Source organism: Pedococcus sp. P2_E2, assembly GCF_056403955.1.
Map to the genome: position 1 here is coordinate 57,027 of NZ_JBFUEM010000004.1, position 230,686 is coordinate 287,712.

Sequence of the window (230,686 nt, forward strand, 5' to 3'; positions counted from 1 at the left end):
CTCTACCCGGTTCCTCCCGCGGCCGATCGACACATGCCTGCGGCGCCGGCGCAGTATGGCGGCCGGATCCCGTCGGCCCGTGGCGACGTCATGGTCCTAGGAGAAGCGGGGGGTCAGATCCAACTCAACCCGGCCATCGCTGACGAACTTCTCATCGGTTCGTCGTGGTACCTGGGGCGCGGGGATGTCCAGAACGGGTACTCAACCATCAGGTTCCGCAGGTTCAGCGAAAGGTTCTGCCGAACGGTCAACGGTGGCACGTGCGCCAGGGCGCTGAGCGCGCTGATGTCGACCGAACCCACGACGGGCCGGCCATGGGCTGACCTCCTCTCGGTCAGCTCCGTGGTCCTGTACCGCCCGTCCTTTCCGACGACGGACCTCATGCGTCCACCACAGGGGTGGAGGGTGGCCGGGGTGACGACCCACACCGTTGTCTGGACGCGAAACCACGCCGTCCCCTCGGCCGGGGGTGTGGTGGCGACCTCCGCGGGCGTCGTCGTGGACCGGGAGTCCGTGTCCGATCGCGTGGTCAGACTACGAGTGACCAGTTCGGGGTCGGGTCGTGGAACGGTCACCTTCAGCCGCCTCGCCTGGCCGGGCTACTCCACCGAGGGCGCCGAGCGGGTGGCGCCGGTCAGCGGCATGCTCCTGCGGGTGGCACTGCCTCCCGGTTCGAAAGGCTCCACCATCACCCTGCGATGGGACCCGCCCGGTTGGACGGTTGAGCTGTCGGCACTGTCGACGGCTGTCCTCGGCGGAGTGGCGTGGATCCTCTGGTTCTGGGCTGACCGGTCGCGGTGGCGCCGACGCGAGCCACTGGTCGAGTGACACTCGCTCGACCTCGGGAACGAGGCTGACCGGCCGAGGGGAGTGTCCGGGCGGTTGCCCCGTGCCCTGTGGACGGGCAGGAGCGGGCTGGAAAGTTACCCGCTAGTATGACGCAGACGTCCGCAGCCGGAGGCAAACGAGGGGTTCGCCTACCAGGGGGGTTGGGACGTCCTGGGGGGATGAGATGGACGCTGTCATGACCGTTGAGTCCGAAGTTCGGGAGCTCATCCGCCGGTCAGGGGTTGACCCTGTCCGGGACGTGGGGGAGCTGGACCGACTCGTGCGCGACGCGGTGGCCGACTACGACGAGCGCTCGCTGCACGGGAGCCTTCCGGCACTGGCCGACCTCGAGCACGCGGTGAAGTCGGTGAAGGACGCGGTGGCGGGGTTCGGTCCGCTGCAGCCCTACTTCGACGACCCCGAGATCGAGGAGATCTGGATCAACGAGCCCACGAAGGTGTTCGTTGCCCGTGGAGGAGTCTCCGAGCTGACCACCACGATGTTGACGGCCGACTCCGTCCGCGACCTCGTCGAAAGGATGCTCAAGACGAGTGGTCGGCGGGTCGACCTGTCGAGTCCGTTCGTCGACGCCGTCCTCCCGGACGGGTCACGCCTCCACGTGGTCATCCCGGACATCACCCGGGCGCACTGGTCGGTCAACATCCGCAAGTTCGTGGTCCGTGCAGCGCACCTCGACGACCTGGTCGGGCTCGGCACCCTGACGCCGCACGCCGCGCGTTTCCTGGGCGCCGCCGTCGCCTCCGGGCTCAACATCCTCGTGGCGGGAGGGACCCAAGCCGGCAAGACGACGCTGCTCAACTGCCTGAGTGCCGCCATCCCACCACGCGAACGAGTCGTCACGTGCGAGGAGGTCTTCGAGCTGAAGATCCCGCTCAGGGACGTGGCATCGATGCAGTGTCGTCAGCCCAGCCTCGAGGGCACCGGGGAGATTCCACTGCGACGACTGGTCAGGGAAGCGCTGCGCATGCGTCCGTCGCGGATCATCGTCGGAGAGGTGCGTCAGGCCGAGAGCCTCGACCTGCTCATCGCCCTCAACAGCGGTCTGCCCGGCATGTGCACCATCCATGCCAACAGCGCTCGCGAAGCCATCACGAAGATGTGCACGCTGCCGCTGCTCGCCGGCGAGAACGTCGGTAGTCGGTTCGTCGTGCCGACCGTCGCGGGGTCAGTCGACATCGTGGTGCACGCCGCGCTCGACCACGATGGGGTCCGGCGGGTTCGCGAGATCGTCGCGGTACCGGGGCGGGTCGAGGGTGACGTCGTCGAGACGGCCGACATCTTCACCCAGCGTGAGGGTGTGCTCCGTCGAGCAGACGGTTTCCCGCCGCATCCGGAGCGGTTCCGACGCGCCGGGTACGACGTTGCCGCCCTCTTGGCCCAGGAGTGACCAGATGATCGGAATCCTCGTGGGGTTGCTCCTGGGCTGTGGCCTCTTCTGCCTGTGGTGGTCGGCCTGGGTGCCTGAGCCGAAACCCATACGCCCGCAACGGGTCTCGCTCATGGACCGGTTGCACGACGAGCTCGTCCAGGCGGGGTACCCGTCCCTCGGTCCACGCACCCTGGTCGTTGCCTGCCTGGTGGCTTTCGTGTTCGTCGCAGTCGGGGTCCTTGCGACCACCGGGGTCGCGCCGGTGGCGCTGTGCTTCGCAGCCATGGCGGGTTATGGCCCCTTCGCCCTGGTGCGGCTGCGGGCCAGGCGACGCCGATCCAACCTGCGTGAGCTCTGGCCCGATGCGGTGGACAACATCACCTCCGGGGTGCGCGCAGGGCTGGCCCTGCCCGAGGCGCTGAGCCAGCTGGGCGTGCGTGGGCCGGAAGAACTACGACCGGCGTTCCAGGCCTTCGCGGAGGACTATCGGGCCAGCGGGAGGTTCCACGACTGCCTCGACCGCCTCAAGGACCGGCTGAGCGACCCGGTCGCGGACCGGCTTGTCGAGTCCCTGCGGATCGCCCGGGAGGTCGGCGGAAGCGATCTCGGTGGTCTGCTGCGCACCCTGTCGACGTTTCTTCGCGAGGACAGCCGCACCCGATCCGAGCTCGAGACCCGACAGGGCTGGACCGTCAACGCGGCCCGGCTCGCCGTCGCGGCCCCCTGGATGGTGCTGGCGATGCTGTGCACCCGATCCGAGTCGATCCAGGCCTATGCGACCACGACCGGCACGGTGATCCTGCTCGTCGGCGCGGCGGTGTCGGCGGCCGCATACCGGGTGATGGTCTTCATCGGGCGGCTGCCCGAGGACGAGCGAGTGCTCCGATGACGAGCGCGCTGGCCGGCGGGGCCCTCGGGCTCGCACTGGGACTCGGCCTGCTCCTCGTCTGGGGCGGGCTGCCGCGAAACCGCCGTGCCACCCTCGACGACCGACTCCTTCCCTATCTGCGTGACGCCCCGCGCCCCTCTCGCTTGTTGGACCCTCGCAGGGTCGGGCGACCCGGCGCCCTGAGGGTCCTGGCTGGACCGCTGGTCGCCGATCTCGGAGGCCGCATCGAGTCCATCCTCGGCGGGTCGGCGTCAGTGAGGCGACGCCTCCAGCGGGCTGGCAAGGCTCCAGACGTGGACCGGTTCCGAGCCGAACAGGTGCTGTGGGGCGCTGTCGGCCTGCTCGTGGGGATCGTCGTCGGCAGCCTCGTCTGGCTGGGCAAGGGTGGTTCGGTGGTGCCTGCAGTCCTGGTCGTCCTGTGCAGCGTCGGCTCTGCGGTGGTGGCTCGAGACCAGTGGCTCAGCCGAGAGGCGAACGTCCGCGAGCAGCGGATGTTGGGCGAGTTCCCCACGATTGCCGAGCTGCTGGCTCTCGCCGTCGGCGCGGGCGAGGGCGCCGTGGGCGCACTCGAACGGGTGTGTCGCCTGTCGCACGGTGAGCTGTCCGCCGAGCTCGGCCGCTGCCTGGCCGACGCCCGCGCCGGAGCAAACCTGGAGAAGGCCCTGCAGGGACTAGCAGACCGCACAGGCCTGATGAGCCTCTCGAGGTTCGTCGACGGCATGGTGATCGCGGTCGAGCGGGGCACGCCCCTCGCCGAGGTGCTTCGCGCCCAGGCGCACGACGTTCGCGAGACCGGCCGGCGGGCAGTCATGGAGGCGGGTGGCAAGAAGGAGATCGCGATGATGATCCCCGTCGTGTTCCTCGTGCTGCCGATCACCGTGTTGTTCGCAGTCTTTCCCGGGTTTGCCTTCCTGCGGTTCTCGATCTGACCACTCCTGACCACTTCTGGCCACGTGACCTCCTGACGACAGCACCTCCTGACGACAGCACCACTTGGCTCAGCACCTGCTGAACCATCACCGAGAGGAACCTCATGACAGTCCTTCACCGCTCACTGGTCCGCGCCCAGCTGGCCGGGGCCCGCGCCTTCCGGAGCGTCGGCCAGCCTGGCGAGCGACGCGAGCACCGCGAGCGGGGCGACGTCCCGGGTTGGGTGCTGATCACCCTGATGACAGCCGGCCTGGTGGCGGTCCTGTGGGCAGTCGCGGAGGACCAGCTCACGACGATGTTCTCCGACGCGCTCAACAGCGCACGGCGGTAGCGACCGTGCGGTGCAGGCCTGGCGACGGTCGGCGCGAGGGCGGTGCGGCCGTGGTCGACTTCGTCCTGGTCTCGGTGTTGGTGTCCGTGCTCTTCCTCGCCGTTTTCCAGGTCGGGCTCGCCCTGTACGTCCGCAACACCATCATCTCCTGCGCATCCGAGGGGGCTCGCTTCGGCGCGAGGGCCGACGCCGACCCGCGCGTCGGTGCGGCCCGCGCGCGCGAGCTCATCGGGAGCTCGCTGTCGGCACGATTTGCCCGCGACGTGTCTGCCGAGGTCGTGGAGGCCGGAGGTGTGCAGGTCGTTGCGGTGCGCGTGCGCGCGCCGCTGCCCGTTCTCGGACCGTTCGGCCCTGACAGCGGGTTCGACCTCGTGGGTCGTGCATTCCTGGAGCGGCAGTGATGCTGGTGCTGCGTCGGCGGGCAGTGGCGCTCAGGATGAAGGGCGAGCGTGGCAGCGCCGTCGTGGAGTTCGTCTTCCTGGCCGTGTTGCTGATGGTCCCGCTGTTGTACCTCGTGATGACCCTGTCGAGGATCCAAGCGGCTGCGTATGCCGCGTCGACCGCGGCGCGCGAAGCGGGCAGGGCGTTCGTGACGGCATCCGAGCCTGCGGCTGCCCGCGAGCGCGCGTCAGCCGCCGCCCGGATCGCCTTCGAGGACCAGGGCTTCGGCCCTGACGGGGCGCTGACGATGGCCTGTGACGGCACACCGTGCCTGCGGCCCGACGGTCGGATCGAGATGACGACCACCGTGACGGTTCCCCTGCCCCTGATCCCGTCCTTCGCCCGCGGTGCCGTGCCGCTCGAGGTGCCGGTCACGGCCAGTCACGTGGCCGTCGTCGACCGGTTCCGGGGACAGCGATGACCCGCCAGTGCAGCGGGCAGCTCACGGCGGCATCGCGTGGGCCACTCGGCGACCGCTGGTGGCAGTTGTCGAGGCGCTTGAGATCCCCAGTGGTGCTCGGCCGGAGCGGCCCGGAGGCGGGCCAGGTGACGTTGTTGATCCTGGGGTTCAGCGTCGTGGCGATCCTGCTCATCCTCGGGACCGTGGCCGTCACCTCCGTTCAGCTGTCCCGGATGCGCCTCCTCGACGCCGCCGACGGAGCAGCACTGGATGCGGCCGACTCCCTCGACCTCGGTGCGTACCAGCGCGGGTTGGGCGATGCGGTCGCGGTCAACAGCAAGACCGTGCGCGAGACCGCGGTGGGGTACCTCGCACAGCGCCCGAGGCCCGCCAGCATGCTGGCCTGGCAGGTGGCTCCGGGCACCGGGACTCCGGACGGCCAGACCGCGGTCGTCCGCCTCTCCGGCCGGGCCGAGCTGCCGTTGGTCGGTGGGCTCCTGGACACCTTGGGCGGCTCGGTGACGATCACCGTGGAGTCGCGTGCTCGCGCCGACCTGGATTAGGCGTCCGCCCTGACGATTCGCGACACGGCGAGGCCGCGACGGGCGATTGTCGTGTATGTGGACTTTTGCGTCGCCAGATGTGGCGGTTCTGTGACAGGCCGTTGACCGCCGAGTCTCGCCGCTGGTTACCTGCAGGGAGCATCACTGACATGCATTCGCTTGGGTGTGGCTGCGGAAGGGCACGGAGCCACACCTCATCTGGCCGTGTCTGGGGAGTCCGGGGAGACGGTCTGTCGATGGTCCGCGCCGCCTTCAGGGAGGTGTGCTGTGACGCTGCGGGGCGAGCTTCCCTCCGGCGGGCGGAACTCCGGCGCGCGCAACTCTGGCGCGCGGGCTTCCGCCGCTCTCGGGGTCGGCGGCACGACGGGTCTGAGAGACGTCCTCACCGATGCGTCCATCCTCAAGGCGATCCGCAACGCTGACCGGCTCAAGCCGGGGGACAGGCCCAAGAAGGGCGTGACGCTCAAGGCCGCCGAGGCGACTCGCCTCCTGCGCAGCATCATCCACTTCGTGGCCGACGTGCCGTCCGACTCCTCGCCGATCGTGGTGTGGGAGCAGGAAGGCAGCGAGCTGTGGGTCGACATCTCGACCACCGCGCTCACCTGCATCCCGGGAGTCATCCGGGTCGCCGTGAAGGTCGGCTGCGACCAGCTGCCCGAACCGGCCGTGATCACGGTGCCGTTCGGGGTCGGGACGCCCGAGGCGCCAACGGGTCTGGTGATGTCGAGCCTGAGCCGGCTCGACGGACCCGAGGTCGTCACCGGACGCTGGACGGCGGCCCTCACTGCATTTGCCTGGGAGGCCATCCTGGAGCTCGCGCGCAGGATGTGCGCCGAGCTCGGCAAGGACGCCGCAGGCCTGCCCCTCATCCCCGGGTCGGTCGCCGCGGGGTCGCAGATCCTCGTCGTGCAGCCGATGGCGCGCAACGACCTCTCCGGACTGCGGCGCTGACCGATGACACTGACCCAGGACGGGATGGGCGCCTTCGGGTCGCTCGCTCAAGCGCTGGGGATCACCGACGGGTCAGGGGCCAACAGTGCGTGGTTCGGCGACCCGATGGGCACGTCGGGCAACGCCCACGGCCTGACGACGATCCTCGCCGACACCGGTCAGCGGGACGCGCTCATCGCCTTCGTCGACGAGGCGCTCGGACCGCCTGAGCTGCACCGCGAGGGTGAGCAGAAGTGGATCCCCCTGTTCTCCGAGTCCTCGCCGGCGATCACCGTGTATGCCGTGGTCGAACCGGTGCAGGGCGCGGTGCGCGTGGGCGTTGCGGTGGAGCACCAGGCAGGGACGACAGCCCCGACGGTCAAGACGACGATCCACGTCCCGATCTTCCACGTGCCCCGCAGCGGTCAGACCGACAGCCGCCCGACCGACGCGACCCTCCCGCGCTGGCTGCTCCTCGGCCGCCCCGGTGGCCGGATCAGCATCGGCGTCGAGGCCGACTTCGCGGACGCTCCGCCGGTCCCGGGAGTGGCCTACCTCGGCGGGGCGAGCGTGCACCTCGCGATCCCGACCACGACAGACGACACGGTCGGCTTCTCCCTCTCGCTCGTCGACCTCCAGCTCCCGGGGGCGACGGCTCCCCAGAGCCGCACCCTCGACCTCGACTCCCTGACCACGCTCGGCGCCGACATCCTCGAGTTCGTCGTCGGCATGGTGCGCCAGCAGATCGACGCCCTCAACCCTGCCGACCCGGTCTTCCGGCACGTCATGGGCCTCGCCGGGATGCTCGGCCTGCGCGGACCCACCGTTGGCGTGCCGCCCCTGCCGATCGCCGAGCTCCCGACGCGAGGCCTGACCGCCCTCGTCGAGTGGGTCGAGTCGATCCTCGAGGACGACACCGTCCTGGACGCCTGGCTGGCCGAGCTGGCCCGCCTCGTGGGCGGTATCCCTGATGCCGCGACGAACTCTGTGGGCTTCGCCATCGGGCCGGCGACGCTGCGTCTCGGGCTGCGGGTGACGCCCGGCACCGGTGGGCACCCGACGCTCGTGCCCTGGCTCGACGTCCGCTGGTCGCCCGCGCCGGGGATGGCCGACCTGACGGCGACCGTCGACCTCCTGCGCGCGGACACCGGCACGGGCAGTGTCACTGCAGTCCCGGGGCTGCGGGCCGAGGCAGCCTTCGGCTCCCAGGCCCACAGCGGCACACCCCTGCTGACCGGCGCGACCGCAGTGGGCGGTCTGCGGGTCGGCATCGGCCTGGACGCGGCGCGCAAGCCGGCCTTCACCCTCACCCTCCACGGGGTCGACCTCCCGGGAGGCATCCACCACGACCTGCTCGACCTCTCCTCGCCGCAGGCAGCGGTCGCGGCCGTCGACTCCCTCGTCTCGACTGCCCTCAGCAATGCCCTCCTGGGGCTGGGAGGCGCCCAGGCCGCCGTCGAGCGGCTCCTCGGCATCGCCGCGCCGGCCAACGTCACCGCGATCACCGCCTCGGCCCTCATCGCCGACCCGCTGGCTGCGATCAAGAACTACTGGCTCGACGTCCTGCAGACCCCGAATGCCATGGCCGATGTCCTCGGCCGCCTCGCCGAGCTGCTCACCGGCGCCGTGCAGGTGCCGACCCAGACCGGCGACGCAGCCGACCCGTGGCGCCTCGACGTCGCCAGCGGTGTCGGGCTGCGGGCCTGGCGCGAGACCGACGCCATCCACGGGACGGAGACCCTCGTCCTCGCCCTCGGCGCGGACGCCTCCCTGCCGGTGCTCACCGACCTCGAGGTGGCGGTCGGCGCCGACGTGGTCCTCCTGCGGGTCGAGCTGACCGCTGGTCACGTCTCGTTGGCGGCCGGCGCGAGCGCCGAGGTCCTGCTCCGACCCGTGGGCGCCGACCCGATGACCCTCGACCTCGAGATCGCGAAGGTCGCCTTCACCGGCATCGGCGTCGCAGCCACGTGGGCCCCGGGCGCGGGACTGGCTGCACGCGTCCTGGGTGACGGGCTCACCGTCACCTACACCGACCCGCGCACGCTGGGGCAGCGAGTCCACGGCATACCGCTGCCCGAGATCTCCGCCGCTGGGGTCGTGACGTTCACGCCCGACTGGGACCAGGTCGAAGGCCTGGTCACCGCCCTGCTCGGCAGGGCGCGGTCCGACGTCCTCGGCACCCTCCTGGACCTCGCCGGCTGGCGGGGGAGCGGCGCGCACCTGCGCCTCGGCGCCCTCATCACCGACCCGGGCACTGCCATCGAGAACTGGCTGCTCGACCTCGCCCTCGACTGCGCCAACATCCGCACCGCCCTCGGCCCGGTCGCGTGGTTGCTCAGCGGTGGCGCACTCGCGACGCCGTTCGGTGGCGGCCGGCCGGCCGACCCCTACCGGTGCCCTGTCGGCGGCGATCGCCGTGCGCCCGGACTGGCGGTCTGGACCGTCCCCGGCTGCCCGGACGTCTCGAGCGGCGGACCCGGCGGCCCCGGGTACGGCGAGCTGCTGCGCGGCTACACGGTGCCCGACGGGCCCGCGGTCGCCGCCACGTTGCGAGCGGCCGCACCCAGTGCGCCCGACCTGGCCGACCTGCTCGTGGGCCGGACCCGGCTGGGGGAGGGCATCGACTCGCTCGTCACCCGCTGGAAGGACACCGACGGCGTGGTCGGCGCGGTGGCGCCCACCGGCGTGACCACGAGCGTCCTGACCGGTCTGTCGTATGCCGAGCTCGTCGCCAACGGGCGGACCGGCAGCTACGTCCTGGACGGCGTCGGTGTCGCCACGGACACCGTGGTGCACGTCGGCTGCGGTGCCGGCTGGCTCACCGACGTGCCGGGCGGCCAGGCGATCGACGCGACGGGGACGGCGCCCACGCCGATGCCCGATGCGACGACCGGGCAGTGGTTCGTCCAGCTGCCCACCCCTCCGTCCGTCGCCTCCGAGCGTCCGGACCACGACACCACCGCGGCGCTCGCGGCACGCCTGACCGCGGTGCTGGCCGGGCGCACGGCCGACGTGGTCCTCGTGGGGTACGGCGCGGCCGGCGCCGCGGCGGTGCGCACGGCGGTGGGTCATCAGCGGGTCACCGCCGTCGTGACGGTGGGGACGCCCTGGTCGCCGGTCGTGCTGACGTCGCTGACCACGGGGCTGGGCGGCGATGCCGTGCGCTTCCTCGACCGGCTCGTCCCCGACCCTCTGCCGACGTGGACCGACACGTTGCTCGCCCTCGGCTGCGACCCGCTGCGGCGTGGCCAGGGCCTCGTGCGGCGGGCCATGGCGGTGCTCACCCCCACCGACCTGCCGAGCGCCGCGGACGAGACCCTGCCGACAACCGCCGAGGTGCACGCGGTGTTCGGTGCGGTCCCCGAGGCCGACGTCCGCTCGGCCATCGCCTCGGTCGCCGTGGCCGGAATCGCGGCCCGCTCGGCCGAGGCGGCAGCCGACGTCGCCCGCACCACCGGTCCTCCCACCGAGGTGCATGTCGGTGTCGACCTGCCGGTCCTCGACCTCGACCTCGGCGGCCTGCTCGTGGGCGTCGGGGCGCGGGTCGACCTCGCCTCGGCGCGCCGGGCGACCCCACACCTCCAGCCGCTCCGCGAGGTCGTCCTCGACGTGCACCTCGGCATCACCGACGGCTGGCTGGTCGGCGGGCCGGGCGCGGCCCAGCAGGATCTCGCGGTGCGCTGGGTCGAGGCGCGGGTCACGATCCCCCTCGGCGAGGGCGGCGGCGACGGGACGACCGAGCTCGTCCTCCACGAGGCCCGCGCGTTCGCGGCATACCGGGAGTCGTGGGTGGTCAGGGCCGACGGTGACGGCACCACGGCCACGACCGCGCTGCCCGAGGTCAAGATCCTGCTGTCCGAGATCGGCACGCGCATCCGCACGGCCTCGCCGGCGCTCGCCGGCCTGCTCACCCACCTGGGGATCCTCCGGGACAGCGGAGTCGACCCCGACGCCATCGACCACCTGCTGCACGACCCGGTCGCCACGATCCGCCCCCTCGTCGTCGCACGCGCCGCCCAGCTGGCCGACGACGTGCGCGCACTGACCGGCGTGACGGTCCGCCCGAGCGACTTGGCGCCGACCGCGATCCGGGTCGGGGCCAGTGGCCTGCACGTCGACGTGGACCTCGCCACCGGGACCATCACCGGCGACCTGACGCTCGCCGTCGAGGGTCTGCCCCCGCTGGAGCTGACGCTGGGCGCCGGAGCCGCGGGCGTGACGGCGACCGCCGCCCTGGGCGTCCTTGTCGACGGCGTGGGGGGCATGCGCCTCGTCGGGTCCGCCGGGACCGCGGGTGCCCAGCTGGCCGTGGAGTCGCGGGCTCCGGGCGCGGTCGGGTCGACGACCACCACGCTCTATCCGGCAGTCGACACCGAGGCGCTGACCCGGCTCGCGACGGTGGCCGTCCCGGCCGTCGTCGCCCAGCAGCTCGCCCGCTGGTGCCGCACGGAGGCGAGCGACGCCGGGCGCGCCACGATCGACGCGGGCCTGTCGGCCCTCGGGCTCCTCGGCCCGCCCGCTCCCTCGGGAGCGCGCGACGTCGTGCTGCCGTTCGGACTGTTCACCGACCCGGGCGCGTGGTTGCGAACCCGTTCGGACCCTCTCGCAGCGGCCGTCGCCGTGCTCGAGGCGCTGGCTCCCGTGGTCGTCCCCGGCCGCGCCGTCGGCGAGGCCGGCTGGCCCCTCGGCAACGGGCTGACCATCTCGTATGCCGTGGCCGCGGGTCGCCTCGACCTGTCAGCCGAGCTCGCGCTGACCCCTGACGTCGGGGGCAAGACGGTGACGGTGGCGGTGACCGGTGGGTTGTCGATCACCGCGGCCGGCGTCGTCGCCCCGCTGCTCGACGCCGAGGTGCTCATCGACGGCCCGGGGCTGCGGCTCCAGGTCGCTCCGACCGTCACCCTCGACCTCGTGCGGAGTGCGCCGGGCACGCCGATCCGGCTCTACCCCGCGGGCGCGGGTCTGGCCGACGCCATCGGGGCGGCCGCCCAGTCAGCCGTCCGGGTCGCCCTCAACGAGGTCATCGGGCACCGCAACGACGGGACGGCCACGCCCCTGCGCGCGGTCGCGAGGGCGGTGCACGAGCTCGGTTCCGGCCTGGACCTGCTCGTGGCCGACCAGTTCACCGACGGGCGGATCTCGGCCTTCGTCAGTCCCAGCCCCGCGGCATACCTCGAAGCGCACCTGCCCGGCGTCGTCACCGCCGGCGTGCAGGCCCTGGCCGAGGCACTCGACCCAACCGGAACGCTGGTCCGGGTCGACCCGGTCGCCCTGGGCGTCCGGCGGATCACCTTCGGCACCGTCACGCAGATCCACCTGGACCTCGACTCCACGACGCCCTCGCTGACGATCGGCGGCGACGTGACCCTGCGGGACAGCGGCGCCCACGTGATCGGCCACATCGCGCTCGAGGGGCTCACCCTCTCGCCGCAAGGCGTGCGCGTCGTCATGCGCGCGGGTCCGTTCGCCATCCCGGCCGGCCCGGTCGTGCTCCGGCCGATCGCCGTCATCCGGGCCGGGTTCACCGGCAACGGCTTCATCCCCCTCGTGGGGGTCGGGCTCGGGCTCGACGCAGCCGGGGCACAGTCGGTCGAGGTCCGGTTCGGGCCGACTGGCGTCGACGTGGCCGCGGTGACCCGCGTCGCCGGCGTCGAGACCGGCGCCGACCTGACCCCGGCAGGCGTGGCGCCCATGGTCCTGGGGGTCGCGCTCGACCTGGCAGCCAGCGTGCTCACCGAACGGCTCGGGACCGTCGTCACCGACCGCGCCACCGGCATGCTCCAGGGCGTCGTCTTCACCGGAGGCGGGCGCCAGATAGACACCACGCTCTTCGGCGACTTCCAGCATCCAGAGCGGCTGCTCCACCGCCTCGAGGTGCTGCTGTGGAACTGCGCCACCGACCCCGCCCACGGCGTCAACCCGGTGCGTCCGCTCGGCGTGACCATCGACGGGGCCGTGAAGATCTCGCTCGCGAGCGAGGACCTCGGCGCGGGGCAGAAGCAGATCGGGCTCAACGTCACGCCGGTGGGCGACTTCGCCTTCCCGACCTCGGGAGTCAACGTCGTCCTGCGGGCCGACGCGTCCTGGATCGACGACGACGTCCTGCCCGGCCTGTCGATCTTCGTCCTCAAGGGCACGGGGGTCGACGACCTCGTGATCTCGCCGGCCTTCACGGTGGCCGGCCTCGGCGTGCGCATCACCAAGCCAGCCGGTCCGCTCCTCGAGCTGGGCTCGATCGCCCTGGACGGCATCGGGCTGTCGATCTATGCCGCGGTCAACCCGGACGGCGTGGGCGGGGGCGCCCAGATCGAGCTCGTCGGACTCGCGGTCGCCCCCGGTGGCGGCGGCGACAACGGCGTCGCGAACAACATCATGAACGACGTCGGGTCGGCGAGCCAGAACAACCGCCCCAACTTCAGCCCTGCCCTGTCCGTCCAGCGCCAGCCCGGGCCGGGCCAGCAGGTCAAGGTCGGGCTCCGGGCCGGCGAGCCACCGGGGCCGTGGTGGCTGGTCATCCAGCGACAGCTCGGGCCGTTGTACGTCGACCGGATCGGGCTTGGAGTCGTGGAGTCCGGCGGGCGGGTCACCGAGATCTCGCTGCTGTTCTCCGGCCAGCTCTCCGTCTTCGGCCTGACCGCCGCGGTGGACCGGCTGTCGATCACGTGGCACGGCGGCGACGTCCTGTCGATCTCCAGCTGGTCGGTCGACCTCATGGGTCTGGCCGTCTCCGCGAACCTGTCGGGGCTGTCCATCGCCGGTGGCCTGCTCAAGACCGTCGACGGCGACACCACGTCGTACGTCGGCATGCTCATGGGGCGGTTCGCGGCCTATGGGCTATCGGTGTTCGGCGGCTACTCCGACGACGGCCACGGCCATGCCAGCTTCTTCATCTTCGGCGCGATCAACGGACCGATCGGCGGCCCGCCGGCCTTCTTCCTCACCGGACTCGGCGGCGGCCTGGGCATCAACCGCGGACTGGTCATCCCGCAGGACATCTCCCGGTTCGGCGAGTTCCCGTTCATCCAGGCGCTCGACCCCGGCGCCACGCCACCGGCCAACCCGATGGACGAGCTGCACCGCCTGTCGATCTACTTCCCGCACCAGATGGGCAACTTCTGGTTCGCGGCCGGCATCTCGTTCACCTGCTTCAGCCTCATCGACGGTGTCGCGGTCGTCGCCGTGTCCTTCGGCAACGGGCTGACCATCGACCTGCTCGGACTGGCCCGGATGGCCCTGCCGCGGCCGCAGGCGGCCATCGTCTCGATCGAGCTGGCGCTGCTCGTGCACTTCTCGACGAGCGAGGGCGTCTTCCTCATGAAGGCCCAGCTCACCGACAACTCGTGGCTGCTCTACCGTGACGTCCGGCTGACCGGCGGCTTCGCTTTCGCCCTGTGGTGGAAGGGGCCGCTCTCTGGGCAGTTCGTCGTGACGATGGGCGGCTACCACCCGAGCTTCCACCGCGACGGCTATCCCGTGGTGCCGCGGCTGGGCATCGTCTGGCAGATCAGCAGCGTGCTCGTCATCAAGGGAGAGTCCTACTTCGCGCTGACGTCCGAGGCGCTGATGGCCGGCATCAAGGTCGTCGTCTCGCTCGACCTCGGGTGGGTCTGGGCGCGGGTGGAGTTCGGGGCCGACGGCATCGTCTACTTCGACCCGTTCTGGTTCGAGGTCAGCGCCTATGCCCGGATCTCAGCCGGCATCCACATCGACCTCGGCTGGTTCGGGACGATCAGCTTCAGCATCACCCTCGGGGCGAGCATCAAGGTGTGGGGCCCGGACTTCGCGGGCCGCGCCGAGTTCGAGATCGGCCCGTGCACGGTCCCCATCGAGTTCGGTGGCTCGAAGGCGCTGCCGCCACCCATGCCGTGGACGGCGTTCGTCGCGAAGTACCTCGAGGCGTCCGGCAACGCCGCCCGCACCCTGTCGGCCATCACCGGCAAGGGCACGCTGCCGACGGCGGCCGGGAGCCAGTCGGGCGCGCCGTCCTCCGACGGCACCCTGGCCCTGCCGTTCCGGGTGTTCGCCGAGTTCGAGCTCACCATCACGACGAGCGCCCCGGCGACTGCTTTCGCCTTTGGTGCCACCACCTTCCAGGTCCCCATCCTCCGGGCCGGCCAGTCCACCCGGCTCGGCCTGTCGCCGATGCAGGCCCACGACCTGACCTCCACCGTGGCCGTCCAGCTCTTCGCGCTCGACCCGGTGACCGGGGTCGCCACCCCAGACGCGCGCCTGTCCAAGCTCGTCACCGGCTTCAACTCCAGCCTCACCAGCCCGCGGTCGGGTAACGACTACTACCCGGTCGGGGTGTGGGGGCCGCCGGGTGCCGATGTCCCGAACAAGCCTCTCCCGCAAGGTGATGTCGTCCAGGCGGGCAAGCTCGTCGTCCTCGTCGCCGGCATCGAGGGCGCGGCCGTCGGTCCGCAGATCGACTACCGACAGGTCAAGGCGCGGCCCGAGGACCGCCGGCCCCTCCCGCTCACGGCCAAGGGCACCGACCGCAAGCAGTTCCTCAACGTCGCCAAGGCCCTGGACGACGGGCCCGTCAAGGCGATCGCGTCGGCCGACGACGCCTTGGCCCTGGCCGCCGCACGCCTGTTCACCGAGCGCAACGGCCTGCCGCGCGGCGGGCACAGCGCCGTCGCCCGCGCGGCATACCGGCTGGACCACACCGCACCACCCATGTTCGGCACGCTGACCGACGGACTGGCCCCGGCGAACGCCGACAAGGGGGTCAAGACGGAGCTCGCCCCGCCAACGCCACCCGCGCAGCGCGACCCCCGGAGCCCGTTCGTCGCCGGACACCTCACCTCCGGCGTCGGCGCCGTCATCCGCGCCACCGGGACGACCGTCGCCGACGGCCGGCTCAAGCGCCGCCCGGCCCCGTCGATCGAGTCCGTCCACGGGCGGATGGCGCTGCACCTGCCCGTTTCGCTGACCCTCGGAGCGCCACCGTCGGTCCCGGCCCGTGGCACCGTGCTCGCGTCGGGGTCCGTGCCCCGCACCGACGCCGTCGGGTCGACTCGTTCGTATGCCGCAGGCCCGCTCGGCACGCCCGGCCTCCAGTCCCTCGTCGGTGGGCTCCGCACCGAGGCTTCGCGCTCCTCGGCTCGTGGTCGCCGGTCCGCGGCGACGGCCCGTGGCGATGCTGCGGCTTCCATCCTGCGCAGTGGCGACGTCGTCGCTCTCCAGTGCCCCGACGCGGCCTTCGACGTCGACGAGGCCCGCCGCCCGAGCCTCAAGGTTGCCGGCAAGGCCCGGGTCACCGTGCTGCAGGGACGCACCGTGCTGTTCGACGATGACGTCGTCGACACGACGGTCCCGGTCCCGGCGGGTGCCACGCACATCGGCCTCCACGCCGACGGCGACGCCGACGCGTCCGACGGACTGGCGGGCTGGCACGAGGGCACGCGCGTGGCACGGCTCGGCAGCCAGACCGCGCTGGCGGCGGGCTGCGTCGTGTCCTCCGCAGCCACCGACGGCACGGGCGTGCTGCAGTGGGACAGCGCCGGATCCGTGGCCCACGAGGCCCCCGAGGTGACCACTCGGTTCAGCCGACCCGTGCACACGGTGGCCGTCGCGCTCACCGGCACCAGTCCCACCACCCTCGACCCGACCGAGCTGCGCCTGGTGGGTGGGCACGTGGCGACCGACCGGGCCGGGGTCGAGCGGCCGCCCCAGGCGGTCTCGCTCGGCTCGACGAGCGTGCTCGTGTATGCCGTCGTGCCCGACAAGGACGCCACGGCGATGTCCGTGGTGGTCACGGCGGGTTCGGCCTGGGTCGTCACCGGCGTCGTCGGCTCCGACCTGGCGCCGGAGGAGCTCGCGGCGGTCCTGGCCGCACGCGGTCTGTCGGCCGCCACCGCCAAGGTGCTCGCGGTGGCGGGGCCGGGGTGCCAGGTCCAGTGGACGGCCCCCGCTCAGCGGTCCGGCGGCCCGAGGCGGCCGCGGGCCGCCAGCCCGCGTCGCCCGAGGAGGAAGTCCACGTCATGACGATGCAACCGGGCCACTTCCAGCTGTACACGAAGTTCTCGCCGGCACTGACGGCTGGCAGCTACAAGTTCACGACCAACCAGAACCTCGCGGCCGTGGGCAAGGACGGGGCCCTCGGCGCGACCGAGCTGCCCGTCGCCCGGCTCGACACCCACGTCACCGTGACCTCTCCGCGCTACCTCCTGCCGCCGGACCAGGCGCTGTCGACCTACCCACCGGCGGGCACCGAGGGCGCGTACGGTTCACGGCTGCCGCAGGTCGTCATCAAGCGGCGCACCCTGCCCTGGGAGCGGGCCGTGGCGGGCGCGCCGGCGGGTACTCCCTGGCTGGCGCTCGTGGTCTTCGCGGAGGGCGAGGCCGAGGTGCTCACCAACGTCGACGTCGCCCAGTGCGTGACCTCCGGCGTCAGCCTGCCCGGTGCACCGGACGTCGCCAAGGGCTCGTGCCTGTCGATCCGCAAGTCGATGGTGGACACGATCATGCCCACCCAGAAGGACGTGCCGCTGCTCGTCCACGGGCGCGAGGTCGACCTCGACGACACCGAGCTGATGATGGGCGACGACGACGGTTTCCTCGCCGTCGTGATCGCCAACCGGCTGCCACTGGCCGTGACGGACTCCGAGGGCAAGGAGGTGCCGGTCAAGTACCACGCCTGCCTGGTCAACCTGGAGGGCCAGTTCAACCAGCTGCTGCCGCAGGCGCCGCCGCACAAGCGGTTCACCGACCACCTCGTCCTGGAGACCGGCTACTTCCAGTACACGCAGGCGGCCTACGACCAGAAGCTCATGGGGATGTCGACGTCGGCGACCAAGGTCGGGCTGGGCGCCCATGGTGAGACGGTCGACGGTCCTGTCGGCCCGGCCGCCGATCCCGACCCGCGGGCAGCCCAGGTCGCGACCCACTACGCCGCGACGGTCACCCCCGAGACGACGACCAAGGCCTACGCCGGGTCCACCTCCTGGGTGGCAGGCAAGGCATCCTCTGAGATCTCGAAGGACGTGGTCGTCTCCGCCGTCGCGGACCGCATCATCCTGGCGCTGGACCCCGTGCTGCGATTCCCCGTGCTGCTGCGCTGGAGCTTCACCTCCGTCGGCGACGCGACCTTCGAACAGCTCATGAAGCACGTCGACAACGGACTGCTCGGCACTCGGGGAGTCACCCCCAAGGACCCGGTCGGGCGGGCCGCTCTCGAGGTCACCGAGACCGGTCACGTCGGTCTGGACCAGCGCACGAGGCGTGGCGACCTGGTCCGGGCGTGGTACCGCGGACCGCTGCTCCCGCACCCGGCCGACCTCGCCGGACCGCGGCTGCAACTCGCCCACACCGGTGACCAGCTGCGGTCGGTCATCCCCGACGGCCGCGAGGACCTGTCGCTGGCTGCCGCGTTCGAGATCGGCAGGCTGCTCGCCCTGAGCCAGCCCTCGATGGTCGCCGCGCTCCTGGAGTGGCGCCAACGGGACTACCAGGTGGCGCGCGGGCACGCCATCTGGGACGGCGTCATCGCCGACCTGGGCATCACCGGTGTCGTGATGAACGCCGCGCCGAGCCTGGGGGTCCTGCTGTCCCGCGCGTTCGCCGGAGCCGCCGCGTCCGCGCCGGGCGCCGTCATCGGGCCGCCGCGCGAGCTGGTCACGCCGGGCGCGCCGATGGAGCTGAAGGGGGACGGGCTGGCCACCGTGCTCCAGCACTTCGGCCTCGACGTCGCCGCTGACGTGGACCTCCCCGTGCTCCTGCACACCCTGCGCGAGACCGAGGTGCCTCGTATGCCGCTCGCTGACCTCACGCGTCCGGCCGCCAACGCGGCGCTCAGCTCGGCCCTGCGCTCGGCTCACGAGCGCACCGTCACCCAGTTCGTCGTCGGCGCGCTGTCCACGCAGATCATGACGTCCCCCCAGATCCCGACCGGACCCGCCGGGGGGCCCGGGCTCGCCGGCGGCACACCGGGAGCGCCCGGCGGCATCCTCGGCGGCGTGCCGGTCCGGCCGCACGACGCACCCCTGGACGAGGGCGACGACGCCCTCGAGCGGGCCCTGCACGACCGGAGGGAGGAACCGTGAAGCTCGACGTGCCCACGATGGTCCTCGACCTGCCACTGCGGCTCAGCGAGGCGATCTCCGTCCCCACCACGGTCGAGGACGACGACGACGACTCGGCCATCCCCGCTGCGCTGCGCGCCTGGCTGGTCCGGCTCCGTCTGTTGGAGGGCGTGCCGTTCGCCAACCTCGTCGCCGACAGTGAGCTGCTGCCGCCCGAGTCGATCCGGTGGTTCTACCTCGACCGGCGCTGGACCGACGCCCTGGTGATGGGCGCCCTGTCGGTCGGCACCGTCAACAGCGACGACCGCACCCAGCTGAGCGCCGCCTACGACGCGATCCGCACCGAGCTGGACCAGGAGGAGCGCAACGCGCGGCGGCACCCGGGTCAGCCGCGGTACGGAGGGGCGGTCGACGCGGTCAGCGGCTTCCTGCTGCGCTCCCAGGCGGTCTCGGGGTGGCCGGGCCTGCACGTTCGGGCGATGACGCTCGACCCTGTCGGCGAGGCAGACAACCGGTTCGTCCCCGAGGACGACCCCAACCGGATGCGGCTGCTGCGTTTGGAACGGCTGGCGCCCGCGGTGCTGTTCTGCCTCTTTGACGGCATTCCCTCGGTCGTGCACGTCGAGGAGCCGCGGCAGGGCGTCCAGTTCGGCTTCGACCCCGGCGAGGTCGACGGGTCGTTCAGCTACATCCCTCGCGACGTCAACACCTTCGCGGACCTCGAGAAGCCGGGCGGTGCCCCGGTCATCCTCGACGTGCCGTTCCGGGCCACCGAGGGCGCCACGGGAGTCATCGACATCCAGCAGGTGCAGAAGGACCTCGTCAACCTGACGGCGACCCACGTGGGGACCAGCCTCGACGCCGCGGAGTACGCGCTGCAGCTGCTCCGTTTCCCCTACCGGCAGGTCTTCGGCGACCCTCGCGGCGTGAGCATCGGCACGGTGTTCAAGGCCTCCGTGGTCTATGCCAAGCAGGTCAACGAGACGTTCAGGCTCGGAGGCGTGTGATGGCAGGCTTCGACCTGACTCCCGAGCGGCTCGCCAAGAGCATCTACACCGACCGCTTCGCCGCGCTGGCCCGCGCCGACGTCGACCTCGCCACGTGGAAGACCTGGGACAAGTACCTGGTCCGGGAGAAGCGGATCCTGGTGCCGGTCGACGTCCAGGCCTACGTCGTGCCCGCCGGGGGAACGGAGCCGTGCGTCGACGTCGCCGGCGTCGACGGAGACCCGGCGCCCTTCGACGCCGGTGCAGCTCGCGCGGCGGGCGTCCATCTCCACTGGGCGCTGCCCGACGCGTTGCTGCGGGGTGAGAACGACCCGGTCACCAAGAAGGTCAGGCTGCCCCGGCTGCCCGACCGGTGGGTCGTGGTCCGCACGCTGCTCCCCGAAGGTGCGCGCACGGCATACGCCTCGGGGTGGGTCATGGACGCGGTGACCGGCGGCGTCACACCACTGTCCACGTATGCCGGGACCGTCCCGCCCGGCGCGTTGCCGCTCGACGGCGGGGTTCCTATGGAGGTGCTGGACGGCGGGGCTCGCGGCAGCCTCATGTGGACGGCGACCTACCTGGGCGCGATCAACCGGTTCGCCCTGCACGACCCCCTCGTCGACCTGCCGGGCGTCGAGGTGGCTCCGCACGGCTTCCACCGGGGCAAGGCCAGCTACACGGTCGCCGGATGGTGGACCGACTCCGCCGCCGACCCGCTCGCCGGGAGTCGCGGGGAGACCAGCGTGCGGGCGCGCCTCGCCCAGCTGCGTTGGTGGGTCAGCCCCGACGGCGAGGATGCCGTGGAGTATCCCGAGGACCCCCGGACCACCAAGCTCGAGCAGTATGCAGGGCTGAAGTCGCCACGGACCTACGCGGCGACGACGGTGCAGACCCAGTACGCGAAGTCGACGACGACCTACAGCTCGGTCGCTCCCGAGGCCGCGATGCCCGTCGCCGACGTGGCTGGGGTGACCGTCGGGATCGGGGCCACCCGCTACCACACGATGCTCCACGGCTCGGTCATCGGCGTGCCCGTCGACGGCACAGCAGGAGGTGCCGACGACCGGCCGGACCCCTCGACCCTGGCGGCGAGCCTGGGCACCGACATCGACGACATCGTGTCGGCCTTCGCGGCCCCTGCGCTCGGGATCGATCCGGCCAAACGCCTGACGGCAGAACGACTGTGCGCGGCCTTCACCGGTGACCTGCTCGGGCGGATCGGCACACCGGACGGCCTCTCCGACCTGGCCGACCAGGAGCACGCCAACGGCTTCTGGGCGCTGCCCGGGCGCCCCGTCGCGGGGGCGAAGGCGGACCGGCTGCGGACCGAGGACGGGACACCCCTGGGCCCCCTGGCCGTGGGGCGCAAGGGCCGGGCCGCCCACCAGCCGGCCAAGGGTTCCGGGGTGCCGAAAGGCACCAAGGTCGGCTGGCGGGGCGTGGCTCCGATGACGAGCGGCAAGCGCGCCACGGCGCGTGACGACGCGCGCGGCGAGGAGCGCGGCGAGCGCGACGACCCCGGAGCGGGGACACGCAAGGGCGGCACCAGCGCCACGCCTCCCGCAAGTCGCGAGGTCGTCCGCGCCGCACCGCGGGTCTTCCGCCCGGCACCGATGATGGTGGGCCTGCGTGGGGCCCACCCGTCGGCGCGGCACCACGGAGACGGGATGTTCGACGACAAGGGGCTGCTGCGCTGCCGCTTCCCCGGCGAGGTGTCGCCCTCGATCGACGGCACCGTCGACGGGCGCTCGGTCCTGCCCACCCTGGGCAGTGGAGCGGTACCCGGCGAGGTCACCCGGGTGGTCCGCGAGGCGATCATCTGCGACGGCTACTCGGTCGGTTGGCTGGCGGCGTCCTCGGGTCGCAAGGGGGACGACGTGCGGGCGATCGAGGGCCGCCTCACCGCCGAGATGCTGCGGCTCTACGGCACGACGGCGACCTATGACGGATCCGGCACCGGTCTGGTCGCCGAGGCTGCCCGGGCCCGGATGCCTCGGGCGGCGGCCCGGGACTCCTGGTCGGGTCACTCCCAGCTCGAGGAGGTCGAGACCCTCCAGGTCGCGGCCGAGCTGTCCCGCTTCTCCCTGGTGGCCTGGACCCCACCGAGCCCGATCGCGATCACGACGTGGCGGCAGCCGTGGGTCCCGCTCTGGCTCGAGTGGCGGGTCGAGCTCACCGGCACCGAGGACCTGGCGGGCTGGTCGCTCGTGGACGGCGACCTGCGGCGCAGCGAGCCGGTCGTCGGCGCGACGCGGACCCTTGCCGGACGCAGCCCGCTGACGACCGGGGTGGGCGAGTCCCTCACGACGGCCATGACGAAGTGGCTGGAGCAGGAGCAGGCGCGGGACCTGGCCTCGCCGAGCCAGTCCCTGATCCCCGACCCCGACGAGGACGTCCTGGCGGGGGTGGCCAACCTCATCCGGCCGCTGGACCTGTGCTCGGCCTCCTTCGACGGGATCCGTGAGCAGCTGCTCGGGATCGCCTACGAGGGGTTCGTCCAACGGGTTCGGGGCACCGACGGGGTCAACCGGCCGCGGGCGACCGGCCTGCCCGTGCCGCTCTTCGGCGGCTCGCTCTCGGTGCTGGACCTGCGGCTGGTCGACGCGTTCGGCCGGGTGGTCGACGTCCCGCTCACGGGGCTCGCGCGCACCAGCACCCAGGAGCTGCCCACCGAGCCGACCGGTGTCCTGCTGCCTCCACGCATCCAGAACAGCGCCCGGTGGCTGCTCCGACTCGTCGACCCGGCCTACGGGCTCGACCAGGACCCGGCCGACGCCCCCGAGGCGTACGTCGACCAGCTGCGGGCCGCGCTCGCCGTCACCCCGGTGTCCGGCTTCCTGCTGCCCGACCACATCGACGAGGCCCTCGAGGTGTTCGACCGCGACGGTCACCCACTGGGGCAGCTCGAGCACGACTCCTTCAGCGTCGACGACGGCCCCGGCTCGGTGCGCTGGGACCCCGCGCCCGGACGACCGGTCCCGCCGGACGCCGGTCCGCTGACCGACATCCCGCCGCACGCGCAGCACGCAGCCCTGTTCGCCGCCGGACTCGTCCAGGCCGACATCGAGGCCCGGCAGGCGGCGGTGCCACCGTCGTGCAGCGCACTGTCGGCCCTGCTGCGCGCCATCGACTCGACGCTCTGGACCGTCGACACGTTCGCCGCCATCGGCACGCCGACGATCGCCGGGCTCGTGGGGCGACCGGTCGCCGTGGTCCGGGCCACGTTGCGCCTGGACGCGCCCGACGACATCGACGAGGTGCAGGTCGACGAGGCCGGCGGCGCGGAGGCGCGCAAGGCGGCATACGCAGCGCTCGCGGCGCACGAGTTCCCGTTCCGCATCGGCGAGCTGGGCCGCAGCGATGACAGCGTCCTCGGCTTCTTCGTCGACGACGACTACACCCGCTTCCACGTCGTCGACAAGGTCGTGGCCGACTCGGCCCTGGCCTCCGGACCGCGGACCGGCTTCCTCGGCCGGCTCGGCGACACCCCGGCACAGGACCCGATCGAGCACGGCTACCTCGTCCTCGAGGACACCCTGACGATCCGCATCGGCCAGACTCTGCGCCTGACGATCCTCATGCTGCCGGCCGGCAAGGTGCACGTCACCTCGGGCATCCTGCCGCGCAAGGCGCTGGAGCTGGCCGACACCTGGGTCGGCCCCGGGCTCGCAGCGATGGTGCCCTCCATGCGCGTCGGACCGCTGCTCGTCGACCCGGCCGAGATCCGGCTGCCCAACGTCGCCTCGCTCGGCGGCAAGCAGCAGTTCACCCGGCGCACCGGGCCGATCAGCTGGAGGGACGACCCGATCCTCGCCTCGACCACCAACGCCTACCTGCCCAAGCTGCCCCACGAGGTCCAGGAGGGCTGGATACGCGTGGCGCCCGACGAGGAGGGGAGCCCATGACCGGCAAGCGGCGGGCACCGCTGGGGTCCGCGTCGCAGCGGGAGGCGATGGCGGCCGGGCTGCGACGTGAGGCGGCGCGCGCAGCCAAACGTGGGCTGGCCGCGGATCGGGCCGCCCGCGACGCCACGCTGCTCAAGGGAGTCGACCGGGTGGCGCTCGAGGAGGCCATGCGGTCGGTCCTCGCGGCGCGGGAGGAAGCAGGAGCCGACCGCCCCCACGCGGCAGCCGCCGAGGCTGCTGATGCAGCACACGCCGAGGACGCCGCCCTTGCGTTCCCTTCGGCGGTGGACCCTGCGGGCCGCTGGGTGCCCATCGGCCCCTCGGTCGTGCGGCGGGGTCAGGCCGTCGACCGGCCACGGGTTGCGGGCCGCATCCGCGACATCGCGGTGGACGCGACCGGGCGGCGGGCGTATGCCGCGACGGCGCAGGGCGGCGTCTGGTACACCGACGACGGGGCGGCGACGTGGTCGCCGGTCGGCGGGTGGTCCGAGCGACGCAGGATCCGTGGGGGCGCGGTCAACGCCCAGGCGTGCGGCTGCCTCCTCGTGGACTTCAACGCGATGCCCCTGCTGGACACCGTGCTGGTCGGGACCGGCGAGCCCAACTTCCTGCCCGTGGGGACGCCTGCGCCGACCGGGGAGACGACGATCGACGGGGTCGGTGTCCTCGCGGCGATCGGCCCGACCTTCCCAGCCGGTCAGGCCGAGCCGTGGGAGCCCGACACCGGCATCGCCGCTCTCGAGGGGCTGGGCATCTTCAAGCTCGTCCGGAGCCCGGCGAGCACCCCGGGCCTGGCCACGGCCGGCGCCACCCAGGACGTCGTCATCGCCTGCACGACCAACGGCGCGTTCCTGGGGCGGCGGCAGTCGTTGCCTGCGGGCGGTGGAAACCCGGTCCGCGACGGGTATGTCTGGCAGCGCCTGGCGGCGGTGACCACGGCCTTTCCCGGTGCGGCGATCTCGGACGCGGTCTGGCTGCCCGGCGGGCGGCTCGTGCTCGCGGTCTCGGGCCAGGGCCTGGCCTTCAGCGACAACCTCGGCGCCGGGGTGACGCCCCTGGCGTTGACCAACCCGGTTGCGATTACCGGTCACGTGAGCCTCGCCGCCACGGGCAACACGGTCTATGCGATCGGCGAGACCGGCGGCAACCCGGCCCTGTGGCGGGTGGCCGACGCGACCGTGGCCGCCCCGACGGCAGACGACGTCGGCACCCCCGGCGGCGCCGGCGGGGTCCCGGCGACGCTGTGGGGGACCCAGCGCGACTACGACCAGTGCCTCGCCGTCGACGTCGTCGGCGCGGTCCACCGCGTCTACTTCGGTGGCAGCTCCTTCTCCTACGGCCCGGCCGACGGCGACTGGGGCGCCAGCCTCTACTGCTTCGACGTGGCCGCATCAGGCGTGGCGGCTCCGCCGTTCGTCCTCCAGGCCACGGTGGGCGTCTCCTCGGCGGCCGCCCTGCCAGGTGGTGATGGCGCGACCGCGGCCGGCGCCATCGGCAACAACGTCCACGGCGACGTGCACCGGCTCGTCCTCACCGGCAACGCCCCGCCGCGCCGTCAGGTCTGGGCAGCGACCGACGGCGGGGTCTTCGTCTCCGACCGCTCGGGTCGCGTCGGCACCTTCGCGGCCTGCAACACCGGCCTCGCCTCGCTCCAACCGGTGTTCGTCCGCAGCCACCCGGTCAACGGACACCTCGTGGCCACCGGGTGCCAGGACAACGGCAGCCAGGTGCGCATCGGCGACTCGGTCTGGGACGAGCCGTTCACCGGGGACGGCGGCGGTGTCGCCTTCCACCCGACCGCCTCGCACCTCCTGGTACGGCAGTTCAACCTCGCCCGGTGGTACTGCACGTCGACCACCGCCTTCGTCGACCCGATGACCCGGAACCCCGGCGAGCCGAGCCGGGTGTTCGGCATCGGCGGCGAGGGCACCAACAACTGGTCCAGCTTCTACTCGGGGGCCGCGACGGTGCGCGTCCCGCCGGTCGGTGCCAACCCGCCCACTGGGCGGCTCGCGATCGGCACGTACCGCGTGTGGCTCACCGACGACCTCGGGGTCGGTGTCGGACCGAACACCTGGCGGGCCATTCCCTACCCCAACGGCGTTGCGGCCGACGGCCGCCCCGGGGTCAACGGCGCGGCCAACGCCGCTCAGATGGGGATCGGTCTCACTGCCCCATCCCTCGGCACGATCGTCACCCTCACGTGGGTGTCACCGACCCAGCTGCTCGTCCTCTACACCGGCGGCATCGTCCGCTTCACCGAGGCCCCGCCGGGAACCTGGGCCTCCACGACGTGGTCGATCACCAACGCCGCCGTCGCGATCCCACGCACCACGACGTTGACCGACGTCGCGGCGGTGCCCGGCACCCAGGACTTCTACGTGGCGACGACCGGCGTGGTCGGTGGCCCCGACGAGACCCTGTGGTTCTTCAACAACGCCGACAACCGCTTCAAGCGCACCACGCTGCGCCGCCAGCTGGACGCGGGCGGGGCCGTCAACAGCGGTCCCCGCGACCCGGTCTTCTCCGTCGTCGTCGACCCCGGCGACGCGACAGGAAACACGGTGTATGCCGGCACCGTCACCGGGGTGTGGCGGGGCACGCGCACCAACAACGCCACCGGTGCCCACACGTGGGTTCCCTACGTCAACGGGCTGCCCCAGGCGACCGTGCAGGACCTCGACATCTGGCGCGACCGGGGCGGTGCGCTGTCGGCGCCACGGCTGCTGCGGGCGGGTGTCCAGTCACGCGGAGTGTGGGAGGTCGACCTGGCGCGGGACGCGGTGCCGCAGACGTGGATCCGTTCGCACCGGTTCGACGACCGGCGCAACCCGCTGACCGTCCACACCGACCCGCTCGCGGCGCCGCCCGCGCTCCCGGCGTCGCTCGCGGCGAGCCCGGACATCACCGTGCGACCGAGGTGGCCGGTCGCGGCCACCCCGGTCTTCCTGCCCGCCCCGGCCATCACGGCAATCAACGCGCCGGCCTACGACGTGTGGACCTTCCAGACGGCCTTCCGGTGGCTGCATCCCAGCGTCGTCGCCAACGGCCAGTTCTCCGACGCGCTCGGGCGGCTCGTGGCGCTGCACCGCACCCAGATGGCGCCGGCAAAGTCGGCCGTACCTCAGATCGACGCAGCTGTCTGGGCCGACGTGGTGGGCGGGGTGCGCGTCAAGGCCGACGGCACGGTGACCACGGACACGGCGGATCCGCGGGCGGTCTACCGCGCGCCGTGGCAGACGCCGCGCGCGGCCAACGTGACCGCGACGGAGGCCGACCTGCTGGACCTCGTGCCCCGCAACGTCGTCAACGACCTCTGGACCGTGTTCCGCGAACCGTCGACCGTCGACGTCCTCGTCCACCACCGGGATGCCATCGGGCTGCGAGCCAACCAGGGCTTCGTCGTCCTGCTGTGGCGCGTGGGCGCGACCCCCTCGGACCTGTTGGCCCTCTCGGTGACCACGCTCCTGCCCTTCCTCACTGCGGCTGCGGCCGGGACGGCTCAGGCGGTACCGGGCGGCTGGAACCTCGCGACGGGCGGGGGCGGGGTCACCTGGCGGACCGTGCCGACGGCAGTGGACGCACGGATGCCGCGAGCGGTGTCCATCGACGTCGACCTCACCCCGGTGCCGAACAAGCAGCAGGTGCTGTTCCTCGCCTTCGTCGGGTCGATCGGTGCCGGCGAGGTGTTCGTGCCGCCCACCACCGCGCCGGGTGCCGTCGTCCCGCCCACCACCGTCTCGGAGCTCGTCCGCTTCTGCCCGTATGCCGCCGCGCGCATCGTCCACATCGAGAACCGCCCCACCTGACGCCCCTGGCTGCGGGGTTGCCGACAAACGCCTGCCGACGCCTGCGCGTCGTCGGCGCGTCGTCGGCGTACGGCGCGGGTTCAGGAGCGGAAGACGACGACGCGGGGCTCGATGTTGCGGCGGTCCTGACCACCCTGCAACGTGTAACCGCTGGCGACCCACGAGGTGGTCCGCGTGGGATGGGGGCGACAGACGACGTAGTCGCCCCACTTGCCCGCCTGCGGGGAGTGGGTCGAGGTCGCCGTCGTCTTCGTGGCCCACGTGTTGGCCTGCTGGTCGAGGACGCCGACCGCGTGCGCCGGCTGGGTCGGGCCGCCGAAGAAGGCGGTGAGACCGATGCCGCCCCGCTTGTTGGGGGCCGCCGCCGGATAGGCCCAGGCGCCGCTCTGGCTCCAGAGGTCCGGCTCGGCCACCACGGCCAGCGACTGCTCGTCGAGCGTCACCCCACGGATGTAGGGCTGAGGCCGACCCGGGCCCCGGCCGGCGCTCCACAGGAAGCCGAGCCGGCCGCCAGCCCGCCAGGCGCCGGTGATCCGGTCATCGCAACGGCTGAGCCAGGGCTGGCCGTCCGGCCCGAGCGAGCGGTAGTCGCTGTCGTTCCACGCCGTGACCGGGATCGTCCAGGTGGTGACATCGGCCGCGTCGTCCAGCCACTGGAAGAGCCGCAGGGACCGGCGCGCCTGGTCGTTCCCGGCGAACCACATCGACGAACCGGCTCCCGAGACCAGGCGCAACGAGCCGACCCCGGTGGTCGACCAGTGCCGCCTCGTGAGGGGCCCGGTCCGGGTCAGGTCGGCACGGGCATACCTGATGATCCCCGCCCGCACCCACCGGTCGGAGCCGTCGTAGTGGTTGAAGGTCAGCCACAGGTTCTTGGTGCTGACCGCCAGGTCGGGGAAGTCGAACCAGACGTCGGTCCAGGCCGGGTCGAGATCAGCCGGCGCGACGTCCCACCAGCGCCACGTCCCCGAGACGGCGGTCCGGCTGACGGCGAGACGAAAGATGTTGCTGCGCCCCGATTTCGAGTACTGCAGCAGCCACACCCACAGGCGTTGGGCCGGCAGGTAGGTGACGATCTGGTCGCAGCAGAACATGCCGCGGTCGGCCGGGAACTCGGTGAAGGGGTCGAGCAGCGACCAGGTCGCGCCGCGGTCCGACGAGCGCGTGGCGAACCAGTTGCCCGTCACGAAGAGGGTCGAGGAGGACACTCCGAGCGTGGGCTCGCCGACGGTCCCGGTCTGCGTGCCGGTGGCCGCGTCGTCGAGGGCGAGGTTCGAGGTGATCGTCACCACGGGTCGGCGCTCACTCCGGGTCGCTCGGCGGGGGAGCGGATGCCGCCGGAGCGACGGGTGTGGCCGGGGGTGTCTCGGGGGGCTTGGGCCCTGGCTTCTTGCGCTTGGCCGACTGCTGCCGGTCGCGCTGGTCCAGGTCCCTGTCGCTCATCGGTGTGCCGAGGTCGGGCTCGGCTCCGGCGGGCAGGCCCTCGGCCGCCTCGGCTCCGGCCAGGGCGTCCTCGCGGGCCTTGTCCCGCTTCCTGCGCGGACGGACATGCGTGCCCGAGAGGGCGTCGGCACCCTCGTGGGTGGCCTCCGTGGAGCCGGCTCGCCGCTTGGTGGCCATCAGTCCGGATCGCCCCCTGAGCCGTTGCGGGCCAGCGCCGGAGCCATCGGGCGGCGCCACTCCACCCGGGCCAGGACGGCCAGCACGGCGGCTGCCGCGAGGAAGACGAGGGCCAGCGCACGCTCGGTCCCGCCGCTGCCCGCGTCTCCGCCCTCACCGCCGAGCCGCTCGATCCAGTCGGGCACCAGGGCTGTCACGACGGCCAGCACGGTGCCGATCCCCGCGAGGACGACCTCGGCCCAGAACCGTCTGCGCACCACACGTCCGCCCATTGCCCGCTCCTCACGATCGGCCGGCCGGCTGAGTCAGCCGCCGCTCCCGGTGGGGGCACGGCCCCCATCCAAGGATGGACCTCGGCCGCGGCCGCGACAAGGTTTCGACGGGGCTCATCCGGTCCGGCGCCGGGGACCCGGGACCCGCTGGGAGGCCACCTCGCGGCATACCGGAGTGTGGTCAGGACCACCTGCCCTGGCGGGTCCTGGCGCCGGGCGCCGCATTAGAGTGAACGCAGGTAGTCCCCAATGGCGCTGGAGGCCTTGTCACCATGTCTGATCGTCCCGTTTCCGTCATCGTCGCGGGTGCCCGCACGCCCATGGGCCGCCTGCTCGGCTCGCTCAAGGACTTCTCAGGCGCCGACCTCGGTGGCTTCGCCATCAAGGGCGCCCTGGAGAAGGCAGGCGTGAGCCCCGACCAGGTCGACTACGTGATCATGGGCCAGGTCCTGCAGGCCGGCGCCGGCCAGATCCCCGCCCGGCAGGCCGCCGCCAAGGCCGGCATCCCCATGTCCGTCCCGGCGCTGACCATCAACAAGGTCTGCCTCTCCGGCATCAACGCCATCGCGATGGCCGACCAGCTGATCCGCGCCGGTGAGTTCGACGTGGTCGTCGCGGGCGGCCAGGAGTCGATGACCAACGCCCCGCACCTGCTGGAGAAGTCCCGCGAGGGCTTCAAGTACGGCGACGTGCAGATGCGCGACCACATGGCCTTCGACGGCCTGTGGGACGCCTTCACCGACCAGGCCATGGGGCTGCTCACCGAGCAGGCCAACACCGGCGACCAGGAGTTCACCCGCGAGCAGCAGGACGAGTTCGCGGCCCGCAGCCACCAGCTCGCGGCGCGCGCCTGGAAGGACGGGCTGTTCGACGACGAGGTCGTCACTGTCTCCATCCCGCAGCGCAAGGGCGACCCGCTGGAGTTCAAGACCGACGAGGGCATCCGCGCCGACACGACGACCGAGACCCTCGGCAAGCTCCGCCCGGCGTTCTCCAAGGACGGCACCATCACGGCAGGCACGGCCAGCCAGATCAGCGACGGCGCCGCCGCCGTCGTTGTCATGAGCAAGACCAAGGCCCAGGAGCTCGGCCTGTCCTGGATCGCCGAGATCGGCGCCCACGGGGTCGTTGCGGGCCCTGACTCCACCCTCCAGCAGCAGCCCGCGCGCGCCATCGCCAAGGCGTGCGAGCGCGAGGGCATCACGCCCGCCGACCTCGACCTCGTCGAGATCAACGAGGCGTTCGCCGCGGTCGGGCTGGCCTCGGCCAAGGAGCTCGGCATCGACGTGGACAAGGTCAACGTCAACGGTGGCGCGATCGCCCTCGGACACCCGATCGGCATGTCCGGCGCCCGGATCGCCCTGCACCTCGCGCTGGAGCTGGGCCGCCGCGGCGGCGGCGTCGGCGCGGCCGCCTTGTGTGGCGGCGGTGGCCAGGGTGACGCCCTCATCGTGCGCGTGCCCAAGAGCGACGCCACCACCGACGCCAAGGCCTGAGTGGCCCCCCGCACCGTCGACGTCCCTGCCCTGGTCGAATCGGCCAGGGCAGGGTCGCCTCGTGCCGTCGCGCGGCTGATCTCCCTCGTCGAGGACGGTCACCCGGCCCTGCGTGAGGTGATGGCAGCACTCGCGCCACACACCGGCAAGGCCCACATCATCGGCATCACCGGCAGTCCTGGCGTGGGCAAGTCCACGTCCACCAATGCGCTCGTCGGCGCCCTTCGCACACAGGGCAAGCGAATCGGCATCCTCGCCGTCGACCCCTCGTCGCCGTTCTCCGGCGGCGCGCTCCTCGGCGACCGGGTGCGCATGCAGGACCACGCTCTCGACCCCGACGTCTACATCCGCTCGATGGCCAGTCGAGGCCACCTGGGTGGGCTCTCGTGGACGACGCCGCAGGCGCTGCGGGTGCTCGACGCCGCCGGGTGTGACGTGATCCTGGTCGAGACCGTCGGGGTGGGTCAGTCCGAGGTGGAGGTCGCGGGACTCGCGGACACGACCATCGTGCTGCTCGCGCCCGGCATGGGTGACGGCATCCAGGCGGCCAAGGCGGGCATCCTCGAGATCGGCGACATCTTCGTCGTCAACAAGGCCGACCGCGACGGGGCCGACGCCACGGTCCGCGACATCCGCCACATGATCTCCCTGGGCGACCGCACCGAACCGAACCTCTGGCGCCCGCCCGTGCTGAAGACCGTTGCGCAGCAAGGTCAGGGCGTCGACGAGGTCATCGAGGCGATCGAGAAGCACACGGCCTGGATGGAGGGGTCCGGCGCGCTGCGCGAGCGCCGCATCCGTCGCGCCGGCGACGAGATCGAGTCGATCGCGCTCCAGGCCCTGCGCGCCAAGATGGGCGACCTGCGGCACGGCAACGGCGTCGACGAGCTCGCCGCCGCCGTCGTGGACGGCACGACCGACCCGTATGCCGCGGCCGACCAGATCGTCGACGCCCTCGCCTGAGTCGCCTCCCGCCGTTCGGGGACCGCCGGGTCCTGTGACGGCGGATCGTCCGGACAACGGGCCCGGGGTCAGTCGCGGCCGGAGGTGACCAGGCCGTCCCAGTCCCAGCGCGGCATACCCAGGCCGTCGGGCACGGTCGCGTCCTCGTCGTGGAACTCGTTGACGTCGGCGACGGCCCACTCCATGTAGGCCCGCAGGGCCGACCGGAACTCGGGGTCACCGGGGAGTCCCACGTCGTCGGCGGCCGCGACGAAGCACTCCACGAACAGCGGCCCGAGCTCGAGCATCCCCGGGCCGTTGCCGGCATGCATCCGCAGCATCGACGACTGGTCGCTCAGCTGCTCCGAGAACCGTGGTGGGCCCCCGAGTACCTCGGCCCAGTAGGCGGCGAGCCGCTCGACGTGCTGGGGGTTGAGGTCTTCCTTGCTGAACGGGTGGTTGAGCAGCGGATCGGCGACGCAGCGCTCGTGGTGCGCGCGGGCCAGGGCGAGGAAGGCCTCGTCGCCCCCGGCGAACTCGTACAGGCTCGGCCGCATCCCGGCAGCCTCGCACGAGGGTCACGTGGAGTGTCAAGGTGCACCCGTGGCGAATAGGGTGAAGCCCGGACCCGACCCGAAAGGACCAGAGTGCAGCCCCAGGTGATTGCCGGACGCTACGAGGTGCTCCGTTCCATCGGCAGAGGTGGCATGGGCACGGTCTGGCTGGCACGCGACACCGTGCTGGGCCGCGAGGTGGCCATCAAGCAGATCGGTGCGCTCCCGGGCGAGCCCGCGGCGGCGGCACGGGCCATGCGCGAGGCCCGGATCGCGGCCTCCCTCAACGACGCCCACGCCGTCGGGGTGTTCGACGTCGTGGACGAGAACGACTCGCACTGGCTGGTCATGGAGTACGTCGAGGGGCAGAGCCTGGCCGAGAAAATCCACGAGGTCGGCGCGCTGCCGCCCACGCGGGTCGCGGCGATCGGGTCCGCCGTGGCGAGTGCCCTCGCTCGTGCGCACGAGCGGGGGATCGTGCACCGGGACATCAAGCCGGGCAACATCCTCATCGACAACGTGGGCACTCCCAAGATCAGCGACTTCGGGATCGCTCGCGCACACACGGACGACCAGCTCACCCAGACGGGGTTCATGACCGGCACACCCGGCTACCTCTCGCCCGAGCTGGCGCGAGGGGGCGACCCGACTCCCGCCACGGACGTCTGGGCCCTCGGGGCGACGTTGTACTACGCGGTGGAGGGCCAGCCGCCCTACGAGTCGCAGGCCAACCCGCTCGCCACCCTGCAGGCCATCGCGCGCGGTGAGGCCCGCCCGATGGAGCAGGCCGGCCCGCTGGGTGGCGCCATCGCGGCCATGATGGACCACGACACCTCACAACGCTGGGACATGGCCACCGCCTCCGAACGGCTGGGCCGGATCGCGGCCGGCGACACCACCATGGCCCTGCCCGCGGGAGCCGTCCTCCCCGGAGCGGGGGCTGCCGCCGCCGGGGCCACGGAGGTGCTGGCCGCACCCCTCGAGACCACCCAGCGACTGGAGACGCCGCCCCTGCCGCCGCCCACGGCATACCCGCCCCGGGAGGCCGAGCCGCGCGGGGACGAGCGTCCCCGCGCACTGGGCTGGGTGGTTGCCCTGCTGGTCCTCGCCCTGATCGGGCTCGGCATCGCCTACGCGCTCACCGACGGTTTCGGCAGCCAGACCCCCAACACGGGCAGGACGACCACCGTCACGTCGACCCAGACCCAGACCGAGACGCCGTCGAGCTCCTCGTCGAGCTCGTCCAGCTCCACGACCAGCAAGACGTCGACGACCACGACCGCTCCACCGAAGTCCGACGCGCAGCTGACCCGCTTCATCGAGTCCTACTACCGGGACGTCACGAAGCAGGGCAAGCGGGACGACACGTTCGCCCAGCTGACCCCGAAGATGCAGCAGGACTCCAAGGGTCGGGCGGGCTACGAGGCGTTCTGGAGCGGCATCAAGTCGGTCGACGTCGGTGACGTGCAGTCCAACGCCGACACCGGCGTGGTGACGGCATCGCTGACCTTCACCAGGCAGGACGACAGCAAGAGCGACGAGACCCACAAGCTGACCGTCGTGAGGGACGGCGACTCCTGGCTGATCGACAGCGACACCCTGCAGTGACCCCTGCGCCCTGAGCGCCACGCCGAAAACCATTGGCGGGCCACGAGTCCGCGGGCCTACCGTCGAGGGATGGAGATCCGCAGACTCAACCCTCTCGACGAGACGGAGCTTGTCCGTTTCCACGAGATCGGCGAGGCTGCCGAGCGCTTCGAGCGTCCCTACGCCACGACGTGGGGGCTGGACGAGATGCGCATCGACCTCACCGAAGAGGACCCCTCCGAACGCAAGGACTGCGTGGTCGCCGTCGATGGCGAGGAGATCGTCGGCGCCGGCATCGCGTTCTCCGCGACCAACGACAACACCCACCTGTCCTGGCTGATGCCGTGGGTCGAGCCGCAGCGACGTGGCCGGGGCATCGGCTCAGCGGTCCTCGCCGAGCTCGTCGCGATCTGCCGTGCGGACCACCGCACCGACCTGGTGATGGAGACCTCCTACCCGTTCGACCGTCGCGAGGACCACCCCTACCGCCGGTTCGCCGAGAAGAACGGCTTCGCCCTCGCCAACACCGAGATCCGCCGGGTGCGGACGTTGCCGGTCGAGGACATCGACCTCGACGCCGTGATGAACGAGGCCGCTCAGCACCACGAGGGCTACCGCATCGTGACGTTCGACGACCCGGTCCCCGATGAGCTGCTGCCGTCGATGTGCGCGGCCCACAACCAGCTCGCCGTCGAGGCGCCCGGTGGTGAGCTCGAGTTCGAGCCCGAGTCGCTCACGCCCGAGCTGGTCCGCATCCACGAGGACCAGCGCCGGCGCATGGGTCGTCGCAAGATCTCGACCCTCGCCGTCACGGATGCCGGCGAGGTGGTCGGGTTCAGCGACCTGGTCATCCCGCCCGAGGACCTGCCCAACGTCTGGCAGTGGGGCACGCTCGTCACGGCCGAGCACCGGGGGCACCACCTGGGCATGGCGATGAAGGCGCGCGGCCTCAAGGAGCTGCAGACCCGGATCGGCCCGGAACGCACGCGCATCGTGACGTGCAACGCCGAGCAGAACGGCTACATGGTGTCGATCAACGAGAGCCTCGGCTTCCGTGCCGTCGAGGTGGCCCCGGCCTTCCTGCTCCGCGAGGCCTGAGCGGCGTGCGGCACCCGGACGGGGCGCATGCCGCGGTGCCGGCCACGCGGCATACGGTGGGGTCATGCTGGTTGCCTTCTCCGTCGCCCCGTCCGTGCCCGCCGACTCCGCCGGTTCGGTGAGTGAGGCGGTCGCCGCCGCCGTCACCGTCGTGCGGGAGTCGGGCCTGCCGCACCGCACCTCCTCGATGTTCACCGAGGTGGAGGGGGAGTGGGACGAGGTGATGGCCGTGGTCAAGGGTGCGGTCGACGCCGTGGCCGCGTTCGGGCCGCGGGTGAGCCTCGTGCTCAAGGCCGACATCCGGGACGGGTATGCCGGTGAGCTCACCGCCAAGCTCGACCGCCTCGAGGCAGCCATCGACGCCCAGAAGTAGCCGGGGCGCTCCCTCCGCAAAACCCTGCGGCAGTCGGCCCGCTTGCGCGTCGATCGTTGCCGGAATGTGCTCCCCTGTCGGATGAATCCCCTTTAGGGTCGAACGGGACGCGGGCGAGACCTGCCGGTGCCCAAGGGAACTCACCGGGACGCGCGGGAGCATGGAGGCACTGACGGCATGTGGGCTGCGATCAGATATCGCCGGGCCCAGGCGGTCGTCCTCGTCCTGCTGTCGGCCCTGATCGCCACGTGTGCAGTCTTCGCGCCGTTGTACCAGCGGGCGCTCGAGCAGTCGCTGCTGCGGACGAGCATCAACGCGGCGAGCGTCGCCGACACGGCCCTCGTGGTCCGGAGCGGCCGAGGAACGGCGAACCCCGACTTCGGGAGTGCCGACCTCGCAGGCAACGTCCCCGTGTCGGTGCGGGTGCTCTACGGCGAGCCCATCGGCCAGCTGTCGGATGCCATCGACATCGTGCCGCGAGCCGGGCTGAAGCCGTCGCCGGGCGACCTCGTCGCGCGAGACCGCGTGTGTGAGCACCTCACCATCACGACGGGTGCCTGCCCCAAGGCGGTCGGTGAGGTCCTCGTGTCCGCCAAGGACCTGGCCGCCTGGAAGTGGCCTCTGGGCAAGACCTTCCAGACCTCGGTTCCAGGCCTCGGCCAGGGCGTCAAACCCACCACCATCCTCACCGTGGTCGGGGCCTACGAGGTGGTCCCCGACGAGGCCTACTGGCTCCGGACCCAGCTCGACGGCAAGTCCGGGTCGCTGGTCGACGTGGGGACCGAGCAGGTGCCGGCCATCGACGACTTCGTGACACCCGAGGCGACGTTCACCAAGGACTGGAGCGTGGCGCAGGCTTCGCTGACCCTCCCGCTGCGCCGGGACCTGTTCACGTTGGGCAACCTGCAGCAGATCTCCCACGTCCTGGCAGCCAGGGGCGGCAACCGCGTCGCGGGGCAGGGGATCGACGGCGCGCTCGTCGAGACCCAGCTGCCCTCGATCATCGACGGGATCCGGGTGGGCCAGCACCAGCTGCAGGTCATCGTTCCGCTCCTCATGGCACAGCTCGGGCTGCTGGCGGCCGCCATCCTGCTTCTGGTCGCCCAGGCAGCGGTGGAGCAGCGACGCCCCGAGGTGGCCCTGGCACGACTGCGTGGCCGCAGCAGGGAGGGCGCCGGCCGGATCGTCATGGGGGAGCTCGCCGTGACAGTCGCCCTCGGGCTGCCCGTCGGATTCCTCCTGGCGCTCTTCCTGACGACCCTCGTCCGGTGGTTCCTCCTGCCCGACGGGGTCCCGTTCGAGGTGCCGTGGTCCTCGGTTGCAGCCCTGGCTGCGTCGGCGGTCGTCTGCGCCGTGGCGATCTGGCTGGCGGCCAGGCCGGTCCAGCAGCAGACCGTGTCGGCCCTGCTCCGGCGGGTGTCGCGCGAACGCGTCCGCGCGTTCGGCATCGTGGACGTCCTCGCCGTCGCGCTCGCCGCCTTCGGGCTCATCGGTCTGGCCACCGGCTCGCTCGAGGGTCCGCTGGCTCTCGTGACGCCGACGCTGATCGCCCTGGCCGCCGGGCTGGTCGCCTCACGGCTGGCGGTCCCGGTCGCGGCCGCCAGCGGTCGTGCCAACCTGCGGCGGGGGCGGATCGGTCCCGCCCTCACCGCTTTCGGTCTCGAACGTCGACCCACGCTGCGCAAGGTGGTCACCGTGGTCAGCGTCGCGGTTGCGCTGACCGTGTTCGCCGCCAATGCGCTCGTCGTGGGCGATCGCAACTGGACAGCTCGTGCCCAGGTGCAGACCGGCGCACCGGCCGTCATCGACACCGACAGCCGCAACCCCGCCAGCCTCTTGGCCACCGTGCGGGCGATCGACCCGACCGGCGCCGAGGCGAGTCCGGTGGCCATCGTCCGGTGGACCGACCGGGGCGCCACCGCGACGATGGCGGTGGTCACCAAGGACTTCGAGGAGACGTCGTTCGCCCCGCCGGGCGAGTCCTACCGACTCGGCGAGCTGGCACCTCCCGACGTTGCGCCCGTGCACCTCGTCGGCACCCGGGTCACTGGACGCGTCGCCTGGGACCTCACCACGCCCGAGGGTGAGACGAGCCAGCGGCCCAGCGGCCAGTCCGGCAGCCCGCTGCCACCCGGCGTGGGCCCGGGGTCCGAGGAGCCCTCGGAGCTGCGCATCTCCGTGACGACACCGCAGGGTCAGCGGCTCACCCGGGTCATCGGGCAGATCCCGTTGCAGGGCAAGGGCTCCCGAGCGCTCAACGCCCTGCTGCTCTGCCCGGACGGGTGCCGGCTCGACGGGCTGGAGTTCCGCAAGACCGACCAGCAGGTCAGCGAGGTCAGCGGCACGCTGAGCATCACGGGGCTCGGCCTTGACGGGAAGTCGCTCGACGTCGCGGCCCCCACCCAGTGGAACCCGTTCGTCGCGCCGGCCACGAGCAGCCGCGACGTCCTGAAGCAGGTGCCGGCCGCCGGCGACACGCTCGCCCTGGAGCTCGTCAGCACCGGCTTTGCGCTCGAGCTCTCCCACGCCGACGTCCCAGCGGTCCTGCCGGGGCTGCTGGCCGGCCCCGTGCCGCCTGGCGGGACCGCGGAGGGCTTCGATGCCATCGGCATCAACGGTGCACCGCTCACGGCCGCCGCCCAGCAGACGGTCTCCACCCTGCCGGTCCTGGGCAAGCAGGGAGTCCTGGTGGACTACGAGACGCTGGCCCGGCTGGGCGGCCGCCTTCCCGACAGCGGAACCCTGTCCGTCTGGGTCGCCGACCCCGCAAGGGCCGACGCCGTGGCCCAAGGCCTCCGCGCGCAAGGGGTGGGCATCCTCGCAAGGCACAGTGTGACCGCGGCCAAGGACCGTCTCGACGAGTCCGCCTCCGCCCAGGGCCTGCGACTGGCTGCCTTCACCGGTGCGATGGGGGTGCTCCTCGCGGCCCTGGTGGTCCTCGTGATGACGGTCACGGGCTGGCGCGTGGTCGCCCGTGACCTGGCTGCCCTCCACATGTCCGGCGTCCCGCTCAAGGCCCTGCGGAGATCCCTGGTGCGCGAGCAAGTGGTGCTCGTCCTGGTCGGCACCGTGGTGGGGGTCGTCTGCGGCACGGTGAGCTCGTTCGTCGCCATGCCACTGGTCCCACTGTTCGACAGCTCAGCCGACCCCGTGCCGGCCCTGGAGCTGGAGCCGGCCACGGTGGCGATCGTCGGTGCCGCCGTCGTGGCCGCAGCGGTGCTCGTCGCCGTCGGCTGGCTGGCCGCAGTGGGAGCGGGTCGCAGGATCACCCTGAACCGGATCCGGGAGTCCCTGTGACCGCCACGAACGGAGTCCCTGTGACCGCCACGAGCGACAGGACCGGGGTGGCCACTCGGGGGCTGCGGGTGACCACGCGCGGCCTCGTCCACATCTACCGCGCCGAGGGCCATGACGTGGCCGCCCTGTCCGGCGTCGACCTCACGGTCCACCCCGGAGAGGTGGTGGGGCTGCTGGGGCCGTCCGGCGCCGGTAAGTCGACCCTCCTGACGTTGTTCGGCGGGCTCATGCGGCCCAGCGCAGGGCGCGTGCTGGTCGGCGATCACGAGCTGTCGACGATGACCGAAGCCGACCTCGACCGGTTCCGGGCCGCGGAGGTGGGGCTGGTCCTGCAGGGCGCTGCCCGCAACCTCCTGCCCTATCTCAGTGCCCGCCAGAACGTCGAGTTCGCCCAGACCTCCGCGCGCAGGGCCGGCCGCGACGTGCCGCCTCCCGGAGAGGTGCTGGAGCTCGTGGGTCTGGGCCACGCCGCGACCGCACCGCTGGACTCCCTGCCGCCCGGTCAGCTGCAGCTCGCCGCCCTGGCCGTGGCACTCGCAAGCAGGCCGGGCCTGCTGCTGGGCGACGAGCCCACCTCCCAGCTGCACCACTCGTCCCGCGACCTCGTGCTCGACACGGTGCACCGGGTCAACCAGGAGTGGGGGACCACCGTGGTGGTCGTGACCCACGACCCCGAGGTGGCGGCGCGGCTGCCCAGGACGGTCACCATCCGCGACGGCCGCGTCGGGGGCGAGGGCCGTTCCGGCGAGGAGTATGCCGTGGTGTCCGCGGACGGCTCGCTGCCCCTGCCGCCCGCAGCCGTGGGGGCGTTCCCCCCGGGCGCCCTGGTGCGCGTGCACGAGGTCGACGGTGTCTGGACGCTGATTCCGGAAGGCAGGGGTGAGGCGGGTGGGTGACCGGCGCGAGTGGTCCACGGACAGCGGGGCGATCGACGACGGCCGGCTGGGGGATGACCGAGCCCTCGGGCGCGTCGAGTCGCCGCCCCTGAGGGTCGAGGGCGTCACCGTGCGCTACGGGTCCACGGTCGCCGTCGCGGGCGCGGACCTGGAGGCTTATGCCGGGGAGTTCATCGCGGTCACCGGTCACAGTGGTGCCGGGAAGTCCTCGCTGCTGTGGGCCATCGGTGGCGCTGTGGCCAGCGAGGGCACGGTGCGCCTCGGCGACGACGTCGTCCGGGACCGGGCCCAGGCCGCGCGACTCGGCATCGAGGTCATCCCGCAGGGAAGCGCCCTCGCTGTGCTCCTCTCGGCCCAGGAGAACGTCGCACTGCCGCTGCTGGCGCGGGGGGTGCGCTCCGACCAGGCCGGGCGTCGGGCTCAGGAGGCACTGGAGTCGGTCGGCCTGCACGAGTCCGGCAGCCACCTGGCCGAGGAGCTCAGCGGTGGCCAGCAGCAGCGGGTGGCCGTCGCTCGTGGCCTTGCCCTGCGCGGCACGGTGCTCCTCGCCGACGAGCCCACCTCCGAGCTCGACCACGACAACCGTGAACGCGTCCTGGCGCTGTTGCGGGCCGAGGCTCGGCGGGGCGCGATCGTCATCATGGCCACGCACGACCCCGAGGCCGCCGAGGAGGCGGACGGTGAGATCCGCCTCGATGATGGACAGCTCGAGACCGTCCGACTCCCTGCGGGCTAGCCTGCTGCGCGTGCCGAAGCCCATTCGCCTGCCGTTCGACCCGATCACGCGCGCGGCCCAGCTGTGGACCAGACGCTGGGGGCGCACCTCCCAGCCGTTGGCGATGGCGAGCGCGACGTCGATCATGCGCGTCCAGCAGCTGCTGATCACGGACTACGACGCCCTGGTCGGCAGGCACGGCCTGACGTTCGCCCGCTACGAGGCGCTGGTGCTGCTCGCGTTCAGCCGCGACGGCCGGTTGGGCATGAGCAAGATCGGCCAGCGCCTGATGGTCCACCCGACCAGCGCCACCAACATCATCCAGCGCCTCGACGCCCAGGGTTTCGTCGAACGCCTGCCCAACCCCGATGACGGTCGAGGCACCCTCGCCGTGATCACGCCGGCAGGACGCGAGGCCATGGAGGCCGCGACCGCTGACCTGGTCAAGGAGAAGTTCGGTCTCGGCATGCTGACCGCCGCCGAGCACGAACAGCTGTTCGACCTGCTCCGCAAGGTGCGCGTCGGCGCCGCCGACTTCGACGCCTGACCCAGCCCCCCGGCATACCCCGAGCCACCCACCCCCCACCTTTATCGGGTCTAGGGACTTGGGTCGACTTCACCCCGAAACGGTTCTGGGGTGAAGCCGACGTTTGTCCCTAGACCCGATAAAGGGTGGGGCGGGGGTGGGTGGGGGAGCTCTGGCGTGACATTTACTAGGACGTCCTAGTAAATTGGCGCCATGCCCGAGAACCCCGCACCCACCACCCCCGCGACGAGCGACGGCGCTGCCCGCTGGCAGGCCCGCTACGACGCAGCCCAGGCCAAGGGGCAGGTGCGCGACGCAGACTTCACCACGCTCTCGCAGATGCCCGTGGAGCCCGTCTACGGGCCGACCGACGGCTCCGAGGTGCCCGAGCGGATCGGCTGGCCGGGGGAGTACCCCTTCACGCGAGGTCTCTACCCGACGGGCTACCGCGGCCGCACCTGGACGATCCGGCAGTTCGCCGGCTTCGGCAACGCGGTGCAGACCAATGAGCGCTACAAGATGATCCTGGAGCGCGGGGGCGGTGGCCTCTCGGTGGCCTTCGACATGCCCACCCTGATGGGGCGCGACTCCGACGACCCGATGAGCCTCGGCGAGGTCGGCCACTGCGGCGTCGCGATCGACTCCGCCAAGGACATGGAGGTGCTGTTCAACGAGCTGCCGCTCGAGGACATCACCACGTCGATGACGATCAGCGGTCCGGCCGTCCCCGTGTTCTGCATGTACCTCGTCGCCGCCGAGCGCCAGGGTGTCGACCTGGGCGTCCTCAACGGAACGCTGCAGACCGACATCTTCAAGGAGTACATCGCCCAGAAGGAGTGGCTGTTCGCCCCCGAGCCGCACCTGCGCCTGATCGGCGACCTGATGGAGTACTGCGCCGAGAACATCCCCGACTACAAGCCGCTGTCGGTCTCGGGCTACCACATCCGCGAGGCCGGTTCCACGGCTGCGCAGGAGCTCGCGTTCACCCTCGCCGACGGGTTCGGCTACGTCGAGCTAGGGCTCTCCCGCGGCCTCGACATCGACACCTTCGCCCCCGGGCTGTCCTTCTTCTTCGACAGCCACCTGGACTTCTTCGAGGAGATCGCGAAGTTCCGTGCCGCCCGCCGGATCTGGGCTCGCTGGTTGCGCGACACCTACGGCGCGAAGACCGACAAGGCCCAGTGGCTGCGGTTCCACACCCAGACCGCCGGGGTGTCGCTCACGGCGCAGCAGCCCTACAACAACGTGGTCCGGACCGCTGTCGAGGCGCTCGCGGCTGTCCTGGGTGGCACCAACAGCCTCCACACCAACGCGCTCGACGAGACCTTGGCGCTGCCCAGCGAGCAGGCTGCCGAGATCGCCCTGCGCACCCAGCAGGTGATCATGGAGGAGACCGGCGTCGTCAACGTCGCCGACCCGCTCGGGGGCAGCTGGTACGTCGAGGCCCTCACCGACAAGATCGAGGCCGAAGCCGAAGCCATCTTCGACAAGATCAGGGCGATGGGTGAGCTCGGCAAGCCCCGCAACGCCGAGGGTGGCGTCGACCACGCGGTCGGCCCGATGACCTCCGGCATCCTGCGCGGCATCGAGGACGGCTGGTTCATGTCCGAGATCGCCGAGGCCGCCTTCCAGTACCAGGTGTCGTTGGAGAAGGGAGACAAGAAGGTCGTCGGCGTCAACTGCCACACCGCCTCGGTCACCCACGAGCTCGAGATCCTGCGCGTCAGCCACGAGGTCGAGCGCGAGCAGGTCGCCACTCTCAAGACGCGCAAGACGGACCGCGACGAGGACGCCGTGCGCGCTGCCGTGCAGCACATGGTCGAGGTGGCCCGCACCAGCGGAAACATGGTGCCCGCCATGCTCGACGCGGCGCGCGCCGAGGCGACGCTGGGCGAGATCTGCGACGCGCTGCGCGACGAGTGGGGCGTCTACCGCGAGCCCGCCCGCTTCTGACCGACCGGGGTATGCCGCGTGGCGGCCTTGTGCCGCGCGCCGGATCGGGAGCGTCGGGTCAGGGCTCCCCGGCGGGCTCGCGTTGCTCGCGCCGCAGCCGCGCGTAGGCCACGTCGGCCAGCAGGGCGATGAGGCCGTCGATGAAGGCCTCGTCGGGCTCACCCGTCGCCAGGGCGCGGTGCATGACCGAGCCGACGACCACGTCGGCGAGCAAGTCGACGTCGATCATGTCCTGTCGGATCTCGCCGCGGCCGATCGCGCGCTCGACGGACGTCGCCACCAGGGCGTGCAAGCGCGTCGACAGGGACTCCCGCACCTTCTGGCCGACCCCCTCGGGGTCACGGGCCGACTCGGCCAGCAACGCGGCATACGCACCACCGGTGGAGGGGTCGCGCAGCAGCCGCGCTGCCTCGCCGATGCCGGCGCGCATGTCGGCCGCCAGCGAGCCGTTGTCCTCGATCTCGATCTCGTCAAAGGTCGCGGCCACGGCGTGCACGGCGAGCTCGACCTTCGAGGGCCAGCGCCGGTAGAGCGTGCTCTTGGCCACACCCGCCTTGGCGGCAACGTGCTCCATCGACATCCGGGCCACGCCCTTGTCGGCGAGCACCTGTCGCGCCGCCGCGGTGATCGCCTGCTCGGTCGCCTCCTCACGGGGGCGCCCGGGGCGGCGACTTCGGTCGTGCCGTGAACGTGAGGTCATCACGGGCGATCATGCCACCGACGACGTGATTTCAGGCGTTGGGGATTTGTCGTCATGGACCAACCTGGGTCATGGTGGTGTGATTGCCGACTGCGGGGAGCTCCCGCGTGTCGGCCCACTCACGTAAGGATTTCTACTGTGTCGGTTGTGGCCAAACGCGCGCTCTTCGCCGCGGTGACCGTGATCGGACTCGTGCTCCTGGTCGTCGGAGCCTGGTTCACCGTCCACCTCGGGTCCTCCGGGAGCGCCGTGCTCCGGTCCGTTCCCCCCAAGGGCGCTGTCGTCGTCATCGAACCGTCGGTGCTCAACCGCGTCGACCGCCCGGTGAGCATCACGGCCGTTGGCCCCTCGGGGACGCAGATCTGGATGGGCCGGACGAGCCCCACGGACGCCAAGGCGATCGTCGGTGCCGCCGACCACACCTCGGTCAGCGGGGCCCACGTGAGGGACTGGAGCCTGGTGCAGTCGCGGTCCGGCGCCGGCGCTGCGCCCCAGCTCGACACGGCCGACATCTGGCGCCAGACCGCCACCGGCGAGGGCAGGGTGCGACTCACGGTCGACCAGGCCGGAGCCCCCGAGTCGGTCGTCATCGCCGCACCTGATGGCAAGCCGGTCGACCTCAGCTCGCTGACGGTCACCGTCGAGCGCCGGACCTGGTTCTTCCAGGCGCTGCTCGTCACGCTCGTCGGCCTCCTGGCCGCCGCGGCTGGTGGAGCTGGACTGTGGCAGAACCGGCCGCGTCGCACCCAGAGCCCGACCGAGGGCCCCACCGAGAGCCCGACCGAGGGGCCGACCGAGGGCCCCACCGAGGGGCCGACCGAGAACTCGACCCCAGCCCCGACCGAAGGCAACGGGACCGACGCGCCCACCGAGGAGGTGCGCGCATGAGCGGCTCGACCCCTCGCGCTGCGCTCGTGGGCGCCCTGGGCGTGACCCTGAGCCTGGTGCTGGCGGGCTGTGGTGCCGGTTCCAGCCTGGTGGGGGTGCACGACGCGCCCAAGCAGGCCGCCGCCACGGCGCCGATCTCGGCGCAGAGTGCCGAAGCCATCGCCAGCCGGGTCCTCACCAAGGCCGCCGACGCGGGCGCAGCGAAGCCGGCCGATGCCGCGACGCTCCGCGCGGAGGCGCTCACGGGCAGCGCCCTCGCGGTCGCCAACGCCGCCAGCCGACTCCAGACGGGTGCCACCCCCACCGCCGCACCGATGAGGCGCACCGAGCCGCCCAAGGTCCTCGGGGTCTCGCGGGGCACGGGCTGGCCCCGCCTGATCCTCGCCCAGACGACCACGGCGGAGAACGGCGCGGTGCTGAACCTCCTGGTCTCGCCGGACGCCAGGACGCCGTTCCGGCTCAGCGCCGCCGCGCCCATGCAGCCCGGCGCCACGGTGGCGGCTCTCGACTCGCTGACCACGGGTTCGCCGATGGTCACCCCGGCCACCAGGCTCGCGGTGCAGCCCGCCGACCTGCTCAAGGGGTATGCCGCGAGTCTCGCCTTCCCCAAGCCGGTCGCCGACCCCCACGTCGACGCGGCGGAGCCGTTCTCCACGGCGATCCGCGCCCACGCGGCCGAACAGGCCAAGACCTTCGGGAAGCTGGCCACCCTCAAGCAGACGCACACCGTCGAGCCGGACAGCACGGTCGCCATCGCGTTGCGCGGTGGTGGAGCCCTCGTCTTCGGCCTGCTGGAACGCACTGACACGATCACGCTGCGCCCCGGCGGCAAGTCGCTCACGCCCAGCGCCGACTTCCAACGACTCGTGCGCAAGAAGACCCTCACCAAGAGCGCCGAACTCAAGTCCTACGAGACCGTCGTGTTCACCGTGCCGGCCGAGGGGAAGGCGCAGCTCGTCGCCGTCGACGAGGTGCTGTTCTCGGCCAAGGGCGCGTGAGGGACAATCACCGCCATGAGTGATCAGCCGTTGACCACAGGTGGCCTCCGGGGCGCCGTCGACCTCACCGCACTGCGGGGTCAAACCCCGTCGGCCGCCTCGACCGCGCCCCCTGGGGCGACCGCGGCGGGTGGCGCAGGTGCGTCCGACGCCACCGGCACGCCGGCTCCCACGGGGGTCGCCGGTCGGGCAGGCGTCGTCGTCGAGGGCACGGACACCAACTTCCAGGAGGTCGCCAACGCCTCGGTGGGTGTCCCGATGCTGCTGGTCCTCTGGGCTGCCCAGATCCCCGAGTCGCGCGACTACCTCGACACCGTGGTCAGGATCGCGGGCAGCTACGAAGGCCGGTTCCAGGTCGTCAGCGTCAACGTCGAGCAGAACCCCACCCTGCTGCGGGCCTTCCAGGTGCAGAGCGTCCCGGTCACCATGGGGCTGATCCAGGGCCAGCCCGTGCCGTTGTTCGCCGGGATCCAGCCGGAGCAGGCCCTTCGACCGGTGCTCGACGAGTTCCTCGGCCTGGCGGTGCAGCACGGTGTGGCGGGTCGCGTCGACATCGCCGGCGCGGGCGAGCCTGCCGAAGGCGCCGAGGTCGAGGAGCAGCTCCCGCCCCTGCACCAGGAGGCCTACGACGCCATCGAGCGCGGCGACCTCGACGGTGCCGCGGCGGCATACCAGCAGGCGCTGAAGCAGAACCCCGCCGACGCCGAGGCTGAGCTGGGGCTCGCCCAGGTCGGCCTCCTGCAGCGCACCGAGGGTGCGGACCTGCAAGGCGCCCGCGCAGCGGCCGCCGAGCACCCCACGGATGTCGCTGCGCAGGGCCTGGTCGCAGACCTCGACGTCCTCGGTGGGCACGTGGAGGACGCGTTCCTGCGGCTCATCGACCTCGTGCGGGCAACCGCCGGTGAGGAGCGGGAGCAGGCGAAGAACCACCTCCTCCAGCTCTTCGCCGTGGTCGGCTCGCACGACGAGCGCGTCCGCAAGGCACGAACGTCCCTGATGAGCGCCTTGTTCTGAGGCTCCACTTTCGGTGCGCCTGCTGAGCCGACAGGATGGGGTGCATGGCAAAGACGCAGGAACACCTCATCGGACTGTTGCTGGGCGCGGAAGGTGACTGGCCGCGCGCGTTCGAGACCCTCGCGGGTCGGCTGGGCGTCCTGAAGGGGCCCGACGGGACGAGCCACCACGTCAACACCGAACGCATGACGATCGAGCCGTTCAACCTGCGTGACAAACCACGGCAGGACCTCGTGATCGACCGGCTGGCCTACTGGTACTACCACCCGCGAGAGTGGCTCAAGAAGGCCGCACTGATGGACGACGTCTACCTGCTCAACAGCCCGTTCACGTTCCAGTCCATGGAGAAGCACTCGGCCTACTGCGCGTTGCTGCGCCTGGGGATGAACGTCCCCGAGACCGTGCTGGTGCCCTACAAGAACCCGATCGACAACGCGCGATGGGCCTTCACCGCGGCCCGGTACAACAAGGAGTTCGACCTCGACGCGATTGCAGAGGAGATCGGCTACCCGCTGTTCATGAAGCCGTTCGACGGCGGTGGCTGGCGCGGCGTGTCCCAGGTCAAGAACGTCGAGGACCTGCACAGTGCCTACGACGACTCCGGCGAGATGCTGATGCACCTGCAGGCGTCCGTGAAGGACTTCGAGGTGTTCGCCCGGGCGCTCACCATCGGGCCCGAGACGATGGTGATGAAGTTCCAGCCCGACGAGCCGATGCACAACAGGTATGCCGTCCAGCACGGCTTCCTGGGCGAGGGCGTGGGCACCGAGGCGGTCACCATCGCCCAGACGGTGAACGCGTTCTTCCGGTGGGAGTTCAACTCCTGCGAGATGCTGGTCAAGGACGGCGTCGTCTACCCGATCGACTACGCCAACGCGTGTCCCGACGTGGCGGTGACCTCGCTGCACTACTACTTCCCGTGGGCCATGAAGGCGCTGCTGAAGTGGTCGGTGTTCTGCGTCGCCACCGGCCGCAAGGCGCGCACCCAGGTCGACACCGGGCCGTGGTTCGAGATCGCCGACGACGACGCGCTCGACTACGGGGCCAAGCTCGCGGCATACCAGGGGTTGGCCGACGACCACTTCGACACCGAGCGCTACCGGGAGTTCTGCGAGGTCGCCCTCCCGAACATCGACGACATGGTGCTCGAGTGGGTCGACTCACCCGACTTCCGGAGCCTGCTGACCGAGACCATCCAGACGACCTATCCCCAGCACGAGTGGGACAAGTTCGAGGGGCACTTCGGCGGTCTGACCCGCATGTGGGTCAAGGACGAGCAGTCACGCCTGGGGTCCGGCAGCTCGGCCGTCGACGAGACCGTCGTGAGCGGCCCCGCACCCGCCGTGGCGGACTAGCAGGCGCGGCACTCCTGCGGGAGCTGGTGGCGGCGTGCTTCGGGCTGCATCAACCGGGGGCGGCGCAAGCCGCGCAGTCGGTCGAGGGTGACGAGGTTGGGGCCGGTGTCGCTTCGGCGGGGGAAGCTGCGAGGCCCGGGCTGGCGTGCGTCGTTCGAGGGCGTCATGTAGGTCCCAACCGGCGCGGGCCGAATTCTGTTCCCCGGCACAGGAACTCACAGCGAACCAGCGGACAGCGACCAGGTGGGATGGGCTGTGCAAGGGCGATCGTTCTCAGCCTGCCCTCACCTTTCGGTCAGGCACCGAGGGCCGCGCCGACGACGTCCTTGGCCTCGGCCTGCACTTGGGCCAGGTGCTCGGCCCCCTTGAACGACTCGGCATAGATCTTGTAGACGTCCTCGGTCCCTGATGGGCGCGCCGCGAACCAGGCGCTCTCCGTCGTGACCTTGAGGCCACCGATGGCCGCGTCGTTGCCGGGTGCCTGCGTCAGCTTGGCCGTGATCGGTTCCCCCGCAAGGGAGTCCGCAGCCACGTCGCCGGGCGAGAGGGCCGCGAGCTTGGCCTTCTGTTCACGCGTTGCAGCAGCATCGATCCGTGCGTATGCCGGGTCGCCGTGCTTCGCGGTCAGCTCGCGGTAGTGCTGGCTGGGGCTCTGCCCGGTCACGGCGAGGATCTCGGAGGCGAGCAGCGCCAGGATGATGCCGTCCTTGTCGGTGGTCCAGGCCTTGCCGTCCCGGCGCAGGAAGGACGCTCCCGCGGACTCCTCACCGCCGAAGCCGAAGCTTCCGTCGATGAGGCCGGGCACGAACCACTTGAAGCCCACCGGCACCTCGACGAGCTGCCCGCCGACGTCGGCGGCCACCCGGTCGATCATCGAGGACGACACCAGGGTCTTGCCGATGGCCGCGTCGGCCGGCCAGTCCGGGCGGGCACCCCCGAAGAGGTACTGGATCGCGACGGCGAGGAAGTGGTTGGGGTTCATCAGCCCGCCGTCGGGGGTGACGATGCCGTGCCGGTCGGAGTCGGCGTCGTTGCCCGTGGCGATGTCGTAGTCGTCCTTGCGCGAGATCAGCGAGGCCATGGCGAAGGGGGAGGAGCAGTCCATCCGGATCTTGCCGTCCCAGTCCAGGGTCATGAAGCGCCACGTCGGGTCGACCAGGGGGTTCACCACGGTGAGGTCGAGTCCGTGGCGCTCCGCGATCTCACCCCAGTAGTGCACCGCCGCGCCGCCGAGCGGGTCAGCGCCGATGCGTACGCCGGCATCCTTGATTCGTTGGAGGTCGATCACGTTCGGCAGGTCGTCGACGTAGCTGCCCAGGAAGTCGTAGGGCTGGGCGTGCGCACGGGCCCTGCTGAACGGGATGCGACGGACACCCTTGAGGCCGCCGGCGATCAGCTCGTTGGCACGCGCCGCGATCACCGTGGTCGCGTCGCTGTCGGCAGGGCCGCCGTGGGGCGGGTTGTACTTGAACCCTCCGTCGGCCGGCGGGTTGTGGGAGGGGGTGACCACGATGCCGTCGGCCAGGACGGCGCCGCTCGTGCGGCCCTCGTTGGCGCGGATGATGGCATGGCTGACGGCCGGGGTCGGGGTGTAGCCGTCTCGGTCGTCGACCAGGACGATCACGTCGTTGGCCGCCAGCACCTCGAGGGCCGATGCCCAGGCGGGCTCCGAGAGGCCGTGGGTGTCGCGCCCGATGAACAGCGGGCCGTCGTAGCCCTGGGACTTGCGGTAGTCGCAGATGGCCTGGGTCGTGGCGAGGATGTGCGCCTCGTTGAACGCCGTCTTCAGGCTCGACCCACGGTGGCCCGACGTGCCGAAGGCGACCTGCTGGTCGATGTCCTCCGGGTCGGGCACCAGGGTGTAGTAGGCCGTGACGAGATGGGCGACGTCGACGAGGTCGGAGGGCTGGGCCGGCTGACCTGCGCGCGGGTGGTTCATCGGTCTGCCGCCGTGTCGACCGGGGCCAGGTACACCGCCGAGAGGGATGCGACCCTGACCTCGACGGAGTAGGGCTGGCCGTTGGCGCCGTGCTCCTGTGCCGTCACGACGACCTCTGCCTGGCTCGGCGTGCCGAACTCGTCGTAGCCGCTCGTGTCGAGGATGACCTTCCAGTCACCGGCCCGCGGGACGCCGATCCGCAGCGGGTCCCTCGGCAGGCCACCGAAGTTCACCGCGACCGCGACGACGGCTCCCTGACGGTCCTGGGTGCCGAATCGCAGGTAGGAGTACGTGTTCCAGGCGTTGTCATCCGCGTTGAGCCACTCGAAACCGGCAGGGTCGGAGTCCAGCGCCCACAGGGCCTCGTTGTCGCGGTAGACGCGGTTGAGCTCCTTGACCAGGTTGTGCACGCGGTAGTGCGCCGCGTGGTCGAGCAGCCACCAGTCGAGCTGCCGGCCGTCGGCCCACTCGGCCTCCTGGGCGAACTCGGTGCCCATGAAGAGCAGCTGCTTGCCCGGGTGGCTCCAGATGTAGGCGAGGAAGGCCCGCACCGTTGCCAGCTGGTCGTAGCGACTGCCCGGGACCTTGCGGAGCAGGGAGCCCTTGCCGTGGACGACCTCGTCGTGGCTGATCGGGAGGAGGTAGTTCTCGCTGAACGCGTACATGAGGGAGAAGGTCAGCAGGTGGTGGTGGTACTGCCGGTGGATCGGGTCCTCCTTGAGGTACTTCAAGGAGTCGTTCATCCAGCCCATGTTCCACTTGAGCCCGAACCCGAGTCCGCCCGTGCTGGTGGGTTTGGTGACACCCGGCCAGGACGTGGACTCCTCGGCGATCATCACGATCCCCGGCACGCGCTTGTATGCCGTGGCGTTGGCCTCCTGGAGCAGGTCGACCGCCTCGAGGTTCTCGCGTCCCCCGTGGATGTTGGGGACCCACTCGCCGTCCTTGCGGGCGTAGTCGAGGTAGAGCATCGAGGCGACGCCGTCGACCCGCAGGCCGTCGACGTGGAACTCCTCCATCCAGTAGACCGCGTTGGCCACGAGGAAGTTGCGCACCTGCATCCGGCCGAAGTCGAAGATGTAGGAACCCCACTCCGTGTGCCAGCCCTTGCGCGGATCCGGGTGCTCGTAGAGCGGCAGCCCGTCGAACCGGGCCAGCGCCCACGGGTCGGTGGCGAAGTGCCCGGGCACCCAGTCGAGGATGACGCCGATCCCAGCCTGGTGCAGCCGGTCGACGAGGTAACGGAACTCGTCCGGTCGGCCGAACCGCGCGCTCGGGGCGTAGTAGCTCGTCACGTGGTAGCCCCACGACGGCGGGTAGGGGTGCTCCATCACAGGCATGAACTCGACGTGCGTGAAGCCGAGGTCAGCGACGTAGTTGACCAGGTGCTCCGCGAGGGCGACGTAGCCGTGGTTGCTGCGCCACGACCCGAGGTGCACCTCATAGACGCTCATGGGCGCGGTGTGGACGTCGTTCTCGGCGCGCTGCGTCATCCACTCGTCGTCGCTCCAGCTGTAGCGGGACTGCACGACCGACGAGGCCCGACCAGGCGGCGGCTCCGTGGCGCGGGCCATCGGGTCGGCCTTCTCGCGGACCTTGCCGTCGGCGCCGCGCACCAGGAACTTGTAGAGGGTGCCGTCGCCGACACCGGGGATGAACAGCTCCCACACCCCGGACTCGCCGAGCAGCCGCATCGAGTGGCTGCGCGTGTCCCAGCCGTTGAAGTCGCCGGCGACGTGCACCGCCTGGGCGCGCGGAGCCCACACGGCGAACGAGGTGCCGACCACGGTGCCCATGGGGCCCGGGTACTCGCGCACGTGGGCGCCGAGCACGGTCCACAGCTGCTCGTGCCGGCCCTCACCGATGAGGTGGAGGTCGATCGGCCCGAGCGTGGGGGCGAACCGGTAGGGGTCGTCCATCTCGTGCTCGATGCCGTCGCCGTAGGCCACGATCAGGCGGTAGTCCTGGGTCTCGGTGGCTCCGGGGCGGATGCCGCCCCACACCCCGTCGGACTCGTGGGCGAGCTCGATCCGTTCGCCGTCCTGGAAACGCACGGCGACCACGGAGGCGAACGGCTTGTAGGCACGCACCAGCAGCCCGTCGTCCTCCAGGTGGTGGCCGAGCAGGTCGTGCGGCTGCTGGTGCCGCCCGTCGGCCAGTGCCCTGATCGCTTCGGCGGGTGTCGTGGGGACGGGCACCGGCTCGGGTTCGCGCTCGACGGGCGGCTCGACGGCCTGGCGCGAGGCGTTGCGGCGGGCGGCCGAGCGGCTGGTCGGCGTCTCGGCCGGGGGGCCAGCAGGCACCTCGACAGCAGGCATACCGGCAGCAGGGTCATCGGCGGCAGGCTCATGGGCATCGGGCTCATGGGCATCAGGCTCATCGACCGTGGCGCCTTCGGCCGAGGGGGCGCCCGAGGCGGCGGTCTCCGCGGGCGGGGTCGCCGCGGCGGGCGTCTCGGCAGCAATCGCCTCGGCGGGGTCGGGCAGCCCGAACCACGTGCGGGTGGGCTCCTCGGCCGCGGCCGACCCAGCTCCGTCCGGGGTGTCTTCCGCGTCAGGGACCTGCGCCTCGTCCGAGGACTCGGGGGCGACGGACTCCTCGGTCGTCGTCGACTCCGTCGAGTCGGCCGCCGTCGACTCCTGCGCTGTCTCCTCCGGAGCCACGTCGTCGGTGGAGCCGGACTTCTGCTTCTTCTTGCCGAACCGTGGACTCATGTCAGGTCCTTTCTCGCGTCGTCGAGCAGTCGGACCACGGCAGCCGTGGGGATGGTCAGCCAGGTGGGCCTGTTCCTGGCTTCGTAGACGACCTCGTAGAGGGCTTTGTCCAGCTGGAACGCGATGAGCAGCGCCGCGTCCTCGCGGGGATCGCGACCGCACTGCGCGGCATACCCGTCGAGGAAGGCTTGCTGGGCGCTGGCCGCCCAGTCGCGGGCGCTGCCGCCGGGGTGGGACTGCTCCCACGAGCCAGCCGCGTAGTCGAACGAGCGAAGCATGCCCGCGATGTCGCGCACGGCGAGGTCGGGCAGGCTGCGTTCGGCCAGGGGCCGCAGGGGCTCGCCCTCGAAGTCGAGGAGCACCCAGCCGCGCTCGGCCACCTTGAGCACCTGCCCGAGGTGGTAGTCGCCGTGGATGCGTTGCAGCGCAGGCCAGCTCGCGTTGACGGCCCGGTCGAAGACGTCTGCGATGCGGTGCTCGTGGGCGGCCAGCGCCGGGACCTCGGAGGCGGCCGCGATGTAGCGTCCGCGCATGCCGGCTGCGACCGCGGCGATCGCCTCGGGGGTCACGGGTTCGGTCGGGAGCACCTCGGCGAGGCGGGCGTGCACCTCCGCGGTGGCAGCACCCAGCTGGTGGGCCGCCTCGGTGAAGTCCTCGTGGGCGGCCACCGCCCTCAGCGCGACGCGCCAGGCATCCTCCGTGCCCGGGAAGAACTCCTGCGCAAACGCCAGGTGTCCGTATGCCGGCTCGTCGCCTTCGTTGACCCCCGGCCAGGTGGCGCTGACCGTGCCGACCATGGTGGGGACCCTCGTCGAGCCGGCCTCGGAGAGGGCGCCCTGCACGGTGACGTCGGGGTTCTCCCCGGCATGCAACATGCGGAACACCTTGCAGATCAACGGCTTCGGCGTTCCGTCAGCGTCTGCGCAGTCGAACACGATGGAGGTGTTCGACTGTTCACCGGACAGCACCTTCGACGACGTGAGCACGGTCTCGGACGTCCACGACGGGTGACGCCTCGACACCACGGCCGGCTCGGGGGTGTCGGAGACGCCCCCCGCCTGCGGCGCGGCCTGTTCGAGGATCAGGGCGAGCAGCTGGGCGGCGTACACGGGGTCGTGGGTGCCGTCGTAGACCCAGCGGGTGCCGAGGACGCTGTGTTCCAACGTGCCGACCAACGCGTGCTGACCGCCCTCGAGCGGGGCGCCGCGGTAGGTGAGTGGCACCTGGTAGAGCACCGGCGTGGACCCGCCCTCGTCGACGAGGAGCAACGTCTCGATGCCCACTGCGCCTGCGGGGTCGTCGAGCCGCCACGACCAGACCTTGCGCAGCACCGGCAGCCGACCCTTCGCGGCATACCAGCGCTGGCGCGCCATCCACGGACCGACCAGCTCGATCTTGGTCGGCGAGAGGGTTGCGTCGTGGATCTCAGCCATGCGCTGCACCTGGCACCAGGCGGAGCCAGAAGAAGTCACGGGAACCAAGGGTCAGGGTGATGGTGCCGTCGTCGGTGATCTTCGGAAAGCCTTGCCCGCCAAACAGATCAGCGAGGTGCGCGCCCTTGAACTCGTCGGGCACCCGGATCGTCGTCGCCTGCGGCCGGCTCGAGAGGTTGTTGACGCAGAGCACGGCCTCGGAGTCGGTGCCGTCCACGTGGTCCCACTCGACGCGCAGGAACGACAGCACGCCGTCGTTGTCTGACGGGCAGACCTCGAAGTCGCCTCGACCGAACACGGGGTGACGCTTGCGGATCTCGAGCATGGCGCGCACCCAGTGCAGCAGCGAGGAGCTGCTGGCCATCTGGGCCTCGACGTTCACGTTGTTGTAGTGGTAGACGAGCGACGACACGACCGGCAGGTAGAGCTTGCCGGGATCGGCCGAGGAGAAGCCGGAGTTGCGGTCGGGCGTCCACTGCATCGGCGTGCGGACGGCATCACGGTCGTTGAGCCAGATGTTGTCGCCCATGCCGATCTCGTCGCCGTAGTAGAGGCACGGCGAACCCGGCAGGGACAGCAGCAGCGCGTGGATGAGCTCGATCTCGGCCCTGCTGTTGTCGAGCAGGGGGGACAGCCGACGCCGGATGCCGACGTTCGCGCGCATCCGGGGGTCGGGTGCGTACCAGCCGTACATCGCGGCGCGCTGCTCCGGGGTCACCATCTCGAGGGTGAGCTCGTCGTGGTTGCGCAGGAACGTGCCCCACTGGGTGCCGGGCGGGATCTCGGGGGTGTCGGCCAGCACGTCGATGATCGGGGCGGCCTTCTCCTCACGCAGCGAGTAGTAGAGCATCGGCATGACGGGGAAGTGGAAGCACATCTGGCACTCCGGCTCCTCCTCGGTGCCGAAGTAGTCGACGACGTCGGCCGGGGGCTGGTTGGCCTCGGCGAGCAGGATCCGACCGGGGTACTCCGTGTCGACCATCTTGCGGAGCTTGGCGAGGAACTCGTGTGTCTTCGGGTGGTTCTCGCAGTTGTGGCCCTCCTCCTCGTAGAGGTAGGGGACCGCGTCGAGGCGGAAGCCGTCGATGCCCATGTCCATCCAGAACCGCACGACGTCGAACATCGCCTCGTGGACGGCGGGGTTCTCGAAGTTGAGGTCGGGCTGGTGGCCGAAGAACCGGTGCCAGAAGAACTGCCGGCGCACCGGGTCGAACGTCCAGTTCGACACCTCGGTGTCGATGAAGATGATGCGCGCGTCCGAGTATGGCTCGTCGGTGTCGGACCACACGTAGAAGTCGCCGAAGGGACCCTCGGGGTCGGACCGGGACGCCTGGAACCAGGGGTGCTGGTCGCTCGTGTGGTTCATGACGAAGTCCGTGATGACCCTGATCCCCCGGGCATGGGCCTGGGAGACGAGCTCCTGGAAGTCAGGCAGCGTGCCGAACTCGGGGAGGACGGCGGTGTAGTCGGCGATGTCGTAGCCGCCGTCACGAAGGGGCGAGGCGTAGAAGGGCGGCAGCCACAGGCAGTCGACGCCCAGCCAGGCGAGGTAGTCGAGGCGGCCCATCAGTCCGGTGAAGTCGCCGGAGCCCGAGCCCTTGGAGTCCCCGAAACCGCGGACGAGGACTTCGTAGAAGACCGCGGTCTTGAACCACTCGGGGTCGTTCTTCAGACCGGGTTGGGCGAGGTTGAGACCCTGCATCAGAACCTCCGGATTGCGACGATGTGGACGGGCTCGGTCTCGGGACCGAGTCTGACGTAGACGTGCTCCCCCCAGTGCCACGACGCCCCGGTCACCAGGTCCTGGGCTGCGATCCCGTCGTGGTAGTCGAGGCCGAGCGCGGGCATGTCCAGGTGCATGGCCGACTCGCGCGTGCTGTGCGGGTCGAGGTTGGCGACCACCACGATGGTGTCGTCCGTGCCGTCGGGCAGGATCCGCCGCTTGGAGAACGCCATGATGTTCTCGTCGTCGACGTGGTGGAAGGTGATGTTGCGCAGCCAGTGCAGCGCCGGGTGCTCGCGCCGGATCTGGTTGAGCATCGTCAGGTAGCCCGCGAGGGACTGCCCCTCCTTGGCCCCACCGGGCTCGTAGTCCTCCCAGTGCCGGTTCTTGTACTGGTACTTCTCGTTGTCGATCTGCTCCTCTGCACCCGGACGGGCGACGTGCTCGATGAGCTCGTAGCCGGCGTAGATCCCGTAGGTGGGGACCAGGGTCGCGGCCAGGGCCGCGCGCAGCTTCCAGGCCGAGGGGCCGCCGAACTGCATGTAGGGCGTGAGGATGTCGTGCGTCGTGGGCCAGAACGACGGCCGCATGTAGGCCGCGGAATCGCCGGCGAGCTCCTTGACGTACTCCTCGAGCTCCCACCGCTGGTTGCGCCAGGTGTAGTACGTGTAGGACTGCTGGAAACCGACCTTCCCGAGCGAGTGCATCATCGCGGGCTTGGTGAACGCCTCGGCCAGCCAGATCACGTCGGGGTGGTCGCGGCCCACGTCGGCGATGATCCACTGCCAGAACTCGACCGGCTTGGTGTGCGGGTTGTCGACCCGGAAGATCTTGACCCCGTGGTCGATCCACACCTGGACCATGCGGCGCATCTCGGCGTACGACCCGACCGGGTCGTTGTCGAAGTTGAGCGGGTAGATGTCCTGGTACTTCTTGGGCGGGTTCTCCGCGTACGCGATGGTGCCGTCGGCCCGGGTGGTGAACCACTCCGGGTGAGTCTTCACGTACGGGTGGTCGGGGGAGCACTGGAGCGCGATGTCCATCGCGACCTCCATGCCGTGCTCGTGCGTCTGCGCCACGAAGTAGTCGAAGTCGGCGAAGGTCCCGAGGTCGGGGTGGATCGCGTCGTGTCCGCCGTCGGGGGAGCCGATGGCATAGGGGCTGCCCGGGTCGTCGGGACCGGCGCCGAGGGTGTTGTTCGGACCCTTGCGCGCCGTCGTGCCGATCGGGTGGATCGGCGTGAGGTAGACGACGTCGAAGCCCATCCGAGCGATCGCGGGCAGCCGCTCGGCCGCCGTGCGCAGGGTGCCGGACTTCCACTTTCCGGTCACCGGGTCCTGCACGGCACCTTCCGACCGCGGGAAGATCTCGTACCACGCGCCATACAGGGCTCTCTCACGCTCCACGAGCAACGGGTATGCCGTGGACGGGCTCACGTAGTCGCGCAGCGGGCGGGCGGCCAGCTCGGCGCGCACCGAGGGGTCGGTGCCGGCGTGCAGCCGGGCCAGGGGCGGGCGGCGGGTGTCGCGCAGGGCAGTGACCGCGTCCTTGAGGACGGCCTGCTGCTCCTGGGTGCGCGTGACCTCGGACAGGGCCCGTTCGAGGGTGCGGGCGCCTTCTTCGAGCATCAGCTCGGTGTCGATCTCGGCGGCGACCTTGATCGACGCATCGTGGTCCCAGGTGCCGTAGGGGTCGGACCAGCCCTCGACGCGGTAGGTCCACCAGCCCTCGGTGTCGGGCTCGACGACGGCCGCCCAGGTGTTGAGGCCGGGGTTGGTCGAGGTCATGGCGGTGACGCGCTCTGAGCCGTCGGGCGCGACGAGGACGACGGAGGCGTTGACCGCGTCGTGTCCCTCGCGGAAGACGGTGGCGCCGATCGTGAACTGCTCGCCCACGACGGCCTTGGCCGGGCGGGCGCCGCCGTCGACGACGGGGCTGACGTCCTGGACCGGGATGCGGCCGATGGGAGTCTGTGGGGGAGTCGTGGTCGGCGCCTGGGCTGAGGCTGTCGTGGGAGTGCTCGCGCCCGGTTGCCGTTTGCTGGTGCCCTTGGCGGGGGATGCGGCGGGAGTGTCAGGTCTGGTTGCACGTGGCGTCGCTGTCACGCGCCCGACGCTACTCGGTCTGGGGCCCCGCGCACCTCCCCAGACCCCAGAAGGCCCGGTTGCTGAAACTTTTTGAAAGTTCTGCAAGAACGCGTCATTGGGATTGGGCTGGAGGGCTTAGGATGCCCCACGTGAAGGCGATCCGACGCTTCAGCGTCCGTACAGTTCTGCCCGCGCCCATTGCCGCTCTCGGCGATCTGGCCAGCAACCTGCGGTGGTGCTGGCACCCACCCACCCGAGACCTGTTCCAGCGCATCGACCCTGAGCGCTGGAACAAGGTCCGCAAGGATCCGGTTCGGCTGCTCTCGGCCCTGTCCCCGCAGGAGCTCACCGACCTCGCGGGCGACACTGACTTCGTCGCGGCCGTCTCGGCAGCCAAGGCAGACCTCGACACCTACCTGACGGAGCCGCGCTGGTTCCAGGCGTGGGCGGGCGAGGTCGAGGGTGGCGCCCCCAAGGCGATCGGCTACTTCAGCCCCGAGTTCGGCATCACCGAGGTGCTGCCGCAGTACTCGGGTGGCCTGGGCATCCTCGCGGGCGACCACCTGAAGACGGCCTCCGACCTCGGTGTCCCGATCGTCGGTGTCGGTCTCTTCTACAAGACCGGCTACTTCAAGCAGAGCCTCAACCGCGACGGCTGGCAGCAGGAGACCTACCCGGTCCTGGACCCCGACGAGCTGCCCCTGAGCCTCCTGCGCGAGGACGACGACACCCCGTGCGTCATCACCCTCGACCTGCCCGGTGGTCGCGAGCTGCACGCCCACGTCTGGCGCGCCCAGGTCGGACGCGTCCCGCTGCTGCTGCTCGACTCGGACGTCCCTGAGAACGACGACGCTGCGCGCAACATCACCAACCGCCTCTACGGTGGCGGCGGCGAGCAGCGACTCCAGCAGGAGATGCTGCTCGGTATCGGTGGCGTCCGGGCCCTTCGGCTGTGGTCGCGACTGACCGGAGCGCCGGTGCCGGACGTCTACCACACCAACGAGGGGCACGCCGGGTTCCTCGGCGTCGAGCGCATCCACGAGCTGACTCAGTCGGCCGGGCTCACCTTCGACGAGGCCCTCGAGGCCGTCCGCGCGGCGACCGTGTTCACGACCCACACCCCGGTCCCCGCCGGCATCGACCGGTTCGACGCCGAGCTCATCACGCGTCACTTCGGTGGCGACCGCGCCGTCGAGGGCGTGCCCGTGGAGCGGCTGCTGACCCTGGGTGCGGAGGACTACCCGGGTGGTCAGCCCGGCATGTTCAACATGGCCGTCATGGGCCTGCGCCTCGGCCAGCGCGCCAACGGTGTGTCCCAGCTGCACGGTGTCGTCAGCCGCGAGATGTTCGACGGGCTGTGGCCGGGCTTCGACGACGACGAGGTCCCGATCTCCAGTGTCACCAACGGCGTCCACGCCGGCACCTGGGTGGACCGCAAGGTCTACGAGGTCGCCGCGAAGCACCTCGGCACCACCGACATCGAGCGCGACAACGCCTGGGATCGCATCGGTGACGTCCCGCGTGACGCCATCTGGGCGACCAAGCGCGACATGCGCGAGCAGCTCGTCGTCGAGGCGCGTCGCCGCACCAAGTCGTCGTGGACCAAGCGTGGCGCCAGCCCGGCTGAGCTCGGCTGGGTCGACGACATCCTCGACCCCGACGTGCTGACGATCGGGTTCGCCCGCCGCGTGCCGACCTACAAGCGGCTCACCCTGATGCTGCGCGACCCCGCGCGCCTCAAGCGACTGCTGCTGGACCCCAAGCGCCCGATCCAGCTCGTCATCGCCGGCAAGTCCCACCCCGCCGACGAGACCGGCAAGCAGCTCATCCAGCAGATGGTGCGCTTCGCCGACGACCCGGAGATCCGCCACCGCATCGTGTTCCTCCCGAACTACGACATCGCCATGGCGCAGTACCTCTACCCGGGTTGCGACGTCTGGCTCAACAACCCGCTGCGCCCGTTCGAGGCGTGCGGGACCTCGGGCATGAAGGCCGCCCTCAATGGTGGCCTCAACCTGTCCATCCTCGACGGCTGGTGGGACGAGTGGTTCGACGGCGAGAACGGCTGGGCCATCCCGACCGCTGACGGTGTCGACGACCCCGAGCGCCGCGACGACATCGAGGCGTCCGCGCTCTACGACCTGATCGAGAACTCGGTCGCCCCGAGGTTCTACGACGTCGACGCCGAGGGCCTGCCGCAGAACTGGATCTCGATGATCACCCACACGCTGTCGACCCTCGGGCCCAAGGTCCTCGCCAGCCGCATGGTGCGCGACTACACGACGCAGCTCTACGGGCCCGCCGCCCGGGCCGGGTGGTCGCTCAACGGCAAGACCTTCGTCGGTGCCCGCGACCTGGCGGCCTACAAGGCCAAGGTCAAGGCGGCCTGGCCGACCGTCCACGTCGACCACGTCGAGTCCTCGGGTGTCTCGGACAGCCCGCAGATCGGCGAGACCCTCCACGTGCGCGCCTATGTCTCGCTCGGCGTCCTGACGCCGGACGAGGTCGATGTGCAGGTCGTGCACGGCAACGCCCACGACAGCGACGACCTGAGTGACGTCGACACCCAGTCGCTGGTCCTCGTCGAGTCCTACGAAGGTGGCCGTCACCAGTTCGCGGGCGACCTCGCGCTGGCTCGCACCGGCTCGTTCGGCTACACCGTCCGAGTGCTCCCCAAGCACTCGGGCCTGGCCAGCACCAGCGAGCTCGGTCTCGTCGCCAACGCCTGAGGCGCGCCTGAGGTCGTCAACGGCCAGGCAAACAGCAGCAAGGTATGCCGCGTGCGGACGTCCGCACGCGGCATACCCATGCCTGGCCCCTGTGGACAACGTGTGGGATCAGCTCGAGACCACAGCCCCAAGGTCAAAGCCATCCCCACCCTGGCGACCATGACCCCGCCCCACAGCCCGCCACCCCGGCGGGCCCGCTGGCACGCCCGCCGGCGCGAGCTCCCTGCCGATCGGGGGCGCCGATGTCACTCCCACGCATGCAGCCAGCGGCTGCACGTGAGGTGGAGGACGGTCAGCGCTGCGTCCCCGCGGACGAATGGCGAAGGCTCATGCCCGCGGCCAGCACCCACAGCGGTACGAGGAGCAGGGGCACCGTGTAGAGACTGAAGAGCTGCGCCGTCGCGACGAGGTACCCGGCAGCGCACATCCATCGAGGCAGCTGCCTCGTCCGCGCCGAACCTCGAGCGAGCAGGAGGACGGTGACCCCCGCGCAGAGCGCCGCCGGGACGAACATCACGACATATCCCAGCTGGGGTAGGAGCTCCCGTCCCTGTTCGATGCCCTGGTCGCCGGTGAGTCGACCGAACTCGACGCTGAGCGAGACCGTCGCGAACGCCGCGGCAGCCACACCGGCCAGCGCTGCGAAGGCTGTCGCAGCCAGGCGCGCCACGAGGTTCTCGGTGCTGCGGGAGCCAGGAGCGTCGAGGGACTGCGTCATGTGTACGACGAAGGCGATGAAGAGGAGGCCCGAGAGTGTCAGCAGGTATCCGCCCGCAGCATGCCGAAGCCGTTCGACCGAGCTGTCGAAGTAGGTGAACGACGACGCGGCATCCGCGAACGCGCCAACCACGTCCCCGAGCAAGGCGGTCGCCGATGCAGTGAAGAGGAGTGCAAACCCCACGTCCAGGAGCCTCATGACTCGGGTGTCACGGTCACCCTGTTCCATTTTCCAATCGTCGCCCATCTGGAGCCGCGGCGCAGGGTCGCCCTGGGGTCCACAGCTGTGGCCCCACAACTGACGAAAGGCGGGCCCTGGGGAGGACGACGGGAACGGCTGCTGGCGGGACTGTTGAAGCTGCACACCGGCCATGAAAGGCGACGACATGCTTCCCACACCACGCGACGAAAGGCCACCGAGCGCCACCCTGTCGGCGCGGCGAGCGGCGAGGTTGGCCAGCGGGGCGTTCACGCTGGCCCTCATCGGGACGACCATGACCGCCTGCGGAGGGTCAGACGCCAACGCGCCGGTCGCCCAGAGCCCTACCGCGAAGGCCGAGGCGCCCACCACTGCCACCAAAGCCCCTTCGACGCCGGCCGCCGAGGTCACCTTCGTGCAGGACGCAGGGGGCGAGGGCGGTGAGTCCTCGGGACGAGTCGAGATCACGGTCATCGCTGCCTCCGGGCTTGGGGTGTCCGTGACCATGTCCATGTTCAGCGACCCGAATGCCAAGGACCCTGAGGAGGTCGTCAGGCAGACCTGGGACGGGACCAGGCTGCTCACCTTCGACTCGATGGGGGGCCCGCAGTACGTCCTGTACGAGGCGGTGAACGAACACCCCGATGCATGGAATGGCTTGGGCCTGTTGTCCCGGGAACTGATGGGACCGACGACGGGTACCACCTGCCACGCCCTTGGTCGAGGTCGAGTCATCCTGAAGCGAGACGCGGCCGGGTACCGCTGTGCCACGGTCGCCACTGAGCAGCAAGACGGCTTCAGCGCCGACTACTGGTTCGACAAGGACACGGGAGTCCTTCTGGAGACGGGGGCCCTTCACGCAGCAACCTTCACGCAGCGTCCGAGCGCGGACAGGGCAACTTTCTCCACGACTCCTCCGGCCGGTTCACCTGCCACCGTCATCGCTGCACGCAAACCATCGTCCGGGGGCACTGTGCAGGTGCCGCCGTTCAACCTCGAGCTGCTGACCACCGGAAGGGCGACCTCGGCCACCTATGCCGGACACTCGTACGTCCTCGCATTCTTCAACTCAGACACCTACTGGGACTCTCCCGACTCCTGCGCCGGCTGCCTGTCCGCCCTCAGGAGCCTCCAACAGATGACATCGAACGGCACGACGCCTCCCGTGCTCGCGGTCCAGGTGGGCGAGAGGGGCAAGCCAGGGCTCCCGCTGGTCCCACCAGGCGTCACGCTGCCGATCGCCAACGACCCCACACCCACGCTGCGGAACGCCCTTGGCCTGACCAAGCAGCTGACCATGGCCTTCGTCGGAAAGGACGGGGCCGTGAAGGTCAGCTACAACTCGGCACCGACCCCAGCGCAGCTGAGGCAGGCACTCGCCTCCATCAAGTGAAGAACCCGGACCCGACAGCCAGCGCCCGCCCGCCCGCCACAGATCTGAACCACCACTGGGAGCCACCATGCTTCGCACGCCAGTCGCACGCCTCCGTGCCCGTCGGCCCTCCTGGCGATACGGCTCACCTGCGGTCATTGGTGTGCTGACGCTGGTCCTGTGTGCGTGTGGCACGGCGCCTTCCGCCGAGGAATCCCGGGTGGATGGGGATGTGGTGACAGGCGCGCCTCCGGATCAGTTGTCCCGGTTTGCCACAGAACTGGCCGCTGAGGGGCGGATCGCGTACTACCTGGGGCCCAAGGCCGCGGGCTACGGGTTCGACGGGATCGTCAAGATCGACAACCAGGGACCGCTGATCAACATTGAGGCCCACTACGGCCCCTGCGACCCGGGGCGCGAGGGCTACTGCGTGCCCCCGGCTTTTGTCAGCACCCAGGATTGGGAGCGGTTGCCGGCCGGCTTTCCCTGTGCGCGGCTCGAGCCCCGGCTGTCGGTGCCGACCGTGGTGCTCGACGGTCAGCTCACCCTGTTCTCCGGGCGACTGCAGCTCAAGATCGTCGACGACGCCGATCAGGACGTCCCCAACCGCCCGGTTGATCACGCCCTCGCACTGGTGGCGCAGCTGCGGACTCTCGACGGCGCGGAGCCGCTGGACCAGCTGCCTCCCCCCGCGCCAGAGGTCCTGACGTGGCTGGACCAGACCTGCCCCGCCGGGCACTGAAAGGGCCGGAGGGAGCGAGGACCGGGCCCGCGTCACGCTGCCCGCCGAGGTTGACAGCGAACACCGACAGGTCGACCTTGGGGTAGTCCGTGAGCCCAGCCAAGGAGACGGTGTGATGGCCAGCTCGATCTTCGCCAGGATCGGCACGATCAAGGGTGAGTCCCGCGATGCCAAGCACAAGGACGAGATCGAGGTCCTGTCGTGGTCGTGGGGGGTGTCCCAGTCCGGCACCGCCGGTCACGGGGGAGGGGGCGGGGCAGGCAAGGCGAGCTTCCAGGACCTCACCTTCACCCACCACGTCGACAAGGCCTCTCCGCTCCTGATGAAGGCGTGCGCCACGGGTGAGCACGTCAAGGACGCGACGATCACGGTGCGCAAGGCCGGCAAGGGCCAGCAGGAGTATCTCGTCATCACGCTGACAGACCTCCTCGTGACGAGCGTCTCCACGAGCGTCAGTGCCGAAGGGGACGCCACGATGGAGAGCGTCGGGCTGTCGTTCGCAAAGGTCGACCTGGAGTACAAGCCGCAGAAGGCAGATGGCTCGCTGGAGGCTGGGATCCACTTCAAGTACGACCTCAAGACGAACAAGGCGGGCTAGCCAGGGCGCCACCGCCTGGTCCTGCCCCACCTCCACTCGCGTGGTCCGACAACTGCCGCACGCCCACCCCGGCACTAGTCTCGGTGGGTGAGGATCCAGGAGCTCGACTGGGGCGACACCCCTTGGGGGGAGATCAGCCTTCGCCAGCGCTGGGACCGCGTGACGGAGCGGGACGTGTACGAGGTCAAGCTGGGGGACGACTTCCTCATGTCCAGCCAGTTCACCGCGGGCGAGCAGGAACTGGCGCGGATCGGCCTCGCGGCCGTGACGGGCGCGTCACTGACAGTCCTGGTGGGCGGGCTCGGGCTCGGCTACACCGCGGTGGCCGCTCTCGAGGACGACCGGGTCGCCGAGCTGACCGTGGTCGAGGCCCTTCCCATGGTCATCTCGTGGCACGAGCGCGACCTGCTGCCCGACACCCACGGACTGGCCGCCGATCCGCGCGTACGCCTGGTGCCCGACGACTTCTTCGACGTGGTGCGTTCCGGCCGCGCCGACCGCACCTATGACGCGGTGCTCGTAGACATCGACCACGCCCCCGACTGGCTGTTGCGCGACGACCATGGTGACCTCTACACGGTCGAGGGCTTCGCGCGGGTGGGCGCGATGCTTGCCCACGACGGGGCGTTCGCGCTGTGGTCCGACGAGCCACCCGAACCCGAGGTGGTGCGGCGAATGGGCGAGGCCTTCGAGCGCGCCGACGCCCATGTGGTGTCGTTCCCCAACCCGCTCACGGGCGGCGAGTCGGCCAACACCGTGTACCTGGCGGTCCGCCCGCGAAGGCTTATTCGGTTGTCGTGAGGAGGGCACCCTGAGAGGCTCGCGCCATGCAGCCCAGCGCGGTGGACCCGCCGTTCGACCAGCTCCTGGCAACCGCAGAGGCAGTCGCACAGGCACGGCCGGAGGTAGACCTCGAGATGGCTCGGGAGGTGTTCCTGGAGGCGGCGACGTTGCTCTACAACGGCCTCGCCCTCGATGGTCTGGACGAACACGACGCCGACGCCGTGGTCGCTGGGCTGTGCCTCGACCTCGTTGCACCGGACCCAGGCTCGGCGGTGCGCGCGCATGCACTGGCAGCCCTGGAGGCGCCGGGGGACCTGCATGACGCGAAAGGTGTGGCCGCGGCATACGAGGTCTCGGCGAGGATCCTGCAGCTCTGAATAGGCGCCGCGACCGTCAGGACGCCGCGACCGTCAGAACGCCGCGACCCCGGCGGTCACCGCGAGGGCCAGGCCGAACGCGTAGGTCCCCATGGCGCCCGTCATGCGTGGCGCCGACTCCGAAGCAAGCGTCGCGGACGTGAGCATCGAGTACGCGTGCAGGAGGCGGGACGCGGTGGCGGCGACGATGAGCCCGGATGCCCACGGCCCGGGCGAGAGCCATCCCACGAGCAGGAAGAGGGCGATGAGGGTCGGGACGTACTCGGTCGCGTTGCCGTGCGCCCGTTGGGCGATCAGCAGTGGGTCTGAAGGATCAGTCGGCATCTGGCTGCCGCCGCGCTTGGCTGCGTACCCACGGTTCAGCGAGACGTTGAAGCCGAGGACGAAGATCGCGGCGGCCAGGATTGCTGAGCAGACGATCGCTGTGGTCATGACGGTGCCTTCCATGAGGTGTGGGTGAGGACGTGTGAGACCAGGTCGGCGCAGTACGTCGTGCCCAGCAGGGCGTCGGCCTTGCGCAGCGCCCCGGGTGAGGTGACGTTGACCTCGATGAGGTGGTCGCCGATGACGTCGAGGCCGACGCATCGCAGGCCGTGGGCGCGCAGGGTGGGAGCCAGGCGGTCGACGATCTCGAGGTCTCGAGGAGTGAGGTCGGCCGGTCCGTCCGGGCTGACGATCCGGAAGTCCCCCGGCACCGGATGCCGGATGCTGGCACCGACGGCGACGCCGTCCAGCACGTAGATCCGCTTGTTTCCGGCTTCGACCTGCGCCAGGTAGGGCTGCGCGACCACCGCTCGAGCTCCCCCGGACGTGGAGGTCTCGATGATCGACGCGAGGTTGGGATCGTGGTGCGACAGCAGGAAGACACCGCGTCCGCTGAACCCGTCCACCGGCTTCACGACGATGCGCTCGTGCTCGGCCAGGAAGGAGCGGATCGTCTCGCCGTGGGCGGTCACGACCGTCGGTGGCACGAGGTCCGGGAAGGACAGGCCGAGCAGGTGTTCGCTGCAGGCTCGCAGTCCGCCCGGGGCGTTGACGATCGCCGTGCCGCTGAGGTCGACGTGGTCGAGCACGTAGGTCGCGGCGAGGAAGTCCAGGTCGAGCGGAGGTTCCAGGCGCATGAACACCGCGCGCACGTCCTCCAACCGCACCAGCTCCTCGGGCCCGGCGTCGTACCACGGGTCCGGAACGGTCCAGCGGCACCCGGCCGCTGGGGTGGACGGCGCGAGCTTGAGCGCGCGAGCCCGGGCCACGGCGCGTCCGTCGACGATCTCGAGGTCTCGTGCCTCGGCGGCCAACACCTCCACGCCGAGCTCCTGTGCGGCGTGCATCAGTCCGACGCTCGTGTCGAGGGAGGCGTCGAGCCCGTCGAGCGGGTCGACCACGAACACGGTCCTCACGCCGCCACCTCCCCAGCGCCGACCAGGTCCAGAAGCGGGCTCGGGTCGGCCGCTTGCCACTGGTGCCAGTACGTCGGAAGCGTGGGGAGCAGCAGGTCGAGCGCGTTGCGACGCAACCGCTCGTCATACATCAGCGCCCAGATGGTGCCCAGCAGCTCGGTCGTCGGTCGCTGGGAGTCGAGGTACCGCAGCTCGAGGTACCCGCCGCGGGGGCGAACCGGCGGGAAGATCGTTCCGAGGTGGTACTGGTCGTCCTCTGCCTCCGGGATCGGCAACCGCTCGGCGGCCCGGGCGAACGCGGCATACGCGCTGATGGGGTCGTGCACGTCGAGGTGCCGGCCGTCGTAGCCCGTCCGCGCCGGGTCGATGCCCTGCCAGATCCGGGTGCGCTCGAGCGAGCCGCCGTAGGCAGCGACCAGGGCCGGCCCGGCGAGGTTGGCGACCAGCCACTGCTCGCGACCGGCGGGGCCGGGCGCCAGGTCCACGCAGACCTGCAACGAGGCGGTCAGTCGCATCATCCGCCGTCCCGAGTCGCCGGTGCGGTCGAACAGGTCCTGCATCGCCAGGTATCGCGGCGTCGGCAGGGCGAGGGGAACCTGCGCCAGGGAGCGCCAGGGGTCCACGCCGGTCAGCGCCACCTCAGTGACCTCGGCGCTGTCGGCGACGCTGCCCAGGCTCCAGTCGACCTCACGGATCAGCGCCTCGACGGAGGTCTGCGGCGGCAGGCTCAGCTCGAGCTGGCCGCCGGGCTCGTATGACGGGTGGCCGCGTTCGGCGAGCTGCTCATCGATGCGGGGCGTGCCGAGGACGTGCATCTCGAGCTCCACGCCGATGCGTCGCGGCCCGGGAGTGGGGCTGAACGCCCGAATCACTGCTTCCCTCATCGGTCCTTCTCCATTTCATCGCAGTTGCACTGCGGTCAATTACCGTTAGAGTGGCCCTCGTGGCCGAACCTGTCAAGAGGCATTACCGCTCGCCCGCCCGCACGGCCGCGGCCGAGGAGACACGCGCTCGCATCCGCCAGGCAGCGCTGGACCTCTTCGTCGAGCGCGGGTTCCAGGGGACGACGCTCAAGGACGTCGCCGACCGCGCAGGTGTGGGAGAGCGAACCCTCTATGACGGCTTCGGCACCAAGCTCGGCCTGCTCCGGCACACGATCGCCATGCTGACGATGGGTGACGAGTCCCGGGTGCGGGCGGTCGACCGGCCCGAAGCGGTTGCCGCGCGGTCCATCGACGACCCGCGCGAGGCGCTGGCCGCTCACCTCAAGGGCGCGACCGACCTGATGAACCGGGCCGGCGACCTCATCCTGATGGGCGACTCCGTGCCGGGCGTCGACCCCGGCCTGGCACGCACCGTCACCCGCGGCAACGAGGCCGCCTACGAGCTCAACCTCCGGCTGGCGCAGCGGTTCCACGACCGAGGTGAGCTCCGACCGGGCCTGGGCGCTGCGGACGCCGCGGACATCATGTACACCCTCACGTCTCCCGGGGTGTTCCGCACGCTGCGGCGGATGCGGAGGTGGAGCCAGCGGAGGTACTACGAGTGGGTCCTGTCCACCGCGACCCAGCAACTGCTCAGGGACGGCCAGACGTGACCTTCGCCATGCACGTTCGGCGCGTGAGACTGGCTGACGACACTCGCCCACATGAGACAGACTCTGGCTCATGACAATTGAGGAGTCGGTTGCCAGCGAGATCCTCCAGGTCGCCCGTGAGCAGGTGCTCGAGCGCGGTGAGCCCCTGTCCTACGACCAGATCCTCGACGTGCTGAGGACGCCGGACGACCAGCTCGAGGAGCTCTTGGCCCTTGCCCACGAGGTCCGGCTCCAGTTCAACGGACCCGAGGTCGAGGTCGAGGGCATCGTCTCCATCAAGACCGGCGGTTGCCCCGAGGACTGCCACTTCTGCAGCCAGTCCGGCCAGTTCAGCTCGCCGGTGCGCTCGGTGTGGCTCGACATCCCCGAGCTGGTGCGCGCGGCGCGCCAGACCCGTGAGACGGGGGCGAGCGAGTTCTGCATCGTGGCCGCGGTGCGCGGGCCGGACGCGCGCCTGATGGCCCAGATGCGACAGGGCGTGGCGGCGATCAAGGCGGAGGTCGACATCCAGGTGGCCGCCTCGCTGGGCATGCTCAGGCAGGACCAGGTGGACGACCTGGTCGACATGGGCGTGCACCGGTACAACCACAACCTCGAGGCCGGGCGCTCGTTCTTCCCGCAGGTCGTGACCACGCACTCGTTCGAGGAGCGGTGGGACACCTGCCTCATGGTGAAGGAGTCCGGCATGGAGCTCTGCTGCGGCGGGCTCGTCGGCATGGGCGAGACGCTCGAGCAGCGCGCCGAGCTGGCCGCCCAGCTGGGCGAGCTGGCCCCGCACGAGGTGCCGCTCAACTTCCTCAACCCGCGTCCCGGCACCCCTTTCGGCGACCTGCCGGTCATGGACTCGGGCGACGCCTTGCGCACGATTGCCGCGTTCCGTCTCGCGCTGCCGCGCACCATCCTGCGTTACGCCGGCGGGCGCGAGCTCACCCTGGGCGACCTCGGCACCCGTGACGGCCTGCTCGGCGGGATCAACGCCGTCATCGTCGGCAACTACCTCACCACGCTCGGCCGGGACCCGAAGGAAGACCTCAGCCTGCTCGCGGAGCTCGAGATGCCGATCAAGGCGTTGAGCGAGACGTTCTGAGAGCGGGACGGGTATGCCGGGCGAGGACCCTTGGTGCGGCCGCTGCGGCCGGGCGCGGGAGGAGGCGGACCACTCCGCCTGCGACCGTGCCCTCGCGCTGGAACCGCCCCGGTTCTGTGGTCAGTGCCGTCGACGGATGAAGGTGCAGGTCCTCCCTCGGGGCTGGTCCGCGCAGTGCGCGGTCCACGGAGAGACCCGCAGTGGTGGCTGACGGGATGGCCGACGGCACGGCTGGCGGGACGGCCGACCTCGACCGTCTGATGGCGTTCGACCGCGACCACGTCTGGCACCCCTACTCGTCGGCCGGCACGGCCTCCGCGCCGTACCTCGTGGAGTCGGCGTCGGGCGTGCGGCTGTCGTTGCGTATGCCGGACGGCTCGGGACTGGACGCCATCGACGCGATGTCGTCGTGGTGGTGTGCCATCCACGGCTACGCCGTGCCGCAGCTCGACGCGGCGGTGCGCGTCCAGCTCTCGCGGATGAGTCACGTGATGTTCGGCGGCCTGACCCATGCGCCCGCGGTCAGGTTGGCCGAGCGGCTGGTGGCCTTGACCCCGCCCGACCTGCAGCGAGTGTTCTTCGCGGACTCGGGCTCGGTGTCAGTGGAGGTGGCCATGAAGATGGCCCTCCAGTTCCACGTCGGCGCCGGCTCGCGGCGCACGCGCTTCTTCACGATCCGCGGTGGCTACCACGGTGACACCTTCTCCCCGATGTCGGTGACGGACCCGGTCGGAGGGATGCACTCCCTGTTCACCGGCATCCTCCCGGAGCACGTCTTCGCACCGGTCCCCCCGGCCGGTGTCGATGTGCCGGCAGACGACCCGGCGATGGTGGCGTGGGAGCGGGAGACCCGCAGCCGGTATGCCGCGCACGCGCACGAGGTCGCCGCCGTCATCCTGGAGCCACTGCTCCAGGGCGCCGGGGGAATGCGGTTCCACAGCCCCCACGTGGTGCAGGTCCTTGCCGAGCTGGCGCGCGAGCACGGGGCCCTGGTGATCCTCGACGAGATCGCCACCGGCTTCGGGCGCACGGGCACCCTCTTCGCGATGGAGCGGGCTGACGTCGTCCCGGACATCCTGTGCGTGGGCAAGGCTCTGACTGGCGGCTACGTGTCCCTGGCGGCCGTGCTGTGCACGGAGGCTGTGGCCGAGGGCGTGAGCAGCGAGCGGGCCGGAGGTGCGCTCATGCATGGCCCCACGTTCATGGCCAACCCGTTGGCCTGCTCGGTCGCGCTGGCCAGTCTGAACCTTTTGCAGGACAACGATTTCAGCACCCAGGTGCGCGGTCTCGAAACCGGACTCACCACAGGCCTCAAGCCGGCCGAGGACGTCGATGCCGTGGCCGAGGTGCGCGTCCTCGGCGGCGTCGGCGTGATCCAGCTGCGAGAGCCGGCCCGCGTCGCCGACCTCACGGCGGCCGCGTTGCACCGAGGGGTGTGGATCCGACCGTTCCGCGATCTTGTCTACGCGATGCCGCCCTACGTCACGACTCCCGAGGACCTGGGCACCATCTGCGACGCCATGGTGCAGGCCGTTGCCACGGTCCACGGCTGAGAGGATGACGTCGTGAGCACCTTCCTCGACTGGCTGGCCGACCGGTCCAACGAGCGTGACCGCAAGGGACTTCGCCGCGAGGTCAGGCCGTTCAAGTCCGGTGAGCTCGTCGATCTCGCTGGCAACGACTACCTGGGACTGCGCCAGCACCCGGCCGTGATCGCGGGTGCCGTCGCCGCCGCCGAGACCTACGGCGGTGGGGCCGGGGCGTCACGGCTGGTCACCGGCACGCTGGAGGTCCACGAAGAGCTGGAGCGCGCCCTGTGCCGCCTCACTGGGGCGCCCTCGGCCCTCGTGCTGTCGACGGGATACCACGCCAACCTCGCGGTGCTCACGTCGCTGTCGGACCCCGAGACCCTCATCGTCAGCGACGCCCACGCGCACGCCTCCCTCATCGACGGTGCCCGCCTCAGCCGAGGCGCCGTGGCCGTCAGCCGCCACAACGACCTCGCGCACGTGCGCGAGCTGCTCGCCGCCCGCAGGCAACCCCGGGCGATCGTCGTGGTGGAGTCCGTGTACTCGGTCCTCGGCGACGCCGCCCCACTTGGCCCTCTCGCGGATCTCGCCGAGGAGCTCGGGGCTGTGCTGGTCGTTGACGATGCCCACGGACTCGGCGTCGTGGGGGAGCACGGTCAGGGCGGAGCCGCCCAGGCCGGCCTCATGGCCCGCGAGCACGTCGTGGTGACGGTGACGTTGTCGAAATCGCTTGCAGCCCAAGGCGGGGCGGTGCTGGCCCACGATGCCGTGCGCGACCACCTCGTCAACACGGCACGGCCCTTCATCTACGACACGGGGCTCGCGCCGGCCGCCGCGGGCGCCGCGCTCGGAGCGCTCGACGTCCTGGCCCGCGACTCCGGTCTACCTGCCGCCGCACGGGCGAACTCCGCGCTGCTCGCCGCGGCCTGCGGGGTCGCCGCCCCTGCGGGAGCGGTCCTCTCGGTCACCATGCCGGGACCGGACGAAGCGGTCGCAGCGGTCGCCCACGCTGAGCAACGCGGCATACGCATCGGTTGTTTCCGTCCGCCCTCGACGCCGGACGGCAGCTCGAGGCTCCGGCTGACGGCTCACGCCGACCATGGTCCCGACGTCCTCGACCATGCCATCGAGGTGCTTCGTGCCCTGGTCTCCCATGACTGAGCCGATCTCGCCTGAGCCGATCGCGTCCGACCCGATCTCGCTGCCCAAGGTCGTGCTCGTCACGGGCACCAGCACGGGGGTCGGCAAGACCGTGGTGACGGCCGCCCTCGCCGTGATGCTACGCAGACGGGGCGCCGCGGTGGCAGTGGTGAAGCCCTTGCAGACGGGGGTGAGCGCCGACGAGGACGGCGACCTCCAGGTCGTGCAGGCACTCCTCGGCGACGACCCGGGTGTCACCCTCCACGAGTTCGTGCGCCTGCACGCGCCGCTGGCGCCGGACACGGCGGCCAGGCTGCAGGAGATCACGCTGCCCCCCGTCGCTGAGCACTCACGGTCGATCTCCGCCATCGCCAACGAGGTCGATGTCGTGCTCGTGGAGGGCGCCGGTGGCCTCCTCGTTCGCCTCGACAGTCGCGGAGGGACCCTGGCCGACCTGGGAACAGCGCTGCGCTACAAGGGAGTCAGCGCCGGCTACGTCCTCGTGGTGAGCCCTGGACTCGGCACCCTGAACCACACCGCCCTCACTGCCGAAGCCCTCGCCGCCCGAGACCTGCCGCTGCTGGGCCTCGTGGTGGGGTCCTACCCGGACGACCCAGACCTTGCCGAGCAGACGAACCTGTTCGACCTGCCGCGGGTTGCCGGCGCACCGGTCCTCGGGCGCCTGCCAGAGGGGGCCGGCGCGTTGACCAGCGACGAGTTCCGCGACCAGGCGCCGCATTGGCTGTTCAGGACCTAGGCGTCACGTCGTGAGCGGCTCCGACGAAACAGTCTCGTTCCGGCTCTGGCCGCCGGTCGCCATCGGCGCGCCCCTGCTCGTGGGGTGGCTGGCCACCGCGCTCTGGGGAGACCCGGTCGACCTCGGCGCGTGGCGGGTTCCCGTGGGCTGGGCCCTGCTGCTGTTCTTCGTCGTGTGGAACGGCTGGTCCCTCTGGCTGTTCGGCCGTCACGAGACTGGTCTGCTGCCGGGGCAGGCGACGCACGCAATGATCCAGGAGGGGCCGTACCGCCTGTCCCGCAACCCGTTGTACGTCGGCCTCCTCGCGTTGTACCTCGCGGTGGCGTTGCTGGTGCCCACTTTCTGGGCGCTCATGCTCTTCCCGGCCGCGGTGCTGCTAGTCCTGTGGGGTGCGATCCGCCCCGAGGAGCGCTTCCTGCGCCAGCGGTTCGGCGCCCCCTATGACGACTACACGCGGCGCGTGCGTCGCTGGCTCTGACCGGGGCAGCGGTCGTCACCGATTCCCTACGCCCGCAGCCGAGCAGGAGGTAGATTCACGAGGGACGGGCAGACAGTTCGTCTCGGGGAGGTCGTGGCGAATGTTCGCAGTCATCCTGTACACCTTGTTCGGCCTGGGGGCCGCTGCCTTCCTCGCGGTGCTGGTCCTCGGCGCCGTCAACCGGGTCCGGGGTCGTGACAACGGGGAGTGGCAGGACGAGCGCGTGGACGGCCAACCGCCGAACGTGCGTCCGGGGCCCGGCTGGGGCAACGGGGGATCCTGGAACTGACCGCTCACGGGTGCCGCAGTCCCCGGGACGGCTCGGGATCCGCTCAGGTGGCGTCGGTCGCGCGATAGACCTGGATGCAGGTCGGGCCGATCTCGACGGGACCCGGGGGGGTCGGTGGAGCCGGGGGGGCGGGCCGCTCGTCGGTCGAGTCCCACAACAGCTGGTATGCCGTGAGGCCGGGTACTTCGGGGAGCGTCACCTTCTCGGGGTCGCGGCCGCCGTGGAGCACCACGAGCACCGACGCGTGACCAACCCAGGCGCCGTTGAGCAGCATCTGCAGGGTGCGCGTGGAGGGGTCCTCCCACCGCCCGTTCTCCATCAGCTCGCCATCGGCTGCGAACCACGCCAGGTCGGTCGACCCGTCCTCGTGCACCTCGCGGCCGGTGAAGAAGGTGCGTTGGCGCAGCACGGGGTGGTCGGCACGCAGGCGGGTGAGGAACCGCGTGGTGGCGAGGAGGTCCTGCTGCCAGCCCTCCAGACGCCAGTCGAACCACGACGTCTCGTTGTCCTGGCAGTAGGGGTTGTTGTTGCCCCCCTGGCTGCGGCCGAACTCGTCGCCCGCGTTGAGCATGGGTACGCCGGTGGCGAGGAGCGTCGTTGCGAGCAGGTTGCGCGTCGAGCGGCGCCTGGCCTCCTCGACCTCCGGTTCGGCAGGGCCGGTCTCGGGTCCCTCGACTCCGTGGTTCCAGGACCGGTTGTTGTCGCTGCCGTCACGGTTCCCCTCGCCGTTGGGGCCGTTGTGCTTCGAGTTGTAGCGAGTCAGGTCCACCGTCGTGAAGCCGTCGTGTGCCGCCACGAAGTTCACCGACGCGACAGGTCCGCGGTCGCGGGAGCCGAACAGGTCCTGCGACCCGGCCATGCGGGTCGCGAGCTCGCGCACCCCGTGGCCCTGGTGGTGGCCCGCCGACTGTGCCTTGAGGTCGTCGAGCCAGAAGGTGCGCACCGAGTCGCGGAACCGGTCGTTCCACTCGGCGAACGGCGGCGGGAACTGGCCGGTCCGCCAGCCGTGGATGCCCACGTCCCAGGGTTCGGCGATCAGCTTGACGCGGGAGAGCACGGGGTCGGTGCGCAACGCGACGAGGAACGGGTGGTTGGGGTCGTAGTCGTCGTTCTGGCCGCGCCCCAGGGCCACCGCGAGGTCGAACCGGAAGCCGTCCACATGGCACTCGTTGGCCCAGTACCGCAGGGAGTCGAGGACCATCTTGCAGACCATCGCGTGCCGCAGGTCGAGGGTGTTGCCGCAGCCGGTGACGTCGATGTCCTGTCCGCGCTCGTCCAGCCGGTAGTAGGCGCGGTTGTCCAGCCCGCGCCACGACAGCGACGCCCCGGTGCGACCGGCCTGCTCGGCGGTGTGGTTGTAGACGACGTCGAGGATGACCTCGATCCCCTCGGAGTGCAGCAGCCGCACCATGCCCTTGAACTCGTCGAGGGCGCCCTGAGGGTCCGTGGCCGAGGCGTACATCGAGTGCGGGGCGAAGAAGCCCAGCGTGTTGTAGCCCCAGTAGTTCGTCAGCCCGCGCTGGACCACCTCGGGCTCGGACGCGAAGGCGTGCACGGGCAGCAGCTCGACCGCGGTCGCTCCCAGCGCCTTGAGGTGGGCGATGACGGAGGGGTGGCACAGGCCGGCATACGTGCCTCGCAGGTGCTCGGGCACCTCGGGGTGCTGCATGGTCAGGCTGCGCACGTGGGTCTCGTAGACCACGGTGTCGGCGAGCGGCGTGTGCGGCGGGGAGTCGTCGCCCCAGTCGAAGCCCTCGTCGATGACCACGCAGCGCGGCACCGACCCGGCGCTGTCCAGCGGGCTGAGGACCAGGTCGTCGCCCTTGAGCCGGTGGCCGACGCGGTGGGCGAACACCTCCGGCGTCCACGACACGTCACCCTCGATGGCGCGGGCGTAGGGGTCGAGGAGCACCTTGGCGGGGTTGTAGCGCAAGCCCTCGGCGGGCCGCCACGGTCCGTCGGCGCGCAGGCCGTAGCGCTGACCGGCCACGACGCCGGGGAGGAAGCCGAACCAGATGCCGTGGGTGCGCTCGGTGAGCGGCACGCGACGCTCCGTGGTGCCGTCCTGGTCGCCTGCGTCGAAGAGGCAGACCTCGACCGAGTCGGCGTGACCTGCATAGACGGCGAACTCCGCCCCGCCCTCGACGAGGGTCATGCCCAGGGTGGGAGGAAGGTCACGCGGGCGCGGGGCGTGCGACATGGCCCTCAGCCTAGGCAGTGGTTACGGTTGGGCACATGACGGACCTCATCCGGCCTTCCGCCTCGACCCTCCGAGCCTCGCTCGTCCCCCTGTCGTGTCCCCGGGAGGTCCTCGCATGACCGACCCCACCTCGCTGCCCAACTTCCCGCCCCCCGCCAACGAGCACCCGCTCCGCGGTCGGGTCCTGGACGCCCTCATCGACCAGGGACTGGCGCCCAACGTGGACAACGACGGCGACGTCGCCTTCAGCGTGCAGGAGCAGCAGCTGTTCGTGCGGTGCACCGAGGGCGACTTCCAGATCATGCGCGTCTTCGGCCAGTGGGCCATCAGCGACACCGTTCCCAGCGACCCGCTGACGCGTTTGGCCACCTGCAACGAGATCACCCTGCAGATGAACGTCGTCAAGGCCGGCCTCGCCAACGACACCCTGGTCGTGACCAGCGAGCACATCGTCGACCAGGCCAGCAACGTGCCCGCCCTCGTGAACGTCTCGATCCAGCTGGTCCTGGCCGGCGTGCAGATGTGGCACGAGCGGATCATGGGCGGCGGGGACGACTCCGGCCCCGGAGCCGGCCAGCCCGCTCCCGAGGGCGACCCGGCATGAGCGAGGGCACCTCCACCAGCGTCGTCTCCCTCGAGGTCGAGGGCGGCATCGCGACGATCAGGATCAACCGTCCGCCGATGAACGCGCTCAACGCAGAGGTGCAGACCGCCCTCTCGGCGGCGGCCGTCGAGGCCGGCCAGCGCCGCGACGTCTCCGGGGTGATCCTCTATGGCGGCGAGAAGGTCTTCGCTGCCGGCGCGGACATCAAGGAGATGCAGCGGATGTCCTACACGGACATGGCCGACCATTCCGGCTCACTCCAGGACTTCACCCGCACCATCGCCAGGATTCCCAAGCCGACGGTCGCCGCCATCACGGGCTACGCCCTCGGCGGCGGGTGCGAGGTGGCCCTCGCGTGCGACTTCCGTGTCGCTGCCAGGAACGCCAAGCTCGGCCAGCCCGAGATCCTGCTCGGCGTGATTCCCGGTGCCGGCGGCACCCAGCGGCTGGCTCGCCTCGTCGGGCCGGCCAAGGCCAAGGAGATCGTCTTCTCCGGCCGGTTCGTGTCCGCCGACGAGGCGCTCGCGATCGGGCTCGTCGACGAGGTCGTCGAGGCCGAGGACGTGTATGCCGCCGCGAAGGCGCGGCTGGCTCCGTACGTCGGAGGCCCCGCCTACGCGATCCGCGCGGCGAAGGAGGCGATCGACCGTGGCCTCGAGACCGACCTCGACACCGGGCTGGAGATCGAGCGGATGCTGTTCAGCTCGCTGTTCGCGACCAGGGACCGTGAGATCGGCATGAAGTCCTTCGTCGAGAACGGCCCCGGCAAGGCGAAGTTCGAGGGCGCCTGAGCGATGGCACCCCCGACCAGAGCGGCCACGGCCGAGCAGGTGGCCGCTGCCTACGCCGACAACAAGCTGGCCCAGGTGCTCTACCACGACTGGGAGGCGCAGACCTACGACGACAAGTGGTCGATCTCCTTCGACGAGCGCTGCATCGACTACGCCCGCGACCGGTTCGAGGCCATCACCGGCTCGCCCGACCCGCTGCCCTATGCCACGGCGCTCGAGCTCGGGGCGGGCACCGGATTCTTCTCGCTCAACCTCAAGCAGGCCGGGATCCTCGACGCCGTGCACGTGACCGACCTGTCGCCGGGGATGGTCGAGGCCGCACGGGCCAACGCCGAGATGCTGGGATTCTCCGTCGAGGGCAGGGTCGCGGACGCGGAGCGAATTCCCTACGACGACAACATGTTCGACATCGTCGTCGGCCACGCCGTGATCCACCACATTCCCGATGTCGAGGCGGCGTTCCGCGAGATCCTCCGGGTGCTGAAGCCCGGCGGGCGGTTCGTTGTCGCCGGCGAGCCGACCAGGGTGGGAGACAGGTACGCCCGAACGCTCGGAAGCCTCACGTGGCACGCGACCAAAGCCGTCACCCAGCTCTCACCCCTGCGTGAGAAGTGGGCCAAGGACCAGGAAGCCCTCGACGAGTCGTCCCGCGCAGCCGCCCTCGAGGCGGTCGTCGACCTGCACACGTTCGACCCGGACGAGCTAGCCCGGACGGCTCTGCGAGCGGGTGCCATCGGGGTGCGCACCCAGACCGAGGAGCTCACTGCGGCCTTTGCCGGCTGGCCGATCCGGACCTTCGAAGCGGCGGTGAAGCCCGGCGTGCTGGGATGGAGCTGGGCGATGTTCGCCTACGGCACCTGGAAACGGCTGTCGGCGGTCGACCGGGTCCTCGCCAAGGCCGTGCCCGCGCGGTTCTTCTACAACGTCGGTATCACCGGCGTGAAGCCCTGACCGCTCGATCTCGCAGCGACGTGCACCGATCCGGAATGAGCCACGAGACCTCGGCAGCCGACGCGGACATGTCGCCCTCCGACCACGGCGAGCGTTCCGAGCACGGGCCGTTCGGACTGCCCCGACCTCTCGCGTGGGCCCGCTGGGTGGGCTGGGCGATGGCCAACCGAGCCTTCACCCGCCATCACCTGCTGAGCTACCTGCGGATGGCGCGGGCGAGTGCCCGCTACCCCTCGCTGCGGTTCGAGGGGCCGTGCTTCATCGGTCCGGACGTCCGGTTCGAGGTGCGCGAGGGTTACGGCCGGCTGGTCGTGGGCGCCTACACGCACGTCGGGGCGCACGCCCGGTTGCGGGCGCACGAGGGCACCCTGCGGATCGGCCCCAAGTCGGTCATCGGCATCCGCAACACGATCAACTGCTGGATCGACATCTCCATCGGGCAGGCCTGCCTGTTCGGCGACGACGTCTACATCTGCGACTTCGACCACGTGACGACGTCGCTGGAGGTGCCGATCAAGGACCAGGGCATCGTCAAGACGCCGGTGCGCATCGGCGACGACGTGTGGCTCGGCACCAAGGTCGTCGTCACCCGGGGCGTCGACATCGGCGACCAGAGCGTGGTCGCGGCCTCCGCCGTCGCGCGCGGTGAGTACCCGGCGCGCTCGGTCGTCGCCGGCATACCGGGCAGGGTCGTCAAGACCCGCGAATGAGCAGCGGACACGCGCCCCGCCCAGGCGCGAGGCGCGCGTCCACAGAGCTCACCCGAGTGAGAGCACGCCCGTCACGACCCCCGTGCCGGTGCCCGACTCGAAGTCCTGGGCGCCGACGTCGACGCCGTGGCCGCTGAGCTTGTCGTAGCGCCCCGTGCCCCCCATCAGGCTCACCGGCCCGGTGTTGGTGAGTCCGGTCTCGCCGAACACGATGAAGACGTGCTTCTGCGCGTAGAACTCGCCGCTGCCGTCCGCACAGGTGTAGACCGTCCGGATCAGCAGCGCCGCCTTGGGCTTCACCGGGTTGCCGGCGAAGACCCGCACGTCGTCGGACAGGGTGCCTGACGCGCAGAGGCCTCCCGTCGCGGTAAAGGTGGGGTCACCCTCGACAGACGCGTCGAAGGTCTCCGTGATGGTGAATGGCGTCGGCTCGGCAGCCGGGGCGGAGCCGACCCCGAGCCCGATGGTTGCGAGTGCCATGGCTGCCCCTGCAGCGGCCATGCGTTGCTGTTTCGACATGACCAGGCCTCTCGATGGACGTGGTGACCGGCGGGCGCCGGGCCTCCTCCATTGGATGGCATCGTGTGGGCCCTCGCATCGCGGGAACCACCTAGGACACACGGGGGAGGCGGCCCTCGCCCCGACGTGCTCGGGACTCACCCGAGGCGGGCGTCCAGTGCGGGGAAAGCGTTGTCCCGCAGACCTTGTCGCCTGGCCTCGTCGACCGCCTGGGCACGGCGGCCGTCCTCGACGAGCTGGGCCAGGATGTGGAAGTCGCGTCGGTGCTCGTCGGCACGACGCCGGGCGTAGTCGACGGACTGCCCTCGGGTGACGAGGAACGCCCAGTCGCTCGACAGCGCGTGCCACAGGGTCTGGAGCAGCTGGTCGAGGTCGGGGCGTCGCGTGCGCAACCGCCCTGCAGCGCGCTCGCGGCCGAGCACGTCGAGCCAGCGACGCTGCAGCCATTCGTTCTCGTGCGCGATCTGGCGCACGGCCGGGCCATCCCACACCGAGTAGTCCTTGCCGGCGCCCCACGAGCCGGGCGCGAGGTCGAGGTCGCCCGCGACGTGGCCACCGGCGAGGGCCTTCTCGAGCGTGGTCACAGTGATGCCGGCCCGCCGCAAGGCCCGGATCGTCTTGCCCAGGAACACCGGTCCCTCGTGCCACCAGTGCCCGAAGAGCTCGGTGTCGTATGCCGCGACGACCAGTCCCGGCTCGCCGCGCACCTCGTGCGCGTGCAGCAGCTGATCGCGGACGGCGTCGACGAAGTGCGCCACGTCATGGTCCAGCTGGTCGCGCGCCTCGTCGGGGTCGTAGGGCCGTTTGCGGTCGACGTCCACGTCGGGCTCGGTGATCGCCCACAACCTGATGCCGGTGAACTCCTCGCGCGCATGGAAGTCGCGGTAGACCGGTGAGGCCGGGTAGCCGCTGCGCGAGGACCAGATGAGGTTGGTGACCTCGAGGTTGCGGGGCATTGCCACGATGTCGGTCCCGGCCACCCGCCACGCGGCGTGGGGATGACCGCCGGAGTCGCGCACGGTCTGCTCGTCGACGACGAAGTGCCCGACGCCGGCGTCCGTGAACGGTTGCGCGAGGGCCGGGTGCCAGCCACATTCGGGTGACCAGATCCCGCGAGGCCGTTCGCCGAGCCGCCAGGCGCTGTCGGCCAGGCCCGCCTGCAGCGCGAGCGCCGCGAGCTCGGGCAGGAGCAGGGGGAGGAACGGGTGCGCACTCGGGCCGCCCAGCAGCTCCACCACTCCCTGGTCACGCAGGCCGCGCAGGACCGGCGACCCGCCCGCACGCCACCGTGACTCGAGCAGGCTCGCCGCGCCGGACGCCCCGGCATACTCCCGCTCCGCCGTCGACCGGCGGTGCGGGTCGACGTCGAAGCCCATCTCGCGGGCGCGCATGCCCCACAGTCCAGCCCACGTCGCGGCGTCACGGCGCATCCGTGGATCGTCGAGCTGGGCGGCGAGCACGGGGGTGACGCCGAGGGTCAGCACGTCGCGATGGCCCTCTGCCGCAAGGGAGTCCAGCTCTGCGACGAGAGGCACGTAGGACTCCACCCAGGCCTGGAACAGCCACTCCTCGCCCAGTGGCCAGACCCCATGGCCGGGAAGCCAGGGCAGGTGGGAGTGCAGGACGAGGCAGAACGCGCCCGGCACGGGGGGAGTCACAAGCCACCAGTCTGCCGCACCGGGCGGCGAGCCTGGCGGGTCAGGGCGGTGGCTGGACGAGGCGGGCGAGCTTCTTCGGGGCCATGAGGCAGTAGCTGTCGGCCATCAGCTCGGCCACCTCGTCCCAGTCGGTGTCGTCGTCGATCACCATGCCGATGACGTGCGGACTCCAGTCCGGCTTGTAGAAAGGCAGCCCCGAGTGGACCAGGGCCTCGAGCTCCTCTCCGGAGGAGCGGAACGTGATGACGTCGGCGGGACTGCCCAGCCGCGCGGCCAGCCCGAACACCGAGCCGCCGCGGGGGTCGACGTGGGCGAGGTGGGCGAAGGTGCGCTGACGGATCCGCCACCGCACGCCGATCCAGGCGTCCTGCTCGTGCACCTCGGGCAGGGCGAGACAGATCGCGGCGACCCGGGCCACCAGGGCAGGGTCGAGATCGACGTCGACGTCACCCACGGCCGTGACCCTAGTCCGGGCCACCGACAACCCCACTCGCTGACCGGACCGCCGGAAACCGTTTGCCTGAGCCCCGCGCCCGTGACACGGTTCGGGAATGCCTTCCAGACTCGTCGGGGTCGACTTCGACGCACACGACCCCGCAGCACTGGCGCAGTTCTGGGGCTCGCTGCTCGTGCGGCCGGTGGAGGAGTACGGCGGGGGCTTGTTCCTCGCGGCCGACGAGACCCAGGTCGGCCTGCGCTTCGTGTCGAGCACGTCGGTCAAGACCCTGCAGAACCGCATCCACCTGCACCTCACGAGCGTCGACGCCGACGACCAGCAGCGAATCGTCGACGAGGCACTCGGCCTCGGCGCCCACCACCTCGACGTCGGCCAGCTGCCCGAAGAGGGGCACGTGGTCCTGGCGGACCCTGAGGGCAACGAGCTCTGCGTCATCGCGCCGGACAGCTCGTTCCTCGCGGGCTGCGGTTTCCTCGGTGAGCTGGCCTGCGAAGGGTCCCGCGACGTTGGCGTGTTCTGGAGCCAGGTGCTCGGCTGGCCGTTGGTGTGGGACCAGGACGGGGAGACGGCCGTCCAGTCGCCCGTGGGAGGGACGAAGGTCGCCTGGGGAGGTCCGCCGCTGGCTCCCAAGCCCACGAGGAACCGCCAACGCCTGCTGCTGGCCACCACGGACGACCACGCGACGGAGGTGGCCCGCCTCCTCTCGCTCGGCGCCACGCGGGTGGACGACTGGGACCGGGTGGGCCGGGAGGGCGGCGGCACGACCTTGGCCGACCCCGACGGCAACGAGCTGCGCCTCCTCCCGTGATCGCCGCACCTGGCGGTCGGCCACAACCGGGGGCGCCGTTGCGCGTGCCCGCAGGGCCGGGGCTGCGCCACGGCCTGGTCATCGATGCCGGTGAGCTGGTCGAACGCTTCTCCCGCTCGTCCGGGCCCGGGGGACAGGGCGTCAACACCACGGACAGCCGGGTCGAGCTCGACTTCGACCCGGCGACGTCACGCGCTGTCGCCGCGCTGCCCGAGGCCACCCGCGAGCGCCTGCTCGCGCGGTTGGCGCCGAAGCTCGTCGGCGGCCGGCTGGTCGTCGTCGCGTCCGAACACCGATCCCAGCGCCAGAACCGTGTGGTCGCGCGGCAGCGCCTCGTCACCATGCTCCGGGAGGCGGCCGCGCCCGACCCGCCCACCCGTCGCCCCACCCGCCCGACCAAGGGTTCGCAGCGACGCCGGATCGAGAGCAAGAAGCGCAGGGGCCAGCTCAAGACCGGCCGCCGCACCGTCGACGACGGCTAGGGGATCATCAGCCGCACGATGCCGAAGAGGTCCAGGCAGTCCTCGTCAGACGCGCCGAAGACGAAGTCGTCCACGGTCACCGAGCCGACGATCTCGCGCAGTTCTCGGTCCCAGTCCTGGGGCGCCTGCTCCTGCTGGGCTGCCACGAGCGACCCGTACGCCGCTTCCCACCGGAGCAGGCGCTCGCCGTGGCCCAGACGCACCAGGGTCACCTCGGCCCCGGGCAGCCACCGATCCAGCTCGGCCACCAGCTCCTCGGCGTCGTACTCGCGGCAGTGGTAGAGGTTCGAGGGCTTGTCGCGCCGCCCGAGCCCAGGCGAGAAGGTCGGCCGGTTCGGCGTCGACAGCACCACCACCCCGCCCGGTCGCGTCACCCGGGCGAGCTCGCGCACGTAGTCGCCGGGCGTCCAGATGTGCTCGAGCACCTGGAGCGAGAAAGTCGCGTCCGCCGCGCCAGTCACCAGCGGCAGCGCCGTCAAAGCGCCCCGCATGTAGGACGCCCGCTCACCTCCGTGGGTCCGCGCAGCGTGGGCGGTCGTCGCCGCGTCGTAGTCCAGGCCGACCACGCGCACTCCGGGCCAGAACACGTCGAGGAGGCCCGCTGCATACCCCTCGCCACATCCGGCGTCCAGGACGACGGCAGGTGCGGTGTGCACCCAGCCGGGGGCGGCCGCATACCCCGCCTCGTGGCGACGAAACCAGTAGTTCTCGTGCCAGACATGCGGTGCGGTGCGCTCCCCAGTCAATGCGAGAACGTGGGGCTCGACCTGCGGATATCCCGATTCTGGGGCCACCTGAAAGCCTCTCTTCGGCACTGCACGTCGAGACGCCAAGATATCCCCACCGTGGTCGCTCAGCCACGGGCGGATGTGGTCAGAAGGAGCTATTGCGGGCGGATTCGGGGCGGCGAAGACTGCGAGATGCAGGGGTAGCAGCTACCACCTGGGAGGCCATCATGCTGCGACGATTTTCGCTTGTCCTTCTGACCGGATTCCTGGTCCTACTCGCCGGTCCCGCCTATGCGGCACCCATCACCGAGACGCACACCGCAAAGGGGGTCGTCGAGACGTTCGTGGACGTCGTCCCCACCTGCGAAGGTGGCGGACCGCTGTACACGATCACCACGACGTCCAACTCCATCGAGCACGTGACCGCCTTCGACGACGGCCGCTCACACGAGACGTTCACGCAGACGGGCACCTTCACTGCGACACCGCTGGAGGACCCGGCCCTGCCTAGCTACGCCGGCAAGTTCACGGTCTGGGGCGGCTTCAACGCGAACGGGTCAGTGGTCGAGGGGACGTTCACGTTCAGCGTGCGCGGAAAGGGCTCGGACGGCTCAACCTTCTCGAACCAGAACGTGGAGCACTTCAACCAGCGCCCCGACGGTACGGTCCACGAGTTCTTCCACTGCCACTGAATGGTGATCGAGGGTCTTGGCTGAGCCCGCGGTTCGGGGCTCAGCCAAGACCTTGACCGGGCCGTGTCGTATCCCGCGATGTCCCGCCTGAGGCTCCGGACCTCGGCGGCGAGGTCGGCCACGGTCAACTTCTGGTCGCTGGGTTTGGGCTGCGCCATGCTCGTGCACCGATGGTGTGGGCACCGTCACCCTCCCTCACGAGCCGTGCGTGGACTTGCGCGGTTTGCCTCGTGGTGAGCGTCACGCGGTGCTGGCGTGTCGATCGGGGGCGCGGGCTGTAAGGATGGCACCTGACCCATTTTTCGATACTCACTGTCGATACGCGATGTCGATCCCAGCGGTATCCATTCCAAGAAGGGGACGATCAGTTCATGAACATCGTCGTCTGCGTGAAGTACGTGCCGGATGCACAGTCCGACCGCACGTTCAACGACTCCGACAACACCACCGACCGAGTGGGCGTTGACGGTCTGCTGTCCGAGCTCGACGAGTACGCCGTCGAGGAGGCCCTCAAGCTCGTGGAGGCCGGCGAGGGAGAGGTGACCGTCGTCACCGTCGGCCCGGACCAGGCGGCCGACGCACTCAAGAAGGCCCTGCAGATGGGCGCCGACAAGGCCATCCACGTCAAGGACGACGCGATACACGGCTCCGACGCCGTGGCGACCTCGCTGGTCCTCGCGGAGGCGATCAAGAAGACCGGCACCCCCGACCTCGTCATCACCGGCATGGCGTCCACCGACGGCACCATGAGCGTCGTCCCGGCGATGCTCGCCGAGCGTCTCGGCCTGCCGCAGGCGACCTTCGCGTCCGAGCTGTCCGTCGACGGCTCGACGGTGACGATCCGCCGCGACGGTGACGCCGCCTCGGAGACGATCGTCGCGACGCTGCCTGCGCTCGTGTCGGTCACCGACCAGATCAACGAGCCGCGCTACCCCTCGTTCAAGGGGATCATGGCCGCGAAGAAGAAGCCGGTCGAGGAGTGGGCGTTGTCCGACCTCGGCATCGACGCCTCGCAGGTCGGCCTCGACGCCGCCTGGACCAAGGTCGAGTCGTTCACCAAGCGCCCCCCGCGCGAGCAGGGCCAGATCGTCACCGACGACGGCGACGGCGGCACCAAGCTCGCGGAGTTCCTGTCCGCGCAGAAGTTCATCTGAGCCGGCCAGCCTGAGCTCCCCAACAACGCCTAAGAGAGGAACCACTCATGGCTGAAGTACTCGTCCTGGTCGACCACGCGAACGGCACCGTTCGCAAGACCACCTCAGAACTGCTCACCATCGCCCGCCGCCTCGGCGAGCCCAGCGCCGTCTTCGTCGGCTCCGGGTTCGACGCTGCGAAGGCGACGCTGGCCAAGTACGGCGCGGAGAAGGTCTACCGCGTCGAGAACGCGGACGTCACCGACTACCTCGTGGCGCCCCAGGCCGAGCTGCTCGCGCAGCTCGTCGAGAAGACCTCCGCTGCCGCGGTCCTCATCCCGAGCAACTCCGCCGGCAAGGAGATCGCCGCCCGGCTGGCCATCAAGACCGACTCCGGCCTGATCACCGACGCCGTCGACGTGCAGGCCGGTGAGGGTGGCGGCGTGTCCACCACCCAGTCGGTCTTCGCTGGTTCCTACAGCGTGAAGTCGACCGTGACCAAGGGCACCCCGATCATCACGGTCAAGCCCAACTCGGCCGCTCCAGAGGAGGCTGCCGGCGCGGCCGCCGACGAGGCGTTCGAGCCGACCATCTCCGAGGCTGCCAAGGGCGCCAAGGTCACCGAGTCCAAGCCTAAGGAAGCCACCGGCCGCCCTGAGCTGACCGAGGCCGCGATCGTGGTCTCCGGTGGTCGCGGCACCGGCGGCGACTTCTCGCCGGTCGAGACCTTCGCGGACTCCCTCGGTGCCGCTGTCGGCGCCTCCCGCGCCGCCGTCGACGCCGGCTGGTACCCGCACACCTCGCAGGTCGGCCAGACCGGCAAGCAGGTCTCGCCGCAGCTCTACGTCGCGTGCGGCATCTCCGGCGCCATCCAGCACCGGGCGGGCATGCAGACGTCCAAGACGATCATCGCCATCAACAAGGACGAGGAAGCCCCGATCTTCGAGCTCGTCGACTTCGGAGTCGTGGGTGACCTGTTCACGGTCCTCCCGCAGGCCACCGAGGCCGTCAATGCTTCCAAGGGCTGAGGCTTCCAAGGGCTGAGGCCTCGAAGGGCTGACCACAGCACACTGAATCACCGAAGGCCCCCGACCACGCTGGTCGGGGGCCTTCGGGGTGTGCCGGCCACGCGGCATACCCCTGTGCACGGAGGCTTGGTATGCCGGCCACCCGGCACACCGAGAACGCCCCGGACCACAGGGGGTGGTCCGAGGCGTTCCCCCGGTCTGCGCCGTGCGCACGCAGGTACCGGACGAGGTTCCCGGGTCCCCCTCACAGGGCCCGGGAACCTCGCGACCTTCCGCTGGCTGCTAGCGGATGGCGTTGGCGGCAGCGACGACGTCGACCAGGCCGTGGCCCTTGTCGAAGCTCGTCGTGCCATTGGTGCCTGCCTCGTAGGGTGCACCGTTGGTGTACTTGTAGGCAGTCGACTCGATCGCGGCCTCGATCTGCGCCGGGGTGGCGTTCGGGTTGGCCTGGAAGAGCTGCGCGACGATGCCCGAGATGTGCGGGGTGGCCATCGAGGTGCCGCTGATGGTGTTGTAGTCGCCGCCGTCCTTCGGATCGAGCCCCGAGGAGCAGATCGGCAGGTAGACGCGACACGAGCTGGTGATGTCCTCACCCGGCGCCGAGATGTCCGGGTAGGTCGACTTGTCGCCGGCCTTGCCGCGGCTCGAGAAGTCCGAGACGGTGCCGTCGCGAGTGCCGGTGTTCTGGTCGAAGAACGAGGCCACCGACAGGATGCCGGGGGTCGGGTCCTTGCCGGGCGGGTTGGACAGGTCCTTCGACCCGTCGCCGCCGTCGTTGCCGTTGGCCCAGACCGAGACGACGCCCTCCTTGACCAGTGCACGCTGGATCTTGGCCGTGGCCGAGTTCGGGTCGAACGCGCCACCACCGCTGGGGCCGTAGGAGTTCGACGTCACCTTGATCGGCGGGCAGGTGCTGGCCGGGACGCCCGCGCCACACGGGGCGTTGTGGTTCTCGAGCACCCAGTTGAGGGCTGCGTCGGCGCCGATGATGAACAGCACGGCACCGGTGCTGATGCTGACCAGGCTCGAGCCCGGGGCGGCACCGTGCATCTTGGTGCCGTCTGACAGCGTGACGTCGCGACCCGCGACGATCCCGTTGACGTGCATGCCGTGCCCGCCACCTGACAGCAGGTCGGTGTTGGCCGAGCCGGCGTCGACGGGGGCGCAGGTGCTCTCGGTGAGCGGCTCACACACCATCTTGAGGTTCTTGACGACGGCGGAGGTGCCGTCGGGGTTCTTCAGGAACGGGTGCGTCGGGTCCACCCCGGAGTCGATCACCGCGACGGAGACCCCCTTGCCGTCGAGCGCGGTCCCGTTGGCGCCTGTGAGGGTGTTGCGGGCCTCGTCGCCGCGGGTGGCCTTGTTGGAGGTCGACAGCAGCATCTCGATGGGCTGGTTGCCCTCGACGTAGGTCACGCCGGGCTGTGACCGGACTGCCTGCACCTGGGCGGGGAGTCCCGTGGCCACGACGACGCCGATCTTGTCGAACGTCGTCACCTTGCGAAGGCCAACCGCCTGCACGGCCTGGGTGGCGGCCGCGGTGTCCGTGCCGTGCACGAGGACGGTGGTCGGGGTGGCGGCCTTGAGCACCCCCAGCTGGGAAGCCAGCCACGGTTGGACCGGAGCGAGGGCCTTGCCTGAGGACAGCAGGCCTGCCGAAGCGGGCGTGGCGAGGGCCATGGCGGCCAGGGCGGCCGTGGCGGCCGTCGCGACGACTGCCCGGGTTCTCTTCGCGGTGTGCATGTAGTTCCCTTCGTGAGACCAGCACCGGTGGTGGTCGGTATGCCGTGTCCAACGAGGGGAGGCGGGCGCGGTTACGCCCGGTAGGTAAAGGGACGGTCAGGAAAGCCGGGCCCCGTGCTACTGCGTCACGCTGATGCCACCGGGACGCCCTGCGAACTCCGCCTGGAGGCCCACCACGTGGTCCGGCGTGCCCTCGACGAGCACGGCGAACACGGTGTACGGCAGGACCACGAGGTTGGCGAGCGCCGGGACACCCACGCGCACTCCGCCGTCCACCGTGGGCCGGACGGACTTGATCCCCTGGGGAAGTACTCCCCACACCAGGGACCGGCCGTCCGCCAGGGCGATCGTGTCGTAGCCGAAGGCGGTCTCCGGGTCCGCGCCGGCGAGCTCGGTCTGCAGCCCCCCGGACCCCACGACGACGGCCCCTCGGTCGACGCTCACCGTCAGGGGGGCTCCCAGGCGAACCTCGCCCAGCGAGATGGTCAGCTCCACGGCCTTCCTCGGCGGCGTGGTCGTCGACGGCGGTCCGGTGACGGTCACGTCGTAAGGCGGCAGCAGGGAAGGGGCCTCACCGTCCAGGTCCAGCGCCAGACCCGCACCGCCCCCACCGTCGCCGAGGGCCCAGCTGGGCATGCCTGCGTTGGTCGTCAGCCAGCCCACGTCCCTGGCGATGGTGGTCACCGCCTGCGGCGCGGCAAACGAGATGACGTATGCCGTGAAGTCACCGGCATCCCGCGTCACCACGGTGTGCTCGGCCATGGAGGCGRCGAGGCTGGGCTGGTAGACGATGTCGTCGGCCTTGCCGCGGACGACCCCGACGAGGACGCGCTGCCCCGAGGTGCCGTCGACCTCCCGCCACGCCGCCCCGGTGCGGAGCAGGGCCGCGCTGAGGGGCGGGGCGCTGGCGCCGTCGCGGGTGACCTTGACGGTCATCACGCCACCGTCCACCCGCAGGGCATAGGAGCCCCCGGATGCCACGATGGTGGTCGCCCCGGAGAGCTCGGGGTTCGTCGGCTGCCAGACATAGCTGCCGGAAGTGATGCCGCTGGGGGTGCCGGCAGGTGGGGCGGTGCGTGCCTCACCGGACAGCTGGAGCGCAACTGCCACCACCAGGGCCGCGGCGACGGCCGCTGCAGCACCGGCCGCAAGCCACCGGGCGGTCCGGCGGCGCTGGCGTCGACGTCCTTCGGCGAGGACGTCCGCGAGGGAGACGTGCATGGCCGGGGCGGGGTCCGTGCGAAGGCGTTCGATGAGGTCGAGGTCACTGGACATGGGCTTCCCCCTTGTCGGAGATGAGGCTTCGCAGGCGCTCGAGCCCGCGGGAGGACGACGACTTCACGGTGCCGACGCTGACTCCCAGCAGCTCGGCGACGGCGCGCTCGGACAGGTCGGCGTAGTGGCGCAGCACGACGACCTCGCGCTCGCGAACGGGCAGCTCCTGGAGGGCCCGCACGAGGTCGAGCCGCGTGCCGGCGTCGTCGGTCGCCCTGCGCTCGTCGACGTCGTCCCGGACGTCTTCGACCAGCACGAGCCGGCGATCCTTGCGCCAGGTGCTGACCACGAGATTGCGCAGGATGCGGTGGCAGTAGGCCTCGGGTTCGTCGAGACGGACCCTTGGCCAGACCCCGAACAGCCGGACCAGTGACTCCTGGACGGCGTCCTCCGCGCGGTTCGGGTCACCGGTCAGGAGCCAGGCCGTCCGCAGGAGCCGGGGCATGACCCGCTCCGCGAACTGCCCGAACGCGGCCTCCTCGCTCTGCTGCACCCCGCCCCCTCCACCCGACAGTCCCGAGCCCTGACGGTAGTCCCGAACACGGCAGCGGCCGGGGCTCGTCGCCCGCTGACGTACCCAACGCCACACTCCGACCGAAGGTTGAGCGGTTGACGAGTAAACTTTCGACGGTGACCGCCTACCTCGACCATGCCGCCACCACGCCGATGCTCCCATCGGCCATCGCGGCGATGGCCGACCAGCTGGCCACCACCGGCAACGCGTCCTCGCTGCACACCTCCGGCCGGATGGCTCGCAGGGTCGTCGAGGAGTCGCGCGAGCGGCTGGCCAAGGCGCTCGGCGCACGACCGTCCGAGGTGGTCTTCACGTCCGGGGGCACCGAGTCCGACAACCTGGCCGTGGCCGGCACGTTCGAGGCGAGGCGGGAGGCAGACCCGGGCCGGGTGCGCATCGTCTGCAGCGCGATCGAGCACCACGCCGTCCTCGACTGCGTCGAGCACCTGGTCGCCCAGGAGGGGGCCAAGGTGACGTGGGTCGAGCCCGACGCGCTCGGCTTCATCACGACCGACGCTGTGCGCGCCGCGATCGAGGAGGACCCCGACTCGGTGGCCCTGGTCACCGTCATGTGGGCCAACAACGAGGTCGGCACCGTGCAGCCCGTGGCAGCGCTCGCGGCCCTCGCCCATGAGTTCGGGGTGCCGTTCCACACCGACGCGGTGCAGGCCGCAGGCCACCTCCCCGTGGACTTCGCCGAGTCGGGAGCCGACCTGATGACGGTCACCGCCCACAAGGTCGGTGGGCCGGTGGGAGTCGGCGCGCTGCTCGTGCGCCGCGATGCAGTGGTCGTGCCCCAGACCTTTGGTGGGGGACAGGAGCGGCAGATCCGCAGCGGGACCCTCGACGTCCCCGGGATCCGCTCCTTCGCTGTGGCCATGGAGGAGTCCGTCGCCAGCATCTCGATGGAGGCACCTCGGCTGATGGCGTTGCGGGACAGGCTGATCCGTTCGGCGATGGATCTCGGCTACGACATCAGGGCGACGGGCGCGTGGGAGGCCGGCGACGGCATACACCGGCTGCCCGGCAACGCGCACCTGCTCGTTCCCGGCTGCGAGGGCGACTCCCTCCTCTACCTCCTCGACGCCGTCGGCGTCGAGTGCTCGACCGGTTCGGCCTGCCAGGCAGGTGTGCCGCAGCCGTCGCACGTTCTGCTGGCCATGGGGATCCCCGAGGAGTCCGCGCGGGGTGCGCTGCGCCTGACGTTCGGCCACACCTCGACCGACGCCGACGTCGACGCGGTGCTTGCCGCCCTGCCCGCGGCGATCGAGCGTGCCCGGCGGGCCAGCGGATGGACCGACTGATGCGGGTCGTCGCCGCCATGTCCGGCGGGGTGGACTCCGCCGTCGCCGCCGGACGGATGCTCGACGCGGGGCACGAGGTCGTCGGCGTGCACCTCGCCCTGTCGCAGAGTGCTGCGACGCTGCGCGAGTCGGCCCGTGGCTGCTGCACGATCGAGGACGCCGGGGATGCCCGCCGCGTCGCCGACATGCTCGGGATCCCCTTCTACGTCTGGGACATGGCCGAGCGGTTCAAGCGCGACGTCATGGAGGACTTCGTCGCGGAGTACTCCGCCGGACGCACCCCCAACCCCTGCCTGCGCTGCAACGAGAAGATCAAGTTCTCCGCGCTGCTCGACAAGGCGGTCGCGCTGGGCTTCGACGCGGTGGCGACCGGCCACTACGCCCAGGTCGTCGAGCGCGACGACGGCGGCCGAGAGCTGCACCGTGCCGTCGACATGGCCAAGGACCAGTCCTACGTGCTGGGGGTGCTCGACGCCGACCAGCTGGATCGGGCGTTCTTTCCCTTGGGTGACACGGCGAAGCCGGAGATCCGCGCCGAGGCCAAGGAGCGCGGCTTCTACGTCGCCAGCAAGCCCGACTCGCACGACATCTGCTTCATCGCCGACGGCGACACCCGCGGCTGGCTCACGTCTCGGTTGGGGGAGCAGCCCGGCGAGATCGTCGACGCCGAGTCGGGCGAGGTGGTGGGCGCGCACCAGGGCGCCTATGCCTACACCGTCGGTCAGCGACGGGGGCTGGGTCTCGATCGGTCGGTCATGGACGGTGACCCGCGCTACGTCGTGTCGGTGGACGCGGCGGCCAACCGCGTCATGATCGGCACGTCAGACCTGTTGGGGGTCAACGCGATTCGTGGTGACCACGCCCGGTGGTGCGGTCCGCCGCCGGAGGGCGTCGTCGAGGTGGGCGCCCAGGTGCGCGCACACGGCGAGGAAGTGCCCGCGCAGGCCTGGGCATCCGGCGACGACGTGGAGGTGCGGCTCGCTGGTCGGCTCCGCGGCGTCGCGCCGGGCCAGTCAGTGGTCCTCTACGAAGGAACGCGCGTGGTCGGCTCGGCGACGATCGCGTCCGCCTGGCTCGAGCGCTGACTCGTATGGTGCGCGGCGGGATCCAGGACGGGTCACCGCTGGCGCGGGTGCGGTCGCTGTGTCTCGCGCTCCCGGAGACGGAGCAACGGGAGTCGCACGGTGAGCCCTGCTGGTTCGCCGGTGGGAGGAAGGCTTTCGTGATGGCGGCGCAGGAGCACCACGACGACCGCACGGCGATCTGGACGGCTGCACCGGAAGGGGTGCAGTCCGCACTGGTCGCAGCCGAGCCGCGTCGTTACTTCCGGCCGCCGTATGTGGGTCATCGGGGGTGGGTCGGGGTCTATCTCGACGTGGACGACATCGACTGGTCGCACGTCGAGGAGATCATCGAGGACGCTTGGCGCTGCGTTGCACCGAAGCGGCTGATCACGCACCACGACGCGATCTAGGTCCGGGCGCGTCGCTCCCGAGGGTGCCTGCGCACTCCATGACCCGGGAGCGAGGTCGGGATGGTCCGGGGGCAGGGACCATCCCGGCATGTTGTGCCTGACGCTGCTGTCAAACCATCTCGGGGAGGTGGAGATGAGCGAGCACCACCTCCATCTCTGCCACGTCGTCGATGGTCGAGCCGATGTCCCTGCTCGCTGCTTCGCGAATGCCGGCAGCGGCATCGCGGCTGGCTTCGAGCTGCTCTCGGCGCTCGAAGGTGACGGCGCCCACCGCTCGGCCGGTCTCGCGGCTGATGAGCAGACTGGCGCTGCAGAACCCATCGAGCTCCTGAACCCTGGGGAGGACGGCCATCCTGAAGACGTCGGAAGCGCGTTCGGCATGATCGGCCATCCCGCTCAGCCAGGTGACCCGAGCGCAGGCGCCTTCGGGCATGGCGTGGTGGCGGTGGACGACGGCGACCTCCCACGTGTCCACGGTGCTGGTGCTGGCACCCAGGGCCTGCTCGGCTGCATCACGCAGCGGAAGGACCTTGCCGGCGCTGTCCCGCAGCGCAGCCTCTGACTCCCACGACGATGTGGCGATGCAGCGGCCGGACGCGCGGTCCACGAGCATCGACATCCCGACACATCCATCCATGGCGGTGATCGCCGGCGTGACCTCGTCACGGACGTTGGCGATCCCGTCGTCGATCTTGGAGGGGTCTGCCTGGACGGTTGTGGTTCGTGCATACACGACGAAACTCCTCTGCTCGGGGCAGCACCCCGACGGCGCTACCGTCAGGGCTAACACTGCTCCCCCGCCCGGTCCGCGGCAAGAGTGATCCCAGGGGATCTTGAGTGCCCTCTCCGAACGCAGGAGCCGTCCGGCGATCGGAGAGGAACGCTCAGGCGCGGGGGATCCAGCCCGGGGCCCGCACGCCGTTTCCGGTGAGGTTGTCGCACTTGACGAACTGTGTCCCCACGCGGGCGAGCGGGCAGTGGCCCTCGTCGGGGATCGTGTGGACGACGGTCGGGCCCGCGTCCTGGCGGGCGGTGGCAGGGACGGAGCCGGTTCCCAGGACGAGCAGGCCGGCCAGTGCGATCGTGGTGGTGATGGTGCGGCGAGTGGTGGACATGATCGGTTCCTTCGAGGGTCGAGGGCGGTCGACCTGAGTGCCGGACCTCCCGTGGTCAGACCGTTGTGACACGGGGTGGTTCCAGGCTGGTGCTGAGGCGGTATCAGCCGGGTAACAGCACGGTTGACTCCGGTTCCAGGCCGGAACCGTCTCCGCCACATGACGAGGCCCACCCTCCCTTCGGGGAGAGTGGGCCCAGTCGTGGGTCAGGCCAGCGACCTGGTTACGGCTCCTCGCCACCACCGGCGAGGAAGCCACGGTGACCGTTGCAGGAGTCGCCCGGCTGGAAGCCCGACGCCTTGCGCTCGGCTGGGGTCGCCCCGAAGAACGACTTGCTGTGGCCCCAGTTCTGGGGCGGCGCACCGCCGGGACCGGGGAACCCGGCACCATCGCCGTCCTCCAGTCCGGAGAACGCGCAGATCGAGTTGGCGTGCGCGGCGCCCTGCGCGGGCTTGCCAGTGCCGGTGATCTCGCCGGCACTGGCGGCTGACACTCCGACGAGGACGAGGACCCCGGCTGCCGCCGGGACGATGATCAGACGCTTGAGGCGCATGCGTGCTCCTTCGGTTGCAGATGGCCGCCCTGCACATCGCGCGGCTTGTCTCGACGCTAGAACTCCATGCAGGCTCCCCGCCTCCACCGGGGCCATGACTCCGGCTAGAACATCTGCACTGATTCGACGAGGGAATGGGCGCGAATCGGTAGGTTCGGGGCATCTGTGTGCCGAGGTCGACCGCGGGTCCGCGACCGCGTCGTTCGCCCTCGGTGAACCCAGGAATCCCACCGTGCCGACCGCTCGTTGACACTGGCATGACCACAGACCCGGCGGCCACGGACCCCGCGGCCTCTGACCCGGCCACAGAGTCGGCCGCGCTGGACGCCTACTCGGCGATTGTCACCTCCGTCGCGGCACAGCTGACGCCCAAGGTTGCGGCCCTGCGGATCCGGTCGCGCCGCGGAGAGTCCTCGGGGTCTGCCGTGGTGCTGACCGGCGAGTCGCATCTCCTCACCAACGCGCACGTCGTCGGCGACGCGAGCGGAGGCAGTGCCGAGTTCGCCGACGGAACGGTCGCGCACTTCGAGGTCGTTGGCCGTGACCCGCTGTCCGACATCGCGGTCATCCGCGCGGACCGCGAGGTGCCGGCGCCGCCGGAGTACGGCGACGCGAGCTCGCTCCTCGTGGGTTCGCTCGTGGTGGCCGTCGGCAACCCGCTGGGCCTGTCGGGCACCGTCACGGCCGGAGTGGTGAGCGCCCTCGGCCGCAGCATGCCGGTGCGTACCCGCACGACCGCGCGCCTGATCGAGGACGTCATCCAGACCGACGCCGCGCTCAACCCCGGCAACTCCGGTGGGGCGCTCGCCGACAGCCGCGGTCAGGTCGTCGGGATCAACACGGCTGTCGCCGGAATCGGCCTCGGCATGGCGGTACCAATCAATGCCACGACCCACCGGATCATCTACGCGCTGATGCACGACGGGCGGGTGCGGCGCGCCTACCTCGGGCTCGTGAGCACTCCCGCACGGCTGACGCCGGCGCAGGCCGAGCGGTACGGGCAGCGCGGCGCGCTGCGAGTGGTCGAGGTCGTCGAGAAGAGCCCGGCGGCGAGGAGTGGCCTGCTCGCGGGCGACCTGGTCCTTGCGATCGACGGCGCCCCGCTCGGCGATGCCCAGTCGCTGCAGAAGCGCCTGTTCACCGAGGCGATCGGGAGGCGGATGGAAGTCACCGTCATCCGCAACGGCGCACTGGTGGACGCGGTGGTCCTGCCGAGCGAGCTCCCCGACTGAGGGAGCAGTCAGCCGCCGTCCTCGCCCCTGTCCTCGCCGCGTCCCGTGTCGGTCTGGCCATCGCCGTCGTCGCTGTCGAAGAAGATGAACGCCATGTTGGATGGCGGGTCGCGCTTGGCCAGAAAGCGCCGCACGTCGACGCCATGGCGGGCGGCGCGTTGCAGGAACCGGCCGTAGGCGGCCTGCTCGCGAGCGCCCGGGCCGTACTCGGTGCCCGACGCGTGCTCGCGGCGGTCGACGGGTTCGCCTGACCGACGTCGGCGCTCGATGCCAGCGCTTGTCTCGCGAAGGGCGGCGTCGAACTCGTCGGCGTTGTCGAACGCGGCCACAGCGACGTTGCGAAATTCGCGGCGCTGCGGGTCGTAGCGGTGGTGATGCACCACGAAGCGACGGATGCTGTCGTCGTCCGGGTCCACTCGAGCCATGGGTAGAGACTAGGGATCCTGCCCTCAGGCGTGTCGGTACCGCTGACTAGTCTCGGGGCGTGGCTCGCGCAACCGGCATCGGATCTCTCCCGGGCACCGACATCCGCGAAGCCCTCAAGGGCGTCCGCGACATCCTCGGTGACGGACACCTGCCCTATCTGCCAGAGCTCCCGGCTCGCGGACCCGGCGCCGACATGATCGGTCGGGCGGCCGGACTGCTGGTCGACCTGCACGTGGACCTCCAGCCCAGCGGCTGGCGCTTCGTCGAGCGCGGCGGGCACGACGCCCAGCGCACCAAGGCCCTGCTGGGCCAGGACCTCGACGAGCTCGCCGAGGCGTTCGACGGCTACGCGGGTGACCTCAAGATCCAGTGCACCGGCCCGTGGACCCTCGCCGCCGGCATCGAGCTCCAGCGCGGTGAGAAGGCACTGGCCGATCCGGGGGCGCTGCGCGACCTCGTCGGCTCGCTCGCCGAGGGTTTGCGGGTCCACCTGGCCGATGTCGCCCGCCTCGTCCCCGGTGCCTCGCTCGTGCTGCAGCTCGACGAGCCGTCCCTGCCTGCCGTCCTCGCCGGTCACCTGCCCACGGCCTCCGGCTACGGGCACCTGCGCCCCGTCGACCCCCTCGCCGCCATGAACGGTCTGCGCGACGTGCTCGCCGCCGCGACCGACAACCCCGCCATCGAGGCAGCGGCGACGGTCGTGCACTGCTGCGATCCCGGCATACCCCTGCCTTTGCTCCGGGCGACCGGGGTCGGCGCCGTGAGCCTCGACGTCACCTCCCTCACCCCCCAACGCTGGGAGTCGATCGCCGCCACCGTCGAGGACGGCGTGGCCTTGTATGCCGGGTGCCTGCCGACCGATGCCAGCGGCACCGTCCGCGGTGCCGCCGACGTGGTGAGCCGCGGCTGGCACGACGCCGGGATGTCTGCGAAGTCCTTGGGCGACCTCACCGCGAGCCCGGCCTGCGGTTTGCCCGGACTCACACCAGAGGGGGCCTGGCGCGTTCAACGCGCAGCGGTCGCCGTGGCCGCGGAATGGTCGGAACGAGCCGAGAGTTGACCCACCAATGAGCACCAGTGTCGCCACCCCCACCGTCGCCAGCTCCCCGGTGACCCGGGTGCCCTGGCAGGCCAAGTACGTCCTGCTCGCCTTCATCTGGGGGTCGAGCTTCCTGTTGATGAAGGTCGGGCTGCGGACCATGGCCCCGCTGCAGATCTCGGGGCTGCGCATCTTCGCCGGCACCGCGACCCTGCTGGCGCTGTTGGCCGTCACCCGTGGCCGGCTGCCCCGCGCGCGCCGCACCTGGGCCCATCTCGCCGTGTCGGGCGTATTCCTCACGGCGCTGCCTTTCAGCCTGTTCGCCGCCGGTGAGGTGCGCGTCTCCTCTGCACTGGCCGGGATCGGAAACGCCACCACCCCGTTGGCCGCCGTCTTCTTCGCGCTGGCCCTGCTGCCGAGCGACCGCCTGTCCCCACGCAAGCTGGCTGCCGTCGTCATCGGGTTCGCCGGCGTCATCGTCATCATGCAGCCGTGGGAGTCCGCCGGCCGCCCCGACCTGCTGGGCTTCGGCATGACGCTCGTCGCCGGCGCGTCCTACGGCCTGGGCTGGACCTACAACCGGCGCTTCCTCGGGGGCGCAGACCTGGGTGGGCTCTCGATGCCGACCGCGTTGCTGCTGGTGGGGTCCGCGCTCATGGTGCCGGTCATTCTCGTGTGGTGGCTGTTCAACCGCGACGCGTACGCCGCCCCGTGGGCCGGGCACGTCAACCTCGATGCCGGGGGAGTGCTGCTGCCGCTGCTCTGCGTCCTCGTGCTGGGCGTCGTCGGGACCGGGCTCGCCTACATGCTCCAGTTCGACGTCGTGCGTGGCGCGGGTGCCACGGTCAGCACCACCGTCACCTACCTGATTCCGGTCGTGTCGGTGCTGCTGGGCGTCGTCGTCCTGGGTGAGCACCTGGCCTGGCCGCAGCTGCTGGGCGCCGCCATCGTGCTCGTCTCAGCCGTGGTCATCGGCCTCCCCGCCAAGCGTCGCAAGGACGCCTGACCTCGTCCCTCAGACGTCGGCCGGCTTGTGCACCTCGCGCCGCAGGATCTTGCCGGTGGGGCCCTTGGGCAGCTCGGGGACGGCCCAGATGTGCCGCGGGTACTTGTAGGCGGCAATCCGCTCCTTGACGAAGGCCTGCACGTCCTCCAGCGTCGCGGTGGCGCCGGGACGCAGCGCGACGGCAGCGCCCACGTCCTCGCCGAGCAGCTCGTCCGGCACCGCGACCACAGCGGCCTCGAGCACGTCGGGGTGGGTGTAGAGCACCTCCTCGACCTCGCGCGGGTACACGTTCATGCCGCCGCGCAGGATCATGTCCTTCTTGCGGTCGACGATCGTGTAGTAGCCCTCGTCGTCCACGGTGGCCAGGTCCCCGGTGCGGAACCAGCCGTCGGGGATGGCCTCGGCGGTGGCTTCGGGGTTCTGCCAGTAACCCTTCATGACGTTGTCGCCGCGGATCGCGATCTCGCCGACGCCCTCGCCCGCTGCGACGTCGTTGCCCTCGAGGTCGATCAGCTTCATCTCGCAACCGGGGATCGCGACCCCGATGGTGCCGGGCTTGCGCTCCATGGTCGGCATGTTGAAGGACGCCACCGGAGAGGTCTCGGACAGGCCGTAGCCCTCCAGGATCATGCAGCCGAACTTCTCCTCGAACGCCTTCATGACCTCCAGCGGCATGGCGGACCCACCCGAGCAGCAGGTACGCAGCGACGTCGCATCGAGGGCGTCGGAGTCGGGGTGGTTGAGGATCGCTGCATACATCGTGGGGACGCCCATGAAGATGGTGACCTTCTCGTTGCCGATCACCTTGATCGCCTCGGCCGGGTCGAACCGGGGGATGAGCGCCAGCGCCGCGCCGGCGATGACCGCGGCGTTGAGGCCCACGACGAGCCCGAACACGTGGAACAGCGGCAGGCAGCCCATCACCACGTCGTCCGGCGTGGTCGCCTGGATCTCGACGGCACTGCGGTGCGCGTTCAGGTGGACGTTCCTGTGGGTCAGCTCGGCGCCCTTGGGCCGACCGGTCGTGCCCGAGGTGTAGAGCACGATCGCGGTGTCCTCGTCGTCGCGCTCGACCGGCTCGGCGATCGGGTCACCGCCCTCGAGGGCGCCCTCGACGGGACCCATGGGACCGCACGTGATGATGCGGGTGCCCGAGTTCTTGGCTCCCTCGGTGGCCTCCGCCACGAAGTCCGGCCAGACGAAGGCGACCTTGGCCCCGGAGTTGGTGAAGAAGAAGTCGATCTCGCCGGACTTGAGCAGGGGGTTCATCGGCACCACGATCGCGCCGGCCAGCAGGGAGCCGAAGAAGACGACAGGGAAGGCCGGCACGTTGGGGAGGATGATCGCCACGCGGTCACCGGGCTCGATGCCTGCTGCCTTCAGCGACCCCGCCACCTGTGCAGCCATGCCGTGGATCTGGGCGTAGCTGATGTCGTTGCCCATGAACTTGATGGCCGGCTGGTCCGGCCGCTCCTGGGCGGTGGTCACCAAGTTGGTGGCGAGATTGGTCATGGCGCAGGCTCCTCGGCGGTGGGGGTCCGGTTTCAGCCATCCTCGCCGAGAGCGCGTCCTTTGGCTACGGATTCCGGTATGCCGTGTCCCACGGCCCGCGCCCGTCTGCGACACAGGTGTCGGAGGCGTACGGCAGGATGGGCAGCGTGACTGAGAACGCCTCTACAGCTGCCACTGGGTCTGCGCTGGAGCCAGCCACGGACGCGGCTCGCCACGAGTGGGCAGAGCTGGCCGAGCAGGCCACTGCGGCCCAGTTCGCCTACCACGTCAGGGATGCGCCGACGATCAGCGACGGTGACTACGACCGGCTGATCCGCCGGCTCAACGAGCTGGAGGAGGAGTTCCCCGAGCTGCGCACCCCCGAGAGCCCGACCCAGCAGGTCGGCGGCGCCGTCTTCTCGACCGACTTCACCGCGGTGGACCACCTCGAGCGCATGCTGAGCCTCGACAACTGCTTCTCGCCCGAGGAGCTCGCCGCCTGGGCGGCGAGGGTGGCGCGCGATGCGGGGTCCGCGGCATACCACTATCTGTGCGAGCTGAAGATCGATGGCCTGGCCGTCAACCTCCTCTATGAGAAGGGCCGCCTCGTGCGCGCCCTGACCCGCGGCGACGGGCGCACGGGCGAGGACGTCACCAACAACGTCAAGACCATCCAGGGCATCCCGCACCAGCTCGCCGGGTCCAACCACCCGGCGCGCGTCGAGATCCGGGGCGAGGTCTACTTCCCGGTCGAGGCGTTCGGCGACCTCAACGCGAGCCTGGTCGAGGCAGGCAAGGCGCCCTACGCCAACCCGCGCAACACTGCCGCCGGTTCGTTGCGGCAGAAGGACCCTCGCGTCACGGCCAGCCGTGGCCTGCGGATGCTCGTGCACGGCATCGGGCTGCGCGAGGGCTTCGAGCTGACCCGGCAGTCGCAGGCCTACGACCTGTTCCGCGAGTGGGGGCTGCCCATCTCGACGCACTACCGCGTCCTCGAATCGGTCGAGGAAGTCCAGCAGTTCATCGACCAGTACGGCGCCGAGCGACACAGCGTCGAGCACGAGCTGGACGGCATCGTCATCAAGGTCGACGAGATCTCGCTGCAGCGCCAGCTCGGGTCCACCTCGCGGGCGCCGCGCTGGGCGATCGCGTTCAAGTACCCACCCGAGGAGGTCAACACCAAGCTCCTCGACATCCTCGTCAACGTCGGCCGCACCGGTCGGGTGACGCCGTTCGGGGTGATGGAGCCGGTGGTGGTCGCGGGCTCGACCGTCGAGCGCGCCACGCTGCACAACGCCGACGAGGTGCGTCGCAAGGGCGTGCTCATCGGCGACACCGTGGTGCTGCGCAAGGCAGGCGACGTGATCCCCGAGATCCTCGGGCCCGTGGTCGACCTGCGCGACGGCACCGAACGCGAGTTCGTCATGCCCACCGAGTGCCCCTCCTGCGGGACCCCCCTGGCGCCGGAGAAGGAGGGAGACAAGGACATCCGTTGCCCGAACTCCCGCACCTGTCCGTCGCAGCTGCGGGAGCGACTCGCCGGACTGGCCGGTCGTGGTGCGTTCGACATCGAGGCGCTGGGCTGGGAGGGCTCCGTCGCCCTCCTCGAGTCGGGCGTCCTCGAGGACGAGAGTGGCCTGTTCGGGCTGGCCGGTGAGGCGGGGCGCGCTCGACTGGCGACGGTGCCGCTGTTCACCCGAGCGGCCAAGAAGTCCGACCCCCCGGAGTCCGTCGTCGATGGAAAAGTACTGTCCGCCAACGGGATCCGACTCTCCGAGAACCTCGAGCAGGCCAAGCAGCAACCCCTCTGGCGCGTCATCGTCGCCCTGTCGATCCGCCACGTCGGGCCGACGGCAGCGCGGGCGCTGGCTCAGCACTTCGCCACGATGGACGCACTTCGCGATGCGGCGAAGGAGCGTCCCAAGGAGCTGGCGGGCGTCGAGGGTGTGGGCGGGGTCATCGCCGACGCCGTCGCAGCCTGGTTCGCCGTCGACTGGCACGACCAGATCGTGAGGCAGTGGCAGGCCGACGGAGTGGTCATGGCGGACGAGCGCGACGAGTCGGTGGAACAGACCCTCGCTGGGATGACCATCGTCGTCACCGGTTCGCTCGAGGGCTTCTCGCGCGACTCGGCCAAGGAGGCGATCCTGTCTCGCGGCGGCAAGGCGTCCGGGTCGGTGTCGAAGAAGACCGACTACGTCGTGGTGGGGGAGAACGCCGGGACCAAGGAGGACAAGGCCCGCGAGCTGGGTCGGCCGATCCTCGACGAGGCCGGCTTCCGCCGGCTCCTGGAGACAGGCCACCCGTGATCGACAAGGCCACCTTCCTGAGGTTCTGCGACGAGGCGCTGGTGGCCATGCGCGACATCGTCGTCGACCTCGGCGACGACCTGGCCAACCGGCGGCCCGACCTGCCCGACGCCAACAGTCCGTTCGCGATCCTCACCCACTGCCTCGGGATGTGTGCCGCCTGGGCATCCACGACCAACCTCGGTGAGGTCGTCCCGCGTGATCGGCCGAGCGAGTTCACCGCGACGGGGGCGGTGACCGACCTCGCGGCTGAAACCGATCGCCTGCGTCGGAGCCTGTCCGAGTGGGTGGCGGCCAGCGACGTGGGCGCGCCGCCTGCCAACCCGGATCCGCGGGACAGGTACGCCACACAGGGCGAGGTGCTGCTGCACGTCTACGAGGAGCTCGCCCAGCACCGTGGTCAGCTCGAGCTCACCCGCGACGTCCTGGTCGCCGACCGCGCCCGCGACCGTCAGCCCTGAAGATCGACCGGCGCGGCGCACGTCCACTGGCGCCCGCACCTGACCGGGTCAGCCGCTCGCGATCACATTCCGCCGCCGTTGAAGCCGCCCATGCTCATGCCCCCGGTCCACTTGCCGCCAGCCCCCGTCTCGCGCTCCTTGAGACAGAGCGAGCACCGGATGTAACGCTCACCGTCCAGGGTGTTGGCCCACTCCCAGCGGTGGTGGAGATTCGTCCGGCAGAGGAGCGGCTTGGTCGGTGTGGTCATGATGGCCTCCAGGGGAGCGACCTGGGTGCCTCGGACGGCCGAGCGCAATGCCAGGGAGTGGGTCAGGATGCGCGCGGCGTGGCGGGTCTGGTGTGGACCGGGCACCTCCGCGAGCTCTGCGAGGAACTCCAGCCGGTAGCGGTCTCGCACCGCGCCCGCCGGGAGAGCGTGCGTCGCGAGGCGCACGATGCGAGACGGCCAGCGCAGTGGCGCCTCCCCGTGCGTCCTGGCAGGCAGGGGTGCGGGCATCATGCCGTTCCGCCCAGTGGATTCGTCCGCAGCGTCCCACGGCTGCGATATGCGCGCGACAAGGCATCGCGAGCGCTGACAGCGCCCGTCGCGGTGAGCCGGTAGTAGCGACGCTGAGGCCTGCCCTCGACTCGTGGGTCGATGTCCTCCCAGCTCGACTCCACCCAGCCGATGCCCTCGAGACGAGCCAGGATCGGGTGGATGGTCCCGCTCGGCAGCCCTGCCTGTTCGCCGATCTCGAGGCCGTAGAGCTCGCGACCGGGGTCGGCGAGCAGGGCACCCAGCACCAGCTGGGTGGCGATCGTCATACGCGGCTCTGGACGTGGGGTCATGGTCTTACTTTACCTAGCCCCTAGGTAGAGGACAAGGGAGGTGAGCCGGCGGTGGTCGGCGCTGCACACGCGGCATACCGGGTTTGTGTGGGGGACCCACATTGAGGGCCGCGCGCCGCGGGCGTTGCATGACCACCATGCCCCTGACCACGTCCCTGACAGTGACGTCACGCCGCCGCAGCGGAGCCCTGGCCACCGCGGTCGCTCTCGCCGTCGGGGGAGCGCTCGCCGCGGCTGCTCCCGCCGCCGCCGACAAGCCGCAGGGCGGGCACTGTGCACGCCAGGACAAGGTCGCAGTGCCGGGAGCGCAGCTGCAGGAGGTCGCGTGCCTCGACGACCTCACCACCGCCGGCACTCTCGCCAGCGGCCACACCAACCCCAATGACTGGGCCGGCCTCAACGCTGCCGGGACGAAGAACCCCACGGGTGTGCCCGGCCTCCAGGTCGACGGGTACTTCCCCGACACCTCGACCACCAACTCCAACAACGGCTGGAAGCACGACAGCCAGTTCGTCATCCGGATCCCCGACAACTGGAACGGCGGCCTCATCGTCAGCGGGGCACCCGGCGTCCGCGCCCAGTACGCCAACGACTTCATCATCGGCGACTGGGTGCTGAGCAAGGGGTACGCCTTCGCCTCGACCGACAAGGGCAACACGGGTGCGTCGTTCTACGACGACGGATCCGCGCCGGGCGGCTCCATCGCCGAGTGGAACGAGCGCGTCACCGAGCTGACCGTCGCCACCAAGCGGGTCCTGAAGCAGGTCTACGCCAAGGCGCCTGCACGCACCTACATGTTCGGGATCTCCAACGGGGGCTACCTCACCCGGTGGCAGCTCGAGAACCGCCCCGACCTCTACGACGGCGGGCTCGACTGGGAAGGCACGCTGTTCCGCGCCGAGGGCCCGAACCTGCTCACCTACCTGCCCACCGCGCTGAAGAACTACCCGCTGTATGCCGCGACCGGCGACCAGGCGGCCCACGACGCGATCATCGGTGCGGGGTTCGTGCCGGGGTCGGAGTTCCTGTGGCCGTTCCACGAGACCGTCTACTGGGACCTGACGCAGCGCATCTACCGCGAGGAGCTCGACCCGACCTACGACGGTGACCTCAAGGCAGGAACTCCCTTCTGCGCCAGCGGAACTCCGCACTGCGACGCCGACTACGACTACACGTCGCGGCCCCGGTCGGTGAAGGACGCGGTGGCCTCCGTGCAGCTCACCGGGGCCATTGGCAAGCCCATGGTCACGGTGCAGGGCACCCTTGACACGCTGCTGCCGCCCGCCACTGACGGCGACGTCTACGACCGACTGGTCGACCAGGCTGGTGCCGGGGCGCTGCACCGCTACTACAGCGTCGGCGACGGCACCCACACCGACGGTCTGTATGCCGCGTTCCCCGACCGGTTGCGGCCTCTCCTGCCGTGCGCGCGCACGGCGTTCGACGACCTCACGGCGTGGGTCGAGCGCGGGGTGCAGCCGCCGGCGGACGGATTGCGAGCCCGGCCGGCCTCGGGTGACCTCGTGAACTCCTGCGAGCTCTGAGGGGGTGCCTGGGGCTCAGTCGGCGTGCCCGGCGTCCTTGACCCCGCGCACGGCCGCGCTCGCCTCGTCGATGATCGAGGCCATCGCGGCACTGGCGGCCTTGCCGTCTCCGGAGCCGATGGCCTGGGCCACGTCGCTGTGCAGGCGGATGGCCAGGGGGTTCGGGGTGCGTGGCATCAGGTCGTGGTGGGTCCGACCGGAGAGCACCTCGTCGACGACGGTCGCCAGGGCGGCGAGCATCTCGTTGCCCGACGCCTCGAGCATGGTGCGGTGGAAGTCCTTGTCGGCCCCCAGGTAGGCCACCAGGTCCCCGGACTTGGCGTGCACGGTCATCTCCATCACGGCCGCGGCCATCGCGCCGCACTGCTCGGGGGTGGCGCGGTCGGCGGCGAGCTCGGCGGCCACGGGTTCGAAACCACGCCGCAGCTCGCCGAGTGACACGAGCTGGTCCTCCCGGTCGGGCCCGGCGAGGCGCCAGCGGATCACCCTCGGGTCGAAGACGTTCCACTGCGACCGGGGACGCACCCGTACCCCGAGCCGGCGCCGCGTCTCGACCAGGCCCATCGACGACAGCACGCGCACCGCCTCGCGCACGACGGAGCGCGAGACGCCGAAACGCGCGTCCAGCTGGTCGATGCGCACGACGCTGCCGACCGGCACGGTGCCCGACACGATCTCCTGACCCAGCTTGTCGAGCACGCTGGCGTGCAGCCCGACGTCGCTTCCGCCTTCGGTCCCGCCTTCGGTCCCAGCCTCGGTCCCGCCTTGGGTCCCGGGCCGGGTCGAGGGGTCGTCAGGCGTGGTGGGGTCGACGGGCATGGCCCAAGCCTGCCAGACAGGACGTGTCCGCACGGGTCAAGATATAAATAATATTTATTTGACCAAGACTCTTGTTAAAACGGTTCTTATGCTTCACCCTGATCTCCAGGAACTCGACGACGAGCCCGAGCCGACACAGGAGTCAGCCCATGCCTGAAGTGATGGAACGTCCCGCACCGCCCCTTGTCGTGATGATGGGGGTGTCCGGGTCAGGCAAGACGACCGTCGGCGCGGCCCTCGCCCAGCGACTGCGCGTCCCGTTCGCGGACGCGGACGACTTCCACCCCGAGGCCAACATCGCCAAGATGTCGGCGGGGATCCCGCTCGACGACGAAGACCGCGGCCCGTGGCTCCAGGCCATCAGCGCCTGGCTGGTTGACCACGGCTCCACTGGGGGCGTCGCGAGCTGCTCCGCGCTCAAGCGCGACTACCGGGACGTCCTCACCCTCGCCGGCCCGCACGCCGTGTACCTGCACCTGCACGGCGACCGCGACGTGCTGGCCGCCCGCGTGGCGGGGCGTCCCGGGCACTTCATGCCGGCCGCCCTCATCGACTCGCAGTTCGCGACCCTCGAGCTGCTCCAGCCAGACGAGATCGGTGCCGCGCTCGACGTGGACCAGCCCGTCGACACCCTCGTCAACCAGTCCCTGACCATCCTCAGCTCCCTCGCTTCGAAAGGCGTGACCCAGCCGTGAACACCGACTTCCTCTCCTTGCTGCAGCCGGCCCTGAGCGCGGCTGATGCCGCGCCGCTGCCCGACATCCCCGCCGCCCGGCTGATCCCCGCGGCGCTGCTCGGCATCGCCGTCATCGTCCTGCTGATCACCCGCTTCAAGCTGCATCCGTTCCTCGGACTGACCCTGGGGTCACTCACCGTCGGCGCCGTGGCCGGCGTGGCGATGTCCGACACCATCGCCAGCTTCACCAAGGGATTCGGGTCGACCGCGGCCGGGGTCGGCACCCTGATCGCCCTCGGGGCGATGTTCGGCAAGCTGCTGGCCGACTCGGGTGGCGCCGACGAGATCGTCGACACCATCGTCGGCCGATCCTCTTCGCGCACCCTCCCGTGGGCGATGGCCGGCGTCGGCGCGCTGATCGGCCTGCCCATGTTCTTCGAGATCGGCCTCGTCCTGCTGATGCCGGTGATCTTCCTGGTCGCCCGCCGCTCGGGGCTGTCCATCATCAAGGTCGGTATCCCTGCCCTTGCCGGCCTGTCGGCCATGCACGGCCTCGTGCCTCCGCACCCCGGACCCCTCGTCGCCATCGACGCCCTCAAGGCCAACCTCGGCATCACCCTGGCCTTCGGTGTCCTCGTGGCGCTGCCGACCATCGCGATCGCCGGTCCACTGTTCGCCCGCTTCGCAGGCCGCTGGGTCGACGTCCCCGCACCTGAGCTGTTCGCGACCGACGACGAGCGCGAGGCCAGGCTCCAGCGCCCGACCTTCGCCGTCACCCTGCTCGCAGTCCTCACCCCCGTCGTCCTGATGATGGGCAAGGCCCTGGCCGACATCTTCGCCGCCGAGGACAACCCGGTCCGCACCGTGCTCGACTTCCTCGGCACGCCGCTCATCGCGCTGCTCATCGCCGTCATCGTCGGCATGTTCACCCTCGGCCGCGGCGCCGGCATGGGCACCAAGGAGCTCTCCTCCTCGCTCGAGAAGTCGCTTCCGCCCATCGCCGGCATCCTGCTCATCGTCGCCGCTGGTGGTGGCTTCAAGCAGACTCTCGTCGACACCGGCATCGGCGGCCTCGTCGCCGACTGGGTGCAGGGCAGTGGCGTGAGCATCCTCCTCCTCGCCTGGGTGGTCGCCGTCATGATCAGGCTCGCCACGGGTTCCGCGACCGTCGCGACGGTCACCGCCTCCGGCATCCTGGCGCCCTTGGCCGCTGGTATGAGCGCCCCCGAGGTCTCCCTTCTCGTCCTCGCCATCGGCGCCGGATCGGTGTTCTTCTCGCACGTCAACGACGCAGGCTTCTGGCTGGTCAAGGAGTACTTCGGCCTCTCGGTCGGACAGACCATCAAGACCTGGTCGCTCATGGAGACGCTCTTGTCGGTGTCCGGCCTGGTGTTCGTCCTCCTCCTCGGCCTGGTCGTCTGACCCTCCCCCCGCAGGAAGCCCAGGTATGCCGCGCGGCCCAGCCGCGCGGCATACCTGCGTCGTGGTGTGGTCGGGTTCTGCGGCGGTCGGGGCGCACAGCCGTGGGGCATTAGAGTTGGGTCTCGTGGCCGTCGACTTCCAGCAAGAGATCAAGCAGCTCCGCAACACCATGGACTCCGTGCGCGAGGTGACCGACCTGGCGTCCGTCCAGCAGCAGATCACCGAGCTGGAGGCCAAGGCGTCGGCACCCGACCTCTGGGACGACCCGGAGGCCGCGCAGCTGGTCACGTCGGCGCTGTCCCGCGCGAACTCCGAGTACGAGCGCGTCGTCGAGATGGACTCTCGCATCGAGGACCTCGAGGTGCTCGTCGAGATGGGCACCGAAGACGGCGGGGACGCCGCCACGATGCTCGAGGCGGAGAAGGAGCTCGCCTCGCTGCAGAAGGCCGTCGGCGAGCTCGAGGTCCGCACCCTGCTGTCGGGGGAGTACGACGAGCGTGCGGCCGTCATCACGATCCGCGCCGGCGCGGGTGGCGTCGACGCCGCCGACTTCGCCGAGATGCTGATGCGCATGTACCTGCGCTGGGCCGAGCGCCACGGCTACCCGGCCCAGGTCATGGACACGTCCTACGCCGAGGAGGCGGGGCTCAAGTCCGCGACCTTCGAGATCAACGTGCCCTACGCCTTCGGCAACCTCTCCGTCGAGGCTGGCACCCACCGCCTCGTGCGGATCAGCCCGTTCGACAACCAGGGGCGGCGCCAGACGAGCTTCGCCGCGGTCGAGGTCATCCCGCTCATCGAGCAGACCGACTCCATCGAGATCCCCGAGAACGAGATCAAGGTCGATGTCTTCCGCTCCAGCGGCCCCGGAGGCCAGAGCGTCAACACCACCGACTCCGCTGTCCGCATGACACACATCCCCACAGGCATCGTCGTCTCCATGCAGAACGAGAAGTCCCAGATCCAGAACCGCGCCGCCGCCCTGCGCGTCCTGCAGTCCCGCCTGCTCGTCCAGCGCCAGGCCGAGGAGGCTGCCGAGCGCAAGGAGATGGCCGGCGACGTCAAGGCCAGCTGGGGCGACCAGATGCGCTCGTACGTCCTGCAGCCCTACCAGATGGTCAAGGACCTGCGCACCGAGTTCGAGGTCGGCAACCCCTCCGCGGTCTTCGACGGCGACATCGACGGCTTCATCGAGGCCGGGGTCCGGTGGCGCAAGGAGCAGGAAAAGCTCGCTCAGTAGTCGGCTCGCGGGGGCGCAGGCGCAACGCCGAGGAGGTGGCGCTGCGCGGCATACCACGGTGGGCGACCTATCCTCGGGTGGGTCGTGCGCGTTCGCGCGCATTGCCCGTATGCCGTCCCATTCGTCCCCCGTAAGGCTCACCTCACGCGCATGATCCGTTTCGAGAACGTCAGCAAGGTCTACGCCCGGTCCAGCCGACCGGCGCTCAGCGACATCAACCTCGAGATCGAGCGCGGCGAGTTCGTCTTCGTGGTCGGCGCCTCCGGGTCCGGCAAGTCCACTCTGCTGCGCCTGGTCCTCAAGGAAGAGGGCGTCACGCAGGGCAGCGTGCTCGTCGCGGGCCAGGATGTCGGCAGCCTGCCCCACCGGAAGGTGCCCCGGCTGCGGCGCGAGATCGGGACCGTCTTCCAGGACTTCCGGCTGCTGCCGAACAAGAACGTCTACCAGAACGTCGCCTTCGCGCTGCAGGTGCTCGGTCGCTCGGGTCATGCCATCAAGCAGGTCGTCCCCGAGACGCTCGAGATGGTCGGGCTCGAGGGCAAGGAGAAGCGGCTGCCGCACGAGCTGTCCGGTGGTGAGCAGCAGCGCGTCGCCATCGCGCGCGCGTTCGTCAACAAGCCGCCGATCCTGCTGTGCGACGAGCCGACGGGGAACCTCGACCCCACCACGAGCCTGGACATCGTCCGGCTGCTCGACCGGATCAACCGCACCGGCACCACGATCGTGATGGCCACCCACGACGACGACATCGTCGACCAGCTGCGCAAGCGGGTCGTCGAGCTCAGGAACGGCCACATCATCCGCGACGAGAACAAGGGCGTCTACGGCAGCGGCAGCTGACCACCGCGCCCGACGCCCCACCGCCCCCGACGCCCAGCCAGCACGGCACGCCCGGCAGCGCCCGACAACAGAAAGCACTGGAGACCCACCCCCATGCGACTGCAGTTCATGCTCAGCGAGATCGCGATCGGCCTGCGCCGCAACCTCTCCATCGCCGTGTCGGTGCTGTTGGTGACGATGGTGTCGGTCTACCTCATGGGCATCGGGTTCCTCGCCCAGGGACAGGTCGACACCCTCAAGGGCTACTGGTACGACCGCATCCAGGTCTCGATCTTCATGTGCGGCAAGGACTCGCTCGACGTCAACTGTGGCGGCAAGGCGGTGACCGAGGAGCAGCGGAACTCGCTGCGGTCCCAGCTCGACGAGATGAAGCCACTCGTCAAGAACGTCTACTACGAGTCCGAGCAGCAGGCCTTCGACCGGTTCAAGGAGCAGTACCGGAACTCGCCGCTGTCGGACTACCTGCAGGTCGGTGACATCCCGGAGAACTTCCGCGTCCAGCTCAGCGACCCCAAGAAGTACGACGTCGTGGTGAGCGCCTTCGAGGGGGCGCCGGGGGTAGGACGCGTGCAGGACCAGCAGAAGACGCTGGACAAGCTCTTCACCGTGATGAACGTCGTGACCATCGGGTCGCTCTTCCTCGCCGGACTGATGGTGCTGTGCTCGGTCCTGCTGATGGCCACGACGATCCGACAGGCGGCCTTCAGCAGACGACGCGAGACCGGGATCATGAAGCTGGTGGGCGCCTCGAACTTCACGATCCGGCTGCCGTTCGTCATGGAGACCGTGCTGGCGGCCCTCACCGGCACCGGTCTGGCCATCGTCGGACTCTGGGTGACGGCCGACTCGCTGCTGCCCAAGGTCTCGGCCGTGCTGCAGGACGCGCCCCTGGTGGGCACGACCGACATCTGGTTCGTCGCCCCGTGGCTGGTCGGGTTCATGCTCGTGGTGTCGGTCCTGACGTCCTGGGCCACCCTGCGCCGCTACCTGCGCGTCTGACCTCCACCCGCCATCGGGCGGGTCCCGTCGATCGGCCCCGCCACCCAGTGGGCTGATCGGACAAGTCACAGGTCTCAATCCCGGGAAACAGGTGTGGTGTGTGTTACCAATGAGGCCTATGAGCGCAATCCCCCCGCGTCTGTACGCGTCTCATCGTGTCCGCCTGACGGCCCTCGGGCTGGCCTTCGCCTGCGCCATCGGCCTCGGCGCCCCGTCGTCGGTCTCGGCTGCTCCCGGCCACCCGTCCTCGGTCGCCTCGGCGCCCGCCGACGACCCGGGCAAGGCCAAGAAGCAGGTGGACAAGGAGATCGACGCGCTGAAGGGCGAGCTCGAGGACACCTCGGCCAGCCTCAAGAACGCGTACGTCGCCCTGCGTCGCACCCAGGCCGCCCTCCCCGTGGCGCAGGCTGCCCTCGACCGAGCGACTGCCGCAGTGTCCAAGGCGGACGCGTACAACGACGAGATGGCCGTCCAGCTCGACGTCGCCCGCGCCAACGAGGCGCGGGCAGTCGACGAGCTCGCGGCCACCCGCGCCAAGCTGGCGCAGACCCGTACCCGCGTGGCCCGGTTCGCCTCCCAGCTGTACCAGGACCAGGGGATGGGCCAGCTGTCGGTGGCGCTGAGCGCGACCACCCCGGACGACTTCGCCAACCGCATCGCCATGAACGACACGGTCATGGACGTCCAGAACCAGTCGCTGTCCCGGCTCGCGACCGCGCGGGCCGCCGCGACCGCCCAGGAGGCCCACATCAAGGCCCTCAAGGTGCAGGTCCAGGCCGCCAAGAAGCAGGCGGAGGCCGCGCTGGCCAAGGCCCAGCGGGCGCGGGGCGCAGCGGCCGAGGCCAAGCAGAAGCTGGACGCCCTCGCGGCCCAGCAGGTCGCCCAGTCCACGGCGCTCGAGGCCCAGATCAAGGCCGAGAAGGCTCAGCTCGTCGCTGCCCAGAAGGAGCAGGCCAGGCTGCACAGGATCCTCGTGGCCCGCGCCAAGGCCGCCAAGGCCGCGGCCGCTCGTCGGGCGGCCGCCCTGCGCAGGGCGGGCAAGAAGGTGCCGGCAGAGCCGTCGTCCTCCGGTGGCTTCCTGTCACGACCGTCAGGAGGGTGGATCTCCTCCGAGTTCGGCATGCGCTACCACCCGATCCTGCACTACTGGCGGCTGCACGCCGGGCGCGACTTCGCGGCCGACTGCGGCACGCCGATCCGTGCCGCCGCGAGCGGCACCGTCATCTCACGCGGCTGGGGCGGGGGCTACGGCAACCGGATCATGATCGACCACGGCATCGTCCGCGGCGTCGACCTCGTGACCACCTACAACCACATGAGCCGGTATGCCGTGCGCGGCGGCCACGTCTCGCGCGGCCAGATCATCGGCTACGTCGGCACCACCGGGTCGTCCACCGGGTGCCACCTGCACTTCGAGACCTATGAGGACGGCACCCCCAAGGATCCACGTCGTTGGCTGTGACCCGGCGACGGCGCAGGTAAACCGACTGGCCGGCATACCCCGTCGTGCAGGTAGCGTGGCCTCGCTGGGTCGGGACTCGACCACGCGATGATGCAGCCAAAAATCGAAGGACGTGGACGGGCAGTGGCCAAGGAACAGGGTCGCAAGGTGGTGGCGAGCAACAAGAAGGCGCGCCACGACTACCTCATCGAGGACACCTTCGAGGCCGGGCTGGTCCTGATGGGCACCGAGGTCAAGTCCCTGCGCGAGGGGCGTGCGTCGCTCATCGACGGCTACGCCGCCTGGCGCGGCGACGAGCTGTGGCTCGAGGGCGTGCACATCCCTGAGTACGTCAACGGCAACTGGACCAACCACACCCCGCGTCGCCGCCGCAAGCTGCTGCTGCACCGTGCCGAGCTCGCCAAGATCATGAAGAAGTCGTCCGAGAGCGGCCACACCATCGTCCCGCTGCAGCTGTACTTCAAGGACGGCCGGGCGAAGGTCGAGATCGCGATCGCCAAGGGCAAGAAGCAGTACGACAAGCGACACGCGCTGCGCGAGCGCCAGGACACCCGTGACACGCAGCGCGCCCTCAGCCAGGCGCGACGAGCCTCGGGCGGGGGACGCTAGGGACATGCGCCTGCACGGGGGGACGCACCGGTATGCCGTGGGCTCCGGGTTGGCAGTGCTGCTCGCCTTCGCTGCGATGGTCCTTGCGGGGGGCAGCGCGCAGGCTGCGGCGAGCGATGACCTGGCCACCCGGTTCCACGTCGACATCTCCGTCAACCACGACGGCTCGGTCGACGTCGTCGAGAACATCACCTGGCACTTCCCGCAGGGGGATGAGCGCCACGGGATCGAGCGGTTCGTCACGGTGCGGGTCGGCTACCAGGACCGGAAGGACGCCTACCGCGAGTACCCGATCTCCGACGTGTCGGCCTCCTCCCCGTCCGGGGCACCGGCCGACGTGTCGGTCGACGACGCCACCGACGGGTCCTCGGTGAGGATCCGGGTCGGACGGGCCGACCAGACGGTGAGCGGCACGCAGACCTACGTCGTGCGCTACCACCTCGGCTCCTACGTCAACGGCTTCCCCGACCACGCAGAGCTCTACTACAACCTGGTCGACGCGTCGGACGACAACACCTACCAGGACGTCAGCGCCACGGTGACGGGGGCGAGTCCCAGCGACAGGGCCGAGTGCTTCATCGGGGAGTTCGGGTCCACGGAGCGGTGCACCGCGACACCGGGAGCGAGCGCCGAGTTCAGCGCCCCCGAGGCTGGCAACGGGCGTGGTGTCTCGATCCTCGCGTCGCTGCCGATCGCCGACTTCGGGTCGCTCGACCCGGTGCTGCACGAGGGCAACGTGTCCGACGACGGCAGCGTCATCACCTCCGACACGTCCAAGGCGCTGGGCTACCTCACCCTGGGGGCGGGGGTGACGCTGCCCCTGCTCGCGGCCGGCCTGATGGGCACCCTGGTCTACACGCGCGGTCGCGACGAGCAGTATGCCGGGCTGGTGCCGGGCCTGACTCCGGCGCTGGGGCAGGACGGGCAGGTCGTCAAGGGACGTAACGGGCCGATCGCGGTCCGGTTCACTCCTCCGGACGGCGTCCAGCCCGGTCTGGTCGGCACGGTCATCGACGAGGTGGCCAACACGATCGACGTGTCCGCCACGATCATCGACCTCGCTGCCCGTGGCCACCTGACCATCGCCGAGGAGGAAGGTGGCTTCCTGCGCAGCAAGGACTGGCGGCTCACCCGCACCACGCCGACGGCGGAGCAGGCGCGGACCGCGCTGCTGCCGTACGAGGAGGCGCTCCTGCTCGGCCTCTTCGAGAGCGCCCCGACACGGACGCTGTCCAGCCTCAAGAACACCTTCAAGCCCACGCTCCAGCGGGTCCAGGAGCTGATGTACGACGAGGTCGTGCGACGCGGGTGGTTCCGTCGGTCGCCGGAAGGCCAACGCGGGACGTGGACGGCCCTCGGCGGCATCATGGTGATGGGCTCGGTGTTCGGGGGCGCGTGGGCGGGCGGACCCCTCGCCAGGGCCGGCTCAGGCACCGGTTCGCCGATCCCTCCGGCCTTCGTCCTGCTGGGGGGCGCGGCAGTCGCCGGGTTCATCGTCGCGCTCCTGGGGCGGCGCATGGCTGCCCGCACCGCGGACGGCAGCGCGGTCAAGGCCCAGTCCGAGGGCTTCAAGAAGTACCTCGTGACGGCGGAGGCCAACCAGATCAAGTGGGAGGAGGCGCAGGACATCTTCAGCCGCTACCTGCCCTACGCGATCGTCTTCGGCGTGGCCTCGCAGTGGGCCGGCACCTTCCGCCAGGTGGCGGAGTCCGCAGCCGCCGCAGGACACACCCTCACCCCACCCTTCTGGTACATCGGGTCCGGCGGCTTCGACTACGACGGCATCGCGCAGGACATGGACTCGTTCGCCACGACTGCGGGCGGGACGTTCACGAGCACTCCGGGCAGCTCGGGTGGTTCCGGCTTCTCGGGCGGTGGCGGCTTCTCCGGCGGTGGGGGCGGTGGGAGCTCGGGCGGTTCCTGGTAGGGGTGTGCGCCGGCTCGGGGGCGACAAGGGGCGGACAAGGGGCGGACGCAGGGGCGGGACACAGGGATGCCGCGCACGATCCCTCCGCTGGGAGCGGTTCGCACGCGGCATACCCGCGTCAGGCCTGGGTGAAGGCGATCAGTCCTTGAAGGCGTCCTTGACCTTCTCGCCCGCCTGCTTCAGGTCGGCTCCCGTCTGGTCGGCCTTGCCCTCGGCCTCGAGTCGCTCGTTGTCGGTCACCTTGCCGGTGGCCTCCTTGGCCTGGCCGGTGGCCTTGTCCTTGGCGTTGTCGAGCTTGTCGTCAAATCCCATGATGGGCTCCCTTGGTTGGGTGCGATCTCGTTGGGTGTTTCTACTGCTGACACAGCCGCTTCTTGACCGCGTGCTCTTCGACCGTAACCCCAAATCGATATCACCGCAGGTCAGGGGCATGGCAGGGGCGTGGGAAAGCCCCTAGCCGAGGACGAGGAGGAGGTCGCCGCCCTCCACCTGCTGCTGCGGGCCGATGGCCAGCCGCTGGACCGTCCCGGCCACCGGTGCCGTGATGTTGGCCTCCATCTTCATCGCCTCGATCGTGGCAACCACCGCGCCGGCCTCGACGGTGGAGCCCTCCTCGACGGCGAGGCTGACGACCCCGGCGAACGGGGCTGCTACCTGCCCCTTCGCAGCCGGGTCAGCCTTCTCGGCCGCCTTGACGTCGACGGCGATCCGCTCGTCGCGCACCTGCACCGGACGCAGCTGCCCACCCATGGTGAACATGACGGTCCGCATCCCCCGGTCATCGGGGTCGGACACCGACTGCAGGCCGAGGAGCAGCCGCTTGCCGGGCTCGAGGTCGATCTCGTGCTCGAAACCCACCTCGAGGCCGTGCAGGAACTCGCGGGTGCCGAGGACGGCGAGGTCGGAGTAGGCATCCCGCGACTTCTCGAAGTCAGAGGTCGGGCCCGGGAACAGCAGCCGGTTGAGGGTGTGCCGCGGGCTCGCCTCGAGTGCTTCGCTGTCCTCTTCGCTGAGCTCGCTGACCCGCGGCCTGGTGGTGCGGCCCTCCAGCGCCTTGGTGCGGAACGGCTCGGGCCAGCCGCCGGGTGGGTCGCCGAGCTCGCCGGAGAGGAAGCCGATGACGGAGTCCGGGATGTCGTACTTCGTGGGGTTGGCCTCGAAGTCCGACGGGTCGGCCTTCGCGCCCACGAGGGCCAGAGCGAGGTCGCCGACCACCTTGCTGCTCGGGGTGACCTTGACGATGTTGCCGAGGATGCGGTTGGCCGCGGCATACATGTCCTCGACCTCCTCGAAGTGGTCGCCGAGCCCGAGGGCGATCGCTTGCTGGCGCAGGTTGGAGAGCTGGCCCCCGGGGATCTCGTGCGTGTAGACGCGACCGGTGGGGGAGGGCAGGCCGGACTCGAACGGGAAGTACAGCTGCCGCACCGCCTCCCAGTAGGGCTCCAGGTCGTTGACGGCGCCCAGGTCCAACCCGGTGGCGCGCGGGGTGCCGTCGGTGGCCGCGACCAGGCTCGACATCGGTGGCTGCGAGGTGGTGCCGGCCATGGCTGCGCTGGCGACGTCCACCGCGTCGACGCCCGCGTCGATGGCGGCCAGGAGGGTGGCGAGCTGCCCACCTGCGGTGTCGTGCGTGTGCAGGTGGACGGGTTGGTCGAACCGCTCGCGCAGCGCCGTGACGAGGGTGCGTGCCGCAGGAGCCCGCAGCAGGCCGGCCATGTCCTTGATGGCGATGACGTGCGCGCCGGCCTCGGCGATCTGCTCGGCCAGCCGCAGGTAGTAGTCGAGGGTGTAGAGCTTCTCGGCGGGGCTCGTGAGGTCACCGGTGTAGCAGAGCGCGACCTCGGCGACGGCAGTGCCGGTGGCCCGGACCGCGTCGATGGCGGGGCGCATCTGCCCGACGTCGTTGAGGGCGTCGAAGATCCGGAAGATGTCGATGCCGGTGCTGGCGGCCTCGGTGACGAAGGCGTCGGTCACGGCCGTGGGGTAGGGGGTGTAACCGACCGTGTTGCGCCCGCGCAGGAGCATCTGCAGCGGCAGGTTGGGCATCGCCTCCCGCAGGCGCGAGAGGCGGTCCCACGGGTCCTCGGCCAGGAAGCGCAGGGCCACGTCGTACGTCGCGCCTCCCCAGGCCTCGACGGACAGCAGCTGGGGCGTCAGCCGGGCGACGTGCGGGGCGACGTGCATGAGGTCACGGGTGCGGACCCGGGTGGCGAGCAGCGACTGGTGGGCGTCGCGGAACGTTGTCTCCGTGACCCCCACCGCCTCCTGGGCCCGCAGGGCCTCCGCGAACGCCTGGGGGCCGTGCAGCAACAACCGGTCGCGCGCACCGGGCGGCGGGGGAGTCGCGCGGTCGATCGCGGGCAGCTTGGAGCGGGGGGAGACCCGCGTGCGCCCGGGGCCGTGCGGCTGGTTGACCGTGACGTCCGCGAGGTAGGTGAGCAGCTTGGTGCCTCGGTCGGCGGGAACTCGCGCGGTGCGCAGCTCGGGGCGCTCGTCGATGAACGCGGTGGTCAGCCGGCCGGCCTGGAAGTCGGGCTCCTCGAGCAGGGCCTGGAGGAACGGGATGTTGGTCGAGACGCCGCGGATCCGGAACTCGGCCAGCGCGCGCCTGGCCCGACGCACTGCGGTCGGGAAGTCCCGGCCGCGGCAGGTGAGCTTGACGAGCATCGAGTCGAAGTGGGCGCCGATCTCGGCCCCGACGAAGATCGTCCCGCCGTCGAGGCGGACGCCCGCGCCTCCGGCCGAACGGTAGGTCGTGATCCGTCCGGTGTCGGGACGGAACTCGTTGGCCGGGTCCTCCGTGGTGATGCGGCACTGCAGCGCCGCGCCGCGGATCTGCAAGGTGTCCTGCGAGAGGCCCAGGTCCTCGAGGGTCTCGCCGCTGGCGATGCGCAGCTGGGAGCTGACCAGGTCGACGTCGGTGATCTCCTCGGTGACGGTGTGCTCGACCTGGATGCGCGGGTTCATCTCGATGAAGACGTAGCGGCCGTCGGGGGCGAGGAGGAACTCCACGGTGCCCGCGTTGACGTAGCCGATCTCCTTGGCGAAAGCGACCGCGTGGGCGCACATCTGTTCGCGCAGCTCGGGTGGGAGGTTCGGGGCCGGGGCGATCTCGACGACCTTCTGGTGCCGTCGCTGCACGGAGCAGTCGCGTTCGAAGAGGTGGATGACGTTGCCCGCACCGTCGGCGAGGATCTGCACCTCGATGTGCCGCGGGCTGACCACTGCCTCCTCGAGGAAGACCGTCGGGTCACCGAACGCGGACTCGGCCTCGCGCATGCAGGCCTCCAGCGAGTCGCGCAGGTCCTCGCGCCGCTCCACCCGCCGCATGCCGCGACCGCCGCCTCCGGCGACCGCCTTGGCGAAGATCGGGAAGCCGATCTCCTCGGCGGCAGCCACGAGGGCGTCGATGTCGGTGCTCGGCTCGGCACCCTTGAGCGTGGGCAGTCCGGCCTTCTTCGCGGCGGCGATGGCGCGGGCCTTGTTGCCCGTCAGGTGCAGCACCGAGGCCGGCGGCCCGACGAACGTCACGCCGGCATTCGCACACGCTTCGGCCAGGTCGGGGTTCTCGGACAGGAAGCCGTAGCCGGGGTAGACGGCGTCCGCACCCGCCTCGACGGCGGTGCGCACGATGCCCTCTGGGTCGAGGTAGGCCCGGACCGGGTGTCCCTCGTCACCGATCCGGTAGGCCTCGTCGGCCTTCAGGACGTGCTCGGACTTGCGGTCCTCGTAGGGGAAGACGGCGACCGTCTTGGCGTTGAGCTCGGTCGCGGCGCGGAACGCGCGGACCGCGATCTCACCACGGTTGGCGACGAGGACCTTGCTGAACACGTGACCTCCAGGGGATCGGCACCCAGGGGTGATGGGTCCGGTGAGGGGATGTGCGGCGTGCGTCCGATCCTAGTGAGGTCCCGACTCGTGAGACGGCGCGCCCGCCATGCGGACCAACCACTGCGGGTATGCCGTGTGCTCCGGGCGCGCGAAGGCGCGCGTCGCCCCGCCGCACGGCCTGCCGGACGACCGCGGTGGGGGGCTGCCTGCGGGCCCGCCCGATGGCTACGCTGGACGGGCGTGCAGGGGCCCCGGCGCAGGCGGGGCAGGCACTCCGGTGGCGTCGACGTCGAACCGAGGCGGCTCATGGCAGGCAGGCACGTGCGCAAGGCCCCCGTCGTGATCTCACGCGTGATCGCCACCGTGATGGTGTCAGCGCTGCTTCTCGCCGTGGGAGTGGTGGCCGCGACGATCTTCACGGGCGGCGAGCGTCGCGCAACCGGGGGCCCGCAGGCCCAGGCGCCCCACACCACGCGACCCTCGGCCGTCCCTACCCGCCCGACCACCCGCCCGACCCGTGACGGCTCGCCCGGTCACGCCCCGGGTGGCTCGTCGTCCCGGGCCGGGGCCGGGGGCGGAGCGGTGGTGGGTGCAGTGGATTCAGCGGGTTCCGATGACGGCGGGACGGCGCTGCCGGCACAAGCGCTGGCGCTTCCGGGCAGCTCCGGCACCACGAGCGCCGGGGGAGTGGCTCCCGTGGGGCTGCCGATCTCCCTGCCGGGAGGTGGCGCTTTGGCCCGGGGATGGCTGCAGGGCAGCGACGACGGCCGCGCCCACGGGAAGGCGCTCGGCCTCCGCGGTCGGGTGGCCACCGGCCACGGATGCCGCCCGGCACCGACCAAGGCCAAGCCCCTCAGGGCGCAGCCCGAGCCCCGTGCCTGCCGCTGAGGATGCTTGACCGGCCTCGCTCAGCTGGCTGCGGTGAAGCGCTGTCGACGGTGCCGCGGAGGCTCGAGCTCGTCGACCAGGGCGACGGCATAGTCCTCGGCACTGATCGAATCGCCCGCGGGGGTGTCGAGCGCCACGGTGTAGGCACCGGTGCGCTCGCCCGGGGCGATGACGGGCGCGGGGGAGAAGAACGTCCAGTCGAGCTCGTCGGGCGCATCCTGGAAGATGTCCAGCGCGGCGGCGCCGGCGCGTGACTCGGCGAGGTACTCGACGGGGAAGCCTGGTGAGTCGAGCAGGCGCGTGCCGTCCGGCGTGAGAAGGGAGCCGGCGCCGCCCACGAAGAGCACTCGCGCGCCGGCAGCGTGGTCGACGAGGTTCTGGACCGCTGCGAGCCACACCTCGTGGCTTCCCCCGGTGCGGCTCGGCCCGGTCGCCGACACCACGACGTCGTGGCTGGTGGCAGCCTCCTTCACGGCGGTCTCGTCGGCGAGGTCGCCGGTGGCGGCGACGGCACCGGTGGGGAGAGGGGAGCCGCTGCGCGTGTAGCCGGTCACCTCGTGGCCGCGCGAGAGGGCCTCGGTCGCGATGCGAGAGCCGATCATGCCGCTGGCGCCGAACAGGCCGATCTTCATGGGTGTGCCTTTCGTGGGGTCCGTGTTGACTGGGATGACAGTAACCATTGGTTACTGAGCACTTCAACGTGCTATAAGTACCTCATGGTTACCAAGCAGGCCACAGCGGCTGCCGAGGCTCCCGGCGCGGGACGCGGCAACGCCTTCGACCCCGACTGCCCCACCCGGGTGGTGCTCGACAGGATCGGCGACAAGTGGACGGTCCTGGTGATCGGCGCTCTGGCCGGTGGTCCGCTGCGTTTCACCGAGCTGCGTGCGCGGGTCGGTGGGGTGGCGCCCAAGGTGCTCACCCAGACGGTCCGCGCGATGGAGCGTGACGGCCTGCTCACTCGCACCGTCTTCGCCCAGGTGCCACCCCGGGTGGACTACGCCCTCACCGAGCTCGGGATCTCGCTCGGAGGGCCGATCGCCGTGCTCACGGACTGGGCCGAGACGCATGTCAGCACGATCCTCGCTGCTCGGGACGAGTTCGTGGCGCAGGAGGCGTCGGTTGCCGGAGGCTGAGGCCGCACTGCGCACGGCGGCATACCTGCACGACGTGGCGCAGCCACGGCCAGGTTGCGGCCGCGGCTGCGCCTCGCGCTGGGTCGCTCAGAGGTCGAGCGGGCGAAGCACCTGAGAGATCCCGTGGGCGATCTGACGGTTGCCCTTGTTGAGGTCGGGTGCCACGACCCAGGGGTTGCGGTCGTCGGGGTCGGCGTCCACCAGCTGCACGAAGTGCCTGCAGACCACGTCGACCTGCACGGTCCCACCCGAGGCGGTGGTGAGGGTCGCGCCGTCGGAGCGGAGGGCCTGCCGGTACGTCACCGTGGCGCCGGGGACGACGTGGTAGAGCAGCACCGCCTCCACGGTGTCGATGCCGAGCGAGGCCACATCGGCGAAGACGGCCGACTCCGAGGTGTAGCGCTTGCCGGTGAGGTCCGACGCGAGCCGGCGGAAGGCCCTGTCGGTCGGCAGGAACGCCGTGAGGGGGACGGTGCCGTCGGCCAGCACGCCCACGGCTGAGCCGGGCTTGGCGGTCAGCACGGCGGTCACCGCGTTGTCGACGATGTCGAAGTCGTTCCACTGGTGGTCGAAGCCGGAGCCGTCCTCGGCGAGGACGGCGGCCAGGCTCCGGGTGCCGGTCGCGGACGGGTCCGTGCCGTGGCCGGCCCCGTGCGCTGAGGCGGTTGGCGCGCCGGCCAGGGCGGCAGTGCCCGCGAGGCCGAAGGCGGCCACGGCGGTCATGAGACGTCGAGCGATCATGTCTGTTCCTCCAGGAATCCACTGCGGTGTGGTGGTCCCGGGCTGTGGTCACCGCGTGTCACGCGCCCGGACCCTGCGCAGGTGATTCGGCGGCGGCCGGGGACCAGATTGGACAAACCTTGGACAGATTTGCCCCGGAGAGCTCGTGCGACAGAAATGGGCGCCGAGGGAAATGCGTGAGGGGCTGTCGCTGTTGGACGGTAGGCTGGGAACAGCAACAACTGAACAGCGGTCGTGTGAACACCCCTGCACTCGCAGGAGCACGGGGGTGATCGGTTTCGACATTGGTCGGCATTTCAGGGGAAGCGGGTCGAGGATGCCTGGTTATCTCGTTAACGCTCCTGGCAAACCAATAGGTGCCGATTCCAAGCGCACCGACTTTGCCCTCGCCGCCTGAGCGAGCTCCAAAGTCCGTCAGCCTGAGCTAGTTCTCGTCTCAGTGTCTGGCGTCAACTAGAGAACTTGCTGCGTAGTCATGTCGAGGGGCTGCGCGGGACTCTTACTCGACTGGGCCTGTCAGTGGACGTGTGCGTGCGAGCACTGGGGCCGAGAAAATCCTTAGCGCACTGCACCCGGAGAAGTCCTGGTTTCCCGTCAATGGACGCGGGTTCAATTCCCGCCACCTCCACCACCGCGGTGTTCACACGGCAGTTCAGCCTCGAGGCCCGGTCGTTCGCGACCGGGCCTTCGTGGTGCCCGGGGGCACCACCCCGGCCGCGCGGCATACCGGCAATGCCGCAGGCCAGTGGGTATGCCGACTGGTCGGCTTTGCGAGGATGGCCCGATGCTGCGCGACGACACCTCGGCCGAAGAGCGGATCGGGTCCCGCGACCTGACCGACTGGCGAACCTCCCTTGGCCGCCGGCTGGCGTCGGTGGTCGTGCGCCGGGCCGTCGGGCTCGCCCGGTGGAGCGCAGCGCACGTCGTCCTGGTCGTGACCGCCCTCGTCGGTGGCGCCGCCGCCGTGGCGCTGACCGCCGCGGCGACCGAGGTCTACGAGGCGGTGGTCGACGCCGACGGAATCGCGGGGCTCGACCAACCGGTGCTCGACCAGGCGATCGCCTGGCGCACACCCGGTCTCGACCACGCGGTGACGCTCTACACCGACGTCGGCGGGCCGATCGGGATGCCGATCGTCGCGACCGTCCTGACCCTGCTCATGGTCTGGCGATGGCGGTCCCGAACTCCGTTGGTGCTCATGGTGATTGCGGCGATCGGCTCGCTCGCCATGACGACCACCGGAAAGGCCCTGATCGGCCGGGCGCGGCCGCCCCTGTCCGAAGCCGTGGCGCCCTACGAGAGCTCGCCGAGCTTTCCGAGCGGGCACACGCTGAACGCCACGGTGCTCGCTGCAGTCCTGGTCTACCTCGTCCTCCGTCGCCTCGACGCCGCGTGGGCACGCATCGTGAGCGTGGCGGTGGGTGCCGTCTTCGTCGTGACGATGGGACTGAGCCGGGTCTTCCTCGGCCACCACTGGCTCACCGACGTGGTGGCGGGGTGGGCGCTGGGACTCGCGTGGGCGGCGGCAGTGATCACGGCGCACCGCCTCTTCCTCACGGTCCGTCGTGAGACGCAAGGCCGCTGACGAATCCGATGTCGAGGACGGCACGCACGCGCCGGTGGGTCAGGCCAGGTCGGCGACCCAGTGGTCGCCCTCCTCGCGGAAACCGAGGCGCGCGTAGTAGGGGTTGACCATGCCCGGGGGCGTCACGATCTGGCGGATGCCCTTGCCCCGGAACAACCCGCTGCTGCGGTAGACGAACTCGCCGGGGGAGAAGTCGCGGAAGCGGGGCGTCACGTAGTCGAGCTCCACCTGGGCGACGCCGTCTCCGGCATCGCGCACGACGACCACCCCGACGGTCTCGTTGCCGCGCTCGACGAGATAGGCGCTGCGGCCGGTCCCGAGGTCGGCCGGGTCGAACTGGGGGAAGTACCGGGCGATGTCCTTGCCCTGGACCTTGAGGAAGTGCTGGAGGTAGGACTCGTCCGGACCGACGGCCACCACCTCGTAGACCGACTCGTCGCCGCGCTCACGCAGCAGCTTGGTGATCATCCAGACGTTGATGCCGGCGGTGACGGTGTTCATGCCGACCATCGGCCAGACGTGCAGCATCGCGTTGAAGAGGATGAGCGTGCAGCTCGCCGTGAGGTTGAGCAGCCGGAAGCGCAGGACGCGCTGCTGGAGCAGGGAGAAGATGAGCAGGGCTGAACCTGCCCACCCGAGGGCTTGGATGGACCACGACGACATGGGACGCAGTCTGCCAGTGAGGCAACGGGCGCCCGTCGACGACCTTTGTGCTCAACGGTCCCTGTCCGACCAGCTCGAGCGGAACCGTGCGGAGAGCGCGTACCGCAGGAGGGCGACGTCACCGATCTGCTGCACCTCGACGAGAGTGGCGCGGCGCTCTTCGGACCACGGGAAACGGCCGTCGTCGACGAACCTCCTTGCACCGGAGTCGCCGACGAACACCGGGGCGACCACCAGCTGGAGCTCGTCTGCCAGGTCCTCGGTGAGGAACTGGGTGAGCACCGAACCGCCACCTTCCACCATGAGACGGCGCAGGCCGCGGGTGTGGAGGTCCTCGGCGACTCCGCGGAGCCTCACCGGCTCGCCCGCATCGACAACCGTCGCCACCTCGCCAAACCGCCGCCGCACAGCGGCGGCCGCCCCGCTGGGGCAGTACACGAGCTTCTCGCCGCCGCCGGCGAGGAAGAACGCTGCGTCCGGGTCCAGATGGCCCCCGGTGGTCACCGTGACCTTGGTCGGGGACGGAGGACAGCCGCGCGCCACTCGGTCGGCGCGGCGCGCGGCGGAGCGCACGAGCAACCGAGGATCGTCCTCGCGGATGGTGCCGGCCCCGACGAGGATGGCGTCGCAGGTGGCCCGCTCGGCGTCGACGCGGTCGAAGTCGGCGGCGTTCGACAGCCGCAACCGCCCCGCTGACGCGCTGTCGAGGTAGCCGTCCATCGAGATGCTGCAGCTGAGCAGGGTGTAGGGGCGGTCGGTCACGAGCCTGTTCCCGGGCCGTCGGGGCGAGCGGAGTGCACGACGGGGACGGGGACGGAGACGAGAACGGGAACCGGGACCGCGGGGACCGCCTCCGCGAGCTGCGCCCGCGCCGGGTGAGTGCGCCCAGATTTCGCCACGAGCATCACGACCGCCCCCGGGAGGCTCGCGGCGAACACCAGCACTCCGTAGACCACGGCGGTCGACAGTCCGGCGTCGGCGCCGAGTCCGGCCGCCCCGAAGGCCCAGGCCGCCACACCTTCCCGCGGCCCCCACCCGGCGACGTTCAGGGGCACCCCCATGGAGACGAGCACGACGAAGGCGAGGGGCACGAGCCGTGCCGTCGGTGCGGTCGCCCCGGCAGTCCGGGCCGCCACGACGAACGTCAGCACGTGCCCGATGACGGCCAGCGCGGATGCCAGGACGACCAGCGGCCAGGTGCGCCGGGCGCAGAGGGCCCGGCGCAGCTCCGCCAGGGTCGCGGTGACGCGCGCGCTCACCCAGCCGGCGTCCGGTCGACGCCGGGCCAGACGCCCGACGAGGACGCCTGCCGCTCCGACCACCGCGGCCACCCACACCCATCCCAGGACGGGTCGTAGGGGAGAGGGGAGCACTGTCAACACCACGAGGGCCATTACGGCCTGCACGACCTGGCCGGCGCTGCGCTCCCAGATGACGGACCGGAGGCCCTTGCCTGTGTCGCCGTGGTGGCGGCCGAGCCGCACACCGCGGTGGACGTCCCCGAGCACCCCACCTGGGGTCGCCGTGTTGAGGAACTGGGAGCGGTAGCAGGCCGCCACCGCTGGGCGCAGCGGCACGTCCGCACCGAGCCCGGCGGCCACGAGGCTCCACCGCCAGGCGCAGCAGACCGTCGTGGCCGCCGTGAGGACCAAGGCCGCACCGAGCGACCACGCGTCGATGGCCCGCAAGGCGTGGAGCGACGAGCCGAGGCCAAGCTGCCACACGACGAACCCCAGGACAACCGCCCCACCAAGGCGCTGGGTCACCACCGAGCCGCCGACGCGCAGCGCCACCGTTGACACACCTCTCGCCCCGCGCGACCAGTCGGGGTGAGGTCCAGTCATCGCCAAGGCACGCCCCTCCAGGGTGGTTCCCACGCGGACCTGTCCCGGAGGGACATCGCCTGCACAAGCACTGACGTATGCCGCGTGGCCGGGGTTCACCTCCGCCCGTCGGCTCGAGATGCGCCGGCGGGCCCGTCGCCCGTGGGAATGGCTCACGGTGAGGGTCATGCCGCGACCTCGGCGAGCACGGAGGCGACCACTTGTGCCGTCGTCGACCACGGCGACAGCGTGGTTCGGCGTGCGCGGGCGGCAGCCCGGAGCCGAGCGCGGAGGGCAGCATCCTCGAGCCAGGACCGCACGGCCCGGCCCAGCTCGTCCGGCCCCGGCGGCACGAGCAGGCCCGGCACCGTGCCGTCGGGAGCTGTCCCCATCGCCGCCGCTACGCCGCCCACCGAGGTCGCGATGACCGGCAGGGCACGGGCCAGCGCCTCGGTGACGACGAGGCCGTACGTCTCGATCCGCGACGCGTGGACGAGCACGTCGGCCGCGGCATACGCCAGGTCGAGGTCGCGACCGGCGAGGGGACCGACGAAGGTGACCCGGTCGGCGATCCCCGCCTCGTGGCACTGCGCTCGCAACCGGGCGACGTGGTCGGGGGCGAGGTCCAGGGACCCGGCGCAGACGAGCCGCCACGGCAGGTCGTGCACGGAGGCCAGCGCGTCGAGCAGCGCGCCGTGGCCCTTGGCGGGGACGACCGCTGCCACGCAGAGCAGCTCGCCACCCGACGGGGTGCCGGCGCGAGGCGTGGCACTGTCGACTCCGGGCTGGGCCACCCGCACCCGGTCGGGAGCCAGGTCGTAGCGGTCCACCAGCCACCGCCTCGTCCAGTGGCTGGTGGTCAGGACGGCTGCGGAGGCCTCGAGGACCGCGCGCTCACCCTGCGCGGGGTCGGGTTGCTGACCCGGCGGCTGGAGGGGCTCCAGCGGGCGCGGGTGACCTAGCGGCAGGTGGACGAGCACGACGACCCGAAGCCGGTCCGTCTCCGGTACGAGCACGTCGGGCGTGCACGACGCGACCAGACCGTCGAGCAGGACCAGGGCGCCCCGCGGCAGGGCCGCCAGCTCGCCCGCGAGGGTCACGCGGGTTCGGGCGTCGGGGTGTGGCCAGGGACCGGGCACCGCATGGACCTGCACCGACCACCCGAGCGCCGAGAGCTCCGAGCAGACCCGACGGTCGTAGGTGTTGCCCCCGCTCGGCCGTGCTGGGTCCTCGACGCTGTCGGGGAGGACGACATGCACGGTGGTCACAGGGTCCGCTCGTAGCTCGCCCACGCCACCGGGGACTCGGACAGCGTCACGGTGAGGGCACCGACGCGCCGGGCGGTGTCGCCGAGGTCGCCGGCGCGGACGCGGTCGGCCAGGCGGTCGGCCACCAGACGGGCCAGGACCTCGGTCGTCGTGTTGGTGTCGCTGAGGGCCGGGTCCTCGTCCAGGTTGCGGTAGTTCAGGTCGGCGAGCACCTCGTGCAGCTGGGCCACCGCCCGACCGATGTCGACGACGATGCCGTCCTCGTCCAGGGTCTCGGCGTGAAAGGTGGCGTCGACGACGTAGGTCGCGCCGTGCAGTGCCTGGGCCGGTCCGAAGACCTCGCCGCGGAAGCTGTGGGCGATCATCATGTGGTCCCGCACGGTCACTGTGAACACGGTCTACCCCTGGTCGTAGGTGATGAGGTGACAGATCGCCGGGAGGTTTCCGTCGTGGAGCGCGGCCATGACCTGCGGCAGCTCGTCGAACGTCGACCGACCGGTGACGAGGGCGTCGAAGGCAGGGTCGCGCAGGAGCTCGAGGGCCAGGGAAAGCCTGTCGGCCGGGGTGCGGCGCGAGCGTCGGGCCGGCGAGACCATTCCGACCTGGCTGGCGCGGATGCCCAGCCGACGTGAGTGGAACACCCCCCCGAGGGCGAGCTGCACCTCACCCTCGCCGTACCAGCTGAGCTCCACCACCTCCCCCTCGGTGGCGAGCAGCTCCAGGGACAGCTGGAGGCCTTCCGAGGTCGCGCTGGTGTGCAGGACGAGGTCCGCGCCACCCCGCTCCACCCCGTCAGGCACGGCGAAGTCGACGCCCAGAGAGGCCGCCACCGCGGCACGGGACTCGTCCACGTCGACCAAGGTCGTGCGGACGCCGGGAACCTGCGCCAGCAGCCGCGCGACGCAGCACCCGACCATGCCGGCTCCCACCACGACGACCCGGTCACCGACCAGGGGAGCGGCGTCCCACAGGGCGTTGACCGCCGTCTCGACCGTGCCCGCCAGCACGGCGCGCTGGGGAGGGATGCCGTCCGGCACGACCGCGACCGCACCAACCGGCACGACGTACCTCGTCTGGTGGGGAAAGAGGCAGAACACCGTCTGGCCCACGAGATGGTCCGGGCCGTCCTCGACGACCCCGACGTTGAGGTAGCCGTACTTGACCGGCCCCGGGAAGTCGCCTTCCTGGAAGGGAGCCCGCATCGCGGCATACTGGCTCTGCGGGACGCGACCCCCGAAGACGAGGGTCTCGGTGCCGCGGCTGATCGCCGAGTACTCGGTGCGCACGAGGACCTCCGCGGGTCCGCGCGCGGGAAGGGCCGAAGGCCGGATCTCACCGACCCCGGGTTCGGCCAGCCAGTACGCGCGGGCAGCGGCGGACACGTGCCCACCCTAGCCATCGCCCTCACCTCACCACTGCGGGTTTCCCTCCAGCCGGATCGAGACCTGCAGGGGAGCAGGGACCCGTGAACGCCGGTGCAGGCTGGCCCGTCCTAGAAGTCAGACGTTGCGACAGAGGAGGTGCGGTGCGCTCGTTGCGAGCCCTCCCGGTCGGCAGCGCAGTCGCCCAGCTGGGGCTGCTCGGCACCCTTGACCGGGCGGCACACGTCGGCGCCGCAGGGGTGGGGACAGGCTTCGGGTGCGCCCTGCTCGGTGGGGCACTCCTGGCCCGGGCCCTCACCGGCCGGCGACCGCATCGCCTGGGGCCAGGCGACCATGTCACGGTGACCCGGGCCACGCTCGCGTGCGTCGTGGCGTCGCTCACCGCGCAGTCCCTTCTCGGCCAGGCGCACCTACCCGGTCACGAGCTCCCGACGGTGCTCGTCGTGATCGCGGGGGTGGCGCTGGTGCTCGACGCGGTCGACGGGTGGGTCGCCCGGCAGACCGGGACGGCGACACCGTTGGGCGCCCGGATGGACATGGAGGTGGACGCCTTCCTCATCCTCGTGCTCAGCGTTGCTGCCTCCATGGTGCTCGGCTGGTGGGTCCTGGCCATCGGGGTCTTCCGCTACGCGTTCATGGTGGCCACCTGGGTGGCGCCCTGGCTCAGCGGGGCCGTGCCACCTCGCTACTCACGCAAGGCGGTTGCCGCCCTCCAGGGCATCGTGCTCACCGTGGTCACGGCACAGCTGGTGCCCCGGGAGGTCTCCGGCCCCGTCGTCGTGGTGGCACTCACCCTCCTGGCCTGGTCGTTCGGGACGCAGGCCGCCGAGCTGTGGCCGGCTCGGCGGCAGAGGGTCGGACGGCACGGGATCACAGGTGGCGCCATCGCCTCCCTCGCCCGGCCCGTGGGTCCTGAGACCGGGAGCCAGCCCGCGAGGGTGCTCGAGTGACGCGCCCGTCGAGGAGGCGTCGCCCGGCGCGACTGGCCGGGATGATCGGCGCCGTCGCGACCGGCCTGCTCGTGTGGGTGGTGCTCGTGGCGCCCGACGACGCCATCGGCAGACCGGTGGACTGGCTGGGCCGCCTGCCGCTCGAGCCCCTCGTGTTCCTGGCGGTGGTCCTCGTGCTGCCCTCGCGGTGGCGAGAGCCGCTCGCCCTCGTGGGCGGCCTGGTGCTGGGGGTCCTCACGGTGCTCAAGCTCCTCGACATCGGCTTCACCTCGGCGTTGAGCCGACCCTTCGACGTCGTGACCGACTGGACCTACCTGCGGGACGTGTACGGCCTGGTCGACGACTCGGCGGGCCGCACCGCTGCAACGGCGGCCGTCATCGGTGCGGTCGTCCTGGTCCTCGGCCTGCTCGTGGGGTGCCCCTTTTCGGTGCGCCACGCGGTGCGGTTGCTGGATCCCCGCGTCGACCGCCATCGGCGTGGCTGGGCCACGGTCCTCGCCGTCGCGACCGGCACGTGGCTCGCGGTCGCGGTCGCCCACGTCCAGGTCGCCCCGGGCACGCCTCTCGCGGCCACGCCGGCCGTGGGGCTCGTCACGAGCCACGTGGGTCAGGTTCGCTCGGCGGTGCGCGACCACGAGGTCTTCGCACGCGCGGTCGCGAGGGACGCCTTCGCGGCGACGCCGGCCGGTGACCTGCTGTCCGGGTTGCGCGGCAAGGACGTCCTCATCGTCTTCGTGGAGAGCTACGGCGAGGTGGCGGTGACCGGCTCGCCGGAGTCGGCGTCCGTCTCGTCGACGCTGGCCAGGGGCACGAGCCAGCTGCGTTCGGCCGGCTACTCGACGCGGAGCGCCTGGCTCGACTCACCCACGTTCGGGGGCACCAGCTGGCTGGCCCACTCCACCCTCCAGTCGGGTGTCTGGGTGGACAGCCAGCGGCGCTACGACCAGCTCGTCGCCACCGACCGGCTGACCCTGAGTGGCGCCTTCGAACGCGCCGGCTGGCGCACGGTGGGCGACGTCCCCGCGAACCGCAGCGACTGGCCCCAGGGCCGGTCCTTCTACCGCTACGACCAGGTCTACGACGCGCGGAACGTGGGGTATGCCGGCCCGCAGTTCGGTTACGCGACGATGCCGGACCAGTACACGCTCAAGGCGTTCGCCGACCGGGAGCTGTGGAGAGGGGCCCGCGCCCCGGTGATGGCCGAGATCGACCTCGTGACCAGTCACGCCCCTTGGGCTCCGCTCCCGACCATGGTCGACTGGTCGTCGGTCGGAGACGGCTCGGTTTTCGGCCCCGTCCGCGCCCGGGCCCCGACGAGGGCCCAGACCTGGCGCGACCCCGAGTCGGTGCGAGCGGCCTACGCGAAGTCGATCTCCTACTCGCTCGAGAGCCTCGCGTCCTTCGTGCGGACGGTCCACGACGACAACCTCGTCCTGGTGCTGCTGGGCGACCACCAGCCCTCGACCGTGGTCTCAGGACCCGGGGCCAGCCACCGGGTGCCGGTCACCATCGTGGCGCACGACCCGGGCGTGACGCAGCGGGTCAGTGGCTGGAATTGGCAGGAGGGGATGCGTCCCGGTCCCGACGCGCCGACCTGGCGGATGGATGCGTTCCGCGACCGCTTCCTGGCGGCGTTCGGTCCGCCCGCGGACCCGCCAGTGCAACTGGACCACTGAACGCGAAGGCCACTGAAGGCGGCTACCACCGAACGCGTCGACCACTGAACGGGACCCGACCCTGAACCGTCTCCACCACCAGGACGCCCGTGCGGCGTCGGCCGGGAGAAGGAGGGCGTCATGAAGTGGCGAGCACTGGGTGCGGCCGCCCTGGTGGTGTCGGCTGCGGACCACCTGAAGCTCTGGTTCGGCGGCGTGCGCCACCAGTCGGTCGGGCCCGCCTTCCTCGTGAACGTCGTCGCCGGCGTGGTCATCGCGGTCCTGCTGCTGCGCTGGGAGCACTGGGTGCCGGCGTTCCTGACCTTGGGCTTCGGAGCGTCCACGCTGGGCGCGTTCGTCCTCGCCACGACCGTGGGCTTCATGGGGATCCACGACCGGTGGGAGGGCTTCTACGTCTTCGCGGCCGCGATCTCCGAGGTGGTCTGCATCCTGGTCGGCGGCCTGCTGCTCCTGCAGTGGTGGACGAGCAGGTCGGCCAGCCACGGCCCCTCGCTCGCGGCGCACCGCTGACGCGGGGCGGCCGATCGCCGAGCGGTGGAGCAGACGAACGCGGCGAATCAGCTCTGGGTGGCCTTCTGCGACTCGATGTCCGCGCGTACGGCGTCCATGTCGAGGCCCTGCACCTTGGTGATGACGTCCTCGAGCATGGGCGCGGGCAGCGCGCCGGCCTGGGCGAAGACGAGGATGCCGTCGCGGAACCCCATGAGCATGGGGATCGAGGTGATGTTCGCGGCGGCGGCGAGCGCCTGCTCGGCCTCGGTGTCCACCTTGCCGAAGACGACGTCGGTGTGCTTCTCCGAGGCACTCTCGAAGACCGGTCCGAACCGCTTGCACGGGCCGCACCACTCGGCCCAGAAGTCCACGAACACGGTGCCTCCCTCGAGGATCGTCTTCTCGAAGTTCTCCGCCGTCAGCGTCGTGCTTGCCATCTCTAGGTCCACTCCCATCGGACCGCGACGGTCGCGGTCACCGAGTTCTCGCCCAGCTCGACGGACAGGTCTGCCGCCTTGCCGGCTGCCATCATCGCAAACCGGGGCTGGGCTCCACCCCGATCAACATCGGACAGCCGCTCAACCTTCCCGAGCTCGCGGCCGGCCAGCGCGGCATACTGCTCCGCCTTGGCCCTGGCGTCCGCGAAGGCGGCCTCGCGAGCCTGGGCGAGCAGGGGTGCGGAGTCGGCGAGCTCGAGCCCGATGTGGTCGATCGTGAGGGCGTTGCCCGCGACGCCGGCGAAGGCCTCGACGAGGCTGCCGACGCGACCCGGGTCGCGCACCGTGACCGACAGGCTCTGGTATGCCGTGTACCCCACCACAGTGACCCCCTCGCGGTCGTGCCGCGGGTGGACGCCGGTGCCCGTCGTCCGCAGGTCGGCGTCCAGCACGCCGTGGTCGCGCGCGGCCTGGGCGAGTCCCTGCGCCCGGCTGCCTGCATCGGCGAGGGCGGACGACACGTCGTCGCCGTCGCAGCGCACTCCGGCCCTGACGCGGACCACGTCCGGCGCCGCGGACGCGGTGCCTGAGCCGGTGACTTCCACGTGTGACCCGCTGTGTCGTGTCATGCGTTCAGCCTAGGCTGGAGCCGATGAGCACTCCTGGACCTTCCACAGATGTGATCCGCCGCTACTGGGACGACTTCGCCGCCGAGTACGACACCTACCCCGACCACGGGCTGCTCGACTCCGACATCCGCGCCGCGTGGAAGGACCTGCTGCGCACCTGGCTGCCGACGACGCCTTCGCTGGTGGCGGACCTGGCCTGCGGCACGGGCACGATGAGCGTGCTGATGGCCGAGATGGGCCACCAGGTGCGAGGCATCGACCTGTCACCGGAGATGGTGCGGCGAGCGGTGGCCAAGGCTGCACCGTTCGGGTCGGCCATCGAGATCGCGGCGGCGGACGCGAGCGAGCCGCCCTTCGAAGCGGGTTCGTTCGACGTGGTCTTCGCCCGTCACATCCTGTGGACGCTTCCGGACCCCACGGAGGCGCTGCGTCGATGGGCCACCCTGCTGAGGCCCGGCGGCAGGATGGTGCTCGTCGAGGGGCGCTGGGGACTGGAGGCTGCCGACGGCAAGCCGGACCTGCCCTGGCGTGCCGGCGTGCCATCCGACGAGCTCGCCGCCGTCGTCCGCGAGCTGGTCGGGGAGACGGTGGTGGTGCAGCTGACCGACACCGTCTTCTGGGGTCGCGAGATCGAGCACGAGCGCTACCTGCTGCGCGCGATGTCCCCGACAGCGGCCCCCGCAGCTGCCCCGACGGCGGCCCCGACGGCGTCGGCCTGATGCGGGCCCGGGCGCGGCGGGTCAAGGTCGTCGGCTGGGCGCTTGCCGCGCTCGCGGCACTCATGCTGCCGTGGACGGCCTACCTGTTCGTGGCGTTGCCCGGCACCGCGCCGGCAGCGCACTTCGACCTCGCGTGGGGCGGCTTCGACGTGGCGCTCCTGGTCCTGCTGGCCGCGACCGGGTGGGCGGCGCTGCGTCATGCGCGCTGGCTCGGCGCCGTCGCGGGTGCCACCGCGGCGCTCCTCGCGACAGACGCGTGGTTCGACGTGGTGACAGCGCCGACGCCGAGCGAGCGGTGGGTCGCCCTGGCGATGGCCGTGGTCGTCGAGCTGCCGTTGGCGGTGGTGTGCGCCTGGCTCGCCGTGAGGGGGCAGGAGCTCGTCGAGCAACGGCTGGCCCTCGGCCTGCGGCGCCGTCGCGTCGCCGGCCACGATTCGGCACCGGTTCGGCGTACCCCGCGGTAATCGGGAGAATGCCGACCATGAGCGCAGCCCCGTCCGTGTCCAACTCCATCACCGTCCGGTTGACCCTCCCGGCCCGCGCCACCGCGGTCTCCGAGCTCACCGGCGTCATCGAGAAGGGCGGCGGGCTGGTCACCGGGCTCGACGTCACCGCCTCCGGCGCCGACCGCCTCCGCGTCGACGTCACCGCAGCTGCCCGGGACACCACCCACGCCGACGAGCTCGTCGAGGCGATGCGCGGGGTGCACGGCGTCGAGATCGGCAAGGTCTCGGACCGCACGTTCCTCGCCCACCTGGGTGGCAAGCTCAAGATCGAGTCCAAGGTGCCGATCCGCAACCGCGACGACCTGTCCCTGATCTACACACCGGGCGTCGCGCGGGTCTGCCTCGCCATCGCCGAGAACCCCGCCGACGCCCGGCGACTGACCATCAAGCGCAACACGGTGGCCGTGGTGACCGACGGCTCGGCCGTTCTGGGGCTGGGCAACATCGGTCCCTTGGCCGCGCTGCCGGTGATGGAGGGCAAGGCCGCGTTGTTCAAGCGGTTCGCCGACATCGACGCCTTCCCGATCTGCCTCGACACCCAGGACACCGAGGAGATCATCCACACGGTCAAGGCGATCAGCCCCGTCTTCGCGGGGATCAACCTCGAGGACATCTCGGCTCCCCGCTGCTTCGAGATCGAGGCCCGGCTGCGTGACGAGCTCGACATCCCCGTCTTCCACGACGACCAGCACGGCACCGCGATCGTGACCCTGGCCGCCCTGCGCAACGCCCTGCGCGTCGTCGGCAAGGACCTGAGCGAATGCCGGGTGGTGATGTCGGGCGCCGGTGCCGCCGGCACCGCGATCCTCAAGCTTCTGCTCAAGGCCGGCGCCACGGACGTCGTCGTGGCCGACCAGTTCGGGGTGCTGCACCCCGAACGTGAGGACATCGCGTCGGGAGAGCACCCCGCCCTCGCGTGGTCTGCCGCGAACACCAACCACCGCGGTGTCTCCGGCACGCTCAAGAGCGCGCTCGCCGGCGCCGACGTCTTCGTGGGTGTCTCCGCCCCGGGGATCCTCACCGGGGAGGACATCGCCACCATGAACGACGGGGCGATCGTCTTCGCCATGGCCAACCCCGAGCCCGAGGTCGACCCCATCGCGGCAGCCCAGCACGCCGCCGTCGTGGCCACCGGTCGCTCCGACTTCGCCAACCAGATCAACAACGTGCTGGTCTTCCCCGGCGTGTTCCGCGGCCTGCTCGACGCAGCCTCCACGTCCATCGACGAGGACGTCATGCTGGCCGCCGCCAAGGCGCTGTCCGAGGTCGTCCACCCCGACGAGCTCAACGCGGCCTACATCATCCCCAGCGTCTTCCACCCCGACGTCTCCAAGGTCGTGGCCGCTGCGGTCAAGGCGGCGGTGCTCGGCACGACGCCCGAGGCAGTCGTGACGAGGCGGATGGCTGAGGAGCCCGAGCTCATTGGCTAGTGCGTCACCCGACGACCAGACTCCTGCGGGCTCGCCGCCCGCCGTGCTCAGCGCGGAACCGGGACAGGCAACCGTGGTCGTCGGCCCACGTCACGTCGTCTTCGGGCTGTTGCTGCTCGCCCAGCTGGCCGCGCTCTACTGGCCGCGGGTCGACCTCCAGGGCCCGGTGACGTGGAGCGACAAGGTCGTCCACGTCCTGCTGTTCCTGCTCCCCACGGTGGCGGGGCTGCTGGCCGGCGTGCGCCCGGCATACGTGGTGGGGTTGTTGGCCCTGCACGCGCCGGTGAGCGAGCTCGTCCAGCACTACCTGCTGCCGAACCGCTCAGGTGACCCGTGGGACGCCGTGGCGGACCTTTCCGGGGTGGTGCTCGGGGTCACGTCCGTCGTGGTCGGGCGGGCCTTCCGGCGCTGATAGACTGCTCTGGCTCAGTTCGGCGGCGCCTGGCAGCGCCAAGAGGTGGCATAGGCGCCACAGACGCATTCCCTACTCCGACTGCAGTCCCACCGGATGACAACTGTTGATCCGGTCCAACGGGCCCCAAGGGCCTGAGGCTCGTCTTCTTTCGTTGCCCTCGCCAGGTCGCTCGAGACGTGTCTACCTCGAGTACCTGAAGTGAGTTGAATATCAGTGCCCAAGAACCTGCGATCCGGCGCGCCCAAAAAGGCCCGGTGGACCCCAGAAAAGAAGGCTGACGCGAAGAAGGGCCCCAAGAAGGCCCACCGCGGCCAGTCCTCCGCGCCCTCCAGTGGCAGCTCGTATGCCGCTCGGCCGGCTCGCGACGGTGACCGTCGCCCCGAGCGTTCCGAGCGTTCCGAGCGTTCCGAGCGCCCGGCCCGCAGCTACGACCGCAGCGACCGTCCGGCCCGCACGTTCAACCGTGACGACCGTGCGCCGCGCAGCTACGACCGCAGCGCGCGCCCCGCGCGCAGCAACGACCGCGACGACCGCGGTGCGCGCAGCTACGACCGCAGCGACCGTCCGGCCCGCACGTTCAACCGTGACGACCGTGCGCCGCGCAGCTACGACCGCAGCGAGCGCCCCGCGCGCAGCTACGACCGCGACGACCGCGCCCCCCGCACCTTCAGCCGCGACGACCGTCCGGCTCGCCCCTTCAACCGTGACGAGCGGCCGCAGCGCCGCGACTCCACCCGTGACGACCGCCCGGCTCGTCGCAGTGACCGTAGTGCCAGTGACCGTAGTGACAGCCGTGGTCCCCGTCAGTACACCAACCGTGAGGACCACCGAGTGACCAGCTTCAACCGCGATGACCGTGCGCCGCGCAGCTACGACCGCAGCGACCGCCCGGCCCGCAGCAACGACCGCACCGACCGCCCGGCCCGCAGCTTCGACCGCGATGACCGCGCGCCGCGCAGCTTCGACCGCAGCGACCGTCCGGCCCGCAGCTTCGACCGCAGCGACCGTCCGGCCCGCAGCTTCGACCGCAACGACCGCCCGGCCCGCAGCTTCGACCGCAACGACCGCGCGCCGCGCAGCTTCGACGCCCAGGTCGACCCCGAGGCCGAGCGCATGGAAGCCGACACCTGGGTGAAGGCCACCCGCAAGACGGTCGACGGTCCCGTCACCGTCGACGCCGACAACGGCTTCGCCGGACTCGGACTCACCGAGCGTCTCGTCGAGCGACTGGCCCGCGACGGCATCACCACGCCGTTCCCGATCCAGGCCGCGACGATCCCGGACGCGCTCGCAGGCATGGACATCCTCGGCCGTGGCCAGACCGGCTCCGGCAAGACGCTGGCCTTCGGCCTGCCGATGCTGTCCCGTCTCGCCGACGGCGACAAGGCTGCCCCCCGTCGTCCGCGTGCGCTCGTGCTGGTCCCGACCCGCGAGCTCGCCATGCAGGTCTCCGACGCGCTCGAGCCCCTCGTCCACGTCCTCGGCCTCAAGCACAAGCTCGTCGCCGGTGGCCTGTCCTACACGACCCAGATCAGCGCCCTGAACCGCGGCGTCGACCTGCTCATCGCCACCCCCGGCCGGCTCAAGGACCTCATCGAGCGCGAGGCCGTGCAGCTCCGCGACATCCAGATCGCCGTCCTCGACGAGGCCGACCACATGGCTGACATGGGCTTCATGCCCGAGGTCACCGCGATCCTCGACCAGATGCCAGCCGGCGGCCAGCGGATGCTCTTCTCGGCCACCCTCGACAAGGGTGTCGACAAGCTCGTCGAGGGCTACCTCACGAACCCCCAGACGCACTCCACCGACGACGCCAAGGCCTCCGTCACCACGATGGAGCACCACGTGCTGCTCATCGACCCGATGCACAAGAAGACGATCACCGCCGAGGTCGCCAACCGTGAGGGGCGCACCGTGGTCTTCGTGCGCACCAAGCTCGGTGCCGACCGTGTGGCCCTCCAGCTGCGCGAGCAGGGTGTCTTCGCCGCGGCGCTGCACGGTGGGCTCAACCAGGGCGCGCGCAACCGCGTCCTCGGCGCCTTCCGTGACGGCAGCCTGCCGGTCCTCGTAGCCACCGACGTCGCCGCCCGCGGCATCCACGTCGACGACGTCTCTGTGGTCCTGCAGGTCGACCCGCCGGCCGACCACAAGGACTACCTGCACCGCTCGGGCCGTACCGCCCGCGCAGGCGACAAGGGCACCGTCGTGACCCTCGCCCTGCCGCACCAGCGTCGCACTATGGAGCGGATGGCCAAGGACGCCGGCATCGACGCCGTCCCGACCAAGGCGATCCCCGGTGACGCGCGCCTCGCGGCAACCGGCGCCGTGACCCCCAGCGGCATCCCGGTTCCCGAGGACAAGGTGCGCCGCGTCCTGGAGGGTCCGAAGCGCGGTGGCGGACGCCCGTCCAGTGGTCCCCGCGGCGGTGGCCCCCGTGGTCCCCGTCAGGGTGGCGGCAACCGCTCCTACCGTGACGACCGCTCCGGTGGCGCGCGCGGCGACCGGCCCAGCTACTCGCGCGCGGCACGGGGCTGAGCCACCCGGCATACCCGGCCCTCGGGTGACGCGCGCGGCAGCTGACCGCCGCAGCACCTGAGGTCCACATCAACTGAATGGCCAAAGCCCCGGTCCCCGCGACCGGGGCTTTGGCACGGGCAGGCAGAATGGGACCCGTGGAGACCACCGACCTGTCGGGCAACCTGCTCGTCGCGACGCCCCAGATCGTCGACGGGGTGTTCTGCCGCAGCGTCGTCCTCCTCCTGCACCACGACGCGGAGGGCGCGCAGGGCGTGGTGCTGAACCGCCCCATGGATGCGCGGGTGGACGTGGTGCTGCCCGACTGGCAGGCCTACGCCACCGCTCCCTCCGTGCTGTTCGAAGGCGGACCGGTCGGCCTCGACAGCGCGCTCGGCCTCGTCACCGTCCCGGGGGACTCCGAGCCGCTGGGGGTCAAGCGGCTGTTCGGCGGCCTGGGGCTCGTCGACCTCGACACGCCTCCGGCGATCGTGGTGCCCGAGGTGGCGGGCCTGCGGATCTTCGCGGGGTATGCCGGGTGGTCACCCGGGCAGCTCGAGGAGGAGGTCGCGTCGGGCAGCTGGTACGTCGTCGAGTCGGAGGGGCGCGACGCCTTCGACGACGACCCCGAGCAGCTCTGGACCCGCGTGCTGCGTCGCCAACGTGACCACCTGGCGTTCGTGGCGACCTTCCCGACCGACCCCGAGATGAACTGAGCCGCAGCACCGCCCGGCATACAATCGGGGGATGAGCGAGCCCCAGATCCCCCTGGACGACCCGCTGGTCCCGCAGGCCCAGCCCTCCACCACGACCGCGGTGCTGGAGCGCGAGCAGGTCGAGGAGCAGCTGCAGGAACCGGGCGACCACGAGCGGTTCTCGCACTACGTCCGCAAGGAGAAGATCCTCGAGAGCGCCCTGTCCGGCGACCCCGTCGTGGCCCTGTGCGGCAAGGTCTGGGTGCCGGGACGCGACCCGAAGAAGTTCCCGGTCTGCCCCACGTGCAAGGAGATCTACGAAGGGCTGCGCGCGCCGCAGGACGGCGGCGAGTGAGCGGTCGCACTCGCCGGGTCGCCCCCAAAGCCTGAACGACTCTTTACCTTCTTGCGTCCCTGAACAGGGGCGATGCCTCCTAGCGTGCGAGGTCGAGCCACCTCCCAACCCGGGAGGTGGTGACCCGCGAAAGGACGCACATGTTGCTTCGCTCTCGAATCGCCCTGTCCACGTTGGTGTGGGGGGCCGCCGCACTCGGCCTCGGCCAGGGCAGCGCACTCGCCCAGCCGATGGCCGGCGAGTCCACGGTCGCCGCCGACTGCGCCACGCACTCCGACTCGGTCAACGCCGCCCGGAGCGCGCAGGGTGGCAACCGCAAGGACGGCAACGAGCTGTCCGCCGCCCAGACCAAGGCCATGGAGGCCGGCCTCGCCAAGGCCATGGCAGCCAAGGGCTACACCAAGGCGGCCAACGGCTCGGCCAGGAAGCCCGGCGGTGGTGGTGCGTTCACGCCCACCTCGGTCAACGTCTACTTCCACATCATCACCAGCGGCACGACCGGCGACGTCTCCGGTCTGGTCGACGCCCAGCTGAGCGTGCTGAACAGCGCCTACGGCGGCTCTGGCTTCTCGTTCGTCAAGGCCGGGGTGAATAAGACGAACAACGCCGGCTGGTACAACCTCTCGCAGGGCAGCAGCGCGGAGCGGGCCATGAAGACGGCCCTGCGCCAGGGCACCATGGACGACCTCAACATCTACACCGCGAACCTCTCCGGTGGGCTGCTCGGGTGGGCGACCTTCCCGAAGTCGTCGTACGACGCCATGGACGGCGTCGTCGTCCTGGACCAGAGCTTGAAGGGTGGCAACGCCGCGCCCTACGACGAGGGTGACACCGCGACCCACGAGGCGGGGCACTGGTTCGGGCTCTACCACACGTTCCAGGGCGGCTGCGCGGGTCAGGGCGACTACGTCACCGACACGGCAGCCGAGGCCTCGCCGGCCTTCGGGTGCCCGACCGGACGGGACACCTGCACCAGCCAGGCCGGCCGCGACCCGATCACGAACTTCATGGACTACACGGACGACGCGTGCATGGACAACTTCACGCCCGGCCAGATCGTCCGGGCGCAGAACGCCTGGGTGACCTACCGACAGGGCCGCTGACCGATTCGGCCGGTAACGCCCCATCCATGACGCCTCCCGGCGACACGCTCTAGCACACCCCCGAGGCCCCGGCTCAGACGCCGGGGCCTCGGCATGTCGTCTCGCCGCACCGGATACCGTGGCCGCCCTATGAGTACCGCCGCCGCCTCCCACCTGTCACCAGCGTTCCCGGAGCGGGCGGCCTGGGGGACGGCCGCCAAGCTGCGTGCCTGGCAGCAGGCCGCGCTCACGGCATACCTGCAGGCGGATCCCCGAGACTTCCTGGCCGTGGCGACGCCCGGCGCGGGAAAGACGACGTACGCCCTCCGCCTGGCCACGGAGCTCCTCGGCCGCGGCACCATCTCGGCCGTGACCATCGTGGCGCCGACCGAGCACCTCAAGACCCAGTGGGCCGACGCCGCCGCCAAGGTCGGCCTCCACATCGACCCGAAGTTCTCCAACTCCTCGGCCCGCCACTCCAGCGAGTACGACGGGGTCGCGCTGACCTACGCACAGGTGGCGAGCAAGCCGTCGCTGCACCGCACCCGCACCGAGTCCGCGCCCACCCTCGTGATCCTGGACGAGATCCACCACGGCGGCGACGCGCTGTCGTGGGGCGACGCGATCCGCGAGGCGTTCGAACCCGCGACCCGCCGCCTCGCGCTGACGGGCACGCCGTTCCGCTCCGACACCTCCCCCATCCCGTTCGTCACCTATGCGGAGGACCGTGACGGCATCCGCCGCTCGTCCGCCGACTACACCTACGGGTATGCCGAGGCGTTGCGTGACGGCGTCGTGCGCCCCGTGCTGTTCCTCGCCTACGGCGGCGCCATGCGCTGGCGCACCAAGGCCGGCGACGAGATCGCGGCCCGGCTCGGCGAGCTGCTCACCAAGGACTCGATGGCGCAGGCATGGCGCACCGCGCTGGACCCCAAGGGGGAGTGGATCCCGTCGGTCCTGGCTGCAGCCGACAAGCGCCTGACGGAGGTACGCCGTGGCGTGCCGGATGCGGGCGGCCTCGTGATCGCGTCCAACCAGACGGCGGCTCGCGCGTACGCGCGGATCCTCGAGGCCCTGACCGGGCAGAAGCCCACCCTGGTGCTCTCCGACGACGCCGGTTCCTCGGCGCGGATCGAGGAGTATGCCGCGAGCGACTCGCGCTGGATGGTGGCCGTCCGCATGGTGTCCGAGGGGGTCGACGTGCCGCGGCTGTGCGTGGGCGTCTACGCCACCTCGACGTCCACCCCGCTGTTCTTCGCGCAGGCCGTCGGCCGGTTCGTGCGGGCCCGCCGCCGCGGGGAGACGGCTTCGGTCTTCCTGCCGTCCGTGCCCGTGATCCTCGAGCACGCGGCCCGGCTGGAGGACGAGCGCGACCACGCCCTCGACCGGGTCGCCAAGGACGACAGCGCCGCGTCGATGTGGGCCGAGGAGGACGCCCTGCTCGACGCCGCGAACCGCACCGCTCGCACGCCTGACATCGACGCGATGGCCTTCGAGGCGCTGGAGTCGGACGCGGAGTTCGACCACGTGCTCTTCGATGCCAAGCAGTTCGGGCTCAACGCCGTGACGGGCTCGGAGGAGGAGCAGGAGTACCTCGGCCTCCCGGGCCTGCTCGAGCCGGACCAGATGGCGGTGCTGCTGCACGAGCGGCAGACGGCCCAGAGCACCCGTCGGCCCCGCAAGGTCGAGCAGCCGGTGTCGGCCCACCGGGCCCTCGCCGCGCAGCGGCAGGAGCTCAACAAGCTCGTGGCCGCCTATGCCCGCAAGAAGGGCACGCCGCACGGCGTCGTGCACAACGAGCTGCGACGAGCCTGCGGCGGCCCGTCACTCGACGAGGCCACCTCGGAGCAGGTCGTGGCCAGGGTCGAGAAGATCAGGGCCTGGTTCGTCGGTCGTCGCTGACGTTCGTCCTGCGCCCGGTAGGGATGAGGTGACATGCTGCCACCATGGACGAGGCTGACACCATCTGGAACCGTGCGGCGCTCGAGGCCGGGGGACCGACCCCGGGCGTCGGAGACGAGGCGCTCGCGGCTGCGTTGAGGTTGCACAGCTCCGCGATGTCGAGCGGCGTCCTGGACGCCGTCCAGAACATGACCGACGAGGAGCTGGACGCCGCCGAGGCCGGCTACCGCTGGCTCCATGTGCCCGCAGCGTCGGAGGCCATTGCGGCGGTGCGTCGCGAGATCGCCGCTGGTGCGCTGGACGACGACGACCGGGCCAGTGCTCTCGAGCTGTCCGCGGACAACCACTACGACGAGGCCATCGAGGACGACGCAGCCCTCGACAACGCCTTCCGTGCCCGGTTGGGCACCGACCCCGACGCCTTCTCCTCGGTCTAGCCCGGGCCTCGGTCCAGCCCGGGCCTCGGTCCAGCTCGACCGACCGGACGCGGACGTTGCGTGGTGATGGGTGTTCACGACAGGGTGGCGGGCGTGGATCTCGTCAACGTCGTCTGGATGCTCACCGCCCTCGCAGCGGTGGTCGTGTTGCTCACCCGCTCGCGGCTCATCGCCACGGAGAAGCAGTCGGGGGTGACCGAGACCCCGCGTGGCCTGCTGAACACCCACACGGCGCTCGGGGTCGTCGCCCTGTGCGCGTGGGTCGCCTGGCTGGTCGGCGCGCCACGTCTGGTCGGCTGGGCGGCCATGGTCGCGTGGTGGGCGGTCGTCGTGATCGGCCTGCTGGTGCTGGCCCGGTGGGTGCCGACTCGTGGCCGACACGCCACCGGGGCCACCGACGACGGCTGGGCGCACGGGCCATGGCTGTCCGCACTGGGGCACATCGGCATGCTGCTGGGCATCTCCTTCTTCACGTGGTTCTTCGTGGGCGACCGCCTCTGAGGGTGGTCCGTCGGCGCCTGCGCCGCTAGCGTGACGAGGACGGCGACGCTGGGCCGCCGAGGACGGAGCAGGCAATGGCCAACCACGTGTACTCCATCTCCGAGGTCGTCGGCACCTCACCCGACAGCGTCGAGTCCGCCGTGGCGAACGCCGTCACCCAGGCCACGAAGACGGTGCGCAACCTCGACTGGTTCGAGGTGCAGAGCGTCCGCGGTCAGATCTCCGACGGTGCTATCGCCCACTGGCAGGTGACCGTCAAGCTCGGCTTCCGCCTCGACGACTAGGGGCCGGGGTTAGGGGGTCTCGGCCGCGGCACGGACCAGCGGCAGGGTGCGCAGCGGGATGCGCGTGGCCAGCGAGATGGCCGTGTTGGCCCGGATGACGTGCTCGTCGTCGACGACGGCATCGATGACGCGTTGCAGGTCGGCGTTGTCGCGCGCGACGATGTGGATGTAGAGGTCCCCGGAACCGGTGATCGTGTGTGCCTCCAGCACCTCGGGGATGCGCGACAGGTGGTCGACCACGGGGGAGTGGCCTCGGCCCTGCCGGATCTCCAGCGTGCAGAACGCCGACACCGGGTAGCCCATCGCCGCCGGGTCGATCTGGGGCGCCCACGACCGGATGACGCCGCGCTCGACCAGGCGGTCGAGCCGGGCCTGCACGGTCCCGCGTGCGACGCCGAGCTCGCGGGAGGCGCCCAGCACCCCGATCTGCGGCGCCGTCGTGAAGAGGGTGATGAGCCGTCCGTCGAGCTCGTCCAGGTTCATGGTCACATTGTCCATCTCGAAGGGTGTCCAAGCCAGCATTCTGCGCAGACTGTGCACCGCAGCGGCATACAGTTGCACACTCGCCGACCAGGCGCCACGCTGCACAGATGACGACCCACGCCACCGACACGTCCCTTGACCTGACCCCGCAGGAACGCGAGGCGAACCTCGACATCGAGCAGCTCAAGCAGCTGGTCGGCCTCGTCGAGTACGACGAGAGCAAGGACCCCTTCCCCGTCACCGGCTGGGACGCCATCGTCTTCGTCGTCGGCAATGCGAGCCAGACCGCGCACTACTACCAGTCGGCCTGGGGGATGGAGCTGGTCGCCTACAGCGGACCCGAGAACGGCCAGCGCGACCACAAGTCGTTCGTCCTCAAGTCCGGCTCGATCCGGTTCGTCGTCAACGGCGCGGTGAGCCCGGACAGCCCGCTCATCGAGCACCACGCCAGGCACGGCGACGGCGTCGTCGACATCTCCCTCGAGGTGCCCGACGTCGACAAGTGCGTCGCCCAGGCCAAGCGGTCCGGCGCCCGCGTCGTCCGTGAGGCCGAAGACGTCACGGACGAGCACGGCACGGTGCGGATCGCGTCCATCGCCACCTACGGCGAGACGGTGCACACCCTCGTCGACCGCTCCCGTTACGACGGTCCCTACCTGCCCGGCTACGTCGCCAGGCAGTCGACGTGGGTCAAGCGCGAGGGTGCGCCCAAGCGCCTCTTCCAGGCCCTCGACCACATCGTCGGCAACGTCGAGCTCGGCAAGATGGACGAGTGGGTGACCTTCTACAACAAGGTCATGGGCTTCGTGAACATGGCCGAGTTCGTCGGCGACGACATCGCCACCGACTACTCCGCGCTGATGTCCAAGGTCGTCGCCAACGGCAACCACCGGGTGAAGTTCCCCCTCAACGAGCCGGCGATCGCCAAGCGCAAGAGCCAGATCGACGAGTACCTCGAGTTCTACAACGGCCCCGGTGCCCAGCACCTCGCGCTCGCGACGAACGACATCCTGCGCACCGTCGACGAGCTGCGCGCCAACGGCGTCGAGTTCCTCGACACCCCGGACTCCTACTACGAGGACGCCGAGCTGCGCTCGCGGATCGGTCAGGTGCGGGCACCCATCGAGGAGCTGCAGAAGCGCAAGATCCTCGTCGACCGCGACGAGGACGGCTACCTCCTCCAGATCTTCACCAAGCCGCTCGGCGACCGCCCGACCGTGTTCTTCGAGATCATCGAGCGGCACGGTTCGCTCGGCTTCGGCAAGGGCAACTTCAAGGCGCTGTTCGAGGCCATCGAGCGCGAGCAGGACGCCCGCGGCAACCTCTGAGTCGCGCCCCAGGTCGAGGGCTGGGTATGCCGGGTGGTGACCACCCGGCATACCCAGCCCTTCTGCTGTGCGCGCTGGGGCCACGCGGCCGGGGACGAGTGGCGTGAACGTCTCGGCCAGCGTGAGACGCTTGGGGCATGAGTACGCCAACGACTCCCGGCTGGTACGACGACCCGCAGGACGACACCAAGCTGCGTTACTTCGACGGCGTGATCTGGAGCAACCACACGACGCCCCGGTCCACCCGTCCGACGGCAGCAGCCTCGCAGACCGGGCAGCAGCAGTTCCCGGGTCAGGGACACCCGCCCCAGTACCCGGGCCAGACACAGGGCCAGACACAGGGTCAGGGTCAGGTGCAGGACCAGCCGCAGGGGCAGCCTCCGCAGGCGCCGGGCGGGTCTGCCTCGCCGCCGGCCACCGGAGCGGGCGCACCGGGACAGCAGTACCCGGGCCAGCAGTACCCGGGGCAGCAGTACCCGGGGCAGCAGAGCCCGCAGTTCCCCGGCGCCCCCCAACAGGGTGGCTGGAACGCCCCCGCCTACCCGGGGATGCAGCCTGCGGCGACCACGCCGGACGGCCAGCCGCTGGCCGGGTACTGGCAGCGCGTCGGCGCCTACCTCATCGACGGCATCATCCAGTTCCTGATTCTCCTGGTGCTCGGCGGGTGGCTGGCCTTCAAGGCGATCCAGCCGGTGTGGGACGAGATCACCACCGCCGTCGACTCGGGGGACACCTCGACGCTGGACAGCATCAACACCAGCGCCGTCAACTACGGCTACCTGCTTGCCTTCGGGGTCGTCGGTGCGCTGATCGGGTTCGCGTACGCCATCTTCTTCCTGACTCGCACGGGGGCGACTCCCGGCAAGTCCGCAATGGGGATCAGTGTGCGGTTGCGCGAGCGCCCGGGACCGCTGACCGTCGCCGTGGCTGCGAGGCGCACCTCAGTGCAGGCCGTGCTGAGCCTGCTCGGCAACATCCCGCTGGTCGGCAACCTCTTCTCGCTGGCAGCCTTGGTGGACCTCCTCTGGCCCGCCTGGGACGACAAGAAGCAGGCGCTCCACGACAAGCTCGCCAAGACCAACGTGGTCGTGGGCAAGCAGCCGCGCAGCTAGGACTCAGCGCGCCGGGAGGATCGTGCCGCTGACCTCGGCCAGGTCGAGGCGAACGCCGTCCGCGCCGGTTGCCCACGCGCGCAGCACGACGGTGTCGCCGTCCTCGAGGAAGGTGCGCTCGCTGCCGTCATCGAGCCGGACCGGTTCGGTGCCGTTCCACGAGAGCTCGAGGAAGCTGCCGCGGGTGTCCTTCGCGGCGCCGGAGATGGTGCCCGAGCCGAAGAGGTCACCGCTGCGGATCGAGGCGCCGTTGACCGACAGGTGGGCCAGCATCTGGGCGGGCGACCAGTACATGTCGCGGTACTCGGGTCGGGCGACCACGCTGCCGTTCCACTCCACCTCGAGGTGCAGGTCCAGTCCGAACACGGAGTCGGCGTCACCACGCAGGTAGGGCAGCGGCTCTGGGTCCTGGCCGGGAAGCGGCACCCGGGCCGACGCCAAGGCGGCGAGCGGGGTGACCCAGGCGCTGATCGACGTGCCGAACGACTTGCCCAGGAACGGTCCCAGGGGGACGTACTCCCACGCCTGGATGTCTCGGGCGCTCCAGTCGTTGAGCAGGACGACACCGAACAGGTGCTCCTCGGCGGCTCGGCCGACCTCGACCGGCTCGCCCAGGGTGGTGCTGCCGCCCACGACAAAGCCGAGCTCGGCCTCGATGTCGAGCTTGCGGCTCGGGCCGAAGGTCGGCGCCTGGTCGGTCGGGGCCTTGCGCTGTCCCTGCGGCCGCACGACGTCGGTCCCGGAGACGACGACCGTGCCCGAGCGTCCGTGGTAGCCGATCGGCAGGTGCTTCCAGTTCGGGGTGAGCGGCTCGGAGTCGGGGCGGAAGATGCGCCCGACGTTGGTCGCATGGTGCTCGCTGGCGTAGAAGTCGACGTAGTCCGCGACCTCGATCGGCAGGTGCAGGGTGACGTCCTCGAGCGGGAGCAGGTGTGGCCGGACGCCGTCCTCGTGGACGTCGTCGGTGAGGATCTCGACCAGCCACGCGCGGGCGACCGCCCAGGCCTCGTGCCCCAGTTCGAGGAAGGGGTTGAGGCTCGGCTGTTCCCACACCGCCGTGAGGTCGGGGCCCTCACCCACGCCGAAGGCGTCACGACCGATGCGCGCCACCGCGCTGGCGTCGAGCACCCAGTCGCCCACCCGCACACCGACCCGCGGGGCGGTGTCCGGCGTCGAGAAGACGCCGTAGGGGAGATGGGCGACCCCGAAGGGGTGGTCGGCGGGGAGGTCGAGCCAGGTGCTGGCGGAGGACAAGTCAGGCTCCTTGGACGAGGCCGAGCGTGGTGAGCTCGCCGATCGGGTCGGTCACCTCACAGCATCCGTATGCCGTGAAGAAGGCGCGCACGATCGCCGCGTCAGCGGCGCTCATGCGGGTGATCTGGGGGACGAGGACGGCTGGATCACGTTCCGCCAGAAGGGGAACGAGCTCATCGACGTCCTCACCGTTGAGTGCCCAGCGCACCGCGGCCAGGACGTTGAGGAGGCCATGCTGCTCCTGTCCGTCATGGGTGCCCCGGACGGTGTGGTGCAGCCCCCCGGTGAGCTTGAACCCGAGGTCGTGGTCGATGGCCGTCCGGATGAACGTCGCGAGCTCTCGTTCGTCAGGCCAGGCCCACGTCTCTGTGGCGCCCGTGCGGAACTTCGCCTGCAGCGCAACGGAATCCGAGGCATCCGCAGCTATGTCGGCGATCGCGGCGAGCTGGTCGGCCCCCCGCGGCACCTCGAGGCTGACGGGCAGCCCGCCGAAGTCGGTGGCCCGCCAGTCGGGCGTCCAGCCGAGCTCGACCCCGGTCACCTCGACGAGTGCGGTCGACCGGAGTTGCCGCACGGCGGTGGCCACCTCGACGCGGGGCGTGCCCGGCCGGCCGATGACCACCACGGTCAGGGGTGTGCCGTCGAGGAGCCCGGCGAGGTCACGAGCGGCGGAGGCGGGGACGAGCAGCGGACCCACGCACGCGGCATACCCGCTGGTGCGGTGGAGGCGGTGCCGGCGCACCGCCTCGGGAAGGGGGGCGTTGCCCGGGGGGAAGACGGCGGCGTCGTCGACCAGCGAGGCGAACAGCGACGGCTCGGCCGGGCGGTCGGCGAGCGCCTCCGGCAGCGATGTCATGGCGGTGAGGCTACTAGGGTGGGGCGGGGCCGAGGACCCGGCCCGCACCGACGCGAGACCACACCGAGGTGGACCTGTGGCGCACTACCAGGCGATGGGCAGCATCCCGCCCAAGAGGCACACCCAGCACCGCCGGCCGGGGGCCCGCGGCACGAAGGGCGAGCTGTACTACGAGGAGCTCATGGGGGAGGAGGGGTTCTCCTCGGACTCCTCGCTCCTCTACCACCGCAACATCCCCTCGACCATCGCGGGCGCCCGGGAGTGGTCCATCGGTGACCTCTCGACCAGGCCGAACCACCCACTCGTGCCGCGCCACCTCAAGCTGCACGACCTCTTCGAGGCCAAGGACGTCAAGAGCACCGATGTCGTGACCGGGCGGCGCCTGGTCCTCGGCAACGGTGACGTCCGCATCTCGTATGCCGTGGCCGGGGCTCCCAGCCCGTGGTACCGCAACGGGATCGGCGACGAGTGCGTCTACGTCGAGCGTGGCAGGGCACGCGTCGAGACGGTGTTCGGGGCCTTCGACGTTGCCGAGGGCGACTACCTCGTGATCCCGCGAGCGACGACGCACCGGTGGATCCCGAAACGTTCCACCAAGGAGCCGTTGCGGGCCTACTGCATCGAGGCCAACTCGCACATCACGCCGCCCAAGCGCTACCTGAGCAAGTTCGGCCAGCTGCTCGAGCACGCGCCCTACTGCGAGCGCGACCTCCGCGGGCCGTCGGGTCCACTCCTCGCGGAGGACGTGGGGGCCAAGGCGGACGACGAGACCGACGTCTTCATCAAGCACCGCGGAAACGGGCCGTCCAGCAGTGGCGGCATCGTGGGAACCGTCCACACGCTCCCGTTCCACCCGCTCGACGTGGTCGGCTGGGACGGCTGCCTCTACCCCTACGCGTTCAACGTGCGCGACTTCGAGCCGATCACCGGCCGCGTCCACCAGCCGCCGCCCGTGCACCAGGTCTTCGAGGGCTGGAACTTCGTGATCTGCAACTTCGTGCCGCGCAAGGTCGACTACCACCCGCTGTCGATCCCCGTGCCCTACTACCACTCCAACGTCGACAGCGACGAGATCATGTTCTACGTCGACGGCGACTACGAGGCGCGCAAGGGGTCGGGTATCGGCAAGGGCTCCGTCTCGGTGCACCCCGGCGGCCACGCGCACGGGCCGCAGCCCGGTGCCTCCGAGGCCTCGATCGGGGTGGAGTTCTTCGACGAGCTGGCGGTCATGGTCGACACCTTCCGCCCGCTGGAGCTCGGCGAGGGTGGCCGGGCGGTCGATGACGGCGCGTACGCCTGGTCGTGGAGCCGGGGTGGTGCTGCCTCTGGCGGGACCACCCGGGGCGCCGAGGGATCGGACTACAGCATCGGGTGACGCCGGGTTGAGTGCACAATGCCGGTTTTGTGCACACCATGGTCGGCTATCCGCCACAGCGGTTAGGGTGGAAGAACCGCCACGTCGACGCAGCCGTGGCTCGCGCCCCGGGCACTCCGTCGAGAGCCCGGACACCCTCAGGTTGGAGGCACTCATGACGTCCGCCCGCACCGTCGCCCGGGAGCTCGCCGTGCAGGAGCGCAGCCGTCGCGAGATGATCGCGATGGCCGTGGTCGGAGGAGCTGGGGCCGCCTTCTTCGGGGGTGCGACCCGTGCGGACGCTGCGCTGGACGCGGGGCCCGCCGCGAGGCCCGGGGCTGCCGGCACGCCGGGGCGGTTCCGCCTCACCGTGCTGGGGACGACGGACACCCACGGCAACGTCTTCAACTGGGACTACTTCAAGGACGTCGAGTACGACGACTCGGCCCACAACGACATCGGGCTGGCCAAGATCTCGACCCTCGTGACGGCCCTGCGTGCCGAGCGGGGCTCGGCCAACACCCTTCTGCTCGACGCCGGTGACACGATTCAGGGAACGCCCCTGTCGTACTACTACGCCAAGGTCGATCCGATCACCATCCCCGGCGGTCCCGTCCACCCGATGGCCAAGGCCATGAACGCCATCGGCTACGACGCGGCGGCGCTGGGCAACCACGAGTACAACTACGGCCTCGACACCCTGCGCACCTTCGAGTCGCAGTGCGACTTCCCGCTGCTGAGTGCCAACTCGGTCGACTGGGCCACCGGCGCCCCGATCTTCAAGCCCTATCTCATCCGCACCTTCAAGGCGCGTGGTGGCAAGGACGTCAAGGTCGGCATCCTCGGCCTCGTGACACCGGGCGTCGCCATCTGGGACAAGGCCAACGTCGAGGGTCAGGTCCGCTTCCCGGGCATCGTCGAGCAGGCCAAGGTCATGGTCCCCAGGCTCAAGGCCGCCGGCTGCGACCTGGTCATCGTGTCCTGCCACTCGGGAGCCAAGCCCGGGTCGTCCTACGGTGACGCGCTGCCCTTCCCCGAGAACGCGTCGCGCCAGCTCGCCGAAGAGGTGGCCGGCGTGGACGCCGTGCTCGTCGGCCACGCCCACGTCGAGATCGTCGAGGAGCTCGTGCCCAGCAAGGTCACGCCGGGCAAGAAGGTCCTGCTGACCGAACCGCTGAAGTGGGGCATGCGGCTGTCGGTGATGGACTTCGACCTCGAGCTCGTCAAGGGGCGCTGGCAGCTGGTCGCTTCGCACTCGCACGTGCTCAACGCCAACGCGGTGCCCGAGGACCCGGAGGTGGCAGACCTCGTCCGTGACGACCACGCGGTCGTGCGCACCTACGTCAACTCCGTCATCGGCCGGTGCACGGTCGCCATGTCAGCGGCAACCGCACGGTTCGAGGACACCGCCGCGATCGACTTCATCAACCACGTCCAGGCCGAGGCAGTGAAGGCTGCCCTGGTGGGCACTCCCGACGAAGTGCTTCCGGTGCTTTCCATCGCCGCGCCGTTCAACCGCGACGCTGCCATCCCCGCCGGCAACGTCACGGTCCGCGACATCGCCGGCCTCTACATCTACGACAACACGCTCCTGGGGATCCGCTTCACGGGGGCACAGGTCAAGGCCTACCTCGAGTTCTCGGCCGCCTACTTCAAGACCGTGACCAGCCCCGGACCGTACGCGCCGGACGACGTGACCGGCGCCCTGAGCCCCACGACCGGGAGCCCCATCCCTGACTACAACTACGACATCATGGGCGGCCTGGACTCCTCGCTGGCCTACGACATCGACATCGCCCTGCCCGTGGGGCAGCGGATCGTCGACCTCACCTACCACGGCCAGGCCATCGATCCTGCGGCACAGTTCGTCATCGCCATCAACAACTACCGCCAGTCAGGTGGTGGCGGCTTCCCCGGAGTGACCACCGCGCCGGTGCTGTACAACGCGCAGGTCGAGATCCGACAGCTCCTGATCGACTGGACGGTCGACAAGGGGGCCAACAAGGAGCCCATCGACCCGACCACGTTCACGACCTACGACTGGAAGCTGGTCGCCAACGGTGAGCCCGTCATCGTCGAGGGCGCGGCCGAGGGTGGGCGGCACTAGCGTCGCAGGACCTCAGGTCGTGGTGAGCCGGTAGCCGCGCTTGACCACTGTCTGGATGAGTCCCTTGTGTCCCACGGCCTCACGAAGGCGGGCCACAGCCACTTCGGCGGTGTGAGGATCGGTCGAGTCGCCCGGCAGCACCGCCAGGACCTGCGCTCGCGTCACGACCTCGCCCCCGGCCGAGGTCAACACCCGCAGCACCTCGAGCCCGCTGGGGGACACCGGCAGCACGTGGTCGTCGAGCAGGGCCACGGTACGACGGACCTGGAGGCGCCCGGCGCTGGTCAGGACGGCTGAGGTCTGGGCTTGTTCGTAGTGGCTGACGAGGGTGCGCACCAGCGCGCCGAGGCGGCCCCGGTCGGGCACGATCGGCTCGATCCCCCTGTCCTGCAACGGTTTGGCCGTGATCGGGCCAACCGCGGCCATCACCATCGTGCCGCTGTGGACCCTGGACAGCACGAGCTCGCCCACACCCTGGGCGTCGACCTCGGCCAACCAGGCGGCCGCCCCAGGAGCCGAGGTGAAGACGGCCGCGTCGATCTCGCCGTCCGCGGCCGCGATGACGGACAGCTTCAGCGCCACGGGGTCCGGTGGCGGCCCCCAGCGGTACACGACCAGGCTGCGGACCAGCGCCCCAGCCGCGGCGAGCTCGGTGTCGAGGCCGTCGGCACCGGCGCCATGGTGCTGCACCGCGATCCGTTGCTGGGCAACGCCTTCAGCGAGCAGCAGGTCGAGGATCTCGGCGCTCGTCTCGGACTCCGCCACCCAGTCGGCCTGCAGCCCGGCTGCCTGGATCGCCCCGTGCGCCTTGGGGCCTCGCGCGATGATGCGGGCTCTCGAGAGAACCGTGACGAGCTGCTCAGCCAGGCCCGCGGCGTCGGCCGCCTCCACCCAGCCGCGGAACCCGATCCCGGTCGTGATCACGACGGTCTCGGGGGGCTCGGCGAGCAGCTCCCTGGTGTGGGCGAGCAGCTCCTCGTCGTGCTCGTGAGGCACGATGCTGAGGGCTGGGGCGTGCCGGACACTGGCGCCGCGGCGGGTCAGCGCGGAGGCGAGCTCGCCCGATCGACGGTCGGCCGTGATGAGCACGACGCAGCCGGCCATGACCTGGCCCAGGCGAGCGCTCACGCGCAGCCCTCGAGGAACCCCGGCGCCGCAACGGCACCGATGACGATCACGGCCGGAGCCCTGACGCCGCCCACTGCGCAGACGTCGGCGATGGTCGAGATGGTCCCTGTGGTGACCCGCTGGGTGGGCAGGCTGGCGTTCTCGACGACCGCGACCGGGATCGTGTCGGAGGCGCCGGCGTCCAGCAGCCGGGACATGTGTTCGGCCAGCAGGGAGACGCCCATCAGCACGACGAGGGTCGCCTCGCCGCGGACGACGGCAGAGACCGCAGTGTCGTCGAGCCGGCCGTGACCGTGGGCCACGTGCAGAGCACCGACCGTGCCCCGATGGGTGACGGGAATGCCTGCGACGGCAGGAGCGGACAGCGCCGAGCTGACGCCCGGCACGACTTCCACCGGTATGCCGTGGGCAGCCAGTGCCAGCTGTTCCTCGCCACCGCGTCCGAAGAGGAAGGGATCCCCACCCTTGAGCCGCACCACCAGCCGTCCACGCCCCGCCTGCTCCACGAGGATCGCGTTGATCTCCTCCTGGGTGACCGCATGCAGGCCCGGGGTCTTGCCGACGTCGATGACCTCCACGTCGGACGGCAGGTCGGCGAGCACGCTGGTCGGGCCGAGCCTGTCGGTGACGACCACATCCGCCTCTGACAGGAGGCGCCGCGCGCGCAGGGTCATCAGGTCCGCAGCGCCGGGCCCGCCCCCGACGAGCACCACCCGCCCCTGACCGGCTCGTGCACGTGCTCGACGGTGCCGGAGGTCGACCTCGCCGTTGCGCAGGCTCGCCGCGAGCTGGTCGCGGACAGCGCGAGCGCGTGCCGGGTCGGGAGCACCCTGGGACACGACCGCGAGGCTCAGGCCGGCCAGGTCGGTCGTCGCCGGGGTGCGGGCCGAGCCGTGCTCGGCCGCGCTGGCACAGATGCTCCACACCCGGCGCGCGGTCGCCCACGCGCAGACCATGGTGTTCGTCCGCGGGTCGTCGGTGGCGGCATGGACCAGCCAGACCCCCTCGACGTCGGACTCCTCGACCTCCCTGTCGTGCCAGCCCACTCGTGCGGCTGCGACCAGGTCGACGAGGTCCTCGCAGAGATGGGGAGCCACCACCGTGACGACTGCGCCGTCCGCGACCAGCCGGGCTGCCCGACGTGCGGCAACGGGGCCGCCACCGACGACCAGCACGGGGCGATCCGCGACCTCGAGGCCGACGAGCGTCGTCACCCGGCACCGTGCTGCACGGTCAGGTCAGGCTCAACGGTCAGGTCAGGCTCAACGGTCAGGTCAGGCTGAACGGTCAGGTCTGGCTGACCCGGCAGGAACGGCCGCCCGATGCTGATCACGCCGTCGAGCAGCTGCACCGGGTAGACGAGCAGGTGCCGGGCGTCCTTCCCGACGGAGTCCAGGCACTCGCCGGTTCGCAGGTCGAAGACCTGCTTGTACATCGGTGAGGCGACGGTCGGTGCTCCGCCGCGGGTGCCGACGATGCCCCGCGACATGACGTGGGCGCCGCTGTACGGGTCGAGCTGCTGCACGGCATACACGGCGTCGTCGTAGGCGCGGAACAACGCGACCTGGGCACCGTCCACCAGCGCGCAGGCACCGCGCTCGCGGGGCAGGTCCTCCAGGGCACAGACCGGCTGCCACGTCGCTTCCGCTGCACGTGACGAGAGGCTCATCTCGGCGGTCATCGGCGCACCTCCAAGGTCGTTCCGGCGATGAGCACCGAGCCATCGGTTCGTTCGGTCGGCGTGGCCGGTCGGGCCTGACCACGCTCGCTGACGTAGGCGAGGGAGTCGTCGGCCTGGTCCGGCGCGTTGACGAAGGACCCGAACCGGCGCAGCTTCTCGGGGTCGTCCAGCGCAGCAGCCCACTCGTCCTCGTAGCCGTCGACGTGGCCCGCCATCGCGTCGTCCAGGTCAGCGGCGATGCCCAGGGAGTCCTCGAGCACGACCGCCCGGATGGCGTCGAGCCCGCCCTCGTGGTCCTCCACCCACATCGCCGTGCGCTGCAGCCGGTCCGCGGTGCGGATGTAGTACATGAGGAAGCGGTCGATGGTGCGCACGAGGGTCTCGGTGTCGAGGTCCTCGGCGAGCAGCTGGGCGTGCTTGGGGGTGAAGCCGCCGTTGCCGCCGACGTAGAGGTTCCAGCCGTTGTCGGTCGCGATGACCCCGACGTCCTTGCCTCGTGCCTCGGCACACTCCCGCGCACAGCCCGACACCCCCAGCTTCAGCTTGTGCGGGGACCGCAGTCCGCGGTAGCGCAGCTCCAGGGCGATGGCGAGACCGACCGAGTCCTGCACGCCGTAGCGGCACCAGGTCGACCCGACGCACGACTTCACGGTGCGCAGCGACTTCCCGTAGGCGTGGCCGGACTCGAAGCCCGCGTCGACGAGCCGCTTCCAGATCTTTGGGAGCTGCTCGATGCGAGCCCCGAACAGGTCGATCCGCTGGCCCCCCGTGATCTTGGTGTAGAGCCCGAAGTCCTTGGCGACCTCGCCGATGACGATCAGCCCCTCGGGGGTGATCTCGCCGCCGGGGATGCGAGGGACGACCGAGTAGGAGCCGTCCTTCTGCAGGTTGGCCATGACGTGGTCGTTGGTGTCCTGCAACGACGCCCGCTCACCCTCGAGGATGTGTCCGGTGCCGAGCGAGGCGAGGATCGAGCCGATGACGGGCTTGCAGATGTCGCAACCGCGGCCTGTGCCGTGGCGACCGATGATCTCGCTGAAGGTCGTCAGGCCCTGGACCCGGACCACGTCGAACAACTGTGCCCGCGAGAGCCCGAAGTGCTCGCAGAGGGCGTTGCTCACCTCCACGCCGGACTTCTCGAGCTCGGTGGTGACGAGGCGCTTGACGAGCGGGAGGCAGGAGCCGCAGCTCGTCCCGGCGCGCGTGCACGCCTTCACCCCGGCGAGGTCCGTGCAGCCGTCCTCGGTCACCGAGCAGCGGATCGCCCCGGCGGAGACGTTGTTGCAGGAACACACGGTGGCGTCGTCGGGCAGGTCGCCCGCCGGTGCCGGTGCGGACCCCTCGGGGAGGAGGTATGCCGCGGGGTCGCCACCCAGGGGGCGACCCACCATCGGGCGGAGGGCGGCATACGCACTGGCGTCGCCGACGAGGATGCCCCCGCGCAGGGTGCGGGCGTCGTCGGACATGACCAGCTTCTTGTAGACGCCGGCGACCGGGTCGGAGATGACGACCTCGAGGCCGCCGGGCTCGGCGGCGAAGGCGTCGCCGAAGGACGCTACGTCGACCCCGAGCAGCTTGAGCTTGGTGGACAGGTCGGCGCCGGGGAAGGTGCCCTCGCCACCGAGCAGCCGGTCGGCGACGATCTCGGCCATGGTGTAGCCGGGGGCGACGAGTCCAAGGGTCCGTCCACCGATGCAGGCCACCTCGCCGACAGCCCAGACGGCGGGGTCGGCGGTCGCGCAGGAGTCGTCGACGACGACGCCACCGCGCTCGCCGACCTCGAGTCCGGCGTCCCGCGCGAGCTCGTCGCGCGGTCGGACGCCCACGGCGAAGACCACGACGTCGACGTCGAGGGGAGCGCCCTCGGCGAACTCCATCTTCGCGACGCGGCCCAGGCGACCGACGATCTTGGACGTGGCGGTGCCGGTCCGGACCGTGACGCCCAGGGCCTCGATGAGCCGGCGCAGTGCCTCGCCGCCGCCGTCGTCGACCTGGAGGGGCATGAGGCGCGAGGCGAACTCGACGACTGTCGTCCCGACTTCGAGCGCGGTGAGGGCGCCGGCGGCCTCCAGCCCGAGGAGCCCGCCGCCGACGACTGCTCCGCGCAGGGGTCGGCCGAGCTCGTCGCGCAGCTTCTCGACGTAGGCGCGCAGGTCGGCGACGTCGTCGATGGTTCGGTAGACGAAGGCCCCACGGAGGTCCTTGCCGGGGACCGGGGGCACGGCGGCATACGAACCCGTCGCCAGGACGAGCGAGTCGTAGGGGAGCGTGCGGCCGTCGGACGTCGCCACCGTGCGGGCCTCACGGTCCACCGCGGTCGCGGCGACGCCGCGGCGCAGGGTGACCAGTGGGTCGTCCCAGAGCTCCTGCCCACCGAGGGCGAGGTCGTCGGGGTCGCGCCCGGTGAAGTACGACGTCAGGGCGACCCGGTCGTAGGGTGCCCGCGGCTCCTCGCACAGGAGCGTCACCGCCCACTCGCCGGCGGTGTCGCGCGAACGCAGGGCGTCCACGAGGCGTCGGGCGACCATGCCGCCGCCGACCACGACAAGCTGGCGCGGAGACGGGTTCTGGACCATGGCGGCCACGTTAGGAGACCGCGGTTTCAGGGCTGTGGATCACGTGTTTCCCCTTCGTTACGTGGTTCTCACCCAGGCGGAGGTCGGAGGGTGAGGAATGGGCGGGGGCGGTGTCGCCCGCTGCGCTCGCGCCCGCGCTGGACGAGAGCCAGTCCACGAGGGCGCACACGTCGTCGGTGCACCCACCGCAGCCCGTGGTGGCGCGGGTGGCGCCGGCGACCTGGTCCACGGTGCTTGCCCCCTCGTGGACGCACGCCGAGATGTCGGCCTTGGTGACGCCGTTGCAGCGGCAGATCGTGGTGTCGTCGGGGATGGCGCCGGGCGAGGTGGGCGCGCTCGTCGGGTGCGGCGCGAGGGCGGGCAGCAGCAGGTATGCCGGGTCGGCAGGCACCGGTGTGCGTCGGGTGTACGTCGTGACGAGGTCTGCCGCCACCGCGCCGGCACCGACGCAGGTGGCGCCGACGAGCCTGCCGCCGGACACGACCACCTCGATGTGGCGGCCGACGTCGGGGTCGCTGAGGCGCAGCGTGCGCTGTGCCGGGTCGTCGACCCGCTGCGAGCCACACACCCCCATGGTCACGACGTCGAGGCCATGCGCCTTGAGCCGCACGACGTCGCTGCCGACCGTCGACGGTTGCCGCGACGTGGAGGTCGGCCTTGGCGCCGAGGGATCCGGTGTCGTGGCGTCTCCGCACAGGTGCGCGGCGAGCCGTCGCGACTGGTCCCAGCCCTGGGCGACCAGGCCGGTGCCGCCCTCGGGCGGCTGGGCACAGTCGCCGATGGCGAAGACGCGGGCGTCGTCGGGCGAGCGGAGGTTGTCGTCGACGACGACGCCGCGGTCGACGGTGAGGCCCGCGGCGCTGGCCAGGGCGGTGCTGGCGAGCGTGCCGGTCGCGAGCACGAGCAGGTCGGCGGGGACCACCTCGCCGTCGTCCAGGCGCAGGCCGTGGAGCCGACCGCCCTCGACCAGGGCTTCGGTCGCGCCCACGCCCACGCGGTGGTCGATGCCCAGACCCGACATCGCGAGCTCGACGACCCGCCCGGCCTCCTCGTCGAGCTGGCGCTCCATGAGGGTGCTCGCGGGGTGGATAACCGTCACGGCTACTCCACGCCTGGCGAGTCCGCAGGCGGCCTCCATGCCCAGCACGCCCGCGCCGAGGACGACGGCGCGGTGGGCGTTCAGCGTGGCGGCGACGATCTCGCGGGCGTCGTCGATGGTGCGCAGGGCGTGCACGCCACTAGTGAGGTGGTTGCCGGTCCACAGCCCCGGGAGCGGGGGAATCCGCGCCGCCGAACCGGTGGCGAGGACGAGGCGGTCGTAGCGCAGGCGTGAGCCCTCGTCGGTGACCACGAGCCGGTCCTCGCGGTCCACGTGGGTCACGCTCTCGCCGCGCATCACGTGCAGCCGGGGGCTGGAGGGAGTCGGCAGCGTGAGGGCGGCCAGGTCGTGCTTGCCCGCGACGACCTCGCTGAGCAGCACCCTGTTATAGGGCTCGCAGCCTTCCGCGCCGACGACCGTCACCTCGAACCGGCCGGCAGCGTCGGCGCCCAGCAGGTCCTCGACGAAGCGCGAGCCGACCATGCCGTTGCCGACGACGACCAGGCGGGTCATGTCCGGGCCTCGGCAGTCACGCGGTGGGTGCCCTGGTCCGCGAGCTGGACTCGCGCCGGGGTGACCTCGACGGCGCACACCTTGAACTCGGGCATGCCCGAGATGGGGTCGGTCGCGTCGCTGGTGAGGCGGTTCGCGCTGCTGGTCCCTGCCCAGTGGAACGGCATGAACACGGTGTCCGGCCGGATGGAGTCGGTGATGCGTGCCGGGACGGCGACCGAGCCCCGGCTCGTCGTCAGGCGCAGCCGCTCGCCCTCGACGACGCCGAGTCGGGCAGCGAGCAGGGGGTGCACCTCGACGAAGACGCCGGGGACCGCTGTCGCCAGCGCCGGGACCCGTCGGGTCTGGGCCCCCGACTGGTAGTGCTGGAGGACGCGGCCGGTGATGAGGTAGAGCGGTGCGTCCGGGCGCAGGTCGTCGGCCGGTCCGACGTGGTCGACGGCAACCATCCGGGCACGCCCGTCCGAAGTGGGGAAGGACTCGCCGAACAACCGGGGGGTGCCGGGATGCGGGGCCTCGCCGTGGGGCGCCTCGGGACACGGCCAGAACAGGGCCTCCCCGGTATCGAGGCGGCTGTGGCTCAGGCCGCTGTAGTCGGCCCGTCCGCCTTTGCTCGCCCGGGCGAGCTCGTCGAAGACCACGCTCGGCTCGGTGTCCCAGGTGCCTGCCGAGCCGAGACGTGAGGCAAGCTGGGCCCAGACCCAGAGCTCGCTGCGCACACCGGCCGGGGCGTCGACGACCTTGCGGCGTCGGATCACCCGACCCTCGAGGGAGGTCATCGTGCCCTCCTCCTCGGCCCACTGAGTCACGGGTAGTACGACCCCGGCGAGCATCGCGGTCTCGGACGGCACGAAGTCGCAGACCACGAGGAGGTCGAGCGCACGGAGCCGGTCAGCGACCGGCTGGGCGTTGGGAGCACTGACGAGCAGGTTGGAACCGTGCACCAGCAGGGCGCGCGGGCCGCCTGGTGTGCCCAGCGAGGCCAAGAGCTCCACGGCCGGCTTTCCCTTTCCCGGCAGCGACGACTCCGGGACGCCCCAGACACCGGCCACGTGGGCGCGCGCGTCGGGGTCGTCGATCATCCGGTAGCCCGGGAGCTGGTCGGACTTCTGGCCATGCTCGCGGCCCCCCTGGCCGTTGCCCTGACCCGTGACCGCGCCGTACCCACTACCCACGCGGCCGGGCAGGCCGAGCAGGAGGGCGAGGGTGATTGCCGCCGAGACAGTTGCCGTCCCTTGTCGGGACTGTTCCACGCCCCGTCCGGTGAGGACGAATGCCCCACGTCCGCCGTGCGCGGGACTCGCTGCGGCCAGCAGCCGGGCGCAGTCGCGCAGCAGCCCCGCAGGGACACCGCACACCTGCTCGGCTCGCTCCGGCCACCATGCGGCGCAGCGTCGGCGCACGTCCTCGAGGCCGGTGGTGCGGGCCTCCAGGTAGTCGGCGTCCGTGAGGTGCTCCGAGAGCAGGACGTGGGCGATCGCCAGGAGGACGACCAGATCGGTGCCGGGCACAGGCTGCAGGTGCAGTCCCTGGCCGTCCTTGGCGAGGTCCGCCGTGGCGCTGCGGCGGGGGTCGACGACCACGAGCCCGCCGCGCCCACGAACGTCCGCGAGGTGGGCGACGGAGGGTGGCATGGTCTCGGCGAGGTTGCTGCCGAGCAGGAGGACGGCGTCTGCACCGGCGAGGTCGGTCAGGGGAAAGGGCAGGCCGCGGTCGATGCCCAGGGAGCGGTTGGCTGCGGCGGCGGCGCTGCTCATGCAGAACCGGCCGTTGTAGTCGATGTTCGCCGTGCCGAGGGCGACGCGCGCGAACTTCCCCAGCTGGTAAGCCTTTTCGTTCGTCAGGCCCCCTCCGCCGAACACAGCCACCGCGTCGGCGCCGTCCTCGCTCCGGATCCGCAGGAGCCGGTCCGCCACGAGGTCCAGCGCCTCGTCCCAGCCGACCGGGGCCAGCTCACCGTCGCCCCCGCGCACGAGCGGCGTGGTCAGCCGCCCGGGGGTCGTCAGCAGCTCGCCACTCGTCCAGCCCTTCTGACACAGGCCCCCCCGGTTGGTGGGAAAGGCCCGGCCCTCGACGGTGACGCCGTTGGCACCGTCGAGTCCGGGGGTGGCCGTGAGGGTCTGGGCGCACTGCAGCGCGCAGTACGGGCAGTGGGTGGCGACGCCCGGGCTCCCAGCGCCGGAGGCGCTGGGAGTCGGGCTGCCGATGGTGTCGGGCGTGGGCGTCAAAGGGATTCCCGGCTCAGATCGTCTCGCCGGCGAGCGACGAGCTGCGCCGCGCGTACACGGCATACGTCGTCACGGCCATGAGCAGGTAGGCGACGATGAAGACCCACAGCGCTGGGACCAGCGAGCCGTAGTGTGCCTTCGCCATCGCGAAGCCGCGGGGGATGAAGAAGCCGCCGTAGGCGCCGACCGCGCCCGCGATCCCGATGCAGCCCGCGGCCGTCTTGCGCGCGATCGGGAGGCGCTCCGGGCTGACGCCCGCGCGGAAGACCGCGGGGATCATCCGGTAGGTCGCGCCGTTGCCGATGCCGGCACCCACGAAGAGCACGAGGAAGGAGCTGAAGAAGACGACGAAGCTGTGCGACTTCAGCCCCTCGATGGCTCCGAGCGCGCCAGCGGCGAGCAGCACGAACGAGGCGATCGTGACCCGGGCGCCGCCGAGCTTGTCGGCGACCATGCCGCCCAGCGGCCGGGTGAGCGCGCCGATGAGGGCACCGAGGAACGCGATGGTCGTCGGGGTCTCGGGGAACTGCGTCTTGAGCAGCGTCGGGAACGCGCCCGAGTAGCCGATGAACGACCCGAAGGTGCCGATGTAGAGGAACGAGATGATCCAGGTGTGCCGGTTGCGGGTCGCCGCGGCGAAGCTGCGGTAGTCGGACTTGGCTCCGGTGAGGTTGTCCATCCCTCGCCAGGCCAGGATCGCGGCGATCACGGCCAGGGGGATGAACATGAGGCCGGCCCGCTCGAGGTGGGTCCCCGCCCCGATGACGATGACCGCGGGCACGACCATCTGCACGAGTCCGGTGCCGAGGTTGCCGCCGGCGGCGTTGAGGCCCAGGGCCTTGCCCTTCTCCGCCTCGGGGAAGAAGAACGAGATGTTCGTCATCGAGGAGGCGAAGTTGCCGCCGCCGAAACCGGCGAGGGCCGCGCACGCGAGGAGCAGGCCGAACGACGATGTGGGCTGCGTCACCACCCACGCCAGTGCAGACGCGGGGATGAGCAGCAGCAGGGCCGAGATGATCGTCCAGTTGCGTCCGCCGAAGCGCGGGACGGCGAACGTGTAGGGGATCCGCACGGTCGCGCCGACCAGGCTGGGCACGGCGATGAGCCAGAACTGCTGGTCCAGCGTGAGGCTGAAGCCGGCTGCCGGCAGCAGGGGGACGACCACGCTCCAGAGGGCCCAGACGCAGAACCCGAGGAACTCGGCGAAGACGGAAAGGCTCAGGTTGCGCCGGGCGATCGAGCGCCCGCCCCCGCGCCAGAACGTCGGGTCCTCAGGATCCCAGTGGTCGATCCAGCGGCCGGACCGGTCGATCGGGGCAGACGTGGTGGTCGAGGTGGTGGTTGAGGTGGTGGCAGGTGTGGCGCCGGCCGTGCTGGCCGGCGCCGTCGCGGTGGCGGAGTCGCCCGAGGTCAGGTTCGTGGTCACCCGGGAAGCGTGACAAACGGATGTTTCGCACCCCTGCGACCGCCGTAAAGCGCTCGTAACACTTGCCGCACAGTCCCGTCATCGGGTCTGTGAGAAGTTCCGGGTGGGAGGAGTGGTAGGCCGCGCGGCTCCTACGCCCTCACGACCTCACCACTGGTGGCGACCTCCGCAGCAGCCAGATCGGCCAGCGCTGCCGCCGTGCTCTCGGGAGAAACCCCTGCGGTGAGGTCGAGCAGCACCGTCGTGTCGAAGCCCTCCTCGGCGGAGTCGAGGGCGGTCGCGCGCACGCAGTAGTCGGTGGCGATGCCGACCACATGGACCTCCTCGATGGCCCGCTCGCGCAGCCAGTCGGCCAGGCCCACCGTCACGTCCGCCTGCACGGTGTGTCCTTCGAACCCGCTGTAGGCCGCGCTGTGGTGGCCCTTGCGGAAGATCGCCTCCACGAACTCGAAGGCCGGTTCGGCCGCCGGGTGGAACAGTGCACCGTCGCTGCCCACTCGGCAGTGCACCGGCCAGCTGTCCACGAAGTCAGGGGCCTGGCTGAAGTGCGCGCCAGGGTCGTCGTGCCAGTCGGCGGTGGCGACGATCGCGGCATAGTCGTCGTGGTGGGCGAGCACGTGCTCGCTGATCCGTCGCGCCACCTCGGCGCCCCCCACCACGGCGAGGGAGCCCCCCTCGCAGAAGTCGTTCTGCACGTCGACGATGACCAGCGCGAGGCTCATGCTTCGCACGCTACTGCCACACCAGCAGTCACTCGCCGTCGAGGTACGCCGTCGGGATCGCGGGCTCCCCGCGCTGTAGCTTCCGGGCGGTGGCAGGGAGCTCGGCTCGGGAGGCCGCGTGTCGCGCCCGGGCGGCCTCGAGGTCCAGCACGGCGTCATCGACGACCCCGCCGGCGGTCATCAGCGGCACGAGCAGCACGCGGTCGTCCCCGTCGTCGAGCGGAGGGGCTCCGATGCCGACCACCTCTGCCTCGGCGATCCCGCGGGCGTTGCGCCGGCGCAGCGCATACTTGCGGCCGGCGACCGAGGCCTTGTCCTTGCTCCGCTTGGCGACGCCGACCATCGTCCCGGAGTCGTCCTCGCGGGACACGAGCTTGTAGACCATCCCCGCCGTCGGCGCACCCGAGCCGGTGACCAGCGAGGTCCCGACGCCGTAGCGGTCCACTGGCCCGGCGGCCAGTGCCGCGATCGCGTACTCGTCGAGGTCGCTGGTCACGATGATCTGGGTGCCCGCGGCGCCGAGACGGTCGAGCTGCTCACGCACCTCGCGCGCCTGGACGAGCAGGTCGCCGGAGTCGAGCCGCACTCCTCCGAGCTCCGGCCCGGCGAGCTCGACGGCGAGGGCGACCGCGGCCGGGACGTCATAGGTGTCGACGAGCAGCGTGGTGCCCTTGCCCAGCGAGGCGATCTGGGCGGCGAACGCCTCCCGTTCGTCGTCGTGCAGCAGGGTGAAGGCGTGCGCCGCGGTGCCGGCGGTCGGCACACCGAAGCGTCGCCCGGCCTCCAGGTTCGACGTGGTCGCAAACCCCGCGATGTAGGCCGCGCGGGCGGCGGCGACCGCAGCCTCCTCGTGGGTGCGGCGAGAGCCCATCTCGATGCACGGCCGGTCTCCCGCAGCCGAGGTCATCCGCGACGCAGCAGACGCGATGGCGCTGTCGTGGTTGAGGATCGACAGCACGAGGGTCTCCAGGACCACCCCGTGCGCGAAGTCCGACTCGACCACGAGCACGGGTGAGCCGGGAAAGAAGCACTCGCCCTCGGCATACCCGACGATGTCACCGTCGAAGCGGTAGTCGGCGAGGAAGTCGAGGGTCGCGGCGTCCACGATCCCGCGCAGCTGCTCCAGCTCGCCCTCGCCGAACCGGAACTGCTCGATCGCGGGGATCAGCCGCCCCGTCCCGGCCACCACGCCGTAGCGGCGTCCCTCGGGCAGGCGCCGGGCGAACACCTCGAACACGCAGCGGCGGGAGGCCGCACCGCTGCGCAGGGCGGCCTCGAGCATCGTGAGCTCGTAGTGGTCGGTGAGCAGCGCCGTGCTGGGTGAACGTGAGGTCACCTCGGCAGCCTAAGGTGGTGGCCGTGCCGCATGCTGTCCACCTGGAGATGTCCGTCGAGATGTCCCTCGAGATGTCCCTCGCGCCCGTCGAGCAGGAGAGTGTCTCCACCGACGAGCGCGCCGAGGTCGACGTCCCCTGGATCACGTTGGTGTGGAACGACCCGGTCAACCTGATGTCGTACGTCACGTTCGTCTTCCAGAGCTACTTCGGCTACTCCAAGTCCAAGGCCGAGCGGCTGATGATGGACGTGCACACCAAGGGCCGCGCTGTCGTCTCCACGGGCGCCCGCGAGCGCATGGAGACCGACACCGAGGCGCTCCAGGGGTATGGGCTGTGGGCCACCTTCCAGAAGGACAGCTGACGTGGCACGTGGGTTCAAGCGGCGCGATGGCCGGTACGTCGCGAAGCTCGACGCGGTCGAACGCGGCCTCGTCGTCGGGCTGATGGAGCAGGTGCTCGAGCTGGTCGAGCCCGAGCAGCCCGTCGAGGGTGTGCCCGGTGCCGCGGACGGCGACGAGTTCGACCAGATCGTGGCCGGGCTGGGTGGCATCGGCATGGGGGTGTCGTTGTCGGCGGCCGACCAGGTGCCCGAGCTGGGCGGTTCGGTGCCGCGGGAGCGTGACCCGGCGCTCGAGCGCATCTTCCCGACCGCCAACCGGGAGGACGACCAGATCGCGGCCGAGTTCCGGCGGCTGACCGAGGAYGGCCTCCGAGCCCGCAAGTCGGCGAACCTCACGACGGCCATCCGGGCGCTGTCCGGCATCGAGGACCAGAAGCTCTCGCTCGATCAGCCACAGGCCCTCGCCCTGCTCATCGCGCTGACCGACGTGCGGCTGGTGCTGGGGGAGCGGCTCGGGCTCCAGCGCGACGACGACTTCGACCTGCTGGAGGAGCAGGTGTCGGGCCTTCCGCCGGACGACCCGGCGGTCTACGCGCTGGCGGTCTACGACTTCCTCACCTGGTTGCAGGAGACCCTCGCCCACGCTCTCACCCCCTGACGCCCGGGCGCCCAGACCGCCGGTGTGACACACCAGACGTCGGGTTGATGGGGTGCAGGGGGAGGGCGGCACCTAGCCTTGACCCGTGGCGGATGCACCCATCGGGATCTTCGACTCGGGCTACGGCGGGCTGACCGTCGCACGCGCCGTGCTCGACCAGCTCCCGCACGAGTCGATCGCCTACTTCGGGGACACCGCCCGGGCGCCCTACGGTCCCCGCCCGATCGCTCAGTCCCGCGAGTTCGCCCTCGAGTGCCTCGACCGCCTGGTCGACCATGGCGTGAAGGCCCTCGTGATCGCCTGCAACACCGCGAGCGCCGCCGTGCTGCACGACGCCCGCGAGCGCTACGACGTGCCCGTGGTCGAGGTGATCCGCCCGGCCGTGCGACGCGCGGCGCGAGCCACCCGCAACCATCGCGTCGGCGTCATCTCCACCCGGGGTACCCACCAGTCCGGCGCCTACGTCGACGCCTTCGCCGCGGCACCTCACCTCGACGTGACCAGCGTCCCGTGCCCACGGTTCGTGGAGTTCGTCGAGTCCGGCGTCACGAGCGGACCGGAGGTCATCGACGTGGCCCGTGGCTACCTCGCCCCGCTGGTCGACGGCGACGTCGACACCCTGGTCCTCGGGTGCACGCACTACCCGCTCCTCACCGGGGCCATCTCGTACGTCATGGGTGACGGCGTGACCCTGGTGTCCTCCGCGGACGAGACGGCCAAGGACGTCTACCGCGTGCTCGCCGACTCCGACTCGCTGCGGCCCGCCCACCTGCCGCCGCCGAGCCACGGGTTCACGACGACCGGGGACGCCGCGGAGTTCACCCGGCTCGCCCGGCGGTTCCTCGGTCCCGAGGTCGGAGCCGACAGCGACGCCGTCTTCGGGAACGCAGTGGTCCGGTCGGTCGCTGCGCCGACCGCCACGGGAGGGGCCCGATGAGGTTCACGGTCGTCGGTTGTTCGGGCTCCTTCGCCGGCCCCGACTCGCCCGCCTCCTCCTACCTCGTGCAGGCAGAGCACGCCGGCCGCACCTGGTCGGTCGTCCTCGACCTCGGCAACGGTGCTCTTGGCCCGCTGCAGCGCTTCGTCGACCTGGCCGAGATCGACGCTGTCTACGTCAGCCACCTGCACCCCGACCACTGCGTCGACGTGTGCGGTCTCTATGTCACCCGCAAGTACCGGCCCGGCGGTCGGGTTGAGGGCCAGCTCCCGGTGCATGCCCCCACGGGTGCCGAGGAACGCTTCGCCCTGATGTACCACGGGCTCGAGCACGGGGGGATGAGCTCGGAGTTCGCGGTCCACGAGCTGGCCGACGCCCAGGTGACCCAGGTCGGCCCGTTCACCATCACGGCATTTCGCGTGAACCATCCGGTGGAGGCCTACGGATTCCGCGTCGAGGCCGACGGCGCGGTCCTCGCCTACACCGGTGACACCGACACCTGCGAGGCGCTCACACCGTTGCTGACCGGGGCCGACGTGGCGCTGGTCGACAGCGCCTTCATCGACGGCCGCGACGCCACCGTGGGTGTCCACCTCTCCGGCACCCGCGCGGGTGCCGCCGCGGTGGCCGCGGGTGGGGTGCGGCGACTGATGCTCACCCACATCCCGCCCTGGAACGACCCCGAGGTATGCCGCGCGCAAGCCGCCGCCGTCTGGTCGGGTCCGTTGGACCTCGCCGTGCAGGGCAAGACATACGAGGTCAGCGGCAGCTGATCGCCTAGGCTCTCGTCATGGCCAGAGCGGCAGCCGTTCCCATCGCGCCTGGTGTCTGGCGCATCCCGTTGCTCGGTGACTTCGTCAACGGCTTCATCCTCCGCGACGCCGACGGCCAGGTCACGCTCGTCGACATGGGTATCAAGCAGTCCGGACCCAAGGTGATGGCGGCCCTCACGTCGATCGGCTCCGGACCGTCCGACGTCACCCGGCTCCTGCTCACGCACGCCCACCCCGACCATGCGGGCGGCGCGGCTCACGTGGCTGCGAGGACCGGGCTCGACTTCGGCATCCACGAGGACGACGCCCCCTTCGCGGAGGCTGGTCACACCGCCCAGCGCGACCAGTCGTTCCTGCTCGCGAGGCTCATGACGCGGTTCTTCGGGACCAACGCCTTCCCCGCGGTCACGGTGGGGGAGCGGCTCGTCGACGGCCAGGTGCTCGACGTCGCGGGAGGCCTCGAAGTGGTGCACACACCAGGGCACTCACCCGGCCACGCGGCATACCTGCACCGTGAGTCCGGGGTGCTCATCACCGGTGACTCGATCTTCAACGTGCGCGGGCTGCGGTGGCCGATCAAGTCGTTCTGCACGAACTTCGCGCTGACCCAGAAGACGGCCCACCGGCTGGCCGAGCTCGACTACACGACCGCGGCGTTCACGCACGGTCCGCACCTGGCCGACAACCCGCGAGACCACATCCGGCGCTTCCTCGCCACGCACCCCCTGGTCGACTGAGGGATGCACGCGGACTGACCCTCGGTCAGAGGCGCTCGCGAAGCCAGTCGAGGTCGGCGCGCTGACCGTCGAGGCCGCCGCGGGTCTCGATGACGACCGGGGCGCCCGCTGCCCGGACCACACCGGCCAGCTCGTCGGGGTCGATCAGGCCCTCGCCGAGGTTGGTGTGGCGGTCCGCCCCGGAGTCGAACTCGTCGCGGCTGTCGTTGCAGTGCACGAGGTCGATCCTCCCGGTGATGGCCTTGATCTCGTCGACGGCGGTGGCCAGCGCGATGCCCCCGGCGTGCGCGTGGCAGGTGTCGAGGCAGAAGCCGACGTTGTCGGACCCCTCGGCGCTGCCGATGGCGTCCCAGACCCGGGCGATGCGCTCGAGGGTGCGGGCCATGGCGTTGTCCCCACCGGCGGTGTTCTCGAGGAGCAGCGGGATCTTGAGGTCGGTGGCCTCGATCGCCTTGCGCCAGTTGTCGAAACCCTTGTCGACCTCTTCGGATTTGTCGACGTGGCCGCCGTGGACGATCAGCCCCTTGGCCCCGATCGCGGCGCCGGCGTCGATGAACTGCTGGAGCAGCTTGCGGCTCGGGATGCGGATCCGGTTGTTCGTCGTCGCGACGTTGATGAGGTAGGGCGCATGGACGTAGAGGTCGACGTCCGCTGCCTCGGCGGCGGCACGCAGCGCCTCGGGGCCGCCCTCGAAGTCGTACTCGGGACCCTTGTAGCCCTGCGGGTTGCCCAGGAAGAACTGGCTCAGACCCGCGCCGCGCTCCCGGGCGGCGCTGACCGGGTCTGCCGAGTCGACGTGGGCACCGAGCCGCTGGGCGGGAGAGGTGGTGTCAGCCATGGGTCCAGCCTAGGCCGGGCCACCGACGCCGGGCAGGGCCCCGTTAGCCTTGCGGCGTGACTGACACGAGCCCCACCACCCGCCACGACGGACGTACCCCCGACCAGACCCGCGAGGTGCGCATCACGCGCAACTGGCTGGACCACGCCGAGGGCAGCGTGCTCGTCGAGTTCGGCCGCACGCGGGTGCTGGTGGCGGCGTCGTTCACCGAGGGCGTGCCGCGCTGGCTCAAGGGCAAGGGCACGGGCTGGGTGACCTCGGAGTACGAGATGCTGCCGCGCTCGACCAACACGCGCTCAGACCGCGAGTCGCGCAAGGGCAAGGTCGGCGGGCGCACCCACGAGATCAGCCGCCTCATCGGCCGCAGCCTGCGCGCCATCATCGACACCAAGGCGCTGGGCGAGAACACCATCGTGCTCGACTGCGACGTCCTCCAGGCCGACGGCGGGACGCGCACGGCCTCCATCACGGGGGCCTACGTCGCCCTCGTCGACGCCATCGAGGACGCCCGCGCCAAGGGGCTCATCCGCAAGGATGCCCAGCCCCTCACCGGGTCCATCGCGGCCGTGTCCGTCGGCATCGTCAAGGGTGAGGCAGTCATCGACCTCGACTACCCCGAGGACTCGACCGCCGAGACCGACATGAATGTCGTCATGACCGGCGACGGTCGCTTCGTCGAGGTGCAGGGCACGGCCGAGAACGGCGCGTTCGACCGCGAGATGCTCGACAAGCTGCTCGACAAGGCCACCGCCGGGTGCGCCGACCTGACCCGCAAGCAGCAGGAGGCCCTCGCGACCACACCCCGCGAGCGGCTGCTGTGACCCGCGTCGTCCTCGCCACCCGCAACGACCACAAGGTCGGTGAGCTGCGGGCGATCCTCGCCGACGTGTGTGAGGAGCTCGGCCTCGAGATCGTGGGGGCGTCCGAGTTCGACGGTGCGCCCGACGTCGTCGAGGACGAGGTGACCTTCGAGGGCAACGCCCGCCTCAAGGCCGTGGCGCTCGCCGCCCACACCGGACTCCCGTCGCTGGCCGACGACTCCGGGCTGGCCGTCGACGTGCTCGGCGGGGCGCCGGGCATCTTCTCGGCGCGCTGGTCGGGTCGACACGGCGACGACCAGGCCAACCTCGAGCTGCTCCTCGCACAGGTCGCCGACGTCAAGGACGAGCACCGTGCGGCAGCGTTCGTCTGCGCGGCGGTGCTGGCCCTGCCCGACGGCACGGTGCGCAGCACCGAGGGGCGTATGCCGGGTGCCTTGGCTCGAGAGCCCAAGGGCGCCAACGGTTTCGGCTACGACCCCGTCCTCGTCGTCGAGGGCGACACGCGTCACGCCGCCGAGCTCAGCCCCGACGAGAAGAACGCGATCTCGCACCGCGGCAAGGCCTTCCGCGCGATGGTCCCGCACCTCCGCGAACTCCTGGGCTGACCCGCGCTGCCCTCGGTGAGTGAGCGCCAACCCACTCATTCCCGCTCGTGGAGAGTCGGTTGGGGCTCACTGAGCGACGCAGCGGCGACCGCTAGGCTGGCGCCCCACGCGCAAGTGGCGGAATTGGCAGACGCGCCAGGTTTAGGTCCTGGTGCCTTCGGGTGTGCGGGTTCAAGTCCCGCCTTGCGCACCAGTCAGGGGCGGCCCAACCGTCGGTGGGGTGTGCCTAGACTCCCAGCATGCGAACCGGCCGGCTCGAGGCGTTCAGCGACGGCGTCCTCGCCATCCTCATCACCATCATGGTGCTCGAGCTCAAGGTCCCCGAGGAGCCGACGTTCGAGGCCCTCCGACCGTCCCTCGTCGGCCTTCTGACCTACTTGCTCAGCTTCATCTACCTCGGCATCTACTGGAACAACCACCACCACATGTTCCAGCTGGTCCGGCACGTGAGCGGGGCCATCCTCTGGGCCAACCTCGGGCTGCTGTTCATGCTCTCGCTCGTGCCGTTCACGACGGCGTGGATGGACGACACCCGGTTGGCCCAGCTGCCGGTCGTCGTCTACGGGGTCAACCTGTTGGGGGCCGCCGTCGCGTACTACGTCCTCCAGCTGGCGGTCTTCCGCCGCGACGGGCCGGACGGCCTCCTGCGCCAGGCGGTCGGCCGCGACCTCAAGGGCAAGCTGAGCCCCGCGGTCTACGTGCTCGGCATCCTCGGGTCGTTGGTGGCACCGTGGCTCGGGGTGCTGGCCTACGTGGCCGTTGCCATCACCTGGCTCGTTCCCGACCGCCGAGCCGAGCGCTTCATCCACGACCACGCCCTGGAGGACTGATCCCGTGCCCGAGCCGGACGACGACGACTTCACCTACCCGCCGGCGCTCGCCGTCGCGTCGTGGCGGCGCGAGGTGCATGCGTTGTATGCCGTGGTGCGCGCCGAGCCTGACCCCGTCACCGCCCACGCGCTGTGGGTCGACGCCCGCTCGCGGCTGTTCCTCGAGCACCCCGCCTCCCCACGCCGTGAGGGTCAGCAGCTGAGGCACGCGCCGTACGACCCGGCATACCGGTTCGTCGTCGAGGTCGAGGAGGTCGACGACCAGGAGCCGTGGGAGTTCCGGTCGGCAACCGACGGGATCGTGCCGTTCGCCGGCGCCGGTCGCGTCACGCTCGAGGGTCTGGGGACACTCGACCTCTGGTGGCTCAACTCCTACGGTGGCGGGCTGTTCCTGCCCGTGCGCGACGGTTCGGCCGGCACCGAGACCTACGGAGCCGGGCGCTACCTGCTCGACACGGTCAAGGGCACCGACCTCGGCCGCGACGACGAGGGGCGTTGGGTGGCCGACCTCAACTTCGCCTACAACCCCTCGTGCGTCTACGACTACCGGTGGGTGTGCCCGCTCGCCCCTTCGGCCAACCGCCTCGAGGCGAGCACCCCTGTGGGGGAGCTGCTCCCCGAGGGCTACTAGGCCACCGTGTTCACCCTCATCGGGGCCGACGGAAAGCCTTGTGCGAGCGAGGTTCCCGGGACGCTCGGTGGCAACCGCCGGGGCAAGCTCTACGGACGCCTCGACTGCCCGTCCGCCTTGCGCGCCATCCGGCAGGGCGGCTACGTCCAGCACCGCGTCTTCTTCGCTGACGAGGCGAGCGCCATCGCCGCGGGCTACCGGCCCTGCGGCACCTGCCTGCGCGCCGAGTACGCCTCCTGGAAGGCGACGCAGCCCTGACCCCCCGAGGTTGCCCTGCCGATCTGGGTGGCGTCCGGGCGCGGCATAGAGTCGACCCGTGAACCACCTTCTGCGCGAGGTGCTCCCGGCCCTCGGCCTCGACGAGGGGTATGCCGCGGCGCACCTCGACGTGGTCGACGGCAGCGGCCTCCCTGCCGCTCTACCGGTGAACACCCTCGCCTGCGGCTCCGTTGCCGCGGCCGGTCTCGCCGGTGCCGCGCTGCGCGGCCTGGACCGGGTGCAGGTCGACCCGCGCCAGGTGTCGGTGTCGTTCCGGAACGACCAGGTGCAGACCGTGGACGGCGTGCACGAGCCCGGCTTCGCGCCGCTGTCAGGGTTCTTCGAGGCGGGGGACGGCTGGGTCCGCACCCACGCCAACTATCCCCATCACCGGGTGCGGTTGCTGCGGGCCCTGGGTCTGGCCGAGGAAGCGACCCGCGAGGATGCAGCCGGGGCCATCGCCGAGCGGTCGGCCCAGGAGGTCGAGGACGTCGTCACGGCCGACCACGGCATCGCGGTGCGAGTGCGGTCGGTGGGCGAGTGGATGGCCTCCGATCAGGGCGGCGCCGTGGCCAGTCACGACGTGCTCTCGGTGAGGACCATTTCGGACGGGGGTCCCTCAGGAGTCTCTTCGGCGGCCCCCGTCCCCGTGCCCGAGCGCCCGCGGGTCCTCGACGTCACCCGGGTGCTCGCCGGGCCGGTCGCCACGCGGACCCTGGCATTCCTCGGCTGTGACGTGCTGCGGGTCGACAGCCCGAACCTGCCCGAGCTGGAGGCCCTCCACCTCGACACGGACGCGGGCAAGCGCTCGACGCTGGTCGACCTGCACGACGAGCATGCCCGACACCGGCTCCACGACCTGCTGGCCGAGGCCGACGTGCTGGTGACCGGCTACCGGCCCGGTGCGCTCGCGGCCTACGGGCTGGACCCGGACCACCTCGCCGAGCAGCACCCCCAGCTGGTCTGCGCAACCCTGACGGCCTGGACCCCGACCGGCCCCTGGGGCAGGCGTCGGGGGTTCGACAGCATCGTCCAGGCCGCCACCGGGATCTCGCTCATCGAGTCGCGTGAGGGGGCGACGCCCGGAGCACTGCCCGCGCAGGCGCTGGACCACGCGACCGGCTACCTCCTCGCAGCCGGCGTGTTGGCCGCCCTGCGTCGACGGGCCACCGAGGGCGGCACCTGGCGGGTCGAGGCACACCTGGCCCGAACGGCCCACTGGCTGCTCCAGACAGATGCGCTCGACGCGCCAGCCGCGGCGATCGACGACCCGAGTCCCTGGCTGGTCGAGTCCGACACGGCTTACGGTCGTGTCGCCCAGTCGCGCCCGGCTTTCGGAGTCGATCACGCCCCCAGGGAATTCGCGTCGGTGGGGCGCCGATGGGGTAGTGACCCAGCCGTCTGGGACCCGGCCGACCGCGTGTCCTGACTAGGGCGCCGCCATCGTCCGCGGGTCGAAGCCGAACGGCAGCTCGAGCCGGTGGGCAGTCATGAGGGCGTCGTCGGTGAGGACGTCCCGCGTGGGCCCGTCGGCAACAACGACCCCATCGGACAGCACGACCGACCGCGGACACAGCTCGTAGGCGTAGGGCAGGTCGTGGGTGACCATCAGCACCGTGACGTCGAGGGAGCGGACGATGTCGGCGAGCTCGCGCCGCGACGCGGGGTCGAGGTTCGACGACGGCTCGTCGAGGACGAGGATCTCGGGCTCCATCGCCAGAACGGTGGCGACCGCCACGCGACGACGCTGCCCGAACGACAGGTGGTGTGGCGGACGGTCGATGAAGTCGACCATCCCCACGCGGTCGAGGGCCGCGAGCACCCGCGCCTCGAGGGCGGCCCCGCGCAGCCCGAGGTTGGCGGGTCCGAACTCCACGTCGGCGCGCACCGACGGCATGAAGAGCTGGTCGTCGGGGTCCTGGAAGACCACCCCCACCCGGCGCCGGACCTCCTGCAGGTTCTCCTTGGTGACCGGCATCCCGGACACGGCAACGGTGCCGGCGCCGGCGGTCAGGATGCCGTTGAGGTGCAGCACCAAGGTGGTCTTGCCGGCGCCGTTGGGCCCGAGCAGGGCGACGCGTTCGCGTTGGTGCACATGGAGGTTCACGCCGAACAGCGCCTGGTGGCCGTCGGGGTAGGCGTAGGCCAGGCCCTGGACGTCGAGGACGGGAGTGGTCACGCGGCCACCACCAAGAGCAGGGTGGCCAGCGCCACAGCAGGGAGGATGCCGGCCACGCGCCACTGCTCGGCCGTGGCCGTCGCAGGGTGCGTCACCGGCAGCGTGCCGTTGTAGCCGCGCGAGAGCATCGCGAGGTGGACGCGCTCGCCGCGTTCGTAGGAGCGGATGAACAGTGCCCCCGCCGTCGTCGCCAGCACCGGCCAGGCCCGGACCGAGCGGGCCTGGAAGCCGCGCGACTCCCGCGCGACCTTCATCCGTGCCAGCTCGCCGGTGACGACTTCAAGGTAGCGGACCATGAAGCCCATGATCTGCACGAGCTGGTGGGGCAGGCGCAGTCGTTCGAGCCCGGCCACGACGTGCCGCGGTTCCGTGGTGGTCGCGAGCACGAGTGAGGCCATGACGCCGAGGGTGCCCTTGGCCAGCAGTGCCCACCCGCCGATCAACCCCTGCTCGGACAGGTGGAGTGGGCCCACGGCGACCCGGGGCCCGGTCGCGACGAACGGCATCAGCAGGGCGAAGACCACGAAGGGCACCTCGACGACCATTCGCCTGGCGTAGTAGCCGAAGGGAACGCGGGAGGCGCGCTGGGCGAGGAGGACGAGCAGGAGGTACACGGCATACGCGGCGAACGCGGTGCGCGGGGTGAGGACGACGGTGAGGACGAAACCCAGGAGCGCCAGCAGCTTGAGGTGCGCCGGGAGGCGGTGGACGGGGGAGTGCCCGTGGAAGTGCAGGTGGTGACCGTGCCCCGCGCCCACGTCAGTTGTCGCCGTCGGTGGACGCGTCGCGGGAGGGCGCGCGGACCGGGTCGCCTTCGCCTCGACGGCGGACGGCGAGGAAGAGGCCTCCGGCGATGACGAAGACGAGGGCGCCGCCGACGATGCCTGCCACGCCGCCGGAGACGCGGGCGTTGTCGATGCCGCGGGTCGAGTACCCGGCAAAGGGTGAGCCGTCGCTGGCGTGGGAACGCGCCGAGCCGAGGAAACCCTGCTCTCCAGCCACGAACACGAGTCCGTCCGGGCTGCTGGAGGCGTAGTAGGAGACGACTCCCGCCAGGAAGAGGCAGACGAGGATGCCGACGACCATGAGGCGCTTGGTGGAGACGCGCGGCCGGGGGGTGCTCATGCCGCCACTCCGTTGCGGATGGTCAGGGTGCGGGTCTCGAGGCTGGGCCGGGCTCCGTGGACGAGGTCGGGCCGGACGGCGACGATGCTGAAGACGGCCAGCCCCGTGATGACCGCCTCGCCGACCCCGATGAGGGTGTGCACGCCCACCATCGCCGTGGCCACCGTCGAGAACGGCACGTCGACCGTGCCGCCCAGCTCGAAGAGCAGCGAGAACGCGAAGGCGGCCGTCGGCACCGAGACCAGGGCCGCTGCTGCCGCGGCCGGCACGACCATCAGCGGGCGCTTCGGCAGCACCTGGCGCAGGACGACGAAGGCCAGCCAGCCCACCCAGACGCCCACCAGTCCCATCAGGGTGATGTTGGTGCCGAGCGCAGTGATCCCGCCGTCGGCCATCAGGGTCGCCTGGACCAGGAGCACCACGGTGATCGACAGGGTGGCCGTGCAGGGCCCGACCAGGACCGCGGCGAGTGCACCACCCAGCAGGTGGCCGGAGGTGCCCGCGGCGATGGGGAAGTTGAGCATCTGCGTGCAGAAGATGAAGAGCGCGACGAGTCCGGCCAGAGGTGCCGTGCGGTCGTCGAGCTCACGGCGCGCACCGCGCAGCGCCAGTGCCACCCCGGCGACCGCGACGACGGCAGTGCCCACCGACGTCGGTGCGTCGAGGAATCCGTCGGGCACGTGCACGGTCGCTCCTGTCTCGAGGCCTTGTGGTGCGGGGCCCGTCGTCCTGTGGATGTCGTCCTGAGGTGGCGGTTGCCCGGCTGGGATAGGTTGGGAACCGCTGGTGGAACCACGTTATTGCAATTTAATCGCAATAACCCTATCCGATCGACGAGGAGCAGACAGCAGTGGCCGAGCGACTGACCGCAGGTGAGACCGCCCCCGACTTCACCCTGCCCGACGACCAGGGCGGCGAGGTCTCGCTGTCCGACCTTCGTGGCAAGAAGGTCATCGTGTACTTCTACCCCGCCGCGATGACCCCGGGATGCACCACGCAGGCCTGCGACTTCAGCGACAACATCAACACCCTCCACCGTGAGGGCTACGAGGTGCTCGGCATCTCGGCCGACAAGCCCGAGAAGCTGGCCAAGTTCCGCGAGCACGACGGCCTCACCATCCGGCTGCTGTCCGACGTGGACCGGTCCGTGATGAACTCCTACGGAGCCTTCGGCGAGAAGAAGCTCTACGGCAAGACCGTCGAGGGCGTCATCCGCAGCACCGTCGTCGTCGACGAGGCCGGCAAGGTCTCCCACGCTTGGTACAACGTCAAGGCCACCGGTCACGTCGCCAAGCTGCGCCGCGACCTCGGCCTCGGCTGACCCGTTCTGCCCGCCTGAACCACAAGGAGCCCGCATGAGCGAGAACTCGAGCAAGCCGTCGGCCGACAGCGGCAAGTCCGTCGACCAGATCGAGGCCGACATCGCCGCCGCGCGGGAGCGCCTCGCGGGCACCGTGGACGAGCTGCACACCCGCACGGCCCCGCAGGAGATCGCCCGACGGCAGGTCCAGTCGCTCAAGACCAGGTTCACCGAGGCCACCCGCACCGAGTCCGGCGACCTTCGCACGGAACGCATCGCCGCGCTGGCAGCCGCCGCCGTCGCGCTGATCGGCCTGGGAGCGGCGCGCCGCCGTCACCGCTGAGCCCAGCAGTGGTGAGGTATGCCGCGGGGCCGTGCCCCGGCGGCATACCTCACCTCACGGGGCGGTCGGCAGACCCGCCTCGCGCCACGCGCGGAAGCCGCCGACGATGTCGGTCGCCCGGTGGATTCCCAGGCGCAGCAACGCATCTGCGGCCAGTGACGACGTGAAGCCCTCCTGGCACAGGATCAGCACGCGGGCGTTGTAGGCAGCGATCGGGAGTCGCGCCTCGTGTCGTGGGTCGAGCCGCCACTCGAGGACGTTGCGCTCGATGACGATCGGTCCGAGGTGGGCCGCGACCTCGCCCTCGAAGGCGCGCTGCGCCGCGGGCCGGATGTCGACGAGGACAGCGCGCCCGTGGAGCACCTCCTGGTAGGCGGCGCGGGCGCTGACCCGGTCCAGTCGGCTGCGGGCGTCACTGAGCTGGTCGTCGATGCCGGCGTAGGTCGGGGCGTCCCAGCCGCGACCGGTCTGTGTCGGGGCAGCCGTCGCGGTCGGGTCACTGAACAGGCGGGTCTCCCAGTGGACGGTCGTGGCGGTCACCACTGCTCACCCGCCCGCTCGACGCCGGTCTGTCGCAAGGTGTTGTCCAGCAAGGCGTAGCGGGTCATGCCACGAAGCGCCGGTGAGTAGACGTGGACCGACAGCGCCGGGCGATCGCCGAGGTTGGCCACGTTGTGGATGTGGCGCGGGCCGAACGAACGCCCCTCGCCCTCCCACAGGTAGCGGTCGTGTGCGGCGTTCCCCGACCATGACTGCTCGGCGAGCTCGCCCTTGACCGTGAGGAAGGCGCCCTCCGACTGGAGGTGGTCGTGCCAGCCCGTGGTGGACCCGACCGGCCAGTGGATCAGCCAGATCTCGAGGTGGGCGGTGGCGTCGAGCCGGCGCCAGCTGCGCTCGGTGGCGTCGAGGTCGACCTCGCGTTCGAGGTCGGGGTCGGTGGCGAACAGCTGTGCGGTGCGCAGCAGCTGGCTACGGGTGAAGCGGTTGACGCCGGGTGTGCCGGCGGTGGTGATGGCGGTCATGGTCCTGCTCCTGATCATGGGTGTGGGTCGAGCTGTCGGAATGCGGTGCGGGGCAACACATTCGGAGACAGAGCGAACCCTGCGTCAGGTGCAGGTCGAGGTGGATGCGGTGGTATGCCGCGTGGCTGTGGAGGGATGAAGCCATGGTTTCGTCTTCCGATCGGGCGGCGCGCTCACGATGGGGCGCCGGGGCTGGTGCGGGCTGAGGTCAGGCGCAGCAGCAACACCGCATGACGCCGCTGCACATGGAGCCCATGTGCATGCGGTGCGCCGCGGTGGTCGAAGACATGCCTCTAGTTGAGCACGACGGGTGCGGCGTCGTCCACGGGGAGCGGCGCACGTCTCGCCACGCGGGACGCGATCGGATTGACGTCACCGCGCAGGGGGTCCCCGGCGCGGTGACATCGACCCAGCGGGGGGAAAGGAGGTCACTCTGCGCTCGAGTGTCGCCGCACCAGGGCCGCGTATGCCGCCGCGCTGGGTTTGGGCGTCCGGGCGAAGGTCTCGCGATCGACCTCGTGGAGCCCGAGTGCCGACTCGTAGCCGAAGACCCACTCGAAGTTGTCGAGCAGGGTCCAGTGGAGGTAACCCAGCACCGGTACCCCGTCCGCCATGGCGGCGAGGAGCCCGTCGAGGGCCGGTGCCAGGAACGCGGCTCGCTGGCGGTCGTCGGCGGTCGCCATGCCGTGCTCGGTGACCAGGATCGGCACACCCGTCTCCTCGAAGGTGTACCGGACCGCGCCCCCGAGGGAGGCCGGCTCGATCGCTGAGCCCATCTGGTTTCGCTCGGCGTCGGCGGGCGGAGGGACCTCGCCCGTGCCGTCGTAGGCCATCCGTTCGTAGTTCTGGACGCCGACGAAGTCGTCGTCCCTGGCCAGCTCGAACCACCGGCCATAGACCTCGGCGCGCTTCCGGTCGCGGACGGAGGCGTCGTCACCGGCCACCACGTCGTCGACGACGGCGATCGAGAAGCCGACTGGCAGGTCGGGGCGGCGTTCCTTGATGGCGGCCTTCGCGGCCCGGTGGCCGGCAGTGAGCCCGTCGCCGATCGCGTCGAACTCCTCCGGCACTACGACGTTGGACGCGCGGTACCGCTCGACGCCTGCTGAGACCCCGGCCGCCTCCAGGTTCGCCCGCTCCAGGTCGTGGACGAACTGGGGGATGTGCAGCCACGAGAGGAGCCGGGGCAGGTTCGGCTCGTTGAGCGTCACCGCATGGGAGATGCGGTCGCCGAACCGGTCCATCACGGCTCCGCAGTAGCGGGCAAAGAGCTCAGGGGCGTCCGCGGCCAGCCAGCCGCCCTTGGCGGCGAACCAGTGCGGCGCGGTGAAGTGGTTGAAGGTGATGACCGGCGCCAGCCCCACCGCGATGCAGCCGTCGACCATGGCCTCGTAGTGGTCGAGAGCTTCGGGGGAGAAGGTGCCCTCGTCGGGTTCGACCCGAGCCCACTCGACGGAGAAGCGATAGGCATTCAGCCCCATGTCCTTCACCAGGTCGATGTCCTCCTGCCACCGGACCCAGTTGTTCGTCGCCTTGCCGGAGGGCTCGCGGAAGGGAGTGGGGTCGGTGTGCTCGAGGAACCACGTGTCACTGTTGGTGTTGTCGCCTTCGTTCTGGTGGCCGGCGGTCGAGACCCCCCAGAGGAAGCCCTTGGGCATCGCGATGTCGGTCATGGTGTTCTCCTTGATGGGTGTGGTCGGTGAGTCGGTCCGGCGGGTGGCTGCTCGGGGTGGGCGTGACGAGGTTCGTCCGGTCGAGCAGCTCGACGAGGTTGCCCTCGGGATCCGCCACGTAGGCCATCCGCACGCCGGGCTCTGGCGACGGCCGCGGCGACATGACCGGCCGCGCCCCGAGCGCGATGACGTGCTCGTAGGCCGCGTCGAGCCCATCCACGTCGAAGGCGACGTGGCTGAACGTCTCGGACAGGGCCGCTTCGCCCGGGTCCTGCGCCCGCAGCCCTGGGGCGCTTCCGGGACGGTGCAGGAGCTCGAGCCGGTCCCCGTGCTGTGGATGCCTGAGCATGACGATGTCGAGGTCGAGGGCGTCGACCCGCAGGGTGAGCTCGCGCTCGTAACCCAACGCCGCGGCATACCAGTCCGCTGCTCTGCCGAGGTCGGCAACGCCGAGGCCGACGTGGTCGAGTCGGGGTTGGATCCCGTTGTCAGCCATGGACGTTCAGTCCGTCCGGGTCGCCGTCAAGTAGGTCTCGAACCGGCCCTGCGGATCGCGCGCAGCCCTGATCTGCTCCAGCCGGTCGTAGTGCTCGTCCGACAGGAAGCGGTCATTGCGCCGGCCGAAGTCCGTGTCGCCGAGGTAGACACCGACGCCGCCCTGTGCCGCGACCGAAGCCGTCCGGTCGTGCACCCAGGTCCGGTAGTGCTCATCGTCGGCAGGGTCGGTGTAGATCGCGTAGGTGGCGACGTAGACGTTGCCCTCGACGGAGAACGCCATGTCGGGCAGCTCGCGGGTGGGCGCCCAGCCGTACCAGATCGAGAAGGAGTGCTCCGTGTCCAGCTCGCTCCACAGCCGGGTCAGTGGCGGGGCGAGGTCGGCTGCGCCGGCGTCGGTCCAGGTGCAGTCGACGGCGTACCGGTGGCTCTCCGGGTTCTGCTCGGCCTGCACCACGTTCTCGTCCAGGATCGTCGTCCGTCCCTGGACGTGGCCGAGCTCGCGTCCCGTCAGCGGTCCGTCTGCGAAGGGGCGCAGGAGCTCGGCGCACTCGTCGTCGGTGTCGGCCATGACCGTCGTGTGGATGAGCAGGGTGGTGCCGCCGGGGTGCTCCACGCCTTGGTGCAGTGGGACGTTCGGCAGCCTCGTCGCAGCGATCACCGGTTCCACTCGCCGATCCAGGGAGGGCAGGAGATCGTGCATCCAGTGCAGCAACGCCTCCCCCTCGGCGAGGGGAAAGGTCCAGGTGTCGTGCCACATGACCCGGGGGGCGGCATAGGTCTGCAGGTGGAAGGCGACGACGACGCCCGGGAAGCCGGGACCGGACCCTCGAGCCGCCCAGTAGAGATCGGCGTTCTGGTCGGCGCTGGCGTGGACCAGAACGCCGTCGGCCGTCACCACCTCGACGCCGACGACGCTCTCGCAGGCCCAGCCCCGGGATCGGCTGTTCCACCCCTGGCCGCCCTGGAGCAGGAAGCCGCCGATGCCGACCGATGGGCAGTGTCCGCCGGGGAAGGCTCGTCCACGCTCTGCGAGGAACGGCGCCAGCTCCAGTCCTCCCCTCGTTGCCGGCCCTGCTACGACGATGCCAGTCGCGTCGTCGTACTCGATCGAGCGGAGAGCGGCCAGGTCGATCAGCAAGGCGTCCTGCCGCAGGCTCCAGGCTGCCCACGAGTGACCACCCGAGCGGACCGAGACGCGCCAACCTCGTTGTCGTGCAAGCCGGATGCCTGCGACGATATCGTCGATCGACGCCGCCTCGAGCACGGCCGCGGGATAGCGGTCCTCGCGCCGCTCGTTGAAGATCCGTCCCACCCGCGCCTGGTCGTATGCCGTGTCGCCCCGCTCGACGTACCTCCCGGAGAATGCCGGGTTGCCGACGGCCACCTGGTCTTCCTGGTTCATCTCAGCCCACCGCCGCCGTTCCGCCGTCGACGGGCAGGTTGACCCCCGTGATGTGGCCGGCCTCGTCGCTGGCGAGGAACAGGATCGCGTTGGCGATGTCCTCGGGCTGGCCCAACTTGCGCAACGGGATCCGGGCGACGATGTCGGCGGCTGGACCGTGGGGGTCCCGCAACATCGGTGCGGTGTGGGGAGTCTCGGTCATCGCCGGGCTGACGGCATTCACCCGGATGCCCAGCGGCCCGCCTTCGACGGCGAGCTGGCAGGTCAACGCCAGGACCCCTCCCTTGGCGGCGCCGTGGGCGTTCTGCGGCATGAAGAAGGCTCCGCGCGACCCCGAGATGGAGCCGAGGTTGACGATCGACCCGCCACGCTCCTTGAGGTGGGGCCAGGCCGCGCGGATGGCGTAGTAGACGATGTCGAGCTCGTTGCGGATCGTAAAAGCCCAGTCGTCCACCGACAGCTCGTCGATGGCCCCGAAGCGGATGGCCGAGGCATTGTTGACGAGGATGTCGACCGCCCCCGCGAGCCGTACTGCCTCGTCGACGTAGGCAGCAGCCCCCTCCGCGCTGGCGAGGTCGACCGGCGCGATGGCATCCATCCGGCCGCCGGTGTCGCGCACCAGCCGAACCGTTTCCGCCGACGCCTCCGGGTCGAGGTCGCAGCCGACGACGTGCGCCCCTTCGCGGGCGAGGACCTGGGCCGTCGCCCGTCCGATGCCTCCACCGGTCCCCGTGACCAGGGCGACCTTGCCCGCCAGCCGTCCGCTCATGCCGGAGCTCCCGAATCGGCACCCTGCCTGCAAGACGGCCCTCCGGGCTGACCGCCGCCGGCGATGAGGACGTGCATGGGTCAGTTCCCTTCCGGGTGGACGACAGGATCGAACGAGTCGTAGGCGGCCGCGAGGCCGTCGATCCGGGACCGCTCCGCCCCGTGCCGCTGCGCGGTCTCGATGATCTCGCGGTAGTGCTCGTGCTTCTCCGCCATGGTGATCACCGAGGTGTCCAGGGAGGTCCATTCGACGGAGCCGTCGGACTGCAGGAGCCCTTGCGCACCGCAGGTCGCGCACTCGACCTCCCGGCCGCGCAGCTCGATGACTGACAGGTGGCACAGCGGGCACACCCCGGGCTCGCCGGCATACACGGCCTCGTCGAACGGGCGGCCGAGCTGGCCGGCGACGTGCCGCCCGAGCTGGCCGGCGCGCTCGAGGGCAGCAGTGTCGAGGACCACCGACTTGGGGGTGCCGCAGCCGCTGACGACCAGCTGGTCGACCACGGCGGTCTGCATGGAGAACGTCAGGGTGTGCAGGACAGGGAGGGCGAGCGTGTGCCACCGACCGACGAGCGAGCCTCCTACGGCCATCAGTCCGGCGACGCGCGGCTTGAGCACCCGCTCGTCGAGGCGGAAGGCCATGGCCGGCTGCTCCCCGCGGGCCTGCATGTCGAGCATCGTGCGGACGATCGCCGCATCGGCGTTGGGCCCGAGGAGACGGTCGACGACGACCTTGACGACCGCCGGGACGGTCCGGCTGAAGATCGGGGCGCTGACGACGAGGCCGTCACAGTCGAGGAGACGTTCCCACAGCCACGGGACGTCGTCGTCGCCGGTCTGACCGGCCCCGGTGCCGTAGCGCAGCTCCTCGAGGCGGACCAGCTCGACGGCGACGTTGTCGGACTGCGCGGCCCGCAGGGCCTCCTTGAGCAGGATCTCGGCGCTACCTCCCGGGGCGCCAGCACCGAGGCCGAGGATACGCATGGTCATCAGAACTCCTGGGTGGCGGCGGCCATCGTGAAGCAGTCGAACAACTCTTGCTCTGCGGAAGTCTTCTTCTCACAGTGAGAGTACGCTGAACTCGTTGCGAACGGAAGCGCGGACCCCAAGGAGCTCGAAATGCGGATCACCCACCTCGGCCACGCCTGCCTGCTCGTCGACCTCGACGGCACCCGGCTGCTCATCGATCCCGGCGTGTTCTCGGACGTCTCGGGCGTGACCGACCTGACCGCGATCCTCGTCACCCACCAGCACGGTGACCACCTCGATCCGGCGGGGGTCCGCGAGCTGGTGACGGCGAACCCGTCAGCCGCGTTGGTGATCGACCCCGACACGGCCGAGGCAGTCGTCGGGTTGCCCGAGGCTCGGGTCGTGCGTCCGGGAGAACGACTCCGGCTGGGCGGCGTCGTCGTCGACGTGCTCGGCGGAATCCACGCCCCGGTCTGGGGGCCGGTGCCCGGCTGCACCAACAACGCCTACCTGGTCGGCGACGGCGCGCTGCTGCATCCCGGGGACTCGTTCGTGGTGCCCCACCGCGACATCGACGTCCTGGCCGTCCCGATCGACGCACCGTGGCTGAAGCTGTCCGAGGCCGTTGACTACGTCGCCGAGGTCGCGCCACGCCTCGCCATCCCGATCCACGAGGGCGAGACCACGGACCCGGTGAAGTATGCCGGGATGCTCGCTGCCTTCAGCGCCGACGACGTGGTCCGCCGGCTCGCCCGCGGAGAGGCGACCGAGGTCTGAGCCGGGTCGACGAGTAGTCAGGTCGACGAAGGGTGGGGAAGGTCAGGTCGTCGAGGTCCAGGTGTGCGTGCCGGGGGAGGCCTGGTGTCTGGCCCCGTCGGGCAGCACGACGATCGCCTTTGTGCCCGGCGGGACCCTGACGTCCAACCGCAGGATCCCGTCGGTGATCTGCCAGGCGCTGCTGATCGGGCCGAACGGGCTGTCGAGGTCGGCACGGGCCGAGGTCAGCCCTCCGCCGGGCCGTGGCTCGACCCGGAACGTCCGGTATCCCGGGGAGGTGGGCACCAGTCCCGCGACGTACCGGTGGAGGAAGGAGATCACGGCGCCCTTGCTGTAGTGGTTGAGCGACTCGTGGGCCTCTCCGTCGGCGTCCACTCCCTCCCAGCGCTCCCACACGGTGGTCGCGCCGCGCTCGCGCATCACGAGCCAGGACGGCTGGGTGTCCTGCAGGAGCACGTCGTAGGCCGTGTCGAGGTGGCCGTGGTCGGCCAGGGTCGGCAGCAGCATGGCAGTGGAGAGGAATCCTGTGGCGAGGTGGTCGCCGGCCTCCCGGATCAGCTCGACCAGCCGGTCCGCCACGGCGGCACGGTGCTGCTCGGGAACCAGGCCGAAGGACAGGGCCCGGACGTGGGCTGCCTGCGTCTGCACCGACAGCCGACCCGTGTCGTCGACGAACTCGGCCCGCCAGGCCGCCAAGGTCCCAGCCGCAAGTCCGTCCAGCCACTGGGTCTCCGAAGCGGATGCGCCGACGACCTCGCCCATGCGGGCGGCTTGGACGGCTGACCGGTGGAGGTAGCCCGTGGCGACCTCTGACTTGTCGGCGCTGGCAAAGGCGAAGAAGTCGTGGAGGTCGACCCCCGGCTCGAGCCACTCACCCCAGTGGAACCCGGTGTCCCACAGGTACGCCTCGTGAGGCTGGGGGTCGGACCCGGAACGGCTCGGGTGACGCTGGCTGGCGGCCTGCCCCGCGGCATACCTCAACCACTTCATGAGGGCTGGCCAACCCTCCCGAAGGAGGTGCGCGTCGCCGTAGGCCTCGTGCAGGTCCCACGGGGCGCTGACGACGACGTCGCCCCATCCGGCGGACCCGTTCACGCGGCCGACAGGACCGTCGAAGCCCTCGATCGGGGAGGCGGGGGAGATGTTCGCGACGCACCCGTCGGCGCGCTGGTCGAGGGCCACGTCGCGCAGCCACTTGCGAGTGAAGGCGCCGACGTCGAAGAGGAAGGCCGCCGTCGGCGCGAAGATCTGCCAGTCCCCGGTCCAGCCCGAGCGTTCACGCTGGGGGCAGTCCGTGGGGATGTCGACGATGTTGTCGCGCAGCGACCAGACGGTCGCCTCGTGCAGCCAGTTGAGCCGCTCGTCACTGCACTCGAACCACCCGGTCCGCCGCAGGTCGCTGTGGATCGCCACCCCGGTGAGGTCCGTCTCGGCGAGTGAGTGGGGGAGTCCCTCCACCCGGACGTACTGGAACCCGTGCGTGGTGAACCGGGGTTCGAAGACGTCGCCCTCGACGCCGGCGGACGTGACCACGTCGACCTGCCCGACGGGCAGCTTCTCGGGGAAGATCGGCACGTCGACGTCGAGGTGCGCCGTCGTGAGGTCGCCGCCCACCAGGTGCTCACCGTGCCGCAGGGTCACTGTCGTGCCGGCCGGGCCGAGGTCCGCGAGTCGCACCCGCCCGGTGATGTTCTGGCCGAGGTCGACCAGGCTCGCTCCGTCGGGCAGCCTCGTCACCGAGGCCGGCACGAGCTCCTCGATCGGGCGCACGGGCGGCGCGATCGACCGGACGACCCGCACATCGGGGTCCCGCGCCTCGGCGGGGGCGAAGCCGGCGGGGGTGTGAGCGGGGTCGTGGACGGACGGGTCCAGACGCCGATGGTCCTCCTCCTGTCCTCCGATGAGGTCGGCGACCAGGAGGTGCGACGGCCCGCTCAGCCAACCCGGACCGCTGGTGGTGAGGGTGGCGCCGTCGCCCGACTCGAGCTGGAGCCGCACGGCAGTCTGCGTCCCGAACTGGTCCCCGGCGCGCGGCATACCCACCTGCCCGCGGAACCAGCCGTCGGCGAGCAGGACCGCCACGACGTTCTCGCCGTCGACGAGCAGGTCGTCGACCACGTGAGACTGGTACTGGACCCGGTCGCGGTACTGCGTGTAACCGGGAGTGAGCTCCGCGTCGCCCACGCGCCGGCCGTTGAGCCACACCTCGTAGAGGCCGAGGGCGGTAGCGAAAAGGGTTGCCGGAGTGCCGGATTGGGCATGGAACGTCGACCGCAGCCAGTATGCCGGTCTCCGCCCCTTGGGGGGCACCTCACCTTCGCGCGGACCGATCCAGGAGCCCTGCCAGTCCGCGTCCTCGAGCAGCCCGCTGTCGAGCTCGACGGCGCCGCTCCAGTCGCTCTCGCCGAGGTCGGTCCAGACCTTGACCCGTGCCGACGTGCGCCGCCTCGAGCGGTCGAAGACGGGGACGACGACGAAGCCCTGCTGTCGACCCTCGACCCGGCCGGTCTCGTAGCCGTCCCCGGTCCGGATCGCGTAGGCCACCTGTGCGGTGGCGCCCACGGGCAGCCACCAGCTCAGGGCGGGCTGGTCACCGCGGCCGAAGAAGTCGCCGCCGACGACGTCGACGCGCAGGTTCGTCGGCGGGAGAGGGGTGCTCACGGCAGGCGGTCAGACGAACATCGAGGCGCGCGCCCCAGTGATCCAGCCGACGAGGTGGTCGTTCTCGGTCTCGGCAGTGGGGACGTCGGCGACCAGCTTGCCGCGGTTGAGGACGGCGATCCGGTCGCAGACGGTCATGGCCAGCGGCAGGTTGTGGGTCACGAGGACGCAGGCGATGCCCTGGTCGGCCATGCGGCGGATGAGGTTCTGGACCTGGAGCGTCTGCTCGTAGCCGAGGGCGGCCGTGGGCTCGTCGAGCAGCAGGACGCCGTTCTGGTCACCGGTGACCCGGGTCGCGCTGCGGGCCAGGGCGACGACCTGTCGCTGACCGCCGGAGAGCATCTCGACCGGACGGGTCATCGCAGCGGTGCGGACGCCCAGGCGCTCGAGCTCCGCCTCGGAGCGCTTGCGCTGCGCCCGGTGGTCGACGAAACCCAGCCAGCCGAGCGGTCCCTTGCGGATGATCTCGCGACCGATGTTGAGGTTGGTGGAGATGTCGAGGGCGTCGACGAGTGCGAGGTCCTGGTAGACCATCTGGATCCCGGCCGCCGTGGCGTCGCTCGGGGCCGAGAACACCTTCTCGTGGCCGTGGACCCGGAGGGTTCCTCCGGTGGGGCGGTGGGCCCCCGACATGATCTTGAGCAGGGTCGACTTGCCGGCGCCGTTGTCGCCGAGGAGACCGACGACCTCGCCCTGGTTGACCTGGAAGTCGATCCCGTCGAGGGCGCGGACGAAGCCGTAGTGCATGTCGACGCCCTCGAGCTGCAGGGCGGGTGCGGTGTCGGTCATGCGACTCACCTCGTGCCGGTGTGGACGGAGGCCTGTGCCGTGGTCATCAGGCGGGTGGAGACCGCCGTCGAGACCCACTTCTCGAGGCCGAGAGAGGCGAGCAGCAGGACACCGGTCACGCCGGTGGCCCAGTAGGGCTGCACTCCCTTGACGGTCAGGCCGTTGGTGATCGTGGCCAGCACGAGGGCACCGACGAGGACGCGGGGCAGGCTGCCCCGCCCACCGGCGAGGGAGACGCCGGCCAGGGCGACGGCGGTGAGGGCGTCGAAGATGATGCCCGGACTGGCTGAGGGGCTCGCCTCGGTGACGACCGCCGTCGTGACCAGGCCTCCGAGGGCGGCGCACACGGAGCTGATGACGAAGCCGGCGACCTTGTAGCGGTCGCTGTGGATGCCCGAGCGTCGCACCGCCTCGGCGTTGCCGCCGACCGCCATCATCCGGATGCCGTCGCGGGTCCGGGTGAGGAAGACCGTGACGATGACGAAGAGCACGGCGACGATCCAGACCGGTGCGGGCACGCCGAGGTAGCGCTGCGTGCCCATGAAGTTCAAGTTCGTCAGGCCCGGGAAGGTGTAGCCGCCGGCGATGAGGGCCGCGGCGGCACTCGTGATCGAGAGCGTGCCGATCGTGACGATGATGGGGTTGAACCCGCGCAGTGAGATGAGGCCGTTCGCGACCCCGACGAGCGCACCCACCGCGATGCCTGCGGCGATCGAGACGATGACGAGCTGGCCGTGGGTCATGAGCCACCCCGTGGTGCAGCTGGCGACCGCCGCCACGCCGGGGATCGAGAGGTCGAGGGCCCCGCAGATGATGCCGACCGCCACTCCGGCGGCGAAGATCGCCGTGAGGGCCGCGCCGTTGGCAATGAGGATGGCGTTGTCGAACGTCCCGAAGAAGGGACTCGCCCACACCGAGAAGATCACGATGATCAGAGCCCAGAGGACGAAGATCCCGCGCTCGCGGACGAAGATCAGGGCGCGGATACCGATCGGGTCCTTGGCGGGACGCGGGGGAGCAACGGCATCCGGCGTCCCGGCCGCCCCCTCACTGGAGGGAGCGGCCGCGCGCGGGGTCGTGGGGGTGGCGTTCATGGGGAGCTCGCTCAGCCGTTCTGGGTGACGATCTTCTGCGGCACGACCAGCACCTGGCCGACCGCCTTCGGGTCTGCCTGCATCTTGACCAGCGTGTCGAAGGACTGAGCCATGTCGGCCTGGAACTGCAGAGCGACGGAGGCGAAGACTGCACCCGACTTCACGAGGGCGAGGACCTCGTCGTTGCCACCGAAGTCGACGTTGCAGCCGAGGGTCTTGCCCGCCGACTTGAACGCCGTGATGGCGGCGAGGGTGCCTTCGTCGCCGGTGGACATGACAGCCTTGACGTTCGGGTGCCCCTGAAGGACGCTTGCGATCGTCGTCACGCCCTTGGTGCGGTCGACGATGCTCTGCTCGTCGACGATCTTGGCGTTGGGAGCAGCCGCCGCCAGGGCCTTCTTCGCGGCGTCCTCCATCTCCTGCTTGCCCGCGCTACCGGCGGCCGACGTGGAGAACAGAACGTCCGCGTTGCCCCCGAGCTTGCTGGTGATGCACTTGCCGAGCTGGTCACCGAGCGCGGTGCCGGCCTGGGTGTAGTCGATGTAGTCGAACGTGATGCCGGGCTGGGGGCCCGAGAGGCCGTACTCCTCGGGCTTGCCGTTGACCAGGATCGGCACACCCTTGGCCTGGGCCTTCTTCAGCATGTCGCCGAAGCCCTTGGGCGCGACGGCGAGGACCCAGGCGGCGCCGGCTCGCCCGGAGTCGATCACGGCGCTGAGGTCCTGGGTCTGCTTGCTGGGGTTGAAGTTCGGGTCCTGGACGATGACCTGCCAGCCCTTCGACCCGCCGTATCCCTGGACGCCCTTCGACAGTCCCTGAAGGGCCGGCGGGGCGAGCGAGATCGGCGAGAAGACCAGGGTCTTGGGGAGGGTCGAGGCGGCCCCGCTGGACGAGCTCGAGGAGCTCGAGGTCGACGAGGACGAGGTGTCCGACCCCGACCCCGTCCCCGAGGCGCAGGCGGACAGGGCGGTGACGGTCAGGCCGACCGTGACGACGGACAGGGTGCGGGCGTGACGCCGACGGGGGGTGCTCACGGTCGGTCTCCTCTTTGAGTGCGTGGCTGTGGATGTTCGGTTCGACTCTCGCATTGTGAAAGTCGATTTCGGTTATGGTAACTGTAGGCGGTCGCGCGGCGCTTGTAAACGCCTTCCGCGAAATCAGGATCGGGAGGCTTCGAGGCCGTGCAGCAGCGCGCACATGAGGTCGTGTCGCGGGGTCGCGATCCCGCGCCGCCTGCCCTCGGCGGCGATGCCGCCGTTGAGCACGTCGACCTCGGTCGCACGGCCGGCGAGGACGTCCTGGAGCATCGACGGCTTGTGGTGGAAGGCCACCTCGATCGCCTCCGCCATGGCTTCGTCGGGCGACTTCGTCAGGACGATTCCCGCGGCGTCGCAGACTGAAAGAGCCTCTGCCACAAGGAGATCCACTTCACGACGGATAGCAGGGTCGCTGCACACCTGACCGATGGTGAGACGGGTCAAGGCGGCGATCGGGCTCGTCGCGGCGTTGAAGACCACCTTGGTCCACTGCGGCCCCCGGGCGTCCGCGAGGGCATGCGTCGCGAGGCCACCCTCGGTGAGAAGGAGGGCGAGGCGCCGGATGGACTCCATCGGTGCGGGGCTCGGCTCGAAAGGCCCGATCCAGGTGTCGCCCTGGGCGTCGAAGCGGACGATGCCAGGTGCGGTGACCGCGCCGGCCGGGACGATGCTTCCCCGGGCCACGAGCGGCACCACCTCCGCGATGACCTCTTCGTTCCCCAGGCCGTTCTGCACGCTGACGACGGTGGCGTCCTGAAGCGCGGTGTGCGCGCCTCCGACCGCCTCCCGGGTGTGTTGGGCCTTCGTCGCGACGATCCCGAAGTCGCAGCGTGGGAGCTGTGACCCCTCGGTCACGGCGCGCACGGGTGCGACGAACTCGGCGCGGCCGATGACCCGGAGTCCATGTGCGGCAATGGTTTCAGTGTGCTCGCGCCACGGGTCGACGGCCCACACCTCGACGTCGGGCACCCGGGCGAGGTGCGCTGCATACAGGCTGCCGATCGCGCCGGTGCCGATCACGGCGACCCTGGTCGGCTCGGTCATGACGCGTATGCCGCGCGAGCCAGCTCGGCGCACAGGTCCGGGTGCACTCCGCCCACGCCGAGGCCCGCGACGATGCGGCCCTCCACCAGGACGGGGATGCCTCCCGGAGACGTGAGGAGGGGAGACGGAGCGAGTCGTCCGAGCTGCGCGACGGCGGAGCCGAACTGCTGCGCCACGTCCTCGCTCGCCGCTCCGTACCGCGCCGCAGTCGTCGCCGTCGCGAGGGCCACCTCGACGCCGGCCCCGGGCGTGTCGTCCATCCGGTCCTGCTGGATCGGGTCGCCCCCCGCGTCCACGACCGCGACCGCGACGCGCAGCCCGCGCTCGGCGGCAGCTGCGATGGCACGGTCCACCAGGGCGATGGCCCAGTCCAGCTGCACCTGCCGTGTGGCCCCGGGGGCGGGCGCAGTGCCGAGGCTGTCCTCGGGGGCGATGGTCAGGTCACCGAAGCGAGCAGTCCACCGAGCGGCGTCGTCACCGTGCTGACCGACGTAGGGGACGCCCAGGGCGTAGGCGATGAGCAGGTCCTCGGGGTTGGCCGGGGCGCCGTCGGCGCTGACCACCTCGGGGGCGACGTCGGCGGGGAGGAACGGGCTCACCGTCGCCCCTGAGGCCGCGATGCCGCCGACCACCTGACCGTCCTCGTTGCGCAAGGGCATCCCGCCGGCGCCGGGAAACATCGCCTGCGGCGATATGCCGACGAAGCCACTCGAGATCGGGGCCGGCAGGGTCGTCATCCGGTGCAGGTGCTCGGTGCTCGGGATCTGCTGGGTGGCGGAGATCCAGGCCTTCGAGGTGGCGCGCGCCATGCCGCCGAGGCCGCCGTGGTCGAGTCTCGACGCGGTCACCAGGGCACCACTGGCCCCGACGACGGCGACGCCGCCGCGCAGCCCGAGCTGTTCGGCCTTGTCCACGGCGCGTCGCACGATCGACCGCGCCTCGGCCAGCGGGACGTCGTGGGGATGGGTCATGTCAGCTCCTGGCCGAGGGTGACGGCAGATCGTGGGGAAGGTCGAAGCCCTCAGGCGCCAACCATGTTGTAGCCGCCGTCCGCGACGAGGTAGCCACCCGTGATGTGGTCCGCGTCGTCGGTGGCGAGGAAGAGGGCGGCGCCGGCGTAGTCGGCCGGACCGGGGATGCGACCCATCGGCGTCAGCTTGCGCAGCTGCTCACCGCGCCCGGACTTCCAGTCCTCGCGGCCGAGGGTGGCCTCGGTCTCGATGAATCCGGGAGCGAAGATGTTGACACGCACGGTCGGGGCGAAGGCGTGGGCGTAGGACTTGGTCGCGCCGAGGAGGCCGTACTTGGCCGCGGCGTACTGCGGCGCGCGGGCGCTGCCGCGGACGATGACCGTCGAGCCGATGTTGACGATGCTGCCGTGACCCTGGTCGAGCATCCTGCTGCCGAACTCGTGGATGCAGGCCATCGTGCCCTTGATGTCGACGGCGAGGACGTGGTCGATCGACTCCTCGGTGATGTCCCGCCAGGACATCTGCTCGCGCGCCACGTCGCCGACGTTGTTGACCAGCACGTCCACGCCACCGAGCTGCTCGAAGGCCGCGTCCGCCATTGCCGCCACCTGGTCCCAGTGCACGATGTCGGCCTGCAGCAGCACCGTCTCCGCGCCCTCGGCGCGCACGCGCTCGGCGGTCTTCTCGGCCCCGGCCCTGGAGCTGCGGTAGTGGATGCCGACGACCCGCGCACCCTCCTGCGCGGCGCGCACCGCGATCTCGGCTCCGAAGCCGGTGCCGGCCCCGGTGACGACGACTGAGCGACCCTCGAAGCGGCGGGGGATCGGGACGGGGTTGAGCGGCATACGGAGGGCCTTTCGCGGTAGGAGGGTTCGGTGGCGGGAGAGCCTCAGACGAGGACCCGGCCACCATCGATGTAGAGGACCTGTCCCGTGACGAACCTGGCACGGTCGGAGGCGAGGAAGGTCACCGCGTCGGCAACCTCCTCGGGTCGGCCCAGCCGACCGGCGGGCACGAGCGACTCGAGCTCCTCGCGGTGGCCGTCGGTGTCGAGGTAGGCGCGGGTCAGCTCGGTCTCGATGTAGCCCGGCGCGACGGCGTTGACCGTCACGTTGTGGGTGGCCCACTCACGAGCCATCACCCGCATCATCTGGTTGATGCCACCCTTGCTCGCGGCGTAGGGCGCGTGGTTCGGGTGGGCGAGCAGGCCGGAGACCGAGGAGACGAACACCATGCGACCGTATGCCGCGGACACCATCCGGCGCCCGACTTCCTGGCCGAGCCACCACGCCGTGGACAGGTTGAGGGTGACCATCTGCTGCCAGTCCTCGTCGGAGAGCTCGAGCACCGGCCGGCGGGTGTTGCGGCCCACGGCGTGGAGGAACACCTGGGGGGTGCCGACCATTCGCACGGCCTGTTCGACGGCGGCCCGGCTGGAGTCGGCCGTGCCCACGTCGGCCTCGAGAGTCGCCAGCTCACAGCCGGACTCCTTGGCCTGACGGGCCACGGCGTCGAGGGCCTCGCCGTCGCGGTCGACGACCACCACGTGCGCGCCCTGCGTGGCGAGGCCGAGCGCGCTCGCTCCTCCGAGCCCACCCGCTCCGACGACGAGGGCGGGTCGATCCTGCAGGGACAGCCAGCTGCTCACCTTGCCTGCCTCTCGCAGTTCTCGTATGATGAAAGTCGCTTTCTCCAAAAGTAACCCACCGGTGGCGATGTGTCCAGCGTGGGTCCGGGGGAGGCGGCTCTAGGCTGGCTCACAGGGAACGCTCAGCGCAGTTGGGACAGGAAGGTTCGCATGACACCGAGGACGACCGCGGCGGACAAGGGCGACGCCGCCGACAAGCCCGAGTACCGCGTCGAGGCGCTCGCCAAGGGCCTGCGCCTGCTGAGCCTCTTCGACGAGCAGCGGCCCACCTGGCGAGTGACCGACCTCGCCGCCGAGGCGGGTCTGCCCATGCCGACCGTGTACCGCGTCGTGATGACCCTGGTCTCCGAGGGTTACCTCGACCACCTTCCCGGAGGCGACTACCGGCCCGGGGTGAAGGCCTTGACGCTGGGGACCGCAGCGCTGCGCAGCTTCGACCTCGTCGGGCTCGCGACGCCCAAGCTCCAGCAGCTCGCGGAGCTGACGGGTGAGACCGTCAACCTCGCGGTCCTCACGGGCGACCAGGTGCTCTACCTGATCCGCCTGCGCAACCGTGACCTCGTGACGGCCAACATCCAGGTGGGTTCCACACTGCCCGCGGTCACGACATCGATCGGCAAGCTGCTGCTGGCCAACCTCGACCCCAAGGACCTCAAGTCGAGGATCACGGCCGCGTCCTTCGACACCCAGCACGGTCCCAACGCCAAGCTCTCCCTGGCGGCCCTCAAGGACGAGCTCGCGGCCATCCGCAGCCAGGGGTGGGCCACCCAGAACGAGGAGCTGGCGTACGGGCTCCGCTCGGTCGCTGCACCGATCGTCGGGCCCGGAGGGGCGGTCGTGGCGGGGGTGAATGTCGCTGTGCAGGCTCGGGACTGGTCCAGCGAACGACTGCTCGAGGAGCTCAAGCCGGCGCTGCTCGCCACGTGTGCCGACATCTCCACGCTGGCCTCGTCCGGCATCGTCGCGTGACGCGCCGGGTCGCCAAGCTGTCCCCGTCCGACCTCGACGACGACCAGCGGGTCGTCTACGACGCGATCGCTGGTGGCAAGCGCGCTCAAGGACCGCAGCTGTTCCGCCTGCGTGACGAGGACGGTGGCCTCGAAGGGCCGTTCAACGCCTTCCTCCTCCAGCCCCGGGTGGGCGGCACGCTCCAGGCGGTGGGGTCGGCCATCCGGTACGAGACCGCCTTGTCGGACCGCGCCCGCGAGGTCGCGATCCTCGTCGTCGGAGTCCACTGGCGCTCCGAGTACGAGTGGTACGCCCACGAGGCGGTCGGCCGGCACGTCGGGCTCACGGACGACGAGCTCAGCGGGATACAGGACGGCTCGTACGCCGTGCTTCCCGAGGATGAGCGCACGGTCGCCGAGCTCACCCTCGCGCTGGTGACCGACGGCGACCTGGCCGACGCGGCATACGCGAAGGCCGTTGCCCTGCTGGGGGAGTCCGGAGTCTTCGAGCTCACGACCCTCGTCGGCTACTACGCGACGCTCGCCCTGCAGCTGAGGGTCTTTCGCGTCGGGGTGCCGTCGCCCTGACCGCCGACTGAACGTCCACCTCGCCTCGACCGCCTTGACACGCGCCGGAACCTGAGTGACCATTTATGAAAATGACTTTCGCGATGTGAGAGTCTTCGTATCTCGATGAGGAGTGCCCCCATGAAGCTCGTGACGTTCGATGACGGTAAGGTCGGCAGGCTCGAAGGGGACACCGTCGTCGAGCTCGACGTCCCCTCGACGCGAGAGTTCTTCGAGCGCGGGGGCCAGGTCGGCGAGACGGGCGCCACGCATGCCCTTGCCGACGTCACGTTGCGCGCGCCGATCGTGCCGAAGAAGTTCTTCCACACTGCCGGCAACTTCTCCGACCACCACGAGGAGCTCCAGGCCGTCGACTGGAGCCACCCGGTCCACAAGGGCATCGTCTTCTTCCAGAACGTGGACGCGATCATCGGCCCGGACGAGGCGATCGTGTACCCCGAGGGTCTGACCAAGGAACTCGACTACGAGCTCGAGCTCGGCATCGTCATCGGCAAGAGCGGCAAGTTCTTCGGGCCCGAGGAGGCAGAGGACTACATCGCCGGCTACCTCGTCTTCAACGACATCACCGCCCGCGACATCCAGCGTCGCGAGATGCAGTCGGGTGTGTTCTCGTTCTCCAAGGCGATCGACACGTTCTGCCCGATCGGGCCGTGGATCGTGACGAAGGACGAGCTGCCCGACCCGCAGAACCTCGCCATGGAGCTGCGCGTCAACGGGGAGGTCCGCCAGGCCGGCAACACGTCCAAGATGCTCATCGACATCCCGCACCTCGTCGCCCAACACTCGGCCCAGGGTTACAGCGCGGGCGACATCATCACGACCGGCACCATCTCCGGCGTCGCGGCGATCCAGCCCAACCCGTTCGACTYCTACCTCCAGGTCGGCGACAAGGTCGAGGCCGAGATCGAGGGCGTCGGCGTCCTGCGCAACCACGTGATCGCGTGGCGGGACCGCCACGACACCGAGCCCTACACGACCGACCTCTACGCCGACCACGAGGACTGAGCGTGCGGTTCGGGACACTCGACGGGCGCTTCGTCCTCGTCCGCGGCGACGACCCGCAGGTCGAGGTCCTCGACGTGGCCACCGCCTCCGGCGGGGACCTGCCTGCCGACGCGGTCGGCGCCCTCGCCCAGTGGGATGACGTATGCCGGTGGGCCGCCACCGCGGACTGGTCCGGTGCCGCTCCGGTGGCAGTGGGTCGGCTGGGGGCGCCCGTCCCGATGCCTCGTCAGGTCTTCGCGGTGGCATTGAACTACCGGCCGCATGCGGCCGAGGCCGGCTACCAGCCGCCTGAGGAGCCGTTGCTGTTCACGAAGTTCCCGACCTGCATCACGGGGTCCGACGTCGAGGTGGCGCTGCCGCCCGGCAACGTCGACTGGGAGATCGAGGTCGTGGTCGTCATCGGGTCGGGCGGGTACCGGATTCCCCGCGCGCAGGGCTGGGCCGCCGTCGCCGGGGTGACCGTGGGACAGGACCTGTCGGAGCGCCTCCAGCAGCTCCGTGGGACGCCTCCGCAGTTCTCGCTCGCCAAGTCCCACCCGGGGTTCGGTCCCACCGGCCCATGGGCCGTGACCCCCGATGCGCTGCCCGACCGGGACGACCTCGGCTTCGAGTCGCGCCTGGGCGACGAGGTCCTCCAGAGCGGTCGGACGAGTGAGCTCATCTTCCCCGTCGACGACCTCGTGGCCCGGATCTCCTCGGTGTGCCCGTTGCTGCCGGGGGACCTCATCTTCACTGGCACCCCTGCCGGGGTCGGGAACCGCAGGACCCCGCCTCGCTTCCTGCAGGCCGGCGAGGAGCTGGTGAGCTCGGTCGAGGGCATCGGCCAGATCCGGCAGCGTTTCGTCTGAGTCTGTTGGACAGCACCGATGCTCGGGCGGTGGCTGGCCAGTCTTGACATGCTGGACGGACCTGAGCACACTTTGGTAGGAATGAAATCAACTTTCACGATGTGATAATGGAGTCACCATGAGTCGGACGATCTTCACCGGCGGGCAGGTCTTCGACGGGACCGGGGTGCCGGCCTTCCCCGGGGAGGTCGTCGTCGAGGGCGACCGGATCGTCGATGTCCGACAGGGCCACCACCCGGATCACCACGACGGCGCCGAGGTCGTGGACGTGGCGGGCCGGACGGTCATGCCCGGCATGATCGAGAGCCACGCCCACCTCACCTTCCCCTCCGCGGTCGGGCACATCGACCCGTCGTTCAACCCGCCGCTCGACGTGTCGTTCTTCCACCACATCGAGGGCTTCGAGTCCGAGCTGGCCCGCACCGAGCGCAACGCGAAGATCGTGCTCGACGCGGGCTTCACCTCTGCATACTCCGCCGGGTCGCTCCTCCCGATGCCGGTCGAGCCGGTCGTCCGCGACAAGATCCGCGGCGGGGTGATCCCGGGGCCGCGGATGCTGGCGGCGGCAGCGGAGCGCGACAACCACCCGCAACGCCCCGACGGCCACGTCGAGCCCGACTGGACCGGTCCCGACGCCTGCGCGCGGTGGGTGCGCGAGCAGGCGGCGATGGGCTTCGACAGCGTGAAGTTCCTCGTGAGCAACGACGACGTCTTCGTCCCCGGCGGCAGCCACATGACGCAGTACGACGCCGACGAGCTCAACGCCGCCGGCGAAGCCGCCCGTGAGGTCGGCGTGTGGCTCAACGGCCACTGCCAGTCACCCGAGTCGGTCAAGCTCGCTGTCCGCGCAGGCTTCCGCTCGATCTACCACTGCACGTACGCCGATGAGGAGGGCCTGGACCTGCTCGAGGCCAACAAGGACTTCCTGTTCGTCAGCCCTGCGCCCGGCATCATCTACGCCAACGTCCACGAGGGGGCCGAGTTCGGGATCACCACCGAGGTTGCCCAGCAGATGGGCTCCGTCGACGCGCTCGCGGGGATGCAGGCGATCTACCCCGCGATCCGCAAGCGCGGCATCCGGGCCCTCATCGGTGGCGACTACGGCTTCCCCAACAACCCGATCGGGCGCAACGCCCGCGACCTCGGGCTGTTCGTCACCGAGCTGGGCTACTCACCCGCCGAGGCCCTCGTCGCGGCCACCCAGTACGGCGGTCAGCTGATGGGCATGGGTGACGAGCTCGGGCTGCTCAAGCAGGGCTACCTCGCCGACCTGCTCGTCGTGAACGGCGACCCGACCGTCGACGTGACGATCCTCGAGGACGCCGACAACCTCGTGTGCATCGTGCAGGGCGGACGGTTCCACAAGCGCTCGCCGGAGGTGGCGGCCGTCTCGTGACCGAGGTCCAGATCCGCCGGGACGTCGTGTATGCCGGCCTGCCCGGCTTCCGACCGCTGGCGCTCGACGTCTACGCGCCGCGGTCGCCGCGGCTGATCTGTCTCTACCTGCACGGAGGCGGCTGGCGGGTGGGATCGCGACGGGCCGGCCCCGGGCCACTGTCGCCCACGTCGGGCCGGCTCTTCGAGCGCATGGCCGGCAGCGGCGTCGCGATCGTCAGTGCCGACTACCGGCTCAGCGGCGAGGCGCAGTTCCCGGCCCAGCCCACGGACGTCGCGGCAGCCTGGGACTACGTCGTCGCCAACCGGGACGGGCTCGGCCTCGGTGACCTGCCCATGGCGGCGTTCGGGGTCAGCGCCGGCGGTCACCTGGCCGCCTTGCACGCTCTGCGTGGGCAGGCTGCACCGCCCGTCAGCTCCGTCGCGCTCTGGTACCCGGTCACCGACCTGCTGGCGATGCCCGACGACCAGGCGGAGGTGGGGGGCGACGCCGACCGCGGCCCGGGCTCGCGTGAGGCGATGCTCCTCGGCGGACCGCCGGCCGACGTCCCCGAGCTGGCTCGGGAGGCGAGCCCCGTCAGTCACGTCCGCCCTGGCGCACCGCCCTTCCTCCTGGTCCACGGTGACGCGGATCTGGCTGTGCCACCACGGCAGAGCGCCCGGCTGGCCGAGGCGCTCCTGGCCGCTGGCGGGACCGCCGACCTCGTCACCGTGCCCGGGCAGGGGCACATGTTCCCGACCCTCCGGGCCCACGAGGTCGAGGCGCTGGTCGACCGGACGACTGACTTCCTGCTGTCCCACGCCGGCTGACCCTGAGGACTCTCATGCCGATCGACCCCCACTACACCCGCAGGTTCCACCTCATCGACGGCATCGCTTCCTGGCCTGAGGCCTTCGGTGATCCCGCGTCGAGGGGGCGCTTCGAGCAGTTCATGGCGCAGGGCCGGACCGACTACGTCCCACCGGCGGTGGAATCTGAGGCGGTCGAGGCGCCTGGACCGCATGGTCCGGTTCCGATGCGCGTGTACTCATCCGGTGGTGTCGCGCCCGGAACGCCTCGTGCCGGCCTGGTGTGGCTGCACGGTGGCGGCTTCGTCGCCGGAGACCTCGAGATGCCCGAGGCCGATGCCGTGGCCCGTGAGCTGGTCGTCCGGGCCGGTGCAGTGGTGGTCAGCGTCGACTACCGGCTGGTCGACCCGGCCACTGGCGCCAACGCCTTCCCGGTGCCGCTCGACGACGTCCTGGCTGCCTGGCGCTGGGTCGTGGTGCACGCCGACGCCCTCGGTCTCGACGCGCGGCGGGTGGCGATCGGGGGTGCCAGTGCCGGCGCGAACCTGGCCACGGGTGCAGCCATGAGGCTCCGTGACGACGGTGACGAGGTGCGACCGTGCCGACTCCTGCTCGCCTACCCCTGTCTGCACGCCGTTCTCCCGCCGCAGCCCGTCGCCCACGAAGGTGCCATGTCCGACGTGCCGGAACTGTTGCGCTTCCGTCCGGCAGACGTCGAGCGGATCACCCGGGACTACGCCGGCGGTGACATCGCGTCCGTGAGCCCGTACGCCATGCCAGCGGCAGGCGACCCCGCCGGGTTGCCGCCGGTGACCATGGTGAACTCGGAGTACGACGATCTACGCGTGTCGGGTGAGGACTTCGCGCGAATGCTCGCCGAGGCCGGTGTGCAGTGCGATGTCTCCACGGAGCCGGGCGTCCTGCACGGTCACCTCAACGAGTCGCCGCGCGTTGCCGGGACGGAGCGCACGCTCGCCCGGTTCGCCGCGGCGCTGTCGTCCCAGCTGGACCCTGGGTCAGCGGGGCGCCACGTCTGACCAGGCCGAGGTACGACCTGCGGAGGAGGATCGATCAGGACCCGCCGGCCGACCGTCGCATCGCCTGCTCTCGTCGACCTGCCACGCACGAAGGAGACGACCATGGAGTACACCCGTCTTGGCAGCACAGGGCTGCGCATCAGCCGGCTCGCGCTCGGTTGCATGAGCTACGGCGACCCCACGGCCGAAGCAGCGCACCGTTGGGCACTGGACGACGATGCTGCACAACCATTCTTCCGGCAGGCCGTCGAGCTGGGCATCACGTTCTGGGACACCGCGAACGTCTACCAGCACGGCACCTCCGAGGAGGTGGTCGGCAGAGCCATCGGTCGCTACTCCCGACGCGAAGACATCGTCCTCGCGACAAAGGTCTACGGAAAGATGCACGATGGGCCTGGTGGTCGAGGTCTGTCACGCAAGGCCATCCTCGAGCAGCTCGACGCGTCGCTGGGCCGTCTTGGCACCGACTACGTAGATCTGTACCAGATCCACCGCTACGACCCCGACACGCCGGTCGAGGAGACGATGGAGGCCCTGCACGACGTCGTCAAGGCGGGCAAGGTCCGCTACGTCGGCGCCTCGTCCATGTTCGCCTGGCAGTTCGCCAAGCTGCAGCACGCCGCAGACCTGGGGGAATGGACCCGATTCGTGTCCATGCAGAACCAGTACAACCTGCTTCGCCGCCAGGACGAATCAGAGCTGATGGCCATGTGCGCCGACATGGGTGTGGGCTGCGTGCCCTATTCGCCACAAGGCAAGGGGCGGCTTGCCCGCCCGTGGGGACAGCAGTCGCACCGATCCGATGTCGATCACCTCGTCCAGGCCTTCGACTCTCCCTTCGACGAACCGGTCGTCACCGCGGTCGAGGCGGTCGCGAACGCGCGTGGTTTGACGATGGCGCAGGTGGCCTTGGCGTGGGTGTTGCGCAACCCGCTGGTGTCTGCCCCGATCGTCGGTGCCACGAAGGATCACCATCTGCCGGAGGCGGTTGCCGCTTTGGATGTCGAGTTGACCGATGAAGAGGCTCAAACCATGGAGAAGGAGTACACGCCCCAGGGTCCCTCTTGGTACTGACCCCTCGCACCCCCGTCGTCGCCACCTGCGGGTGGAGTTACAGCTGCCGCTCCAAGGCGTCGAGGGTTCGGTAGCAGTCGAGGACGTCGGCGATGGAGGAGTTGGGTTGCCTTCCTTCGCGGATGGCTGACACGAACTCGCGGTCCTGCAGCTCGATGCCGTCCATGGACACGGCCACCTTGCTCACGTCGATCGGCTCGTCCTTGCCCGTGCTGAGGTCGTCGTACCTCGCCAGGTAGGTGCCGGTGTCGCCGATGTAGCGGAAGAAGGTGCCGAACGGGCCGTCGTTGTTGAACGACAAGGACAGGGTGCAGATCGCGCCGCTCTCGGCGCGCAGCTGGATGGACAGGTCCATCGCGATGCCGAGCTCGGGGTGGATCGGGCCCTGGATCGCGTTGGCCTGCACGATGGGCGAGCCGGTCTGGTAGGCGAAGAGGTCCACGGTGTGGGCGGCGTGGTGCCACAGGAGGTGGTCGGTCCACGACCGCGGCTGACCCAGCGCGTTGAGGTTCCGGCGGCGCAGGAAATAGGTCTGCACGTCCATCTGCTGCACGTGGAAGCTGCCGTCCACGACCCGCTGGTGCACCCACTGGTGACTGGGGTTGAACCGGCGGGTGTGGCCCACCATCGCGACCACCCCGGTCTTCTCCTGGAGGTCGGCACACGCTTCCGCCCCAGCCAGCGAGTCGGCGAGCGGGATCTCGACCTGGACGTGCTTGCCGGCCCGCAGGACGGCCTGGGTCTGGTCGGCGTGCATCGGGGTCGGGGTGGCGAGGATGACGGCGTCGACGTCGTCCATCGCGAGGATGTCGTCGAGCGTGGCCACCGCGCGTCCGATGCCGTGCTCGGCCGCGAACGCCTCTCCCGACTCCAGGGAGCTGCTGACGACGGCCGCCACGTCCACGTCGGGGATGCGCTTGAGTCCGTTGACGTGCTTGGCGCCGAAGGCGCCGCCTCCGGCGAGGGCCACTCGGATCGGCTGGTTGGTCATGTCACTCCTGGGTCGGGGTGGCCGGGTCGCTGGCCGGGTCGCTGGCCGGGTGGTTTGCGAGGACCAGGTGGCCGACCGCGGTGTTGGAGGCCGGCACATGGTAGAAGCGGTGGAGGACCTCGGTGCTCCCGGCGCCGGGACCACCGTCATCGGCGACGTCGGCCATCGCGCCGCGGGCGATCAGCCACATGACGAGCTCGATGCCCTCGGACCCGGCCTCCTCGACGTAGTTGAGGTGGCCCACCTCCGACTGCCCCGCCGGGTCCGAGATGAGCCGGTCGAGGAACGCGTTGTCCCACTCCCGGTTGATCAGTCCGGCTCGCGGTCCCTGCAGCTGGTGGCTCATCCCCCCAGTGCCCCAGACCTGGACGCGCAGCGGCCGGTCGTAGGACTCGACGGCACGGCGCAGGGCGCGACCCAGGGCGTAGCACCGGGCGCCGTGCGGGACGGGGTACTGCACGACGTTCACGGCCAGGGGGATCACCTTGCACGGCCACGGCTCATCCGGCGCGCGCTCTCCGAACATGAGCGACAGCGGCACGGTCAGGCCGTGGTCCACTGCCATCTCGTTGACGAGGGTCAGGTCGAAGTCGTCGAGGATGAGCGACTGGGCGAGGTGCGCCGCGAAGTCGGGGTCGCCCTCCACCGGCGGGACCGGTCGCGGCCCGTACCCCTCGTCGGCGACCGGGAAGTGCGGACCGGTCCCGATGACGAAGGTCGGGATGAGGTGCAGGTCGAAGGCCGTCGCGTGGTCGTTGTAGACGAGGATCACGACGTCGGGGGTGTTGTCGGCCATCCACTGACGGGACCACTCGTAACCGTCGAAAACCGCCTTCCAGTAAGGCTCCTCGGTCTTCCCGAGGTCCATCGCCGCACCGATCGCCGGTACGTGCGAGGTGTAGACGCTGGCCGTGATGGTGGGGTGGCCGTCGGCGGCGGTGGACGGCGCGGCATACCCCTCCTCGACGATCCGCGCGGCAAGCGCGTCGCGGATCCGGTTGCCCTCGATCGAACGACCACCGGCGAGCATCATGTCGCGGTACTCGGCCTCGGTCATGCCCGTCATGGACCCGGCCATCTGCTGGAAGGACAGGCCGAACGTCGCGCCGATCTTGGACAGGAAGTAGATGTTGCCGCCGAGCCGGATGCACTCGTTGAGGTCGAGGTCGAGCACCGCCTGCTTCTGCTCGGGCGACAGCTCCCACTCGTCGAGGTAGGCGCCCTGGTCGGCGATGAAGCGGCTGCGGTTCTCCGGCGACATGAGGGACATGCAGAACTGGTTCAGGTGGTAGCCCTTGGCCGACTGGTCGGCGTCGAAGATCGTCGTGCCGGGCACGTCGAGATATGGCTTGTCCATGGTCATGGGGTTGATCCTTCCTCGGGCCAGTAGAGGCGCATCGGGTTGTCGACGAGCAGCGCCCGCTGGAGTTCGGGAGTCGGTGCGATGTGGGGGATGCCGTCGACGAGCAGGCCGTCGTCGGGCATGTGGTCGGTGAGGTTCGGGTGCGGCCAGTCGGTGCCCCACAGCACCCGGTCGGGAAACTCCTCGACGACGCGGCGAGCAAACGGCACGACGTCCCGGTATGCCGCGTGCTCGCCATCGAGGGCGGGTGGCCCGGTCCGCGACAGGCGTTCGGGGCAGGTCACCTTGCACCACACGTCGGGCTTGTCCCGCATGAACTCCAGGAAACCGGTGAAGCCCGGTCCGTCCGGCGACGCCGCCACGTCGGGCCGGCCCATGTGGTCGACGACGAGGGGCAGGGGGATCGAGGTGAAGAAGTCGCGCAGCTCGGGCAGGTCGGGTGCCTCGAAGTAGATGACGACGTGCCAGCCAAAGGGCGTGATCCGGGAGACGACGTCACGCAGGTCCTCGGGGGAGGGGGTGTCGACCAGCCGCTTGACGTAGTTGAACCGCACGCCGCGCACGCCCGCCTGGTGCAGGTCGGCGAGCTCGGTCTCGGAGATGCCGGGCCGGACCGTGGCCACCCCGCGCGCCCGACCGTCGGCCGCCCGGAGGGCGTCGACCATGGCCCGGTTGTCGGCACCGTGGCAGGTCGCCTGGACGATGACGTTGCGGCTGAAGCCGAGGTGGTCGCGCAGGGCGAAGAGCTGGTCCTTGGAGGCGTCGCAGGGCGTGTACTTGCGTTCGGGCGCAAAGGGAAACTCCGCGCCGGGACCGAACACATGGCAGTGTGCGTCGACCGCGCCGGGGGGCACGACGAAATGGGGCTTCGTCGGCTCGGCGTACCAGTCGAGCCAGCCGGGCGTCTTCGTCGTCGTCTCGCTCATCGGGGCGTCAGTCCTCGTACCGCAGGCCGAGACGGGCGAGCGGCTCGCGCATGTCGTAGAGATCCAACCCCAGTGTCCCGCTGCGGAACTTGGCCCGCTTGCCCTCTTCGTTGGCCTCGCGCCGGCCCGCCTCCGCTGCCACCTCGGAGGCCTTCGCGGCGGGCACGACGACCACCCCGTCGACGTCGGCCACGACGACGTCGCCGGGGTTGACGAGGGCGTTGGCGCACACGACCGGGATGTTGACCGAGCCCAGGGTGGCCTTGATTGTGCCCTTGGCGTTGATGGCCCGACTGAACACGGGGAAGTCCATCTTCTCGAGGTCCTCAACGTCCCGGACGCCACCGTCGATGACCAGCCCGGCGCACCCACGACTACGCAGCGAGGTGGCGAGCAGCTCGCCGAAGAAGCCGTCCTCGCTCTCGGTCGTGCAGCCCGCAACCAGGACGTCTCCCTCCTGGACCTGCTCAGCCGCGACGTGGAGCATCCAGTTGTCGCCGGGTTGCAGGAGCACTGTCACGGCAGGGCCACAGAGTTTCGCGCCGCGGTAGACGGGCCGGAGGTAGGGCCGCATCAGGCCGACCCGGCCCATGGCCTCGTGGACGGTCGCGACACCGTAGGCCGACAGGGCCCGCACCGCGTCCGCGTCGGCCCGCTCGATCCTGGTGTGCACGACACCGAGCTCGGTCCCGCTCATGGGGTCTCCTCCTCTGTGCTCATGTCAGCGTCCCTGCTCACGCAGCCGCGCGTCCAGGCGCGGGTAGACACGTCGCGCGTTCGCGGCATACACGTCCTCGCGTTGGGCATCGGTGAGGTGCGGTGTCGCGTCGACGTATCGCCTGGTGTCGTCGAAGTAGGCGCCGGTCCGGGGATCGATGTCGCGGACGGCCCCGATCATCTCGCTCGCGAACAGGATGGCGCTGGTGGGGATGACGTTCGTCAGCAGGTCGATGCCGGGCTGGTGGTACACGCAGGTGTCGAAGAAGACGTTGGCCAGCAACGTTTCCGGGTCAGGCCGCTTCAGCGCCATGGCCAGGCCCCGGAACCGGCCCCAGTGGTAGGGGACCGCGCCACCGCCGTGCGGGATGACCAGTCGCAGGGTGGGGAAGTCGGCGAACAGGTCGCCCTGGAGGAGCTGCATGAACGCCGTGGTGTCGGCATTCAGGTAGTGCGCTCCCGTCGTGTGGAACCCCGGGTTGCAGGAGGTGCTGACGTGCACCATGGCCGGGACGTCCAGCTCGACCAGCGCCTCGTAGATCGGGTACCAGGACCGGTCGGTCAGCGGTGGGCTGTCCCAGTGACCACCGGACGGGTCGGGGTTGAGGTTGACCGTGACGGCGCCGAGCTCCTCGACCGCACGACGCAGCTCGGGCACCGACGTCGCCGGGTCGACCCCGGGCGACTGGGGCAGCATCGCCCCCATCACGAACCGCTCCGGATAGAGCGTGCTGACCCGGTGGCAGAGGTCGTTGCAGATCCGCGCCCAGGTCGAGGAGACGTCGAAGTCGCCGATGTGGTGCGCCATGAAGCTCGCGCGCGGCGAGAAGATCGTCACGTCGATGCCGCGCTCGTCCATGAGCCGCAGCTGGTTGGCCTCGATGCTGGCGCGGATCTCGTCGTCGGTGATCCGCAGTGCCGCCGGGTCCGGCGCGTTGTCGGGGTGGCCGATCGCGGAGACCTGCGCGTTGCGCCAGGCCTCGAGCGGCGCCGGCGCCGTCGTGTAGTGCCCGTGGCAGTCGATGATCACGAGTCCAGCCTCGCACCCGAGAATGCTCCGGAGAGGCAGCCTTCCGTCTGACGGAAGGCCTCTGTGGCGGGCCGGGAGGTGCACCTAGCGTGGTCCTCGTGCTGACCCTGCGAGGGCTTTCGTCGATGGCTACCCGCGACGTCCTCGCCGCGTTGACGGCTGAGGGCGACCTCGGGTTGAGCCAGCTCGTCGTGCAGTCGGCCGGAGGCGTCGAGGTGGCGCGACGCCTCCGGGAAGGCGAGCGGGCCGACGTCGCGGTGCTGGGGGGCGACGCGATCGAGGCGCTCGCTCGCGACGGCCTCGTCGACCGCCACACGATCGTGCCGTTGTTCGTCTCCGACGTCGTGGTCGGCGTCCCGGAGGGCGCTCCCGTGCCGGACGTCAGCAGCGTCGAGTCGTTGGTTGCCGCCCTTCTTGCCTCACGGCGAATCGGCTACTCCACCGGGCCCAGTGGCTCCGCGCTGGTGGGCCTGGTGGACACGTGGGGCCTCACCGAGCGGCTCGCGGACAGGTGGGTCCAGGCACCTCCGGGTATGCCGGTTGCCCGGCTGCTCGCCGACGGCGCGGCCGATCTCGGCTTCCAGCAACGCAGTGAGCTCGCTGCCGCACCTGGCGTCACCGTGGTCGGCCCGATGCCGCCCGGTGCGGAGATCGTCACGACCTTCACCGGGGCGGTGCCGACCGCGTCGGAGCATCCGACGGAGGCGCTGGCCGCACTGGTCCGGCTCGCCGCCCCTGAGACGTACGAGATCGTCAGGCGTCATGCCCTTGCCCCTGCCGGTTGATCCCGTCGACTGACGTCAGGAGTCACTGCCCTGACGAGTCATTGCCGTGAGGAGTCATTGGGCCACCCCGCGTACTGCTCGGCCAGGTAGGTCCGACCGGCGCGGGTGGAGACGACGTTGTCCAGCTCACCCAGCTGTCGGCGGAGGTCGAAGGCGCTGGCACCAGGCGCCGTGTGCAGCATCTGCGTCATCCAGTACGAGAAGTTCTGTGCCCTCCAGACCCGGTTGAGCGCCCGCGGCTCGTAGTCGTCGAGCGCGTCGAGTCCTGCGCTGCCGAGCGCACGCGGGATCACCTCGGCCAGCACCTTCACGTCGTGGAGGGCAAGGTTGAGGCCCCGGGCTCCCGTAGGCGGAACTGTGTGCGCCGCATCGCCCGCCAGCACCATCGACCCCCAGCGCATGGGTTGCTGCACAAAGGATCTGAAGCGCAGCACGGTCTTCTCGATGACCGGGCCCTCGACGAGCGAGAAGCCGTCGGCGCCAGCAACGCGCGACTGCAGGGTCTCCCAGATCCGCTCGTCGCTCCACGCCTCGGTGTCCTCCTCGGGGTCGCATTGGAAGTACATGCGCTGCACGAGGTCGGTGCGTTGGCTGATCAGCGCGAAGCCGTGCTCGGAGTGGGCGTAGACGAGCTCGGGTGCGCTCTTCGGCGCTGCGGCGAGGATCCCGAACCACGCGAACGGGTACTCACGGAAGTACTGGGTGCGGCTGGCCTCGGGGATGAGCGAACGACACATCGACCGTGAGCCGTCGGCACCGACGACCACCCTGGCGCGCACCTCGTGGCGCCCACCGTCCGCACTCGTGAAGCGCAGCGTCGGTCGGTCGCCGTCGATCCCGCTGACCTCCGGGTCGGTCACGCCGTAGTGGACCGTGCCACCGTCCCGGTCCCGGGCGTTGGCGAGGTCGATGAAGACGTCCGTCTGGGGATAGAGCCAGACCGACCCGCCGACGAGCTCCCGGAAGTCGATGCGGTGGGCCCGACCGGCGAACCGCAGCTCGGTCCCGTCGTGCTCGTGCCCGTCTCGCAGGATCCGGTCCGAGACGCCCGTATCGACGAGGTCGCGAGCGGCGCCGGCCTCGAGGATCCCGGCGCGGTGCGTGCCTTCGATCTCTGCCCTGGTGCGGAGGTCGATGTTCACGCAGTCGATGCCTGCCCTGCCCAGCCGGTGCGCGAGCATCAACCCGGCCGGCCCGGCTCCGACGATGGCGATGGGCACGTCGAGGACGCTGTCGACGGGCGTTGTCGGAGCGGATTCCACCCGGGTCTCCTCGGGTCGGTGGGAGGGGTGCCAGTCGGCGGCTGGGGGGCCGCTCGCTGGTTGACGAGTCCAGCATCGCCGGTTGCCCCGTGCCGCCACAGGCAACTTCCGTCAGGTGGAAGGGCTATCTCTGCGCGGAGATCATGACGTCGGTTGTCGCGGGGCTGCCCGCTCGACGGCCCAGCTCAACCGAGATCGCGTTGGCAGCGGCGACCACGGGCTGGCGGAGGTGGCGCACCGCAGCAGCGGTCTTGCCCAGCACCACGATCCCGATGGCGGCATGGACGGGACCTCCGGCGCCGATCCGGACCGGGGCGGCCAACCCCACGGTGTGGTCGGACAGCTGGCGGTCGTTCACGGCATACCCATGTCGTCGCACGGACGCCAGCATGGCGCGCAGGCGACGCGGGTCCGTGACCGTGAACTCGGTGTGTCGGGGCAACGGCTGGGACAGGACGGCGTCACGGATGTCGGTCGGGGCGAAGGCGAGCAGCACCAGGCCCACGCCCGTCGACGGCAGCGGGAAGCGGGTGCCCACCATCGTCTTCAGCTCGACGGACCGGTGGCCGGCGATGCGCTCGACGAACGTGAGCTCGGTGCCCTCGCGCACGGCGAGCTGTATGTTCTCGTGGGTGACCTCGTAGAGGTCCTGGAGGTAGGGGAGGGCCACCTCGCGCAGGATCTGGCCGCGCGGACACAGGGAGCCCACTTCCCACAGGCGCAAGCCGATGTGCCACCTTCCCTCGTCGTCACGCTCGAGGGCCCCCCAGTCCGCGAGCTCGGCGACGATGCGGTGTGCGGTGCTGAGAGGGAGCCCGGTCCGGCGGGCGATCTGGGACAGGGTCAGCTGGGCGTGGTCGCGTCCGAACGTGGACAGGACCGCCAGGGCCTTGCCGCCCGCGGTCAGCCCTTCGCGTGCCATGAGCCGATCCTGTCACCCTCGACGGCGCCGCGTCCGTTCGGCCCATGAGCGAGTGGGCCGTTTGGTTGACCTCCGCGGGGGCTGGCGCATGACCGCCATCACATTCCCGCCAACCGTCGTCACGACGAGCGGGCCCAAGAGTCTGCCAGTCATAGGGATAACCACGTGCCGTGGCCAGATGGGCGCCGCACGATTCTTGACTCGAAGGCGGCATCAGCAGAATGAACGATCCGGGCGGCACGACTCCGGGCGCTCCAGCGCGCAGACCACGCGCAGGCGCTCATCGCCGCGGCCTGACCCGTGCGTGGACGCCACGCGCACGCAGGCGTGCCGGGTCGCTGGTGGTCGTCGCCCTGGTCGCGACCCTGGGCGTCGTCGCGCAGTCGGTGATCTCGGCCACCCAGTCCCCGGCCTTCGCGGCGGCGGGTGTGCCGGCGGCGCCGGTGCTGCTGTTCAACGAGACCTTCGAGAACGGCACTGGCGCCGACCCGGTGGATGTCGATGCGTACACCGGCACCGGCGGGACGACCTACACCGGTGACCCCTACTTCGTCGACCAGGCGAACTGCAACGGGGTGCTCGTCCAGTACGCCAACACGAACTTCCCCCTGACCGGTGTCTGCACCCAGCCCAACATTGCCGACTCCCGCAGCAACATCCGGCGGTTCGCGGACGTCCTCGGCCAGTTCAATGCTGGCGTGGTCGGCGGCACCGACGCCAGCCCTGCCAACGGCTCCACTGCCGCCACCCAGGCCAACCACGCCGTGGCCGAGTGGACCACCAGGAACGCTGCGGCTGCTGGCGCAGACATCGAGCTCCAGAGCACCGTGCTCAACCTTCCTGCGACGTCGTCGCGGTACGTGACCATGTCCCTCGATGTCGTCGAGGCCTCGTGCACCTACCTGGCAGGTGCGAACAACTCGAGGCTCGACTTCTACCTCGTCAACGGTGCTACCGAGACCAAGATCAACGTCAACCCCATCCGGGCCTGTACTGACAGCTCCACCCGTTCGTACACGTCGCCGTTCCCGCCGGGCGTCACGTCGTGGGGGAATGGCGGCAACGCGGTGCGGGCCGGTCGGTACTTCTCGGACAAGGCAGTTCTCCTCTCCCCAGCCGCCCTCGCGGCCCTCCAGATCCGGGTGCGAAACCAGACGCTCACCGGCGACGGCAACGACCACGCGTTCGACAACCTGCGCCTCCTCGACGCCACCCCGGCCCTGGACAAGTCGTTCTCGCCGACCTCGGCTCCGGTGGGTACACCCAGCACCCTCACCCTCACCGTCACGAACACCAGCGAGCTGGGTGGAAAGGACGACTTCGCATTCACGGACACGCTGCCCTCGGGGCTGACGGTTGCCAACCCGGCCGGAGCCACCACCACGTGTGGCAACGGCACGGTCACAGCCGTGGCAGGCGCCCAGTTGGTCGCGCTCAGCGGTGGCGACCTGGCCAGCGGGGAGACCAGCTGCACCGTCGTCGTCCAGGTCACGTCGAATGCTGCCGCGACCTACACGAACGGCCCCAGCAACGTCTCCACGTCCGGGCTCAACCCGCCCAGCGCCGCAAGCGTCACCTTCTTCAACACCGACTTCGGCGACGCGCCGGCCAGCTACGGCACGGCCACCGCGTCGCACAGCCTGTCCTCGACCCTTGCCGCGCCCACGACACCCACCCTGGGACTGGGCTCCTCGCGGGACATGGAGGCGGCGGCCGCCGTGAGTGCTGGCGGCACGGGTGACGACACCACCGGTAGCGACGACGAGGATGCGGTCAGCGGAACGCCGACACTCATCACGAACGGCCCCATGAGTCTTGCTGTGCCCTTGCGCAACACGACTGGGGCAGCGGCCACGCTCGCCGGGTGGGTGGACTTCAACGCCGACGGCGCGTTCCAGGCCACCGAGCTGGTCACCACCTCGGTTCCCGCCGGCGCCACCACGGCCACCCTGGTCTGGCCGACCAAACCCACGGCCTCGGCCGGCGCGTCCTTCCTGCGACTGCGACTCTTCCCAGGATCGGTCGTCACGCCCAGCCCCACCACCCCGGCGGTCGGCGGGGAGATCGAGGACCATCCCGTCGCCCTGAGCCGCTCCGGCATCGTGGTCGACAAGACCGCCAACGTCACCGCGGGCGTCTCGCCCGTTGCGGTGACCTACTCCTACGCGGTGACCGGGCAGCTCGAACCACTCAGGAACGTCACGCTGACCGACGACAAGTGCTCGGTGCCGGCCACCAGGACCGGCGACGTCAACGGCAACAACGTCCTCGAGCTGGGGGAGACGTGGGTCTTCACGTGCGCCGCGACCCTGACCTCCACCACGACCAACACGGCCACGGCGACCGGTATCGGGACCCTCTCCGGCGCCACCGTCACCAACACCGACACGTGGACGGTCACCGTGACCGCCCCGAGCCTCAACCTCTCCAAGACCGGCGGCAGTGTGTCGGGCCCGAACGCCGCAGGGGACTTCACCGCGACCTACACCGTGCGGGTCGCGAACACCGGCACGGCCGCCGGCACCTACGGTCCCATCGCCGAGACCCCGGCCTTCGCCCCCAACCTCGCCGTCACGGGCGCGTCCTGGACCGGTCAGGCCACGGGCAGCGCCACTGGCACCGGGCCGTTCGCCATCGGCGCCGCTGGGACGACCATTGCAGTCGGTGCCACTCACACCTACAACCTCACGGTCACCTTCCACTACTCCAACGCCACCCAGGCGAGTGCGTGCGCGGGGACCGGCACCGGGCTGTACAACTCGGTGGCCCTCGCCGCGGGCCAGGAGCAGGGCGCGACCACCGACAACGCGGCCTGCATCGCGCCACCGGTCCCGCCCACTCCGGCGATCGCCCTCACGAAGTCGATCTCGTCGACGGTCCCGAGCCCCCTCACCGGCGCAGGACAGACGGTGAACTACCGCTTCGCCGTGACCAACCCGGGCGTGGTCCAGCTGACGTCGCCGAAGGTCAACGACAGCCGCTGCACCCCGACCTACTCCTCGGGTGACACCAACGCCGACGGCATCCTGCAGAACGGCGAGACCTGGATCTTCACCTGCGCCTACGCGACGACACAGGCCGATGTCGACGCCGGTGCGGTCAACAACACCGCCACCGCCCAGGGCACCCCGCCGTACCTCAGCACCCCGGTGACGTCGCCTCCCTCGTCCACCTCGGTGACGATCGCCGAGGTCCCGGTGATCGACCTGACCAAGACGGCGACCGCGGTCACCGACGTCGACGGCAACGGTCCCGACGCCGGAGACCGGATCACGTTCGGCTTCACCGTGCGCAACGCCGGCAACGCCACCCTCACCTCGATCACGGTCACCGACCCGATGCTCGGCACCGTGACCTGCCCGCAAACCACCCTCGCGCCGGGCGCGTCGATGACCTGCACCTCAGTCGTCTACACGCTGACCCAGGCCGATGTCGACACCGGTGCGGTCAACAACACCGCGACCGCGCTCGGCACCACCGTCCGCGGCACCCAGGTCAACGACCCGTCCTCGACCTCGACCACGGTGGCCAAGTCCCCGGCCCTGACGCTGACGAAGGCGGTCGCCGGCGTCACGGACGTGAACGGCAACGGCGTCACCGACCCGGGCGACCGGATCCGCTACACCTTCACGGTCACCAACACCGGCAACACCAGCCTGTCGTCCGTCACGATCACTGACGACAAGCTCGGCGTGACCAACCTGGCGTGCGCCGCGGGTCCGATGGCGCCCGGCGCGACGGCCACCTGCACCCCCACGCAGACCTACACGGTCACCGCGGCCGATGCGACCGCCGGCACCGTCGTCAACAAGGCGACTGCCGGCGCGACCTCTGTCGGTGGAGCCGCGGTCACGTCCAACCAGGCCACCGCCACCCAGCCGGTGGCGACGCCGGCCAGCCTCAACGTGAGCAAGACGGCCGCCACGCCCAGCACCGTCGACCCCACGACCGGTCGTTTCACGGTCACCTACACGGTGCGCGTCACCAACAGCGGCCAGACGCCGACCACCTACGGCGTCCTCACGGACACCCCCGCATTCGCTGCGAACCTCGTCGTCGACGGCACCACGTGGAGCGGGCCCGTGAGCGGTTCGTCGAGCAGTGGCGGGCCCTATGCCCTGGCCCCCGCCGGCACCGCGATCGCCGGGACCACGACGCAGACGTATGCCGTGACCGTCACCGCCCACTACACGTCCTCGGCCGCAGCCGCCGCGTGTGGCGGCACCGGCACCGGGCTCTTCAACTCGGTGGCCCTGGCCTCGGGCCAGGAGCAGGGGACCACGACCGACAACAGCGCCTGTGTGACCCCGCCGGCCGCCCCGATCACCGGCCTCACCCTTACGAAGTCGGTCGCGTCGTACCAGGACGTCAACGGCAACGGCCTCACCGACGCCGGGGACCGACTGACCTACACCTTCGTGGCGCGCAACACCGGTTCGCTCGACCTGACGTCGACCAGCGTCAGTGACCCGAAGCTGGCCGCGGCCGGCATCACGATCGTCTGTGCCGACACCATCCTGTCGCCGGGGGAGTCGACCACCTGTTCCCCGTCCGGTCCCTACACAATCACCGCCGCCGACGTCACGGCCGGCAGCGTGGTCAACACGGCCACGGCGACGGGAACGCCACCGAACGGGCTGCCTTCGCCCACGGCCACGTCCTCGACATCGACGCCGACCCAGCGGGCCAGCCTCACCCTCGACAAGCAGGCCGGCTCGATCGTCGACGCCGACGGCAACGGCCCCGACGCCGGCGACACGGTCACCTACGCCTTCGTGGTCGAGAACACCGGCAACACCGCCCTGAGCAACGTCGTCGTCAACGATGCCCTGCTCGGCCTGACGAACTTCGCCTGCGGCACGGGCGCGCTCGCCCCCGGTGCGACCCGCACGTGCACGTCCCCTCCCCACGTGATCACCCAGGCCGACGTGGACACCGGTCGGGTCGCCAACTCGGCCACGGCGGTGGGGACGCCGCCGAACGGCGCCACCCCGGTCAGCGCCACGGACACCGCCACCGTGACCATCGCGCCACGCAACGAGCTGAAGCTGACCAAGGCGGCGAGCGGCATCAACGACCTGGACGGCAATGGTGCCGATGCCGGAGACACGATCACCTTCACGTTCTCGGTCCTCAACACCGGCAGCACGACCTTGACGAACGTCCGCTTCGACGACGCCCGGCTCGGGCTGACCAACGCCGCCTGCGTGCCCTCGCTGGCCCCCGGCGCCACCGCTGCCTGCTCGACGACGGTCGTCTACACGCTGACCCAGGCGGACGTGAACGCCGGTGGCGTGAACAACTCCGCGACGGCGACAGCCACTCCGCCGTCCGGGACGCCGCCGACCAGCACCTCCACCACGTCGACCTCGATCGCCAACGTCGCGTCGATCACCCTCACGAAGGCGGCCGGCGCAGTCTCGGACGCGGACGGCAACGGCCCGGACGCGGGGGACACGGTCACCTACACGTTCACCGTGGCCAACACCTCGAACGTGCCGCTGACCTCGGTCTCGATCGACGACGGCAAGCTCGGCCTGGTCGACCTCGTCTGCTCCACCGCCACGCTGAACCCGGGACAGAGCGTCACCTGCGCGAGCCCGGCCTACGTCCTCACCCAGGCTGACGTCGATGCCGGACGCGTGGACAACACGGCGACGGTGAGCGGCACCTCACCGAGCAATGTCGTGGTCCAGGCCAGCGCCTCGGCCACCCGGACGTTCACCCCGGTCAACTCGATCGCCCTGGTCAAGACTGCGAGCGCCGTCAACGACGTCGACGGCAACGGCCCCGACGCGGGTGACACCATCGCCTACTCGTTCACGGTCACGAACACGGGGCGGCAGTCGCTCACGCAGGTGCTCGTGTCCGACCCCCTGCTCCGGATCAGCAACCTCCTGTGCACCGCTGGTCCGCTGGCGCCGGGTGCCTCCGCGACGTGCGCCGCTCCGACGCCCTACGTCCTGACCCAGGCCGATGTCGACGCTCGCAAGGTCGACAACACCGCCTCCGTGACGGGCACGCCGCCCGGCGGCGCCCCCGTGACCAACGCCGACACCGAGACGGCCGGCTTCGCGCCCCTCAGTCGCCTGGCCCTGGTGAAGGCGGCGGGCACGGTCACCGACGCCGACAGCTCCACCACCCAGAACGCCGGCGACACCATCGTCTACACGTTCACGGTCACGAACACCGGAGCGACGTCACTCGACCCCATCGCAGTCACCGACCCGATGCTGGGTGCGGGGACGGTCACCTGCCCCTCGGGCCGCCTGGCCCCGGGTGCGAGCGTCACGTGCACCAGCACGGCATACGCCCTGACGCAGACGGACATCGACGCAGGCCGGGTGGACAACACGGCCACGGCCACGGGTGGCGTCCCGGGTGGCGGCACGGTGTCCGCCACAGACCAGGAGACCAAGCCGGTCGCTCCGACCAACGCCGTGGAGCTGACCAAGACCGCGGGCACCGTGACGGACGTCGACGGAAACCTCCGCCCCAGCCCCGGTGACACGATCACCTACTCGTTCACGGTCAGGAACACCGGTGGCAGCACCTTGACGCACCTCGTCCTGACCGACGGGTTGCTCGGGCTGTCGAACTTCCTGTGCTCCGAGGGACCGCTGGCGCCCGGCGCCAGCCTGACCTGCACCTCGCCGGTGACCTACCCGCTGACCCAGTCGGACATCAACGCGGGCAAGGTCGACAACACGGCAACGGTCACCGGCACGGCCAAGGCGGGTGCCAACCCGTCGGACTCGGACGCCGCCACCGCACCAGTGACCCGGGTCGCGGCCATCGAGCTGACCAAGACCGCCTCCGTCCCCACGACGGCCGGAGGGCAGCTGCCCGGCTCGACGGACGCCGGTGACACGATCACCTACACGTTCACGGTGACCAACACGTCCAACGTGACGCTGACCGACGTCGGCATCGACGACGGCAAGCTCGGCCTGAGTGGCTACACGTGTGACGACGACAGCCTCGACCCCGGCCAGATCGTCACGTGCACGCGGACCTACACGATCACGCAGGCGGACATCGACCTCAGGGCGGTCAACAACACCGCCACCGTCGAGGGCACCGACCCGCAGGACAAGGTCGTCACCGACGAGGCGACGGCCAACCGCGCGCTCGCCCCGGTCAGCTCGCTGGTCCTGGACAAGCAGGCCGGCACGCCGACTGTCGCGAACGGGGCCAATGCCAGTGCCACCGACGCCGGCGACACCGTCACCTACACGTTCGTCGTCACCAACACCGGCGTCACCTCGCTCACCACCGTGCGGATCTCCGACGCGAAGCTCGGCCTGACCGACTCCTTCTGCGCCACCGGACCGGTCGCCCCGGGCGCCTCCGTCCAGTGCACGGCGACGGCCACGCTGACCCAGGCCGACATCGACGCAGGGCGGATCGACAACCAGGCCCAAGCCGGCGCCGCGTCGCCCAACGGCCCCGTGACCGCCACCGACACCGCCACGGTCGCGGTCACCCCGGTCAACGCGATCAGCCTCGTCAAGTCGGGCTCGTCCGTGGTCGACGCGGACGGCAACGGCCCGGACGCCGGTGACAGAATCAGCTACACCTTTGCCGTCACCAACCAGGGCACCACGACGCTGGCTCCGGTCACCATCACCGACAGCAAGCTGGGTCTGACCGACCTCCCGTGCGTGACGACCCTCGCCCCCGGCGACACGGCCACCTGTGCGGCGCCCTCGGACTACCTGTTGACGCAGGCAGACGTGGACCACGGCGCGGTCGACAACACCGCGACGGCGACGGGTGACGCCCCGGCCGGCCCCGACCCGACGGCGGTCGACTCCGAGACCGTCCAGGTCGCCAACCTCGCGTCGCTGACCTTGGCCAAGACCGCTGGTGCAGTGAGCGACGTCGACGCGGGCGGCCAGGACGCCGGTGACACGGTCGTCTACACCTTCGTCGTCACCAACGTCTCGAACCTCACCCTCACGAACGTCGTGGTCACGGACCCGATGCTCGCCGGTGCCGGCGTGGGCCTCTCCTGCCCGGCCACGACCCTCGCGCCGCGCGCCTCGATGACCTGCTCGTCGGCGCCGTACGCGCTGACCCAGGCCGACATCGACCGCGGTCGCGTCGACAACACCGCCACGGTGCGCGGCACCACGCCGCAGAACGGTTCGGTCCAGGCGACCGACCCGGCCGACGTGGTCCTGACCCCGGTCAGCAGGATCAGCCTCGACAAGACGGCAGGCGCGCCCACCGATCCCGATGCCAACGGCCCCGACGTCGGTGACGCGGTGACATACACGTTCACCGTCACGAACACCGGCGCCACCACGGTCTCCAACGTCGCTATCGACGACGGTCTGCTCGGCCTGACCGGCCTGGTCTGTGGCACCGCGCCGCTCGCTCCCGGCGAGTCGACCGAGTGCACCGCGACCTACTCGCTGACCCAGCAGGATGTCGACAGGGGCCGGGTGGACAACACAGCCACCGCCCAGGCGACCAGCCCGAACGGCACCGTGTCTGACAGCGACCCGGCGCAGGTGGTCTTCACCCCGCGCAGCTCGATCATCCTCACCAAGACCGCGGGCAGCATCACCGACGTCGACCAGGACAGGCGCACCAGCCCCGGCGACACCATCGAGTACTTCTTCACGGTCCAGAACACCGGCAGCACCACGCTCACGGATGTCACCATCGACGACCCGAAGCTGGCCCTGTCCGGTCTGGTCTGCACCGCGGGTCCGCTGGCTCCCGGTGCCACGGCGACCTGCGAGGCGACGAAGGTCTACGCGCTGACCCAGGCGGACGTCGACGCCGGGTCGGTCGACAACACGGCGACGGCGACCGCTGACGCCCCGCTGGGTGCCGACCCGACCGACACCGACGACGAGACCCGCCTGGTCGACCGCGTGACCGGCATCGACATCGTCAAGAGCGCGGGCACGCCCACCACGAGCGCCGGCCGACTCCCCACGGTCACCGACGCGGGCGACACGGTCGTCTACACCTTCCGCGTCGAGAACACCTCCAACGTCACCCTGACCGACGTCACGGTCAGCGACGCGATGCTGGCCGCGGCCACGGTCGCGGTCACCTGCCCGACGGCGACGCTGGCTCCCGGTGCGGTCATGACCTGCACCTCGGCGGGCTACCCGCTGACCCAGACCGACATCGACGCCGCGCGAGTGGACAACCTCGCCTCTGCGGCTGCCTCGAGCCCGGCCGGCCCGGTCTCCGCCTCCGACGTCGAGGACCTCGTGCTGACCCCGGCCAGCTCGATCACCCTCGACAAGACGGCTGGCACCCCCACCGATGTCGACGACAATGGCTTCGACGCCGGCGACACCATCGTCTACTCGTTCGCCGTGACCAACACCGGTGCGACGACGCTCGACAGCGTCACCATCGCGGACCCCCGGATCGGGCAGCCGGGTATGCCGTGCGGCTCAGGCCCCTTGGCGCCCGGCGCCGTGCGTGGCTGCTCCGCGCCCGCCTACGTGCTGACCCAGGCGGACGTCGACGCAGGCGGCTTCACCAACAGGGCCACGGCGTCGGCGACGCCGCCGGGTTCGACCCCGCCCGTGACAGCAGTCGACTCGGTGACCGTCACGGTCGGCTCCTCGCCTGCCCTCACCGTCCAGAAGACCGCGGGCACGCCGACGGTCGCCGCGGGCCGGCTCGCCACCGCCACCGACGCCGGTGACACCGTCGTCTACACGATCACCGTGGCGAACACCGGCAACGTCACCCTGGACCCGGTGCTCCTCACCGACCAGCGGCTCGGGCTGTCCGGCGTCCCCTGCGATGGCACCACGGCGCTGGCTCCCGGGTCCGCGGCGACGTGCACGTTCACCTACGAGCTGACCCAGGCCGACATCGACGTCGCGGATGCCGACAACCTCGTCGTCGCCTCGGGCACCCCGCCGACGGGCCCGGCCATCACACCGCAGGACACGGTCCCGGTCCCGCTGACGCCCGCCCCGGCACTGTCGCTGGTCAAGAACGCCTCGGCGATCAACGACCTCGACGGCAACGGCGCCGACGCCGGTGACACCATCGACTACTCGTTCACCGTCACCAACGACGGCTCGACGACGCTGTCGCCGGTGACGATCACCGACCCGCGGCTGGGGCTCACCGATCTCGAGTGCGTCGCGACCTTGGCCCCCGGTGCCACCGCAACGTGTCCGGCCCCCGCGGCCTACGTGCTCACCCAGGCCGACATCGACGCCGGTACCGCGACCAACCTCGCCACCGCGACCGGTGACTCCCCGGTCGGCACCGACCCGAGCGACCAGTCCTCGACGACGACTCAGCTGACCAACGTCGGCTCGGTCGTGCTGACCAAGACGGCCGGCACCCCGACGGTCTCCGCCGGCACCCTGCCCACCGTCACCGATGCGGGCGACACCGTCAGGTACGCCTTCACGGTGACGAACACGTCCAACGTCACGCTGACCTCGGTCGAGGTCACCGACGCCCTGGTCGGGACCGTGACCTGCCCGGCTTCGACCCTGGCGTCGCACGCCTCCATGGACTGCACCGCCGCTCCCTACCGGCTGACCCAGGCCGACATCGATGCCGGTCGGGTGGACAACCACGCGACGGTGGCTGCCCTGGCGCCCGGCGACAAGCCGGTGAACGACGCGGACGACGCGGCCGTCACGATCACCCCGCAGGGCGGCCTGCGCCTGGACAAGTCCGGTGCTGCACCGACCACCTCGGCCGGCCGTCTTGCCACGACCACCGATGCGGGTGACTCGGTGACGTACACCTTCACCGTGACGAACACCGGCTCGCAGACGCTGAGCCCGGTGACGATCGCCGATGCCCGCATCGGCGTCACCGCTCTGACCTGTGTCACCGCTCTGGCACCCGGTGCGACGGCCGAGTGCACGGCGACGTACGTCCTGACCCAGGGCGACGTCGACGCCGGTCGCGTCGACAACACCGCGACAGCCAGTGGTATGCCGCCGGGTGCGAGCGTCTCGCCCGTCACCGACACCGACGACGACTCCGTGGTCATCGCCCCGAGCCCGTCGATCAGGATCGACAAGACCGCAGGCACGCCGACCGTGGCTGCCGGCCGCCTCGGCACCGTCACCGACGCGGGAGACACAGTTGACTACACCCTCGTGGTCACCAACACCGGCAGCGTGTCACTGAGCTCGGTCACGGTGACCGACGAGAAGCTCGGGCTGTCCACTGCGGTCTGCGCCGGCGTGACCTCGCTGGCGCCGGGTGCCTCGGCCAGCTGCAGCTTCACGTACACCCTGGGCCAGCCGGACATCGACGCCGCCGGTGTCGACAACACGGCCTCGGCCAGTGGCAACCCGCCCACCGGCGCGCCCGTCACCCACAGCGACTCGGTGCACGTGGCAATCGTGGCGCGCAACGCCCTGTCGCTGGTGAAGTCCGCGTCCCAGGTGGTCGACGTCGACGGCAACGGCCCCGATGTCGGTGACACGGTGGACTACACGTTCACCGTCACCAACGACGGCTCCGGGGTGCTGGCCCCGGTCACCATCACCGACGCCAAGCTCGGCCTCGTGGACTACGTCTGCACCACGTCGCTCGCGCCCGGCGCCAGCACCACGTGCCCGGCTCCGGCGGCATACCTGCTCACGCAGCAGGACGTCGACAACGGCGAGGTGCTCAACACGGCCACCGCCACCGGCGGTGCCGGGACCGGCACGGACCCGACGGCGACCGACGACGCCACGGTGGACGTCAGGAACCTCGCGTCACTGGTGCTGGACAAGGTGGCGGGAGCCCCGACCGTTGCGGCCGGGCGGCTGGCCACGGTGACCGACGCCGGCGACACGGTGCGGTACACCTTCACCGTCACCAATGTCTCCAACGTGACCCTGACCGACGTTGCGGTGAGCGACCCCCTGCTCGGCGCCGTCACCTGCACTGACACGACGCTGGCACCGCACACCTCGACCACCTGCACGGCGGCGCCCTACGTCCTGACCCAGGTCGACGTCGACGCCGGTCGGGTCGACAACACTGCGACCGCCACGGCCACGGACCCCGACCGCGCCACCGTGAGCGGCGGCGACACTGCCGTCGTGCTGGTACCGGCCGCGAGCTCGCTGTCCCTGGACAAGCAGGCCGGTGCGGTCACCGACACGGATGTCCCGGTCAACGGGGCGGGTGACCTGGGTGACACGATCACCTACACGTTCCTGGTGACCAACACCGGCAACACGACGCTGACGATCGTCTCGATCTCCGACCCGGCGCTGAACCTGGCGGCCTTGCAGTGCGTGGCCACGCTGGCGCCCGGGGAGGCGACCACCTGCACCGCGGTGCACGCCCTCACCCAGGACGAGGTCGACGACGGAGGCATCATCAACACGGCGACCGCCACCGCGGTCCCGCCGAACCCGAGCGACCCGCCGGCCACCGGCACGGACACCGCCGTCACGACGGTCGCGAGCGACCCCTCCGTGACGATCGAGAAGACCGCCGGGAGGCCGACGGTCGCCAAGGGTCGCCTCGACACCGTGACCGATGCGGGAGACACGGTCGTCTACACGCTGCTCGTCACCAACACGGGCAACGTCACCCTCGACCCGGTGCGCGTCACCGACGCCAAGCTCGGCCTCGACTCGGTGGTCTGCGACGGCGGCAGCAGCCTGGCTCCCGGAGCCAGCGCCACCTGCGCCTTCAGCTACCCGCTGCTCCAGTCGGACATCGACGCGGGCAGGGTGGACAACCTCGCATCGGTGTCGGGCACCCCGCCGACCGGCGCACCCGTCAGCTACACGGACCTCGCACGGGTCGACCTGACCCCGACCAATGCCCTGTCGCTGACCAAGACGGCTTCGGCAGTCCATGACCTCGACCGCAACGGCCCTGACCTGGGTGACACGGTGGACTACAGCTTCTCCGTCACCAACGGCGGCAGCACCACGCTGGCTCCGGTGACCATCACGGACAGCCGCCTCGGCGGCCCCGCCTTCACCTGTGTGGCTTCGCTGGCTCCCGGCCGCACAGCCACCTGTGACGGGCCCGCGCCCTATGTGCTCACGCAGGCCGACGTGGACTCCGGTGCCGTCGTCAACGTCGCCACCGCGACCGGCGACGCCCCGGTGGGCACGGACCCGACCGATACGTCGACCGCCACCGTGGACGTGGACAACCTCGCGACCATCGCGCTCCTCAAGACGGCGGGTGCGCCGAGCACCGGCGCGGGTGCCCTGACCACCGTGACCGACGCAGGTGACACCGTGACCTACACGTTCCGGGTCACCAACACCTCCAACGTCACCCTCGAGGCGCTCGAGGTCACCGACCCGAAGGTGGGCCGGGTGACCTGCCCGCAGGACTCCCTCGCCCCGCGCGCGTCGATGACCTGCACGGCGGCCCGGTACGTCCTCACGCAGGCTGACGTCGACGCTGGGCGGGTGGACAACACGGCCTCGGTCAGCGCCACGAACCCGGATGGCGACCCGGTTGGCGCGACCGACTCCGAGGTCGTCCCGATCACGCCGCACAACGCGGTCTCGCTGGCGAAGTCGGGCGCAGCCCCGACGGTTTCCGGAGGAGCCCTGCCGACTGTCGTGGATGCTGGTGACACCGTGACCTACACCTTCACCGTCACCAACGACGGCTCGCAGACGTTGAGCCCCTTGAGCCTTGACGACGCCAAGCTGGGGCTGGTCGGCCTGACCTGCGCCCGGTCCCTCGCCCCGGGCGAGAGCGCCGACTGCACGGCGGTCCACCCGCTCACCCAGGCTGACGTCGACGCCGGCCGCGTGGACAATACTGCTGTCGTCACGGGGACACCCCCGGGCGGGGCGGCGCCGGTACGCGGCGACGACTCGGCGACCGTGTCGTTCGCCCCGGCGGCCTCGATCGAGCTGACCAAGCACTCGTCGGCCATCGTCGACGTCGACGGCAACGGTGCCGACTCCGGCGACACCATGACCTTCGACTTCCTCGTCGAGAACACCGGCGCGCAGACCCTTGCACCGGTCACGATCGACGACCCGATGCTCGGGCTGGTCGACGTGCCGTGCGTGGCGTCACTGGCGCCGGGCGACTCGGCGACCTGCGAGGCCCCGGTGCATGTCCTCACCCAGGGCGACATCGACGCCGGGCAGGTGGTCAACACCGCCACCGCTACCGGAGACGCCCGCACCGGCACGGATCCGACGGACGAGTCGACGACCCGGACACCCCTGACCAACCTCGCCACGATGACGATCGACAAGTCGGCAGGCGCCGTGGTCGATGTCGACCACAACGGGCAGGACGCCGGCGACACCGTCACCTACTCCTTCGTCGTGGCGAACACCTCCAACCTCACCCTGACCGGGGTGCAGGTGACCGACCCCAAGCTGGGCACCGTCACCTGCCCGTCGACGACGCCCGCAGCCCACACGTCGATGACGTGCACGGCCGCGGCATACCTCCTCACGCAGGCGGACATCGACCGGGGTCGCGTGGACAACACGGCGACGCTCGTGGCGACCGGCCCGCAGGGCTCGTTGCCCTCGGTCACCGACACGGCCGCGGTCACGCTGACCCCGGTCAGCGCGATCGGGCTGGTGAAGTCCGCCAGCGCCGTCGCCRACCTCGACGACAACGGCACGGACGTCGGCGACTCGGTCACCTACTCGTTCACCGTCACCAACAGGGGGACCACCACCCTGGAACCGGTGACCGTGACCGACGCAAAGCTGGCCCTGGCCGGTATGCCGTGTGGTTCCGGACCCCTGGCTCCGGGCGCCTCGCGCACCTGCGCCGCTCCGGCCTACGCACTGACCCAGGCCGACCTCGACGCCGGTCACGTGGAGAACGCAGCCACCGTCACGGGTCGCGGCCCCGGTGGAAGCAGCGTGACGGCCGATGGCTCGGTCTCGTTCCAGACCGCCGGCCCGAGCGCCATCACGCTGCGGAAGACGGCGACCCTCAACGACCGCGACGGCAACGGCGCGGCCGACGCCGGTGAGACGATCGACTACGGACTCACCGTCACGAACTCCGGGTCCGTCACATTGACGTCGATCCGGATCACCGACGCCATGCTGGGCATCGACGATGCGCTCTGCGCGCGTGGACCGGTCGCGCCGGGTGAGTCGGTGGCTTGCACCGAGCTGGTGACGAGCCACCGGGTGACGGCCAGCGAAGTGGCCGCCGGTCAGGTGCGCAACGTCGCCACCGCCACCGGTGAGGGGCCGGGTGGGCAGGTCGTCCGGGATGCCGATGCGGTCACGACGCCGGCCGATCCGCCCGCCGGTCCACCTGGGCTGGAGTTTCGAGACGACCCGAGCCCGCTTCCGGACGGTCTGGCCTTCACGGGAAGCAACGCTTTCACCATGCTGGGAGCTGCGCTCGCCTTGCTCGTGCTCGGATTCCTGCTCCTGCTCGGGCGCCGCCGTGCTGACGGCCACCCGGCCGCCGCTGCCGGCAGACACCGCGGGTAACAGGCCTCGCGAGCAACAGACACGGCAAGCAACCAGGCACAGCAAGCAACTGACAGACAGCCCAAGGAGATTTGACGTATGCGTTCGCCTTCCATCGTGATGAAGTGTGCGGTCCTCGGCACCGTGCTGCTGGCGGCTGCGGGCTGCCAGGGGGAGAAGGGGACCGACACCCCGAACCCCAACCCGCCGGCCACCGTGACCGCTTCGCCACCCAAGACCCAGCCCGCCGGAGCGATCAAGGACCTGCATGACGCCACGTGCACGTACGCAGCAGGCGCCTGGTCCTTCTCGGGCGAGCTCACCAACGCTGGAAAGGCGAAGGTGATCTACACCGTGATGGTGGCCGTCGCCAAGACCGACGGCGGCACCGTCCTCGGTTCCAAGCAGATCACCCGGACGCTGGCTCCCGGAGAGTCCGCCACCGTCAAGGCGGACAAGTTCTACAAGGGAAGCAACAAGGGTGTGTCCTGCGTGCCCAGCGCCACCAAGGCACCCGCCTGAGTCGCACGACTGCTTGACTCGAGGCCAAACAGGCGTGGGCGCGCTCGCTCACCGGCTGACGGACCACTGCCCCGTGGAGTGGTCCCGTTCTGCCAGGCCCCGGCCCGCGAACTCAGCCAGCCATCCCTCCATGGGGTACCACCCCCAACGGTCATGAAAGACGTTGGCGTTGCGCACGATCGAGTGCAGGTGCTGCACGGGCGGAGTGTGCGTCGGGTGGTGCTGGTGGTACGCCGCGGTGCCGCCGACCCAGAGCAGGTCACCCTGGGCTGCCGTCAGGCGTTGGCCGAAGTCGGTGTCCTCAGCGCCGTACCCGACGTAGGCCTCGTCGAAGCCGTCGAGGGCCAGCCAGTCGCGAGTGGACATGGCAAAGGACAGCGACCAGAAGAGGCGTGCGTCCTCGGCGACGAGCACGGCGTCGGGGGCCGGAGAGGGGCGTGCGGAATGCGGTTGAGCAGTGTCACCCAGTCCGGGAACGCGGTACTCAGATGGGTGGCCAACGGGCGGTAGGTAGCGCACTTCCCCGCAGGCGACCACGGGTGTTGCCCGGCACAGGGTCGACACCACGCCGGCGTAACGCGCGACGGTGGTCGAGTCCGGGATGCAGTCGACGTCGAGGAAGATGAGCACCTCAGCGCCCTCGTGGATCGCCGCACGGGCTCCGGCGTTCCGGGCCGCGGCGAGGGGCAGCTCGGAGTCGACCGGCGCGACGTCCAGCACAACCACGTCAGGATGCTGCTCGCGGGCGACCGTGGCGATCTCGGGATCACCCATCGCCACGACAACGTAGAGGTCGGCGGTGCGGGTCTGACGGAGGAGTCCCCACGCCTGGCCGCGCAGGTGCTCGTGGCGCCCGTGCGCAATCGTGACGACGGCAGCCCTTGCCTCGGTCACGAGCTGACGCCTGCCCGGACTCCCACGTTGAGCAGGGCCGCCGCGGCGTCCCTCGCGCCTCGCCCGGTGGACCAGCGTTCCCAACCGTCCCCACCCAGGTGAAGGGCACGCTCGAGCACGGCCGGCCAGCGCTCGGCCCTCGGCCAGGTGGGGCGTCCCACAGCGATCCCCCACTCGTCGAGCCGACGTGCAGTCGCGACCTGCTCATCGAAGGGTCGCGCCTGGGCCACGACGACGGCCGGTCGACGGGCGGCGGCGACCTCGGCCACCGCGTTCTGCCCGGCATGGGTCACCACGACGTCGGCTCGCCGAAGGTCGTCCCAGAGCTGGTTCGTCGACGAGACCCCTGGCGCACGCTCGACCCACGTCCATGAGGGAGTGGCTGCTCGCGCCGCCTCCAGCTCGGACCGCGTGGTGGTCCGGCCGCCAGCCCCCCAGAGCACGAGCACGGTCCTTCCTGCAGTGGCTCGGTGCGCGGGAGCCGGTGACGCAGCACCGAGGTGGTCGAACCTGGAAATGGCTCCGACGAAGTACGCCTTGTCGGTCCACCCGCAGGGCCAGTCGTGGTCGTGAGCACCCTGCGGCCACGGCGCCAGGAGGGCGTCGGCCGTGTCGTAGGCGAGCCGGTGTGCCCGGTCGCGCCTGCGTCCCGGCATGGCCACGACCACCGTCGGAATCCCACAGAGTCGCGCGAGCAACGCAATCTCCACCGAGACGTCGACCACGAGCGCCCGTGGCCGTTCGTGGACGGCCCAAGCCGTGACCTGGGCCGACCGACGGGCCAGACCTTCATGTCCGCGGGGCACCCAGTGCAGGACGCCGTGCGCGGTCGCGTCGCAGTCCCGCGCGAGCTGCGCCGCGTCGGGGTCGTCGTCACGGGCCAGCTGGGTCCAGCCCGAGGCCCAGCCGGCGGGAGCGGGGGAGGAGCTCAGGCCCCAGACCGGCTCGTCCATCTCGGCCGCGATGCTCAGCATCCGTGTGATGTGGCCGGCGCCCTGGTGGTGGGCGTAGTAGCCGATCACGCGGCCCTCCCCAGTCTCGTGGCGAGATCGAGGTAGTGGGCCAGGTATGCGTCGACCATGACGTCGAGGGAGCAGTGGGACACGGCGTGGTCACGGCAACCCTGACGATCCATGGCGCAGACGCGGTCGACCTCCGCGGCCGCTGCCGCGACGTCACCGGGCGCGACGAGGGCGCCGCACTCGTCGACGACGAACTCCGGCAGCCCGCCGCGGCGGAACCCGACGACGGGGGTGCCGCAGGCGAGGGACTCGGCGGCGACCAGTCCGTACGGTTCGTCCCACTCAGGCGTGACGACCATGGCCGCGCTCGACCCGACCAGGTCGCGCAGGGCGGCCGCGTCGAGGTGGCCCAGGTACTCGGCACGCGGCCCGAGGAGCGGCTGCACCTCGGAGCGGAAGTACTCCGCGTTCCCGACAGGACCGGCGAGCCGGATCTTTCGCCCGCTGGCCGTGGCGACGCGAATCGCCTGGTGCGGCGCCTTCTCGGGGACGACCCGACCCACCCACACGAGGTCGTCGCCGCCGCGGCCCGGAGTCCACGCCGCTGTGTCCACGCCGTTGTGGACGACCTCGGCGTGGGCCACGTGCTCCCACTGGCGCGCGGTGTGGGTGCTGACCGCGACGAAGGTGCTGCGCGTCTGGTCCATCAGGGCAATGGTCGGCTCCAGCCACGGAGTCGGGGGTGTGTGCAACGTGGTGAGCATCGGCGCAGCGCAGGCTTGCGCGAGCGCCAGTGGGAGGAAGTGAAGGCTGTTGTTGTGGATGACGTCCACATCGAGACGATCCCTGAGCTCGAGCATCACCTGGAGGTAGGCGTGGTGCTCACGAAGCCACGGCTCGGGCGGCATCGAGGCATCGCTCCGGGCCACGTCACTCAGGTGGAAGGGTGCCACCGTCAGCTCCCGGGCATCCAGGGCCGGATCGCTTCCCGGGCCCGCGAACAGTGTCACGTCGACATCGCGTTCGCGCAGGCCCCGGACCAGGGCCCAGGTGAGCGACTCCAAGCCGCCGGCGAACGGCTGCCGAAGGGGGTGACGGGCCGCGGCGAGGATCACGACGTGCATGAGAGCCTGCGTTCCAGGACGTCCGCGTAGAGCTCCTCGTGGGAGCGGGCGAGGGACAGGCGTTCGGTTTGCCGTTGCGCCAGCTCAGCGCGCGGGGCGACCTCCCCGCTCAGCCAGCGGGTGTGTGCGGTGCGCACCGCCTCGACGAGGGACGCGGCACGCTCGGGTCCGGACGCGGCATAGGTGAGGCAGGGGCGCTGCTCGGCGTAGAACCCGCAGTCCGGAACCGCGACCCACGTGCCGAGGTCGTGACACGCCTCCAACCAGCCCGAGTGCGAGCCGAAGCGGTAGGGCAGCACCGAGACATCCAGACCGTGCAGGTAGCTCCACAGCTCGTGGTCCGAGAAGTAGTCGTGAACCTCGAGCTGGATCAGCCCGCGTCGACCCAGCGAGGTCAGGTGGTGGGCGAGCTCGCCGTCATGGCGCTCGAACCCCGCTGTCATGACGTCGGTGTGGGCGTCGACGCGAAGCCGGGCACCCGGCATACCGGGGAGGGCGGCGACAAGCGCGTCGACGAGCGGCAGCGGGTCCATGTTGGCGCGCAGGCTCTTGACGTGCAGCCCGACCACGAAGTCGTCGCGGTCCGGACGGGGGCGACCCAGCCACTGGTCCGGGACCACGTGCGGGTGGGGGAGGACGATCGCCTCCCGTCCCCAACGACGGCTGATCACCGAGGCGGCCCCGTGCGTGAGGGTGATGACCGCATCGGCCGAGGACACCAGCACCCCCAGCTGGTCGTCGTGCAGTCCTGCCGTGCGGTGGTGCGGGTTGCGAAGGTCGTGCACGGTCACCACGAGCGGCTTGTCGTGCCGACGCAGGGTTCTGGTGAGGTCCTCGAGGTCCTCCGGCGCGATCGCGTCGAAGCCGAAATGGACGTGCATGACGTCGAAGTCGGCAGCGTGGCGGGTGACCCAGTCGGACCTGAGCATCTGCGGGGGCCACCACGGAGAGTCCGGCGACGGTCCCGATGGGGGGTCGGGCATGCGCACGACCGCGTCGTGGCCCGAGGCAGTCGGCGGGGAGAGGTGTCTGACGTAGACGTGGCCGGAGGGGATGGAGGCGACAACGATGCTCAAGGCTCACCTTTGAGAAGGGGCGTCGAGCGCGCCAGCGGCAAACCCGACGTGGGCAGCTGGCTCGTTGCTTGACCGGCTCTGGATGTTCTTGCCCAACATAACCCCTGTGGCCGTCAAGGGCGAGGTCCCGTCCGAAGAGGGACCAGTGGTCGTCCCGGCCAGCCGACACCGTTTCATCTGGTGCTTCCGCGGGCAAGAATGGAGGTACGCCGTGGAGGCCCGCACCAACCGGTACCCGGGCACCCACGACGGAGCATCCGCTCGCGCCCGGGTCAGATCATCCGGGTCCGGGCCCCACAAGGAGGCGAACATGAAGAGCACACACGAGTCCCGCGATCATGACCAGGACGAAGCACTGGTGGCAGACCGCCACGACCGAGCCGGCGATGCCGAGGGCGGGCGCGCGACCTATGTCGAGGACGGGCGTGCTGGCTATGACGAGAGGCGGGCTGCAGCCCAAGCCGAACGGTTCGGAGGCGTGAAGGTCGGCTCCGCCTTCTTCGGCTGGCTCACCGCCATGGGCATGGCGGTCGTCCTCACCGCGGTGCTCGCAGCCGCAGGTACGGCAGTCGGGCTGAGCACCGGGACCGACGCCACCGAGGCGGTCGACCAAGCGTCCGCCGACGCGACGACGGTGGGCATCGTGGGTGCGATCGCCCTCGCCGTGATTCTCCTGGTGAGCTACTACTGCGGCGGATATGTCGCCGGTCGCATGGCGCGGTTCAACGGTGCCAAACAGGGTGTGGCCGTGTGGGTCTGGGCCCTGGTGGTCGCGGTGATCGTGGCCATCGTCGGAGTCGCCGCGGGCAGCAAGTACGACGTGCTCGGTCAGCTCAACAGCTTCCCCCGGCTCCCGATCAGCTCCTCGGACCTCAACACCGCCGGTGTCATCGCGCTCGTTCTCGCCGCTGTCACCAGCCTGGTGGGTGCCATCGCCGGGGGCGTCGCAGGGATGCGATTCCACCGGAGGGTCGACCGAGTCGACCTCGAGGCGTGACGGACGTCCATTCGAGGAGTCAGGGCGTCCGACTGGCAGCCTGTAGGGATGAGCGAATGGTTCCTCCCGCAGCGAGATCGCCCGTGGACGGCTGGAAACCTGGTGGTTCCACACGTGCACGGCGCCGAGTACTTCGCGCGTCTGATCCAGGTCGTGGCAGCCACGCTCGAAGGGGACCGGATCTTCTTCACGGACTGGCGGGGCGACGCCGACGAGCTGCTCGCTGAAGGCGGTCCGACCATCGGCGACCTGTTGGTCGACGCCATGGGTCGGGGTGTCGAGGTCCGTTGCCTGCTGTGGCGCTCGCACAGCGACAGCCTGCGCTTCAACGAGCAGGAGAACCGCCATCTCGGCGCGGTCATCAACGAGGCGGGTGGCGAAGCGCTCTTCGACGAGCGCGTGCGCCGTGGCGGGTCGCACCACCAGAAGCTGCTGGTGGTGCGGCGGCAGGGTCGCCCGCACGAGGACGTGGCATTCGTCGGCGGGATCGACCTCTGCCACGGTCGGCGGGACGACGCCGAGCACCTCGGAGATCCGCAGGCGGCGCCGCTGGACGCACGCTACGGCCCCAACCCGCCCTGGCACGACGCCACCATGGAGATCGGCGGTCCGGCCGTCAGCCACGTCCTCGATGTCTTCTCCGAGCGCTGGGACGACCCCACACCGCTGGATCACCGCAACCCGTACCGCGCGCTGGTCAACATCGCGTCCCGGGTGCCGAGGCATCCAGAGCCCTTGCCGGAACGCTGGGACCCTCCACCGGCGCGCGGTCCCCACCAGGTGCAGATCCTGCGCACGTATCCCGCGAAGCGACCGCCGTTTCCGTTCGCCCCGCACGGGGAGAGGACGATCGCGAAGGCGTACGAACATGCCTTCGCCCGCGCGCGGAGGCTGGTCTACATCGAGGACCAGTACTTCTGGTCCCAGGCCGTGACGGGCACGCTCGCGGATGCACTCCGCCGGGAACCCGCCCTGCAGGTCATCGCCGTGGTCCCGCGGTTCCCCGAAGAGGACAGCGCGATGAGCGGCACGCCGATGCGCCGGGGCCAGCAGCTGGCGAGGGACCTGCTGCACGCGGCAGGCGGGGCACGTTTCGCCATGTACGACCTCCAGAACGCCGCCGGTACGCCGGTCTACGTCCACGCGAAGGTCTGCATCGTCGACGACGAGTGGATGACCTGCGGGTCCGACAACCTGAACCTGCGCTCCTGGACCCACGACTCCGAAGTCACCTGCGCCGTGGTCGACCCGGAAGGCCGCCTGCCGCGTGAGCTCCGCGCGACCCT

At 70.7% G+C, this 230,686-nt stretch carries 202 protein-coding genes, 1 tRNA gene and 1 other RNA gene (2 of these 204 only partly in view); 119 read left to right on the forward strand and 85 right to left on the reverse strand.

The genetic code is table 11. From position 1 onward, the window contains the following. The 14 genes from AC1DWR_RS10045 to AC1DWR_RS10110 form a co-directional block, all read left to right on the forward strand. Positions 1-828, forward strand: partial view of a hypothetical protein gene (locus tag AC1DWR_RS10045; RefSeq protein ID WP_477624356.1) — the final stretch only. Its footprint begins 1,311 nt before the window's first position; 828 of the gene's 2,139 nt are visible here — the last part of the coding sequence; its start codon lies off the left edge, out of view; it ends in the stop codon at positions 826-828. Positions 829-1,012: 184 nt separating this feature from the next. After that, positions 1,013-2,236, forward strand: a complete 1,224-nt coding sequence (locus AC1DWR_RS10050) for a CpaF family protein (RefSeq protein ID WP_477624357.1) — start codon at positions 1,013-1,015, stop codon at positions 2,234-2,236. Between the two features lie 4 nt (positions 2,237-2,240). Then, positions 2,241-3,107 (forward strand): type II secretion system F family protein, encoded by an 867-nt coding sequence (locus AC1DWR_RS10055; RefSeq protein WP_477615071.1) that lies wholly within the window; start codon positions 2,241-2,243, stop codon positions 3,105-3,107. Beyond that, the gene (locus tag AC1DWR_RS10060; protein WP_477615072.1) at positions 3,104-4,036 is read left to right on the forward strand and encodes a type II secretion system F family protein; all 933 of its coding nucleotides are present in this window, start codon (positions 3,104-3,106) and stop codon (positions 4,034-4,036) included. Before AC1DWR_RS10055 ends, AC1DWR_RS10060 begins: the two co-directional genes overlap by 4 nt. Positions 4,037-4,140: 104 nt before the next feature. Continuing rightward, positions 4,141-4,368: a hypothetical protein gene (locus AC1DWR_RS10065; RefSeq protein ID WP_477615073.1), complete on the forward strand. Its 228-nt coding sequence runs from the start codon at positions 4,141-4,143 to the stop codon at positions 4,366-4,368. Between the two features lie 50 nt (positions 4,369-4,418). Continuing rightward, the gene (locus AC1DWR_RS10070; protein ID WP_477615074.1) at positions 4,419-4,769 is read left to right on the forward strand and encodes a TadE/TadG family type IV pilus assembly protein; all 351 of its coding nucleotides are present in this window, start codon (positions 4,419-4,421) and stop codon (positions 4,767-4,769) included. Between the two features lie 35 nt (positions 4,770-4,804). Further along, entirely contained in the window at positions 4,805-5,230 is a 426-nt protein-coding gene (locus AC1DWR_RS10075) for a TadE/TadG family type IV pilus assembly protein (RefSeq protein ID WP_477624358.1), read from the forward strand. Between the two features lie 125 nt (positions 5,231-5,355). Beyond that, entirely contained in the window at positions 5,356-5,772 is a 417-nt protein-coding gene (locus AC1DWR_RS10080; RefSeq protein ID WP_477615076.1) for a pilus assembly protein TadG-related protein, read from the forward strand. Between the two features lie 267 nt (positions 5,773-6,039). Continuing rightward, a complete protein-coding gene (locus AC1DWR_RS10085) occupies positions 6,040-6,723 on the forward strand; it encodes a hypothetical protein (RefSeq protein ID WP_477615077.1) in 684 nt (227 codons plus the stop codon). Positions 6,724-6,726: 3 nt separating this feature from the next. After that, positions 6,727-16,692 carry a DUF6603 domain-containing protein gene (locus AC1DWR_RS10090; RefSeq protein WP_477624359.1) on the forward strand — a complete coding sequence of 3,322 codons (9,966 nt, stop codon included), beginning with the start codon at positions 6,727-6,729 and terminating at the stop codon, positions 16,690-16,692. After that, entirely contained in the window at positions 16,689-18,749 is a 2,061-nt protein-coding gene (locus tag AC1DWR_RS10095) for a hypothetical protein (RefSeq protein WP_477624360.1), read from the forward strand. Before AC1DWR_RS10090 ends, AC1DWR_RS10095 begins: the two co-directional genes overlap by 4 nt. Further along, positions 18,746-19,735 carry a hypothetical protein gene (locus AC1DWR_RS10100; RefSeq protein WP_477624361.1) on the forward strand — a complete coding sequence of 330 codons (990 nt, stop codon included), beginning with the start codon at positions 18,746-18,748 and terminating at the stop codon, positions 19,733-19,735. Before AC1DWR_RS10095 ends, AC1DWR_RS10100 begins: the two co-directional genes overlap by 4 nt. Further along, positions 19,735-23,622 (forward strand): hypothetical protein, encoded by a 3,888-nt coding sequence (locus AC1DWR_RS10105; RefSeq protein WP_477615081.1) that lies wholly within the window; start codon positions 19,735-19,737, stop codon positions 23,620-23,622. Before AC1DWR_RS10100 ends, AC1DWR_RS10105 begins: the two co-directional genes overlap by 1 nt. Continuing rightward, complete coding sequence (locus AC1DWR_RS10110; protein ID WP_477615082.1) at positions 23,619-27,431, forward strand: hypothetical protein; 3,813 nt, start codon at positions 23,619-23,621, stop codon at positions 27,429-27,431. The genes AC1DWR_RS10105 and AC1DWR_RS10110 overlap by 4 nt, the downstream gene beginning before the upstream one ends. 80 nt (positions 27,432-27,511) lie before the next feature. Here AC1DWR_RS10110 and AC1DWR_RS10115 read toward each other — a convergent pair whose 3' ends face one another. Genes AC1DWR_RS10115 through AC1DWR_RS10125 form a run of 3 tightly spaced genes read right to left on the reverse strand, consistent with a single transcriptional unit; the run spans position 27,512 to position 29,323 of the window. After that, positions 27,512-28,723: a hypothetical protein gene (locus tag AC1DWR_RS10115; RefSeq protein WP_477624362.1), complete on the reverse strand. Its 1,212-nt coding sequence runs from the start codon at positions 28,721-28,723 to the stop codon at positions 27,512-27,514. 10 nt (positions 28,724-28,733) lie between these two features. Further along, complete coding sequence (locus tag AC1DWR_RS10120; RefSeq protein ID WP_477615084.1) at positions 28,734-29,051, reverse strand: hypothetical protein; 318 nt, start codon at positions 29,049-29,051, stop codon at positions 28,734-28,736. Beyond that, entirely contained in the window at positions 29,051-29,323 is a 273-nt protein-coding gene (locus AC1DWR_RS10125) for a hypothetical protein (RefSeq protein WP_477615085.1), read from the reverse strand. The genes AC1DWR_RS10120 and AC1DWR_RS10125 overlap by 1 nt, the downstream gene beginning before the upstream one ends. A gap of 272 nt (positions 29,324-29,595) precedes the next feature. Here AC1DWR_RS10125 and AC1DWR_RS10130 point away from each other — a divergent pair, with 272 nt between their 5' ends. Both AC1DWR_RS10130 and meaB read left to right on the forward strand, forming a co-directional pair. Then, positions 29,596-30,819 (forward strand): acetyl-CoA C-acetyltransferase, encoded by a 1,224-nt coding sequence (locus AC1DWR_RS10130; protein WP_477615086.1) that lies wholly within the window; start codon positions 29,596-29,598, stop codon positions 30,817-30,819. Continuing rightward, positions 30,820-31,782, forward strand: coding sequence for a methylmalonyl Co-A mutase-associated GTPase MeaB (gene meaB / locus AC1DWR_RS10135; RefSeq protein ID WP_477615087.1), 963 nt, complete (start codon positions 30,820-30,822; stop codon positions 31,780-31,782). 68 nt (positions 31,783-31,850) lie between these two features. Here the strand turns inward: meaB and AC1DWR_RS10140 are convergent, their stop codons facing one another. Beyond that, on the reverse strand, positions 31,851-32,318 hold the full coding sequence (locus AC1DWR_RS10140; RefSeq protein WP_477615088.1) for a group II truncated hemoglobin: 468 nt from the start codon (positions 32,316-32,318) through the stop codon (positions 31,851-31,853). A 90-nt stretch (positions 32,319-32,408) separates the two neighbouring features. Here AC1DWR_RS10140 and AC1DWR_RS10145 point away from each other — a divergent pair, with 90 nt between their 5' ends. The 8 genes from AC1DWR_RS10145 to AC1DWR_RS10180 all read left to right on the forward strand — a co-directional run bounded on the left by AC1DWR_RS10145 (position 32,409) and on the right by AC1DWR_RS10180 (position 42,760). Further along, complete coding sequence (locus tag AC1DWR_RS10145; protein ID WP_477624363.1) at positions 32,409-33,923, forward strand: serine/threonine-protein kinase; 1,515 nt, start codon at positions 32,409-32,411, stop codon at positions 33,921-33,923. A 69-nt stretch (positions 33,924-33,992) separates the two neighbouring features. Beyond that, on the forward strand, positions 33,993-35,000 hold the full coding sequence (locus tag AC1DWR_RS10150) for a GNAT family N-acetyltransferase (RefSeq protein WP_477615090.1): 1,008 nt from the start codon (positions 33,993-33,995) through the stop codon (positions 34,998-35,000). Between the two features lie 64 nt (positions 35,001-35,064). Continuing rightward, positions 35,065-35,373, forward strand: a complete 309-nt coding sequence (locus tag AC1DWR_RS10155) for a thiamine-binding protein (RefSeq protein WP_477615091.1) — start codon at positions 35,065-35,067, stop codon at positions 35,371-35,373. 177 nt (positions 35,374-35,550) lie between these two features. Continuing rightward, positions 35,551-38,670, forward strand: coding sequence for an FtsX-like permease family protein (locus AC1DWR_RS10160; RefSeq protein WP_477615092.1), 3,120 nt, complete (start codon positions 35,551-35,553; stop codon positions 38,668-38,670). A gap of 20 nt (positions 38,671-38,690) precedes the next feature. Then, positions 38,691-39,566 (forward strand): ABC transporter ATP-binding protein, encoded by an 876-nt coding sequence (locus AC1DWR_RS10165; protein ID WP_477615093.1) that lies wholly within the window; start codon positions 38,691-38,693, stop codon positions 39,564-39,566. Further along, on the forward strand, positions 39,559-40,302 hold the full coding sequence (locus tag AC1DWR_RS10170; RefSeq protein WP_477615094.1) for an ABC transporter ATP-binding protein: 744 nt from the start codon (positions 39,559-39,561) through the stop codon (positions 40,300-40,302). The genes AC1DWR_RS10165 and AC1DWR_RS10170 overlap by 8 nt, the downstream gene beginning before the upstream one ends. A gap of 10 nt (positions 40,303-40,312) precedes the next feature. Next, complete coding sequence (locus AC1DWR_RS10175) at positions 40,313-40,828, forward strand: MarR family winged helix-turn-helix transcriptional regulator (RefSeq protein ID WP_477615095.1); 516 nt, start codon at positions 40,313-40,315, stop codon at positions 40,826-40,828. Positions 40,829-41,020: 192 nt separating this feature from the next. Continuing rightward, on the forward strand, positions 41,021-42,760 hold the full coding sequence (locus AC1DWR_RS10180) for an acyl-CoA mutase large subunit family protein (protein ID WP_477615096.1): 1,740 nt from the start codon (positions 41,021-41,023) through the stop codon (positions 42,758-42,760). 58 nt (positions 42,761-42,818) lie between these two features. Here AC1DWR_RS10180 and AC1DWR_RS10185 read toward each other — a convergent pair whose 3' ends face one another. Beyond that, positions 42,819-43,460: a TetR/AcrR family transcriptional regulator gene (locus tag AC1DWR_RS10185; RefSeq protein WP_477615097.1), complete on the reverse strand. Its 642-nt coding sequence runs from the start codon at positions 43,458-43,460 to the stop codon at positions 42,819-42,821. A 147-nt stretch (positions 43,461-43,607) separates the two neighbouring features. Between AC1DWR_RS10185 and AC1DWR_RS10190 the strand changes: the two genes are divergently transcribed. Genes AC1DWR_RS10190 through AC1DWR_RS10205 form a run of 4 tightly spaced genes read left to right on the forward strand, consistent with a single transcriptional unit; the run spans position 43,608 to position 47,715 of the window. Next, positions 43,608-44,348 (forward strand): hypothetical protein, encoded by a 741-nt coding sequence (locus tag AC1DWR_RS10190; RefSeq protein WP_477615098.1) that lies wholly within the window; start codon positions 43,608-43,610, stop codon positions 44,346-44,348. Beyond that, positions 44,345-45,346 (forward strand): DUF8094 domain-containing protein, encoded by a 1,002-nt coding sequence (locus tag AC1DWR_RS10195; protein WP_477615099.1) that lies wholly within the window; start codon positions 44,345-44,347, stop codon positions 45,344-45,346. Before AC1DWR_RS10190 ends, AC1DWR_RS10195 begins: the two co-directional genes overlap by 4 nt. A gap of 15 nt (positions 45,347-45,361) precedes the next feature. After that, positions 45,362-46,360: a co-chaperone YbbN gene (locus AC1DWR_RS10200; protein ID WP_477615100.1), complete on the forward strand. Its 999-nt coding sequence runs from the start codon at positions 45,362-45,364 to the stop codon at positions 46,358-46,360. A gap of 44 nt (positions 46,361-46,404) precedes the next feature. Beyond that, entirely contained in the window at positions 46,405-47,715 is a 1,311-nt protein-coding gene (locus tag AC1DWR_RS10205) for an ATP-grasp domain-containing protein (RefSeq protein WP_477615101.1), read from the forward strand. A gap of 295 nt (positions 47,716-48,010) precedes the next feature. On the opposite strand, the gene pgm is transcribed toward AC1DWR_RS10205, so the two are convergent. From pgm to AC1DWR_RS10230, 5 genes are read right to left on the reverse strand one after another with little or no spacing between them, the layout of a single operon-like run. Next, positions 48,011-49,654, reverse strand: a complete 1,644-nt coding sequence (gene pgm / locus AC1DWR_RS10210; protein ID WP_477615102.1) for a phosphoglucomutase (alpha-D-glucose-1,6-bisphosphate-dependent) — start codon at positions 49,652-49,654, stop codon at positions 48,011-48,013. Next, positions 49,651-52,368 (reverse strand): 1,4-alpha-glucan branching protein GlgB, encoded by a 2,718-nt coding sequence (gene glgB / locus AC1DWR_RS10215; protein WP_477615103.1) that lies wholly within the window; start codon positions 52,366-52,368, stop codon positions 49,651-49,653. Before glgB ends, pgm begins: the two co-directional genes overlap by 4 nt. Further along, positions 52,365-53,801 (reverse strand): maltokinase N-terminal cap-like domain-containing protein, encoded by a 1,437-nt coding sequence (locus AC1DWR_RS10220; RefSeq protein WP_477615104.1) that lies wholly within the window; start codon positions 53,799-53,801, stop codon positions 52,365-52,367. Before AC1DWR_RS10220 ends, glgB begins: the two co-directional genes overlap by 4 nt. Next, complete coding sequence (gene treS / locus AC1DWR_RS10225) at positions 53,794-55,503, reverse strand: maltose alpha-D-glucosyltransferase (protein ID WP_477615105.1); 1,710 nt, start codon at positions 55,501-55,503, stop codon at positions 53,794-53,796. The genes AC1DWR_RS10220 and treS overlap by 8 nt, the downstream gene beginning before the upstream one ends. After that, a complete protein-coding gene (locus AC1DWR_RS10230; protein ID WP_477615106.1) occupies positions 55,503-57,629 on the reverse strand; it encodes an alpha-1,4-glucan--maltose-1-phosphate maltosyltransferase in 2,127 nt (708 codons plus the stop codon). The genes treS and AC1DWR_RS10230 overlap by 1 nt, the downstream gene beginning before the upstream one ends. A 131-nt stretch (positions 57,630-57,760) precedes the next feature. Between AC1DWR_RS10230 and glgP the strand changes: the two genes are divergently transcribed. Continuing rightward, the gene (gene glgP / locus AC1DWR_RS10235; RefSeq protein ID WP_477615107.1) at positions 57,761-60,340 is read left to right on the forward strand and encodes an alpha-glucan family phosphorylase; all 2,580 of its coding nucleotides are present in this window, start codon (positions 57,761-57,763) and stop codon (positions 60,338-60,340) included. A gap of 292 nt (positions 60,341-60,632) precedes the next feature. Here glgP and AC1DWR_RS10240 read toward each other — a convergent pair whose 3' ends face one another. After that, complete coding sequence (locus tag AC1DWR_RS10240; protein ID WP_477615108.1) at positions 60,633-61,241, reverse strand: hypothetical protein; 609 nt, start codon at positions 61,239-61,241, stop codon at positions 60,633-60,635. A 202-nt stretch (positions 61,242-61,443) separates the two neighbouring features. On the opposite strand from AC1DWR_RS10240, the gene AC1DWR_RS10245 reads away from it, so the two are divergent. The 5 genes from AC1DWR_RS10245 to AC1DWR_RS10265 all read left to right on the forward strand — a co-directional run bounded on the left by AC1DWR_RS10245 (position 61,444) and on the right by AC1DWR_RS10265 (position 65,128). Beyond that, a complete protein-coding gene (locus tag AC1DWR_RS10245; RefSeq protein ID WP_477615109.1) occupies positions 61,444-62,649 on the forward strand; it encodes a hypothetical protein in 1,206 nt (401 codons plus the stop codon). Positions 62,650-62,791: 142 nt separating this feature from the next. Next, positions 62,792-63,370 carry a hypothetical protein gene (locus AC1DWR_RS10250; protein ID WP_477615110.1) on the forward strand — a complete coding sequence of 193 codons (579 nt, stop codon included), beginning with the start codon at positions 62,792-62,794 and terminating at the stop codon, positions 63,368-63,370. 115 nt (positions 63,371-63,485) lie between these two features. Then, positions 63,486-63,968 (forward strand): Hcp family type VI secretion system effector, encoded by a 483-nt coding sequence (locus AC1DWR_RS10255; RefSeq protein WP_477615111.1) that lies wholly within the window; start codon positions 63,486-63,488, stop codon positions 63,966-63,968. An 87-nt stretch (positions 63,969-64,055) separates the two neighbouring features. Then, entirely contained in the window at positions 64,056-64,769 is a 714-nt protein-coding gene (locus AC1DWR_RS10260) for a spermidine synthase (protein ID WP_477615112.1), read from the forward strand. Between the two features lie 26 nt (positions 64,770-64,795). Beyond that, entirely contained in the window at positions 64,796-65,128 is a 333-nt protein-coding gene (locus AC1DWR_RS10265) for a hypothetical protein (protein ID WP_477615113.1), read from the forward strand. 33 nt (positions 65,129-65,161) lie between these two features. Here AC1DWR_RS10265 and AC1DWR_RS10270 read toward each other — a convergent pair whose 3' ends face one another. Genes AC1DWR_RS10270 through AC1DWR_RS10280 form a run of 3 tightly spaced genes read right to left on the reverse strand, consistent with a single transcriptional unit; the run spans position 65,162 to position 67,412 of the window. After that, positions 65,162-65,560 (reverse strand): MAPEG family protein, encoded by a 399-nt coding sequence (locus AC1DWR_RS10270; protein ID WP_477615114.1) that lies wholly within the window; start codon positions 65,558-65,560, stop codon positions 65,162-65,164. Further along, the gene (gshB, locus tag AC1DWR_RS10275; protein WP_477615115.1) at positions 65,557-66,528 is read right to left on the reverse strand and encodes a glutathione synthase; all 972 of its coding nucleotides are present in this window, start codon (positions 66,526-66,528) and stop codon (positions 65,557-65,559) included. The genes AC1DWR_RS10270 and gshB overlap by 4 nt, the downstream gene beginning before the upstream one ends. After that, positions 66,525-67,412: a glutamate-cysteine ligase family protein gene (locus AC1DWR_RS10280; protein WP_477615116.1), complete on the reverse strand. Its 888-nt coding sequence runs from the start codon at positions 67,410-67,412 to the stop codon at positions 66,525-66,527. The genes gshB and AC1DWR_RS10280 overlap by 4 nt, the downstream gene beginning before the upstream one ends. A gap of 59 nt (positions 67,413-67,471) precedes the next feature. Between AC1DWR_RS10280 and AC1DWR_RS10285 the strand changes: the two genes are divergently transcribed. From AC1DWR_RS10285 to AC1DWR_RS10320, 8 genes are all read left to right on the forward strand, one after another. Continuing rightward, positions 67,472-68,125, forward strand: a complete 654-nt coding sequence (locus AC1DWR_RS10285; protein ID WP_477615117.1) for a TetR/AcrR family transcriptional regulator — start codon at positions 67,472-67,474, stop codon at positions 68,123-68,125. A gap of 70 nt (positions 68,126-68,195) precedes the next feature. Then, positions 68,196-69,212 carry a biotin synthase BioB gene (gene bioB / locus AC1DWR_RS10290; protein WP_477615118.1) on the forward strand — a complete coding sequence of 339 codons (1,017 nt, stop codon included), beginning with the start codon at positions 68,196-68,198 and terminating at the stop codon, positions 69,210-69,212. 13 nt (positions 69,213-69,225) lie between these two features. After that, the gene (gene bsaP, locus AC1DWR_RS10295; RefSeq protein WP_477615119.1) at positions 69,226-69,423 is read left to right on the forward strand and encodes a biotin synthase auxiliary protein BsaP; all 198 of its coding nucleotides are present in this window, start codon (positions 69,226-69,228) and stop codon (positions 69,421-69,423) included. Next, complete coding sequence (locus tag AC1DWR_RS10300) at positions 69,416-70,765, forward strand: adenosylmethionine--8-amino-7-oxononanoate transaminase (RefSeq protein ID WP_477615120.1); 1,350 nt, start codon at positions 69,416-69,418, stop codon at positions 70,763-70,765. The genes bsaP and AC1DWR_RS10300 overlap by 8 nt, the downstream gene beginning before the upstream one ends. A gap of 12 nt (positions 70,766-70,777) precedes the next feature. Then, positions 70,778-71,902: an 8-amino-7-oxononanoate synthase gene (locus tag AC1DWR_RS10305; protein WP_477615121.1), complete on the forward strand. Its 1,125-nt coding sequence runs from the start codon at positions 70,778-70,780 to the stop codon at positions 71,900-71,902. Further along, positions 71,895-72,638 (forward strand): dethiobiotin synthase, encoded by a 744-nt coding sequence (bioD, locus tag AC1DWR_RS10310; protein WP_477615122.1) that lies wholly within the window; start codon positions 71,895-71,897, stop codon positions 72,636-72,638. Before AC1DWR_RS10305 ends, bioD begins: the two co-directional genes overlap by 8 nt. A 10-nt stretch (positions 72,639-72,648) precedes the next feature. Continuing rightward, entirely contained in the window at positions 72,649-73,116 is a 468-nt protein-coding gene (locus tag AC1DWR_RS10315) for a methyltransferase family protein (RefSeq protein ID WP_477615123.1), read from the forward strand. Between the two features lie 100 nt (positions 73,117-73,216). Next, a complete protein-coding gene (locus AC1DWR_RS10320) occupies positions 73,217-73,405 on the forward strand; it encodes a hypothetical protein (protein WP_477615124.1) in 189 nt (62 codons plus the stop codon). Positions 73,406-73,448: 43 nt separating this feature from the next. Here the strand turns inward: AC1DWR_RS10320 and glgX are convergent, their stop codons facing one another. After that, positions 73,449-75,605, reverse strand: coding sequence for a glycogen debranching protein GlgX (gene glgX / locus AC1DWR_RS10325; RefSeq protein WP_477615125.1), 2,157 nt, complete (start codon positions 75,603-75,605; stop codon positions 73,449-73,451). Positions 75,606-75,720: 115 nt separating this feature from the next. Here glgX and AC1DWR_RS10330 point away from each other — a divergent pair, with 115 nt between their 5' ends. Genes AC1DWR_RS10330 through AC1DWR_RS10345 form a run of 4 tightly spaced genes read left to right on the forward strand, consistent with a single transcriptional unit; the run spans position 75,721 to position 78,661 of the window. After that, a complete protein-coding gene (locus AC1DWR_RS10330; protein ID WP_477615126.1) occupies positions 75,721-76,209 on the forward strand; it encodes a T3SS (YopN, CesT) and YbjN peptide-binding chaperone 1 in 489 nt (162 codons plus the stop codon). Beyond that, positions 76,206-77,000: an enoyl-CoA hydratase/isomerase family protein gene (locus tag AC1DWR_RS10335; RefSeq protein ID WP_477615127.1), complete on the forward strand. Its 795-nt coding sequence runs from the start codon at positions 76,206-76,208 to the stop codon at positions 76,998-77,000. The genes AC1DWR_RS10330 and AC1DWR_RS10335 overlap by 4 nt, the downstream gene beginning before the upstream one ends. A 3-nt stretch (positions 77,001-77,003) precedes the next feature. Beyond that, complete coding sequence (locus AC1DWR_RS10340; RefSeq protein WP_477615128.1) at positions 77,004-77,951, forward strand: class I SAM-dependent methyltransferase; 948 nt, start codon at positions 77,004-77,006, stop codon at positions 77,949-77,951. A gap of 35 nt (positions 77,952-77,986) precedes the next feature. Further along, positions 77,987-78,661 (forward strand): acyltransferase, encoded by a 675-nt coding sequence (locus AC1DWR_RS10345; protein ID WP_477615129.1) that lies wholly within the window; start codon positions 77,987-77,989, stop codon positions 78,659-78,661. Positions 78,662-78,709: 48 nt separating this feature from the next. On the opposite strand, the gene AC1DWR_RS10350 is transcribed toward AC1DWR_RS10345, so the two are convergent. From AC1DWR_RS10350 to AC1DWR_RS10360, 3 genes are all read right to left on the reverse strand, one after another. Continuing rightward, positions 78,710-79,141, reverse strand: a complete 432-nt coding sequence (locus AC1DWR_RS10350; protein WP_477624364.1) for a hypothetical protein — start codon at positions 79,139-79,141, stop codon at positions 78,710-78,712. A gap of 176 nt (positions 79,142-79,317) precedes the next feature. Next, positions 79,318-80,838 carry a 1,4-alpha-glucan branching protein domain-containing protein gene (locus AC1DWR_RS10355; RefSeq protein WP_477615131.1) on the reverse strand — a complete coding sequence of 507 codons (1,521 nt, stop codon included), beginning with the start codon at positions 80,836-80,838 and terminating at the stop codon, positions 79,318-79,320. A gap of 40 nt (positions 80,839-80,878) precedes the next feature. Beyond that, positions 80,879-81,292, reverse strand: a complete 414-nt coding sequence (locus tag AC1DWR_RS10360) for an MmcQ/YjbR family DNA-binding protein (protein ID WP_477615132.1) — start codon at positions 81,290-81,292, stop codon at positions 80,879-80,881. A gap of 97 nt (positions 81,293-81,389) precedes the next feature. Between AC1DWR_RS10360 and AC1DWR_RS10365 the strand changes: the two genes are divergently transcribed. Next, positions 81,390-82,103, forward strand: a complete 714-nt coding sequence (locus AC1DWR_RS10365) for a VOC family protein (protein ID WP_477615133.1) — start codon at positions 81,390-81,392, stop codon at positions 82,101-82,103. Beyond that, complete coding sequence (arfB, locus tag AC1DWR_RS10370) at positions 82,100-82,585, forward strand: alternative ribosome rescue aminoacyl-tRNA hydrolase ArfB (RefSeq protein ID WP_477615134.1); 486 nt, start codon at positions 82,100-82,102, stop codon at positions 82,583-82,585. Before AC1DWR_RS10365 ends, arfB begins: the two co-directional genes overlap by 4 nt. Here arfB and AC1DWR_RS10375 read toward each other — a convergent pair. Further along, the gene (locus AC1DWR_RS10375; protein ID WP_477624365.1) at positions 82,582-83,331 is read right to left on the reverse strand and encodes a class I SAM-dependent methyltransferase; all 750 of its coding nucleotides are present in this window, start codon (positions 83,329-83,331) and stop codon (positions 82,582-82,584) included. The genes arfB and AC1DWR_RS10375 overlap by 4 nt on opposite strands. Positions 83,332-83,540: 209 nt before the next feature. On the opposite strand from AC1DWR_RS10375, the gene AC1DWR_RS10380 reads away from it, so the two are divergent. The 3 genes from AC1DWR_RS10380 to AC1DWR_RS10390 all read left to right on the forward strand — a co-directional run bounded on the left by AC1DWR_RS10380 (position 83,541) and on the right by AC1DWR_RS10390 (position 86,166). After that, positions 83,541-84,005 carry a hypothetical protein gene (locus AC1DWR_RS10380; protein ID WP_477615136.1) on the forward strand — a complete coding sequence of 155 codons (465 nt, stop codon included), beginning with the start codon at positions 83,541-83,543 and terminating at the stop codon, positions 84,003-84,005. Positions 84,006-84,376: 371 nt separating this feature from the next. Then, a complete protein-coding gene (locus AC1DWR_RS10385) occupies positions 84,377-85,159 on the forward strand; it encodes an electron transfer flavoprotein subunit beta/FixA family protein (protein ID WP_477615137.1) in 783 nt (260 codons plus the stop codon). A 47-nt stretch (positions 85,160-85,206) separates the two neighbouring features. Beyond that, a complete protein-coding gene (locus tag AC1DWR_RS10390) occupies positions 85,207-86,166 on the forward strand; it encodes an electron transfer flavoprotein subunit alpha/FixB family protein (protein WP_477615138.1) in 960 nt (319 codons plus the stop codon). A gap of 282 nt (positions 86,167-86,448) precedes the next feature. On the opposite strand, the gene AC1DWR_RS10395 is transcribed toward AC1DWR_RS10390, so the two are convergent. The 3 genes from AC1DWR_RS10395 to AC1DWR_RS10405 form a co-directional block, all read right to left on the reverse strand. Then, entirely contained in the window at positions 86,449-87,909 is a 1,461-nt protein-coding gene (locus tag AC1DWR_RS10395; RefSeq protein ID WP_477615139.1) for a S8 family peptidase, read from the reverse strand. A gap of 117 nt (positions 87,910-88,026) precedes the next feature. Continuing rightward, positions 88,027-89,184: a hypothetical protein gene (locus AC1DWR_RS10400; RefSeq protein ID WP_477624366.1), complete on the reverse strand. Its 1,158-nt coding sequence runs from the start codon at positions 89,182-89,184 to the stop codon at positions 88,027-88,029. Further along, positions 89,174-89,677 (reverse strand): SigE family RNA polymerase sigma factor, encoded by a 504-nt coding sequence (locus tag AC1DWR_RS10405; RefSeq protein ID WP_477615141.1) that lies wholly within the window; start codon positions 89,675-89,677, stop codon positions 89,174-89,176. Before AC1DWR_RS10405 ends, AC1DWR_RS10400 begins: the two co-directional genes overlap by 11 nt. A gap of 137 nt (positions 89,678-89,814) precedes the next feature. Here AC1DWR_RS10405 and AC1DWR_RS10410 point away from each other — a divergent pair, with 137 nt between their 5' ends. From AC1DWR_RS10410 to AC1DWR_RS10420, 3 genes are read left to right on the forward strand one after another with little or no spacing between them, the layout of a single operon-like run. Continuing rightward, the gene (locus tag AC1DWR_RS10410) at positions 89,815-91,002 is read left to right on the forward strand and encodes a cysteine desulfurase family protein (RefSeq protein WP_477615142.1); all 1,188 of its coding nucleotides are present in this window, start codon (positions 89,815-89,817) and stop codon (positions 91,000-91,002) included. Next, positions 91,002-92,087 carry a tRNA 2-thiouridine(34) synthase MnmA gene (gene mnmA, locus AC1DWR_RS10415; protein ID WP_477624367.1) on the forward strand — a complete coding sequence of 362 codons (1,086 nt, stop codon included), beginning with the start codon at positions 91,002-91,004 and terminating at the stop codon, positions 92,085-92,087. Before AC1DWR_RS10410 ends, mnmA begins: the two co-directional genes overlap by 1 nt. A gap of 8 nt (positions 92,088-92,095) precedes the next feature. Continuing rightward, a complete protein-coding gene (locus tag AC1DWR_RS10420) occupies positions 92,096-92,476 on the forward strand; it encodes an MmcQ/YjbR family DNA-binding protein (protein WP_477624368.1) in 381 nt (126 codons plus the stop codon). A 109-nt stretch (positions 92,477-92,585) separates the two neighbouring features. On the opposite strand, the gene AC1DWR_RS10425 is transcribed toward AC1DWR_RS10420, so the two are convergent. The 3 genes from AC1DWR_RS10425 to AC1DWR_RS10435 form a co-directional block, all read right to left on the reverse strand. Beyond that, a complete protein-coding gene (locus AC1DWR_RS10425; RefSeq protein ID WP_477624369.1) occupies positions 92,586-93,209 on the reverse strand; it encodes an antibiotic biosynthesis monooxygenase in 624 nt (207 codons plus the stop codon). A gap of 151 nt (positions 93,210-93,360) precedes the next feature. Further along, a complete protein-coding gene (locus AC1DWR_RS10430) occupies positions 93,361-93,591 on the reverse strand; it encodes a hypothetical protein (RefSeq protein WP_477615146.1) in 231 nt (76 codons plus the stop codon). Positions 93,592-93,814: 223 nt separating this feature from the next. Continuing rightward, positions 93,815-94,144 carry a hypothetical protein gene (locus AC1DWR_RS10435; protein WP_477615147.1) on the reverse strand — a complete coding sequence of 110 codons (330 nt, stop codon included), beginning with the start codon at positions 94,142-94,144 and terminating at the stop codon, positions 93,815-93,817. Positions 94,145-94,401: 257 nt separating this feature from the next. On the opposite strand from AC1DWR_RS10435, the gene AC1DWR_RS10440 reads away from it, so the two are divergent. After that, the gene (locus AC1DWR_RS10440; RefSeq protein ID WP_477615148.1) at positions 94,402-95,376 is read left to right on the forward strand and encodes a S1C family serine protease; all 975 of its coding nucleotides are present in this window, start codon (positions 94,402-94,404) and stop codon (positions 95,374-95,376) included. Between the two features lie 8 nt (positions 95,377-95,384). On the opposite strand, the gene AC1DWR_RS10445 is transcribed toward AC1DWR_RS10440, so the two are convergent. Beyond that, positions 95,385-95,801 carry a hypothetical protein gene (locus AC1DWR_RS10445; protein WP_477615149.1) on the reverse strand — a complete coding sequence of 139 codons (417 nt, stop codon included), beginning with the start codon at positions 95,799-95,801 and terminating at the stop codon, positions 95,385-95,387. Between the two features lie 59 nt (positions 95,802-95,860). Between AC1DWR_RS10445 and AC1DWR_RS10450 the strand changes: the two genes are divergently transcribed. After that, a complete protein-coding gene (locus AC1DWR_RS10450) occupies positions 95,861-96,862 on the forward strand; it encodes a uroporphyrinogen decarboxylase/cobalamine-independent methonine synthase family protein (RefSeq protein ID WP_477615150.1) in 1,002 nt (333 codons plus the stop codon). A gap of 7 nt (positions 96,863-96,869) precedes the next feature. Beyond that, positions 96,870-97,847 (forward strand): DMT family transporter, encoded by a 978-nt coding sequence (locus AC1DWR_RS10455; RefSeq protein WP_477615151.1) that lies wholly within the window; start codon positions 96,870-96,872, stop codon positions 97,845-97,847. Between the two features lie 9 nt (positions 97,848-97,856). Here AC1DWR_RS10455 and AC1DWR_RS10460 read toward each other — a convergent pair whose 3' ends face one another. Continuing rightward, positions 97,857-99,359, reverse strand: a complete 1,503-nt coding sequence (locus AC1DWR_RS10460) for a long-chain-fatty-acid--CoA ligase (RefSeq protein ID WP_477615152.1) — start codon at positions 99,357-99,359, stop codon at positions 97,857-97,859. 137 nt (positions 99,360-99,496) lie between these two features. Between AC1DWR_RS10460 and ligA (AC1DWR_RS10465) the strand changes: the two genes are divergently transcribed. Both ligA (AC1DWR_RS10465) and AC1DWR_RS10470 read left to right on the forward strand, forming a co-directional pair. Beyond that, complete coding sequence (gene ligA / locus AC1DWR_RS10465; protein WP_477615153.1) at positions 99,497-101,647, forward strand: NAD-dependent DNA ligase LigA; 2,151 nt, start codon at positions 99,497-99,499, stop codon at positions 101,645-101,647. After that, positions 101,644-102,108: a mycothiol transferase gene (locus tag AC1DWR_RS10470; RefSeq protein WP_477615154.1), complete on the forward strand. Its 465-nt coding sequence runs from the start codon at positions 101,644-101,646 to the stop codon at positions 102,106-102,108. Before ligA (AC1DWR_RS10465) ends, AC1DWR_RS10470 begins: the two co-directional genes overlap by 4 nt. 62 nt (positions 102,109-102,170) lie before the next feature. On the opposite strand, the gene AC1DWR_RS10475 is transcribed toward AC1DWR_RS10470, so the two are convergent. Next, a complete protein-coding gene (locus AC1DWR_RS10475) occupies positions 102,171-102,608 on the reverse strand; it encodes a hypothetical protein (protein WP_477615155.1) in 438 nt (145 codons plus the stop codon). Beyond that, the gene (locus AC1DWR_RS10480; RefSeq protein ID WP_477615156.1) at positions 102,605-102,937 is read right to left on the reverse strand and encodes a PadR family transcriptional regulator; all 333 of its coding nucleotides are present in this window, start codon (positions 102,935-102,937) and stop codon (positions 102,605-102,607) included. Before AC1DWR_RS10480 ends, AC1DWR_RS10475 begins: the two co-directional genes overlap by 4 nt. A gap of 137 nt (positions 102,938-103,074) precedes the next feature. On the opposite strand from AC1DWR_RS10480, the gene AC1DWR_RS10485 reads away from it, so the two are divergent. Beyond that, positions 103,075-104,481 (forward strand): tannase/feruloyl esterase family alpha/beta hydrolase, encoded by a 1,407-nt coding sequence (locus AC1DWR_RS10485; protein WP_477624370.1) that lies wholly within the window; start codon positions 103,075-103,077, stop codon positions 104,479-104,481. 15 nt (positions 104,482-104,496) lie between these two features. Here the strand turns inward: AC1DWR_RS10485 and AC1DWR_RS10490 are convergent, their stop codons facing one another. Then, positions 104,497-105,300 (reverse strand): FadR/GntR family transcriptional regulator, encoded by an 804-nt coding sequence (locus AC1DWR_RS10490; protein ID WP_477624371.1) that lies wholly within the window; start codon positions 105,298-105,300, stop codon positions 104,497-104,499. A gap of 149 nt (positions 105,301-105,449) precedes the next feature. On the opposite strand from AC1DWR_RS10490, the gene AC1DWR_RS10495 reads away from it, so the two are divergent. From AC1DWR_RS10495 to AC1DWR_RS10530, 8 genes are all read left to right on the forward strand, one after another. Beyond that, the gene (locus AC1DWR_RS10495; RefSeq protein ID WP_477615159.1) at positions 105,450-105,995 is read left to right on the forward strand and encodes a gluconokinase; all 546 of its coding nucleotides are present in this window, start codon (positions 105,450-105,452) and stop codon (positions 105,993-105,995) included. Further along, entirely contained in the window at positions 105,992-107,398 is a 1,407-nt protein-coding gene (locus AC1DWR_RS10500) for a GntP family permease (protein WP_477615160.1), read from the forward strand. The genes AC1DWR_RS10495 and AC1DWR_RS10500 overlap by 4 nt, the downstream gene beginning before the upstream one ends. 124 nt (positions 107,399-107,522) lie before the next feature. Next, on the forward strand, positions 107,523-108,638 hold the full coding sequence (gene prfB / locus AC1DWR_RS10505) for a peptide chain release factor 2 (protein WP_477615161.1): 1,116 nt from the start codon (positions 107,523-107,525) through the stop codon (positions 108,636-108,638). Positions 108,639-108,788: 150 nt separating this feature from the next. Beyond that, entirely contained in the window at positions 108,789-109,478 is a 690-nt protein-coding gene (gene ftsE / locus AC1DWR_RS10510; RefSeq protein WP_477615162.1) for a cell division ATP-binding protein FtsE, read from the forward strand. 93 nt (positions 109,479-109,571) lie between these two features. Further along, positions 109,572-110,477 carry a permease-like cell division protein FtsX gene (gene ftsX / locus AC1DWR_RS10515; protein ID WP_477615163.1) on the forward strand — a complete coding sequence of 302 codons (906 nt, stop codon included), beginning with the start codon at positions 109,572-109,574 and terminating at the stop codon, positions 110,475-110,477. Positions 110,478-110,595: 118 nt separating this feature from the next. Beyond that, positions 110,596-111,939: a peptidoglycan DD-metalloendopeptidase family protein gene (locus AC1DWR_RS10520; protein WP_477624372.1), complete on the forward strand. Its 1,344-nt coding sequence runs from the start codon at positions 110,596-110,598 to the stop codon at positions 111,937-111,939. 123 nt (positions 111,940-112,062) lie between these two features. Continuing rightward, a complete protein-coding gene (gene smpB, locus AC1DWR_RS10525; RefSeq protein ID WP_477624373.1) occupies positions 112,063-112,548 on the forward strand; it encodes an SsrA-binding protein SmpB in 486 nt (161 codons plus the stop codon). A gap of 4 nt (positions 112,549-112,552) precedes the next feature. Then, positions 112,553-114,475: a DUF2207 domain-containing protein gene (locus AC1DWR_RS10530; RefSeq protein ID WP_477615166.1), complete on the forward strand. Its 1,923-nt coding sequence runs from the start codon at positions 112,553-112,555 to the stop codon at positions 114,473-114,475. Positions 114,476-114,613: 138 nt separating this feature from the next. Here the strand turns inward: AC1DWR_RS10530 and AC1DWR_RS10535 are convergent, their stop codons facing one another. Next, the gene (locus tag AC1DWR_RS10535) at positions 114,614-114,787 is read right to left on the reverse strand and encodes a CsbD family protein (protein ID WP_477615167.1); all 174 of its coding nucleotides are present in this window, start codon (positions 114,785-114,787) and stop codon (positions 114,614-114,616) included. Between the two features lie 141 nt (positions 114,788-114,928). Beyond that, the gene (locus tag AC1DWR_RS10540; protein ID WP_477615168.1) at positions 114,929-118,306 is read right to left on the reverse strand and encodes a pyruvate carboxylase; all 3,378 of its coding nucleotides are present in this window, start codon (positions 118,304-118,306) and stop codon (positions 114,929-114,931) included. 306 nt (positions 118,307-118,612) lie between these two features. Between AC1DWR_RS10540 and AC1DWR_RS10545 the strand changes: the two genes are divergently transcribed. Further along, positions 118,613-119,194, forward strand: coding sequence for a hypothetical protein (locus AC1DWR_RS10545; protein ID WP_477624374.1), 582 nt, complete (start codon positions 118,613-118,615; stop codon positions 119,192-119,194). 20 nt (positions 119,195-119,214) lie between these two features. Here the strand turns inward: AC1DWR_RS10545 and AC1DWR_RS10550 are convergent, their stop codons facing one another. Beyond that, positions 119,215-119,826: an NAD(P)-dependent oxidoreductase gene (locus tag AC1DWR_RS10550; protein ID WP_477624375.1), complete on the reverse strand. Its 612-nt coding sequence runs from the start codon at positions 119,824-119,826 to the stop codon at positions 119,215-119,217. A gap of 84 nt (positions 119,827-119,910) precedes the next feature. Here AC1DWR_RS10550 and AC1DWR_RS10555 point away from each other — a divergent pair, with 84 nt between their 5' ends. Continuing rightward, a complete protein-coding gene (locus tag AC1DWR_RS10555; protein WP_477624376.1) occupies positions 119,911-120,330 on the forward strand; it encodes a winged helix-turn-helix transcriptional regulator in 420 nt (139 codons plus the stop codon). An 87-nt stretch (positions 120,331-120,417) separates the two neighbouring features. Here AC1DWR_RS10555 and AC1DWR_RS10560 read toward each other — a convergent pair whose 3' ends face one another. Continuing rightward, entirely contained in the window at positions 120,418-121,071 is a 654-nt protein-coding gene (locus tag AC1DWR_RS10560; protein WP_477615172.1) for a fasciclin domain-containing protein, read from the reverse strand. Between the two features lie 264 nt (positions 121,072-121,335). On the opposite strand from AC1DWR_RS10560, the gene ssrA reads away from it, so the two are divergent. Beyond that, positions 121,336-121,702, forward strand: a transfer-messenger RNA (tmRNA) gene (gene ssrA, locus AC1DWR_RS10565). 153 nt (positions 121,703-121,855) lie between these two features. After that, positions 121,856-122,656 (forward strand): phosphatase PAP2 family protein, encoded by an 801-nt coding sequence (locus AC1DWR_RS10570; RefSeq protein WP_477615173.1) that lies wholly within the window; start codon positions 121,856-121,858, stop codon positions 122,654-122,656. A 39-nt stretch (positions 122,657-122,695) separates the two neighbouring features. Here AC1DWR_RS10570 and AC1DWR_RS10575 read toward each other — a convergent pair whose 3' ends face one another. From AC1DWR_RS10575 to AC1DWR_RS10600, 6 genes are all read right to left on the reverse strand, one after another. Continuing rightward, on the reverse strand, positions 122,696-123,319 hold the full coding sequence (locus AC1DWR_RS10575; protein ID WP_477615174.1) for a hypothetical protein: 624 nt from the start codon (positions 123,317-123,319) through the stop codon (positions 122,696-122,698). 51 nt (positions 123,320-123,370) lie between these two features. Then, positions 123,371-124,081, reverse strand: a complete 711-nt coding sequence (locus AC1DWR_RS10580) for a RibD family protein (RefSeq protein WP_477615175.1) — start codon at positions 124,079-124,081, stop codon at positions 123,371-123,373. After that, positions 124,078-125,112: a lysylphosphatidylglycerol synthase transmembrane domain-containing protein gene (locus tag AC1DWR_RS10585; RefSeq protein WP_477615176.1), complete on the reverse strand. Its 1,035-nt coding sequence runs from the start codon at positions 125,110-125,112 to the stop codon at positions 124,078-124,080. The genes AC1DWR_RS10580 and AC1DWR_RS10585 overlap by 4 nt, the downstream gene beginning before the upstream one ends. 215 nt (positions 125,113-125,327) lie before the next feature. Then, entirely contained in the window at positions 125,328-126,410 is a 1,083-nt protein-coding gene (locus tag AC1DWR_RS10590; protein ID WP_477615177.1) for a glycosyltransferase family 4 protein, read from the reverse strand. Continuing rightward, complete coding sequence (locus AC1DWR_RS10595; RefSeq protein ID WP_477615178.1) at positions 126,407-126,805, reverse strand: 6-pyruvoyl trahydropterin synthase family protein; 399 nt, start codon at positions 126,803-126,805, stop codon at positions 126,407-126,409. The genes AC1DWR_RS10590 and AC1DWR_RS10595 overlap by 4 nt, the downstream gene beginning before the upstream one ends. A 3-nt stretch (positions 126,806-126,808) precedes the next feature. Beyond that, positions 126,809-127,792 (reverse strand): zinc-dependent alcohol dehydrogenase, encoded by a 984-nt coding sequence (locus AC1DWR_RS10600; RefSeq protein ID WP_477615179.1) that lies wholly within the window; start codon positions 127,790-127,792, stop codon positions 126,809-126,811. Positions 127,793-127,935: 143 nt separating this feature from the next. On the opposite strand from AC1DWR_RS10600, the gene AC1DWR_RS10605 reads away from it, so the two are divergent. From AC1DWR_RS10605 to AC1DWR_RS10615, 3 genes are all read left to right on the forward strand, one after another. After that, positions 127,936-128,742 (forward strand): CDP-alcohol phosphatidyltransferase family protein, encoded by an 807-nt coding sequence (locus tag AC1DWR_RS10605; RefSeq protein WP_477615180.1) that lies wholly within the window; start codon positions 127,936-127,938, stop codon positions 128,740-128,742. Further along, on the forward strand, positions 128,739-130,418 hold the full coding sequence (locus AC1DWR_RS10610) for an alkaline phosphatase family protein (RefSeq protein WP_477615181.1): 1,680 nt from the start codon (positions 128,739-128,741) through the stop codon (positions 130,416-130,418). Before AC1DWR_RS10605 ends, AC1DWR_RS10610 begins: the two co-directional genes overlap by 4 nt. 120 nt (positions 130,419-130,538) lie before the next feature. Then, positions 130,539-130,928 (forward strand): hypothetical protein, encoded by a 390-nt coding sequence (locus AC1DWR_RS10615; protein WP_477615182.1) that lies wholly within the window; start codon positions 130,539-130,541, stop codon positions 130,926-130,928. A gap of 47 nt (positions 130,929-130,975) precedes the next feature. On the opposite strand, the gene AC1DWR_RS10620 is transcribed toward AC1DWR_RS10615, so the two are convergent. Together AC1DWR_RS10620 and AC1DWR_RS10625 are read right to left on the reverse strand one after the other, a co-directional pair. Further along, positions 130,976-131,347: a thioredoxin family protein gene (locus AC1DWR_RS10620; protein ID WP_477615183.1), complete on the reverse strand. Its 372-nt coding sequence runs from the start codon at positions 131,345-131,347 to the stop codon at positions 130,976-130,978. 2 nt (positions 131,348-131,349) lie between these two features. Beyond that, entirely contained in the window at positions 131,350-131,976 is a 627-nt protein-coding gene (locus tag AC1DWR_RS10625) for an SIMPL domain-containing protein (RefSeq protein ID WP_477615184.1), read from the reverse strand. Between the two features lie 23 nt (positions 131,977-131,999). On the opposite strand from AC1DWR_RS10625, the gene AC1DWR_RS10630 reads away from it, so the two are divergent. From AC1DWR_RS10630 to AC1DWR_RS10685, 12 genes are all read left to right on the forward strand, one after another. Further along, a complete protein-coding gene (locus tag AC1DWR_RS10630) occupies positions 132,000-132,695 on the forward strand; it encodes a class I SAM-dependent methyltransferase (protein ID WP_477615185.1) in 696 nt (231 codons plus the stop codon). Beyond that, positions 132,695-133,159 (forward strand): hypothetical protein, encoded by a 465-nt coding sequence (locus AC1DWR_RS10635; RefSeq protein ID WP_477615186.1) that lies wholly within the window; start codon positions 132,695-132,697, stop codon positions 133,157-133,159. Before AC1DWR_RS10630 ends, AC1DWR_RS10635 begins: the two co-directional genes overlap by 1 nt. A 17-nt stretch (positions 133,160-133,176) precedes the next feature. Continuing rightward, positions 133,177-134,631, forward strand: a complete 1,455-nt coding sequence (locus AC1DWR_RS10640) for an NAD-dependent malic enzyme (RefSeq protein WP_477615187.1) — start codon at positions 133,177-133,179, stop codon at positions 134,629-134,631. Further along, positions 134,624-135,043, forward strand: coding sequence for a VanZ family protein (locus AC1DWR_RS10645; RefSeq protein ID WP_477615188.1), 420 nt, complete (start codon positions 134,624-134,626; stop codon positions 135,041-135,043). Before AC1DWR_RS10640 ends, AC1DWR_RS10645 begins: the two co-directional genes overlap by 8 nt. A gap of 216 nt (positions 135,044-135,259) precedes the next feature. Then, positions 135,260-137,581: a DEAD/DEAH box helicase gene (locus tag AC1DWR_RS10650; protein WP_477624377.1), complete on the forward strand. Its 2,322-nt coding sequence runs from the start codon at positions 135,260-135,262 to the stop codon at positions 137,579-137,581. Positions 137,582-137,709: 128 nt separating this feature from the next. Next, on the forward strand, positions 137,710-138,276 hold the full coding sequence (locus AC1DWR_RS10655) for a YqgE/AlgH family protein (RefSeq protein WP_477615190.1): 567 nt from the start codon (positions 137,710-137,712) through the stop codon (positions 138,274-138,276). A 31-nt stretch (positions 138,277-138,307) separates the two neighbouring features. Next, positions 138,308-138,610 carry a DUF3039 domain-containing protein gene (locus AC1DWR_RS10660; RefSeq protein ID WP_477615191.1) on the forward strand — a complete coding sequence of 101 codons (303 nt, stop codon included), beginning with the start codon at positions 138,308-138,310 and terminating at the stop codon, positions 138,608-138,610. Positions 138,611-138,750: 140 nt separating this feature from the next. Beyond that, complete coding sequence (locus AC1DWR_RS10665; RefSeq protein ID WP_477624378.1) at positions 138,751-139,713, forward strand: zinc metalloprotease; 963 nt, start codon at positions 138,751-138,753, stop codon at positions 139,711-139,713. A 129-nt stretch (positions 139,714-139,842) separates the two neighbouring features. Next, positions 139,843-141,594, forward strand: a complete 1,752-nt coding sequence (locus AC1DWR_RS10670; protein ID WP_477615193.1) for a DEAD/DEAH box helicase — start codon at positions 139,843-139,845, stop codon at positions 141,592-141,594. Between the two features lie 44 nt (positions 141,595-141,638). Then, positions 141,639-142,031 carry a hypothetical protein gene (locus tag AC1DWR_RS10675; protein ID WP_477615194.1) on the forward strand — a complete coding sequence of 131 codons (393 nt, stop codon included), beginning with the start codon at positions 141,639-141,641 and terminating at the stop codon, positions 142,029-142,031. Between the two features lie 93 nt (positions 142,032-142,124). Continuing rightward, entirely contained in the window at positions 142,125-142,532 is a 408-nt protein-coding gene (locus AC1DWR_RS10680; RefSeq protein ID WP_477615195.1) for a hypothetical protein, read from the forward strand. A gap of 74 nt (positions 142,533-142,606) precedes the next feature. Then, the gene (locus AC1DWR_RS10685; RefSeq protein ID WP_477615196.1) at positions 142,607-142,816 is read left to right on the forward strand and encodes a dodecin; all 210 of its coding nucleotides are present in this window, start codon (positions 142,607-142,609) and stop codon (positions 142,814-142,816) included. Positions 142,817-142,825: 9 nt separating this feature from the next. On the opposite strand, the gene AC1DWR_RS10690 is transcribed toward AC1DWR_RS10685, so the two are convergent. Beyond that, on the reverse strand, positions 142,826-143,299 hold the full coding sequence (locus tag AC1DWR_RS10690) for an Lrp/AsnC family transcriptional regulator (protein ID WP_477615197.1): 474 nt from the start codon (positions 143,297-143,299) through the stop codon (positions 142,826-142,828). A 107-nt stretch (positions 143,300-143,406) separates the two neighbouring features. Between AC1DWR_RS10690 and hppD the strand changes: the two genes are divergently transcribed. Both hppD and AC1DWR_RS10700 read left to right on the forward strand, forming a co-directional pair. Continuing rightward, on the forward strand, positions 143,407-144,627 hold the full coding sequence (gene hppD, locus AC1DWR_RS10695) for a 4-hydroxyphenylpyruvate dioxygenase (protein WP_477615198.1): 1,221 nt from the start codon (positions 143,407-143,409) through the stop codon (positions 144,625-144,627). 137 nt (positions 144,628-144,764) lie between these two features. Next, entirely contained in the window at positions 144,765-145,739 is a 975-nt protein-coding gene (locus tag AC1DWR_RS10700) for an RDD family protein (protein WP_477615199.1), read from the forward strand. Positions 145,740-145,742: 3 nt separating this feature from the next. On the opposite strand, the gene fahA is transcribed toward AC1DWR_RS10700, so the two are convergent. Together fahA and AC1DWR_RS10710 are read right to left on the reverse strand one after the other, a co-directional pair. Continuing rightward, on the reverse strand, positions 145,743-146,993 hold the full coding sequence (gene fahA, locus AC1DWR_RS10705) for a fumarylacetoacetase (protein ID WP_477624379.1): 1,251 nt from the start codon (positions 146,991-146,993) through the stop codon (positions 145,743-145,745). Position 146,994: 1 nt separating this feature from the next. Next, positions 146,995-147,849: a hypothetical protein gene (locus AC1DWR_RS10710; RefSeq protein ID WP_477615201.1), complete on the reverse strand. Its 855-nt coding sequence runs from the start codon at positions 147,847-147,849 to the stop codon at positions 146,995-146,997. A gap of 76 nt (positions 147,850-147,925) precedes the next feature. Between AC1DWR_RS10710 and AC1DWR_RS10715 the strand changes: the two genes are divergently transcribed. Together AC1DWR_RS10715 and AC1DWR_RS10720 are read left to right on the forward strand one after the other, a co-directional pair. Beyond that, on the forward strand, positions 147,926-149,224 hold the full coding sequence (locus AC1DWR_RS10715; RefSeq protein ID WP_477615202.1) for a homogentisate 1,2-dioxygenase domain-containing protein: 1,299 nt from the start codon (positions 147,926-147,928) through the stop codon (positions 149,222-149,224). A 154-nt stretch (positions 149,225-149,378) separates the two neighbouring features. Beyond that, positions 149,379-151,310 (forward strand): bifunctional metallophosphatase/5'-nucleotidase, encoded by a 1,932-nt coding sequence (locus tag AC1DWR_RS10720; protein WP_477615203.1) that lies wholly within the window; start codon positions 149,379-149,381, stop codon positions 151,308-151,310. 12 nt (positions 151,311-151,322) lie between these two features. Here AC1DWR_RS10720 and AC1DWR_RS10725 read toward each other — a convergent pair whose 3' ends face one another. From AC1DWR_RS10725 to AC1DWR_RS10765, 9 genes are all read right to left on the reverse strand, one after another. Next, positions 151,323-152,414, reverse strand: coding sequence for a uroporphyrinogen-III synthase (locus AC1DWR_RS10725; protein ID WP_477615310.1), 1,092 nt, complete (start codon positions 152,412-152,414; stop codon positions 151,323-151,325). Between the two features lie 20 nt (positions 152,415-152,434). Continuing rightward, positions 152,435-153,652 (reverse strand): uroporphyrinogen-III C-methyltransferase, encoded by a 1,218-nt coding sequence (gene cobA / locus AC1DWR_RS10730; protein ID WP_477615204.1) that lies wholly within the window; start codon positions 153,650-153,652, stop codon positions 152,435-152,437. Continuing rightward, the gene (gene nirD, locus AC1DWR_RS10735; protein WP_477624380.1) at positions 153,649-154,119 is read right to left on the reverse strand and encodes a nitrite reductase small subunit NirD; all 471 of its coding nucleotides are present in this window, start codon (positions 154,117-154,119) and stop codon (positions 153,649-153,651) included. Before nirD ends, cobA begins: the two co-directional genes overlap by 4 nt. After that, positions 154,116-156,695 (reverse strand): nitrite reductase large subunit NirB, encoded by a 2,580-nt coding sequence (nirB, locus tag AC1DWR_RS10740; RefSeq protein WP_477624381.1) that lies wholly within the window; start codon positions 156,693-156,695, stop codon positions 154,116-154,118. The genes nirD and nirB overlap by 4 nt, the downstream gene beginning before the upstream one ends. A 10-nt stretch (positions 156,696-156,705) precedes the next feature. Further along, on the reverse strand, positions 156,706-158,307 hold the full coding sequence (locus tag AC1DWR_RS10745) for an FAD-dependent oxidoreductase (RefSeq protein WP_477624382.1): 1,602 nt from the start codon (positions 158,305-158,307) through the stop codon (positions 156,706-156,708). Next, a complete protein-coding gene (locus AC1DWR_RS10750; RefSeq protein WP_477624418.1) occupies positions 158,304-160,514 on the reverse strand; it encodes a molybdopterin oxidoreductase family protein in 2,211 nt (736 codons plus the stop codon). The genes AC1DWR_RS10745 and AC1DWR_RS10750 overlap by 4 nt, the downstream gene beginning before the upstream one ends. Before the next feature lie 34 nt (positions 160,515-160,548). Continuing rightward, positions 160,549-161,961 (reverse strand): MFS transporter, encoded by a 1,413-nt coding sequence (locus tag AC1DWR_RS10755; protein WP_477624383.1) that lies wholly within the window; start codon positions 161,959-161,961, stop codon positions 160,549-160,551. A gap of 131 nt (positions 161,962-162,092) precedes the next feature. Continuing rightward, positions 162,093-162,683 (reverse strand): isochorismatase family protein, encoded by a 591-nt coding sequence (locus tag AC1DWR_RS10760; RefSeq protein ID WP_477624384.1) that lies wholly within the window; start codon positions 162,681-162,683, stop codon positions 162,093-162,095. A gap of 28 nt (positions 162,684-162,711) precedes the next feature. Then, positions 162,712-164,019 (reverse strand): nicotinate phosphoribosyltransferase, encoded by a 1,308-nt coding sequence (locus AC1DWR_RS10765; RefSeq protein ID WP_477624385.1) that lies wholly within the window; start codon positions 164,017-164,019, stop codon positions 162,712-162,714. Between the two features lie 71 nt (positions 164,020-164,090). Here AC1DWR_RS10765 and clpS point away from each other — a divergent pair, with 71 nt between their 5' ends. The 5 genes from clpS to AC1DWR_RS10790 all read left to right on the forward strand — a co-directional run bounded on the left by clpS (position 164,091) and on the right by AC1DWR_RS10790 (position 167,465). Next, positions 164,091-164,381 (forward strand): ATP-dependent Clp protease adapter ClpS, encoded by a 291-nt coding sequence (gene clpS / locus AC1DWR_RS10770; protein WP_477624419.1) that lies wholly within the window; start codon positions 164,091-164,093, stop codon positions 164,379-164,381. A 1-nt stretch (position 164,382) separates the two neighbouring features. Further along, on the forward strand, positions 164,383-165,018 hold the full coding sequence (locus AC1DWR_RS10775) for a DUF2017 domain-containing protein (RefSeq protein ID WP_477615211.1): 636 nt from the start codon (positions 164,383-164,385) through the stop codon (positions 165,016-165,018). An 85-nt stretch (positions 165,019-165,103) separates the two neighbouring features. Further along, positions 165,104-165,955, forward strand: a complete 852-nt coding sequence (gene murI / locus AC1DWR_RS10780; protein WP_477615212.1) for a glutamate racemase — start codon at positions 165,104-165,106, stop codon at positions 165,953-165,955. Further along, positions 165,952-166,728, forward strand: a complete 777-nt coding sequence (locus tag AC1DWR_RS10785) for an MBL fold metallo-hydrolase (RefSeq protein WP_477615213.1) — start codon at positions 165,952-165,954, stop codon at positions 166,726-166,728. Before murI ends, AC1DWR_RS10785 begins: the two co-directional genes overlap by 4 nt. A 17-nt stretch (positions 166,729-166,745) precedes the next feature. Continuing rightward, entirely contained in the window at positions 166,746-167,465 is a 720-nt protein-coding gene (locus AC1DWR_RS10790; RefSeq protein ID WP_477615214.1) for an MBL fold metallo-hydrolase, read from the forward strand. A 25-nt stretch (positions 167,466-167,490) separates the two neighbouring features. Here the strand turns inward: AC1DWR_RS10790 and AC1DWR_RS10795 are convergent, their stop codons facing one another. Further along, positions 167,491-168,303, reverse strand: coding sequence for a deoxyribonuclease IV (locus AC1DWR_RS10795; RefSeq protein ID WP_477615215.1), 813 nt, complete (start codon positions 168,301-168,303; stop codon positions 167,491-167,493). 56 nt (positions 168,304-168,359) lie between these two features. Here AC1DWR_RS10795 and rph point away from each other — a divergent pair, with 56 nt between their 5' ends. The 7 genes from rph (at position 168,360) to AC1DWR_RS10830 (ending at position 172,877) form a co-directional block, all read left to right on the forward strand. After that, positions 168,360-169,124, forward strand: coding sequence for a ribonuclease PH (rph, locus tag AC1DWR_RS10800; protein WP_477615216.1), 765 nt, complete (start codon positions 168,360-168,362; stop codon positions 169,122-169,124). Then, positions 169,121-169,729, forward strand: a complete 609-nt coding sequence (gene rdgB / locus AC1DWR_RS10805) for an RdgB/HAM1 family non-canonical purine NTP pyrophosphatase (RefSeq protein WP_477624386.1) — start codon at positions 169,121-169,123, stop codon at positions 169,727-169,729. The genes rph and rdgB overlap by 4 nt, the downstream gene beginning before the upstream one ends. A gap of 108 nt (positions 169,730-169,837) precedes the next feature. Next, a tRNA-Leu gene (locus tag AC1DWR_RS10810) sits at positions 169,838-169,922 on the forward strand. A gap of 46 nt (positions 169,923-169,968) precedes the next feature. Beyond that, positions 169,969-170,559 (forward strand): TMEM175 family protein, encoded by a 591-nt coding sequence (locus AC1DWR_RS10815; protein ID WP_477615218.1) that lies wholly within the window; start codon positions 169,969-169,971, stop codon positions 170,557-170,559. A 4-nt stretch (positions 170,560-170,563) separates the two neighbouring features. Further along, complete coding sequence (locus tag AC1DWR_RS10820) at positions 170,564-171,190, forward strand: DUF1684 domain-containing protein (RefSeq protein WP_477624387.1); 627 nt, start codon at positions 170,564-170,566, stop codon at positions 171,188-171,190. A gap of 6 nt (positions 171,191-171,196) precedes the next feature. Then, the gene (locus tag AC1DWR_RS10825) at positions 171,197-171,448 is read left to right on the forward strand and encodes an Ada metal-binding domain-containing protein (protein WP_477624388.1); all 252 of its coding nucleotides are present in this window, start codon (positions 171,197-171,199) and stop codon (positions 171,446-171,448) included. A 58-nt stretch (positions 171,449-171,506) separates the two neighbouring features. Beyond that, a complete protein-coding gene (locus AC1DWR_RS10830) occupies positions 171,507-172,877 on the forward strand; it encodes a CoA transferase (RefSeq protein WP_477624389.1) in 1,371 nt (456 codons plus the stop codon). On the opposite strand, the gene AC1DWR_RS10835 is transcribed toward AC1DWR_RS10830, so the two are convergent. Genes AC1DWR_RS10835 through AC1DWR_RS10850 form a run of 4 tightly spaced genes read right to left on the reverse strand, consistent with a single transcriptional unit; the run spans position 172,878 to position 175,438 of the window. Next, a complete protein-coding gene (locus AC1DWR_RS10835) occupies positions 172,878-173,627 on the reverse strand; it encodes an energy-coupling factor ABC transporter ATP-binding protein (RefSeq protein WP_477624390.1) in 750 nt (249 codons plus the stop codon). Further along, positions 173,624-174,385, reverse strand: coding sequence for a cobalt ECF transporter T component CbiQ (gene cbiQ, locus AC1DWR_RS10840; protein ID WP_477624391.1), 762 nt, complete (start codon positions 174,383-174,385; stop codon positions 173,624-173,626). The genes AC1DWR_RS10835 and cbiQ overlap by 4 nt, the downstream gene beginning before the upstream one ends. 1 nt (position 174,386) lies before the next feature. Next, a complete protein-coding gene (locus tag AC1DWR_RS10845) occupies positions 174,387-174,752 on the reverse strand; it encodes a PDGLE domain-containing protein (RefSeq protein WP_477615224.1) in 366 nt (121 codons plus the stop codon). Beyond that, on the reverse strand, positions 174,749-175,438 hold the full coding sequence (locus AC1DWR_RS10850; protein ID WP_477615225.1) for an energy-coupling factor ABC transporter permease: 690 nt from the start codon (positions 175,436-175,438) through the stop codon (positions 174,749-174,751). The genes AC1DWR_RS10845 and AC1DWR_RS10850 overlap by 4 nt, the downstream gene beginning before the upstream one ends. Before the next feature lie 164 nt (positions 175,439-175,602). On the opposite strand from AC1DWR_RS10850, the gene bcp reads away from it, so the two are divergent. Both bcp and AC1DWR_RS10860 read left to right on the forward strand, forming a co-directional pair. Continuing rightward, the gene (gene bcp / locus AC1DWR_RS10855; RefSeq protein WP_477615226.1) at positions 175,603-176,073 is read left to right on the forward strand and encodes a thioredoxin-dependent thiol peroxidase; all 471 of its coding nucleotides are present in this window, start codon (positions 175,603-175,605) and stop codon (positions 176,071-176,073) included. Positions 176,074-176,107: 34 nt separating this feature from the next. Then, positions 176,108-176,395, forward strand: coding sequence for a DUF3618 domain-containing protein (locus tag AC1DWR_RS10860; protein ID WP_477615227.1), 288 nt, complete (start codon positions 176,108-176,110; stop codon positions 176,393-176,395). Between the two features lie 54 nt (positions 176,396-176,449). On the opposite strand, the gene AC1DWR_RS10865 is transcribed toward AC1DWR_RS10860, so the two are convergent. From AC1DWR_RS10865 to AC1DWR_RS10895, 7 genes are all read right to left on the reverse strand, one after another. After that, positions 176,450-176,935 carry a rhodanese-like domain-containing protein gene (locus AC1DWR_RS10865; protein WP_477615228.1) on the reverse strand — a complete coding sequence of 162 codons (486 nt, stop codon included), beginning with the start codon at positions 176,933-176,935 and terminating at the stop codon, positions 176,450-176,452. Beyond that, positions 176,932-177,417, reverse strand: a complete 486-nt coding sequence (locus AC1DWR_RS10870) for a cysteine dioxygenase (RefSeq protein WP_477615229.1) — start codon at positions 177,415-177,417, stop codon at positions 176,932-176,934. Before AC1DWR_RS10870 ends, AC1DWR_RS10865 begins: the two co-directional genes overlap by 4 nt. Positions 177,418-177,845: 428 nt before the next feature. Continuing rightward, complete coding sequence (locus tag AC1DWR_RS10875) at positions 177,846-179,090, reverse strand: glycoside hydrolase family 1 protein (RefSeq protein ID WP_477615230.1); 1,245 nt, start codon at positions 179,088-179,090, stop codon at positions 177,846-177,848. Next, on the reverse strand, positions 179,005-179,586 hold the full coding sequence (locus AC1DWR_RS10880; protein ID WP_477615231.1) for a VOC family protein: 582 nt from the start codon (positions 179,584-179,586) through the stop codon (positions 179,005-179,007). Before AC1DWR_RS10880 ends, AC1DWR_RS10875 begins: the two co-directional genes overlap by 86 nt. A 6-nt stretch (positions 179,587-179,592) precedes the next feature. Continuing rightward, positions 179,593-180,990, reverse strand: coding sequence for an FAD-binding oxidoreductase (locus tag AC1DWR_RS10885; RefSeq protein WP_477615232.1), 1,398 nt, complete (start codon positions 180,988-180,990; stop codon positions 179,593-179,595). A 1-nt stretch (position 180,991) separates the two neighbouring features. Beyond that, complete coding sequence (locus AC1DWR_RS10890) at positions 180,992-181,759, reverse strand: SDR family NAD(P)-dependent oxidoreductase (protein ID WP_477615233.1); 768 nt, start codon at positions 181,757-181,759, stop codon at positions 180,992-180,994. Positions 181,760-181,839: 80 nt separating this feature from the next. Next, positions 181,840-182,748 (reverse strand): flavodoxin family protein, encoded by a 909-nt coding sequence (locus tag AC1DWR_RS10895; protein ID WP_477615234.1) that lies wholly within the window; start codon positions 182,746-182,748, stop codon positions 181,840-181,842. Between the two features lie 129 nt (positions 182,749-182,877). Between AC1DWR_RS10895 and AC1DWR_RS10900 the strand changes: the two genes are divergently transcribed. Further along, on the forward strand, positions 182,878-183,504 hold the full coding sequence (locus AC1DWR_RS10900) for an MBL fold metallo-hydrolase (RefSeq protein ID WP_477615235.1): 627 nt from the start codon (positions 182,878-182,880) through the stop codon (positions 183,502-183,504). Between the two features lie 42 nt (positions 183,505-183,546). On the opposite strand, the gene AC1DWR_RS10905 is transcribed toward AC1DWR_RS10900, so the two are convergent. The 8 genes from AC1DWR_RS10905 to AC1DWR_RS10940 form a co-directional block, all read right to left on the reverse strand. Beyond that, positions 183,547-186,165: a family 78 glycoside hydrolase catalytic domain gene (locus AC1DWR_RS10905; RefSeq protein ID WP_477615236.1), complete on the reverse strand. Its 2,619-nt coding sequence runs from the start codon at positions 186,163-186,165 to the stop codon at positions 183,547-183,549. A 9-nt stretch (positions 186,166-186,174) separates the two neighbouring features. Beyond that, the gene (locus AC1DWR_RS10910; RefSeq protein ID WP_477615237.1) at positions 186,175-186,954 is read right to left on the reverse strand and encodes an ATP-binding cassette domain-containing protein; all 780 of its coding nucleotides are present in this window, start codon (positions 186,952-186,954) and stop codon (positions 186,175-186,177) included. A 5-nt stretch (positions 186,955-186,959) separates the two neighbouring features. Next, positions 186,960-188,048 carry an ABC transporter permease gene (locus AC1DWR_RS10915; protein ID WP_477615238.1) on the reverse strand — a complete coding sequence of 363 codons (1,089 nt, stop codon included), beginning with the start codon at positions 188,046-188,048 and terminating at the stop codon, positions 186,960-186,962. 11 nt (positions 188,049-188,059) lie between these two features. After that, positions 188,060-189,082: a sugar ABC transporter substrate-binding protein gene (locus AC1DWR_RS10920; RefSeq protein ID WP_477615239.1), complete on the reverse strand. Its 1,023-nt coding sequence runs from the start codon at positions 189,080-189,082 to the stop codon at positions 188,060-188,062. A 123-nt stretch (positions 189,083-189,205) separates the two neighbouring features. Further along, complete coding sequence (locus tag AC1DWR_RS10925; RefSeq protein WP_477615240.1) at positions 189,206-190,129, reverse strand: ketopantoate reductase family protein; 924 nt, start codon at positions 190,127-190,129, stop codon at positions 189,206-189,208. Then, positions 190,126-191,100: a GlcG/HbpS family heme-binding protein gene (locus tag AC1DWR_RS10930; protein ID WP_477615241.1), complete on the reverse strand. Its 975-nt coding sequence runs from the start codon at positions 191,098-191,100 to the stop codon at positions 190,126-190,128. The genes AC1DWR_RS10925 and AC1DWR_RS10930 overlap by 4 nt, the downstream gene beginning before the upstream one ends. A gap of 50 nt (positions 191,101-191,150) precedes the next feature. Then, positions 191,151-191,945, reverse strand: a complete 795-nt coding sequence (locus AC1DWR_RS10935) for an SDR family NAD(P)-dependent oxidoreductase (RefSeq protein WP_477615242.1) — start codon at positions 191,943-191,945, stop codon at positions 191,151-191,153. A 44-nt stretch (positions 191,946-191,989) separates the two neighbouring features. Continuing rightward, a complete protein-coding gene (locus AC1DWR_RS10940) occupies positions 191,990-192,748 on the reverse strand; it encodes an SDR family NAD(P)-dependent oxidoreductase (RefSeq protein ID WP_477615243.1) in 759 nt (252 codons plus the stop codon). 150 nt (positions 192,749-192,898) lie between these two features. Here AC1DWR_RS10940 and AC1DWR_RS10945 point away from each other — a divergent pair, with 150 nt between their 5' ends. The 8 genes from AC1DWR_RS10945 (at position 192,899) to AC1DWR_RS10980 (ending at position 200,431) form a co-directional block, all read left to right on the forward strand. Continuing rightward, positions 192,899-193,717: an IclR family transcriptional regulator gene (locus AC1DWR_RS10945; RefSeq protein ID WP_477615244.1), complete on the forward strand. Its 819-nt coding sequence runs from the start codon at positions 192,899-192,901 to the stop codon at positions 193,715-193,717. Next, positions 193,714-194,283, forward strand: coding sequence for a carboxymuconolactone decarboxylase family protein (locus AC1DWR_RS10950; RefSeq protein WP_477615245.1), 570 nt, complete (start codon positions 193,714-193,716; stop codon positions 194,281-194,283). The genes AC1DWR_RS10945 and AC1DWR_RS10950 overlap by 4 nt, the downstream gene beginning before the upstream one ends. A 120-nt stretch (positions 194,284-194,403) precedes the next feature. After that, positions 194,404-195,288: a fumarylacetoacetate hydrolase family protein gene (locus AC1DWR_RS10955; protein WP_477624392.1), complete on the forward strand. Its 885-nt coding sequence runs from the start codon at positions 194,404-194,406 to the stop codon at positions 195,286-195,288. A gap of 2 nt (positions 195,289-195,290) precedes the next feature. After that, complete coding sequence (locus AC1DWR_RS10960) at positions 195,291-196,136, forward strand: fumarylacetoacetate hydrolase family protein (protein ID WP_477615247.1); 846 nt, start codon at positions 195,291-195,293, stop codon at positions 196,134-196,136. A 118-nt stretch (positions 196,137-196,254) separates the two neighbouring features. After that, entirely contained in the window at positions 196,255-197,532 is a 1,278-nt protein-coding gene (locus AC1DWR_RS10965; RefSeq protein WP_477615248.1) for an amidohydrolase family protein, read from the forward strand. Further along, the gene (locus tag AC1DWR_RS10970; RefSeq protein ID WP_477624393.1) at positions 197,529-198,341 is read left to right on the forward strand and encodes an alpha/beta hydrolase fold domain-containing protein; all 813 of its coding nucleotides are present in this window, start codon (positions 197,529-197,531) and stop codon (positions 198,339-198,341) included. Before AC1DWR_RS10965 ends, AC1DWR_RS10970 begins: the two co-directional genes overlap by 4 nt. A gap of 14 nt (positions 198,342-198,355) precedes the next feature. Beyond that, positions 198,356-199,357, forward strand: coding sequence for an alpha/beta hydrolase (locus AC1DWR_RS10975; protein ID WP_477615250.1), 1,002 nt, complete (start codon positions 198,356-198,358; stop codon positions 199,355-199,357). A 102-nt stretch (positions 199,358-199,459) separates the two neighbouring features. Next, positions 199,460-200,431, forward strand: coding sequence for an aldo/keto reductase (locus AC1DWR_RS10980; protein WP_477615251.1), 972 nt, complete (start codon positions 199,460-199,462; stop codon positions 200,429-200,431). 37 nt (positions 200,432-200,468) lie between these two features. Here the strand turns inward: AC1DWR_RS10980 and AC1DWR_RS10985 are convergent, their stop codons facing one another. Genes AC1DWR_RS10985 through AC1DWR_RS11005 form a run of 5 tightly spaced genes read right to left on the reverse strand, consistent with a single transcriptional unit; the run spans position 200,469 to position 205,458 of the window. Continuing rightward, a complete protein-coding gene (locus AC1DWR_RS10985) occupies positions 200,469-201,422 on the reverse strand; it encodes a Gfo/Idh/MocA family oxidoreductase (RefSeq protein WP_477615252.1) in 954 nt (317 codons plus the stop codon). 1 nt (position 201,423) lies between these two features. Next, positions 201,424-202,785 carry a protocatechuate 4,5-dioxygenase subunit alpha gene (gene ligA / locus AC1DWR_RS10990; RefSeq protein WP_477615253.1) on the reverse strand — a complete coding sequence of 454 codons (1,362 nt, stop codon included), beginning with the start codon at positions 202,783-202,785 and terminating at the stop codon, positions 201,424-201,426. Beyond that, entirely contained in the window at positions 202,782-203,711 is a 930-nt protein-coding gene (locus AC1DWR_RS10995) for an amidohydrolase family protein (RefSeq protein WP_477624394.1), read from the reverse strand. Before AC1DWR_RS10995 ends, ligA (AC1DWR_RS10990) begins: the two co-directional genes overlap by 4 nt. A gap of 7 nt (positions 203,712-203,718) precedes the next feature. After that, a complete protein-coding gene (gene ligK, locus AC1DWR_RS11000) occupies positions 203,719-204,408 on the reverse strand; it encodes a 4-carboxy-4-hydroxy-2-oxoadipate aldolase/oxaloacetate decarboxylase (RefSeq protein WP_477624395.1) in 690 nt (229 codons plus the stop codon). A 24-nt stretch (positions 204,409-204,432) separates the two neighbouring features. After that, positions 204,433-205,458, reverse strand: coding sequence for an amidohydrolase family protein (locus tag AC1DWR_RS11005; RefSeq protein WP_477624396.1), 1,026 nt, complete (start codon positions 205,456-205,458; stop codon positions 204,433-204,435). 125 nt (positions 205,459-205,583) lie between these two features. Here AC1DWR_RS11005 and AC1DWR_RS11010 point away from each other — a divergent pair, with 125 nt between their 5' ends. Further along, a complete protein-coding gene (locus AC1DWR_RS11010) occupies positions 205,584-206,243 on the forward strand; it encodes a substrate-binding domain-containing protein (RefSeq protein WP_477624397.1) in 660 nt (219 codons plus the stop codon). 38 nt (positions 206,244-206,281) lie between these two features. Here the strand turns inward: AC1DWR_RS11010 and AC1DWR_RS11015 are convergent, their stop codons facing one another. Both AC1DWR_RS11015 and AC1DWR_RS11020 read right to left on the reverse strand, forming a co-directional pair. Beyond that, a complete protein-coding gene (locus AC1DWR_RS11015; protein ID WP_477624398.1) occupies positions 206,282-207,505 on the reverse strand; it encodes a 4-hydroxybenzoate 3-monooxygenase in 1,224 nt (407 codons plus the stop codon). Positions 207,506-207,629: 124 nt separating this feature from the next. Next, complete coding sequence (locus AC1DWR_RS11020; RefSeq protein WP_477615259.1) at positions 207,630-208,427, reverse strand: IclR family transcriptional regulator; 798 nt, start codon at positions 208,425-208,427, stop codon at positions 207,630-207,632. Between the two features lie 341 nt (positions 208,428-208,768). Here AC1DWR_RS11020 and AC1DWR_RS11025 point away from each other — a divergent pair, with 341 nt between their 5' ends. Further along, the gene (locus AC1DWR_RS11025) at positions 208,769-223,846 is read left to right on the forward strand and encodes a DUF7507 domain-containing protein (protein ID WP_477624399.1); all 15,078 of its coding nucleotides are present in this window, start codon (positions 208,769-208,771) and stop codon (positions 223,844-223,846) included. A 78-nt stretch (positions 223,847-223,924) separates the two neighbouring features. Then, positions 223,925-224,347: a hypothetical protein gene (locus AC1DWR_RS11030; RefSeq protein ID WP_477624400.1), complete on the forward strand. Its 423-nt coding sequence runs from the start codon at positions 223,925-223,927 to the stop codon at positions 224,345-224,347. 48 nt (positions 224,348-224,395) lie between these two features. On the opposite strand, the gene AC1DWR_RS11035 is transcribed toward AC1DWR_RS11030, so the two are convergent. The 4 genes from AC1DWR_RS11035 to AC1DWR_RS11050 are packed head-to-tail and all read right to left on the reverse strand — an operon-like array spanning position 224,396 to position 228,403. Continuing rightward, entirely contained in the window at positions 224,396-225,241 is an 846-nt protein-coding gene (locus AC1DWR_RS11035; protein ID WP_477624401.1) for a glycosyltransferase family 2 protein, read from the reverse strand. Continuing rightward, positions 225,238-226,263, reverse strand: coding sequence for a glycosyltransferase (locus AC1DWR_RS11040; RefSeq protein ID WP_477624402.1), 1,026 nt, complete (start codon positions 226,261-226,263; stop codon positions 225,238-225,240). The genes AC1DWR_RS11035 and AC1DWR_RS11040 overlap by 4 nt, the downstream gene beginning before the upstream one ends. Beyond that, positions 226,260-227,327, reverse strand: a complete 1,068-nt coding sequence (locus AC1DWR_RS11045) for a glycosyltransferase (RefSeq protein ID WP_477624403.1) — start codon at positions 227,325-227,327, stop codon at positions 226,260-226,262. Before AC1DWR_RS11045 ends, AC1DWR_RS11040 begins: the two co-directional genes overlap by 4 nt. Beyond that, on the reverse strand, positions 227,315-228,403 hold the full coding sequence (locus AC1DWR_RS11050; RefSeq protein ID WP_477624404.1) for a glycosyltransferase family protein: 1,089 nt from the start codon (positions 228,401-228,403) through the stop codon (positions 227,315-227,317). Before AC1DWR_RS11050 ends, AC1DWR_RS11045 begins: the two co-directional genes overlap by 13 nt. Before the next feature lie 310 nt (positions 228,404-228,713). Between AC1DWR_RS11050 and AC1DWR_RS11055 the strand changes: the two genes are divergently transcribed. Both AC1DWR_RS11055 and AC1DWR_RS11060 read left to right on the forward strand, forming a co-directional pair. Continuing rightward, a complete protein-coding gene (locus tag AC1DWR_RS11055; RefSeq protein ID WP_477624405.1) occupies positions 228,714-229,400 on the forward strand; it encodes a hypothetical protein in 687 nt (228 codons plus the stop codon). A gap of 48 nt (positions 229,401-229,448) precedes the next feature. Continuing rightward, a protein-coding gene (locus tag AC1DWR_RS11060) for a phospholipase D family protein (RefSeq protein WP_477624406.1) crosses the window boundary here: on the forward strand, positions 229,449-230,686 show its 5' portion. The gene runs 226 nt beyond the window's last position; only the first 1,238 of its 1,464 coding nucleotides appear in the window; its start codon is at positions 229,449-229,451; its stop codon lies off the right edge, out of view.

What these genes read in the sequence shown, in the direction of transcription:
- AC1DWR_RS10050 (WP_477624357.1), top strand. Translation starts at nt 1,013, where the DNA reads ATGGACGCTGTCATGACCGTTGAGTCCGAAGTTCGGGAGCTCATCCGC.
- AC1DWR_RS10055 (WP_477615071.1), top strand. Translation starts at nt 2,241, where the DNA reads ATGATCGGAATCCTCGTGGGGTTGCTCCTGGGCTGTGGCCTCTTCTGC.
- AC1DWR_RS10060 (WP_477615072.1), top strand. Translation starts at nt 3,104, where the DNA reads ATGACGAGCGCGCTGGCCGGCGGGGCCCTCGGGCTCGCACTGGGACTC.
- AC1DWR_RS10065 (WP_477615073.1), top strand. Translation starts at nt 4,141, where the DNA reads ATGACAGTCCTTCACCGCTCACTGGTCCGCGCCCAGCTGGCCGGGGCC.
- AC1DWR_RS10075 (WP_477624358.1), top strand. Translation starts at nt 4,805, where the DNA reads ATGAAGGGCGAGCGTGGCAGCGCCGTCGTGGAGTTCGTCTTCCTGGCC.
- AC1DWR_RS10090 (WP_477624359.1), top strand. Translation starts at nt 6,727, where the DNA reads ATGACACTGACCCAGGACGGGATGGGCGCCTTCGGGTCGCTCGCTCAA.
- AC1DWR_RS10095 (WP_477624360.1), top strand. Translation starts at nt 16,689, where the DNA reads ATGACGATGCAACCGGGCCACTTCCAGCTGTACACGAAGTTCTCGCCG.
- AC1DWR_RS10105 (WP_477615081.1), top strand. Translation starts at nt 19,735, where the DNA reads ATGGCAGGCTTCGACCTGACTCCCGAGCGGCTCGCCAAGAGCATCTAC.
- AC1DWR_RS10110 (WP_477615082.1), top strand. Translation starts at nt 23,619, where the DNA reads ATGACCGGCAAGCGGCGGGCACCGCTGGGGTCCGCGTCGCAGCGGGAG.
- AC1DWR_RS10120 (WP_477615084.1), bottom strand. Translation starts at nt 29,051, where the DNA reads ATGGCCACCAAGCGGCGAGCCGGCTCCACGGAGGCCACCCACGAGGGT.
- AC1DWR_RS10125 (WP_477615085.1), bottom strand. Translation starts at nt 29,323, where the DNA reads ATGGGCGGACGTGTGGTGCGCAGACGGTTCTGGGCCGAGGTCGTCCTC.
- AC1DWR_RS10130 (WP_477615086.1), top strand. Translation starts at nt 29,596, where the DNA reads ATGTCTGATCGTCCCGTTTCCGTCATCGTCGCGGGTGCCCGCACGCCC.
- AC1DWR_RS10140 (WP_477615088.1), bottom strand. Translation starts at nt 32,318, where the DNA reads ATGCGGCCGAGCCTGTACGAGTTCGCCGGGGGCGACGAGGCCTTCCTC.
- AC1DWR_RS10150 (WP_477615090.1), top strand. Translation starts at nt 33,993, where the DNA reads ATGGAGATCCGCAGACTCAACCCTCTCGACGAGACGGAGCTTGTCCGT.
- AC1DWR_RS10155 (WP_477615091.1), top strand. Translation starts at nt 35,065, where the DNA reads ATGCTGGTTGCCTTCTCCGTCGCCCCGTCCGTGCCCGCCGACTCCGCC.
- AC1DWR_RS10160 (WP_477615092.1), top strand. Translation starts at nt 35,551, where the DNA reads ATGTGGGCTGCGATCAGATATCGCCGGGCCCAGGCGGTCGTCCTCGTC.
- AC1DWR_RS10180 (WP_477615096.1), top strand. Translation starts at nt 41,021, where the DNA reads ATGCCCGAGAACCCCGCACCCACCACCCCCGCGACGAGCGACGGCGCT.
- AC1DWR_RS10185 (WP_477615097.1), bottom strand. Translation starts at nt 43,460, where the DNA reads ATGACCTCACGTTCACGGCACGACCGAAGTCGCCGCCCCGGGCGCCCC.
- AC1DWR_RS10195 (WP_477615099.1), top strand. Translation starts at nt 44,345, where the DNA reads ATGAGCGGCTCGACCCCTCGCGCTGCGCTCGTGGGCGCCCTGGGCGTG.
- AC1DWR_RS10200 (WP_477615100.1), top strand. Translation starts at nt 45,362, where the DNA reads ATGAGTGATCAGCCGTTGACCACAGGTGGCCTCCGGGGCGCCGTCGAC.
- AC1DWR_RS10205 (WP_477615101.1), top strand. Translation starts at nt 46,405, where the DNA reads ATGGCAAAGACGCAGGAACACCTCATCGGACTGTTGCTGGGCGCGGAA.
- pgm (WP_477615102.1), bottom strand. Translation starts at nt 49,654, where the DNA reads ATGAACCACCCGCGCGCAGGTCAGCCGGCCCAGCCCTCCGACCTCGTC.
- glgB (WP_477615103.1), bottom strand. Translation starts at nt 52,368, where the DNA reads ATGAGTCCACGGTTCGGCAAGAAGAAGCAGAAGTCCGGCTCCACCGAC.
- AC1DWR_RS10220 (WP_477615104.1), bottom strand. Translation starts at nt 53,801, where the DNA reads ATGGCTGAGATCCACGACGCAACCCTCTCGCCGACCAAGATCGAGCTG.
- treS (WP_477615105.1), bottom strand. Translation starts at nt 55,503, where the DNA reads ATGCAGGGTCTCAACCTCGCCCAACCCGGTCTGAAGAACGACCCCGAG.
- AC1DWR_RS10245 (WP_477615109.1), top strand. Translation starts at nt 61,444, where the DNA reads ATGCTTCCCACACCACGCGACGAAAGGCCACCGAGCGCCACCCTGTCG.
- AC1DWR_RS10255 (WP_477615111.1), top strand. Translation starts at nt 63,486, where the DNA reads ATGGCCAGCTCGATCTTCGCCAGGATCGGCACGATCAAGGGTGAGTCC.
- AC1DWR_RS10265 (WP_477615113.1), top strand. Translation starts at nt 64,796, where the DNA reads ATGCAGCCCAGCGCGGTGGACCCGCCGTTCGACCAGCTCCTGGCAACC.
- AC1DWR_RS10270 (WP_477615114.1), bottom strand. Translation starts at nt 65,560, where the DNA reads ATGACCACAGCGATCGTCTGCTCAGCAATCCTGGCCGCCGCGATCTTC.
- AC1DWR_RS10280 (WP_477615116.1), bottom strand. Translation starts at nt 67,412, where the DNA reads ATGAGGGAAGCAGTGATTCGGGCGTTCAGCCCCACTCCCGGGCCGCGA.
- bioB (WP_477615118.1), top strand. Translation starts at nt 68,196, where the DNA reads ATGACAATTGAGGAGTCGGTTGCCAGCGAGATCCTCCAGGTCGCCCGT.
- bsaP (WP_477615119.1), top strand. Translation starts at nt 69,226, where the DNA reads ATGCCGGGCGAGGACCCTTGGTGCGGCCGCTGCGGCCGGGCGCGGGAG.
- bioD (WP_477615122.1), top strand. Translation starts at nt 71,895, where the DNA reads ATGACTGAGCCGATCTCGCCTGAGCCGATCGCGTCCGACCCGATCTCG.
- AC1DWR_RS10320 (WP_477615124.1), top strand. Translation starts at nt 73,217, where the DNA reads ATGTTCGCAGTCATCCTGTACACCTTGTTCGGCCTGGGGGCCGCTGCC.
- glgX (WP_477615125.1), bottom strand. Translation starts at nt 75,605, where the DNA reads ATGTCGCACGCCCCGCGCCCGCGTGACCTTCCTCCCACCCTGGGCATG.
- AC1DWR_RS10330 (WP_477615126.1), top strand. Translation starts at nt 75,721, where the DNA reads ATGACCGACCCCACCTCGCTGCCCAACTTCCCGCCCCCCGCCAACGAG.
- AC1DWR_RS10335 (WP_477615127.1), top strand. Translation starts at nt 76,206, where the DNA reads ATGAGCGAGGGCACCTCCACCAGCGTCGTCTCCCTCGAGGTCGAGGGC.
- AC1DWR_RS10340 (WP_477615128.1), top strand. Translation starts at nt 77,004, where the DNA reads ATGGCACCCCCGACCAGAGCGGCCACGGCCGAGCAGGTGGCCGCTGCC.
- AC1DWR_RS10345 (WP_477615129.1), top strand. Translation starts at nt 77,987, where the DNA reads ATGAGCCACGAGACCTCGGCAGCCGACGCGGACATGTCGCCCTCCGAC.
- AC1DWR_RS10350 (WP_477624364.1), bottom strand. Translation starts at nt 79,141, where the DNA reads ATGGCACTCGCAACCATCGGGCTCGGGGTCGGCTCCGCCCCGGCTGCC.
- AC1DWR_RS10365 (WP_477615133.1), top strand. Translation starts at nt 81,390, where the DNA reads ATGCCTTCCAGACTCGTCGGGGTCGACTTCGACGCACACGACCCCGCA.
- AC1DWR_RS10380 (WP_477615136.1), top strand. Translation starts at nt 83,541, where the DNA reads ATGCTGCGACGATTTTCGCTTGTCCTTCTGACCGGATTCCTGGTCCTA.
- AC1DWR_RS10385 (WP_477615137.1), top strand. Translation starts at nt 84,377, where the DNA reads ATGAACATCGTCGTCTGCGTGAAGTACGTGCCGGATGCACAGTCCGAC.
- AC1DWR_RS10390 (WP_477615138.1), top strand. Translation starts at nt 85,207, where the DNA reads ATGGCTGAAGTACTCGTCCTGGTCGACCACGCGAACGGCACCGTTCGC.
- AC1DWR_RS10395 (WP_477615139.1), bottom strand. Translation starts at nt 87,909, where the DNA reads ATGCACACCGCGAAGAGAACCCGGGCAGTCGTCGCGACGGCCGCCACG.
- mnmA (WP_477624367.1), top strand. Translation starts at nt 91,002, where the DNA reads ATGCGGGTCGTCGCCGCCATGTCCGGCGGGGTGGACTCCGCCGTCGCC.
- AC1DWR_RS10430 (WP_477615146.1), bottom strand. Translation starts at nt 93,591, where the DNA reads ATGTCCACCACTCGCCGCACCATCACCACCACGATCGCACTGGCCGGC.
- AC1DWR_RS10435 (WP_477615147.1), bottom strand. Translation starts at nt 94,144, where the DNA reads ATGCGCCTCAAGCGTCTGATCATCGTCCCGGCGGCAGCCGGGGTCCTC.
- AC1DWR_RS10440 (WP_477615148.1), top strand. Translation starts at nt 94,402, where the DNA reads ATGACCACAGACCCGGCGGCCACGGACCCCGCGGCCTCTGACCCGGCC.
- AC1DWR_RS10445 (WP_477615149.1), bottom strand. Translation starts at nt 95,801, where the DNA reads ATGGCTCGAGTGGACCCGGACGACGACAGCATCCGTCGCTTCGTGGTG.
- AC1DWR_RS10455 (WP_477615151.1), top strand. Translation starts at nt 96,870, where the DNA reads ATGAGCACCAGTGTCGCCACCCCCACCGTCGCCAGCTCCCCGGTGACC.
- AC1DWR_RS10460 (WP_477615152.1), bottom strand. Translation starts at nt 99,359, where the DNA reads ATGACCAATCTCGCCACCAACTTGGTGACCACCGCCCAGGAGCGGCCG.
- ligA (WP_477615153.1), top strand. Translation starts at nt 99,497, where the DNA reads ATGGGCAGCGTGACTGAGAACGCCTCTACAGCTGCCACTGGGTCTGCG.
- AC1DWR_RS10475 (WP_477615155.1), bottom strand. Translation starts at nt 102,608, where the DNA reads ATGATGCCCGCACCCCTGCCTGCCAGGACGCACGGGGAGGCGCCACTG.
- AC1DWR_RS10480 (WP_477615156.1), bottom strand. Translation starts at nt 102,937, where the DNA reads ATGACCCCACGTCCAGAGCCGCGTATGACGATCGCCACCCAGCTGGTG.
- AC1DWR_RS10485 (WP_477624370.1), top strand. Translation starts at nt 103,075, where the DNA reads ATGCCCCTGACCACGTCCCTGACAGTGACGTCACGCCGCCGCAGCGGA.
- AC1DWR_RS10490 (WP_477624371.1), bottom strand. Translation starts at nt 105,300, where the DNA reads ATGCCCGTCGACCCCACCACGCCTGACGACCCCTCGACCCGGCCCGGG.
- AC1DWR_RS10495 (WP_477615159.1), top strand. Translation starts at nt 105,450, where the DNA reads ATGCCTGAAGTGATGGAACGTCCCGCACCGCCCCTTGTCGTGATGATG.
- ftsE (WP_477615162.1), top strand. Translation starts at nt 108,789, where the DNA reads ATGATCCGTTTCGAGAACGTCAGCAAGGTCTACGCCCGGTCCAGCCGA.
- ftsX (WP_477615163.1), top strand. Translation starts at nt 109,572, where the DNA reads ATGCGACTGCAGTTCATGCTCAGCGAGATCGCGATCGGCCTGCGCCGC.
- AC1DWR_RS10520 (WP_477624372.1), top strand. Translation starts at nt 110,596, where the DNA reads ATGAGCGCAATCCCCCCGCGTCTGTACGCGTCTCATCGTGTCCGCCTG.
- AC1DWR_RS10530 (WP_477615166.1), top strand. Translation starts at nt 112,553, where the DNA reads ATGCGCCTGCACGGGGGGACGCACCGGTATGCCGTGGGCTCCGGGTTG.
- AC1DWR_RS10535 (WP_477615167.1), bottom strand. Translation starts at nt 114,787, where the DNA reads ATGGGATTTGACGACAAGCTCGACAACGCCAAGGACAAGGCCACCGGC.
- AC1DWR_RS10545 (WP_477624374.1), top strand. Translation starts at nt 118,613, where the DNA reads ATGGCAGGCAGGCACGTGCGCAAGGCCCCCGTCGTGATCTCACGCGTG.
- AC1DWR_RS10550 (WP_477624375.1), bottom strand. Translation starts at nt 119,826, where the DNA reads ATGAAGATCGGCCTGTTCGGCGCCAGCGGCATGATCGGCTCTCGCATC.
- AC1DWR_RS10555 (WP_477624376.1), top strand. Translation starts at nt 119,911, where the DNA reads ATGGTTACCAAGCAGGCCACAGCGGCTGCCGAGGCTCCCGGCGCGGGA.
- AC1DWR_RS10560 (WP_477615172.1), bottom strand. Translation starts at nt 121,071, where the DNA reads ATGATCGCTCGACGTCTCATGACCGCCGTGGCCGCCTTCGGCCTCGCG.
- AC1DWR_RS10570 (WP_477615173.1), top strand. Translation starts at nt 121,856, where the DNA reads ATGCTGCGCGACGACACCTCGGCCGAAGAGCGGATCGGGTCCCGCGAC.
- AC1DWR_RS10575 (WP_477615174.1), bottom strand. Translation starts at nt 123,319, where the DNA reads ATGTCGTCGTGGTCCATCCAAGCCCTCGGGTGGGCAGGTTCAGCCCTG.
- AC1DWR_RS10615 (WP_477615182.1), top strand. Translation starts at nt 130,539, where the DNA reads ATGAAGTGGCGAGCACTGGGTGCGGCCGCCCTGGTGGTGTCGGCTGCG.
- AC1DWR_RS10620 (WP_477615183.1), bottom strand. Translation starts at nt 131,347, where the DNA reads ATGGCAAGCACGACGCTGACGGCGGAGAACTTCGAGAAGACGATCCTC.
- AC1DWR_RS10625 (WP_477615184.1), bottom strand. Translation starts at nt 131,976, where the DNA reads ATGACACGACACAGCGGGTCACACGTGGAAGTCACCGGCTCAGGCACC.
- AC1DWR_RS10630 (WP_477615185.1), top strand. Translation starts at nt 132,000, where the DNA reads ATGAGCACTCCTGGACCTTCCACAGATGTGATCCGCCGCTACTGGGAC.
- AC1DWR_RS10635 (WP_477615186.1), top strand. Translation starts at nt 132,695, where the DNA reads ATGCGGGCCCGGGCGCGGCGGGTCAAGGTCGTCGGCTGGGCGCTTGCC.
- AC1DWR_RS10640 (WP_477615187.1), top strand. Translation starts at nt 133,177, where the DNA reads ATGAGCGCAGCCCCGTCCGTGTCCAACTCCATCACCGTCCGGTTGACC.
- AC1DWR_RS10655 (WP_477615190.1), top strand. Translation starts at nt 137,710, where the DNA reads ATGGGACCCGTGGAGACCACCGACCTGTCGGGCAACCTGCTCGTCGCG.
- AC1DWR_RS10660 (WP_477615191.1), top strand. Translation starts at nt 138,308, where the DNA reads ATGAGCGAGCCCCAGATCCCCCTGGACGACCCGCTGGTCCCGCAGGCC.
- AC1DWR_RS10665 (WP_477624378.1), top strand. Translation starts at nt 138,751, where the DNA reads ATGTTGCTTCGCTCTCGAATCGCCCTGTCCACGTTGGTGTGGGGGGCC.
- AC1DWR_RS10670 (WP_477615193.1), top strand. Translation starts at nt 139,843, where the DNA reads ATGAGTACCGCCGCCGCCTCCCACCTGTCACCAGCGTTCCCGGAGCGG.
- AC1DWR_RS10675 (WP_477615194.1), top strand. Translation starts at nt 141,639, where the DNA reads ATGGACGAGGCTGACACCATCTGGAACCGTGCGGCGCTCGAGGCCGGG.
- AC1DWR_RS10685 (WP_477615196.1), top strand. Translation starts at nt 142,607, where the DNA reads ATGGCCAACCACGTGTACTCCATCTCCGAGGTCGTCGGCACCTCACCC.
- AC1DWR_RS10690 (WP_477615197.1), bottom strand. Translation starts at nt 143,299, where the DNA reads ATGAACCTGGACGAGCTCGACGGACGGCTCATCACCCTCTTCACGACG.
- hppD (WP_477615198.1), top strand. Translation starts at nt 143,407, where the DNA reads ATGACGACCCACGCCACCGACACGTCCCTTGACCTGACCCCGCAGGAA.
- AC1DWR_RS10700 (WP_477615199.1), top strand. Translation starts at nt 144,765, where the DNA reads ATGAGTACGCCAACGACTCCCGGCTGGTACGACGACCCGCAGGACGAC.
- AC1DWR_RS10710 (WP_477615201.1), bottom strand. Translation starts at nt 147,849, where the DNA reads ATGACATCGCTGCCGGAGGCGCTCGCCGACCGCCCGGCCGAGCCGTCG.
- AC1DWR_RS10720 (WP_477615203.1), top strand. Translation starts at nt 149,379, where the DNA reads ATGACGTCCGCCCGCACCGTCGCCCGGGAGCTCGCCGTGCAGGAGCGC.
- AC1DWR_RS10725 (WP_477615310.1), bottom strand. Translation starts at nt 152,414, where the DNA reads ATGGCCGGCTGCGTCGTGCTCATCACGGCCGACCGTCGATCGGGCGAG.
- nirD (WP_477624380.1), bottom strand. Translation starts at nt 154,119, where the DNA reads ATGACCGCCGAGATGAGCCTCTCGTCACGTGCAGCGGAAGCGACGTGG.
- nirB (WP_477624381.1), bottom strand. Translation starts at nt 156,695, where the DNA reads ATGGTCCAGAACCCGTCTCCGCGCCAGCTTGTCGTGGTCGGCGGCGGC.
- AC1DWR_RS10745 (WP_477624382.1), bottom strand. Translation starts at nt 158,307, where the DNA reads ATGACCCGCCTGGTCGTCGTCGGCAACGGCATGGTCGGCTCGCGCTTC.
- AC1DWR_RS10760 (WP_477624384.1), bottom strand. Translation starts at nt 162,683, where the DNA reads ATGAGCCTCGCGCTGGTCATCGTCGACGTGCAGAACGACTTCTGCGAG.
- clpS (WP_477624419.1), top strand. Translation starts at nt 164,091, where the DNA reads ATGTCCCTCGCGCCCGTCGAGCAGGAGAGTGTCTCCACCGACGAGCGC.
- AC1DWR_RS10785 (WP_477615213.1), top strand. Translation starts at nt 165,952, where the DNA reads ATGAGGTTCACGGTCGTCGGTTGTTCGGGCTCCTTCGCCGGCCCCGAC.
- AC1DWR_RS10790 (WP_477615214.1), top strand. Translation starts at nt 166,746, where the DNA reads ATGGCCAGAGCGGCAGCCGTTCCCATCGCGCCTGGTGTCTGGCGCATC.
- AC1DWR_RS10795 (WP_477615215.1), bottom strand. Translation starts at nt 168,303, where the DNA reads ATGGCTGACACCACCTCTCCCGCCCAGCGGCTCGGTGCCCACGTCGAC.
- AC1DWR_RS10815 (WP_477615218.1), top strand. Translation starts at nt 169,969, where the DNA reads ATGCGAACCGGCCGGCTCGAGGCGTTCAGCGACGGCGTCCTCGCCATC.
- AC1DWR_RS10845 (WP_477615224.1), bottom strand. Translation starts at nt 174,752, where the DNA reads ATGAGCACCCCCCGGCCGCGCGTCTCCACCAAGCGCCTCATGGTCGTC.
- AC1DWR_RS10860 (WP_477615227.1), top strand. Translation starts at nt 176,108, where the DNA reads ATGAGCGAGAACTCGAGCAAGCCGTCGGCCGACAGCGGCAAGTCCGTC.
- AC1DWR_RS10870 (WP_477615229.1), bottom strand. Translation starts at nt 177,417, where the DNA reads ATGACCGCCATCACCACCGCCGGCACACCCGGCGTCAACCGCTTCACC.
- AC1DWR_RS10875 (WP_477615230.1), bottom strand. Translation starts at nt 179,090, where the DNA reads ATGACCGACATCGCGATGCCCAAGGGCTTCCTCTGGGGGGTCTCGACC.
- AC1DWR_RS10880 (WP_477615231.1), bottom strand. Translation starts at nt 179,586, where the DNA reads ATGGCTGACAACGGGATCCAACCCCGACTCGACCACGTCGGCCTCGGC.
- AC1DWR_RS10885 (WP_477615232.1), bottom strand. Translation starts at nt 180,990, where the DNA reads ATGAACCAGGAAGACCAGGTGGCCGTCGGCAACCCGGCATTCTCCGGG.
- AC1DWR_RS10890 (WP_477615233.1), bottom strand. Translation starts at nt 181,759, where the DNA reads ATGAGCGGACGGCTGGCGGGCAAGGTCGCCCTGGTCACGGGGACCGGT.
- AC1DWR_RS10895 (WP_477615234.1), bottom strand. Translation starts at nt 182,748, where the DNA reads ATGACCATGCGTATCCTCGGCCTCGGTGCTGGCGCCCCGGGAGGTAGC.
- AC1DWR_RS10900 (WP_477615235.1), top strand. Translation starts at nt 182,878, where the DNA reads ATGCGGATCACCCACCTCGGCCACGCCTGCCTGCTCGTCGACCTCGAC.
- AC1DWR_RS10910 (WP_477615237.1), bottom strand. Translation starts at nt 186,954, where the DNA reads ATGACCGACACCGCACCCGCCCTGCAGCTCGAGGGCGTCGACATGCAC.
- AC1DWR_RS10915 (WP_477615238.1), bottom strand. Translation starts at nt 188,048, where the DNA reads ATGAACGCCACCCCCACGACCCCGCGCGCGGCCGCTCCCTCCAGTGAG.
- AC1DWR_RS10925 (WP_477615240.1), bottom strand. Translation starts at nt 190,129, where the DNA reads ATGACCGAGCCGACCAGGGTCGCCGTGATCGGCACCGGCGCGATCGGC.
- AC1DWR_RS10930 (WP_477615241.1), bottom strand. Translation starts at nt 191,100, where the DNA reads ATGACCCATCCCCACGACGTCCCGCTGGCCGAGGCGCGGTCGATCGTG.
- AC1DWR_RS10935 (WP_477615242.1), bottom strand. Translation starts at nt 191,945, where the DNA reads ATGCCGCTCAACCCCGTCCCGATCCCCCGCCGCTTCGAGGGTCGCTCA.
- AC1DWR_RS10945 (WP_477615244.1), top strand. Translation starts at nt 192,899, where the DNA reads ATGACACCGAGGACGACCGCGGCGGACAAGGGCGACGCCGCCGACAAG.
- AC1DWR_RS10965 (WP_477615248.1), top strand. Translation starts at nt 196,255, where the DNA reads ATGAGTCGGACGATCTTCACCGGCGGGCAGGTCTTCGACGGGACCGGG.
- AC1DWR_RS10975 (WP_477615250.1), top strand. Translation starts at nt 198,356, where the DNA reads ATGCCGATCGACCCCCACTACACCCGCAGGTTCCACCTCATCGACGGC.
- AC1DWR_RS10980 (WP_477615251.1), top strand. Translation starts at nt 199,460, where the DNA reads ATGGAGTACACCCGTCTTGGCAGCACAGGGCTGCGCATCAGCCGGCTC.
- AC1DWR_RS10985 (WP_477615252.1), bottom strand. Translation starts at nt 201,422, where the DNA reads ATGACCAACCAGCCGATCCGAGTGGCCCTCGCCGGAGGCGGCGCCTTC.
- ligA (WP_477615253.1), bottom strand. Translation starts at nt 202,785, where the DNA reads ATGACCATGGACAAGCCATATCTCGACGTGCCCGGCACGACGATCTTC.
- AC1DWR_RS10995 (WP_477624394.1), bottom strand. Translation starts at nt 203,711, where the DNA reads ATGAGCGAGACGACGACGAAGACGCCCGGCTGGCTCGACTGGTACGCC.
- ligK (WP_477624395.1), bottom strand. Translation starts at nt 204,408, where the DNA reads ATGAGCGGGACCGAGCTCGGTGTCGTGCACACCAGGATCGAGCGGGCC.
- AC1DWR_RS11010 (WP_477624397.1), top strand. Translation starts at nt 205,584, where the DNA reads ATGGCTACCCGCGACGTCCTCGCCGCGTTGACGGCTGAGGGCGACCTC.
- AC1DWR_RS11020 (WP_477615259.1), bottom strand. Translation starts at nt 208,427, where the DNA reads ATGGCACGCGAAGGGCTGACCGCGGGCGGCAAGGCCCTGGCGGTCCTG.
- AC1DWR_RS11030 (WP_477624400.1), top strand. Translation starts at nt 223,925, where the DNA reads ATGCGTTCGCCTTCCATCGTGATGAAGTGTGCGGTCCTCGGCACCGTG.
- AC1DWR_RS11045 (WP_477624403.1), bottom strand. Translation starts at nt 227,327, where the DNA reads ATGCACGTCGTGATCCTCGCCGCGGCCCGTCACCCCCTTCGGCAGCCG.
- AC1DWR_RS11055 (WP_477624405.1), top strand. Translation starts at nt 228,714, where the DNA reads ATGAAGAGCACACACGAGTCCCGCGATCATGACCAGGACGAAGCACTG.